General features: G+C 61.7%; 171 protein-coding genes, 2 tRNA genes, 5 pseudogenes and 1 riboswitch (1 of these 179 running past the window's edge). Of the genes and pseudogenes, 101 read left to right on the top strand and 77 right to left on the bottom strand.

Translation table 11 applies throughout. The features are described 5' to 3' along the window. Positions 1 to 221 precede the first annotated feature (221 nt). Positions 222 to 1,046 carry a DNA adenine methylase gene (locus FF124_RS14610; RefSeq protein ID WP_138749229.1) on the top strand — a complete coding sequence of 275 codons (825 nt, stop codon included), beginning with the start codon at positions 222 to 224 and terminating at the stop codon, positions 1,044 to 1,046. Positions 1,047 to 1,549: 503 nt separating this feature from the next. On the opposite strand, the gene FF124_RS14605 is transcribed toward FF124_RS14610, so the two are convergent. The 5 genes and pseudogenes from FF124_RS14605 to FF124_RS14585 all read right to left on the bottom strand — a co-directional run bounded on the left by FF124_RS14605 (position 1,550) and on the right by FF124_RS14585 (position 5,907). Beyond that, a complete protein-coding gene (locus tag FF124_RS14605) occupies positions 1,550 to 2,788 on the bottom strand; it encodes an HlyD family secretion protein (RefSeq protein ID WP_138749211.1) in 1,239 nt (412 codons plus the stop codon). Further along, a complete protein-coding gene (locus FF124_RS14600) occupies positions 2,781 to 3,254 on the bottom strand; it encodes a hypothetical protein (RefSeq protein WP_138749210.1) in 474 nt (157 codons plus the stop codon). Before FF124_RS14600 ends, FF124_RS14605 begins: the two co-directional genes overlap by 8 nt. A 781-nt stretch (positions 3,255 to 4,035) precedes the next feature. Beyond that, complete coding sequence (locus FF124_RS14595; protein ID WP_138749209.1) at positions 4,036 to 4,755, bottom strand: carbonic anhydrase; 720 nt, start codon at positions 4,753 to 4,755, stop codon at positions 4,036 to 4,038. Between the two features lie 449 nt (positions 4,756 to 5,204). Then, positions 5,205 to 5,378: pseudogene (locus tag FF124_RS21050) on the bottom strand (IS481 family transposase); the annotation flags it as partial. 181 nt (positions 5,379 to 5,559) lie between these two features. After that, positions 5,560 to 5,907: a phosphoheptose isomerase family protein gene (locus tag FF124_RS14585; protein WP_138749208.1), complete on the bottom strand. Its 348-nt coding sequence runs from the start codon at positions 5,905 to 5,907 to the stop codon at positions 5,560 to 5,562. Between the two features lie 253 nt (positions 5,908 to 6,160). Here FF124_RS14585 and FF124_RS14580 point away from each other — a divergent pair, with 253 nt between their 5' ends. Further along, positions 6,161 to 7,246: a CehA/McbA family metallohydrolase gene (locus FF124_RS14580; RefSeq protein ID WP_138749207.1), complete on the top strand. Its 1,086-nt coding sequence runs from the start codon at positions 6,161 to 6,163 to the stop codon at positions 7,244 to 7,246. 15 nt (positions 7,247 to 7,261) lie between these two features. Here FF124_RS14580 and pglB read toward each other — a convergent pair whose 3' ends face one another. Beyond that, a complete protein-coding gene (gene pglB / locus FF124_RS14575) occupies positions 7,262 to 8,581 on the bottom strand; it encodes a polygalacturonase PglB (protein ID WP_138749206.1) in 1,320 nt (439 codons plus the stop codon). Between the two features lie 156 nt (positions 8,582 to 8,737). On the opposite strand from pglB, the gene FF124_RS14570 reads away from it, so the two are divergent. From FF124_RS14570 to FF124_RS14520, 11 genes are all read left to right on the top strand, one after another. Continuing rightward, on the top strand, positions 8,738 to 11,836 hold the full coding sequence (locus tag FF124_RS14570) for an alpha-mannosidase (RefSeq protein ID WP_187326947.1): 3,099 nt from the start codon (positions 8,738 to 8,740) through the stop codon (positions 11,834 to 11,836). A gap of 24 nt (positions 11,837 to 11,860) precedes the next feature. Next, positions 11,861 to 12,925 (top strand): LacI family DNA-binding transcriptional regulator, encoded by a 1,065-nt coding sequence (locus FF124_RS14565; protein ID WP_138749205.1) that lies wholly within the window; start codon positions 11,861 to 11,863, stop codon positions 12,923 to 12,925. Between the two features lie 252 nt (positions 12,926 to 13,177). Next, positions 13,178 to 14,998, top strand: coding sequence for an ABC transporter substrate-binding protein (locus tag FF124_RS14560; RefSeq protein ID WP_246072449.1), 1,821 nt, complete (start codon positions 13,178 to 13,180; stop codon positions 14,996 to 14,998). Between the two features lie 108 nt (positions 14,999 to 15,106). After that, positions 15,107 to 16,093 (top strand): ABC transporter permease, encoded by a 987-nt coding sequence (locus tag FF124_RS14555; RefSeq protein ID WP_138749203.1) that lies wholly within the window; start codon positions 15,107 to 15,109, stop codon positions 16,091 to 16,093. A 7-nt stretch (positions 16,094 to 16,100) separates the two neighbouring features. Then, a complete protein-coding gene (locus tag FF124_RS14550) occupies positions 16,101 to 17,237 on the top strand; it encodes an ABC transporter permease (protein ID WP_138749202.1) in 1,137 nt (378 codons plus the stop codon). 9 nt (positions 17,238 to 17,246) lie between these two features. Next, positions 17,247 to 18,287, top strand: coding sequence for an ABC transporter ATP-binding protein (locus tag FF124_RS14545; RefSeq protein WP_210237474.1), 1,041 nt, complete (start codon positions 17,247 to 17,249; stop codon positions 18,285 to 18,287). After that, complete coding sequence (locus FF124_RS14540; RefSeq protein WP_138749201.1) at positions 18,284 to 19,339, top strand: ABC transporter ATP-binding protein; 1,056 nt, start codon at positions 18,284 to 18,286, stop codon at positions 19,337 to 19,339. The genes FF124_RS14545 and FF124_RS14540 overlap by 4 nt, the downstream gene beginning before the upstream one ends. Beyond that, positions 19,336 to 20,592: an HAD family hydrolase gene (locus FF124_RS14535; RefSeq protein WP_138749200.1), complete on the top strand. Its 1,257-nt coding sequence runs from the start codon at positions 19,336 to 19,338 to the stop codon at positions 20,590 to 20,592. The genes FF124_RS14540 and FF124_RS14535 overlap by 4 nt, the downstream gene beginning before the upstream one ends. Then, positions 20,585 to 23,080, top strand: a complete 2,496-nt coding sequence (locus FF124_RS14530) for a hypothetical protein (RefSeq protein WP_187326946.1) — start codon at positions 20,585 to 20,587, stop codon at positions 23,078 to 23,080. The genes FF124_RS14535 and FF124_RS14530 overlap by 8 nt, the downstream gene beginning before the upstream one ends. A 13-nt stretch (positions 23,081 to 23,093) precedes the next feature. Next, positions 23,094 to 24,194 (top strand): beta-galactosidase BglB, encoded by a 1,101-nt coding sequence (gene bglB / locus FF124_RS14525; RefSeq protein WP_138749199.1) that lies wholly within the window; start codon positions 23,094 to 23,096, stop codon positions 24,192 to 24,194. A gap of 290 nt (positions 24,195 to 24,484) precedes the next feature. Further along, positions 24,485 to 25,237, top strand: a complete 753-nt coding sequence (locus tag FF124_RS14520; protein ID WP_138749198.1) for a pyridoxine 5'-phosphate synthase — start codon at positions 24,485 to 24,487, stop codon at positions 25,235 to 25,237. Positions 25,238 to 25,299: 62 nt separating this feature from the next. On the opposite strand, the gene FF124_RS14515 is transcribed toward FF124_RS14520, so the two are convergent. Continuing rightward, on the bottom strand, positions 25,300 to 26,181 hold the full coding sequence (locus tag FF124_RS14515) for an NmrA family NAD(P)-binding protein (protein ID WP_138749197.1): 882 nt from the start codon (positions 26,179 to 26,181) through the stop codon (positions 25,300 to 25,302). Positions 26,182 to 26,325: 144 nt separating this feature from the next. Here FF124_RS14515 and FF124_RS14510 point away from each other — a divergent pair, with 144 nt between their 5' ends. From FF124_RS14510 to FF124_RS14480, 7 genes are all read left to right on the top strand, one after another. Continuing rightward, a complete protein-coding gene (locus tag FF124_RS14510; protein ID WP_138749196.1) occupies positions 26,326 to 26,724 on the top strand; it encodes a winged helix-turn-helix transcriptional regulator in 399 nt (132 codons plus the stop codon). A gap of 857 nt (positions 26,725 to 27,581) precedes the next feature. Further along, positions 27,582 to 28,205 (top strand): TetR/AcrR family transcriptional regulator, encoded by a 624-nt coding sequence (locus tag FF124_RS14505; protein WP_138749195.1) that lies wholly within the window; start codon positions 27,582 to 27,584, stop codon positions 28,203 to 28,205. A 55-nt stretch (positions 28,206 to 28,260) separates the two neighbouring features. Beyond that, entirely contained in the window at positions 28,261 to 29,280 is a 1,020-nt protein-coding gene (gene ilvC, locus FF124_RS14500) for a ketol-acid reductoisomerase (RefSeq protein WP_138749194.1), read from the top strand. Between the two features lie 272 nt (positions 29,281 to 29,552). Beyond that, positions 29,553 to 30,779, top strand: coding sequence for an aminotransferase-like domain-containing protein (locus FF124_RS14495; RefSeq protein ID WP_138749193.1), 1,227 nt, complete (start codon positions 29,553 to 29,555; stop codon positions 30,777 to 30,779). A 127-nt stretch (positions 30,780 to 30,906) separates the two neighbouring features. After that, positions 30,907 to 31,647, top strand: a complete 741-nt coding sequence (locus FF124_RS14490; RefSeq protein ID WP_138749192.1) for an NUDIX hydrolase — start codon at positions 30,907 to 30,909, stop codon at positions 31,645 to 31,647. Positions 31,648 to 31,689: 42 nt separating this feature from the next. Beyond that, positions 31,690 to 32,598, top strand: a complete 909-nt coding sequence (locus FF124_RS14485; protein WP_138749191.1) for a PhzF family phenazine biosynthesis protein — start codon at positions 31,690 to 31,692, stop codon at positions 32,596 to 32,598. Between the two features lie 134 nt (positions 32,599 to 32,732). Next, a tRNA-Lys gene (locus FF124_RS14480) sits at positions 32,733 to 32,808 on the top strand. A gap of 426 nt (positions 32,809 to 33,234) precedes the next feature. Here FF124_RS14480 and FF124_RS21045 read toward each other — a convergent pair. The 7 genes and pseudogenes from FF124_RS21045 to FF124_RS14445 all read right to left on the bottom strand — a co-directional run. Next, positions 33,235 to 33,351 (bottom strand): annotated as a pseudogene (locus FF124_RS21045) (IS3 family transposase); the annotation flags it as partial. Positions 33,352 to 33,379: 28 nt separating this feature from the next. Beyond that, positions 33,380 to 34,411, bottom strand: a complete 1,032-nt coding sequence (locus tag FF124_RS14470; RefSeq protein WP_138749190.1) for a LacI family DNA-binding transcriptional regulator — start codon at positions 34,409 to 34,411, stop codon at positions 33,380 to 33,382. Between the two features lie 7 nt (positions 34,412 to 34,418). After that, entirely contained in the window at positions 34,419 to 35,018 is a 600-nt protein-coding gene (locus tag FF124_RS14465) for a dual specificity protein phosphatase family protein (RefSeq protein ID WP_138749189.1), read from the bottom strand. 3 nt (positions 35,019 to 35,021) lie between these two features. Then, entirely contained in the window at positions 35,022 to 36,047 is a 1,026-nt protein-coding gene (locus FF124_RS14460) for an MBL fold metallo-hydrolase (protein ID WP_138749188.1), read from the bottom strand. Next, positions 36,035 to 37,777, bottom strand: a complete 1,743-nt coding sequence (locus tag FF124_RS14455; protein WP_246072447.1) for an ABC transporter permease — start codon at positions 37,775 to 37,777, stop codon at positions 36,035 to 36,037. The genes FF124_RS14460 and FF124_RS14455 overlap by 13 nt, the downstream gene beginning before the upstream one ends. A 5-nt stretch (positions 37,778 to 37,782) precedes the next feature. After that, positions 37,783 to 38,757 (bottom strand): ABC transporter substrate-binding protein, encoded by a 975-nt coding sequence (locus tag FF124_RS14450; protein WP_138749187.1) that lies wholly within the window; start codon positions 38,755 to 38,757, stop codon positions 37,783 to 37,785. 25 nt (positions 38,758 to 38,782) lie between these two features. Continuing rightward, positions 38,783 to 39,865: an ABC transporter ATP-binding protein gene (locus FF124_RS14445; protein ID WP_138749186.1), complete on the bottom strand. Its 1,083-nt coding sequence runs from the start codon at positions 39,863 to 39,865 to the stop codon at positions 38,783 to 38,785. Between the two features lie 533 nt (positions 39,866 to 40,398). On the opposite strand from FF124_RS14445, the gene metG reads away from it, so the two are divergent. Continuing rightward, complete coding sequence (gene metG, locus FF124_RS14440; protein WP_138749185.1) at positions 40,399 to 41,952, top strand: methionine--tRNA ligase; 1,554 nt, start codon at positions 40,399 to 40,401, stop codon at positions 41,950 to 41,952. Between the two features lie 507 nt (positions 41,953 to 42,459). Here the strand turns inward: metG and FF124_RS14435 are convergent. Together FF124_RS14435 and FF124_RS14430 are read right to left on the bottom strand one after the other, a co-directional pair. Continuing rightward, complete coding sequence (locus FF124_RS14435) at positions 42,460 to 43,353, bottom strand: DMT family transporter (RefSeq protein ID WP_138749184.1); 894 nt, start codon at positions 43,351 to 43,353, stop codon at positions 42,460 to 42,462. A 137-nt stretch (positions 43,354 to 43,490) separates the two neighbouring features. Next, complete coding sequence (locus FF124_RS14430) at positions 43,491 to 44,402, bottom strand: LysR family transcriptional regulator (protein ID WP_187326945.1); 912 nt, start codon at positions 44,400 to 44,402, stop codon at positions 43,491 to 43,493. Between the two features lie 161 nt (positions 44,403 to 44,563). Between FF124_RS14430 and FF124_RS14425 the strand changes: the two genes are divergently transcribed. From FF124_RS14425 to FF124_RS14400, 6 genes are all read left to right on the top strand, one after another. Beyond that, complete coding sequence (locus FF124_RS14425; RefSeq protein WP_138749182.1) at positions 44,564 to 45,451, top strand: carbon-nitrogen hydrolase family protein; 888 nt, start codon at positions 44,564 to 44,566, stop codon at positions 45,449 to 45,451. Between the two features lie 80 nt (positions 45,452 to 45,531). Further along, on the top strand, positions 45,532 to 47,124 hold the full coding sequence (locus tag FF124_RS14420; protein ID WP_246072444.1) for an ABC transporter substrate-binding protein: 1,593 nt from the start codon (positions 45,532 to 45,534) through the stop codon (positions 47,122 to 47,124). A 9-nt stretch (positions 47,125 to 47,133) separates the two neighbouring features. Further along, positions 47,134 to 48,789, top strand: a complete 1,656-nt coding sequence (locus FF124_RS14415; protein WP_138749181.1) for a dipeptide ABC transporter ATP-binding protein — start codon at positions 47,134 to 47,136, stop codon at positions 48,787 to 48,789. Continuing rightward, positions 48,786 to 49,718: an ABC transporter permease gene (locus FF124_RS14410; protein WP_138749180.1), complete on the top strand. Its 933-nt coding sequence runs from the start codon at positions 48,786 to 48,788 to the stop codon at positions 49,716 to 49,718. Before FF124_RS14415 ends, FF124_RS14410 begins: the two co-directional genes overlap by 4 nt. Continuing rightward, complete coding sequence (locus tag FF124_RS14405) at positions 49,715 to 50,569, top strand: ABC transporter permease (protein WP_138749179.1); 855 nt, start codon at positions 49,715 to 49,717, stop codon at positions 50,567 to 50,569. Before FF124_RS14410 ends, FF124_RS14405 begins: the two co-directional genes overlap by 4 nt. A gap of 26 nt (positions 50,570 to 50,595) precedes the next feature. Continuing rightward, a complete protein-coding gene (locus FF124_RS14400; protein ID WP_138749178.1) occupies positions 50,596 to 51,087 on the top strand; it encodes a hypothetical protein in 492 nt (163 codons plus the stop codon). A 203-nt stretch (positions 51,088 to 51,290) separates the two neighbouring features. Here FF124_RS14400 and FF124_RS14395 read toward each other — a convergent pair whose 3' ends face one another. The 5 genes and pseudogenes from FF124_RS14395 to FF124_RS14375 all read right to left on the bottom strand — a co-directional run bounded on the left by FF124_RS14395 (position 51,291) and on the right by FF124_RS14375 (position 55,063). Next, on the bottom strand, positions 51,291 to 51,887 hold the full coding sequence (locus tag FF124_RS14395; protein WP_425462536.1) for an OB-fold nucleic acid binding domain-containing protein: 597 nt from the start codon (positions 51,885 to 51,887) through the stop codon (positions 51,291 to 51,293). Next, a complete protein-coding gene (locus tag FF124_RS21040) occupies positions 51,800 to 52,129 on the bottom strand; it encodes a PHP domain-containing protein (protein ID WP_138749177.1) in 330 nt (109 codons plus the stop codon). The genes FF124_RS14395 and FF124_RS21040 overlap by 88 nt, the downstream gene beginning before the upstream one ends. Continuing rightward, positions 52,126 to 53,472, bottom strand: a complete 1,347-nt coding sequence (locus FF124_RS14385) for a Y-family DNA polymerase (RefSeq protein WP_138749176.1) — start codon at positions 53,470 to 53,472, stop codon at positions 52,126 to 52,128. The genes FF124_RS21040 and FF124_RS14385 overlap by 4 nt, the downstream gene beginning before the upstream one ends. Positions 53,473 to 53,488: 16 nt before the next feature. Then, positions 53,489 to 53,707 (bottom strand): annotated as a pseudogene (locus FF124_RS14380) (damage-inducible protein); the annotation flags it as partial. 18 nt (positions 53,708 to 53,725) lie between these two features. Next, positions 53,726 to 55,063 carry an SGNH/GDSL hydrolase family protein gene (locus FF124_RS14375; protein ID WP_138749175.1) on the bottom strand — a complete coding sequence of 446 codons (1,338 nt, stop codon included), beginning with the start codon at positions 55,061 to 55,063 and terminating at the stop codon, positions 53,726 to 53,728. Between the two features lie 193 nt (positions 55,064 to 55,256). Here FF124_RS14375 and FF124_RS14370 point away from each other — a divergent pair. The 5 genes and pseudogenes from FF124_RS14370 to FF124_RS14350 all read left to right on the top strand — a co-directional run. Next, a pseudogene (locus FF124_RS14370) lies at positions 55,257 to 56,448 on the top strand (ATP-dependent helicase); the annotation flags it as partial. 13 nt (positions 56,449 to 56,461) lie between these two features. Next, on the top strand, positions 56,462 to 57,124 hold the full coding sequence (locus FF124_RS14365; RefSeq protein WP_138749174.1) for an SOS response-associated peptidase: 663 nt from the start codon (positions 56,462 to 56,464) through the stop codon (positions 57,122 to 57,124). Positions 57,125 to 57,173: 49 nt separating this feature from the next. Continuing rightward, positions 57,174 to 58,292 carry a DNA polymerase IV gene (dinB, locus tag FF124_RS14360; RefSeq protein ID WP_246072457.1) on the top strand — a complete coding sequence of 373 codons (1,119 nt, stop codon included), beginning with the start codon at positions 57,174 to 57,176 and terminating at the stop codon, positions 58,290 to 58,292. Positions 58,293 to 58,748: 456 nt separating this feature from the next. Next, positions 58,749 to 59,009, top strand: a complete 261-nt coding sequence (locus FF124_RS14355; protein ID WP_138749172.1) for a metal-sensing transcriptional repressor — start codon at positions 58,749 to 58,751, stop codon at positions 59,007 to 59,009. Positions 59,010 to 59,016: 7 nt separating this feature from the next. Beyond that, positions 59,017 to 60,336 carry an MFS transporter gene (locus FF124_RS14350; RefSeq protein ID WP_138749171.1) on the top strand — a complete coding sequence of 440 codons (1,320 nt, stop codon included), beginning with the start codon at positions 59,017 to 59,019 and terminating at the stop codon, positions 60,334 to 60,336. Positions 60,337 to 60,392: 56 nt separating this feature from the next. On the opposite strand, the gene FF124_RS14345 is transcribed toward FF124_RS14350, so the two are convergent. The 3 genes from FF124_RS14345 to FF124_RS14335 form a co-directional block, all read right to left on the bottom strand. Next, the gene (locus tag FF124_RS14345) at positions 60,393 to 60,815 is read right to left on the bottom strand and encodes a hypothetical protein (RefSeq protein WP_138749170.1); all 423 of its coding nucleotides are present in this window, start codon (positions 60,813 to 60,815) and stop codon (positions 60,393 to 60,395) included. 11 nt (positions 60,816 to 60,826) lie between these two features. Beyond that, positions 60,827 to 61,171, bottom strand: coding sequence for a penta-EF hand family protein (locus FF124_RS14340; protein WP_246072442.1), 345 nt, complete (start codon positions 61,169 to 61,171; stop codon positions 60,827 to 60,829). Positions 61,172 to 61,319: 148 nt separating this feature from the next. After that, positions 61,320 to 61,646, bottom strand: coding sequence for a hypothetical protein (locus tag FF124_RS14335; protein WP_138749169.1), 327 nt, complete (start codon positions 61,644 to 61,646; stop codon positions 61,320 to 61,322). A gap of 230 nt (positions 61,647 to 61,876) precedes the next feature. Here FF124_RS14335 and FF124_RS14330 point away from each other — a divergent pair, with 230 nt between their 5' ends. Next, a complete protein-coding gene (locus FF124_RS14330) occupies positions 61,877 to 64,372 on the top strand; it encodes a heavy metal translocating P-type ATPase (RefSeq protein ID WP_138749168.1) in 2,496 nt (831 codons plus the stop codon). 99 nt (positions 64,373 to 64,471) lie between these two features. On the opposite strand, the gene FF124_RS14325 is transcribed toward FF124_RS14330, so the two are convergent. Further along, the gene (locus FF124_RS14325) at positions 64,472 to 65,890 is read right to left on the bottom strand and encodes a helix-turn-helix domain-containing protein (protein ID WP_138749167.1); all 1,419 of its coding nucleotides are present in this window, start codon (positions 65,888 to 65,890) and stop codon (positions 64,472 to 64,474) included. Between the two features lie 217 nt (positions 65,891 to 66,107). Here FF124_RS14325 and aceA point away from each other — a divergent pair, with 217 nt between their 5' ends. Together aceA and FF124_RS14315 are read left to right on the top strand one after the other, a co-directional pair. Then, on the top strand, positions 66,108 to 67,394 hold the full coding sequence (gene aceA / locus FF124_RS14320) for an isocitrate lyase (RefSeq protein ID WP_138749166.1): 1,287 nt from the start codon (positions 66,108 to 66,110) through the stop codon (positions 67,392 to 67,394). A 40-nt stretch (positions 67,395 to 67,434) separates the two neighbouring features. Beyond that, positions 67,435 to 67,707 (top strand): SMc00767 family acetate metabolism repressor, encoded by a 273-nt coding sequence (locus FF124_RS14315; protein ID WP_138749165.1) that lies wholly within the window; start codon positions 67,435 to 67,437, stop codon positions 67,705 to 67,707. A gap of 120 nt (positions 67,708 to 67,827) precedes the next feature. On the opposite strand, the gene FF124_RS20585 is transcribed toward FF124_RS14315, so the two are convergent. The 3 genes from FF124_RS20585 to iolG all read right to left on the bottom strand — a co-directional run bounded on the left by FF124_RS20585 (position 67,828) and on the right by iolG (position 71,233). Continuing rightward, a complete protein-coding gene (locus FF124_RS20585; protein WP_187326944.1) occupies positions 67,828 to 67,992 on the bottom strand; it encodes a hypothetical protein in 165 nt (54 codons plus the stop codon). 108 nt (positions 67,993 to 68,100) lie between these two features. Then, a complete protein-coding gene (recQ, locus tag FF124_RS14310) occupies positions 68,101 to 69,921 on the bottom strand; it encodes a DNA helicase RecQ (protein WP_246072440.1) in 1,821 nt (606 codons plus the stop codon). Positions 69,922 to 70,228: 307 nt separating this feature from the next. Next, positions 70,229 to 71,233, bottom strand: coding sequence for an inositol 2-dehydrogenase (gene iolG / locus FF124_RS14305; protein WP_138749163.1), 1,005 nt, complete (start codon positions 71,231 to 71,233; stop codon positions 70,229 to 70,231). 114 nt (positions 71,234 to 71,347) lie between these two features. Here iolG and FF124_RS14300 point away from each other — a divergent pair, with 114 nt between their 5' ends. The 9 genes from FF124_RS14300 (at position 71,348) to FF124_RS14260 (ending at position 82,059) form a co-directional block, all read left to right on the top strand. Continuing rightward, positions 71,348 to 72,184, top strand: a complete 837-nt coding sequence (locus FF124_RS14300; RefSeq protein WP_138749162.1) for a MurR/RpiR family transcriptional regulator — start codon at positions 71,348 to 71,350, stop codon at positions 72,182 to 72,184. Between the two features lie 125 nt (positions 72,185 to 72,309). Further along, positions 72,310 to 73,257 (top strand): sugar ABC transporter substrate-binding protein, encoded by a 948-nt coding sequence (locus FF124_RS14295; protein ID WP_138749161.1) that lies wholly within the window; start codon positions 72,310 to 72,312, stop codon positions 73,255 to 73,257. A 207-nt stretch (positions 73,258 to 73,464) separates the two neighbouring features. Next, a complete protein-coding gene (locus tag FF124_RS14290; protein WP_138749222.1) occupies positions 73,465 to 74,547 on the top strand; it encodes an ABC transporter permease in 1,083 nt (360 codons plus the stop codon). Between the two features lie 2 nt (positions 74,548 to 74,549). Next, positions 74,550 to 75,329 (top strand): ATP-binding cassette domain-containing protein, encoded by a 780-nt coding sequence (locus tag FF124_RS14285; RefSeq protein WP_138749160.1) that lies wholly within the window; start codon positions 74,550 to 74,552, stop codon positions 75,327 to 75,329. A gap of 3 nt (positions 75,330 to 75,332) precedes the next feature. After that, positions 75,333 to 77,264: a bifunctional 5-dehydro-2-deoxygluconokinase/5-dehydro-2-deoxyphosphogluconate aldolase gene (locus FF124_RS14280; RefSeq protein WP_138749159.1), complete on the top strand. Its 1,932-nt coding sequence runs from the start codon at positions 75,333 to 75,335 to the stop codon at positions 77,262 to 77,264. Next, a complete protein-coding gene (iolD, locus tag FF124_RS14275; RefSeq protein WP_138749158.1) occupies positions 77,264 to 79,093 on the top strand; it encodes a 3D-(3,5/4)-trihydroxycyclohexane-1,2-dione acylhydrolase (decyclizing) in 1,830 nt (609 codons plus the stop codon). The genes FF124_RS14280 and iolD overlap by 1 nt, the downstream gene beginning before the upstream one ends. A 29-nt stretch (positions 79,094 to 79,122) precedes the next feature. Beyond that, positions 79,123 to 80,016, top strand: coding sequence for a myo-inosose-2 dehydratase (gene iolE, locus FF124_RS14270; RefSeq protein ID WP_138749157.1), 894 nt, complete (start codon positions 79,123 to 79,125; stop codon positions 80,014 to 80,016). 22 nt (positions 80,017 to 80,038) lie between these two features. After that, complete coding sequence (gene iolB / locus FF124_RS14265) at positions 80,039 to 80,839, top strand: 5-deoxy-glucuronate isomerase (protein ID WP_138749156.1); 801 nt, start codon at positions 80,039 to 80,041, stop codon at positions 80,837 to 80,839. 71 nt (positions 80,840 to 80,910) lie between these two features. Beyond that, positions 80,911 to 82,059, top strand: coding sequence for an MFS transporter (locus FF124_RS14260; RefSeq protein WP_187326943.1), 1,149 nt, complete (start codon positions 80,911 to 80,913; stop codon positions 82,057 to 82,059). A gap of 5 nt (positions 82,060 to 82,064) precedes the next feature. Here the strand turns inward: FF124_RS14260 and FF124_RS14255 are convergent, their stop codons facing one another. From FF124_RS14255 to FF124_RS14185, 15 genes are all read right to left on the bottom strand, one after another. Beyond that, a complete protein-coding gene (locus FF124_RS14255; RefSeq protein ID WP_138749154.1) occupies positions 82,065 to 82,625 on the bottom strand; it encodes a DUF1349 domain-containing protein in 561 nt (186 codons plus the stop codon). 20 nt (positions 82,626 to 82,645) lie between these two features. Beyond that, the gene (locus tag FF124_RS14250; protein ID WP_138749153.1) at positions 82,646 to 83,389 is read right to left on the bottom strand and encodes an SDR family NAD(P)-dependent oxidoreductase; all 744 of its coding nucleotides are present in this window, start codon (positions 83,387 to 83,389) and stop codon (positions 82,646 to 82,648) included. Positions 83,390 to 83,416: 27 nt separating this feature from the next. Continuing rightward, a complete protein-coding gene (gene purF / locus FF124_RS14245; protein ID WP_138749152.1) occupies positions 83,417 to 84,904 on the bottom strand; it encodes an amidophosphoribosyltransferase in 1,488 nt (495 codons plus the stop codon). 69 nt (positions 84,905 to 84,973) lie between these two features. Beyond that, positions 84,974 to 85,552 (bottom strand): CvpA family protein, encoded by a 579-nt coding sequence (locus tag FF124_RS14240; protein WP_138749151.1) that lies wholly within the window; start codon positions 85,550 to 85,552, stop codon positions 84,974 to 84,976. 57 nt (positions 85,553 to 85,609) lie between these two features. Next, complete coding sequence (gene radA, locus FF124_RS14235; protein WP_138749150.1) at positions 85,610 to 87,010, bottom strand: DNA repair protein RadA; 1,401 nt, start codon at positions 87,008 to 87,010, stop codon at positions 85,610 to 85,612. Positions 87,011 to 87,035: 25 nt separating this feature from the next. Then, positions 87,036 to 88,217, bottom strand: a complete 1,182-nt coding sequence (gene alr / locus FF124_RS14230; RefSeq protein ID WP_138749149.1) for an alanine racemase — start codon at positions 88,215 to 88,217, stop codon at positions 87,036 to 87,038. 62 nt (positions 88,218 to 88,279) lie between these two features. Then, positions 88,280 to 89,773, bottom strand: a complete 1,494-nt coding sequence (locus FF124_RS14225; RefSeq protein ID WP_138749148.1) for a replicative DNA helicase — start codon at positions 89,771 to 89,773, stop codon at positions 88,280 to 88,282. 264 nt (positions 89,774 to 90,037) lie between these two features. Then, positions 90,038 to 90,676 carry a 50S ribosomal protein L9 gene (gene rplI, locus FF124_RS14220; protein WP_138749147.1) on the bottom strand — a complete coding sequence of 213 codons (639 nt, stop codon included), beginning with the start codon at positions 90,674 to 90,676 and terminating at the stop codon, positions 90,038 to 90,040. Then, the gene (locus tag FF124_RS14215; RefSeq protein WP_187326942.1) at positions 90,667 to 91,665 is read right to left on the bottom strand and encodes a DUF2232 domain-containing protein; all 999 of its coding nucleotides are present in this window, start codon (positions 91,663 to 91,665) and stop codon (positions 90,667 to 90,669) included. Before FF124_RS14215 ends, rplI begins: the two co-directional genes overlap by 10 nt. A gap of 154 nt (positions 91,666 to 91,819) precedes the next feature. Next, positions 91,820 to 92,068 carry a 30S ribosomal protein S18 gene (gene rpsR / locus FF124_RS14210; RefSeq protein ID WP_018062978.1) on the bottom strand — a complete coding sequence of 83 codons (249 nt, stop codon included), beginning with the start codon at positions 92,066 to 92,068 and terminating at the stop codon, positions 91,820 to 91,822. Between the two features lie 25 nt (positions 92,069 to 92,093). Beyond that, complete coding sequence (gene rpsF, locus FF124_RS14205; RefSeq protein WP_138749146.1) at positions 92,094 to 92,501, bottom strand: 30S ribosomal protein S6; 408 nt, start codon at positions 92,499 to 92,501, stop codon at positions 92,094 to 92,096. A 180-nt stretch (positions 92,502 to 92,681) separates the two neighbouring features. Continuing rightward, on the bottom strand, positions 92,682 to 93,401 hold the full coding sequence (locus tag FF124_RS14200) for a hypothetical protein (RefSeq protein WP_138749145.1): 720 nt from the start codon (positions 93,399 to 93,401) through the stop codon (positions 92,682 to 92,684). A 3-nt stretch (positions 93,402 to 93,404) separates the two neighbouring features. Next, on the bottom strand, positions 93,405 to 94,247 hold the full coding sequence (locus FF124_RS14195; RefSeq protein ID WP_138749144.1) for an HAD family hydrolase: 843 nt from the start codon (positions 94,245 to 94,247) through the stop codon (positions 93,405 to 93,407). 49 nt (positions 94,248 to 94,296) lie between these two features. Continuing rightward, positions 94,297 to 95,226, bottom strand: coding sequence for a calcium/sodium antiporter (locus FF124_RS14190; RefSeq protein WP_138749143.1), 930 nt, complete (start codon positions 95,224 to 95,226; stop codon positions 94,297 to 94,299). A gap of 111 nt (positions 95,227 to 95,337) precedes the next feature. Then, on the bottom strand, positions 95,338 to 96,381 hold the full coding sequence (locus tag FF124_RS14185) for an aldo/keto reductase (RefSeq protein ID WP_138749142.1): 1,044 nt from the start codon (positions 96,379 to 96,381) through the stop codon (positions 95,338 to 95,340). 223 nt (positions 96,382 to 96,604) lie between these two features. Here FF124_RS14185 and fabD point away from each other — a divergent pair, with 223 nt between their 5' ends. From fabD to gmk, 7 genes are all read left to right on the top strand, one after another. Then, positions 96,605 to 97,549 (top strand): ACP S-malonyltransferase, encoded by a 945-nt coding sequence (fabD, locus tag FF124_RS14180; RefSeq protein ID WP_138749141.1) that lies wholly within the window; start codon positions 96,605 to 96,607, stop codon positions 97,547 to 97,549. Positions 97,550 to 97,616: 67 nt separating this feature from the next. Next, positions 97,617 to 98,354, top strand: a complete 738-nt coding sequence (fabG, locus tag FF124_RS14175) for a 3-oxoacyl-[acyl-carrier-protein] reductase (RefSeq protein WP_138749140.1) — start codon at positions 97,617 to 97,619, stop codon at positions 98,352 to 98,354. Between the two features lie 287 nt (positions 98,355 to 98,641). Continuing rightward, complete coding sequence (locus FF124_RS14170) at positions 98,642 to 98,878, top strand: acyl carrier protein (RefSeq protein WP_018062986.1); 237 nt, start codon at positions 98,642 to 98,644, stop codon at positions 98,876 to 98,878. 270 nt (positions 98,879 to 99,148) lie between these two features. Beyond that, a complete protein-coding gene (gene fabF / locus FF124_RS14165) occupies positions 99,149 to 100,411 on the top strand; it encodes a beta-ketoacyl-ACP synthase II (protein ID WP_138749139.1) in 1,263 nt (420 codons plus the stop codon). A 258-nt stretch (positions 100,412 to 100,669) separates the two neighbouring features. Continuing rightward, a complete protein-coding gene (gene mltG / locus FF124_RS14160) occupies positions 100,670 to 101,746 on the top strand; it encodes an endolytic transglycosylase MltG (RefSeq protein ID WP_425462539.1) in 1,077 nt (358 codons plus the stop codon). 100 nt (positions 101,747 to 101,846) lie between these two features. After that, on the top strand, positions 101,847 to 102,734 hold the full coding sequence (locus FF124_RS14155) for a YicC/YloC family endoribonuclease (RefSeq protein WP_187326941.1): 888 nt from the start codon (positions 101,847 to 101,849) through the stop codon (positions 102,732 to 102,734). Positions 102,735 to 102,738: 4 nt separating this feature from the next. Continuing rightward, a complete protein-coding gene (gmk, locus tag FF124_RS14150) occupies positions 102,739 to 103,377 on the top strand; it encodes a guanylate kinase (RefSeq protein ID WP_138749137.1) in 639 nt (212 codons plus the stop codon). Positions 103,378 to 103,388: 11 nt separating this feature from the next. On the opposite strand, the gene rsmA is transcribed toward gmk, so the two are convergent. From rsmA to FF124_RS14115, 7 genes are all read right to left on the bottom strand, one after another. After that, the gene (rsmA, locus tag FF124_RS14145) at positions 103,389 to 104,216 is read right to left on the bottom strand and encodes a 16S rRNA (adenine(1518)-N(6)/adenine(1519)-N(6))-dimethyltransferase RsmA (protein WP_138749136.1); all 828 of its coding nucleotides are present in this window, start codon (positions 104,214 to 104,216) and stop codon (positions 103,389 to 103,391) included. Next, on the bottom strand, positions 104,213 to 105,232 hold the full coding sequence (pdxA, locus tag FF124_RS14140; RefSeq protein WP_425462535.1) for a 4-hydroxythreonine-4-phosphate dehydrogenase PdxA: 1,020 nt from the start codon (positions 105,230 to 105,232) through the stop codon (positions 104,213 to 104,215). The genes rsmA and pdxA overlap by 4 nt, the downstream gene beginning before the upstream one ends. 10 nt (positions 105,233 to 105,242) lie before the next feature. Next, positions 105,243 to 106,196 (bottom strand): peptidylprolyl isomerase, encoded by a 954-nt coding sequence (locus FF124_RS14135; RefSeq protein ID WP_138749135.1) that lies wholly within the window; start codon positions 106,194 to 106,196, stop codon positions 105,243 to 105,245. 244 nt (positions 106,197 to 106,440) lie between these two features. After that, positions 106,441 to 108,633, bottom strand: a complete 2,193-nt coding sequence (locus tag FF124_RS14130) for an LPS-assembly protein LptD (protein ID WP_246072455.1) — start codon at positions 108,631 to 108,633, stop codon at positions 106,441 to 106,443. A 152-nt stretch (positions 108,634 to 108,785) separates the two neighbouring features. Then, a complete protein-coding gene (lptG, locus tag FF124_RS14125; protein ID WP_138749133.1) occupies positions 108,786 to 109,856 on the bottom strand; it encodes an LPS export ABC transporter permease LptG in 1,071 nt (356 codons plus the stop codon). Then, on the bottom strand, positions 109,853 to 111,019 hold the full coding sequence (locus FF124_RS14120; RefSeq protein WP_138749132.1) for an LptF/LptG family permease: 1,167 nt from the start codon (positions 111,017 to 111,019) through the stop codon (positions 109,853 to 109,855). The genes lptG and FF124_RS14120 overlap by 4 nt, the downstream gene beginning before the upstream one ends. Positions 111,020 to 111,036: 17 nt before the next feature. Continuing rightward, positions 111,037 to 111,837 (bottom strand): phosphatase PAP2 family protein, encoded by an 801-nt coding sequence (locus tag FF124_RS14115; protein WP_246072438.1) that lies wholly within the window; start codon positions 111,835 to 111,837, stop codon positions 111,037 to 111,039. Between the two features lie 186 nt (positions 111,838 to 112,023). Here FF124_RS14115 and FF124_RS14110 point away from each other — a divergent pair, with 186 nt between their 5' ends. Continuing rightward, a complete protein-coding gene (locus tag FF124_RS14110) occupies positions 112,024 to 113,514 on the top strand; it encodes a leucyl aminopeptidase (RefSeq protein WP_138749130.1) in 1,491 nt (496 codons plus the stop codon). A 17-nt stretch (positions 113,515 to 113,531) separates the two neighbouring features. Beyond that, entirely contained in the window at positions 113,532 to 113,981 is a 450-nt protein-coding gene (locus FF124_RS14105; protein ID WP_138749129.1) for a DNA polymerase III subunit chi, read from the top strand. Between the two features lie 36 nt (positions 113,982 to 114,017). Here FF124_RS14105 and FF124_RS14100 read toward each other — a convergent pair whose 3' ends face one another. Next, a complete protein-coding gene (locus tag FF124_RS14100) occupies positions 114,018 to 114,308 on the bottom strand; it encodes a helix-turn-helix domain-containing protein (protein ID WP_138749128.1) in 291 nt (96 codons plus the stop codon). Between the two features lie 111 nt (positions 114,309 to 114,419). Continuing rightward, the gene (locus FF124_RS14095; protein ID WP_138749127.1) at positions 114,420 to 114,635 is read right to left on the bottom strand and encodes a DUF2842 domain-containing protein; all 216 of its coding nucleotides are present in this window, start codon (positions 114,633 to 114,635) and stop codon (positions 114,420 to 114,422) included. 135 nt (positions 114,636 to 114,770) lie between these two features. Here FF124_RS14095 and FF124_RS14090 point away from each other — a divergent pair, with 135 nt between their 5' ends. Next, a complete protein-coding gene (locus FF124_RS14090; RefSeq protein ID WP_138749126.1) occupies positions 114,771 to 115,862 on the top strand; it encodes a COX15/CtaA family protein in 1,092 nt (363 codons plus the stop codon). Between the two features lie 6 nt (positions 115,863 to 115,868). Here the strand turns inward: FF124_RS14090 and FF124_RS14085 are convergent, their stop codons facing one another. The 3 genes from FF124_RS14085 to FF124_RS14075 all read right to left on the bottom strand — a co-directional run bounded on the left by FF124_RS14085 (position 115,869) and on the right by FF124_RS14075 (position 119,074). Further along, positions 115,869 to 116,702 carry a DODA-type extradiol aromatic ring-opening family dioxygenase gene (locus FF124_RS14085; RefSeq protein ID WP_138749125.1) on the bottom strand — a complete coding sequence of 278 codons (834 nt, stop codon included), beginning with the start codon at positions 116,700 to 116,702 and terminating at the stop codon, positions 115,869 to 115,871. A 90-nt stretch (positions 116,703 to 116,792) separates the two neighbouring features. Next, the gene (argC, locus tag FF124_RS14080; RefSeq protein ID WP_138749124.1) at positions 116,793 to 117,719 is read right to left on the bottom strand and encodes an N-acetyl-gamma-glutamyl-phosphate reductase; all 927 of its coding nucleotides are present in this window, start codon (positions 117,717 to 117,719) and stop codon (positions 116,793 to 116,795) included. 101 nt (positions 117,720 to 117,820) lie between these two features. Then, complete coding sequence (locus tag FF124_RS14075; protein ID WP_138749123.1) at positions 117,821 to 119,074, bottom strand: AGE family epimerase/isomerase; 1,254 nt, start codon at positions 119,072 to 119,074, stop codon at positions 117,821 to 117,823. A 315-nt stretch (positions 119,075 to 119,389) separates the two neighbouring features. Between FF124_RS14075 and metH the strand changes: the two genes are divergently transcribed. Then, on the top strand, positions 119,390 to 123,160 hold the full coding sequence (gene metH / locus FF124_RS14070; RefSeq protein WP_138749122.1) for a methionine synthase: 3,771 nt from the start codon (positions 119,390 to 119,392) through the stop codon (positions 123,158 to 123,160). Positions 123,161 to 123,207: 47 nt separating this feature from the next. Here the strand turns inward: metH and FF124_RS14065 are convergent, their stop codons facing one another. The 5 genes from FF124_RS14065 to FF124_RS14045 form a co-directional block, all read right to left on the bottom strand. Continuing rightward, the gene (locus FF124_RS14065) at positions 123,208 to 123,822 is read right to left on the bottom strand and encodes a glutathione S-transferase family protein (protein ID WP_138749121.1); all 615 of its coding nucleotides are present in this window, start codon (positions 123,820 to 123,822) and stop codon (positions 123,208 to 123,210) included. Between the two features lie 180 nt (positions 123,823 to 124,002). Beyond that, positions 124,003 to 124,440 (bottom strand): DUF779 domain-containing protein, encoded by a 438-nt coding sequence (locus FF124_RS14060; protein ID WP_246072435.1) that lies wholly within the window; start codon positions 124,438 to 124,440, stop codon positions 124,003 to 124,005. 89 nt (positions 124,441 to 124,529) lie between these two features. Next, positions 124,530 to 126,041 carry an aldehyde dehydrogenase gene (adh, locus tag FF124_RS14055; protein ID WP_210237476.1) on the bottom strand — a complete coding sequence of 504 codons (1,512 nt, stop codon included), beginning with the start codon at positions 126,039 to 126,041 and terminating at the stop codon, positions 124,530 to 124,532. A 208-nt stretch (positions 126,042 to 126,249) separates the two neighbouring features. After that, a complete protein-coding gene (locus FF124_RS14050; protein WP_138749119.1) occupies positions 126,250 to 127,269 on the bottom strand; it encodes a GAF domain-containing protein in 1,020 nt (339 codons plus the stop codon). 205 nt (positions 127,270 to 127,474) lie between these two features. Continuing rightward, positions 127,475 to 128,689: an NADP-dependent isocitrate dehydrogenase gene (locus FF124_RS14045; protein ID WP_138749118.1), complete on the bottom strand. Its 1,215-nt coding sequence runs from the start codon at positions 128,687 to 128,689 to the stop codon at positions 127,475 to 127,477. A 281-nt stretch (positions 128,690 to 128,970) separates the two neighbouring features. Here FF124_RS14045 and FF124_RS14040 point away from each other — a divergent pair, with 281 nt between their 5' ends. From FF124_RS14040 to FF124_RS14030, 3 genes are all read left to right on the top strand, one after another. Next, positions 128,971 to 130,101, top strand: coding sequence for a carbohydrate kinase (locus tag FF124_RS14040; RefSeq protein WP_138749117.1), 1,131 nt, complete (start codon positions 128,971 to 128,973; stop codon positions 130,099 to 130,101). Next, the gene (locus tag FF124_RS14035; protein WP_425462534.1) at positions 130,094 to 131,017 is read left to right on the top strand and encodes a pseudouridine-5'-phosphate glycosidase; all 924 of its coding nucleotides are present in this window, start codon (positions 130,094 to 130,096) and stop codon (positions 131,015 to 131,017) included. Before FF124_RS14040 ends, FF124_RS14035 begins: the two co-directional genes overlap by 8 nt. Positions 131,018 to 131,079: 62 nt before the next feature. Next, entirely contained in the window at positions 131,080 to 132,072 is a 993-nt protein-coding gene (locus FF124_RS14030) for an MDR family oxidoreductase (protein ID WP_138749115.1), read from the top strand. A gap of 6 nt (positions 132,073 to 132,078) precedes the next feature. Here the strand turns inward: FF124_RS14030 and FF124_RS14025 are convergent, their stop codons facing one another. The 5 genes from FF124_RS14025 to pstS form a co-directional block, all read right to left on the bottom strand. After that, a complete protein-coding gene (locus FF124_RS14025; RefSeq protein ID WP_138749114.1) occupies positions 132,079 to 132,756 on the bottom strand; it encodes a hypothetical protein in 678 nt (225 codons plus the stop codon). A gap of 208 nt (positions 132,757 to 132,964) precedes the next feature. Continuing rightward, on the bottom strand, positions 132,965 to 133,795 hold the full coding sequence (pstB, locus tag FF124_RS14020; RefSeq protein WP_138749113.1) for a phosphate ABC transporter ATP-binding protein PstB: 831 nt from the start codon (positions 133,793 to 133,795) through the stop codon (positions 132,965 to 132,967). A 20-nt stretch (positions 133,796 to 133,815) separates the two neighbouring features. Beyond that, the gene (gene pstA, locus FF124_RS14015) at positions 133,816 to 134,712 is read right to left on the bottom strand and encodes a phosphate ABC transporter permease PstA (protein WP_138749112.1); all 897 of its coding nucleotides are present in this window, start codon (positions 134,710 to 134,712) and stop codon (positions 133,816 to 133,818) included. A gap of 21 nt (positions 134,713 to 134,733) precedes the next feature. Beyond that, positions 134,734 to 135,705 (bottom strand): phosphate ABC transporter permease subunit PstC, encoded by a 972-nt coding sequence (gene pstC / locus FF124_RS14010; protein WP_138749111.1) that lies wholly within the window; start codon positions 135,703 to 135,705, stop codon positions 134,734 to 134,736. Positions 135,706 to 135,843: 138 nt separating this feature from the next. After that, positions 135,844 to 136,881: a phosphate ABC transporter substrate-binding protein PstS gene (gene pstS, locus FF124_RS14005; RefSeq protein WP_138749110.1), complete on the bottom strand. Its 1,038-nt coding sequence runs from the start codon at positions 136,879 to 136,881 to the stop codon at positions 135,844 to 135,846. 387 nt (positions 136,882 to 137,268) lie between these two features. On the opposite strand from pstS, the gene FF124_RS20810 reads away from it, so the two are divergent. Together FF124_RS20810 and FF124_RS13995 are read left to right on the top strand one after the other, a co-directional pair. Continuing rightward, a complete protein-coding gene (locus FF124_RS20810; protein WP_246072433.1) occupies positions 137,269 to 138,609 on the top strand; it encodes a threonine/serine exporter family protein in 1,341 nt (446 codons plus the stop codon). 90 nt (positions 138,610 to 138,699) lie between these two features. Beyond that, the gene (locus FF124_RS13995) at positions 138,700 to 139,200 is read left to right on the top strand and encodes a hypothetical protein (RefSeq protein ID WP_138749109.1); all 501 of its coding nucleotides are present in this window, start codon (positions 138,700 to 138,702) and stop codon (positions 139,198 to 139,200) included. Between the two features lie 292 nt (positions 139,201 to 139,492). Here the strand turns inward: FF124_RS13995 and poxB are convergent, their stop codons facing one another. Both poxB and FF124_RS13985 read right to left on the bottom strand, forming a co-directional pair. Beyond that, a complete protein-coding gene (gene poxB / locus FF124_RS13990) occupies positions 139,493 to 141,214 on the bottom strand; it encodes a ubiquinone-dependent pyruvate dehydrogenase (protein WP_138749108.1) in 1,722 nt (573 codons plus the stop codon). Between the two features lie 210 nt (positions 141,215 to 141,424). Beyond that, positions 141,425 to 141,778 carry a hypothetical protein gene (locus FF124_RS13985; protein ID WP_138749107.1) on the bottom strand — a complete coding sequence of 118 codons (354 nt, stop codon included), beginning with the start codon at positions 141,776 to 141,778 and terminating at the stop codon, positions 141,425 to 141,427. 78 nt (positions 141,779 to 141,856) lie between these two features. Here FF124_RS13985 and FF124_RS13980 point away from each other — a divergent pair, with 78 nt between their 5' ends. Then, positions 141,857 to 142,285, top strand: coding sequence for a CoA-binding protein (locus FF124_RS13980; protein ID WP_138749106.1), 429 nt, complete (start codon positions 141,857 to 141,859; stop codon positions 142,283 to 142,285). Positions 142,286 to 142,292: 7 nt separating this feature from the next. Here the strand turns inward: FF124_RS13980 and FF124_RS13975 are convergent, their stop codons facing one another. Further along, on the bottom strand, positions 142,293 to 142,679 hold the full coding sequence (locus tag FF124_RS13975) for a DUF6455 family protein (protein ID WP_138749105.1): 387 nt from the start codon (positions 142,677 to 142,679) through the stop codon (positions 142,293 to 142,295). Between the two features lie 123 nt (positions 142,680 to 142,802). Here FF124_RS13975 and FF124_RS13970 point away from each other — a divergent pair, with 123 nt between their 5' ends. Then, positions 142,803 to 144,086, top strand: a complete 1,284-nt coding sequence (locus FF124_RS13970; RefSeq protein ID WP_138749104.1) for an O-acetylhomoserine aminocarboxypropyltransferase — start codon at positions 142,803 to 142,805, stop codon at positions 144,084 to 144,086. A gap of 107 nt (positions 144,087 to 144,193) precedes the next feature. Here FF124_RS13970 and FF124_RS13965 read toward each other — a convergent pair whose 3' ends face one another. After that, positions 144,194 to 145,372, bottom strand: a complete 1,179-nt coding sequence (locus FF124_RS13965; protein ID WP_187326940.1) for a GGDEF domain-containing protein — start codon at positions 145,370 to 145,372, stop codon at positions 144,194 to 144,196. Between the two features lie 296 nt (positions 145,373 to 145,668). Here FF124_RS13965 and clpP point away from each other — a divergent pair, with 296 nt between their 5' ends. The 6 genes and pseudogenes from clpP (at position 145,669) to FF124_RS13935 (ending at position 154,657) form a co-directional block, all read left to right on the top strand. Then, positions 145,669 to 146,295 carry an ATP-dependent Clp endopeptidase proteolytic subunit ClpP gene (gene clpP, locus FF124_RS13960; protein WP_138749102.1) on the top strand — a complete coding sequence of 209 codons (627 nt, stop codon included), beginning with the start codon at positions 145,669 to 145,671 and terminating at the stop codon, positions 146,293 to 146,295. Positions 146,296 to 146,640: 345 nt separating this feature from the next. Next, on the top strand, positions 146,641 to 147,918 hold the full coding sequence (gene clpX / locus FF124_RS13955) for an ATP-dependent Clp protease ATP-binding subunit ClpX (RefSeq protein WP_138749101.1): 1,278 nt from the start codon (positions 146,641 to 146,643) through the stop codon (positions 147,916 to 147,918). Positions 147,919 to 148,160: 242 nt separating this feature from the next. Next, a pseudogene (lon, locus tag FF124_RS13950) lies at positions 148,161 to 150,510 on the top strand (endopeptidase La); the annotation flags it as partial. A 278-nt stretch (positions 150,511 to 150,788) separates the two neighbouring features. Next, positions 150,789 to 151,064, top strand: coding sequence for an HU family DNA-binding protein (locus FF124_RS13945; protein ID WP_018066007.1), 276 nt, complete (start codon positions 150,789 to 150,791; stop codon positions 151,062 to 151,064). Between the two features lie 173 nt (positions 151,065 to 151,237). Then, positions 151,238 to 151,388: riboswitch (FMN riboswitch) on the top strand. A 94-nt stretch (positions 151,389 to 151,482) separates the two neighbouring features. Next, entirely contained in the window at positions 151,483 to 152,364 is an 882-nt protein-coding gene (locus FF124_RS13940; RefSeq protein ID WP_138749099.1) for a DMT family transporter, read from the top strand. Positions 152,365 to 152,458: 94 nt separating this feature from the next. Continuing rightward, positions 152,459 to 154,657: an esterase-like activity of phytase family protein gene (locus FF124_RS13935; protein ID WP_138749098.1), complete on the top strand. Its 2,199-nt coding sequence runs from the start codon at positions 152,459 to 152,461 to the stop codon at positions 154,655 to 154,657. A gap of 85 nt (positions 154,658 to 154,742) precedes the next feature. On the opposite strand, the gene mazG is transcribed toward FF124_RS13935, so the two are convergent. Together mazG and FF124_RS13925 are read right to left on the bottom strand one after the other, a co-directional pair. After that, positions 154,743 to 155,576: a nucleoside triphosphate pyrophosphohydrolase gene (gene mazG / locus FF124_RS13930; RefSeq protein ID WP_138749097.1), complete on the bottom strand. Its 834-nt coding sequence runs from the start codon at positions 155,574 to 155,576 to the stop codon at positions 154,743 to 154,745. Positions 155,577 to 155,602: 26 nt separating this feature from the next. Continuing rightward, positions 155,603 to 156,190 carry a deaminase gene (locus tag FF124_RS13925; RefSeq protein WP_138749096.1) on the bottom strand — a complete coding sequence of 196 codons (588 nt, stop codon included), beginning with the start codon at positions 156,188 to 156,190 and terminating at the stop codon, positions 155,603 to 155,605. Between the two features lie 219 nt (positions 156,191 to 156,409). On the opposite strand from FF124_RS13925, the gene cysG reads away from it, so the two are divergent. The 16 genes from cysG to FF124_RS13845 all read left to right on the top strand — a co-directional run bounded on the left by cysG (position 156,410) and on the right by FF124_RS13845 (position 170,727). Further along, entirely contained in the window at positions 156,410 to 157,861 is a 1,452-nt protein-coding gene (cysG, locus tag FF124_RS13920; RefSeq protein ID WP_138749095.1) for a siroheme synthase CysG, read from the top strand. Continuing rightward, entirely contained in the window at positions 157,851 to 158,168 is a 318-nt protein-coding gene (locus FF124_RS13915) for a DUF2849 domain-containing protein (RefSeq protein WP_138749094.1), read from the top strand. Before cysG ends, FF124_RS13915 begins: the two co-directional genes overlap by 11 nt. Position 158,169: 1 nt before the next feature. After that, entirely contained in the window at positions 158,170 to 159,825 is a 1,656-nt protein-coding gene (locus FF124_RS13910) for a nitrite/sulfite reductase (protein ID WP_138749093.1), read from the top strand. Between the two features lie 10 nt (positions 159,826 to 159,835). Continuing rightward, positions 159,836 to 160,339: a DUF934 domain-containing protein gene (locus tag FF124_RS13905; RefSeq protein ID WP_138749092.1), complete on the top strand. Its 504-nt coding sequence runs from the start codon at positions 159,836 to 159,838 to the stop codon at positions 160,337 to 160,339. A 145-nt stretch (positions 160,340 to 160,484) separates the two neighbouring features. Further along, complete coding sequence (locus FF124_RS13900; RefSeq protein ID WP_138749091.1) at positions 160,485 to 161,297, top strand: ferredoxin--NADP reductase; 813 nt, start codon at positions 160,485 to 160,487, stop codon at positions 161,295 to 161,297. A 155-nt stretch (positions 161,298 to 161,452) separates the two neighbouring features. Then, complete coding sequence (locus tag FF124_RS13895) at positions 161,453 to 161,773, top strand: FtsB family cell division protein (protein ID WP_138749090.1); 321 nt, start codon at positions 161,453 to 161,455, stop codon at positions 161,771 to 161,773. Positions 161,774 to 161,919: 146 nt separating this feature from the next. After that, positions 161,920 to 162,942, top strand: a complete 1,023-nt coding sequence (gene pdhA, locus FF124_RS13890) for a pyruvate dehydrogenase (acetyl-transferring) E1 component subunit alpha (protein WP_138749089.1) — start codon at positions 161,920 to 161,922, stop codon at positions 162,940 to 162,942. A 17-nt stretch (positions 162,943 to 162,959) separates the two neighbouring features. Then, a complete protein-coding gene (locus tag FF124_RS13885) occupies positions 162,960 to 164,348 on the top strand; it encodes a pyruvate dehydrogenase complex E1 component subunit beta (RefSeq protein WP_138749088.1) in 1,389 nt (462 codons plus the stop codon). A 12-nt stretch (positions 164,349 to 164,360) separates the two neighbouring features. Then, complete coding sequence (locus FF124_RS13880; RefSeq protein WP_138749087.1) at positions 164,361 to 165,734, top strand: pyruvate dehydrogenase complex dihydrolipoamide acetyltransferase; 1,374 nt, start codon at positions 164,361 to 164,363, stop codon at positions 165,732 to 165,734. Between the two features lie 26 nt (positions 165,735 to 165,760). Beyond that, positions 165,761 to 166,399 carry an SGNH/GDSL hydrolase family protein gene (locus FF124_RS13875; protein WP_138749086.1) on the top strand — a complete coding sequence of 213 codons (639 nt, stop codon included), beginning with the start codon at positions 165,761 to 165,763 and terminating at the stop codon, positions 166,397 to 166,399. An 88-nt stretch (positions 166,400 to 166,487) separates the two neighbouring features. Further along, on the top strand, positions 166,488 to 166,724 hold the full coding sequence (locus tag FF124_RS13870) for an HP1242/YdcH family protein (protein WP_138749085.1): 237 nt from the start codon (positions 166,488 to 166,490) through the stop codon (positions 166,722 to 166,724). A 68-nt stretch (positions 166,725 to 166,792) separates the two neighbouring features. Further along, positions 166,793 to 168,238: a dihydrolipoyl dehydrogenase gene (gene lpdA / locus FF124_RS13865; protein ID WP_138749084.1), complete on the top strand. Its 1,446-nt coding sequence runs from the start codon at positions 166,793 to 166,795 to the stop codon at positions 168,236 to 168,238. A gap of 71 nt (positions 168,239 to 168,309) precedes the next feature. Beyond that, positions 168,310 to 168,561, top strand: a complete 252-nt coding sequence (locus FF124_RS13860; protein WP_138749083.1) for a GlsB/YeaQ/YmgE family stress response membrane protein — start codon at positions 168,310 to 168,312, stop codon at positions 168,559 to 168,561. 59 nt (positions 168,562 to 168,620) lie between these two features. After that, the gene (gene lipA / locus FF124_RS13855) at positions 168,621 to 169,595 is read left to right on the top strand and encodes a lipoyl synthase (protein ID WP_138749082.1); all 975 of its coding nucleotides are present in this window, start codon (positions 168,621 to 168,623) and stop codon (positions 169,593 to 169,595) included. 46 nt (positions 169,596 to 169,641) lie between these two features. Continuing rightward, complete coding sequence (locus FF124_RS13850) at positions 169,642 to 170,271, top strand: P-loop NTPase family protein (protein WP_246072431.1); 630 nt, start codon at positions 169,642 to 169,644, stop codon at positions 170,269 to 170,271. Positions 170,272 to 170,280: 9 nt separating this feature from the next. Continuing rightward, positions 170,281 to 170,727, top strand: coding sequence for a type II toxin-antitoxin system RatA family toxin (locus FF124_RS13845; RefSeq protein WP_138749081.1), 447 nt, complete (start codon positions 170,281 to 170,283; stop codon positions 170,725 to 170,727). On the opposite strand, the gene FF124_RS13840 is transcribed toward FF124_RS13845, so the two are convergent. Both FF124_RS13840 and FF124_RS13835 read right to left on the bottom strand, forming a co-directional pair. Beyond that, complete coding sequence (locus FF124_RS13840) at positions 170,718 to 171,212, bottom strand: CinA family protein (protein ID WP_138749080.1); 495 nt, start codon at positions 171,210 to 171,212, stop codon at positions 170,718 to 170,720. The genes FF124_RS13845 and FF124_RS13840 overlap by 10 nt on opposite strands. Continuing rightward, entirely contained in the window at positions 171,209 to 172,420 is a 1,212-nt protein-coding gene (locus FF124_RS13835) for a bifunctional 2-C-methyl-D-erythritol 4-phosphate cytidylyltransferase/2-C-methyl-D-erythritol 2,4-cyclodiphosphate synthase (protein WP_138749079.1), read from the bottom strand. The genes FF124_RS13840 and FF124_RS13835 overlap by 4 nt, the downstream gene beginning before the upstream one ends. A gap of 146 nt (positions 172,421 to 172,566) precedes the next feature. On the opposite strand from FF124_RS13835, the gene dusB reads away from it, so the two are divergent. The 8 genes from dusB (at position 172,567) to hflX (ending at position 183,215) form a co-directional block, all read left to right on the top strand. Continuing rightward, positions 172,567 to 173,583 (top strand): tRNA dihydrouridine synthase DusB, encoded by a 1,017-nt coding sequence (dusB, locus tag FF124_RS13830; RefSeq protein WP_138749078.1) that lies wholly within the window; start codon positions 172,567 to 172,569, stop codon positions 173,581 to 173,583. Then, positions 173,580 to 174,722 carry a two-component system sensor histidine kinase NtrB gene (locus FF124_RS13825; protein WP_138749077.1) on the top strand — a complete coding sequence of 381 codons (1,143 nt, stop codon included), beginning with the start codon at positions 173,580 to 173,582 and terminating at the stop codon, positions 174,720 to 174,722. The genes dusB and FF124_RS13825 overlap by 4 nt, the downstream gene beginning before the upstream one ends. Continuing rightward, complete coding sequence (gene ntrC / locus FF124_RS13820; RefSeq protein ID WP_138749076.1) at positions 174,719 to 176,173, top strand: nitrogen regulation protein NR(I); 1,455 nt, start codon at positions 174,719 to 174,721, stop codon at positions 176,171 to 176,173. The genes FF124_RS13825 and ntrC overlap by 4 nt, the downstream gene beginning before the upstream one ends. 170 nt (positions 176,174 to 176,343) lie before the next feature. Beyond that, positions 176,344 to 178,656 (top strand): sensor histidine kinase NtrY-like, encoded by a 2,313-nt coding sequence (locus tag FF124_RS13815; protein WP_138749075.1) that lies wholly within the window; start codon positions 176,344 to 176,346, stop codon positions 178,654 to 178,656. Further along, positions 178,646 to 180,010, top strand: coding sequence for a nitrogen assimilation response regulator NtrX (ntrX, locus tag FF124_RS13810; RefSeq protein WP_138749074.1), 1,365 nt, complete (start codon positions 178,646 to 178,648; stop codon positions 180,008 to 180,010). The genes FF124_RS13815 and ntrX overlap by 11 nt, the downstream gene beginning before the upstream one ends. Before the next feature lie 64 nt (positions 180,011 to 180,074). After that, positions 180,075 to 181,451, top strand: coding sequence for a Trk system potassium transporter TrkA (trkA, locus tag FF124_RS13805; RefSeq protein ID WP_138749073.1), 1,377 nt, complete (start codon positions 180,075 to 180,077; stop codon positions 181,449 to 181,451). 172 nt (positions 181,452 to 181,623) lie between these two features. Then, positions 181,624 to 181,866 (top strand): RNA chaperone Hfq, encoded by a 243-nt coding sequence (gene hfq, locus FF124_RS13800; protein ID WP_024706884.1) that lies wholly within the window; start codon positions 181,624 to 181,626, stop codon positions 181,864 to 181,866. A 14-nt stretch (positions 181,867 to 181,880) separates the two neighbouring features. Next, the gene (hflX, locus tag FF124_RS13795) at positions 181,881 to 183,215 is read left to right on the top strand and encodes a GTPase HflX (protein ID WP_138749072.1); all 1,335 of its coding nucleotides are present in this window, start codon (positions 181,881 to 181,883) and stop codon (positions 183,213 to 183,215) included. A 181-nt stretch (positions 183,216 to 183,396) separates the two neighbouring features. Here the strand turns inward: hflX and gltA are convergent, their stop codons facing one another. Further along, a complete protein-coding gene (gene gltA, locus FF124_RS13790) occupies positions 183,397 to 184,683 on the bottom strand; it encodes a citrate synthase (RefSeq protein ID WP_138749071.1) in 1,287 nt (428 codons plus the stop codon). A 338-nt stretch (positions 184,684 to 185,021) separates the two neighbouring features. Here gltA and FF124_RS13785 point away from each other — a divergent pair, with 338 nt between their 5' ends. Then, positions 185,022 to 187,814 (top strand): ComEC/Rec2 family competence protein, encoded by a 2,793-nt coding sequence (locus tag FF124_RS13785; protein WP_187326939.1) that lies wholly within the window; start codon positions 185,022 to 185,024, stop codon positions 187,812 to 187,814. On the opposite strand, the gene lexA is transcribed toward FF124_RS13785, so the two are convergent. Further along, positions 187,768 to 188,466 (bottom strand): transcriptional repressor LexA, encoded by a 699-nt coding sequence (lexA, locus tag FF124_RS13780; protein ID WP_138749069.1) that lies wholly within the window; start codon positions 188,464 to 188,466, stop codon positions 187,768 to 187,770. The two genes, FF124_RS13785 and lexA, sit on opposite strands and share 47 nt — an antisense overlap. A gap of 177 nt (positions 188,467 to 188,643) precedes the next feature. Next, positions 188,644 to 188,719, bottom strand: a tRNA-Lys gene (locus tag FF124_RS13775). A gap of 348 nt (positions 188,720 to 189,067) precedes the next feature. On the opposite strand from FF124_RS13775, the gene FF124_RS13770 reads away from it, so the two are divergent. Both FF124_RS13770 and FF124_RS13765 read left to right on the top strand, forming a co-directional pair. Then, the gene (locus FF124_RS13770) at positions 189,068 to 189,802 is read left to right on the top strand and encodes a cytochrome c biogenesis CcdA family protein (RefSeq protein ID WP_138749068.1); all 735 of its coding nucleotides are present in this window, start codon (positions 189,068 to 189,070) and stop codon (positions 189,800 to 189,802) included. A gap of 27 nt (positions 189,803 to 189,829) precedes the next feature. Continuing rightward, positions 189,830 to 190,780, top strand: coding sequence for an AEC family transporter (locus tag FF124_RS13765; protein ID WP_138749067.1), 951 nt, complete (start codon positions 189,830 to 189,832; stop codon positions 190,778 to 190,780). Here the strand turns inward: FF124_RS13765 and FF124_RS13760 are convergent. Next, complete coding sequence (locus tag FF124_RS13760) at positions 190,777 to 191,961, bottom strand: UbiH/UbiF family hydroxylase (RefSeq protein ID WP_138749066.1); 1,185 nt, start codon at positions 191,959 to 191,961, stop codon at positions 190,777 to 190,779. The genes FF124_RS13765 and FF124_RS13760 overlap by 4 nt on opposite strands. Positions 191,962 to 192,139: 178 nt before the next feature. Here FF124_RS13760 and pcsA point away from each other — a divergent pair, with 178 nt between their 5' ends. From pcsA to glmU, 6 genes are all read left to right on the top strand, one after another. Beyond that, complete coding sequence (gene pcsA, locus FF124_RS13755; protein ID WP_138749065.1) at positions 192,140 to 192,889, top strand: phosphatidylcholine synthase; 750 nt, start codon at positions 192,140 to 192,142, stop codon at positions 192,887 to 192,889. A gap of 183 nt (positions 192,890 to 193,072) precedes the next feature. After that, a complete protein-coding gene (locus FF124_RS13750; protein ID WP_138749064.1) occupies positions 193,073 to 194,653 on the top strand; it encodes an ABC transporter ATP-binding protein in 1,581 nt (526 codons plus the stop codon). Then, a complete protein-coding gene (locus FF124_RS13745; RefSeq protein WP_138749063.1) occupies positions 194,643 to 195,731 on the top strand; it encodes an ABC transporter permease in 1,089 nt (362 codons plus the stop codon). Before FF124_RS13750 ends, FF124_RS13745 begins: the two co-directional genes overlap by 11 nt. Continuing rightward, complete coding sequence (locus FF124_RS13740) at positions 195,728 to 196,645, top strand: ABC transporter permease (RefSeq protein WP_138749062.1); 918 nt, start codon at positions 195,728 to 195,730, stop codon at positions 196,643 to 196,645. Before FF124_RS13745 ends, FF124_RS13740 begins: the two co-directional genes overlap by 4 nt. A 45-nt stretch (positions 196,646 to 196,690) precedes the next feature. Next, entirely contained in the window at positions 196,691 to 197,767 is a 1,077-nt protein-coding gene (locus FF124_RS13735; RefSeq protein WP_138749061.1) for a BMP family ABC transporter substrate-binding protein, read from the top strand. Positions 197,768 to 198,025: 258 nt separating this feature from the next. Then, positions 198,026 to 198,489, top strand: the start of a protein-coding gene (gene glmU, locus FF124_RS13730; RefSeq protein WP_138749060.1) for a bifunctional UDP-N-acetylglucosamine diphosphorylase/glucosamine-1-phosphate N-acetyltransferase GlmU. 898 nt of this gene lie beyond the right edge of the window; 464 of the gene's 1,362 nt are visible here — the first part of the coding sequence; the start codon lies at positions 198,026 to 198,028; its stop codon lies beyond the right edge, outside the window.

Genomic DNA, 198,489 nt, shown 5'->3' with positions numbered 1-198,489 from the left:
TGTAGGAAAGCTCAAGCGCTTCAAACGGGTGGCTCTGCGCTGCGAGAAAACCAAACGCAACTTTTCAGCCATCGTGTCAATCGCTGCAGCATTCAACCTCATCAAATCCGTCCACACAGCCTAGTCCCGCCCGGTAAGCACTACGAATCCTCACCGCACCCGGTTGCCTGCGCAGGCGACGCGGTGTGTGGCAGATTCGGACATATCCCACAATGCAAGGAATGATCTCGGTGCGGCCCGTCTCGCCGCCGGCCGCCTATCTTGGCGGCAAGAAACGTCTCGCCAAGCGCGTTTCCTCCATCATCGAACAGACGCCGCACGATCTCTATGCCGAGCCCTTTGTCGGCATGGGCGGCGTGTTCTTCCGTCGTTCGCTCGCTGCCCGCTGCGAAGTCATCAACGACTATTCCGGTGACGTGATCACGCTGTTCCGGATCCTGCAGCGGCACTATCCGCAGTTCATGGAAGTGATGAAATTCCAGCTCACCTCGAGGCGGGAGTTTGAGCGGCTTGCAGCCACAGATCCGGCAACGCTCACCGACCTCGAGCGTTCCGCCCGCTTTCTCTATCTCCAGCGCTTGGCCTTCGGCGGCAAGATCATGGGCCGCAGCTTTGGTGTCGAACGTCACGGGCCGGCCCGCTTCGACCTGACCCGGCTGGGGCCGATCCTGGAAGAGGTGCACGAACGCCTCTCCGGCGTCGTCATCGAAAACCTCGACTGGCGCGCCTTCATCGATCGCTATGACAGGGAAGGGGCTTTGTTCTACCTCGACCCGCCCTATTTTGGCTGCGAGAGGGATTACAGCAGGGACAGCTTCAAGCGTGCCGACTTCTCCGAAATGGCGGAGCGGCTTGCGGGCATCAAGGGGCGGTTCATCCTGTCGCTGAATGACCGGCCGGAGGTGCGGGAGATTTTCTCGGCCTTTGAGTTCGCCGATGTGAAGCTCGACTACACGATCGGCAGCGGTGAGCAGAAGGCTGTGGGCGAGGTGATCATAGTTGATCGCTCTGATGATACGCAAGAACGGAACTACCCTCTGTTCTGACGCGCGAATAGGTTATAGGAATTCTGGCCAATCTGGTTTACACGACCTACAAAAAGTCCAATGTTTCTGCGAAGAGCGGTTTACAGCTAGATTGTCCAAAGCCCCTGTGCTCAAAGGGATTCGTCGTGGCCTTCTAAGCCGACGGTCGCAGGTTCGAATCCTGCAGGGGTCGCCAAATTTTTCAATTTGCCGATGAAGCATAAGAATGCACGAAATCGCCATTTCTCGTGCACCCCCGAGGGAAGAAGAATTCTTGGACTGGCCCTTTTTTTCAAAAAATATAATTGATTCAGTTATTTGATGTAAATTTGGTTCAGCGTTTTCTGGGAATCTGGGCTCTGCGCCACCGCCCGCAATACGGAGCCGCCGAATTCAAAACTGATCGCCAAATTTTGATGTTGTCGCGCGTCGAGTTCGAACGGCGCAAAACATGAACACCGGAGGCCTTCGGAAAACCCGGGGCGGTTCCGATTAAGCTGCCTTTTCCTGAGGTGATCCAGAGTTCAATGTCCTCCCGACAGCACGAGTTGATTGACCGGCAGGAGTATCACCTCGAGCCTCAGCAAAGCGGCATGCAGGATGCCGACCGTGTCGATCATGTGCAAAAGCAGGCTTTGTCCAAGGCCTATTCCGGGATCCTTATACTTTTCGTAATTGCTGGTGTAGACATTGGCGATACAGGCGCTGCCCGGCGGGATCGACGCGGCCTGCCCATCATAAAGAGGGCGAAGCCGCACGATGACCGTGCCGGGGTTGCCGTTGCGATCATTCACGTCCATCAGTGAATCGGACGGGCGGAATTGCCCTGCTGCAATCACATCTTGAACGCGGTCGACAACGACAGGAATGATCTTAAATGGCTGGGTTGCGCATGCCAGCTCGCCGATCATGCCGGGATGGATGACCTGTGCCGTCAACTGTCCGAACCCGGCCACAAAGACCCCCTCTTCCTGGTCCCGGGGCACGAGGATGCCCGCAGGCCGCACGAACGGGTTGACCACATCGCCGGGTCGCAGCTGGAACTGCTGGATATTGCCGGCAATACCCGCCCTGACGCTGCGTTGGTCGAGCGCGACTTCCGCCTCTTGCAATGCTGCCTCGGCGCCTGCCTTCTGGGTGGGCAGCAGGGTTTCGATGCGCGCCTCGACCGCGCGCCGATTTGCAAGGGCGACGTCCAGCGCGCTCTGTTTCTCCGAAACGCTGCTCTGAAGCGCATCAATGACCCTTTGGGCCACGGCATCCGCATTTCTCTGCTGGAGACCCAGATTGCGATCCAGTTCGATCCGGGCGTGATCAAGCGCGCTTTGCGCCTGCTCAACCGTGGCTCGCGCCGCCTCGAGTTCCTGCTCGGCGACGGCCTGCTGGGCTTCGACCTCGGCAACCTTCTCACGCGCCGCGTTTACCGCTGCCTGCTGTTGCCGGTCGTCCAAGGTGAAGATCACGTCTCCGGCCTCGACCGTATCCCCGGTTTTCACATAAACTTCGGTCACCCGGCCGGGGGTGTCCGGCAGAATCGAGACCGTGCGGAAGTAGGAGGACACGGTCGTCGACGTCGGATGGTAGAAGAAAACCGTTGTGATCAGCAGTATCGTCAGCACGGTGCAGCCGGTAATGCCCCAGCGCAGTTCATACCAGACGGTAAAAAGGTTGATCTCGCGACCGAGGCGCTTGCCTTGCTTGTAGCGACGATAGAGGAAATCGGGCAGAATTGTAAAAAGGGAGCAGAACAGCAGTTCAAGCATGACCGTCGCCCTCCTTCTTCGACGGCTCGGCAGGCGTTTCGGCTGATGGAGCGACATCCTCGGTCGGCGTGGCTTCGGGCTGATCCTTTTCCTCGCTTTGCGGAACGTCCGCCTCGCGCAGGTCCCGGCCATGGGCAATTCGGTGCAGCGAGTGTGCTATCGAATTGATGGGCGTAAGGAAGTCAGGAACGCGTACGGCAACGATCAGAAGCGCGGCAATCCAGAATATGTTGTTGTGGGTGAATAAGGACAAAAGCGCGAGAACGCCCACGAGCTGCAACTGAAAGGCGTTGCTGCTGTGCGCCATCCGCTCAGGCAAGGCGTGCAGATAAAGATAGAACACGCCGATCAGAACAACGCCGACAAGCGCCAGAATGATGATCCCGATCATGAGACCGTCTGTCTGTCCCGGACCTGTGATATAGAACGGCAGGTGCCCAACCTGCTCAGGTGCTTGCGTTTCCATCCCCAACCTCGCTGTGTCCCTTGATCCCCACGGACCATGCCTTGCGAAAGCGACCGCGCTATCCCCCCAGGATACGCGCCCTCGATTACCCTAGCCGAACTGCTTCGGCCAAGCCAGTCGCCAAATGCGCCTTGTCAAGATAGCATGTGATTTCCCGGGCATCGGGATCATATGCAGGAGATACTCAAAACCGCAGCGAAAGCCCGATGATCGGCCCTTCCTCCACGACGTTGAAGACGAAACCATCGCTGTTGTAATCGACCCCGAGGGCGCGGCATCAGGCAACCGCTGAAGTTGTAGCTGTGAATTCTCAGCGCAAGAAAGCATTTCGCATTCTGGCGAGTTGAACAGGCCGGTGAAGCGGACTCCTCGCCGGCCTGTTCTCCGCCCGGTCCCGGCGGCTGAAGCCGCCAAGGCTGCAAACGGCGGGTCACAGTCGCCAAACATGGTCCCGTCCGGTAAGCACGCTGGAACCTCACCGCGCCCGGTTGCCTGCGCAGGCGGTACGCTGTGTGGCAGGTCAGTCCCGAATACCAGAAAATCAGGCAGATCGGCCGGGGGGCTACATCCTCGCCGCCGCCATGGCCGGAACCGGGTTCGGCGTGTGGCTCTCCGATGGATTGATGCAGGTCCTGAAGGCGCTGAAGGGTGGGTGACGGGAATTGTCGAGACCTTCGATATGTCTTGGGGTTTCGCCTGGATCACAAAATGCCGGCAAATGAACCCGGTTTGGGGGGGCATGCCGAGCCCACCAAATGGATAGGCCCGGCATGTCAAGTGCTTACAAGAAGGTCACGACACCCGTGGCGATGTCGTAGACGCCGGCAGCGGACTTGATCTTTCCGTTGGCTGCAAAATCGGCCAGGATCGGGCCGGTTGCGACGGCTTTTTCCGCGTTGATGATTGCGTTTTGAGCCGTAGCGGCTTCAAGCATGTTCTCCGGATTGTCACCGATCACGTCATAGACAGCCGGGCGGATTGCGTTCACGAGGCTCGGCAAGTGGCCGGGCGGCAGTTCATTGTCTTCTATCGACGTGATCGTGGCGCTGATTGCGCCGCAACTGGTGTGGCCGAGCACCAGAACGGCCTGAATGCCGAGCACGGCGGTGGCGAATTCAAGGCTTGCTATGCCGTCTTCATTGAGAAAATTGCCGGCAACCCTGACGACAAACAGATCACCGGGAGCCTGATCGAAGATCAGTTCCGGAATCACACGTGAGTCAGAACAGGCGACGACAGCGGCAAAGGGCTGCTGACCCTGTGAGCGACTGTATCGCCCGGCCGAGTGGTCGATATTGTTCGGCGTTCCTTCCACATAGCGCTTGTTGCCATCCACGAGGCGCTGCAATGCCTCGTCCGGCGAGGCCGGCGGAGCCATCGGGGCGCCGCCGGTTTCCTGAGCGAATGCGCTTGATACGAAGGGAAGCGCGAGCGAAGCAGCAGCGCCGCCCCTGAGCAGATTGCGCCGCGTTACGGTTTTGTCCTTACAAGCCTGACACATGATATCCTCCTCCAAACCCCAAGAACCTTTGCACCCTGCGGATTCATTAGGGAGAGCGAATATACGTCGCGGCGACGGGCAAGGCTATTAAATTTAGCAGTCCTGTCAAAACGGCTGAACGCCAAACCCGTCACGGCCGGGACCGGGTTCAGCGTGTGGCTTTTCGTCGGGTTGATGCAGGTGTCGAAGGGTGGGTGAAGATTGGACATCATCTCTCGCTCAGATTTTCCTCTTCGGCCGAGCGACCGGATCAGTCCATTGAAAAAAAACTTACTCTCAAAGATCGGACCATAGCTGAGCCGTGCGGTTATCACGAAAACGCCCGGAAACCCCTATATTCTTTGGGGCTCCTCGTGGCCTTCTAAGCCGATGGTCGCAGGTTCGGATCCTGCAGGGGGCGCCAATCTTTTCATGTACAGCGCGAATACGAAAATAACAGTTTGTAGCCAAGACATGGGTGACAACCTCGCCCCGAATGGGTTGTCGATGGTTTGCAGGGTTCTCTGTTCCAAATCGATATATCCCAGATCATAGCGCATGAAGCCGATCAGCCAAATGCCATGGTCGATCTCCTTTATGCCGGGTTTGTGACCGGCGAGCACGGTCGAGATATTGGTCTTCTTCCAAAAGGCGAGCAACACATCGCAGACGCTCCTCCATGTCCGAACTTTTTCTCCAAGGCATCGATACCTCCCGCAAAGCGAAAAGTGTTACCCATGTCTCCGGTTCGTTTGGTCACCGATGTCGCGGACCGCTCAATCAGTGACCAAAGAAGATGTCGCGAAACATCTCGTATTCGGCCTGCTAAGGGCCGCGCCGGCCATCGGGCTTGTCGAACATGAGCGGTGGTGAATGCGGGTGGGCGTGACATGCCTGCCTGAAATTGGCGTATCGGGCCGACGCTGGAGGATAGCCCGGCCCGAAGTCCTGGCCCGTGGCGCGGGCCTCGATCTCGACGCGGTTCCAGACATTGAAGAAGAGGGCGATCACAGACAAGGAGACGGCGCGCGCGGCCTCGTATTCCGAGGCATAGACGACATTCGCAGCGTTGCCGGATTGCGAGATGGCGTCGAGCAGGTCTTCGAGGCGCCCTTTTCGCCACATGCTTTCCTGTTGGCGGTGCCAGGCCCCCATCATCATCATGTCGGCCATCGGCCCTTGACCGGTCACCGGCGGTTCCGTCGCCTTCATTCGGGAGGGAGCCCGCTGTCATCTTCCGATTTGTAGCACTTACGCGCCTCCAACGAACCGCATCGTCCACAGCTCGTTTCGCCTGAACCCGGTTCCGGGATGGAAAAACATCGGGAAGCCAGATTATCATCGCCGCCTGCAATGAGGTGTAGCCTGCGCCCAAGGTGACGCCTGTGCATCTTCGTGCGATATTGAAGAGGAGGGAACCGCCGCAGTGGCATTGAACAGTTCAGGGTTTGACGGGAAGGGCGTCTGGCTGAAGGGGGATTGGCACCTGCATTCCTGCCACAGCGCCGATTCGACCAACAATCCGGTCGGGAAGATCATTGGCTTTGCCGAGCGCCTCGGCTTCGACTATCTGACGATCACGGATCACGACGTCCATGTGGAGGGCGATGTCGCCGGCCATACCTGGTCGGATCCGGCCTATCGCTCCGACCGCCTGCTTCTGCTCTATGGCGCCGAGCTTACCGCGCCGCGCGGCCATGTGAACCTTTACGGCAGCGAGCCCTATGACCACCAGCGCTTCTTCGACCACCGCAATGCGCGGGACTGGGATCTCACGGCCTTGAAGAGGGCGAGCGATGTTCACTGGTCCGCGAACCATCCCGTCACCAGCAACCACTACGGTTTTTCCTTCGATCTTGCCGATTCCATCGAGGTCTGGAACGGGCCGATGTGGCCGAAGAACGCAGCCAATGTGCGCGTCTGGGACAATATGCTTCTGTCCGGGCGGATGATCGGCGCGCGCGGCGGCTCGGATGCCCATCATGGCGTTGCCGACCGACCGGAGCGCGCCACCAGATGGACGCCGGAAGCGACGATGAACTATGTGGGAACGCCGACGACCTGGGTTTTTGTCCGGGAGCGCAGCGGCGACGCGCTGCTCGAGGCGCTTGCGGCGGGCCGGACATGCGTCTGCGCCAATCCATTCAATCCGCGTGTCGAGCTTGTCGCCGATACGGGCGGCGGCGATGAAATGATGATGGGCGACAATGCAAGGGCCGAGGGCAGGACGGTCTCATTCGAGGTCCGTCTGTCCGAAGGCGGGCCGGAAGAGGCGGAATACTCGGTCAGGATCATCAAGAACCGCGAGACCTTCGCGACCCTTCCCATCGACCCGGCGACCCGCACCGCGCGCTTTACCGATACGCCCGCGGCGGGCGAACGGAGCTACTACCGCGCGGAGGTGGACGGACCGCAGGCCGCCTATGCCGATGTGCCCGGTTCCATGGCGCTGTCCGCCGACAAGGTCGCGCTCTCCAATCCGCTCTATTTCAACTATGACCCGGGTTTCTGAGCGCCCACTCCGCCCTCAATCAACGGTCACGGCGTTCGGGCTGAAGCCCGCCGGCAGCGGCTTGGGTCGATCGATTTCAATATGCTGAAGGCTGAGGCCCTTAACGTTGTGGGAAAAGACGGCGGGCATGCCGCCGGGGTAATCGACAAGGCCGATTACCCGGCCGTCAGCACCCTTGCGCCAGGCATTGGCGCGGCCTTCCGACGCCGGCGCTTCCGCAAGGTCGGCAGGCGTCGGCCGAAGGTCGTAGCAGAGTGCCGTGCCGTAGGCGCCCGGCCTCTGGTGGAGCGCCACAGTGCGCATCTCGATGTTCTCGATGCCGCCTCTACGTTCGCAATAGAGATTGATCGCGCCCTCCATAGACCCCGAAATGTTTTCGATGATGACGCCGCTGATCCTGCCTGCGGGCCTTGTTTCCGGACGGCGGTCGACCAGGTTTATCGTCAGCGCTTCGCCCGAGCCCCAGAAGCCGGGCGGCGTTTCGCGGCAATCCAGGCTGATATCCGAGAAGCGGACGTTTTCGACCGCTCCGCCGTCGCGCGAGAAGATGCCGAGGCCGCGATTGGAGGCGATCACTTCGCAATTCCGGAAGGTGATATCGCGAAAGTCACCGAAAGATTCGGTGCCGATTTTCAGGGCGCATGAGTGTGAGCGCACGCGGCAGTCGGCGACTTCGATCCGCTCGCACGCGCCGACGACGGTTCCGTCAGGCCGGCAGGAGGTCTTCAGCACAACGCCGTCATCAGCGGTTGAAATATCGCATCGCCTGACCGTGACGTCGCGGCAGCCGTCGATCACGATCCCGTCCGTATTCGGCATGTCGAGCGCATTTTCCACGCTGACGTTGTCAATCGAAAGGCCCTCGCAGTTGACGAAGTGAAGCGTCCACATCGGCGAGTCGGTCACGCTGAATTCGGACAGGGTCACCTGCGTGCAACTGTCGAGAACCAGCAGGCGGGGGCGGTGAGCCGCGGGAATGAGCGTTCCCATTTCAGCATCCTTGCCCGTTGCAAAATGCTTCCCGCCGCAGACCATGCGTCCCTTGCCGGTGATCGCGATGTCGCTGGCATCCGTGGCCGAGATCATCGCCCGGTCGCTGCCCTCGGCCACGACGCGCACCGGATGGGCGGCATAGGCGTCATAGTCCGGAAGAAACTGCAGCACGGCGCCATCCTCGAGGCGCAGCTCAACGTTCGAAATCAGCCTCAATCCACCGCAAATGTGGGTTCCGGCCTCCAGGACAACGGCCACCGGCGTTTTCGCGGCTTCATCGATGGCGCTCTGGATGCGGGACGTGGCATCGCCGGCGGACGCCGGAATACGAATTTCCTGCACTGTCTACTCCCAAAAAAAATTTCATGACTCTCAACGCATTCAGGGAGTCGGAACTGGACAAGAGCGAAATTATTTGCAATTTTCAACCAAAATTTCTACCGAAAATGCAAAAAAGAAAAGCAATGGCAGTGTAAAAAATTTCATTGCTTTGCAGGGATGGAGGACATTCTGGCCAACTATTCGAAGATCTTTCATCTCGTGGAACTGCTTTCGGAGCGGATTTTCACGCCGACGGAAACCACCGTCGATCTCCGTTACCGCCAGGCGCCGCCTTCGACGCGGGCGCGTATGCTGCAAGGGCCGCATGAAGACTGGACGCCGGTGACGCCCGACACCGTCTGGGGCGAGCCGCAGAGCTATTTCTGGTTTGCCGGCAGCGTGCTGATACCCGATGCCCTCGCGGGCAAAAGGATCTGCCTTGGCATCGAGGCGATGTTCGGGCGGGTGATGGGGCGCTCCGATCCGCAATGCCTCGTGCGCGTCAATGGCGAGATCGTCCAGGGCGCGGATTACAATCACCGCGAAATCCTTCTGACTGACCGGGCGCACGGCGGCGAGCGTTTCGACATCATGATCGAGGCCGGCACGATCGAGAATCGCCGGCAGCTCGGTTTTGCCGGCAGGCTTCTTGTCCACGACCTTGAGGCCGAGGCGCTCTATTACGATCTGCGCGCGCCGCTCGATGTGGCCAAGCATCTCGACATCAACGATCATCGCCGGGATTTTATCCTGAAGACCGTCTACCGGGCAATCAATGCCGTGGATTTCAGACCCGGAAACCCCGGTCGCCTTGCCGAAAGCCTGAAAGCGGCAAGCGCGATCGCGGAGCGGATCTATACGGCCGGCGATACCGAGATCGCCCCGCTCATCACCGTCACCGGTCACACCCATATCGATGTCGCATGGCTCTGGCGCATCCGCGAGACGCGGCAGAAGATGGCGCGGTCCATGGCGACGGCGCTCTCTTTGATGCGGGAATATCCGGAATATCGGTTCATGTATAATCAGGGCCTGCTACTCGATTATCTGGAACAGGACTATCCGGCGCTTTTCGCCGGCATCCGGGATCAGCAACGGGAGGGGCGGTTCGAGATCGAGGGCGCGCTCTGGCTGGAGCCCGACGCCAACATCACCTCCGGCGAATCGCTGGTCCGGCATGTGTTGCGCGGGGTCCGCTATCACGTCGAGAAATTCGGCGTGCGGCCGCGCATCCTGTGGCTGCCGGACACCTTCGGCTATTCCGCCGCCATTCCGCAGATCATGAAGCTCGCCGGGCTGACGGTCTTCGTCACCCATAAGCTTTCCTGGAACGACACCAACCGCATGCCGGGCGAGGTGTTTTTCTGGCAGGGGATCGACGGCACGCGCGCGCCGACCTATTTCCTCACCACGCAGCCGGCCGACAGCACCTCCATCGGGACGACCTATTGTCCGGATCTGAAGGCGAGCCATGTGATGGGCGCCTGGCGGCGCTATGCCCAGAAGGAGACCAATGACGAATTGTTCCTCGTCTATGGCTTTGGGGATGGCGGCGGCGGGCCGACGCGGGAGATGCTGGAGCATATCCGCCGGATGGAGCGCGGCATTCCGGGGTGCCCGCGCGTGTCGCAGGGCTTCATGGGGCCGGTGCTCGAACGGATCGTCGGACGAATGCATGAAAGCCCGAAGGAGTATCCGGTCTGGGTCGGGGAGCTTTATCTGGAATTCCATCGCGGCACCTTCACCTCCGTCGCCAAGGTGAAGCGCAACAACCGTCGGGCGGAAGCCATGCTTCGGGAGCTGGAAGCGCTTGCGAGCCTGGCGTGGTTTTTCGCCGGCATCGATTACCCCGAGGCCGAGCTTGCCGCGCTCTGGGATATCGCGCTTCTCAACCAGTTTCACGATATCCTTCCGGGATCCTCGATCGGCCTCGTGTTTGATGATAGCGATGAGGACTATTCAAGCTTCTTCAGCCGTGCGGAGGCGTTGCGGCAACGCTTGGCGTCGCGCGTCGCGGGCGAGGGTGAGACGCTTCTGGTCAACCCTTTCGCGAGCCCGAGGGGCGGGCTGGTCAGGATCGCGTCGGAGGAGCCCGTCAGGCTTGGCGATCGCCGTTCGCAGATCCTGGTATCGGCAGACGGGACGCGGTCGCAGGCGGTTCCTGTCGATGCGCTTCCCGGGCTTGGCGCCGTGCGTCTGACGCTCGGTGAAGTTTCGGAGGAAGCCGGAGGAGACGGCGGGCTCGCGGTGGCTTCGAACCGGCTCGAAAACGCGCATCTTCGTGCCGAATTTGACCCCGACGGGCGGCTTGTGTCGCTCTTCGACAAGCAGAGCGGGCGCGAGTGCCTGACAGGCATTGCCAACCGGTTGCAGGCCTATCGGGACTTTCCCGAACAGTTTGACGCCTGGGATATCGATCGCACCTTCGAGGATCAGGTCTTCGAGATCGATGACCTCGTGAGCGTCGAGATCGTCGAGACCGGCCCCTATCGGGCGGCGCTGCGCTTCGAATGGCGCTACGAGGCCTCGCGCATCGTCGAGGTCGTTTCACTCGAAGCGGGAGGCCGGGTGCTGGAGTTCGACAGTTTCATCGACTGGCGCGAGCACAATACGATGGTGAAGGCCGCCTTTCCGCTGGCCGTCCGCACCGCGGATTGCGATGCCGAGATCCAGTTCGGTCACGTCACCCGGCCGACCCATGCGAACACGAGTTGGGACCAGGCCCGGTTCGAAAGCCCGATGCATCGCTGGGTCTCGCTTTGCGAAGACGGCTTCGGCGTGGCGCTGCTCAATGACTGCAAGTACGGCTATGACGCCCGCGACACGACGATCCGGCTGACGCTGCTGCGGTCTCCGACCTATCCCTGGCCCGAGGCGGATCAGGGCGAGCACCGTTTCCGTTACGGCATCATGCCGCATGACGGGCTCGGCTCCGTTTCCCTTGCCGCCGAGGCCTTCAATCACCCTTTGACGCCGGTCGCCGGCAGCGGCGATGGTTCCAATGCGAAGCTTACGCCGCCGTTTTCTGTCGACAACGACGCGATCGCCGTCGAATCGGTCAAGCGCGCCGAGGATGGCGGCGGGCTGGTGGTGCGGCTCTGGGAACGGCGCGGCGCGCGCCAGGCGGCGCGGCTCTCGTTGGATCCCGGCATCGCAAAGGTGAGGGAGGTCGATCTGCTCGAGGAGGCGATTGTCGACCTTTCTCCCGAAGCGGGTATTCTGGCGCTCGGTTTTGCCCCGTTCGAGATCAAGACACTGAAGCTGGAACGGGAATGAGAAAGTACGCCGGGGGGAGCTGATATGGCCAAGGGCGAAAAGGTCGGCATGCGGGAGGTCTCCGAACGGGCCGGCGTGGCGATTTCGACCGTGTCGCATGTGATGAACGGCACGGCGCCGATTTCGGAGGAGGTGCGCGAACGCGTGCTGGAGGCCGCCCGGGAACTCGGCTATCTGGCGCGGCGCTCCGCCAGGGCTTCAATCAATGCGGTCAACAGGGCGCTTCTCGCAGTGCCGGAGGACGCCCTGCCGGACAGCGACGTCAACCTCGTCTCATGGACGATCCTCAACGCACTGACGCGCGACTGCGAGGCGCGCGGCGTGCGCCTGGTGCCGCATACGCTGCGTCGGGATGATCCGGTCGAGCAGGTGGGGGCGGAGGCCCGCGCCGCCAGGGCGGACGGGATCATCGTCATCAATGATGATCGAAGCGCGCTTCTCGATGCGATCGGACGTTCGGGGATCCCGGCCGTGCTGATCAACGGCGAAGACCCGAACATGCATATCGACAGCGTTACGCCGGGTAACCGCTTCGCCGCCCTGAAGGCGACGCGGCTGATCCTGGACAAGGGGCATCGCAGGGTCGTTCATCTGACATGGGCCGGGCGCAAGACGGTGGAGCGCCGCCTTGACGGATTTCTCGACGCATTTCGCGATCGCGACCTGCCGCTTTCCGATGCGCTCGTCATCAGGGCCGAAGGCTTTGAGCCGCGGCACGGCGAGGCGGCGGTGAAAGCCTGGCTTGAGGCCCACCCCGACCGGGACGGCGCAACCGCGCTGTTCTGCGCCGCCGACAATCTCGCCTTCGGCGCCATGCGCGCGCTGAAGCAGGCCGGGCTCCGCGTTCCGGAGGATATCTCCGTCATGGGGTTCGACGGCGTGGCGCTCGGCGAACTCCACAGTCCGCCGCTCACCACCGTCAGCGTGCCGCTCGAGCAGTTCGGGCGCGCGGCGCTTGACCTCCTGGAAGCGCGCGCCAAGAGCGGGCAGGCGCCGCGCGCCGCCCACCGCCTGGAACTCGGATGCGATCTCGTCCTTCGCGAGAGCATCGCGCCGGCGATATCCCAACCGCCTCAGAACATTGAATAAAAATATTTTCATGAACTGAAATGGAATGCATTTCGCTTTCATGGAATTTTTTTATTGATAACTGCGACATTCCCTTGCTAAAAAGGGTGCAGAAATTGGGGAGAGGCAGGCAAATGATGTGTTTGCTGTGCCATTTCATTTTTCGATGGGAGGAATTCAATGCAAAAAATTTTACGATCTGGGGCGCTTACGCTCGCACTCATGTCAAGCGTGGCCATTCCGCAGGCCGCAAATGCTTTCCAGGAATCGCCGATGCTGAAGGCCATGGTCGATGCAGGCGAGCTTCCGCCGGTCGATGAGCGTCTGCCGGCAAAACCCTCCGTCGTCGATGCCGTCGAGGTGGGTGAGTATGGCGGCGTGTGGCACCGGGCCTATCGCGGCCCCGGCGACCGCTGGGGTCCGACCAAGCTGCTGGAGGAGCGCGTTCTGAAATACGTGCCCGACTCCGAGGGCAACATCACGCTGGTGCCCGCCTATATCGAGAGCTACGCGGTCAACGAGGATTCCACCGAGTTCACCTTTACCCTGCTCGAGGGGCTGAAATGGTCCGATGGCGAGCCGGTGACCACCGAAGATGTCGAGTTCTGGTACAAGGATGTCTTCCTCAACAAGGCGCTCACGCCGACGATCGACCCGACCTTCTCGCCGGGCGGCGAGCCGATGAAGCTTGAGGTCAAGGATGACCGCACCTTCACCGTCAGTTTCGCCCAGCCCTATGTCTATTTCCTGAATATCCTGGCGAAGGATTCGACCGGCGAGCCAAGCCTGGATCGCCCCTCCTTCCTGTTTCCGAAACACTATCTGAGCCAGTACAACGATCATTACGCCAGCGCCGACGATCTCGCCAAGGCGGCAGAGGAATTCGGCGTGCAGCGCTGGAGCGATCTCTGGGGCTCCAAGGGGCCGGTTACCTCATGGTGGCAGAACCCGGACCTGCCGGTGATCACCGCGTGGAAGATTGAGACGCCCGCGCCGGGCAATGTCGTCTCCATGGTGCGCAACCCGTATTACTGGGCCGTCGATCAGGAGGGCAACCAGCTTCCCTATATCGACCGCATCGAGCATCGTCTTTTCGAGGCGGCGGATTCGTTCAACCTGATGATCGTTCAGGGCCAGATCGACATGCAGATGCGCTACGTCAACTCGAGCGATTTCACCTTCTACAAGGAGAACGAGGAGAAGGGCGGTTACCATGTCGGCACCTGGAAATCGGCCAATGTCTGGTCGTTCGTTCCCAACCTCAACGTTCAGGACGAACAGCTGAACAAGCTTTTCTCCAACAAGGATTTCCGCCACGCGCTTTCCGTCGGTATTGATCGCGAAACGATCAACGAACTCGGTTTTTCCGGTCTCGGCGAGGCCCGTTCGGTGTCGCCGATTTCCGGCTCGCCCTATTTCAATCCCGAGTGGGAAACGCACTGGACGGAATATGATCCCGATCTTGCCAACGAGCTTCTGGATCAGATCGGCCTGAGCGAGCGTGATGATGACGACTTCCGCCTGCTTCCGAACGGCCAGCGGCTGCAGATCGTGGTCGAGGCCTATCAGGATTTCGCATCGCCCATCCTGGAAATTGCCGCCGACTATTATAGCGATATCGGCATCGAGCTCCTGCCGCGTATCATCGATCGCACCCAGTGGGACGACAACCGCGACAACAACAATTTCCAGATACAGTATACGCCCGTTGACCGCCTCTCGGTCGTCTCCGCCGACCCGCGCAATATTATGGGCAATGACAGCTATGCCCAGCAATACTACGCCTGGTACGAGACCGACGGTGAAGCCGGTATCGAGCCGCCGCAGGACGCGGTGATCCGCCAGATATGGGCGGACTGGGAGAAGGCGTCCGTCGCCGGATCCATGGAAGAAGCCGATGCTGCGCTCAACAAGATGATCGGCGCCTTCGTCGACGAAGGCTATGTCATCGGTCTGGTCGGCGAGGTGTCCATCCCGGTCATCGTGAAGAACGACTTCATGAATGTTCGCAACGGGCTTGTCGAAGACGACATCACCCGCGGCGTCGGCCTCGGACAGACCCAGCAGTTCTGGATCGACCAGAGCACGCAGTAAACGACAGGCAAAGCTCCCTCCCGAGCAAGGGTTCCGCGAGAATGCGGAGCCGGCCGGCCGCCCGTTTCGCCACGGGCGGCCGGTGGGTGGCAATGCGGAGAGCAGACGATGGCAAACTTCCTCTGGCGACGGCTTCTATGGGCCATTCCGACCCTGATCGTCGTTTCCTTCATATCCTTCATCATCATTCAGCTTCCGCCGGGGGACTATGTCACCGCCTATGCCGCGGAATTGCGCAACAGCGGCGAATACATCACCGCCGCGCAGGAAGACGCGATCCGCACGCAACTCGGACTGAACGATCCGATTCTCGTGCAATATGTGCGCTGGATCGGCAATATCGTGCTGCATGGCGATTTCGGCCAGTCGTTCCACTGGAACGCGCCGGTCTCCGAGCTGATCTGGGGCCGTCTGGCGCTGACGCTGTTGCTCTCCTCGCTGTCCCTGGTGTTCACCTGGATCATCGCCATTCCGATCGGCGTCTATTCGGCCCAGCGGCAATATTCGATCCTGGACTATGTCTTCACCGTGTTCGGCTTTCTCGGCAAGGGCATTCCCGATTTCCTGCTGGCGCTGATCCTGATGTGGATCGGATTTGCCTGGCTCAACATCGATGTCGGCGGCCTGATATCCCCGCGTTTCGAAGGCGCGCCGCTGTCGCTGGCGAAGATCGGCAACATCCTTGAACATGTCTGGATCCCGATCGTCGTGCTGGCGACGGGCGGCGCGGCCGGCCTCATCCGCGTGATGCGCGCCAACATGCTCGACGAGCTCGGCAAGCCATATGTGGAAACGGCCTATGCGCAGGGACTTTCCGAACGTCAGGTGGTCTGGGGCTATCCGGTGCGCGTCGCGCTCAACCCCTTCATCTCAACGGTCGGCTGGGCCCTGCCGGCGCTCTTTTCCGGCGACGTCATCACCGCCGTCGTGCTCAACCTGCCGACCACGGGACCGCTGATGCTGCAGGCTTTGAAGATGCAGGACATGTATCTCGCCGGTGCCTTCATCCTCATCCTCAGCGTCTTCACCGTCATCGGCACGCTGCTCTCCGACATTCTTCTTGCGTGGTCCGACCCGCGCATTCGTTACGCGTGAGGCCGTCATGACCTACGAGACTTCCGTCTACGCAGAAGAAAACGAACTGGCGACGGCCGAACAGGGCATCTACACCGCCAATTCCTGGAAGCTGATGTGGTGGCGCTTCCGCCAGCACCGGCTCGCGCTGGTTTCGCTGATCTTCCTGGTTCTGGCCTATCTCGTTGCGATCTTCGCAGAAATCGTCGCGCCCTATGCCCCTGATTCCATCGAACGGCTGGAAACCTTCGTGCCGCCGCAGATGGTGCGCTTCGTCCATGAGGGCGAGCTGACGCGGCCCTTTGTCTATGAACTGAAGCGCACGCGCGATCCGGAGACGGCACGCGTCACCTATGTCGTCGACAAGTCCAAGCCACTGCCGATCAAGTTCTTCGTTCATGGGGAGAAATACAAGTTTTGGGGCATTTGGAAGGCTGATCTCCATCTCTTCGGCATTGATGCCCGCCGCCAGAAGGTCAATCTTCTGGGCACGGACTCCCTTGGAAGGGATCTGTTCTCGCGCCTCGTCTATGGCGCGCGCGTGACCCTGTCGGCCGGTCTGGTCGGCGTGTTCTTCGCCTTCGTGCTCGGCCTCTTCTTCGGCTCGATCTCGGGCTATTACGGCGGCTTTGTTGACACGGCGATCCAGCGCATGATGGAGTTCATCCGCTCCGTGCCGACAATACCGCTCTGGATGGGGCTTGCGGCGGCCCTGCCGATCGCCTGGAACCCGCTCTTCGTCTATGTTCTGATCACCCTTATCCTGGCGCTGATCGGCTGGACGCATCTCGCGCGCGTCGTGCGCGGCCGCTTTCTTTCCCTGAAATCCGAGGACTATGTGATGGCCGCGCGTCTTGCCGGCGCTTCGGAATACCGGGTGATCACCAAGCACATGCTGCCGGCCATGACCTCCTACATCATCGCGGCGATGACGCTCGCCGTGCCGGAGATGATCCTCGGCGAGACGGCGCTGTCCTTCCTTGGTCTCGGCCTCAGGCCCCCCGTCGTCTCATGGGGCGTTCTGCTGCAGGATGCGCAGAACCTGCGATCGATCTCGCTCGCCCCATGGCTGCTTGCGCCTGGTCTCGCCGTGGTCGCGGTCGTGCTGGCCTTCAATTTCCTCGGCGATGGTCTGCGTGACGCGGCCGACCCCTACGGACAATAGGTTTTTGCCATGCTGGACAAGACGAACAACAAAATGCCCCCGGAGCGACTTCTGCAGCTCGATGATGTCGAGGTTGCCTTCAAGACCCGAGACGGGCTGGTGAAGGCCGTTGACGGCGTCAACTATCACGTCGATCGCGGCGAGGTGCTGGGCATCGTCGGCGAGAGCGGTTCCGGGAAATCGGTCACGGTCAGGGCGATCATGCGGTTGCTGGCCAGGAATGCCGAGGAAGGGAAGGGGGAGATCCGCTTCAATCCGGACGGCGACAAGGAATACCGGCTTGACGGGCTGAAACGCGACAGCCGGCTGATGCGGCAGTTGCGGGGCGGACGGATCGGCATGGTCTTTCAGGAGCCGATGACGGCGCTTTCGCCCGTGCATTCGATCGGCACCCAGATCATGCGCACCGTCATGCTGCATCGTCGCGTCGGCAAGGAGGAGGCGCGCGCCCGCGCGATCGATCTCCTGGCGCGCGTGCAGCTTCCCCAGCCGGAACGCCTTGTCGACAGCTATCCGCACCAGCTTTCCGGCGGCATGCGTCAGCGCGCCATGATCGCGCTCGCGCTTGCCTGCGATCCCGCACTTCTGATCGCCGACGAGCCGACCACGGCGCTTGACGTCACCACCGAGGCACAGATCCTCGAACTGCTGAAATCGCTGCAGCAGGAACTCGGCATGGCGATCGTCTTCATCACCCACAATTTCGGGGTGGTCGCCGACATCGCCGACCGGGTGGCGGTGATGTATCTCGGCCGCGTGGTGGAGACGGGCCTCGTCGACGACATCTTCTACAATCCGCAGCACCCCTATACGCGGGCGCTGCTCGGTTCCATTCCGCGTCTCGGCCAGAAGAAGCAGAGACGGCTGAGCGTTATCAAGGGCTCGGTGCCCGACCCCTACAACATTCCCTCCGGTTGCGTGTTTCACACGCGCTGCGATTACGCCGATCCATCGGTCTGTGCCGTCAGAACGCCGCCGCGCGTGCCTTTCGAGCGTGGACAGGAGGCGCTGTGCCACTTTGCCGGAAAACTGCCGGAGGCCGGACAATGAGCGACGCCACCAACAAGACTGTTTCCATGCCGGATGACGTCCTGATCTCGGTGCGCGGCCTGAAAAAGCACTTCACCGTCAAGGGAGGGAAGAAAGGACGCGACCTGAAGGTGCTGCGCGCCGTGGACGACGTCAGTTTCGACATTCGCAAGGGCGAGACCTTTGGTCTTGTGGGTGAAAGCGGCTCGGGCAAATCCACCGTCGCACGACTGATCCTCAGGGCCTACACGCTGACCGACGGTCAGATCCTGTTCCGCGAGCAAGACGGGAAGGTGATCGATATCTCGTCGATGAGCGACAAGGCGTTGCGGCCGGTGCGGCGCGAGATGCAGATGATCTTCCAGGATCCCTATTCCTCGCTCAATCCGCGCATGACATTGCTTGATCTCATCGGCGAGCCGATGGTGGTGCATGGCTATTCGAAGGACGAAATCGCCAAGCGGGTGGGCGAGCTTCTCTCCTTCGTCGGCCTGAGACCCGAATACGCGACGCGCTACCCGCATGCCTTTTCCGGCGGCCAGCGCCAGAGGATCGGCATTGCCCGCGCGCTGGCGCTTTCGCCCGCCTTCATTGCCGCCGACGAAGCCGTATCGGCACTCGATGTCTCGGTTGCGGCCCAGAACATCAATCTCCTGCAGGATCTGCAGGAGCAGTTCAATCTCACCTATCTGTTCATCACCCACGACCTCGGCATGGTCGAACACATCTCCGACCGGATCGCGGTGATGTATCTCGGGCAGATCGTCGAGCTCGGGGAGACCGACCGGCTGTTCTCCCGCCCGCGCCATCCCTATACGGAAGCGCTTCTGGGGGCCGTGCCGCAGCCCGATCCGCGCAAGCGGTCGTCGGAGAGGCGGGGCGTGCTCAAGGGCGAGGTTCCAGACGCTTCCGACCCGCCCTCGGGTTGCGCCTTTCACCCGCGCTGCGCCTATGCGACGGAGCGCTGCGCTGCCGAGAAACCTGCGCTGCGAGAGGTCGACGGCCGCGCGGTGCGCTGTCACTACGCCGAAACGCTGACCCTGCAGGGCGTCGGAGAGGGGGCGGAGGCATGACGCTGTTTTCCGTTGCCGATCCCGCGCCGCCCGAGGGCGTTGGCGACGCGGAGTTCTCGCTGGCCGAGAGGCATCGCCCGGTGCTGATGCTCGATCACGCCGAGCCCGCGCCGCCGCTGGCGATGGGTTACAGCGTGGTCCGGGAGGCTCAAAAGTCTCCTTCGTCGAAATTCCGGCTGACGCCGCCTGACCGCGGCGCGGTGATCGAATACGCGATCTGGCATGACTGGGATATCCAGCACCTCTACGACCTCGAGCACGTCTGGGTCCATCTCGACCGGCGAGGCGATGTCATTCGGGTCGAGGGATCGATGCATGGCATGCGCGTCTCGATCGATGATGGCAGCGGGTTGCCGGAAATGCGCAACGGACGGCCGGTGCTCTATGTCGAACCGGGAAAACACGCGCTCTGGGGCGTTTCCCGGATCATGCAGTCCATGAGCGGTTCGAAGATTGCCGAGATGTGCGGCCGTGAGGCCGGCGCTGGCGGCATCCACGCCGGCAACGCATTTGCCGAGGAAGGCGCCTGGTCGGCTGGGCCCCAGGACCATCGCCTGGCACGGCTCGCCATGAAACGCGCGGCCTTTGTTCCGCGCTTCGCATTCGTGGCGGCCGAAGAACCGGTCCTCATGCCGTGGAAAACGCTTGAGGCCTGGATACCCGAGCGGATGAAAGCGTTGATCGCGGCGCTTCCCGAGAGCGTGCCGCATCTCGCCGCTGTGTTCCTCGACTGCGGCGACACGCTGATCGACGAGGCGACCGAGGTGAAGAAGCCGGGCAGCGAAGTGGTGGTTCAGGCAGAGGAGATTCCCTTCGCTATGGATGCCGTCCGGCAGCTCCATGACCATGGCTACAGGCTGGCGCTGGTCGCCGACGGACCGCGCGAGACCTTCGAGAACATGCTGAAGCCGTGCGGTATCTGGGACCTGATGGAATGCCATGCGATTTCCGGCGATGTCGGCGAGCACAAGCCGTCGCCGAAGATGTTTTCCGCAGCCCTTGCCGGCCTTGGCCTCGGCGACGGCGACCGGTCCCGCATCGTCATGGTCGGCAACAATCTCGCCCGCGATATTCGCGGCGCGAATGATTTCGGCCTGATCAGCCTCTTCGTCGGCTGGTCGAAACGGCGGACGCATGTGCCGGCGGATCCGTTGGAGGAACCGCATTTCCGCATCGACCGGCTCGACCAACTGGTTTCGGAGATTAAGGCCATCGAACTTTGCCTGCCTGTCCGGGAGAATGAACATGCCTGAACGCGCGCGCTTTGTTACGCACACGGGCGAGACCGTGACCGCGTTCGCTTTGGGGCGGCTGGAAGCCAGCTATTATCCCGGCGCGGTGACGCGCGGGGCCGACAATGTCGACTACAAGTTCATCAACGGCTTTGTCGATGTCGGCGAATTGCCGTGCCGGACTGCGGTTCGCGCCGAAATCGCCGGCCGCACGGTTGCGCTCGATGATGATTTCGAGATCGTCTCGACCAATCTTCCGGGCTTCAATCGCAGGCTGGAATTCTCCGGTTTCTGGCACCGCCCGACGCGGCTTTCCCGCTGGGTCCGCACCCGGCTCATCCCGCCGGCAGGCGGCAGTTACCCCTTCCGCCTTACCACCTGCGGCGGCGTCCACATCTTCGTTGATGGCAAGAAGATCGCAGCCTTCGAGCCCTATACCCGCAACGCGGCGCAGGAGACGGAAATCGTCCTGCCGCTGGCACAAGGCGGTTCCGATCTGGTCATGCTGGTCGAGGAAATCGCCGAGCGCGACACCAATTATTTCGTCGAGCTGACCTGGCTCGGCCAGGGGCCGCTTGCGGCGGAAGTGCCTGGTAACGCCGATGGCAAGACGCTTGAAATGCTGATGGCGCTTGCCCGCGCCATCCGGCCGGCCCGCGTTGTCTTCGGCGAAGGCGAGGATCTGCGTCTTGTCGTCGACCAGCCCGCGGCATCGGCCGTCACAATCGAGGCGAAAGTGCACCAGAGCGTCCACATGCGCCACCTGCCGCCTCTGTTCGAGGCCGTATCGACGCTTGCGGTTGGCGATAAGGAGGCGGCATTCGTCCTGCCTGGGGAACTGCCCGACGGCTATCACGAACTGGATATCGCGTTCTCGCTCGGCGAAAGCCGCGTCAACCGCACCATTGCCTTCGCCCTTCTGCGGGACGACAGCCCGCATCGACTGGCCGACGATCTCGCTGCCCGCAAGAGGGAAGGGCTTTCCTGGCTTGCTGAACACGGCGAACTCAGGGCCGGGCGGGTGCTGGCGCGCCTTGCGCTCGGCCTCGATCTCGATGCGGGCGATCGCGCGGCGCTTGAGGACACGCTCGATGCGATCGACACGCGAAGGGACTGCTCGGACTTCGTCATCGTTCCGCTGTTGTGGATCTATGCCGATCATCGCGAGGCGCTGCCGCCTTCACTGCGATCGCGCATCGAGGCGGCCATCCTTGGCTATCGTTACTGGATGGACGAGCCGGGCAATGACACGATGTGGTTCTGGAGCGAGAATCACGTCCTCTGCTTTCATGTGGCGGAACTGGTCGCCGGCGGTTTGTTCGCGGAGGACGTTTTCGCCAATTCCGGCATGAGCGGGCGCGCGCATGCGGCCCTCGCGGAAAAGCGTCTCGCGCGCTGGTTCGATGCGGTCGAGGATCATGGCCTCGCCGAATGGAACTCGGCGGCCTATTACCCGATCGATTTCATCGGCCTTCTGGCGCTGCAGCGCTTTGCCGGCGAGGGGCTCAGGGCGCGGGCCGAGACGGTGCTCGACCGGCTGTTCTCCATGATCGCGCTGCATACGATCAACGGTGTCTCCGCCGGGTCGATGGGCAGGGCCTATGACAAGGAATTGCGCGCCGGTCCGCTTTCGGAACTCGCACCCTTTGCCACGATTGCCTTCGGGACCGGCTGGCTCAATCGCGGCGTGGCCGCGCTGCCGATGTTCTGCGCCGGCGATTACGTTCCGCCTGAAGGTGTTGACCAGTTCGTCGACCCGCCCGAGGGCCGGGCCATTTCCGCCCATTACGTGCAGGGCTATGGGCGCGCGGCACAGCTTGCGCTTTACAAGACCGCGGGCGTGCAGCTTTCCGCGAGCATCGATGCAACGCCGGGTGCGAAGGGCCATCAGCAGCACCTCATCGACGTGCAGGCCGCTGGCCATCCGATGGCTCGCGTCTGGGTCAATCACCCGGGCGCCGACGATCCATGGGGGTCCGACAGGCCGTCCTACTGGGCAGGCAATGGCGTCATGCCGCGCGTCGGCCAACATCAAAACTGCTGCCTGTTCCTGAGTGACCTCGGCGAAAACCCGCGCCTTGCCTTCACCCATGCCTATGCGCCGCTCTCCGTCTTCGACGACCAGATCGCGGGAGAAGATTTCCTGGTGCTGCGCTCGGCGGAAAGCTTCGTAGCGCTGAAGGCGACGGGGCCGATCGAACCGGTCGATGAAGGTCCGGGCGCGGGCATCGAACATCGCGTCCGGGGAAAGCGCAGCGGCTGGGCGATCATGGTCGGCGCCCTTGGCGGACGAAGCTTGAGCGGGCTTGCCGCATTGGTCGAAGGAACGAGCCTCCGCCTTTCGGACGATCCGCCGAGCCTCTTCTGCGAGGGGCCGCTCACGCCCGCGCTTCGCCTTGACTACCGCGACGGCCTTTTCGTCGAAGGTCGACACGCGCCATTCCCGACGACGTCGCAAATGCCTGAAATCGCCTGGCGCGCAGCTTTCGCCGTGCCGGCCTCGAACTGAAAAGACAAGAACAATGCACCACGACAGACAGGAACTTCTGGGCTATCTCGAAAGCGTCGCCACCGGCCTTTCCCGTATCAGGGGCATCAACGAGACCGCGCCGATTGCCGAAGGCACGTTCTCGATCCAGTTCGACGAGTGGGACTGGGAGATCGGCGTCGGTCTTTACGGGCTTTATCGCCACGCCTGCCAGACCGGCGACCTCGACCTCATCGGCGCGCTTGCCGACTGGTATGAATGGCAGATTTCACGCGGACTGCCGCCGCGCCAGGTCAATTCCACCGCGCCGATGCTGGCGCTCTCCTTCCTGATCGATGATGTCGATCGGCCCGAATGGGAGGCGCTGGTCAAGGACTGGGCCGCATGGCTGATGACAGGGCTTGCCCGCACCGAGGACGGCGGCTTCCAGCACGTCGTCAAGGAACGGATGAATGACGGCGAAATGTGGGACGACACGCTGTTCATGACCTGCCTCTTCCTGGCGCGCGCCGGCAAGCGCTTCGACCGGCCCGACTGGGTGGAGGAGGCGGTCTACCAGTTCCTGATCCACACCCGCTACCTCGGCGACGCGAAGACCGGCCTCTGGTATCACGGCTGGACCTTCAACGGGCGCCACAATTTCGCGAACGCTCTGTGGGCGCGCGGCAATTCCTGGATCACCATTGCCATTCCCGAATTGTTTTCGATCGTGGAGAGCCTGCCGCCGGCAACGAGCCGCTACCTGACGAATGTTCTGTTGTCCCAGGTCTCGGCGCTCGCCAGTCTGCAGAATGCGGAGGGCTTCTTTCATACGCTCCTCGACGACCCGTCGGCGCCCATCGAGGCCTCGGCGACCGCCGGCATCGCCTATGGCATATCCCGGGGCATTTCGCTCGGCATCCTGCCGGAGACCTTCCGTCCCGTCGCAGACAAGGCGTTTGCCGCGGTTCTCGGCTGCATCGGCGATGACGGCATCGTGGCCCATGTCTCCGACGGCACCCCGATGGGCCATACGCTCGACTTCTATCGCCGGATTCCCGACATTCCAGCGCCCTATGGCCAGGCGCTGACCATGCTGATGCTGGTCGACGCGACGGCGCATTCGGCTGAAGCCGAAAGGGCGCGAGTCTCCTGAGCGCTTCCCGGTCGTCCGCTACCGCATGTTTTCTTTGCCAGGCCAGGCGGCCCTTCGGGGCCGTCGCGAGGAGGAGATACGGCGTTTTTGATCGCCGAAAAATTAATAGAGTAGTTTAAAAAATATGAATAAATAATTGTAATTAAATCATAATAATGATGTCCTATTTCCAGGTCATCGTTTCAATGAGGTGCGCAGATCTGTCCGGCTGGCGAAAATCGTGAAAAAATCTGTTTCGGTAAAGCCGCCTGTGCATATATGAATGGCGCCTCTGAGAAACGGAGGAGAACATGGCCGCGAGACTGTCCGTCAACCTCAATGCGATCGCCCAATTGCGCAACCGCCGGGATCTTCCCTGGCCGAGCGTGCGCCATCTTGGCAGGATCGCGCTTGAAGCAGGCGCCTATGGGCTGACGGTTCATCCCCGTCCGGACCAGCGTCACATCCGTTTTTCCGATCTTCCGGTTATCCGTGCCCTGATTGACGACGAGTTTCCGCAGGCCGAGTTCAATATCGAAGGTTTTCCGAGCGATCATTTCATCGGGCTTTGCCTTGAGAGCGAGCCGGAGCAGGTGACCCTGGTGCCGGACGATCCGGCTCAGTCGACCTCGGATCACGGTTGGGACTTCATTGCCAATCGCGACCTTCTGAAGCGCACCATTGCGCGGCTGAAGAAGAAGAATGTTCGCATCTCGCTGTTTGCCGACGGTGATGCGGGCAGGGCGCAGCTGGAGGCGGCGCGCGACAGCGGCGCTGACCGGATCGAGCTTTATACCGGGCCCTATGGCGGCGCCTATGATCAGCCGGAACAGCAGAAGGCGATTGCCGCGCAGCTCGGCGAAACCGCCGCGACCGCGCTTGAACTCGGCCTCGGCGTCAATGCCGGGCACGACCTGACGGTCGGCAACCTGCCGCTGCTTGCAAGCCATATTCCGCATCTCTGTGAAGTGTCGATCGGCCACGGTCTGACCGCCGACGCGCTGGAATACGGCATGGCCGAAACAGTGCGCCGGTTCCGCCGCGCCTGCGGCGAACACGTCTGAACCGCAGGGCAGCGCGCATGCCCGATCGAGACCGGACACGCGCATTGGCCAAAGAGACCGGTCTAGAAGGCGGCCTTGTTCTCCTCGAAGAAGGCGCGCAGCGAGCGCGGCTTCATGCCGGTGAGCCTTTCGAAGTCGTCATTGACGATATCGAAGCCGCCGACGCGGATGTTCTCGTCGGCGCTGACGGAAAGGTCAACGACGAAGGGCGGCAGGCCGGCGCCGGCCAAACCTTCGCGCAAGGCATCGGCGCTGATATGCTCGACCTTCAGCGGCTTGCCGGTGACGCTGCTCGCGAGCGCCGCGATCTCGTCCACCGTATGGCTTTCCCCGTCATTCAGCGTCAGGATGCGACTTTCGCCGCTTTCCGACAGAAGCGCCGCGGCGACGGCGCGGGCGCAGTCCGCGTGGCCGATGAAGGATTGCTTTCCGTTGCCGGCAGCGCTTGCCCATACCCCTTGCGAGAAGGCATGCGGCAGGCTCATCAGCAGATTTTCCTGATACCAGCTGTTGCGCAGGATGGTGTAGGCGAGGCCGCTTGCGATGATCGCCTTTTCTGAGCCCAGATGGTCCGGCGCGAAGCTTATCTTGGAATGTTCGGGGTCGGGCAGCGAGGTGTAGATGAGGTGGTCGGCGCCGGCCTTCTTCGCGGCCTCGACGGCGGCGGCGTGCTGGACGACGCGGTCGGAGCCGGGATCGATCGCATCGGTTGAGATGATCGCGATCCGTGCCGCGCCGGCAAAGGCCGCTGCCAGCGAGGCGGGGTCATTGAAATCCGCCCTGCGCACGTCCACGCCCTTTTTCGCATAGTCTGCGAGTTTCTCGACCGTGCGCGTGGTCGCGATGATCTGGTCCGGCGCCTTGCCCGAGGCCAGAAGACTATCCAGGGTTTCACGGCCAAGCTTGCCCGAAGCGCCCGTTACCAGAACCTTTGTGTCCGTCATGATCTGTCCTTTCATCATGTCCGATAGAGATATGGTCTCGAAACGAGACTGGACTTGATGTATGGATTGCCCGGCAATTGTAAAGAAGGCACCATTTTGTGGCGCGGTTACACGCCTGTGCCCATGGGCGGAAAGTTTTGACGAATGGACAAATGTGTGGACGAGCGCATGGACGCTCTGCTGGGCGCGAAAGACCTCGAATCCTGTCCCGTTCGGGACGTTCTCAGCCGGGTTTCCGGCAAATGGAGCACGCTTCTGCTTCTGGCGCTGAGCGACGGACCGCGACGCTTCTCCGAACTGAAACGCTTTGCGCCGGATATTTCACAGCGCATGCTGACCAAGTCCCTGACCGATCTCAGGCGGGACGGCTATATCACCCGCAAGGTCTATCCGACCCAGCCCCCGCAAGTGGAATATGCGCTGACGGAGGAGGGGACGTCGTTTCTCGATGCCTGGCAGGGGGTCGTTGTCTGGGCCAAGGAAAATCGCGACCGCGTTCATGCGGCCCGGAAGCGTTTTGATGCCGAAATAGACGGGGGCTGACCAAAAGCAAACACCCCGGCGCAGGGGAATGCCGGGGTGCTTGTCGGAGGTCGTTTGGAAGATATACCGCCTTAACGACGGCACTGTCTTTCTTGTTCCCTGATATGGTTAATTTTCGCGCGTTTTCAATCCTCGCAAGGCGCTGAAAGCGGCGACAGTGCGGATCCGTAAACAAGACAATGACCGGGACGTCGTCACGCCCTGGCCTGATTTCATTGACAGGTTGAGAAACGAGAAACACCCCGGCGCAGGGTTCTGCCGGGGTGTTTCCGGAGGTCATCGCAAACGTGCAAGGCTGAGGGCAGAGACGTGCCGATCAGGAGCCGCATCACGATGAAGGCGGAACGGGCGGAAGGGATCGCCCGTGCTGTTGAGAAGAAGATAGTCAGTCCGGTCTATATAGTCAATCGTTTGATTAAATAATTTGCGGATAAAGCCAAGGCTTCGCCAAGGCCGCAGACTGCTGACAAACCTGTCCCCGTTTACGGACGTCATCCTCGGCCTTGTGCCGAGGCTCCCATCACGCCGCCGAACGGGCGGCGTTGGTGTTTTTAATGTATTGTTTTCCAATACATTTCCAATCGAGACGTTTGTCTCGTCGACAGGTGCGCAGCATCGCGCGAGGATTTTGACGCCCTCGGGGGCCATTCCAGCCGCACCCCTTCGGGGCCGGGCAGGCGCAACCCGGTTTGCATGGATCCGCAAACAACCGTCGCATTGCGTTTGTTCAGTTTCACACGCTGAAAGGCCATGCTCGCTCCCTCTCTTGCGATTTCGCTGCTTTGACCGCTTGACGGGGCGGAGAAACTACGGCAATAGGTACCGTACCGTACCGTACCAGACACGAGAGCAGTCCATTGATCGACGACGTCGACACCGAACTTCATTTCACGCCCCGCCAGCAGGCGGTTCTCGAACAGGCGCTTCTTCTGCTTGTCGAAGGCGGCGAGAAGTCCGTCACGACGGCGGGGATCGCGCGCGCGGCGAGTTGTTCGAAGGAAAGCCTCTACAAATGGTTCGGCGACCGTGATGGTCTGCTTTCCGCCATGATCGCCTATCAGGCAAGCAAGGTCCGTACATTCGAGAGCGCCGGCCACAGGCTTGATGCCGACGAACTTCGCCACCACCTCGGCGCCTTCGCACGGGATCTGCTCGAGGTTCTGGCCGGCGATGTTTCACTTGCCCTCAACCGGCTTGCGATCGGCCGCGTCAGCAAGGACGGACAGAAACTCGGTCGCATGCTTCTGGAGCGTGGCCGGGCGCAGATCGACCAGCGGGCGCGGGCGCTTCTCGAAGACGGACGCCGCTCCGGGCTTCTGGTGTTTGATAATGGCGACGAGGCCTATCGCGTGTTTTACGGGCTCATCGTCGGCGACAGCCATGTTCGTCTTCTGCTTGGAGAGGCCGCCGACCGCGGTCTCTTCCAGCGCCGGGCGGAACGGGCTGTGGAAAGGTTCTGGACGCTTTTTGCGGCCGCATGAATTGCCTGCCGCAAGACGCGGCGAGGCGAAGCTTTTGTCAAGGGAAGGAAAGACAATGCGTGTTTACTACGATCAGGATGCGGATATCAATCTCATCAACGGCCGCAAGGTCGCCATCATCGGCTATGGCTCGCAGGGCCGCGCCCATGCGCTGAATCTGAAGGAAAGCGGCGCGAAGAACATCGTCATCGCGCTGCGCGCCGGTTCGGCTACCGCCAAGAAGGCGGAAGCCGACGGCTTTGAGGTCAAGACGGTTGCCGATGCGGCAGCCTGGGCCGACCTGATGATGATGGCGACGCCGGACGAACTGCAGGCCGGCATCTACAAGAGCGAGATCGCGCCGAACATCCGTGATGGCGCCGCGATCGCTTTTGCGCATGGCCTGAACGTTCACTTCGGCCTGATCGAGCCGAAGAAGACCGTCGATGTCATCATGATCGCGCCGAAGGGGCCCGGCCACACGGTGCGCGGCGAATATCAGCGCGGCGGCGGCGTTCCCTGCCTCGTTGCCGTTGAACAGGATGCGTCCGGGAACGCGCTTGACGTCGCGCTCTCCTACGCTTCGGGCGTTGGCGGCGGCCGCGCCGGCATCATCGAGACAACCTTCCAGGAAGAGTGCGAGACCGACCTTTTCGGCGAACAGGCCGTTCTCTGCGGCGGTCTGGTCGAATTGATCCGTGCCGGTTTCGAAACTCTGGTCGAAGGCGGCTATGCGCCGGAAATGGCCTATTTCGAGTGCCTGCACGAAGTGAAGCTGATCGTCGACCTGATCTATGAAGGCGGCATCGCCAACATGAACTACTCGATCTCGAACACGGCCGAATGGGGCGAATATGTCACCGGTCCGCGCATCGTCACCGAGGAAACCAAGGCCGAGATGAAGCGCGTGCTGAAGGACATCCAGACCGGCAAGTTCACCGCCGAATGGATGCAGGAATGGCATTCGGGTGCTGCCCGCTTCAAGGCCACCCGTCGCCTCAACGACCGTCACCAGATCGAGGAAGTCGGCGAGAAGCTGCGCGGCATGATGCCCTGGATCAAGAAGGGCGCGCTGGTCGACAAAGATCGCAACTAAGCGCTCCCAGTCCCTTTGCTGAAAGTCTTGCGTACCGGGCGGCCTGGCTGCCCGGTACGTTGCGTTTCGGGGCGGGTTCTTACCCTCTGCCGGTTGTTCCCTGGCAGGCTGGAGCGCCACAAAATTACCGCGCTTGCCGAAACAGCGACCGAATATTACTCTGTGGGTTGAAAAAATACGGTTTTATTGCCGAAAAATAGGTCAGTATTGTTGACTTAAATAGCTGGCTATGGTCATGTACGGCTACCAAAAAAGACTTCGAGGAAACCCCCATGCTTGACTGGGAAAAAATCTACGCGACGCGCGCCAAACGCATGGGTGCGTCCGAAATCCGCGAACTTCTGAAGCTTCTCGAGCAGCCCGACATCATTTCCTTCGCCGGCGGCATTCCGGATCCGGCGCTGTTTCCGAACGAGGCGTTTCAGTCGGCCTACAATGATATCCTCTCCGGACCCGAGGCCGGGCAGGCGCTGCAATATTCGGTGAGCGAAGGCTATCCGCGCCTGCGCGAATGGATCGTCCAGCGCATGCGCGCGCGCGGCATCGATGCCGATCTCGGCAATATCTTCATCACCTCAGGCTCCCAGCAGGCGCTGGACTATCTGGGCAAGCTGATGCTCTCGCCCGGCGATACCGCGCTGGTGACCTGGCCGACCTATCTCGGTGCACTGCAGGCCTTCAATGCCTATGAGCCGCGCTACGACCGGCTGGACCTGTCGCGCAATGCCGAACCGCAAGCCTATGCGCAGGCGGCGGAGAAGGCCGGAAGCCGGGTCAAGTTCGCCTATCTCTCGGCCGATTTTGCCAATCCGACCGGAGAATCGCTATCGCCGATGGAGCGCGAGAAGCTGCTGGATATCTCCGAAGCGCTCGATATCGCGGTGATCGAGGATGCCGCCTACCGGGCGCTGCGCTATGAGGGCGAACGGCAGAAGACGCTTCTGGCGATGGATTGCGAACGCTCCGGCGGCATCGAGAACACCCGCACCCTCTATTGCGGCAGCTTCTCCAAGACGCTCTCGCCGGGCCTTCGCGTCGGCTGGGTCTGCGCCGCAACCCCGATCGTCAAGCGCCTGGTTCTTGCCAAGCAGGCCGCCGACCTTCATTCGCCGACCATCAACCAGATGGCGATCGCGCGCGTGGCAGAGGCGAATTTCGAGGCGCAGGCGGAAAAGATCAACACCGTCTATCGCGAGCGCCGCGATGCGATGCTGAAGGCGCTTGCCGATTACATGCCGGCCGGCGTCGAATGGACGCGGCCGCAGGGCGGCATGTTCATCTGGCTGACCCTGCCGGAGAGCATGGATGCGGCGGCCCTTCTGCCGGTTTCGCTGAAAAGCGCCAAGGTCGCCTTCGTGCCCGGCAACGCCTTTTACGCGGACGGCAGCGGGCCCAACCACATACGCCTCTCCTTTTCCTGTTCCGCACCGGCGGTTATCGACGAGGGGATCAGGCGTCTCGGCGCTGTCTTGACCGAGGAACTGGCCGCAGCGGCCTGATTTCCGGCGTTTTTCATTGCCATTCCTGCAAGGCCCGTCATTGCGCATGGCGGGCCTTTTGTTTGGCGGGGCTCTCCTGTAGCGTACGAGCCCCGGCTTTCAGACCCAAATTTCAGCAGGATTTCATATGCCCGTTTCGCTTCTGACCGCCCCGCAGGACTGGCCCCCGGAAAACGAGGCCTTTCCGATCCGCGAGATCGACATTCGCGTCACCGAGGAGGATCCGGTCGGCCTTCAGCGCTTCGATGCCGAGGTCGCGGCGAACTGGGAACGCGAGAAGGCCGCCAATCCCCATCTCTTCAACGGTCGGCTGGTCGCGCTCAACCAGGTGAAACTGTGCGACGGAGCGGTCCGGGCGAAGGGCCAACTCGTGCCCTATGCCTATCACCTTTGGTGGCGTCGCCAGGCCGAAAAGCCGCCGACCTTCCACAGTTTCGGCATGCCCGTCATCCAATCGGCCGATGGCGCCATCATTGCCATTCGCATGAGTTCCATCACCGCCAATGCCGGCAAGGTCTATTGCGCTTCCGGTTCGCTTGAGCAAGATGACATCGTTGACGGCCGCATCGACCTTGACGCCAACATGGCGCGCGAAGTTGCTGAGGAGACTGGCCTTGATCTCACCGAAATGGACGCCGAGCCGGACTATTTCTGCGCATGGTGCGGCCAGATTGTCATGTTCTACCGGTTTTTCCGCTCGCCGCTTGAGACCGCCGGCCTGCTGGAGCGGGTGCGCGAGCATATGCGCGTCGACAGCGAAGGGGAAATTGACGCGGTTCTGGCAATAACCAGCGACAACAGGGACGATTTCGATTACGCCCATTCAATGCCGCCTGTGCTGGACCGTGTTTTCGGCAGGCGCGGGTGAGGGTAGACTGTGCGGCGAAATGGCAGAGGAGCTTTTGCTGAGATGCGGGAATATGCGATCTATGATGTATTTACGGCGGAGCGCTATCATGGCAATCCGCTGGCCGTCGTCTTCGATGCCCAGGGGCTGAGCGACGACGAGATGCAGACCATTTGCTGCGAATTCAACCTCTCCGAGACGATCTTCCTGTCGCCGCCGCAGCACGTGTCGCAATCGGCCGCCGCGCGCATCTTCACGCCGGGCGGAGAACTGCCCTTTGCCGGTCACCCGACCGTTGGCGCGGCGATCGCGCTTGCCGAACGCCAGCATGGAAGCGACAGCGAGATCGACATGGTCTCCGTCATCGGCGAGAAGATCGGCCCGGTGCGCTGCGCCGTGAAGCTCCGGCAGGATGCCGCCAGCTTTGCCGAATTCGATCTGCCAAAACTCTCGCGTCGCTGCATTGAGACCATCGCGCGTGAGAACCTTGCCGAAGCGCTTGGCATTGGAGCCGACGAGATCGGTTTTGAAAATCATGTTCCGACGATCTGGTCGGCGGGCGTGCCCTTCGCGCTCATCCCTGTCAGAAACCTCGGGGTTGCGGAGAAAATCGACTTCGATCCGCGTCGCTGGAATTCCTTTTCTCCGCTGATCGAAGGGCTGCCGGTGTGGGCCTATGTCTATACCCGCGGCGGTGTGCGACACGATATCCATTTCCATACTCGGATGTTTGCGACCGACGGTATTACCGAGGATCCGGCAACCGGATCCGCGGCCGCGGCGTTCTCGGGCGCCATCCAGCATTTCGATGCGCCGGGCGAGGGGTCCCATTCCTTCGTCATCGAACAGGGCGTCGAGATGGGACGGCCCTCCTATATCCGGCTCAACCTGGAGACCGGCCCCGGCGGAGAAATCAGCGCGGCCCGCATCGGCGGCCAGGCCGTTTGCGTGGCGCGCGGCACGCTGCTGTGATGCGTTTTCTTCGCCGTGCGCGGGGCTTTGTAAAGAAAAGGAAATTAGCGTCAAAAAAATGAAACGGGACGCTGGACAATCCGCCGAATCCCCATTATACGGCCCTCACACGACGCGAAAGCGACGTGTCTCGTGGGTGATTAGCTCAGTTGGTAGAGCAGCTGACTCTTAATCAGCGGGTCGTAGGTTCGAGACCTACATCACCCACCATTTTCCTCTCTGATTTCCTTGATGAATTTTAGTGTCATGCACCGACTGACGCATGTTCCGGTTTTCACGAAATTGGAAACTGTTTCCAATTCATGTCCTGTTCTTGTTCCTGAAAGCAGCCGGTTCAATATCGCCCCAACGACTTTCCATGAGTTCCATCGCATCGCGAGCCAAGGACCTCAGTGAGACCTCCCGTCCATAGTGCTGTGCCATTTGCGGGGACATATTGCAGATAGAACCAGCCTGGTTTTCTGTGCAGCCGACTTCTGGCAGATTGATAACGGCGTAGGGTGGAATCGAGCAGATGATTTCTGGCTCGTCCGGTCCGGATATCTCCAGATGCATGGCGTTATTGTCGACCACTACGTCAGCGAGCGGCGCGGCGCTGGTAATCAACGCACGATAGCTTTCCAAGCGCTCCCGTGCGGACGCTTGCTTGCTCAGGCCAAGGTTTTCCTGGCTGCGATCATCAATCACCGCCAGCACCCGAAATTTGCGGGAAGCGCCGAAGCTGCCCGAAAGGGAATCGATTGACCCGCGTGCAGCGGCGAAGAAAAGCCCGTCGCCGGCGTTACGCTCCGCCGGCGTCTGAATGGGGCGGTTCGACGCTGCGAACCGACCGACGTTCAACGAGGCTGACGGGGATGAAATGGTGGGAGCAGGGGGCGTTGGCCGGTCCGGTGATGGCTTTCAGCGTCGCGCTCGTAAGCGAGGACAGCGACTGGCGGATGGTGGTCAGTTGATGCGAGGACCAGTCGGAGATCGGGGCGTCATCGAACCCGATCACCGAGACATCGTTCGGAACGGACAGGCCCAGTTCATGTCGGGCCGTATTCATCACCCCGAGTGCGATTTCGTCGGTCACTCCGAAGATCCCGTCGATGCCCGGCTTGGCGAGCAGGCCGCGGGCGGCCTCGATGCCGGTTTCGTAGGTGTTTCGTCCCTGGCTCCACTGTGTGATCGGCACGTGATGTTGCTCCATCACGGCGATGAACGCCTCCGCGCGCGCCAGTTTTGCCGAGGTGCGGGATTCCGACAGGACGACGGCCACGTTGCTGCAGCCGGCCGCAAGCAATCGTCGCGCGGCAAGCGCGCCGCCGGCCGCCGAATCTGCCTCGATCTGGTCCACAAGGCCGATATTCTCGGGTAGCGGGCGGTTGATGAGAACGAGCCGCGTGCCATTGGCCGCCGCCAGTCGCATCAGCGTGTCCGGAACGGCGCCCGACAGGAGGACTACCGTTCGCACCCGGTATTCGAGAAGCTTTGCCAACGCGTTTTCGATGTCGTCCTGCGCGCGCGCCAGATTGAGCAGCATGCATTGCAGTCCGTTGTCGTAAAGCGCAGCCGTCAGCGCATCGACCTGCGCGGAGATATACGGGTTGGAAAGGTTGGCGCCGACAAGGCCGACGAGATCGGAGCGTTCCTTGTGCAGCGTGCGGGCGAGAAGGTTGACCCGGTAGCCTAGCTCTTCCGCTGCCTTCATCACACGGGCACGGGTTTTCGGGGCAACGCTGGCGCCCTCCGTGAAGGTGCGCGAGACGGCGGAGCGGGAAACGCCGGCCACACGGGCGACGTCGGAGGCGGAGACGAACTTTTCGGCCATGTCCTGCCTAGGGTTTCGTTGTCATGCCGAGAAGGTTGCGCATCCGAACCTCTTCGGCAAGGGCAAGCATCGGCGGCAATGGGTAATTCTCGTCGAGACCGCGCAGGGCGCGCAGATGGGCCAGTGCCGCATCGAAGCTCTCGAAAGCGTCTCGTGCGAAAGTCGACAGCCAGAGCGCGATCAGGGCGACGGACCGCGAACGCCCGCCGCGGCAATGGACCAGAACATGGCCCTTGCGATGCTTCGGATAGTGCGGCTTTGCGGGAACGTAGCCGCGCATCAATCCTTCAACGGTGTGGACGGCAGCGGCGAGAAGATGCGGGTCGTTGCCCGCGCCGTCGATCATGCCGAGCTGGTAGCGGCGGATATGCGTGCCGTCGGAAAGCGTCAAAGGACCGGGAAACATGTTGATCGAAACATTGAGCGTCTCCGTGATCCCGGCCTCAAGCAGGCATTCGGGGTCTTCTGCGGCCGCCAGATTGCCGAGATAAAGCGATTTCGCATGCGGGCCGAAACCTTCGAGCACCGGAAAGAGGAGGGGAACCGTATCCTCCCGCGCTTCCTCTTCGGGCACAAGATCGGGAACGCCGAGTCGTTTCTCTGTCATGGTCTATATCTCCGTCTCGCGTTCCAGTCTTAGGCGCGGGCCAAGGGCACGGGCAAGTTCGGGCGCCGTGGTCATGTCGACAAAGGCGGGGAGAACCTGCCGGGCCCCGCAGTGATCGGCAAGCGCCAGAACATCGCCTTTTCGCGGATGGACATTCCACGGCAACCAGATTGCCTCTTCGCGCTCGATCAGGTCCGCAGCCGGGGTGCCATTGGGAACATGGCTGGAAAAGATGAAGCGAAATCCGCCCCGTCGCAGAAGTTCGGCGGAAAGCCCGGCCTCGGCGTTTGATTCCGTTGCGACAATCACCTGATGCGGTTCGGCGCTTTGGCTATTCACGACAGGAAATTTCCTCCCCGTCGCCGCCTCGACTTCTCTGCCGATCAATTCGCTCACATGCACCGCGTGTCCGTGCGAGGCCATTGCGAGTGCCATATCGGTACCCCGCCCGGCAGCGGGACAGCAAAGCACGGCACCCCCCCTTGCACAGTCGGCCATCACCGATATCTGATCGTCGAGATCCTGCTTGCGGTCACCATAGGAAGCGTCGATCAGAAGGGTCGATGCCGGCGGCGGAGGGTCGAAAGGCATTCCTCGCGATTCGAGGCTGATATCGCCTGTATAGACGAAGCCGCCTTTCTTCGTCTCCATATGAAACCAGACGCCCCCCGGCGCATGGCCGCAGCGGCCGGTTGAGAAGCGCAAGCCGGCGACATCAAAGCTGCCCGTTTCGGGAATAGCATGGGCCGATCTGCCGAGAATGCCGCCGGGAACGAAATCCAGTGTTTTCTCGGTGGCAAAGACGGGCGGGCTGCCGATCTCGCTCAGACGCAGAAGTGAACCGGCGTGATCGGTATGCGCATGACTGAGGAGAACGGCATCCACGGTGCCGACCCGGCTAATGTCGGGGTGCTCGCCTGCTTCCAGACCATCGCCGAAGTCGAGCAGGACACGCTGTTCGTTCGCTTCCACAAGGAATATTGCGGCACTCTTGCGGTTCAGACCGCTGATGACTGTCAGTCGTGCCAAGGCAAAACACCCTGCGGAAGTCTTCTGGCGAAGGTCAGGCTGAAAAGCATCAGCACAAGGATGACGGCGACCATCAGGCAGCCGACGGCGGCGGCCAGCGTCGACGACCCGGCTTCCTCCAGGAAGATGATCATCGGCCCGATCGTCTGCGCCCGTGATGAGACGAGCAGGACCGAGGTCTGGATCTCGTTGATGGCGGTCATGAAGACAAGGATGGCGGAGGCCGCCGCCGCCGGCGCAAGAACCGGCAGAATGATGTCCCTTAGTCTGCGAAAGACGCCGGCCCCCACCACCTGGGCGGCCTCATCCAGCGACCGTTCGATCTGCGCGAAGCCGCCCAGGATCGGCTGCAGCGCCAATGCCAGGAAATTCGAGAGGTAGGCGGCGAGGATGACCCAGACCGTGCCGTAGAGACTTGTGCCCAGGACGGGCAAGGGTTTTAGGAAAAACAGGATCATCGCCACGCCGATGATGATCCCGGGAAGCGCATAGGCAAGCTGTGAGGAGAGATAGAGCAGGCGCGGGGTTACGCCCTGACGCCAGCTGAGAAAATAGCCAAGCGCAACCGAAACCGGAATGAGGACGGCAACGGCAAGTCCCGTCAGCCACAGGCTGGTAAAAAAAGCCTCCCGGATGCCCTCGTGATGGAAAAGCGCGTTTGCAAAATTCTCGAAGGTCAGTGTTTCCGCATTGAGCGGTTGCCCGTAGCCGCGCACGAGAGCCGAACCGGCGAGGGCCGACAGCGGCAGAGCCAGGGCAAGCACAAGGTAGCCCCAGGCCAGAGCGGTGACCGGAAGGCGAAAGCGGGAAAGCGGGAACTTGAATGGCCTGGACGCGCCATCCACGCGCTGGTCGCCCATACGGCTGAGAAAGCCGGCAATGCCCATGCCGAGAATGGTCAGGGCGGCCAGCAGCAGCGCCAGAAGCGCCATGTCGTTGAGCGCCGACGGACCGTAGGAATTCAGTTGTCGGTAGATAAGCGTGATCAGCGTCGGGACCCGGGCCGGTATGCCGAGCATGGCCTGGATGCCGAAATTGCCGATCGACGAGACGAAGGCGAGAGCCGCGCCTGCGAAAATGCCGCCACGGATCAGGGGCAGAATGACACCGAGCGTTGCCCGGAGAGGCGAAGCGCCGACCGCCCGAGCCGCTTCAACCAGATCGGCCGGGACACGGCGCAGGTTGGCGCGCACGGCGAGGAACACCAGCGGCGCGTTGTAGAGGCCGAGCAGAATGACGATGCCGCCGGCAGAGTAGAGCGGATGCCGCATGCCGGGTTGAAGACTGATCCCCAGAAGGTTCATCACCGGGCTTGCCGGCGAGAAGGCCTGGATCCAGGCGAGCGCGATGACCTGCGGCGGGATCATCAGCGGCAGCACGAAGCCGAACACCCACGCCGTCCGCCCGTGCATGTCGCTCACGCCGACGAGAAGCGCGGCGATCGTTCCGGCGAACGTTGCAAGCGCAGTGGCCGCGAGCGAAATCCAGATCGTGTTGACGGTCGCCTGGAAAACGCGACGGCCGCCCAGGACATCGGCGATGCGGTCAAGCTCGAACCCCGTGCTCGTTACGAATGCGGCGTAAACGAGCCGTCCGAGCGGCAAAATCGACAGGATGCCGACAAACAGCGCCAGCGCCAGCATCAGCGCGCGCTCGTTGCGCAACAGGTTGCCGAGGGAGGAGAGCGTCCAGATCGGACGCTCTCCCGTGGCTGTGGTCGAAAAGGACATTGCGATTACAGACCGAAGATATCGGCGAACTGTTCGCGCGCCTGATTATTGTTCTTGACTGCCTCATCGACATCATAGCCGATCAGCTTCATCGAGGAGAGATCGGGATAGCCTTCGGGTGCCGCGACGCCCGGCAGAAGCGGGATATTGCCCTGGGCGGCAACCAGTTCCTGCCCTTCCTTCGAGAGCAGGAAATCGACGAATTTCTTCGCGGCTTCCGCGTGTTCTGTCGTGCTCATGATGGCGACCGGCTCGCCGATGAAGGACACGCCTTCCTTGGGGGCAATATAGTCGACGGGCGAACCGTCTGCCTTGGCGCGCAGCGTGTTGGCGTCGACGATGATGGCGTATTTTGCCATGCCGGAGGCAACCGCCTTGGTTGCCGGGCCGTTGCCGCCCTCGGGCACGATGTCGAGATCGTTCAGGCCTTCATAGAAGTCCCAGCCGATCTCCGGCGTGTTGATCAGGGCGTGAAGGTGGTTCAGCGCCGCGCCCGAATAAAGCGGGCTCGGAACCGCGATCATGCCGCGATTGTCTTCGACCAGAAGGTCGTTCCAGCTTTCGACCGGTTCGGCAATCTGGGTGTTGTAGGCAATGCCCGTGGTGATCGCCTTGGTGCCGAAGAAGGTCATTTCCTTGTCGTAGGCGGCCTTGTCGTAACCGTCGACGGGCGCTTCCGGATAGGCCATCAGATGGCCATCGGCCTTCAGCGTGCCAAGGTTGATCGGATCGGCGACCAGCAGGACGTCGGGCTGGATATTGCCGGCTTCGATTTCGGCGCGCATCACGTTCATCAGCGCCGAGGTGCCGTTGCGGGTCCAGTTGACCTTGATGTCCGGATTGGCGGCCTCGAACGCGTCGACGGTTTCCTGGGCCTGTTCCGGCGGCTGGCTGGTGTAAAGCGTGATGGTTTCCTCGGCATGGGCTGCCGTGAAGGCAAGCGTGCTGATGGTCGCAAGGGCAAGCATGGAGAGTTTCATCGGGGATTTCCTCGATTGTTGGTGCTCAGTGGGAGGCTTCTTCTGCTTTCGGGTCCGGCAGGACCCAGCCGTCTGCAAGCGTGACGGCCACGCGCTGCCCGGCTTCGATGCGTGCCGGGGCAGGGACGTTCATGAAAAAGGTGTGCTCATCCGGACCGAGCGAAAGCTCGACCCGCAAGATGTCGCCGCGATAGGTGATGCGGCGGATGGTGGCGCCAAGGCCGCCGGTTTCGGTCAGCTTCAGGTCGCTCGGATGAAAGGCGACGCGCGCTTCAGTGCGGGGCTCGGCCGAGGGCCGGCTGCGCACCCGCACCTGTTCACCAAAAAAACGGGCGAAGCCATAGCCGCTGCGATCGGGCTGGAAATCTGTAATCGGCGCGATCTGGCCTTCGCCGATAAAGGTCGCGACCATGTCATTTGCCGGTTGGCTGTAAAGTTCGGAAGGGCTGGCGAACTGGCTGATCCTGCCCTTGTCCATCACGGCGACCCGGTCAGCCAGCGCAAGAGCCTCCGACTGGTCATGCGTGATGTAGAACATCGTTGCGCCCGACGTCTTGTGGAAGCGGGCGAACTCTTCCTCCATCTCGCCGCGCAAATGCACATCCAGATTGGCGAGCGGCTCGTCAAGAAGAACGAGGCCGGCATCCATGGCAAGGCAGCGGGCAAGCGCCACGCGCTGGCGCTGTCCGCCCGAAAGCGCGGCCGGCCGGCGGTCCGCGAATTCCGTCAACCCGACCGTTTCAAGAACACGGGCCGTGCGCTTCTCTCGTTCGCCGCGCCCGAGGCCCTTGATCTTCAGACCATAGGCGACATTGCCGGAAACCGTCATGTGCGGCCACAGCGCATAGCTTTGAAACACCACGCCGATGCCGCGCTCTTCAGGCGCGACATGCCGTCCCTTTCCGGACAGGAGCGTATCGCCGACCAGGATCGACCCGCGGTCGATCGGCTCGAAGCCGGCAAGCGCGCGCAGCAGAGTGGTTTTGCCACATCCCGAAGGCCCGAGCACAGCAACGAACTGCCCAGAGCGGATGGAAAGAGAAATGCCGCGCAACACGCTGGTTTTGCCGAAAGACTTGTCGACGGTCTCGATTTCGATCGCGCTCATACGTTTTTTCCGAAATGCCGGTCGCAGACTGGAAATCCGTCCGAAGACCGTGGGAGAGGCGTTTTGCACTGCTGTGCAATCTTCGCCGCCATCAATGCACCGGGCGTATGACAGTTCTGTTTCAGTGCGTTTTCGGTTTTGTGAAAATTCGTCTTTCGAGGGCGTAGTGTTCGCTGTCGATCATACCTCGGCTTGAGATCATTCAGGTTTTGACGGCGAGTGGGGCGGGGCTAGGCATCGGCCAGTGCACACTACGAACCAAGACCTTGCCATGAGCGGCTGAATGGGGGCCGAAGGCTGACCGTCGGGTTTTCGATTGAAAATAGGCGATAGCCGACGTTTGCTTGCTTAACTTGGCTCGGTCTGGTAATTCCATTCCATGGACAAGAACCGCATCAATATTGCAGTGATGATGATGCCGCGCTTATAGCGTGGCGGGTTCTGTGCGTCCTGATGCATCAGCAACCGCCCTTGGGGCGGTTTTTTGTTGGTCCATCCGCCTCATGGGCATTTCCTATGGAAGGAAAGAGCCAATGAGAGACAAGAAGAGCTACATCACAACATCCATTCCCTATGTCAACGCAGCACCCCATGTCGGTTTTGCGCTCGAGCTCGTGCAGGCTGACGCCTACGCACGCCATCACCGTCTGTTAGGTCACGACGTGCGGTTCCAATGCGGCACTGATGATAATAGCCTCAAAAATGTTCGCGCCGCCGAACTGGCAGGTCAGCCTGTGCAGGACTTCGTCGATACCAACGCCGAAAGGTTTGAACGCCTCGGTCGACAGCTCGATATTTCCAATGACACGTTTATTCGCACTTCCTGCAATACGGAGCACACCCTTGGGGTTCAAACACTGTGGAACGCGTGTCGAGCAAGCGGCGACCTTTACCGCAAAGCCTATGAGGGCCTCTATTGTGTGGGGTGCGAGCAATTCTACGACGCCGAAGAACTCACCGACGGACATTGCCCGGAACATGCCGCCCCCCTTGAAAGTATCAGGGAAGAGAACTGGTTTTTTCGCCTCTCCCGCTACGGCGATCAGCTTCTGGAGAGCATCGATTCTGGCAGGCTTGAGATTTCCCCTGCCCATCGGCGAAACGAAATCCTGGCGTTTATCCGCCGCGGCCTGAATGATTTCAGCGTATCACGCAGCCTCGAACGCGCCCATGGCTGGGGTGTGCCCGTTCCAGGAGGAGATGATGTTGTCTATGTTTGGTTTGACGCACTGGCCAATTACTTGACAGGCCTTGGTTACGGCTCGGGTCAGACGCTTTTTGAACACTATTGGAACAGCGACGGTCAACGCGCGCACTTTGTTGGCAAGGGCATTACCAAGTTTCATGCCATTTACTGGCCAGCCATCTTGCTGTCCGCCGGTCTTCCCCTGCCCTCTAAAATCTATGTTCATGGCTATCTGACTGTGGATGGCAAGAAGATCGGTAAGTCGTCGGGAAACGGCATTGACCCGATTTTAGTGATTGAGGATTTCGCCACACCGGATGCGCTTCGCTATTATCTCTTGCGTCAAGTCCGCGCCACAGAGGACGGCGATTTCTCCCAAAAGCGGCTTGAAACCGCCTGGTCGGGCGAGCTTGGTGGACAATTGGGCAACCTCCTGAACCGCGTTCTCACCCTTCTTTCCAGCGTATTTGACGGGGCTGTGCCAGTCGTCCCGGAAAATGACTTCACACGAAAAGCAGAACAATTGCATCAGAGCGTTGCAGAGACATTCGAAAAATACGAGTTACATGCAGGGCTCGCAGAGATTTTCGCATTTGTCGGTGAAGCCAATGCCCAGTTTGTCAGGCGTGCACCTTGGGTGGATGCCAAGGTCTTAGCTGGAGACCTCGGAGTCGATGAACGTGAAGCGGTTTTATCTCGCCTCGGAGCATCATTGGCCGAACAGATATTCGCTCTTGCCCATGTCGCGCGCTGCCTGCTGCCTTTCCTACCACAATCAGCCCATGCGCTGCACGAAAAGCTCGGCCTTCAGGTGCCGGACCGCTATGAAGACCAGCTCATCGTGGCTGGCACCAAAACATCCCATTCAGCGGTTCTTTTTCCAAGAAGGGTAAGACCATAAGAACGCGTAAAGAAGCGCTCCAATGCATTAACAGCTTGGACCATTCGGTCTTCTGTGCCAAATCCGGCGAATGGCTGTTTTTCGGCTTTGAGCCGAACACTCTTAATGTCCGAAATGGGGGCGCAAGGCGGACAGTTCAGAACTGTGCAGCGCACTTGTGACCTTTCTGTTCCGAGGCGTAGCCCCCACGCGACAGGTTGTCTGGATCTAAAGGTTTGCCCGTCTTGGGGATGGGACAATGGGACGGTCGCAGTATTCTCAATATTGGTGTTTGTCAGGCCGTGTAGGTTGGCGGCGAAAGTTGGGTCCGCATCATCTATAGCTTGGTCTCCGCAATCATAATTGCCGATTATCCGCGCCATAATCGATCGCAGAAAAAAACGAGGGTCGGGCACCGAGAGTTTGGTGTGAACAATTAGAAGCAGAGGGCGCGCTGCGGGCTACTGTCCACATCATAGGGCGCTTTGCCTTTGCAGTATGTACGCCAAGTTGGGCAGCGTGCGGGGCCTAGTTCCGCTCGCGCAGCACGATCACTCCGCTTGCAACGATAATGGCGCTACCGATCATCGACATGACATCTGGGCGCTCGTCTAGGAGGAGAACGCCAAGGAAAAGGGCGAAGAGCAGGCGGGAATAGCGAAAGGGCGATACCGACGCAATGCGCCCCGTTCTCATGGCGAGCGTCAGGCCGCAATAGCCGAGCATGCCGAACAGCATCGCCGCCGCCAGCACGCTCAAGGTCGCGACGTCAGGCATTGCGCCGCCGCCTGAGAAGGCAAGCAGGACGGCGCCGGCGAGCGTCAGCATTGAGAAGCCGAGCACGCCGATCTGTGCCGTGGTCATGGAGACCGGCGCTGCTCGGGTCGCCAGATCCCGTCCGGCAAAGCCGATCGTGCCGAGAACCGCAAAGATCGCGCTTGAGCGAAAACCGTCCAGACCGGGACGCAGGATGAGCAGCACGCCGATGAACCCGGCAAGGATCGACAGCCACTTTCTGAGCGTGACCTGCTCGCCAAAGAACAGGATGGCGCCAAGAGCCACGATCACCGGCGCAGCCTGCAGAATGGCGGAGGCATTGGAAAGCGGCGTCAAGGCCAGAGCCAGCGCGTAGAACAGGCGGCCGCAGATCTCGCAGAGCGAACGCAGCAGCATGACTCTTGAGAAAACAGCCGGGTGCACGGCGCGCTGGCCCTGGAGGCGCGCGAACAAGGCAAAGCAGAGCGTGCCGACAAGGCCGTAGATCACCACGGCCTGTCCCACGGGGATCGCCGTCGATGCCTGCTTGACCGCCAGATCCTCAAGGGCGAAGGCGCCCATGCCGAGGATCATGTAAAGCGCGCCCCGCGCCTCGGCAGAAAATTGATCCGGCCCGTTCAGGCGCCGAGACAGCGACAACGCCATCAAAGACCTCAAAGCTGGTTCAGAGTGAGTGCCAGTGCAGTATTCAGGCCTCTATCGGCGAGCAGCCCGGAAATGTAAAGCGGATCCCCGGAACGAGGGAAGCGGCCGCCATTTCGTCTTTGACCGGTTGACGGGCTTCAGGCCGTGGGAAGCCCATCCTGCCACTTTAGGCCGCCTTGCTTGATCAGCCATTCGGTGAGGGCGATTGCGGCGCGGCGGTTCATCCCATGCTGCGATAGCTGCAAGTAGTAGACGGAGGCCTTGTCGATCCGGATATCGGACAGGCGCACCAGCTCGCCGCTTTCGAGATAGGGCTCGATCAATGCCTCGCGGCAAAGCGCGACGCCGAGTCCGCGCCGCGCCGCGTCGCAAATCAACGCCGAGCCCGAGAAGAAGAGCCGCCTTTCGTCTCCATTGTCGTGCTCTTTGATACCCGCGGCGCAGAACCATGTACGCCACATGCGCATGTCCTCGTCGTGCAGCAGCGTCGCGTCGGCGATATCGGCATCGCTCCGGATCGCGTGACGGGCCTGGTAAGACGGCGCGCAAACCGGGATCGCGGCTCCGGGAATGATTGGCTCGGCGCCTTCGGGAAGCTGGCCGGCGAGGGAAAAGCCGATCAGGAGATCGGGTTCCGGGCTCACCGGATGGTCCGAAACATGTTCCTGGATGTACACCGAAACGTCAGGGTTCGCGGCCATGAAGGCTTCAATCTCGGGCAGCAGCCAGTTGGGAATGACAAACCGGAGCGACGCGATCGAGACCGGCAGCCTTTCTCGCATGGTCAGCCGGTCAATCTCATGGCGGATTGCGCCGAAACTCTCGTTGATGACCTGCGCCAGGCTTTCCCCGGCCTCCGTCAGCGCGGTCTGCCGCCCGTCGCGACGCATCAGGCGAATGCCAGCCCAGTCCTCGATCTGCTTCAGCTGGTGGCTGACGGCGGAATGGGAGACGTTCAGCGCCCTTGCCGTCGCGGTCACTGACCCGTTCTGGTGGAAGGCCTCAAGCGTCTTCAGCGCCCTCAGCGGGGGCAGGCGATCCTGCGCCATTCTGGTCGCTCCGTTCGCAAACTCATGAAATGTTAGTTTTATAGACGAGAAGAGGAAATTTTGTACTTTTTTTGTCAAATATCTCATTCTAGCCTGTTGGTGAGATATTTTTCGGCGCTGCCTGTTTCTGAGGCAGTGCAACGCGGCCGGAGGGACCGAGGATGACCAAAACATCAGCCCCAAGCGACGATCGCGCGACCATACGGCTTGCGATGGCGCAGATGTGTTCCTCGAACACGCATGCGCGCAACATCGAAACCGTCGCGGGTCTTGCCGCCGAGGCCCATGCGGCGGGCGCCGAGCTTCTGGCGCTTCCGGAAGCCTCCGGCATGGTCAACAAGGATCTGGCCTCCGCGCGCCTTTCCGTCACCGACGAGGCGCGCGATCCGTTCATTGCCGCCTGCAGGGAACTCGCGGCCAAATACGGGCTTTGGATCCACACCGGCTCGACGCCGCTTGCCGGCGCGGATGGCGGCCGTTTTTCCAACACCAGCCATCTTATCGACGCCAGCGGCGCGATCGTCGCGCGCTACGACAAGATCCACCTGTTCGACGTCGACCTGCCGGGCGAGGTTTCGCGCCGCGAATCCGACCGCTATGCGCCGGGCGCAGGGGCCGTGCTGGCCGAAACGCCGTGGGGCCCGTTCGGCCTGTCGGTCTGCTATGACGTGCGCTTCCCGCATCTTTACCGCGACTACGCCCATGCCGGCGCGAAAATCCTGTTCATCCCCTCCGCCTTCGCCATGTCGACGGGTAAGGCGCACTGGCCGACGCTGTTGCGCGCCCGCGCCATCGAGAACGGCTGCTTCGTGGTGGCGGCCGCCCAGTGCGGCCATCATGATGACGGGCGCGAGACCTGGGGACAATCGATGATCGTTGATCCGTGGGGCACGGTTGTGGAGGACATGGACAAGCGCATCGGGCTTGCGGTCGTCGATCTCGACCTTTCCAAGGTGGCGGCGACCCGCCAGTCTATTCCGTCGCTCGCCAATGAGCGCCACTACAGCTTTGAACCGGTAGCGGCACGCCGGAGGCAAAAGACCGCCTGAAGCGCCGCGGCAGCATCGTCATGCAAAACCGGCGGCCATTGGATGCCGCTATAAAACGACTTTCAGAGGGACCGCATATCATGTTGAAACGAAGAACGCTCCTGACCTCCGCCATGCTCGTGCTGGGCGCTGGCGTATCGCCGCTGGCCACTGCGCCGGCCTTCGCCGAGGAGGATACGCGCCCGGATTTCGCCTTTGCGGTCGACAATCTCTGGTCGACGCTCGATCCGGTGATCGGCCTTTCGACGACCGGCGGCCGGGTCTACGGCAATGTCTTCGATACGCTGGTGAAGCGGAACTATTTCGAGGATCCGGAAGGCAATACCATCATTCCCGGGCTCGCCACGAGCTGGGAACAGGTGACGCCGACCACCTGGCGGCTGCACTTGCGCGAAGGGGTCACCTTCCAGAATGGCGATCCGATGACGGCCGAGGACGTCGCCTTCTCGCTGTCCGAGGAGCGCCTTTGGGGCGAAAAGCCGCTGGCGCCGCGGGGCAAGAACTATGCGCGCGGCCTCGTCGGCGTCACCGTCGTCGATGACTACACCGTGGACCTCGAGACCGCCTATCCCGACGCGACCTTCATCAACCGCCTGACGACGCCGATCGGCTATGTACTGCCAAAAGACTATTATGAAAGCGTCGGGACCGAGGCCTTCGGCCAGAAGCCGATCGGAACCGGGCCTTACATGGTCACCGATTTCGACCCCTCCGACCATGCCGTCGCCGTCGCCTATGACGACTACTGGGACGGCGCGCCGCCGCTGAAGAGCGTGACCTGGAAGATCGTCCCCGAATTCTCAACCCGCTATGCCGGCCTTGTGTCCGGCGACTACGACCTGATCATGAGCGTTCCGATCGACCAGATGGAATCGGTGGAGGCAACCGACGGCATTCATCTCGTCGTCGACCAGATCGGCAATTACCCGATGTTCGCCTTCAACACGCTCACCATCGAGGGCATGGACGACAACCCGCTGTTGGACGCCAATCTGCGCAAGGCGATGGTGATGGCGATCGACCGCGACGCCATCACCGAGGCGTTGTGGAACGGCATGACGTTCACGCCGGCGCCGTTCAACTTCCCGGAATACGGCCCCTATTTCGATCCCGACCGCAAGGCGACCTATGGTTATGATCCAGAACGCGCCGCCGAGTTCCTTGAGGAAAGTGATTATGACGGCCAGACGCTGACCTGGAACATCGTGCGCGGGTTCTATCCGAACTACGAGGCGGCCGCCGAATACATGGTCGAGATGTGGCGCGACATGGGCATCAATGTCGAGCTCAACATCGTCGACAATTTCTCGCTCGCATATCAGCGCCCGTTCCACATGCTGAATATGTCGATGTCGTCCGAGTTCACCGGCGACCCCTACCGCCCGCTGTGGCTGGACTGGGGTCCGTCTTCGAGCCGCGTCACCGCCGCCCACCGCACCTGGACGCCGACCGAGGCTTTCCTGGAGGACGGCGAGCGGTTCGAGCGGGCGCAGACCTTCGAGGAGAAGAATGCCGCCTATCTTGACCTCGTGAAGGACTGGGAAGACGTGACGCCCGGCATGTATCTGTGGCGAAACGTCCAGACCTTCGCCATGAGCGACAAATATGAGTGGGATCCGGGCAGCTCGCAGCTGACGATCTTCACCAGCGACTTCCTGACGATCGAACCCTAGGAAACGCCGGTGCCCGAGAATGCGTCGGAACTGCTCGACATCCGCGGCCTGACGATCGCGCTGCCGGAAGGCGCTGACCGCGACCATGCGGTCAGCGCCCTCGACCTCTCGATCCGGTCGGGCGAATGCGTCTGTCTCGTCGGCGAGAGCGGCTCGGGCAAGTCGATCACCGCCCAGGCCCTGCTCGACATGCTGCCGCGCGGCCTGAGGAAGACCGAGGGCGCGATCATGTTTGAGGGCGCGCCGCTGCCGGCGGGCGATCCCGCTGCCATGCGCCGTATCTGTGGCGACCGGATCGGCCTGATCTTCCAGGAACCGGCGGCCACCCTTGATCCGGTGATGACGGTCGGAAAGCAGATCGAGGAACTCCTGAAGGTTCATGGCATGGGTTCGGCCCGCGCGCGTCGGGACCGCGCTCTGGAAATGATCATGGCTGTGCGGCTTTCCGATCCGGAACGCATCCACAAATCCTATCCGCACCAGCTTTCCGGCGGACAGGCGCAGCGCATCGCGATCGCCATGGCGCTGGCGCTGAAGCCGGCGTTGCTGATTGCCGACGAGCCGACGACCGCGCTCGATGTGACGACGCAGGCGGAGATCCTGGCGCTGATGCGCGAACTGCAGCATGAATTTCGTGCCGGGCTGTTGTTCATCACCCACGACCTTTCGGTTGTCGCCGATATCGCCGACCGGGTGATGGTCATGCGCGAGGGCGAGATCGTCGAAAGCGGCACCCGCGATGCGATCTTCGAAAAGCCAAGCCATCCTTACACGATCCGCCTGCTGGAAAGCCTGCCGCGGCCGGGCGCCAAGTCCCCGGGCCAGGGCAAGCCGGTGGTGCTGGAGGCGCGCGATATCGCCATCACCTATCAGCAGCGCGAGGGCCTTTTCGGCAACCGCGCCATCGAGGCGGTGCGCGGGGTATCGCTCACCCTGAAGCGCGGCGAGACCCATGGCCTTGTCGGCCAGAGCGGATCGGGCAAATCCTCGCTCGTGCGTGGCATCCTCCAGCTCGAACCGCTCTCCGGCGGAACGGTGCTTCTCGATGGCATCGATATCGCCGCCACTGGCATGAGCCGCGCCATGCGCAAACGCATCCAGTTGGTGCAGCAAGACCCGTTCAGCGCGCTCAACCCGCGCCAGAAGGCCGGGTGGAGCGTTGCCGAGGGCGCGCTGATCCATGGCGCGACGCGGCGACAGGCGGCCGAGCGCGCCCGCGAGATGCTTTCGCTTGTCGGCCTGCCGGAGCAGGCCTTCGACCGCTTCCCCCACGAATTTTCGGGCGGCCAGCGCCAGCGGCTCTGTATTGCACGTGCGCTGGTGGTCGAGCCGGAAATCCTGGTCGCCGACGAGGCGATCTCGGCGCTCGATGTCTCGATCCAGGCCCAGATCCTCGCATTGTTCGCCTCACTGCAGAAAAAGCTCGGATTCGCCATGCTGTTCGTGACCCATGACCTGCGCGTCGCCGCTTCGATCTGCGACGCGGTGACGGTGATGTATCGCGGCGTGGCGGTGGAGCAGGGGCCGGCGTCGACGGTGCTGGTGACGCCGTCCCATGACTACACCAGAACGTTGCTCGAGGCGGTTCCCGACCGCGCCGGCCGCGCGACCTCGTCTCTCGCGCGCGTCGGAAACGCTGCAACCACGGAAGGTGATCCTATATGACCCGGGTGATCCTGTTCCGCATTCTGCGCTCGCTGGCGACACTGCTGATCGCGGTGACGATCGTATTTTTCTTCATCCGGCTTTCGGGAGATCCGGCGCAGGCGCTGGCCCCGCCCGACGCGCCGCCCGAGGTCGTGGAGGCCTATCGCGTCAAGCTGGGACTCGACAAGCCGCTGCCGGTTCAATACGTGAACTACGTTCTCGGCCTGTTTCAGGGGGATTTCGGCTATTCGATCCACACCGGAAAATCCTCGCTGACGCTGTTTCTTGATCGGCTGCCCGCGACCTTGATGCTGGGCGGAACGGCGCTGGCGATCGCGGTCATCTTCGGCATTTCCATCGGCGCGGTCGCGGCGCTCAACCGTAACAGCTTCATCGACCGGCTGGTGATGGGCTTTTCGGTCTTCGCCTTCGCCATGCCGAACTTTTTCTTTGGCCTTGTGGTGATCCTCACCGGCGCGCTGGTGTTCGGCGTGTTCTTCGGCGCGGCGGCCAATGGCCATATCTCGCTGCTTCTGCTCTTGCCGCCGGCGGCCACGCTGGGGCTCGCCTCGATGGGCGCCTTCGCCCGGTTCACGCGGTCTTCGTTGCTGGAGACGATCAACCAGCCCTTCATGATGGCGCTCGAGGCGCGCGGCGTGCCGGCTGCACGGCGGCTGTGGCGGCATGCGGCGCCCAATGCGGCTATTCCGATCGTCACCATGCTTGGCCTCAGCCTCGGCAGTCTGGTCGCCGGCGCGGTGGTGACGGAACAGGTTTTCGCCTGGCCGGGCGTCGGGCAATTGCTGGTGCGTTCGGTCGCGACCCGCGATATCGCCGTGGTGCAGTTCCTGGTGCTGGCCGTCACCTTCTCGATGACCTTCGCCAACCTCGCGGTCGATATCCTCTATTCGTTTCTCGACCCCCGAATCCGGAGGGCCGCGTCATGAGGACCTTCCGCGATATGCCGCTTGCGGTGCGCATCGCCATCGGCTTCGTCATCCTGTTCGTGCTGTTTGCCCTGTTCGGCGGTTTCCTGACCCCCTACGATTTCCGCCAGACCTCGCTGCTCGACCGGTTCGAGCCCCCGGTCTTTCTCGGCGGGACGTGGGACCACGTACTGGGCACGGACGGACGCGGGCGCGATCTTCTGGCGCGGCTAGCCATGGGCGCGAAGGTGACGCTGCTGGTTGCCATTTTCGGCACGCTGATCGGCGCGGTGTTCGGGTCGCTTCTGGGGCTGATCGCCGGCGGGCGGCGCGGCAAGGCCGACACGCTGATCATGATGGCGGTCGACGTGCAGGCCTCGGTCCCGATCATCATCATCGCGCTTTTCGTGCTGGCGCTGTTCAAGAGCAGCCTGCTGCTGATCGTGATCATGGTCGGCTTCAGCGGCTGGGAAAATTACGCGCGTCTGGTTCGCGCCTCCACGCTTTCGGTGCGCGAACGCGGCTATGTGACGGCCGAGAGGGTTCTGGGAGCGTCGTCCGCGCGGATCTATCTGCGCTATATCCTGCCCAACATCTTCAACGTCATCCTGGTGCAGTTCACCATCAACCTGCCGCTGACGGTGCTTCTGGAAACGGCGCTCAGCTTTCTCGGCCTCGGCGTCCAGCCGCCGATGACAAGCCTTGGCCAGATCATGAGCGACGGGCGCGACCGGCTACTGACCTCGTGGTGGCTCACCATGTTCCCCGGCGCCATCATCTTCTTCCTAGCGCTGTCGGTTTCGATCGTCGGCGACTGGCTGCGCGACCAGCTTGATCCAACGCTGCGCAATGCCGGCCGCCGGGGAACCTGACCCGCTCCTTCCCTTCCGACAATAGAATGAAAGTGACCACCATGCTGATCGAAGCTCTCGCCACGGGCAGGGGCCTTCCCGCCATCCAACCTAAGCTCTTTGACAACGCCCGTCTGAGCGGCGTCTACCGTTCCAAGCATCCGCAGAGCTACTGGAGTAACGGCCTGTTTCCAGCCGGCTTCCGTCTGACGCTGACCATGCGCTTTGCAGAGAATTTTCTCGCCTATGAGGGCGTCAACGATACCAATCCCGACAAGCTCTACATCAACAAGTTCGATGCGACGCTCGATGACAAGCCCGCGCCGATCGAAGGCAATGCACGCTATAACGAAGTGCGCATCCGCCAGCTCGGCGACCGCGAATTCCAGGTGCTGGAGCAGCTCGACGGCGATGTGATCATCGGCCAGTACTGGTGCTTTTCCGAGGATGCCTCGACGTTGATGCGCTGGGGCGTCGGCAAGGCGCCCGATGGCGGCTCGAAGGCGTTCTTCGAGGCATTTGGTCGTGTGAAGGAGTAAAACAGGCGGGTTGTAGGCGTTCGACACTTGTTTGGCAGACGTGGTCCGTATCGGATAGGTCCTCTCTGTGACGGTGATGAGGATATGTTGCAATAACGGCGAAGGGTCTTTTGCTTTTACGAGGTCTATTCGCTATGGAGCTTTATGTTGGAACCTCAGAGACACCCCAAGCTCATTACCAGGTCTCTGATGATGAGTTTCCACTATCGAAAATCCCGCGTCTTCACCTTGATCTCGTCGATATGCCCGTAGGGATCGAACATATCGCGCGGCTTCGCAATCCCGCGTGGATCAGGCGCCGGCGATCCATGATGAAACTCATCACCCCGCCCGTGCGGAAGCGGAAAGGCTTTATCCCGGCTGCCGACGCTCGCAAGCTCGCCGGATAGATCTATTAGCTCGCGGGCAACGATATGGACAACCTCGCCCTCTCGCTGCACCCGTCCTTTGACGCCAAGCATGCCGGAACCGAGAACGGTTCGGCGGTATTTCTCGAACACCTTGGCCCAGACGACGAGGTTGGCCACGCCGGTTTCGTCCTCAAGTGTGATGAACATCACGCCTTTGGCCGAGCCGGGTCGCTGGCGCAGCAGAACGAGGCCCACGAGGTTGACCCAGCGACCATCACGCAGGGAGATAGCTTCGGCGCAGGACCTTAACCGCTGGCGGGTGAGTTCCGACCGCAGGAACGAAACCGGATGCTTCCTGAGGGTTAGACCCAGATGGCCGTAATCCTCGACCACTTCCCGGCCGGCCTCCATGGGTTTCGGAAGGGGTTCCGGCTCGGCCTGTTCTGGCACAATGCCGGCCTCGCGCCTTGCGGCTGCGGCAAAGAGCGGTAGCCGACAACCAGTCGGACGCCGGTCTGCCGTGAGGCTTCGAATGCCCTGACGACGCCAGCTAGCGAATTGCGGTCAACAACACCGATGGCCTCGATGCCAAGGTCGGCGGCGCGGGCGAACAGCTCGTCGCAACTGCTCGCCCCACGCAGAAACGAGAAATGGGTGGTGACCTGCAGTTCGGCGTAGCGCGGCCCGGTCATCCGAAGATCCCATGGATGAACCAGCGTTGCGAGCCGCTATCGGCATGCTCGCCGTCGCCGGAGCGGAAAAGCCAGTAGCGCTCGCCGGCGTCGTCCTCGACCCGGAAATAATCCCGGACGGCGGTCAGTTCGGCATCCCGCTTCCACCATTCGCCGCGGACCCGCTCCGGTCCATCGGCGCGACGGATGCGACGCCGCACGCCGCGCCAGGTGAACCAGACGGGCGGATGATCGGGGAGGAGCGCCATGGTCTCGACCGGCTCCGGTCGTGGCAGCAGCCGCGGCGGTCGCGGCCAGTCGCCGTCCCATGTGAGGCCGGTTTCCGGTGCCAGCGGGGCAATACGGGCGACGGAGCGTTCGGGTACATCGCTTTGAACCGGCACGAAACGGCAGAGCCGGTGTTCGCCGACGCGATTGGCAAGGACATCAACCAGATCGGAGACATCGGCTTCCGGCTTCTCGACTAGGGACGAGATCGTCTGCTTCTCCCGCAAGGGTTCGGCATGGATGGCGACCAGCACCATGATCTCGATCCCGAAGCCTGGATCGACGGTCTCCAGCCTGTCGCGAAACAGGCGAACAAGGCGTCGAGGGTCACGAACTGGCTGGGCCGTACCGACGCGGATGAACTGCATGGTGTTGTCGACGCGGTGGAACAGAAGATCCAGCCGCCGGGCGCCAAGGCCGCGCTTTTCGAGTTCAAGACAGAGGGCGTCTGCGAGTTTCCCGATATAACGGGCGATGGTTTCAGGCGCGCCGATCGGTTCGGCGAAGGCCTTGCGCACCTCGACCAGCTCCGGCGAGCGGATCGGATCGACCGGTTCGGCGATCCGGCCAAGCGCCTGGTCCAGCCGCCGGACGACTTCCGGGCCGAAGCGCAGGGTCAGCGGCGCGCGCGGCTGATCCAGCAGCTCGCCGATAGTCTCGAAACCGAGGGTGTGCAACTCAGACACTGTCGTAGTATCGAGCCTGAGCGCTGATAGCGGCAAGGTTCGCAGCATCGCCTCGCTTTCGCCCGGTGAAATGACGATCGCGGGTCGTGCCAGAAACCGGGCAGCAGCATGCGCGGCGCCCCAAGTGTCCGCGATCGCCGCCCGGGCTTCGACAGCGGTGGCTGCAAAGCGCCTGATCATGTCGACAAGCATGGCTTCCTCTCCGCCATGCAGATGATCGGCGCCGGTCGTATCGATAACCAGGCCGTCCGGAGGGGCGGCCATGACGACGGGCGAAACCCGCCGAAGTGCCCAGAGCGCCAGCTTGTTCAGCCCCTCGGTCTCAGCGGCAGGATCTGCATCTGCGATCACCAGGCCCGGCACAAGGGCTTGCGCCTTGGTGACGGCCATGTCGAGCGGCGCATCAGCGGGAGGCCGTCATCGAGAGACGCGCGGTCTCCGCAACAACCGCACCGAGCCCGCCATGGCGAAGCCCTTCCTCGAAACAGGCAAGCAGCGCCTTCTCGTCGCCGGCCTCGACATGGATCACCCGGTCGGGCTGAAGCCCGGCCGGGGCGATCGCCGGCGCAGAGAGATCGGGACGCGTGACCACCCAGAGCACCTTGCCTCTCGCGCGTGCGGCAATAACGAAGGTCGCGAGCGGTTATTCGAACAGGCTCAGCGGGATGGCATCGGCCATTGCCCGATATCCTTCGGGGCCGGGGTGCAGGCCATCGCCCGAATCGAAGAGCGGCGCAAGGCGCATCGGGTCCTCGGGATCCTGGGCGATTCTTGCAAAGTCGATCACCGCATCGAAGTGACCCGGCGCGCGGATCCATTCGTTGATCTGCTCGCGAGCCGCATTGTCGAGCTCGCCCGGATGATAATAATCCGATGCGCCATCGGGCATGATCGTCCCGCCGATCGCAACGATACCATGGGCGCGGGCGCGCTCGACCATTTGGCCCAGTGCGCCGATGATCCGGTCGGTCAGGTCCTGATGCGCTTCGGCGCTCGCCGGCGCATCGAGGGTCAGCGTGCCGAGATCGTTGATGCCTTCCAGGATAATCATATACCGCACGCCCGGTTGCGCCAGCACATCCCGGTCGAACCGCGCAACCGCATTGGGGCCAAGTCCGTCTTCCAGAATACGGTTGCCGCCGATGGCGAGGTTCAGCACCGAAACGTCGCGGGTTGCCGGGTTTTGCTGCAGCCGTTCAGCCAGAATATCGGTCCAGCGATCATTGCCGTTGGTGGTCGTTCCGCGCCCGTCGGTGATCGAGTCGCCCAGTGCCACGATCGCGCGCGCGTCCTCGGCGGCAGACACCGCGATGCCGGCCAACTGATACCAGTGGTCGACGGTCTTCGCATCGCTCAGCACGGCATCGTCCATATGGCGACCCGGCAGGTAATAGCTGGTCGTGCGCGAGCCGGGATGTCCCGTCTGCTGCGCCGGGGCTTGCGGCAGATGCATCGTCACGGCGAGGCTCGTCAGCGGCTTGGCGACGAGCGCGACCGGGTCCGACCAATAGGATGCGCCCGCCGGGACGGTGACGCTTGCCTTGCCGTCAAACAGCACCGCATGGTCGCTGTCTGCGATGATTTGCGAGGTGGCCGGATCGGCCGAATAGGCAATATGCACCGCATCGACGACCAGAGGCTCGGTGCCAAAGGCGTTGGAAATCTGCACCTGCAGCATTTGTCCGCCAAGCGTCGTGCGGAGGACCTGGCGAAGCGTCGCGTCGGTGAGTTCGGCATCGGCAAGCGCATTTCTCGGCTCGGGGATTTGCTGCGCGGAAGCCCAGCTTCCCACCCAATGCGGCTCTGCCTGCTGCGCCGCCGCTGGCGATGCGAGCAAAGCCAGCGCCGCGCACAGCGCAACCACGAATCCGGCCCTGTGGCCTCGGTGCGCGTTCCTGTCCTGCCGCAACGCGATTTTCCGGCGCTGAAGCTTGTCTGTCTGTGCCAGATCGACGGGCAGGATTGTCCTTCTAGGTGTCATAAACTCAGTCCTTGGCAAGTTGCCGGTTTGCTTGCCGGCAACTGTTTACTTCCGGGAAAACGGGCACTTCGGAAACAAGGTTGGTCCCCCGAGCCCCGCAGTGTTGTATGGTACAAATTCCGAACCAACGCCATGATGTCCGTCATGTAAACCAATGGTTTAACGCACCAACGGCTTCGGCTTCACTCAACCTGACAAGGAACTGAAGGAACTGTTCGCGGCCTATGTCGAGGCCAAGCAGGTCCAGAACGTCCTCGATTACGATGACCTGCTGCACTGCTGGGCGCAGACCATGGGCGATCCGGCGCTTGCCGCCGAGATCGGCGGACGCTGGGATCATGTGCTGGTCGACGAGTATCAGGATACCAACCGCCTGCAGTCGTCGATCCTGATGGCGCTCAAGCTCGGCGGGCGGGGCCTGACGGTCGTCGGTGACGATGCGCAGTCGATCTATTCGTTCCGGGCCGCCACGGTTCGCAACATCCTCGACTTTCCGAATGAATTCTCGCCGAAGGCCGACGTGATCACGCTCGACCGCAATGACCGCTCGACGCAGCCGATCCTAGCCGCCGCCAATGGCGTTATCGGTCTCGCCCAGGAGCGCTACACCAAGGATCTCTGGACCGACCGCGTCTCAACCGAAAAGCCGCGGCTGGTGACGGTTCGCGACGAGGGCGATCAGGCGCGGTTTATTGCCGATGAGGTGCTCGACAATCGCGAGGGCGGTGGCCGACTGGCCGGGGCTTGTGTCTCTGGTAACGGATCTCCGGCAATCAAACATGGGCTGGCCCGCTGAAATCGGCCGGGTCCGGGCGTGGTATGAGCCGTATCTGGAGCGCATCCATGAAGACTTCGAGATGCGCCGTACCGATCTTCTGCAGCTTGAAGATATTGCCGCTGGCTATCCGTCGCGGGAACGGTTTCTGACCGAACTGACGCTCGACCCGCCGGATGCCACATCCGGCCAGGCCGGGGTGCCGTTGCTCGACGAAGACTATCTGATCCTTTCGACCATCCATTCGGCCAAGGGGCAGGAATGGCGCTCGGTCTTCGTTCTCAATGCCGTCGATAGCTGCATTCCCTCCGATCTTGGCGTCGGCACGACCGACGACATCGAGGAAGAGCGGCGCCTGCTCTATGTTGCAATGACGCGGGCGCGGGATAGTCTGAACCTTGTCGTTCCCCAGCGCTTCTTTACCCATGGGCAGTCCTCGACCGGCGACAGGCATGTCTATGCCTCGCGAACCCGGTTCATTCCCGCTATGTTGTTGCAGCATTTTGAGAACAGGACATGGCCGGTGGTTAAGCCGGGGCAACAGAGCAGCTCGGGACCGCGGCAGGTGCGTCTCGACGTCGGCGCGCGGATGCGCGGGATGTGGCGCTGAGGGGGGCGAGGACTTGTGCAATCTCTACAATCTGACGACAACACGGGATGCCGTCGTCGAGTTTACGAAGGCAATGAGCGACAAGGCCGGATGGAACGAGCCGTCGCTGAACGTCTCTCCCAACACGCTGGCGCCGATCGTTCGCGTCGACGGCGATGGCAATCGGGAAATCGTCAGTGCCACCTGGGACATGCCGACGCCGCCGACCTTCGTCAAAGGCAAGGCCGATCGCGGGGTCACCAACATCCGCAATGTCGGATCGCCGCATTGGCGGCGCTGGCTTGGGCCGACAAGCCGCTGCGTCGTGCCGTTCACCTCGTTTGCAGAGCCCGATCCAGCGAGCAAGGTGGAGGGCGGGCGCGTGCCGAATGCCTGGTTTGCGCAGACCCCGGACCGACCCCTGATGTTCTTTGCCGGTTTCTGGACGCCGTGGAAGGGCGTGCGGAAGGTCCGGGATGGCGAACAGGAATATGAACTGTTCGGATTCCTGACCACAACGCCCAACGAGATCGTCAAGCCCATTCGTGAGAAAGCAATGTCGGCGATCCCGACGACGCCGGATGAGGTCGATCTCTGGCTCACCGGGGAATGGGCCGATTTGAAACATCTTCAGCGGCCGCTGCCCGGCAACATGCTGGTCGTGGTCGATCCTCCTGAAAACCCCGAAGACGATTAGCATCGTCCCGGATCACGCTCTTGAGATGGTCATGGCCGCCCTGGATGAAATGACAGCTTTGGAAAGAGACCATGAGGTCGAAACGGATGATGCCGCCCCGGTCATCCGCAAGATCATCCATGTGGACATGGATGCCTTTTATGCCTCCGTCGAGCAGCGCGACAATCCCGACTTGCGGGGCAAGCCGGTTGCAGTCGGAGGCTCTGCGGCCAGAGGCGTTGTTGCCGCGGCCAGCTATGAGGCGCGGGCGTTCGGCGTGCGATCTGCCTTGCCGTCAGTAACCGCGAAGCGACGCTGTCCCGACCTGGTGTTCGTAAAGCCGCGTTTCGATGTCTACCGGTCGGTCTCGGCGCAGATCCATCAGATATTCGCCGAGCATACCGATCTGATTGAGCCGCTTTCGCTCGATGAGGCCTATCTTGATGTGACCGAAAACAAGCAAGGGATCGCGTTCGCAACCGAGATCGCGACAATCATCCGCGCTCGCATCAAGGACGCGACCGGCCTGAATGCGTCTGCCGGGATCTCCTACTGCAAGTTCCTCGCAAAGATGGCGAGCGACCTCAACAAACCAAACGGCCAAGCCGTGATCACGCCGAAGATGGGGCCGGCCTTTGTCGCCGACCTCGCCGTCAAGAAATTCCACGGCGTCGGGCCAGCGACGGCCGAAAAGATGCAGCGGCTCGGGATCGTGACCGGAGCCGATCTTCGAGAGAAGTCGCTTGCCTTGCTGCGCGACAATTTCGGCAAGTCGGGCGGGTGGTATTATCGGATCTCGCGGGGGATCGACGAGCGGCCTGTTCAGCCCGATCGGCCGCGCAAATCGATTGGCGCGGAAGACACGTTTGCGGCGGATATTTTCGAACTGAAGGCGGCGAGGGCGGAATTGATCCCGCTTGCCGAGAAGGTCTGGAACCACGCTGAGAACAAGCGGATCAGCGGGCGGACCGTGACGCTGAAGGTGAAATACGCTGATTTCCAGCAGATCACGCGGAGCCGGACGGTCCGTCAGAACGTGCGAAACGCAGATGAGATCGCCGAGATCGCCGGCACGTTGCTAGCTGAGTTGTTTCCCGTGCAGAAAGGAATTCGGCTGCTTGGGGTGACGCTTTCGTCGTTGGGCGATAGTTCAGGCAGGGTAAGAGATGAGCAGATGAGTTTGCTGTAAAATTGTCGAAAGTTCATTTGTAGAAATGTAGGAACCTGCGAGACACGCTTGTTATTCTTTTTTTGCGACAACGATGAACGCCATCATGAAGCACAGACTGAATCCTCAACGAAATGCCTCGATCGGTGGTTCCAATTCATACTTTGTTCCGCAGAAACGGCGTCCCAGTTGTTCAGGCATTGGAAACCAGAACACTTTGGTTTCATTGACTTGCTGATGAAATCATTTTCTCTTGATCAGCGGGTCGTAGGTTCGAGACCTAGATCACCCAACCATCTTCCTTTCCTATCCGCTTCATCGTTCTTGTTGCGAAGCCGCTTTCGATCGATCTCGTCGTGATTTCGGGCGTTTTTCTGCTTTCCGTCTCCATCAAATTGCCGTCTGAACGCTCGCGGGTTTTCGCGCGCGTTCGATTCCGCTCTTTCCTTATCCCCCCTGGGGGGATAATGTCGGGACATGAGCCATGAACACCGTCATCAAAGTCATCCCCGGATCGTCGCGCGGCTGAAGCGGGCCGAGGGGCATCTCAATGCCGTTGTCGCGATGATCGAGGCGGGCAGGCCCTGTCTCGACGTTGCCCAGCAGTTGCAGGCTGTCGAAAGCGCGATCCGCAGTGCCAAGCAGACGCTTATCCACGACCATGTCGATCATTGTCTCGACGCGCGGAATTCCGAAGCCGAACGCGAAGAGCTGAAAGCCATCACCCGTTATCTCTGAGGCCCCGATGCTGGATCTTCTCGCCGACCGCACCTATCGACATCTCTTTCTGGCGCAGATCGTGGCGTTGCTGGGCACGGGCCTTGCGACAGTCGCGCTCGGGCTTCTGGCCTATGATCTTGCGGGCGAGGGGGCTGCGATGGTGCTTGGCACGGTCTTTACCATCAAGATGGTGGCCTATGTCGGCATCGCGCCGATCGCCGCCGCCTTTGCCGACCGCGTGAACCGTCGCCGGCTTCTGGTCGCGCTCGATCTCGTGCGCGCCGCGTCCGCGCTGGCGCTGCCCTTCGTTTCCGCCGTCTGGCAGGTCTATCTCCTGATCTTTCTTTTGCAATCGGCTTCGGCCGCCTTCACGCCGACCTTCCAGGCGACCATCCCGGATGTTTTGCAGGATGAGGCGCGCTTCACGCGGGCGCTGTCGCTCTCCCGGCTCGCCTATGATCTTGAAAACATCGCAAGCCCGACGCTTGCCGCCCTGCTTCTGGCGGTGATGAGCTACAACGCCCTGTTTCTCGGCACGGTCGCCGGTTTTCTGGCCTCCGCGCTGCTGGTCGTCTCGGTGCTCCTTCCGAGCCCGAAGGCCGCCGAACCGCGCGGGGTCTATGACCGCACCACGCGCGGCATCCGCATCTATCTCGCGACGCCGCGCCTGCGCGGATTGCTGGCGCTCAGCCTTGCTGTTGCCGCCGCGGGCGCGATGGTGCTGGTCAACTCCGTGGTGCTGGTGCGCGGTGTGCTCGGCCTTTCGGCAAGTGATCTTGCCTGGACGATGTTTGCTTTCGGCGCCGGGTCGATGACGGCGGCCATCCTGCTGCCGAAGATCCTCGATCGCGTCTCCGACAGGCCGGTGATGCTCGCCGGAGCCGGACTGATGGCGGCAACGCTTGTGACGCTTGCAGCGGGCGTCGCCTTTGGCGGGCTTGTCTGGCTGGCATTGCTTGTCGCCTGGCTTTTCGTTGGTTTCGGCTATTCGGCCGTGCTGACGCCCTCGGGGCGGCTCCTGCGCCGTTCGGCCCATCCGGAGGACCGGCCGGCGCTTTTTGCGGCGCAATTCGCGCTCTCCCATGCCTGCTGGCTTGTCACCTATCCGCTGTCGGGCTGGCTGATGACCGAATTCGGCGCGGTGACGGCCCTTCTGGTCCTGGCCGGCCTCTCCGCACTCGGCATGGCCGTCTGCCTCCTCCAGTGGCCCGCTGCCGAGGACGAGGCGATCGAGCACAGCCACGATAATCTGCCGCTTGATCACCCGCATCTGAAGGGACACCGGACCCACAGCCACGCGCTTGTGATCGACGACTTGCACCCGCGCTGGACCAACCAGTTCTAGGGAAAACCAAAACAAGAGGCCGCGCCGGAGCGCGGCCTCTCCTGTCGGGGCCGCTGTCAGCGGTTCTCGGTCGCGTCCTCGATGAGAACGACCGCCCAGCCATCCGCAAGTGGCGAGACGGTGACGGCTTCGCCCGGTTTCAGGCAGCGGTTGACGCTCATGCGGTGATTGTTCACGCCCTTGAGCACGCTGCCGTCCTCAAGCCGGATCTCGTTCTTGCAATGATTGATGCCGTCGGCATCCGGCGCGCAATCCGTGTCGGAAAGGATCGTGCCGTTGATCGCGGTCTCGCCGGCAGGCACGCCGCCCTCCAGAAGCTGGAGGAGATAGCGGCCGTTCTGGCCGTTTTCCACCCAGGTGGAGATCGTTTCGCCTGCCGGGATTACCGGTTGTTCGGCACTAAATGCGGCCGGTACGGCGAGGAGGGCTGCGGCGAGGCCGAGAGCCGCGATTGCTGAGGCGCTGAATGTCTTTTTCATCTGTTTTCTCCTTACTCGGCCGTGCCGCCATGCGGCATGGCATCGGCGTGATGGGCTTCCATTTCGCCGGCATCGAGCGTGCCGTCGCCATTGGCGTCGAGATAGCCGAACATGCGTTCATGCATGCCCTGGAACTCGGCCAGCGAAAGGCTGCCGTCGCCATCGGCATCGAGCATGATCACCATCATGTCGGAATTCATCATGCCGCCCATCATCGACCCGTCCATCATCCCGGATTGCATCATGCTGCCGGTATCAGCGACCTGATCGTTTCCGGTATGGTGGGCCGGGTTGGCGTAGGCGAGGCTCGCGCCGAGGGTAAGCGTGAGCACGGCGGCGTAAATTATCTTGCTCATGGGAAATCTCCGTTTAGAGCACTATCTTAGATATGGCTCCCAACATTCTGAAAGTTATATGATTTACAGAATGGGGATCCGTTTCCCGGCGCCTGCAGGCTGCCGGAATCATCACGGCGCCGGCAAGCATGGGCCGGGCGTGAAGGCTCTAGAGTGCGGAGATGGGCGGCGGCGTTTCGGGGGCCGAAGGCTGACCGGAAAGAGGAGCAGTCAGCGGGATATTCCGTGCCGAAGGCGCCGTCCGGGAATGGATGCGCGCGGGATCGGGCGACAGGAACAGGCCGCAGGTCCCGTGATAGAGGCATGACGTGTGGATCATCGCCTTGCCGCAGGCATCTGCTGCGGAGATCGATACCGACTGTTCGTTGCAGGACGGCATGTCGGCGGGCTCGAAACTGACGGCCGTGCCCGCACCGGCAAGGAGCCCGAGCAGGAAGACGAAAGCAATGGCAAGTGTGCGAAACCGGCTGAACATGGTCTCTTCGAATCGCGTGGGACCTTCGATGGAAGGTTAATCTGGCATATTTCACAGCGGTCGGGAATTGATCAGGATCATCCTCCTTTTCGGTGGGCCGAAAAGACCGGGCTACCCGGTTTCCTGTTCGCCCGCCTGCGCTATCTTTATCCGGGTAATCCGGTCGCTCTTGACCTTCCAGTAACTGGAAGGGCCATCTTGACAGAAACGGAACCGACAGGAGAGCTCAGATGCAACATTCCCATGACGAGCATGCGCCCGACGCCGGCAGTGGCGCCGGCCATGACGCGGCGGTGTCGGACAAGAGGTCGTTGCGCGATCCCGTTTGCGGCATGACCGTCGATCCGGAGGCCGGAAAACCGACGGCCGAACACGATCACCGGCTTTTCCACTTCTGCTCCGAAGGCTGCCGCGACCGGTTCCTGCAGGAGCCGGAAGCCTATCTGACCGCGGAGGATCCGGTCTGCGGCATGTCCGTCGATCGCGCCAGCGCCCAGCATATGCTCAAGCACGAAGGCGAGCGCTTCTATTTCTGCTCCGCAGGCTGCCAGTCGAAATTCGAGGCGGATCCCGATCAGTACGTCCATGGCCGACCGGAACCGGAGCCCCAGCCCGAGGGAACGCTTTATACCTGCCCGATGCATCCGGAAATCGTGCAGGATCACCCCGGCGATTGCCCGAAATGCGGCATGGCGCTTGAGCCGATGACGCCCTCGGCCGATACGGGCCCGAATCCGGAATATGTCGATTTCAAACGCCGCCTGATGATCACCGGACCTCTGGCGCTCGCCGTCTTCGTTCTGGAAATGGGGAGCCATCTCGGCCTGCCGTTCGAGGACTGGTTCGGGCATGCATTGTTCGGCTGGCTGCAGTTCGCACTGGCCACGCCCGTCGTGTTTGTCTGCCGGCCTTTCTTCAAGCGCGGCTGGTCCTCGATCGTCAACAAAAGTCCGAACATGTGGACCCTGATCGCGCTTGGCACGGGGGCGGCCTACGTCTTCTCGGTCGTTTCGCTGGTCGCGCCCGGCCTGTTTCCTGCCTCCATGCGCGACAGTGCGGGCATGGCGCCCGTCTATTTCGAGGCGGCTGCCGTGATTCTCGTGCTCGTGCTGATCGGCCAGGTCATGGAGTTGGCGGCGCGCGAGCGAACGGGCGATGCGATCCGGGCGCTTCTGGATCTTGCGCCGAAGACCGCGCGCAAGGTCACCGATGAGGGCGAGGACGATGTGCCTGTCGACACGCTGAAGGCCGGCGACGTGCTGCGCGTGCGCCCCGGCGAAAGCGTGCCGGTCGACGGCGTGGTCACCGAAGGTCGCTCCTCGGTCGATGAAAGCATGATCACCGGCGAGCCGGTCCCGGTCGAAAAGACCGAGGGCGAGCCGGTCACCGGCGGCACGCTCAACAAGACCGGCAGCTTCCTGATGCGGGCGGAAAGCGTCGGGGCGGAAACCACGCTGTCGCGCATCGTCGACATGGTGTCGAAGGCCCAGCGTTCGCGCGCGCCGATCCAGGCGATGGCGGACAGGGTGGCGGCCTGGTTCGTGCCTGCCGTGGTCTCGGTCGCCGTGATCGCGTTTCTGGCCTGGGTCATTTTCGGCCCGTCGCCGGCGCTCTCCTATGCCTTTGTCGCGGCCGTCTCGGTGCTGATCATCGCCTGCCCCTGCGCGCTTGGGCTGGCGACGCCGATGTCGATCATGGTTTCCACCGGGCGCGGCGCGCATGCCGGTGTGCTGATCCGCGACGCCGAGGCGCTGGAGCGCTTCTCCAAGGTAGACGTTCTCGTTGTCGACAAGACCGGCACGTTGACGGAGGGCAAGCCGGCGCTCACCGATGCAGAACCGGCCGAGGGGTTCGAGCGCGCCGACCTGCTTTCGATTGCCGCGGCCCTGGAGCGCGGTTCGGAACACCCGCTGGCCGAGGCGATCGTGACAGGCGCGCGCGAGGCGGAAGCGCCCCAGACGGAAAGCAGCGATTTTAATGCGGTAACCGGCAAGGGCGTGACGGGAACGGTGGACGGCAAACGCGTCGCGCTCGGCAATGCCGCGCTGATGGAGGCGGAAAAGGTCGATGTCAGCGCTCTGAAGCAACGGGTGAGCGCGCTGCAGGGCGATGGCAAGACCGCCATGTATCTTGCCGTGGAAGGGCAGGCGGCGGGCGTTGTCGCGGTTGCCGACCGGGTCAAGGACACCACGCCGGAGGCGATCCGCGCGCTGCACGATGCCGGTATGCGCATCGTCATGGCGACGGGTGACGCGAAGGCGACGGCCGATGCCGTGGCCGCGTCGCTCGGGATCGACGAGGTTCATGCCGGCGTCAGCCCCGAGGACAAGCATGACCTGATCGAACGGCTGCGCGGCGAGGGCCTGTCGGTCGCCATGGCCGGCGACGGCGTCAATGATGCGCCGGCCCTTGCCGCCGCCGATGTCGGCATTGCCATGGGAACCGGCGCCGATGTCGCGGTGGAAAGCGCAGGCATCACCCTGGTGAAGGGAGATTTGACCGGCATTGTCCGTGCCCGTCACCTGGCCGAGGCGACCATGGCCAATATCCGCCAGAACCTGTTCTTTGCCTTCGTCTACAATTCGGCCGGCGTGCCGCTGGCCGCCGGTATCCTTTACCCGTTCTTCGGCATCCTGCTTTCGCCGATCATTGCCGCTGCCGCGATGAGCCTCTCGTCGGTCTCGGTCATCGGCAATGCGCTCAGACTGAGGGCGCTCCGGCTTTAGAGCGCCGTGCGTCCTTTAGGACGCACAAAGGACGCTCTAACTTATTGAATCTACGCATCGTTCTTTTCGAAAATCGATTCCGATTTTCGAGCCGATGCGCTAGCGGAAGTCGAAGGCCGAGAGGCCGGCGACCATCTCGTCAAGGCCGAGCGGCCGGGTGACCGGCGGCTCGGCGCGCGACAGACAGCCAGGACGTTCGCAAAGACGGCAGACGGGGCCGACGGGGACGGGCCCCGCCGCCGCGCCGCCATTGGCCGCATAGGCCGTGGCGGATGCCTTGTCCCAGCGCAAGCCCAATAGAACAGCCGTCAGGTGTGGTCGTTCGCCAAGCGCGGGTTCCGGTCCTTCCAGCGTGCGCGAAAGCGTCAGATAGCCGACGCCATCGGGCATTTCCACGTGCTGGGAGACGATCCGGCCCGGCTGGCTGAAGGCATCGTAAAGGTCAAGGCGCGGACATTCGCCGCGAAAGCCGGCATGCGGAAACCCCTCCGCGCCAATCCGGCGCAGGATATTGCCCGCCTGGTCAATCTCCATGGCAAAGAAGGCCGGTCCGGCGTTCTCCAGCCGCTGCAGGCTGACGAGGCGGGTTGCCGCCTGCTCGAAGGAGACGCCGAAACGACCGCAGAGAAGGCCGATGTCGAACCGATCCCGGCGGGCGGCCTCGACAAAGGGACCGTAGGGCATCATCAGCGCCAGCGCCGCATACCGCGCCAGTTCGAACCGGGCGATCCGACGGGCCTCGTCGCTCGAGAGTCCGAGGGCATCGACCCCTTGCGCGATTTGATCGGCCAGCGCCAGAAGCACGGTTTCGATGGCGATCTCGCGCTGGCGGTCATGCGGTGAAAAGCGGGCGGAGATGAACAGGCGCATCGTATGGCGGTCGAAGCGGCGGCCGAGATTGACCATGGCATGCGGCGGCAGGATCCTGACGGTGATGCCGTGATTTTGCATCAGCCAGGTTTTCAGTGCGGCGGAAAGGTCGTCGCCGGGCTCGAGTTCCGCGTGAAGGGCCTCGGCGGCGCGGTCCAGCGCATCGAAGAAATAGGGCCGGCGCGAGATCGCATCACGCACCTCCTCATGCGGCAGGCGCTTTCCCGGCAGGTGGGTTTCGCGGCCCTCATGGGCGAGAAGTGCGGTGAGGTCGGAGAGACGGGCGGCCTGCTCGCAATAGGCGCGGTAAAGCTTGATCATGCCGAGCGCCGCATTCGGCGCGGCCTCCGCCACCTCCACCAACTCCTGGTCGCCCGGCAGTTCGCCGGAAAGCAGCGAGTCGGAAAACACCGATTTCAGCTGGCTGGTCGTGCCAGAGCTTTCGCCCTGCAACTCGCCGACATCGATGTCGTAGACGGAGGCAAGCTTGAGAAGCAGTTGAACGGTCAAGGGGCGCTGGTTGCGTTCGATCAGGTTGAGATAGGAGGGCGAAATCGAGAGCGCTTCCGCCATCGCCGTCTGCGTCAGGTCAAGGCCCTTGCGGATGCGCCGCAGCCGCGGTCCCGCGAAAATCTTCCTCTCCGTCATCCGGTCTCCTCCAGGCCGATTTGATAATTTACAATTTTTACAGCTTTACTCTCTGTCGTGGTCAAAGAGAATACAAGATAACCCGAATTCGCGCTTGATTTAAGCCAATTCTGTAGATTTGCAATCATCAATTCAGTAAAAAATGTCACATGAACTGTCGCGAAATGGTGTTTTGCACCAGTCGGCATTCAAATTGCCTGGAAGAGGAGGAATGGGCATGTCTGAATTTTACAATCTTGTTGACGGCGCTGCCGAGGGCCGGTTTGACGGCATCGAGCGCAGCTACAGCGCGGACGACGTCAAGCGGCTGCGCGGCTCGGTCCGCATCCGCTCGACGCTGGCGGAGGAGGGCGCGAAGCGCCTCTGGAAGCTGATCCGTGAGGATGATTTCGTCAACGCGCTCGGCGCGCTCTCGGGCAACCAGGCCATGCAGATGGTGCGCGCCGGGCTGAAGGCGATCTACCTCTCCGGCTGGCAGGTCGCAGCCGACGCCAACACCGCGTCCGCCATGTATCCGGACCAGTCGCTTTATCCGGCCAATGCCGGCCCCGAGCTTGTAAAGCGGATCAACAAAACACTGCAACGCGCTGATCAGATTGAGACATCAGAAGGCAATGGCCTTTCCGTCGAAACCTGGTTTGCCCCGATCGTTGCCGATGCCGAGGCCGGATTTGGCGGGCCGCTCAACGCCTTCGAGATCATGAAGGCCTATATCGAGGCGGGCGCTGCCGGCGTTCATTTCGAGGATCAGCTGGCGTCGGAGAAGAAATGCGGCCATCTCGGCGGCAAGGTTCTGATCCCGACGGCTGCCCATATCCGCAACCTGACCGCGGCCCGGCTCGCCGCCGACGTCATGGGCGTTCCGACGCTGGTCATCGCGCGCACGGATGCCGAGGCGGCCAAGCTTCTGACCTCGGACATTGACGAGCGCGATCAGCCCTTCGTCGATTACGAGGCCGGCCGTACGGCGGAGGGCTTTTACCGCGTCCGCAACGGGCTCGAGGCCTGCATCGCCCGCGCCGTCGCCTATGCGCCTTACTGCGATCTCATCTGGTGCGAGACGTCGAAGCCGGATCTGGAGCAGGCGCGCAAATTCGCCGAGGGCGTGCACAAGCATCATCCGGGCAAGCTTCTCGCCTATAATTGCTCGCCCTCGTTCAACTGGAAGAAGAACCTGAGCGACGAGGATATCGCGCGCTTCCAGCGGGAACTCGGCGCCATGGGCTACAAGTTCCAGTTCATCACCCTTGCCGGCTTCCACCAGTTGAATTTCGGCATGTTCGAACTGGCGCGCGGCTATCGCGACCGCCAGATGGCGGCCTACAGCGAGTTGCAGCAGGCCGAATTCGCAGCGGAGGCCAATGGCTATACCGCGACCCGTCACCAGCGCGAGGTCGGGACAGGCTATTTCGACGCCGTTTCGATGGCGATCACCGGCGGTACGGGCTCGACCACCGCCATGGGCGAATCCACCGAAACCGCGCAGTTCCAGGCGGCCGAATAGGCCGGCGGAAGCGATTATTTCTCGAAGAGGAGGAGAAGAAATGACGCGCAGGATCAATGTCAAGGAACGCGCCGAGGCGCAATCGACGCGGATGAGCAGCGAGCAGCAGGCGGCGATCCGCATGGTCGCCAACGACCTGCACCGGCTGAACCAGTCTGTCATGCGGGCGGTCGATGCCGGGGTTTCTGTCGAAATCATCCGTTCGGCCCGCCATCACGGCGGCACCAAGAGCTGGGGCGATCTTCTGGTTCCGATCATCATCGCCGGAAATGCGGAGGAGCCTGTCGCCGAGGAAAGCTTGGCTGAGGGCTGAGAAAGCGACGCGGGCAGGGCTTCACGGCCTTTGGCAGACAGCCCGTTCCGGAAAAAAAGATCCCGCCGGCAATCGCACGGCGGGATTTTTGTCTTACGCTTTGGGCAGCGGAGCCCGAGCCTATTTCTGGCTGTTGCCATTCGGGCGCGAGCGGCCATGATTGGCAGAGGTGCTGGCGTCGGGCTCCTGGCCGAAATAGGTGCCGCCGAGATGGCCGCCGGCGCCCATGTGCTCGACCTGGCGCAGCGTGCGTTCCGTTTCCTTGTCCTTGTCGATCTTGCTCATCGCAATGTCTCCTCTGGTTCGAACACTCGTCCGGAAAACAGGCGGGCAGGGGAAATTGTTCCATCGAAGGTCAGAGAGAAAACGCGGCTGACTAGGCGCGCGTTTGCCTCAGCCGTGCGCGCGGATCGTGTCGAGAAACTCCGCGCCATAGCGCTGCAGCTTGGTCTTGCCGACGCCCTGGATTTCGAGCATCGCCTCGGCAGAACCCGGCCGATGGCTGGCAAGCGCAATCAGCGTCGTATCGGGAAAGATCACATAGGGCGGCACGGCGAGTTCCTTGGCAAGCGCCGTGCGGGTGGCCCGCAGCGCCTCGAACAGGGACTGATCCTGTTCGGAAAGCGCGGCCTTTGCGTCATTGCGTTTGCGCGTGCCGGAAGAGGCCTTGCCCTTGGGCGCCCGGTCGACCCTGAAGCGCAGAGACTGCTCGTGGCGAAAGACGGCGCGCGCGCCTTCCTCGAGCTTCAGCGCGCCGTAGGCCTCGTGATCGACGCGGATCAGACCCTTGGCGAGCAATTGCCGGTAGACCGATTGCCAGGTCTTGGGCGCGATGTCCTTGCCGGCGCCGAAGACGGGCATGGCTGTATGGCCGAAGCGTTCCGTGCGTTCGGTTTCGTTGCCGGTGAGCACGTCGATCAGATGGCCTGCGCCGAAGCGTTCACCGGTGCGATAGATCGCGGCCATGGCCTTGATTGCGGCTTCCGTTCCATCCCAGGTTTCGACTGGCGACAGGCAGGTATCGCAATTGCCGCAGCGGCCACCATGCTTCTCGCCGAAATGGGCAAGGATCGCCTGGCGACGGCAATCGGCCGTCTCGCAGATGCCGAGCAGCGCGTTGAGCTTTGCGCGTTCGACCCGCTTGATCTCATCGGCGGCGGCGGAGCGGTCGATCATACGGCCGCGCTGGGTGACGTCGGCCATGCCGTAGACCATCCAGGCATCGGCCGGCAGGCCGTCGCGTCCCGCGCGCCCGGTCTCCTGGTAATAGGCTTCGACGGAACCCGGCAGATCCAGATGGGCGACATACCGCACGTCCGGCTTGTCGATCCCCATGCCGAAGGCGACGGTTGCCACAAGGCAGAGCTCGTCCTCCTTGAGGAATGCGTCCTGATTGGCGTCCCGCACCTCCCGCGCCATGCCCGCGTGGTAGGCGAGCGCTCTGATGCCCTGCGTGTTGAGCCACTCCGCCGTCTCTTCCACCTTGGCGCGCGAGAGGCAGTAGACGATGCCGCTCTCGCCCTTGTGGCGGGAGAGAAAATCGAGAAGCTGCCGGCGCGGTTGGGCCCGCTCGACGATCTCATAGGTGATGTTCGGCCGGTCGAAGGAGGTGGTGAAGACCGCTGCATTCGTGAGCGCGAGCCGTTCGATGATGTCTTCGCGGGTATGGGGATCGGCCGTTGCCGTCAGCGCCATGCGCGGTACGCCGGGAAAGGCCTCCGCCAGCCGGTCGAGCGCGCGGTATTCCGGGCGGAAGTCATGGCCCCACTGGGAGACGCAATGGGCCTCGTCGATGGCGAAGAGCGCGATCTGAAGGTCGCGCATCATCTCCATGAAGCCGGCCGTGGCGACGCGTTCGGGCGTGACGTAGAGAAGGTCGAGTTCGCCGCGCGTCAGCGCCCGTCGCGTCGCGATGAAATCCTCCTGCGAGAGCGAGGAATTCATCGCCGCTGCCCGGACGCCGAGCTGCTTCAGCGCCTCGACCTGGTCGCGCATCAGCGCGATCAGCGGCGAGATCACCACGCCAACGCCCTTGCGGCAGAGGGCGGGAACCTGATAGCAGAGAGACTTTCCGGCCCCCGTCGGAAACAGAACCACGGCATCGCCGCCGGAGACGACCTGATCGATCACAGCGGCCTGTTTTCCGCGAAATTCCGAGTAGCCGTAGATTTCCTTGAGGACGGCGAGCGGTTCGGCGAGGGTCAGTTCGGGCAAGAGAATATCCTTCGTGGCAGGCTTCCCTTATCGCAAATCCACTCGTTCGGTGCGAGCCTCTCCTGAAAAATTCACAAGGATTGCTGCACTCTCACGCGTCATGCTCTGGCTAGATCCGAGCATCCAAACCCCTTTCGCCACGATCGCTGTTTCGTTTGAAGGAATGAATGGATCAACCCTTTGCGGAAACAGAAACCCCGCGCATCAGGCGGCGTGATGAGACCCTCGGGTCAAGCCCGAGGGTGACGCCCGGAGGATTGAACGCCAGTCTGACCCGGAGACGCCAATCAATCTGTTTGTTTCAGGCTCAGCCCCGGATCTCCGAAACATAGACCAGGCGCTTTTCGCGCGCCGAAAGGTCGGCCGCTTCGGCGATCTCCAGCGCCTTTAGACCGTCATCGCCGCTTGGCGACATCGCCGCGCCCGATTTCAGGTTCTCAGCGAAACTGCGGATTTCGGCGGCAAAGGCGTCGACATAGCGGGTCATGAAGAAGTCATAGATCGGCGGCCGCAGAAAACCCTCGGCGGTGGCAAGCTCGATCGACGCGGGCCGCAGGTTTTCCGCCGAAACAGCGCCTTTCGAGCCCAGAACTTCAATCCGCTGGTCGTAGCCGAATGTGGCCCGGCGCGAGTTGGAAATCGTGCACTGGCGGCCGGAAATGGTGGTGAGGATGGTCGAAGCGCTGTCGTAATCGCCGATCTTGCCGATCTCCGGGTCGATCAGCGCCGAGCCGCTGGCCTGCACGGTCTCGATCTCCTCGCCGAGCAGGAAGCGGCTCATGTCGAAATCGTGGATCGTCATGTCCTTGAAGAAGCCGCCGGAGGAGGCGAGGTAGGAGATCGGCGGCGGGGCGGGGTCGCGGGAAACGATGTGCAGCATTTCTGGATTGCCGATCTTGCCGTCGGCAATCGTCTGCTTCAGCGCCTGGAAGTTGGGGTCGAAGCGCCGGTTGAAGCCAAGCATCAGCCGCGCCCCGGTGTCCTCGACCACGGCAAGGCACTGGCGCGCGCGGGCCGAATCAAGATCGACGGGCTTTTCGCAGAAGATCGCCTTGCCGGCGCGGGCAAATGTCTCGATCAGGTCGGCATGGGTGCCGGTCGGCGTGGCGATGATGACCGCGTCGATATTGTCATCGGCGGCGATATCGTCGATCGTCGAGACGACGGTCTCGTAAAGCGCCGCAATCTCGCCGGCGGCTTTGGCGTTTGCGTCGGCGATGGCGGCGAGCCGGACGCCTGCCACCGAGGTGACGGCGCGCGCGTGCACGCGGCCTATCCGTCCTGCGCCCAAAAGTGCAATCGATACAGTCATATGTCCTCCCGCAATTGCGTATCGGCGATCGATCTTGTGCCGCTTGTGAAAATGGAATAAAAATTCTAAAAACACCAAATGTGGAATATGTCAAGCGCAATAGCGGAGCCGCCCATGCCCAACCAAGAAAGTGATGCGCCCGATACGATCGACGCCTTCTTTGCCCGTCTCGCGGAGCGCTCACCGGGCTTTCCGAAGCGGCTGAAGCAATGCGCCGATTTCGTTGCCGCCAATCCCGACCGGGTGGCGGTCTCGACGGTGGCCGAGCTTTCGGCGGAGGCGGGCGTCCAGCCCTCGGCCTTCATGCGCTTCTGCCAGGAGCTGGGCTTTTCGGGTTTTTCCCAGATGCAGCGTCTGTTCCGCAGCGACTATTCGCGCAAGTGGCCGGATTATGCGACGCGCATCGGGTCGCTGCGCGATCACGGATCCGACAGCCCGGCGGCACTGCTCGCCGAATTCGTCGAGGTCGGCCGGCTGTCGCTTGAAAATCTGCTGACCTCGGTCGAGACGGAAGCGCTGAACGAGGCCGTGGCGATGCTGGCCAAGGCCGAGACCATCCACCTCGTCGGTTTTCGCCGCGCCTTTCCGGTGACCTCCTATCTCGCCTATGCCTTCGAGAAAATGGACATTCCGGCAATGCTGCATACTGGGATCGCTGGGCTCGGGCTGGAATATGCCATCCGGCCGGGTGACGCCGTTCTGGCCGTCACCTTCGCCCCCTACACTGAACGCACGCTGGAGATCGCCGAGGCAGGCAGGGCGCGCGGCGCGGGCCTCGTCGCCATCACCGATTACGTCACCAGTCCGCTGGTTCAGCTCGGCGCCACCACGCTGAATGTGGCCGAACCCGATGTCGGGGCGTTTCGCGCCCTTTCCGGATCGCTGTCGCTGGCGATCTCGCTTGCAGTGTCCGTGGGCGCCGCACGCGAGAATGGAAAAAATAGAAAATAAATATTGCAATAATCTCAGAATGGAATTTAAATTCCTTTCCGAAGCGCGAACCGGTTTCGCGTTTCGATATTGCCCTTGCCGGGAGGAGGTCGGGGCGAATTCACCCCTTGGAGGAGGATTTGAAGATGAAAAGCAGATTTCTTGCGCTGGCGGCCGCGGCCGTTGCACTGACGAGCCTGGCGCCCGCTGCGGCCTGGGCCGATGGCGAGCGCTTCGTGCTGATCTCGCATGCGCCCGACAGCGACAGCTGGTGGAACACGATCAAGAACGCCATCAATGTCGCGGGCGACCAGATGGACGTCGAAGTGGAATATCGCAACCCGCCGACCGGCGACCTTGCCGATATGGGCCGCATCGTCCAGCAGGCGGCCGCGTCCAATCCGGACGGCATCATCGTCACGATCGCCGACTATGACGTTCTTTCGGGGCCGATCTCGGATGCCGTGGCCAAGGGCATTCCGGTGATCACCATCAATTCGGGCACGGAGGAACAGTCCAAGCAGCTCGGTGCGATGATGCATGTGGGCCAGCCGGAATATATGGCCGGCAAGCTTGCCGGCGAGCGCGCCAAGAAGGAATCGGATGCCGACAGCTTCCTGTGCGTCAATCATTACATCACCAATCCGGCTTCGGTTGAGCGTTGCCAGGGCTTTGCCGATGGCCTGGGCGTCGAGCTCGGCCAGCAGATGATCGACAGCGGCATGGACCCGTCCGAAGTCAAGTCGAAGGTGATGGCCTATCTCAATGCCAATCCGGATACCGGCGCGATCCTGACGCTCGGCCCCAACTCGGCCGAGCCGACCATTGCCGCGCTTGATGAAACCGGCAAGGCGGGTCAGGTCTATTTCGGCACGTTCGACCTTTCGAGCGGCATTGCCGATGCGATCAAGGCCGGCACGATCAACTTCGCGATCGACCAGCAGCCCTACCTGCAGGGCTACCTGCCGGTGGTCATCCTGACCAATTACGCCCGCTATGGCGTGATGCCGGGCAACTCGATCAACTCGGGCCCCGGTTTCATCACCGACAGCAATATTGAACTGGTCGAGAAATACGCCGGCCAGTATCGCTGACGTTTGACAATGGCGATGCCGCGCGGACTTGCCGCGCGGCGTCCTGGCCGGCAACCACCGGTCCCTTGAGACGCCCGGTACGGCAGGCAGCGAAAACGCGCCGCCGGCGCGGGAAACCATTGCCTACGTGGCGGAGACAATCTGATGTCCAAATCCCATGAACAAAAGCCGCACCGGCCAATCGAGGAGCTGATCCTCGAGGAGCGCATGCGCCCCGTGCCGCGATGGCGCAAGGCGCTGATCAGGCCGGAGCTCGGCTCCATCTGCGGCACCATTCTCGTCTTCGTGCTGTTTGCCATGATTGCCGGCGACAGCGGCATGTTTTCGGCCGAAGGCTTCATCAACTGGGGCACGGTCTCGGCGCAGTTCGCCATCATAGCCGTTGGCGCCTGCCTTTTGATGATCGCGGGCGAGTTCGACCTGTCGATCGGCTCGATGATCGGCTTTTCCGGCATCATCATCGCGCTGTTGACGGTGCAATGGGGCTGGCCAGCCTGGCTTGCGATCATCACCGCCTTTGCCGTCGCCATCGCCATCGGCGCGCTGAACGGCTTTCTGGTGATCCGCACCGGCCTGCCGTCTTTCATCGTCACGCTGGCTTTTCTCTTCATCCTGCGCGGGTTGACGATCTTCATCGCGATCTCGACCACCGGCAAGACCATTATCGGCGGCGTGCGCGAGGCTTCGGAAGGCGATTTCATCGCCTCGCTCTTTGGCGGAAAGGTCTTTGGCTGGTTTTTCCGCTGGCTTGCAGACAACGACATGATCGCGACCTTCGTCGCCGGCCCCCGTGCCGGTCAGCCGGTTGTCGACGGTATCCCCATGCTGATGGTGTGGGCGCTGATCCTCGTCATTCTCGGTCATTTCCTGCTGGTGCGCACAAAGTTCGGCAACTGGATCTTTGCCGCTGGCGGCGATGCGCAGGCCGCGCGTTATGTCGGCGTGCCGGTTAACCGGGTGAAGATCCTGATGTTCATGCTGACGGCCTTCTGCGCCACCATCTTCGCCACCTGCCAGGTGATGGAATTCGGCTCGGCAGCCGCTGACCGCGGTCTTTTGAAGGAATTCGAGGCGATCATTTCGGTGGTCATCGGCGGCGCGCTGCTCACCGGCGGATACGGGTCCGTCATCGGCGCGGCGCTTGGCGCGCTGATCTTCGGCGTGGTTCAGCAGGGCCTGTTCTTCGCGGGCGTCGAGAGCTCGCTGTTCCGCGTCTTCCTCGGCGTCATTCTGCTGCTCGCCGTCATCCTCAATACCTATATCCGCCGTCGCATCACGGGAGAACGCTAGAGATGAGCGCACCTCTGATCGAACTTCAGGAAATCGAAAAGCATTTCGGCCCGGTGATCGCGCTGGCCGGCGTCTCGCTCTCGGTGATGGCTGGGGAATGCCATTGCCTCCTTGGCGATAATGGCGCGGGCAAGTCCACCTTCATCAAGACCATGTCGGGCGTGCACAAGCCGAGCTATGGCCGCATCCTTGTCGATGGCAAGGAAGTCAGTTTCAACGATCCGCGCGACGCGATGGCCGCAGGCGTCGCCACGGTCTATCAGGATCTGGCGATGATCCCGCTGATGTCGGTGACCCGCAATTTCTGGATGGGCCGGGAGCCCGAGCGGCGCATCGGCCCGATCAAGGTGTTCGACCACAAAAAGGCGGGCGCCATCACCGTCGAGGAAATGGCGAAGATGGGCATTCATCTGCGCTCGGCCGATCAGGCTGTCGGCACGCTGTCAGGCGGCGAGCGGCAGACGGTGGCCATTTCCCGCGCAGTCTATTTCGGCGCGCGGGTGCTGATCCTTGACGAGCCGACCTCGGCGCTCGGCGTGCGCCAGACGGCTAATGTGCTTTCCACCATCGATGCCGTGCGCAAGAAGGGCATCGGCGTCGTCTTCATCACCCATAATGTCCGTCATGCGCTTGCCGTCGGCGATCGCTTCACCGTCATCAATCACGGCAAGACGCTGGGCACAGCCAAGCGCGGCGAGATCAATGCCGAGCAGTTGCAGGACCTGATGGCGGGCGGGCGCGAACTTGTCGAACTCGAATCCTCGCTGGGAGGCACTGTCTAGAGCATGCATGAACTCGATTGTCTCACGATCGGCCGTTCCTCGGTCGACCTTTACGGCGCGCAGGTCGGCGGTCGGCTGGAAGATATGCTGTCCTTCGAGAAATATCTCGGCGGCTCGCCGACCAATATGGCGACGGGCGCGGCGCGTCTCGGGCTGAAGTCCGGCCTGATCACCCGCGTCGGCGACGAGCATATGGGCCGCTTCATCCGCGAAGAGCTGGAGCGGGAAGGGGTAGACGTCACCGGCGTCGTCACCGATCCGCAACGGCTCTCCGCGCTGGTGATCCTGGGCATCCGGGACGAGGATCAGTTTCCGCTGATCTTCTATCGTGAGAACTGCGCCGACATGGCGCTTTGCGAAGACGATATCGACGAGGCGCTGATTGCGCGCTCGCGTTCGCTGGTTGCCACCGGCACGCATCTTTCCAACCCGCAGACCGAGGCGGCGGTGCTGAAGGCGCTGAACCTTGCCCGCAAGCATGGCGCGCGCACGGCGCTGGACATTGATTATCGGCCAAACCTCTGGGGTCTTTCCGGTCACGGCGACGGTGAGAACCGCTTCATCGCATCGGAAAAGGTCACCGCCAAGCTTCAGTCGACGCTGCACCTGTTCGATCTCATCGTCGGCACGGAAGAGGAATTCCACATTGCCGGCGGCACGACGGATACGCTGCAGGCGCTGAAGAATGTGCGCAAGGTGAGCGACGCAACGCTGGTGCTGAAGCGTGGCGCCGCCGGAGCCTCCGCCTTCGAGGGCGCTCTTCCGGATGATATCGATGGCGGCGTTGCGGGCCGGAGCTTCCGCATCGAGGTCTTCAATGTGCTGGGCGCCGGCGACGGCTTCATGGCCGGGCTTCTGAAGGGCTGGTTGACGGATCGGGACTGGGCGGAAAGCCTGACGATCGCCAATGCCTGCGGCGCCTTTGCCGTCTCGCGCCACGGCTGCACGCCGGCCTATCCGAGCCTGACGGAGCTTGAGTATTTCCTCGCGCATGGCGCAACCACGCTGGCGCTGCGCAAGGACAAGGCGCTGGAACAACTCCACTGGTCGACCAATCGTCACGGCGACTGGCCGGAAATGCGGGTCTTTGCCTTCGACCACCGGATCCAGCTGGAAGACATGGCCGCGGAATGCGGTGTTCCGGCCCAAAGGCTGGGCGCGTTCAAAGAGCTCTGCCTGAAGGCCGCTCTGGATGTGGCCGACGGCAGGCCGGGCTACGGCATTCTCTGCGACAGCCGGATTGGCCGTTCATCGCTTTACAAGGCCGCCGGATCCGGTCTCTGGATCGGGCGGCCGACGGAATGGCCCGGTTCGCGCCCGCTCACGCTCGAGCCGGAGCTTGGAGAGGACATGGGCGGGCTTGCCGAATGGCCGGCCGAACATGTGGTCAAGGTGCTGTGCTTCTATCACCCCGATGACGAAGCGGCGCTGAAGGCCGAGCAGGAGGCGACGCTCACGCGGCTCTTTGCCGCCGCACGCCGAAACCGGCTGGAATTCCTGATGGAAATCGTGTCATCAAAGCATGGCGAGACGGATGATATGAGCGCCGCGCGGGTGATCGAGCGTCTTTACGAGATCGGCATCTATCCCGACTGGTGGAAGCTGGAGCCGCTGACCTCGAAATCCGCATGGGCCAATGTGTGCGCGGCAATCGAGCGCCATGACCGCCACACGCGCGGCATCGTCGTGCTGGGGCTCGACGCGCCGGAAGAGGAATTGGCGGCAAGCTTTGCCGAGGCCGCGCGCTTCCCGCTGGTCAAGGGTTTCGCCGTCGGTCGCTCGATCTTCGCCGATGCGGCTCGTGCCTGGCTTTCGGGTACAATAAGCGATGACGAGGCCGTCGCCGAGATGACAGAAAAATACCGCAGCTTTTGCCGCTATTGGGACGAGGCCCGGCAGGCTGCTGGACAGCATGAAAGAGACGAGGCGTTTTGATGAAAACGATCCGCTTGACCGCCGCACAGGCGCTGGTGCGCTATCTGATCGCGCAGAAGAACGAGGACGGCGATCCCGTCATTCCCGGGTGCTGGGCGATATTCGGCCATGGTAATGTCGCGGCCCTCGGCGAGGCGCTTTATGGCGTTCGCGACAGTTTTCCAACCTGGCGCGGCCATAACGAACAGACCATGGCCCATGCCGCAATCGCCTATGCCAAGGCGAAGAACCGCCGGCAGGCCATGGCGGTGACAACCTCGATCGGTCCCGGTGCGACCAATATGGTGACAGCCTGCGCGCTCGCCCATGTGAACCGCCTGCCGGTTTTGCTGATCCCCGGCGATGTCTTCGCCAGCCGCGCGCCTGATCCGGTGCTGCAGCAGGTCGAGGATTTTGACGACGCGACGGTTTCCGCCAATGACTGCTTCCGGCCCGTCAGCCGCTATTTCGACCGGATCACGCGGCCCGAACAGTTGCTGACCGCGCTGCCGCGCGCGCTGTCGACACTGACGGATCCCGAACGCTGCGGCCCAGTCACGCTCTCCTTCTGCCAGGATGTTCAGGCGGAAGCCTTCGACTGGCCGGAGAGCTTCTTTGCCGAAAAGATCTGGCATCAACGTCGCCCGGCGCCGGATGCAGGTGCATTGATGCGGGCGGTTGACGCCATCAGGTCTGCTAAACGGCCTCTGATCGTGGCGGGCGGCGGTGTGCTCTATTCCGGCGCGACGGAGGCGCTGAAAAGCTTTGCCGAAAAGCACAATATCCCGGTTGCCGAAACGCAGGCCGGCAAGTCCTCGCTTCCCGCCAGCCATCCGCTCAACCTCGGCTCGATCGGAGTCACCGGCGCGTCGGCTGCCAACGCAATTGCCGCAGAGGCCGATCTGGTGATCGGGCTTGGCACGCGGTTTCAGGATTTCACCACCGGTTCGTGGTCGGTGTTCCAGAACCCGGCACGGCGCATTCTGGCGATCAACGTCACGGCCTTCGACAGTTACAAGCATGATGCCCTGCCGCTGGTTTCCGATGCCCGGGTGGCTCTGGAGATGCTGGGCGAGAAGCTTGGCGGGCATCAGGCGCCGGCCGTCGATCCCGCGCTGAAGAGAACCTGGATGGCCTCGGTCGCGGCCGCCACCGATGCGCCGTCCGGCAATGCGTTGCCGAGCGACGGGCATGTGATCGGCGCAGTCCAGCGCCAGAGCGGTGAGGATGCGATTGTGGTCTGCGCTTCCGGCGGACTTCCGGGCGAGCTGCACAAGCTGTGGCAGGCCGAACGACCCAATGGCTACCACCTCGACTATGGCTATTCCTGCATGGGTTACGAGATCGCTGGCGGGCTTGGCGTCAAGATGGCGCTGCCGGAACGGGACGTGATCGTCATGCTCGGCGACGGCTCCTATCTGATGGCAAATTCCGAACTCGCGACCTCCGTCATGCTCGGTCACAAGATCACCGTCGTGGTGCTCGACAATCGTGGTTTCGGCTGCATCAACCGGCTTCAGCGCGCGACCGGCGGCGAGAGCTTCAACAATCTGATCGATACCGCCCGCCACGTCGTGCCGTCCGACATCGACTTTGCCGCCCATGCGAGAGCCCTTGGCGCGATCGCTGAGAAGGTCGATGGCATCGAGCCGCTGGAGGAAGCGCTGAAGCGCGCGAGGACCAGCGACCGCAGCCACGTCATCGTCATCGACACCGATCCGATGATCACCACGGAAGCCGGCGGCAACTGGTGGGATGTCGCGGTCCCCGAGGTCTCCGAGCGCACGCAAGTGAATGCGGCGCGCGAAAATTATCTGAAGGACCGCGCCCGCCAGCGGGCCTTTGACTGAGTTCCTTTTGCCTTTGAAAGGGTGAAATCATGATCCTCTTCGGAACCAATCCGATCGCCTGGTCGAATGATGACGACCAGAGCCTCGGCGCTGACATCCCGCTTGAAACCTGCCTGTCCGAGACCGCCGAGATCGGCTTTGACGGCATTGAGAAGGGCCACAAGTTTCCGACCGAACCGGAAGCGCTCTCGGCTGTACTCGCAGCCCACGGCCTCAAATTCGTCTCGGGCTGGCATTCGCTGAACCTGCTTGCGCATTCGGTCGAAGACGAGAAGTCCGCGATCCGCCCGCACCTCGATTTGCTGAAATCGCAGGGCTCAACAGTCTGCATCGTCTGCGAGACATCGAACGCCATTCACGGCAACGACGGCGCAGCCCTGAACAGCCGACCCGTGCTGGACGATGCGGCCTGGGAGGGTTTTGCCGAAAAGCTCGATGCGATCGGGGCCTATTGCGCCGAGCATGGCATCGCGCTCGTCTATCACCATCATATGGGCACGATCGTTCAGAGTGAATCTGAAATCGACCGGCTGATGGCGCTGACGGGTCCCGATGTGCATCTTCTGCTCGACACCGGCCACGCGACCTTCGGCGGCGGCGACCCGGTGGCGCTCGCCCGCCGCCATATGGGCCGAGTCCGTCATATTCACGCCAAGAATGTTCGCGGTGAAATCATGCGGCAGGTGTGGGATGAAGGCCTGAGCTTTCTGGAAGGCGTGCGGCGTGGTGTCTTTACCGTGCCTGGCGACGAGGAGGGGATTATCAATTTCACGCCGGTGCTGAAGATTGCCGCGGAGCACGGCTATTCCGGCTGGATCGTGATCGAGGCCGAGCAGGACCCCGCCGTGCGCAACCCGTTCAAATATCAGAGCATGGGTCTGAAGGCGCTGAAGGCGGCGGCTGAGGAAGCCGGACTGAAGTAGAGAAAAGACGAGGAGAACCGAGATGAGCCGATTGCTGGTCAAGCCGAACGGAACCCATGGCAAGGTTCACGACATCACGCCCGAAAGCGCCGGCTGGGGCTATGTCGGATTCGGGCTCTATCGCCTTTCCGCCGGAGAGACCGTCTCGGAAAAGACGGAAGACCGCGAGGTCATTCTCGTGCTCGTCGAGGGCAGGGCCGCGATCTCCGGGGCCGGCGAGGACTTCGGCACGCTCGGCAAACGCATGAACGTGTTCGAGCGTGAGAAACCGGCCGCGGTCTATGTGCCGGACCATGCAGAATGGTCGGCGAGGGCCGAAACGCACTGCACGCTCGCCGTCTGCTCGGCTCCGGGCAAGGGCGGCCACAAGGCGCAGGTGATCGACAATATCGGGCTGGAAGAGCGCGGCAAGGGCGCAAACACCCGTTATATCCATCCCATCGCGATGGAAGACCGTGATATTGCCGACAGTCTTCTGGTAACCGAAGTGTTCACGCCCGCCGGCAACTGGTCTTCCTATCCGCCGCATCGGCACGACGAGGACAATTATCCCAACATGACCTATCTGGAGGAGACCTATTATCACCGCCTCAATCCCGCCCAGGGATTCGGTTTCCAGCGGGTCTTCACCGAGGATGGCGAACTGGACGAGACCATGGCGGTGCATGACGGCGAGGTCGTGCTGGTGCCGAAGGGCCATCATCCCTGCGGCGCGCCGCATGGCTATGAGATGTATTATCTGAACGTCATGGCCGGGCCGATGCGCAAATGGCGCTTCAAGAACCATCCGGATCACGACTGGATCGCCAAACAGCAGGCGTGAGAGCCGCGGTTGATTGTTGCCGGTGAACGCTGATAATGGCTTGAAGTGAATCACTGCCCATAGGTTTTCCCGTGCAATCTTCCCTCCTTGAACGCTTGCGGCTGCCGGCGCTGGTCGTCGGCGTGTTCCTGATCGGTGCGAACTCCTTTGTTCTCGGGCCGATCCTTGGCGACGTGGCGCGGACGTTGGAGGCGGAGCCGGTCGCGGTGACGCGGGCGATTTCGGCATTCGGGGCGGCGGCGGCCTTCTCGGCCTTCTTTCTCTCCGGCCTGATTGACCGCTACCCCATGCGGGCCGTGCTCGCGGCCGCCGCAGCTTTGATCGCCGCCGGCTTTGCCGGCTCCGCCGCGAGCCCGGTGTGGCAGGCGCTTGCCTTCTTCCAGGGGCTTGCAGGTCTGGCCACCGGCGTGCTTCTGCCTGCCGTCTATTCGCAGGCCGTGCGCTCGGCTCCGAGAGGCGAGGGCGCGCGCAGTTTCGGCATCGTCCTGTCCGGATGGTCCCTGTCGCTGATTGTCGGGGTGCCGCTTTCCGCCATGCTGAGCGATGTCTTGGACTGGCGGATCGCATACGGCGCGCTCGCTGCTCTCGCCCTTCTGACAAGCCTCGTTTTTGCGCTGACCGGCGACAGCGAGCGGCCTCAGGCGGGCGGCAAGGTCTTCAGCCGTCGCGAGGCGATCAGCGTGCCGGGGGTTGCCAGCCTGCTCGTGGCCGGACTGCTGTTCATGACGGTGTTTTACGGCACCTATGCGCTTCTCGGTCTGAGAATACGCGAGACGCTCGGCATCGGCGCCGCCGCCGCAAGTCTCGCCGTCATGGCCTACGGGTTCGGCTTCGGCGTTGGCGGCGCGATGGCGCGCCATGTCGATCGGGTTGGCCCGGCAAGGCTGTTTCCCTTCCTGCTTGCCGGGTCGGGATTGCTCTATTTGCTGCTCTATCCCGCGACCGAGGCCTATTGGACATCGCTGGCGGTAACTTTCCTCCTCGGCATCTTCAACCATTTCGGCCTGAACCTCACCGTCCTGCTTCTGGCCGAGCGCAAGCCTGCGGCGCGCGGAACCCTGATCGGGCTCAATACGACTGCGACTTATATCGCCGTGTTTTTCGGGCCGCTTTTGATGAGCACGGTCTACGCCGGCATCGGCTTTGGCGCTGTCAGCCTTTGCGGCGGCGCCTTGCTGGCTGTCTGCGTCGGTCTGATGTGGCGCCTGAGAAGGGCCTGATCCGCTCAGTGCAGTTCGCGCGAGATCGGAGCGCCGACAGAAAATCCCGAAAATCTGACCCTCAGTCCGGCCCGTTCCGGCGTGCAGGCCGTCATGCCAATCTGGGCGTCCGAAGCGGGGAAGGGGCAAAGCCGCGCCATCTGCCAGTGGCCGTCGCCGAGATGGAACTGCACCCGCACAGCATCATCATGACGGGTGATCCGGATCGAGACCGGCGTCTGCGGGTCTGCGTCGTTGAGCGGGATGACCGACCAGTCCGAGACGTCGCGGGTGACGACAGTGGAAAAATGCATCAGTCCGTCCGTGAACTCGATGCCCGCCTTGATCCAGTGGGTCTCGTCGATCCTGAGGATCAGGCCCGCCTGATCGTAGAGCGTCTCGTAGTCGGCCGTCACGGTTGCGCTGGCGGAAAAATCGCCGGATACCGGCTCAAGCAGGGCATGGCCACTGTCGCGAGTAAAGCCGTAGAAGGTGTTGCGCCAGAAATCGGTGGCCTTGTCGGTCACCAGTTCCAGCGTTCCGTTCTCCTCGGACCATTCAGCCGGTTCGTTCAGCCATTGCGCCATGTTGTTCCTCCCTGCCGTGCCTATTCCGGCAGGCGATAATCCTTCAGCCGGTCTTCCCGCGAAACGAAAAGCCTGCCGCTCTCCTGAAAATCGGGGCTGACCAGCGGCACGATCTTTTCAGCCACTTCGCTTGGATGCGGCAGCGTCATCGGGTCCTCGCCGGGAGCCGCCTGCGCGCGCATGGCGGTGCGGGTGCGGCCGGGATCGAAATTCGTCACCTTGATTGCGGTGTGCGCTGTTTCCGCAGCCCAGGTGCGCCCCAGAGCCTCGACGGCGGCCTTGGAGGCGGCATAGGCGCCCCAGAAGGGGCGGCAGGTGTGGGCAACGCCCGAGGAGATCAGCACCGCGCGCCCGGCATCAGATTGCAGCAGGAGCGGCTCGAGCGAACGAATCAGCCGCCAGGTCGCCGTCACGTTCACATTCATCACCTGTTCGAACACCTTGGCTTCCAGATGGGCGAGCGGCGAGACGACGCCGAGGACGGCGGCATTGGCGACCATGATGTCGAGCTTGCCCCAGCGGGTGAAGATCGAGCCGCCGAGCCTGTCGATCGCGCCCATATCGGCAAGGTCCATCGGCACCAGCGTCGCCGAGCCGTTGCCGTCGGCCTTGATCGCGTCGTCGAGTTCCTCGAGCCCGCCGACGGTGCGCGCGCAGGCGATCACATGCGCGCCTTCTTTCGCCAGGGCCAGCGCGGTGAAATAGCCGATGCCGCGCGACGCGCCGGTGACGACCGCCAGCCGGCCTTCGAGTGACTTGCTCATGATGTTGTCTCCGGACGTGTTCAGGCTTCAGCCGTTGCCGGCCAGAAGCTCGATCTTGGAAAACTCGCCCTCATGCTCCTTGTCGAGCAGGCGGGTCGGATAGTCCCCGGTGAACTGGTGGTCGGTGAACTGCGGCAGGGCATTGTTGCGCTTCTCGCCGCCGACGGCCATGTAGAGCCCGTCAATCGAGAGAAACTGCAGCGAATCCGCGCCGATGAACTTGCACATGTCGGCAAGCGTCTCGTGATTGTTTGCCAGAAGCTTGTCGCGGTCGGGCGTGTCGATGCCGTAGAAGTCGGAATGATAGATCATCGGGCTGGCGACGCGGATATGCACCTCTTTTGCCCCGGCCTCGCGCAGCATCTGCACGATCTTCACCGAGGTCGTGCCCCGCACGATGGAATCGTCGATCAGCACCACCCGCGCGCCGGCAATCACCGCCTTGTTCGCCGAATGCTTCAGCTTGACGCCAAAGGCGCGGATATGTTGCGTCGGCTCGATGAAGGTGCGGCCCACATAGTGGTTGCGGATGATGCCGAGCTCGAAGGGAATGCCGCTTTCCTGCGCATAGCCGATCGCCGCCGGCGTGCCGCCATCGGGAACCGGCACGACCACGTCGGCTTCAACCGGAGCCTCCTGCGCAAGATTGACGCCCATATTCTTGCGCGTCTGGTAGACATTGCGGCCGCCGACGATGGAATCGGGGCGGGCGAAATAAACATATTCAAACAGGCAGAGCCGTTCCGGCTGTTTCAGCGCAGGCTTGCGGCTGTCGATCGAGACCGTCCCGTCGGGCTGCAGCTCGCAGATGACGACTTCGCCGTTTTCGACGTCGCGGATGAACTTGGCGCCGATAATGTCGAGCGCGCAGGTTTCCGAACAGAAGATCGGCTTGCCGTTCAATTCGCCCATCACCAGCGGGCGAATGCCGGTCGGGTCGCGCGCCGCGATCAGCTTGGTGCGGGTCATCGCGATCATCGAATAGCCGCCTTCCATCTGGCCGATGGCGTCGATGAAGCGGTCGGACGAGGTCTTGGCGCGCGAGCGGGCGATCAGGTGCAGCACGACCTCGGTATCGGAGGTCGACTGACAGATCGCGCCGTCGGAGATCAGCTTGCGGCGCATGAACAGGCCGTTGGTGAAATTGCCGTTATGGGCAATGGCGATACCGCCGACGCCGAGTTCGGCGAACAACGGCTGGACATTGCGCAGCACCGTTCCGCCGGTCGTGGAATAGCGCACATGGCCCATGGCCATCGAGCCCTTCAGGCTCTCCAGCATGGCCGGGTCGGTGTAGTGGTCGCCGACGAGCCCGAGATGGCGCTCCGAGCGGAACTGCTGGCCGTCATAGGAGACGATGCCGGCCGCTTCCTGGCCGCGATGCTGCAGCGCGTGCAGGCCGAGAGCAGTCAGCGCCGCCGCATCGGGATGGCCAAGAATGCCGAAGACGCCGCATTCCTCATGCAGCGTATCGTCGTCAAGGCTGAAATCGTCATGGTCGTCAAAACTGGTCATCGCGTGATCCGGAAATGGCTGGGGCAGGGCTCGTCCGAAAGCAGGTTCATCCAGACAGTACTAGAGATATCAGATAGGCCGGACATCCGGCCGGAACTTCAAAATGGCGTTACCGTCGATCATTGCCAGAAGCCGCGTTTCATCGCGCTCAAGCGAACTCTCAATCTCCCCGCCGCCGGGCAGATAGGATTCCAGCTTCGCGGCAAGCATGTCGAGCGCGGGCTTCGACTTGGCGTTGCGGATCCAGTCGGGGCTCTGGGCATCGCCGACCAGCCAGTTCCAGAACGCCACGGCCACCGCAAGAATAAGCACGCCGCGCACTAGGCCAAAGACGAAACCGAGCGACCGGTCAAGCACGCCGGCGCGGCTGTCGATAATATAATCCGCAAATCGCGTGGTCACCAGCGAAAGAAGCACAAGCGCGATCAGAAAGATGACCGCGAAGGCGCCGGCCATCGACATGCGCGAATCGTCCAGAAATCCTTCGAATGTCGGCGCGAGGAAGGGATAGCCGACATAGGCGATCGCCGCAGAAAGCCCCCAGGCGAGAAGCGAGAGAACTTCGCGGGAAAAGCCGCGCACCATGGCAAGAAGGGCCGAAAACAGAACAACGCCGAGGACAATCAGATCGAACAGGGTTACTGGCATTCATTGCTCCGCTTGTCGTGGCCGCACACACACATGGCCGTCGCGCCCGTCGGCGCCTCAATCGCTGTCATCCGCTGCGGTCTCCGGCTTCATGCCCGCGATATCGGCCACGAGTTCAGGCAGCGCTTCAAGTCCTTTTAGCCCGTTTGCGTTGCCCGGCGCAATTTCCGCCGAACCCGAAGGCAGCACGGCGCGCGAAAAACCGAGCTTGGAGGCTTCCTTCAGCCGTTGCGCGGCATGGGTCACCGGCCGGATCGCTCCGGAAAGACTGACCTCGCCGAAATAGACACAATCGGGCGGGAGAGCAAGTCCGGCGAGCGAGGAAATCAGCGCGGCTGCAACCGCAAGGTCTGCTGCAGGCTCGGTGACGCGGTAGCCGCCGGCAATGTTGAGGTAGACATCGTGATTGCCGAGCCGGACGCCGCAATGGGCCTCGAGCACCGCCAGGATCATCGAAAGCCTGGCCGAATCCCAGCCGACGACGGCGCGGCGCGGCGTGCCGAGGGACGTCGGCGCCACAAGCGCCTGCACCTCGACCAGGACCGGCCGCGTGCCCTCCATGCCCGCGAAGACCGCGGCTCCCGGCGCCTTGTCGTTGCGCTCGCCCAAAAACAGTTCGGACGGATTGGCAACCTCGCGAAGGCCGGTGTCGCCCATTTCGAACACGCCGATCTCGTCGGTCGGGCCGAAGCGGTTCTTCACCGTTCTCAGGATGCGGTAGTGATGACCGCGCTCGCCTTCGAAATAGAGCACCGCGTCGACCATGTGCTCGACCACGCGGGGCCCTGCGATCTGGCCTTCCTTGGTGACGTGGCCGACCAGCACCATGGCCGTGCCCGTCTGCTTGGCGAAACGGATCATCGCCTGCACGCCGGTGCGCACCTGGGTTACCGTGCCGGGCGCGGCTTCCGCCTGATCCGACCACAGCGTCTGGATCGAATCGACGATGACGAGATCGGGGCGGGGCCCTTCGGCAAGCGTCGCCAGAATGTCCTCGACATTGGTCTCCGCCGCAAGCAGAACCTCGGTATCCGCCGCGCCGAGGCGCCGGGCGCGAAGCCGGACCTGGGCGATCGCCTCCTCGCCCGAGACGTAGATCACCCGCTGGTTCTGCCGGGCAAGGGCTGCAGCCGCCTGCATCAGGATCGTCGATTTGCCGATACCGGGGTCGCCACCGACCAGAACCGCCGAGCCGCGGACGAAGCCGCCGCCGGTGACCCGGTCGAGTTCGGCCATGCGGCTGGCGATGCGCGGGGCCTCCTCGCTTTCCCCGTCAAGCTTGACGAGGGCAACCGGGCGGCCTTTCTTCGGCGCGCGGGCCGGGCCGCCGCCGATGCCGGCGGAGGGGTTTTCCTCGACGATCGTGTTCCAGGCGCCGCAGGCATCGCATCGCCCCGCCCAGCGGGCATGGATGCTGCCGCAATTCTGGCAGATGAACTGGGTCTTCTGTTTGGCCAAGGTCTCTTCTTTGTCGGAAAAAGCGTCAGTCCGGCTGGATATAGCGGCGACGGTAACGCAAGCCAAGGGAGGTGAGCAATTCATAGCCGATCGTTCCGGCCGCCGTCGCCGCCTCGTCGAGCGCAAGATTGGGCCCGATCAGCTCGATATAGTCGCCGATCCTGATGTCGCTCTCCGGCACATCGGTCACGTCGTAGATGGTCATGTCCATGGTGATCCGCCCGGCAATCGGCACCTTGCGCCCGGCAATGAAGCCGAATCCGCCGGGGTTGACGGCATCGCGCAGCGGCGCGCCCGCCCCCGAAAGCGATCGGTGATAGCCATCGGCATAGCCAGCGGCGGCAATGGCGAGCCGGCTGTCGCGGGCAAGCCTGCAGGTCGCGCCATAGCTTACGGTTTCGCCCGCCCGGGCATTGCGTATCTGGACGATGCGCGCCTCCGCCGTTGCTGCCGGCTTCAGACGCCGCGCCGTCCCCGGCTGCGAATCGCCGCCATAAAGCGCGATCCCGGGACGGGTGAGATCGAAATGATAATCCGGGCCGAGGAAGATGCCGGCAGAGGCCGAAAGGCTCGCCTCGACGCCCTCGAAGGCGGAGGCGGCGATGCGGAACCATTCGCGCTGCGTCTTGTTCATCGGCGAGGCCGGATCGTCGCCGCAGGCAAGGTGCGACAGGATGAGAACCGGTTCGAAACTGGCCGGGCGCGAGACGTCTCCGGCAAGCGCCAGCGCTTCCTCCACGGTGAGGCCGAGGCGGTTGAAACCGGTGTCGACCTGAAGCGCGCAGGGATAGTCGCCATATTCGGCCACCGCGGCGAAGAAGAAGGAGAGCTGCTCCGTGCTCGCAAGAACCGGCACGAGATCGTTTTCGAAGAAGACCTCTTCCGTGCCGGGCCATATGCCGGAAAGCACGAAGATCCGTGCGTTCGGCGCGAACCGCCTGAGCGTCTCGCCTTCCTCCGGCACGGCGACGAAAAAGTCGGCAGCGCCCGCGCCGTAAAGCGCCTCGCCGACATCCTCGATCCCGAGACCGTAGCCGTCGGCCTTGACAACGGCCGCTGTCCGGGCGCTGCCGGAAAGCGTTCGCATGGTCTTCCAGTTTTCGACGATGGCGCCGAGATCGACGGTCAGCCGGGCAGGGGCCGCCGAGAAGGGGATTTCCCCCTCCTGAAGCGGTTCTTCGTTGGGATCGTTCGAAATATCAGACATGAAATCGCCGTTTGTTGCAAAATTTCGGCAATCATAGCGCGTTCACGCCATCTCGCCCATGCCTAATCGTCGAAACTTGAATAGGAGGGATCGGCAAGATCCGCAAAGCGCGTATAGGCGGCCTGGAAGGCAAGATTGGCGGTGCCCGTCGGGCCGTGACGCTGCTTGGCGATGATGACGTCGGCGGTACCGCGCACCTTCTCGTATTTCATCTTCCACTCGTCGTAAGCCGGGTCATCGGGATCGCGCGGCTCGAGGTTCTGGACATAATACTCTTCGCGGTAAACGAACAACACCACGTCCGCGTCCTGCTCGATCGAACCCGATTCGCGAAGGTCGGAGAGCTGCGGCCGCTTGTCGTCGCGGTTTTCCACCTGGCGGGAGAGCTGGGAAAGCGCGATGATCGGAACGTTCAGCTCCTTGGCCAGCGCCTTCAGCCCGGTGGTGATTTCGGTCACCTCCTGCACGCGGTTCTCGCCGGATTTCTTGGAACCCGTCATCAGCTGCACATAGTCGACCACGAGAAGGTCAAGGCCGCGCTGCCGCTTGAGGCGGCGGGCGCGGGCGGACAGCTGGGCGATGGAGATGCCGCCGGTCTGGTCGATATAAAGCGGCACTTTTTGCATGGTCTGCGAACAGGCCACCAGCTTGTCGAAATCGGCCTCGGTGATGTCGCCGCGCCGGATTTTCGACGACGAGACTTCCGTTTGCTCGGAAATGATACGGGTGGCGAGCTGTTCGCCGGACATTTCAAGCGAATAGAAGGCAACGACGCCGCCCTGTTTGGCCTCGATCGTGCCGTCGGGCAGGACTTCCGGCTCGTAGGCGGAGGCGACGTTCCAGGCAATATTGGTGGCGAGCGAGGTCTTGCCCATGCCCGGACGCCCGGCAAGGATGATCAGGTCGGAGCGCTGCAGGCCGCCCATCTTGGCGTCGAGCGTGTTGAGGCCGGTGGAGATGCCGGAAAGATGGCCGTCGCTCTCGAACGCCTTGCTGGCCATGTCGATGGCGATCGTCACCGCGTTTTCAAACGACTGGAAGCCGCCTTCATAGCGGCCGGTCTCGGCCAGCGCGAACAGCTTGCGCTCGGTATCCTCGATCTGCTCGGACGGCGGCAGGTCGATGGGCGCATGATAGGCTGTGTTGACCACCTCTTCGCCGATTTCGATCAACTGACGTCTGATCGCCAGATCGTAGATCGTGCGGCCATAGTCCTCGGCATTGATGATGGTCACGGCTTCTGCCGCAAGACGGGCGAGATATTGCGCAATCGTCAGGTCGCCGACCTTCACGTCACCGGGCAAATGCGTCTTCAGCGTGATCGTGTTGGCGATCTTGTCCATGCGGATCGTATCGCCCGCAAGCTCGTAGATCTTGCGATGCAGCGGCTCGTAGAAATGCTCCGGCTTCAGAAAGTCCGAAACGCGGTAGAAGGCGCTGTTGTTGACGAGAATCGCGCCGAGCAAAGCCTGCTCGACTTCCAGATTGTTCGGGGCCTCGCGCGCCTGCTGGGCGCCAGGCGTCTGGAAGGAAAGGGAAGGCGCGATGTCATTCATGATCGGTCTTTTCTAGGTGTCCTGGGACTGGCTTGGCAAACTATCACTAGCGGATCAACCGCACCCGCTCACCGTCATCGCGATCACATTCTCCGGTCTTGCCCGCAATCCACAGGGCGCAGGGCCAGACAAAAGCGGACGAGGCGAAAACAGGCCGTCGACCTTGACATGATTCGGATGTGTGAAAGGACATGATACCACAGAAAAGCCCGGCCTCCTTTGCGGAAGGCCGGGCCATTGACATCCGAAGCGTCAAGACGCCGATCAGGCGTTCTTGTCTTCCTCTTCGCCTTCTTCCTCGCCAGAGGCTTCGGCTTCTTCGGCTTCGTCCTCGTCATCGAGGTCGTAGTCGGCATCCGGGTTGAAGAAGTCTTCCGGCCGCAGCGCGTCCTCGTCAACGCCGTAGATGGCGTCGGCGGAGGTGAGGTCTTCGCCATGGAGCTGACGTTCGGCCTCTTCGGCGGTGCGGGCGACGTTCAGCTCGACCGTGACATAGACTTCGGCGTGGAGCTGGATTTCGACCTTGTGCAGACCAACCGTCTTGATCGGGTGGTTGAGAACCACCTGGTTGCGGGAGATCTTGAAGCCTTCATCGCCGAGGATCTCGACGATGTCGCGGGTTGCGACCGAACCGTAGAGCTGGCCGGTTTCGCCGGCGGAACGGACAACGATGAAGGACTTGCCGTCAAGCGTGTCGGCAATCTTCTGGGCTTCGTTGCGGCGCTCGAGGTTGCGGGCTTCGAGCACGGCGCGCTCGGCTTCGAAACGGGCCTTGTTGGCGGCGTTGGCGCGCAGCGCGCGACCGGTCGGCAGCAGGTAGTTACGGGCATAGCCATCGCGAACCTTGACGGTTTCGCCCATCTGGCCAAGCTTGGCGATGCGTTCAAGCAGGATTACGTCCATGGGTTTTTCCTTTCAGTGTCGTCGTCATTGTCATCGTCCGGCGGGGTTGCGCCCGGTGAGAGCGCAATGGCCCGCCGCGTGTCAAGAAGGCCCATCACCACGAAGATCAGGGCCGGGAAGGTGAAAATCAGCGAAAGATAGGAGAGGATGATGACCGGCACGCCCCAGCTCTGGCCCCGCGCGGCAAGATGCATGCGGGCAAGGCCGGCGAGCAGAAAACCGCCGCCGAACGCGCCGAGGCAGGCCGCGCCGATGAGGCCGATCGTTCCGCCGAAAAAGGTCGCGACCAGCGCCGCGAGAAACACGAAGATCGCATTGCGATGCATGCGCAGCGATTTGGCCACGTCTTCGCGCGGGCGGTTCGTCAGCCCCGAGGAAATCGCGATCCGTGCGGAGAAATGATAGGCGACGAACAGCAGGATGACCGAGGTTGCGCCCTGGACGATCGGCAGCATGACCACGAACATCGACTTGAACTGCGCGACCAGCGCCGCGTCGGCGGCAAGGTCCGGGTTCTGCATCGTCAGGGCCTGCATGAAGGCGTCGATCAGTTCGCCCGTCGCATCCGGTCCGTAGCCGGCGGCAAAGCCGAGAACGATCAGCGCCAGCGTGATGACGGCGCACAGATGCATCAGGATATCGGAGAGCGGATACCAGGCCGTCAGGCCTTCCGGGCCGCCGATCTCGCTTGCCGGGCGGGCCAGATTGCCGAGATGGCTGAGCCAGCCGGCGGGCACCAGCGTGATGGCAAGCGTATAGAGCGCGAAGAAGGGCGAGACGATGGTCGCGCCGAGACCGCCGGCGACGATGATCGCGACGATAGCGGCAAAATTGCCCCAGCCGAGGCCGGCAATCAGGATGGGAAGCGCGGAGGCGGCGGACAGCAGCGTTGAAAACAGCGCATTGAAACTCGCCGCGTAGGCCAGCATGAAGCCCGCAACGCCGGCAAGCGCGCCAATCAGCAATGTCTTTGCATTGAGTGTTTTCATCTCGCTGTCCTGCTTGTCCAAGCAGTTAGGGAAATCGCGTTTCCCAACCTGGGTTCAATTCTTCGGCTGCTGCGCGCCCACCGCGCCGGAGCCTTTTGCCGGAGAAGCCGCCAAATGCGCCTTCTCCGAAATCGCGCCTTGCGGCCGAAACGCCTTACGAAACGACGTAGGGCAGGAGGCCGAGGAAGCGGGCGCGCTTGATGGCGCGGGCGAGTTCACGCTGCTTCTTCTGGCTGACGGCCGTGATGCGGGACGGAACGATCTTGCCGCGCTCGGAAATGTAGCGCTGGAGGAGACGAACGTCCTTGTAGTCGATCTTCGGAGCGTTGGCGCCGGAGAAGGGGCAGGTCTTGCGACGACGGTTGAACGGACGACGCGTCGGGATGGAGGCGATAGCTACCATGATAAAAACTCCTTAAATCTCGCAATCAGCTGCGCGGACGGCGATCGCCGCGGTCGCCACGATCACCGCGGTTGTCGCGGCCGCCGTCGCGGCGCGGACGGTCGTCGCGGTCGCGCTTCTGCATCATCGCCGACGGGCCTTCCTCATGCGCCTCGACCTTGACGGTCATGTAGCGCAGGATGTCCTCGTTGATGCGCATCTGGCGTTCCATCTCGTGGATCGCGGCAGCCGGCGCGTCGATGTCCATCAGCGCGTAATGCGCCTTGCGGTTCTTGCGGATGCGGTAGGTGAGGGACTTCAGGCCCCAGTTCTCGATACGGCCAACCTTGCCGCCATGCTCTTCGATCAGTCCCTTGTACTGCTCGACGATGCCGTCAACCTGCTGCGCCGTGATGTCCTGGCGGGCCAGGAACACGTGTTCGTAAAGTGCCATTGATATTTGCCTTTCTTGCGTTTCCAGGACCCGGAATTCGGCGGCTAAGCCTCAACGACTGCTCTTGAGGGGAAACCCCGGCAAGAAAAGCGTTAGACGAGACGGTCGAGAGCGGCGACACGGGAGGCAGGCGTCTTTTACGCGCCAAGCGTTTCCGCCACAGCGAAAACAGCCCTCCGTTCAGCCACCAGCCTGAAGACCGGACCTTTGGATGAGCGGCTTATACGGATTTTTCGGGGGAATGCAAGGGGGAGGAACGGGCGTAGCAGCGCAATAGCTATTCAGCGAGTCTGATTGGAGTTCAGTGCGTACTAACTGTTCTTCTTTCTCAACTTCTGGTTTCTCAAATCGCTCGGGTGGCGAAAATAGCAGAGTAACCCCGATAACCAAAACAGCAGCTATCATGCTGAGATAGAATAAGTCCATTTTATCTTTAGTGTGCATCTCGCGAAGTGGGAACTTATACCATGGGGTCGTGCCGGTATTTTTCCCCCAAAAACGCCATCTAAAAGGGCTCGCGCTTGAAATCTCTGTTCCTAAGCTTACAGAATACCCTATTCTTTTAAGTTTTCTCTCAATAATGACTCCCGCATTGACTGATCCGACAAGCAGTCTGTGGTACCAAAATCTATCCATAAAATAGAAGGCAAATATCGGTAATATTGATGCTAATACAATTATTCCCGATACAGATACCTCGGCACCAAATAGCAATATTCCGATATTTAGTCGGAGCGCGTAGCCTCCCAATCCCAGCAAGGCACCAACAACGATCACTGCGTAATTACGAATACGAAGCTCTATGTCATTAAAATGTTGCTGGACGTCGACCGTCTTTTTCCAGATTTCAATCCAATGTTTTGCGCTTGCATCTTTACCTATTTTACGTACCGAATACATTCTCTAAAACATCTCTATAATCTGCTCGAATCCTAACTCAAGGGTATGAGACGGAGTAATGATAGTGCCAAAATTTATTTTCTTTTCACGCTCCACCATCTCTGGTGTCCAGTGTGTTACCTTTTTTAGGAGTTCATACTGTTGGGCGTTCTTGTTCTGGCCATATTTGGCCCAGACGTCGGTTATTCCAGCCTCCTGTGCCATGGCTATGTCCTTCATTTTGCTATCGCCTATGTAGACACATTGCTCCTTATTCTTTCCTAAATCTCTCACTATGGAAATCAGAATGTCTGGGTTTGGTTTGATTTCACCAAACGGCGTATGGCGCTGAATTGTATGAACCATATTGTAAGTATTTGATTCGTAAATACGAATTCTTGACGTGTCCTTTGAAGTTGGCTTAGTATCTTTGGGTGAATAAAGATAATCGACTAATTGATCCAGGCCCAGTTTTCTAAACCTATACTGAGTGTAAAAATCTTGGGATTCGGTATAGGCGACAATTGTAATGCCTTTCGATTTCAGGGTCTTCATTGTTTCGATAACATTTGGATAAAGCCTGAGTGTGGCGCGTCGTGCTTTGCGGTAGGCATCAATGGCAGGTTCCATGTGCTCTAATGCATTGTGCTTGAAACGCTCTTGAACTTCTGGGAGTTCTTCAAGCAAAAAAGCATATTCGCTGGTGCCATATCTCTGATGGACCTTCTGAATAGAGGGAAGCAGAGAATCTGCGGGAACATCCAAAATTCTGGCAGTTTCCTTCAACATCGCACTGAAAGACTGGTACCAAACCTCGACCCAATCTAGGAGAGTATTATCAACATCGGTTATGAGTACGTTTTTCATTATTCCCTGCTATTTCGCAAACTCACCTTCGCAGACAAATGGGTTTTGGTCACACAAGGTAGACGATATACCCCGCATAGACCACCACCATCACCACGCCCGTCGCCCGGTGGAACTTCGGCGCGAAGAACAGCATCCCCGCGAAAAACACGCTCGCCGCCAGCATCACCGGCACATCGAGCGTGGCGAAGCCGTCTGAGACGGGCAGGGGCGCGATGGCCGCGGTGGCGCCGAGGATGCAGAGCGTGTTGAAGATGCAGGAGCCGGTGACATTGCCGATGGTGACGTCGGAGTGGCGTTGCGTGGCGGCGACGACGGCGGTCGCCAGTTCCGGCAGGCTGGTGCCGATGGCAACCACGGTGAGGCCGATCACCGCGTCGGACACGCCGAAATGGGCGGCAAGCTCGGTCGCGCCGCGAATGAGGAACTCCGCGCCGAACAGAAGGACGACGAGTCCCGCCACGATCAACAAGGCCATTTTCCACACCGGCATGGCGTCGACATCCACTTCGACATCGTCATTAAGCCGGGCGCCGGTCCTGCGCGCCCACATATATGTGCGCAGAAGATAAAGGGCGAGGATCGCCAGCAGCACGACGCCGGCAATGCGGTCGATCACCTGATACTGAACGAGGAAAAGCAGGATGACGGCCGAGGCCACCATGGTCGCGGCATCGCGCCGGACGGAGCGGTCCCAGCCGGCAATCGGGAAGATGATCGCGGAGATGCCGACGATCAGCAGGATATTGGCGATGTTGGAGCCGACGACATTGCCGAGCGCGATGCCGGGCGCGCCGGTGAGCGCGGCCCTGACCGAGACCAGCAGTTCCGGCAACGACGTGCCGAAACCGACGATGACGAGCGAGGCGATGAGCGGCGAGATGCCGATCCGCCGGGCCGTGGCCACCGCGCCGGAGACCAGCCATTCCGCGCCGAAATAAAGTCCGAGGAGACCGAGTGCGATATAAAGATAGTCCAAGTTCCGGTCCCTGTCCCTGCCAAGCCGGTTGATAAACCGGCGAAAATTGCGTCCCAGCGACCGCATATGGGGCGCGGCCGCGCGGAAACAATATGCCGCCGGCTTTTGTCGTCAGATCGGCATCGGGAATTGCCGGTGAACCCTGGCGATGTCGTCCAGAACCGTTTCCGACAACGTCAGTTCGTGGGCGGCGATATTGGTCTTAAGCTGTTCCATCGAGGTCGCGCCGATGATCGCGGCGGTGACGAAGGGCCGCGACAGCACGAAGGCGAGCGCCATCTGCGCCGGGTCGAGGCCGTGCTTTTCGGCAACGGCGATATAGGCTTTAACGGCCGGTTCCTGCTGCGGCTTGCGGCGGCCGCCAAGCTCCGGCTGGATCGAGGCGCGCGAGCCGGCGGGCACCGTTCCGCCGAGATATTTGCCGGTCAGGAGACCGGTGGCGAGCGGCGAGAAGGCAAGCAGGCCGACATCCTCGTAATAGGCAAGCTCGGCCATATCGAGATCGTGGTGGCGATAAAGCAGGCTGTATTCGTTCTGCACGGTGGAAATCCGAGTCCGGTCGTTCTGTTCGGCGCGGTTGAGATAGCGCATCGTGCCCCAGGCCGTTTCGTTGGAAAGGCCGATGGCGCGGATCTTGCCGGCCTTCACCAGCCTGTCCAGCGTGTCGAGCGTCTCGGCGATGTCGACATGGCTCTGGTAGCGGTCCTGGCCGTAGGGCGTATAGGTCCAGGAATTGCGGAAATGGAAATGGCCACGATTGGGCCAGTGGATCTGGTAGAGGTCGATATAGTCGGTCTTCAGCCGCTTCAGGCTGGCGTCGAGCGCAGTGCGGATCGCCTGCGGCGTGATCGGCTTGCCGTCGCGCACCCAGGGCCGGCCGGGACCGGCGATCTTGGTCGCCAGAACGATATCGTCGCGCTTCCTGCGGCGCTCGAACCAGGTGCCGACATATTCCTCGGTGCGGCCATAGGTTTCCGCGCTCAAGGGCGTGACCGGATACATTTCGGCGGTATCGAAGAAGTTCACGCCGTTTTCCACGGCATAGTCCATCTGGGCGTGGGCTTCCGCTTCCGTGTTCTGCGTGCCCCAGGTCATGGTGCCGAGGCAGATTTGCGAAACTTCTATGCCGGTGCGGCCTAAACTATTGGTTTTCATGAAATTACCTGAAAATTGAAGGTGGCGGGTTTTGACGAAACTTAGCCGGATGGCGCCGCGGCGCAAGCAATTAGCGCCATTTTCGCGGGCAAATTCAACTGAGAATGCCGGACGGCAGCTATTGACACCGGCAGCCGAAACGTCAAATGGAAGGCCTTTCCCGCGCGGTTTTTCCATGAACCGCGCTTCAAAGCGTTCAAAGATTGGCTTGAGGGGACCGCAGATGACAGTCGCATTCACCTTTCCCGGACAGGGAAGCCAGAGCGTCGGCATGGGCAAGACGCTGGCCGATGAATTTACAGCCGCACGGCATGTCTTCGAGGAAGTCGACGACGCGCTCGGCGAAAAGCTGTCGCGCATCATCTGGGAAGGCCCCGAAGACCAGCTGCAGCTGACCGCAAACACCCAGCCGGCGTTGATGGCCGTGTCGCTCGCGGTGATCCGCGTTCTGGAGGCCGAAGGTCTCGATCTGAAAAGCGACATTTCCTATGTGGCCGGTCATTCGCTCGGCGAATATTCCGCACTTTGCGCCGCCGGCACGTTCTCGCTCTCAGACACGGCGCGACTGTTGCGCATTCGCGGCAACGCCATGCAAAAGGCCGTGCCTGTGGGCAAGGGCGCCATGGCTGCGATCATCGGGCTTGCCTTCGAAGATGTCGAGGCGGTCTGCAAGGAAGCGTCCTCGGCCGGCGTCTGCGAGATCGCCAATGACAATGGCGGCGGCCAGGTGGTGATTTCCGGCGAGAAGGCCGGCGTGGAAAAGGGCGTTGCGCTGGCAACCGACAAGGGCGCCAAGCGCGCCCTGTTGCTGCCGGTCTCGGCGCCCTTCCATTCCTCGCTGATGGCGCCTGCCGCCGATGCCATGGAAGAAGCGCTCTCCGAGGTGCGCAAGGGTGTGCCGGTCGTGCCGGTTGTTGCCAATGTGCGTGCCGAGCCGGTGACCGACCCGGAAGAGATCGCGAGCCTGCTGGTTGCCCAGGTGACCGGCCGGGTGCGCTGGCGCGAAACGGTCAGCTGGTTTGCGGCCAACGCGGTCGAGACGCTTTACGAGATCGGCGCGGGCAAGGTGCTCACCGGGCTTGCGCGCCGCATCGACCGCTCGGTCAACGGCATTGCCGTCTGCGGGCCGGAGGATATCGACGGCGTGCTGAAGGCGATCAAAGGCTGAACGGACTGACACCGGGTCGCCGCGTGCGGACCCTGACACTCAAGGTATTACGGGACGAGGTTTTGACATGTTGGATCTGACAGGGCGCAAGGCGCTTGTAACCGGGGCAAGCGGCGGCATCGGCGAGGCGATCGCCCGCCAGCTCCACGGACAGGGGGCTACCGTGGCCCTCCATGGCACGCGCGCCGAAAAGCTCGAGGCGCTGGCCGCCGATCTTGGCGAGCGGGCGCATGTGTTTCCCGCCGATCTTTCGGACCGCGACGCGGTCAAGGCGCTTGGTGAAAAGGCCGAGGCCGATCTCGGCGGCATCGACATTCTGGTCAACAATGCCGGCATCACAAAGGACGGGCTGTTTGTCCGCATGAGCGACGCCGACTGGGAAAGCGTGCTGGAGGTCAACCTGACCGCCGCCTTCGTTCTGACGCGGGCGATCATGCATCCGATGATGCGCCGCCGCTTCGGCCGGGTGATCAACATCACCTCGATCGTCGGCGTCACCGGCAATCCGGGGCAGGCCAATTATTGCGCCGCCAAGGCCGGCATGATCGGCTTCTCGAAGTCGCTGGCCCAGGAAGTCGCGCCGCGCAACGTCACGGTCAACTGTGTTGCGCCGGGCTTCATCGAGACGGCCATGACCGACAAGCTGAACGACAAGCAGAAGGAAGGCATTCTTTCCGCCGTGCCGATGAAGCGCATGGGCAGCGGTGATGACATCGCTTCCGCCGTCACCTATCTTGCCTCCAACGAGGCGAGCTATGTCACCGGCCAGACCCTGCACGTCAATGGCGGCATGGTGATGGTCTGAACTGAGGCGTCATTTTGGCGGGCACAGGCGATTGAAATGCCCGTGCTGGCCGCCAGACGGCGCTTTTTGGGCTTTGCGCCGTGAACAAAGCATGGTAAGCGGGCCGGGACTGCCAAGAACAGTCCTGCGGATATGATCCGGTCCAGCGGGCCGGTTTTTTTCCAATGTGGGCGTTGGTTCACGTGTTTGCCGCCACATCCGTGCTTGAAGGCAGGGTGATGAAGGCTTTAACTTAGAGGAATGCTTCGCGCATTCCATCGAACTTGAGACAGGTCGAGGATACCGACATGAGCGATATCGCAGAACGCGTTAAGAAAATTGTAGTTGACCACCTGGGCGTTGACGCCGACAAGGTTGTTGAAAGCGCCAGCTTCATCGACGATCTGGGCGCAGATTCGCTCGACACCGTCGAGCTGGTCATGGCCTTCGAAGAAGAGTTCGGTGTCGAAATCCCCGACGATGCGGCCGACTCCATCCTGACCGTTGGCGACGCGATCAAGTTTATCGAGAAGGCCCAGGCCTGATCGAAAGACAAATAGCAGGCGGTTTTCTGGGCATTGCCCGAATACCGCCTTGATCGGCCCGGTCAAACGGGCCATTTTTTTATCCTGAACCGGATCCGGCAGCCATCGGCGTCGACACTGCGCGCCTTGCTTTGGCCGAGCAATATGGTTCGGTCTCCTTGGCCGCCCGGTTCGACCGAGGGATAAGAATGCCGCTTTGCTGGGAAAGCGGCCACCCGGCTCCCGCAAAGTGCCGGATGCGAAAAGAAACTGAAAAGGGGCGATCCACCAATGAGGCGTGTAGTAATCACCGGTCTGGGCATGGTAACGCCGCTGGGATGCGGAACCGAGGTCACCTGGTCGCGCTTGCTGGAAGGCAGGAACGGCGCATCCAGGGTCACCGCTTTCGAGACGGAAGACCTGGCGGCCAAGATCGCCTGCTCCATCCCGTTGGGCGACGGCAGCGACGGGACCTTCAACGCGGATGAGTGGCTCGAGCCGAAGGAACAGCGCAAGGTCGACCCCTTCATCATCTATGCCATGGCCGCCGCCGACATGGCGCTGAACGATGCCGACTGGCACCCGAAAAGCGATGACGATCAGATTTCGACGGGCGTCCTGATCGGGTCCGGCATTGGCGGTCTCGATGGTATCGTGGAAGCCGGCTACACCCTGCGCGACCGCGGTCCGCGCCGTGTCTCGCCTTTCTTCATTCCCGGCCGCCTGATCAATCTGGCCTCCGGCCAGGTCTCCATTCGCCACAAGCTGCGCGGCCCCAACCATTCGGTCGTCACCGCCTGCTCGACCGGCGCGCACGCCATTGGCGACGCCAGCCGGCTGATCGGCTTTGGCGATGCGGATGTGATGGTTGCCGGCGGCGCGGAATCGCCGATCTGCCGCCTGTCGCTCGCAGGCTTTGCCGCATGCAAGGCGTTGTCGACCGACTTCAATGACGACCCCCAGCGCGCCTCGCGTCCCTATGATGTCGATCGCGACGGTTTCGTCATGGGCGAGGGCGCGGGCGTCGTGGTTCTGGAAGAGCTCGAGCACGCCAAGGCGCGCGGCGCAACGATCTACGCGGAAGTGGTTGGCTATGGTCTCAGCGGCGATGCCTACCACATCACCGCGCCGAGCGAGGACGGCGAGGGCGCCTTCCGCTGCATGACCTCGGCCCTGAAGCGCGCCGGCATCGCGCCGGGCGAGATCGATTATATCAATGCTCACGGCACCTCGACCATGGCCGATACGATCGAGCTTGGCGCTGTCGAGCGGCTTCTGGGGGACGATGCCGGCAAGGTGGCGATGTCGTCGACGAAATCGGCGACCGGCCATCTTCTCGGCGCCGCCGGCGCGATCGAGGCGATCTTCTCCACGTTGGCGATTCGCGACAATGTCGCGCCGCCGACGCTCAACCTCGATAATCCCGAGCGCGAAACGGCGATCGATCTCGTGCCAAAGGTCGCCCGTAAGCGCAATATCGACGTGGCCCTCTCGAACTCCTTCGGCTTCGGCGGGACGAATGCATCGCTCGTCCTGCGTCGTTACAACGGTTGATCGTCCGTCAGGCCTTGTGGATGGCAAAAAGAAACGGCTGACATCTTGCGGCCGTTTTCTTATCTAGGTTCAACGGCTTCGGCTTTGGATTCGATATCGTTGCTGCTGTGATTCTTTTCCGTCGCAGGCAAGGATGTGTGAGGCCGCATCATCGGAAGATGCGGCCGTTTTTGTTTGAAGAGGTTACCGGTGCGCGGTTCTGACCATGAAAACGGGCGTGAGAACGGCGAGGGCACGGGTGACGACCGCCGGCCGGTCGTGCCGAAATCAGCCAAGGAAGCATTGCGGCCTGAGCGTGTTCCCGAGCCCGTACAGCGTTCCAGGAAGGCCAAGAGCCAGTTCGTGACCTTCATGAATTTCGTGATGACGCTGCTTGTTCTTGCGGCCGTGGCCGTGGGCGGCATCTACTACTATGCGAAATCGAGCTACAATGAACCGGGGCCGCTGACGGTGAATGCGGAGTTTACCGTGCGCGCCGGCGCGGGCCTTGCCACCATTGCCCGGGATCTGGAGCGCAACGGCATCGTCAGCGATTCGCGTATCTTTCGCTATGTGACGGCAGCCCATCTCCGCAACGGCGAGACCCTCAAGGCCGGCGATTACGAGATCAAGGCCGGCGCCTCCATGGCCGACGTTGCGGCTCTGCTCGAATCAGGAAAATCCATTCTCTACAGCATCTCCTTCCCCGAGGGCTTTACCGTCCAGCAGGTCTTTGACCGGCTCGCCGCCGATCCCAATCTGAGCGGCGATCTGCCCGAGGAACTGCCGCCCGAAGGCAGCCTGATGCCGGAAACCTACCGCTTTTCGCGCGGGACGGACCGCACGGAGATCATCGAGCAGATGCGCGAGGGACAGCAGCGCATGGTCGACGAGATCTGGCTGAAGCGGGATCAGGGCCTGCCGATCGACAACAAGGAAGACTTTGTCACGCTTGCCTCGATCGTTGAGAAGGAAACCGGCATTGCCTCCGAGCGGCCGCAGGTGGCGGCCGTCTTCCTCAACAGGCTTGAGCGCGGCATGCGGCTGCAATCGGATCCGACGGTGATCTACGGCCTTTTCGGCGGCGCCGGAAAACCTGCTGACCGGCCGATCTACCGTTCCGACCTCGACAGGGAAACGCCGTATAATACCTATCGGATCAACGGCCTGCCGCCGGGGCCGATCGCCAATCCCGGCCGGGCGGCGCTGGAAGCGGTCGCCAATCCGGCCCGTACGGATGATCTCTATTTTGTCGCCGATGGCAGCGGCGGGCACGCTTTTGCCAAGACGCTGGACGAACACAATGCCAATGTACGCCGCTGGCGCAAGATCGAGGCGGAGCAGGGCGCCAACTGACCCTCGCCGGAGATCCGGCTTAGCGTCCGGAGGAAAATACTGTAGTTTGCGCCGCAATGGCCCGGTCCCGATTGCCGGGCAGGGGCCAAGAGGGGAAGAGATGAAGCCGCAATCCATGACGGGCTTTGCCCGCAGCGAGGGACACTGGCAGCGCTATCGCTGGACCTGGGAACTGCGGTCCGTCAACGGCAAGGGGCTCGATTTCCGGCTTCGGCTGCCGCAGGGCAGCGATCATCTGGAGAGCGAGGTCCGCAAGCGCCTGTCAGGCCGGCTGTCGCGCGGCAATGTGCAGGTGGCGCTGTCGATCGCGCTCGCCGAGAGCAGGCTGGAACTCGTCGTCAACGAGGCGGCGCTTCAGGCCGTGCTCGACCTCAAGGCCCGGCTCGGCGATGCCCTCGACGACAGGCCGCTCACCATGGAGGGCCTTCTCGGCATGCGCGGCATTGCCGAGTTCCGTGAGGCCGAAGACAGCGACGAGGCGATCGAGACGCGCGACCGCATGATCCTCGATGATCTCGACCTCGCGCTCGACAGGCTTTCGGCCATGCGCGGCGATGAGGGCGAGAAGATCGTTGCGATTCTATCCCGGCAGATCGACCGGATCGAAACGCTGACGGAAATGATTGCCGCCGATCCATCGCGCGCACCGGCCACCATCGCCGCAAGGCTTTCCGAAGAGGTGGCGAGACTGGTGGAGGCCGCGCCCGCGCTCGACAGCGAACGGCTTTATGCCGAGGCGGTGCTGCTGGCCACAAAGGCGGACATTCAGGAAGAAATCGACCGCTTGAACGCCCATGTTGCGGCCGCCCGCGCGCTTCTGCAGCAGGGCGGTCCCTGCGGACGGCGGCTTGATTTTCTGGCGCAGGAATTCAACCGCGAGACCAATACGATCTGTTCCAAATCGAATGCCGTGGCGGTGACGGCAGCCGGGCTGGAGCTGAAGACGGTCATCGATCAGTTTCGCGAGCAGATACAGAATCTGGAGTAGAGCCATGGCAGAGAGTGACGCTGTAAACAGACGCGGGATCATGTTGGTCCTGGCCGCCCCGTCCGGCGCGGGCAAGTCGACAATCGCGCGGCGGCTTCTCGCTGAAGATCCGATGATCGACCTGTCCATCAGCGCGACCACGCGGGCGCGCCGCAAAAGCGAGCAAGAGGGCGTGCATTATTTCTTCCTGCAGCCCGACGAATTCCTCGCCCGGCGTGATCAAGGCGCCTTTCTCGAATGGGCCGAGGTCCACGGCAATTTCTACGCGACGCCCAGAGCGGCGGTCGAGAAATCGCTTGCCGCCGGCCGCGACGTGCTGTTCGACATCGACGTTCAGGGCGCTGAACAACTGAAGCAGGCGCTCCCGCGCGATGTCGTCGGCATTTTCGTCCTGCCGCCGTCGATGAAGGCTTTGAAGGCGCGGCTGATGGCCCGTGCCGAAGACAGCAAGGCCGCTATGGAGGTCCGCCTGAAGAACGCCACCGGCGAGATCTCGCGCTGGCGCGACTATGAATATGTCGTCGTCAACGACGATCTTGAGGACGCCTATGACCTGGTGCGTTCGATCCTGAGGGCAGAGCGGGCGAAGCGCGAATATGAGAGCGTCATCCCGCACCATGTGGATGCGCTTCTGTCCGAGTAGCCTGAAGGGCTCTAGAGCACGCGCGCGAGCGTGCAAAATTCCTCGACGCTGAGCGTTTCGGCGCGCCGCGTCGGATCGATATCCGCCTTTTGCAGCAACGCCTCGCCGCCGAGCGACTTGAGGCTCTGGCGCAGCATCTTGCGGCGCTGGCCGAAGGCGGCCTGGGTTATCTTCTCGAGCGCTGCGGCCTCGACCGCGATCGGTTTGGCGCGCGGCGTGAGATGGACGACGCTCGACGTCACCTTCGGCGGCGGCGTGAAGGCCTGCGGGGGGACATCGAAGGCGATGCGCGCCTCGGTGCGCCAGCCGGCAAGCACGCCGAGCCGGCCGTAATGGCTGTCGCCGGGCTCGGCGACGATGCGCTGGGCGACTTCCTTCTGGAACATCAGCGTCAGCGATTGCCAATAGGGCGACCATGCCTTCGGCAGAAGCCAGTTCACCAGCAATTGCGTGCCAACATTGTACGGCAGATTGGCGATAATGCGTATTGGTCTGCCGCCGGCGATCTCGGCAAAATCCACCTTCAGCGCGTCGCCCTCGATGATCTCGAGCCTTCCCGGGTAGTGGCCGGCGATCTCCTCCAGCGCCGGAAGGCAGCGCGAATCGCGCTCGATCACGGTCAGCCTTTCCGCGCCAAGCGAGAGAATGGCGCGCGTCAGGCCGCCGGGACCGGGGCCGACCTCGATGACATGCGTGCCCTCAAGGTCGCCGGCCGTACGGGCGATCTTCTGCGTCAGGTTGAGGTCGAGCAGAAAGTTCTGGCCGAGCGCTTTCTTTGCATTCAACTCGTGATTGGCCAGAACTTCGCGCAGCGGCGGCAGATCGTCGATCTGGCTCATGGCCGCTGCCCCGATCCGGCGGTCAGCCTGGCGGCGAGCTTGAGCGCCTCTTCCAGGCTTCGCGGATCGGCGATGCCGCGTTCGGCAATGTCAAAGGCCGTCCCGTGGTCGGGAGAGGTTCGCACGAAGGGCAGGCCGAGCGTCACGTTGACGCCTTCCTCGAAGCCGAGCGTCTTGACCGGGATCAGCGCCTGATCGTGATACATGCAGATCGCCGCGTCATAGCGCGCCCTGGCGCTTGCGTGAAACATGGTGTCGGCGGGAAGCGGGCCAGTTACGTCGATGCCTTCGGCGCGCAGGATTTCAAGCGCCGGACGCACGGTCTCCTCATCCTCGCGGCCGATCGTGCCCTGCTCGCCGGCATGCGGGTTGAGCCCGGCGACGGCAAGCCGCGGCGAACCTATGCCGAAACGACGGGCGAGGTCGCGCGCGGTAATCCGGATCGTCTCGATGATCAACTGCCGGTCAAGGGCGCCCGGAACATCGGCGAGCGGGATATGAATGGTGACGGGCACGACGCGCAGGGCCGGGCAGGCGAGCATCATCACGGGGTGATACTCCGTCCCGGTCTCTCGTCGTGCGAGCTCCGCCAGAAATTCCGTATGGCCGGGAAAGCGGAAGCCGGAACTGTAGAGCACCGATTTGGCGATCGGATTGGTCACGAGACCGGCTGTCTTGCCGCGCATGGTGAGCTTCACCCCGGTCTCGATCGCCGCAATCGTGCCGGCCGCCGTGCCCGGATCGGGTTTTCCGGGCGAAACGGGCGTCGCCGCATCAATGGCGAAGACCGGCAAAAACGCGTTGAAATTCGAGACCGCGGCCTCAGGAGCCGAAACCGCGACCGGCACGTCCAGGCCGAGCATCTCAGCACGGGCCTTCAGAATGCGCGGATCTCCGAGATAGACAAAGGGGGGCATTCCCGTCTGTTCGCGGCGGGACCAGGCCTTGAGCGCAATCTCCGGCCCAATGCCGGCGGGGTCTCCCTGGGAGAGAGCAAGCGGACGATCAGTCATCATTCGGGATCAATCAGGACTTGCCCGGGGTGACGATCTGGGCCTTGCTCTTCAGTTCTTCCATATATTTCTCGCTTTCGCTGTCTCGGTCTTCCTCGGCCGAGTTCTCCTCGGCGCTGAGTACGAGACGCGCGGCGTAGTCATCGGATGTCGTCTTGCGGTCGCAGATCGCAAGGAATTCCGCGCCGAACGGCGTCGTCTGAACCGATGTGGTATCGCCCTTGGCCTTGGTGACGGCGTCCTTCCATTCGGCCGGAAGCTGAGGCTCCAGAAAGCGACCATAGTCGAGGACCGTCACGTCGTTCATCGTTGCGGCGAAGGAGATCGCCTGGTCGCATCCGGGGAATTTCGAACGCGCGGATTCGGCCTCGCGCTTGCGCTTGGCAAGCAGCGAGCCGCGCTCATTCTGCGGCACGACAAAGACGATGCGCTTCAGCAGATATTCGGTGGTCTCAGGCTTCTTGCCGTCTTTTTCCGCTGCCTCGAGCTGGGCGATGAACTGGTCCTCGGGCAGGAGCGTGTTACCGCCGTATCGGGCTCGCAGCAACTGGCTCCAACTCATCGACACGGCGATGTAGAACTTGAAGTGGTCGACGCCGACGCCGGCCTGATTGAGGATATTGCTCATCTGCGAGACGGACATGCCGTTGCTATTGGCGAAATTGGCGAAAGCGTCGTCCACTTCCGGCTGGGTGACCGACATGTTGCGAAGCGCGATCTCCGACTGCTTCAGCGCCTGGTCGATCATCGCCTCGCGCGCCTTATCGTTCAGATTGCCCTTCGTCCCCATCAGGCGCAGCAGATTTCGGCGTTTGGCGATATCGTCATTGGTGATCGGGACATTGTTGACGATGACTTCAATGTCGACGGTTTTGGCGAAGGCGGGTTGCGGCGCGGCGCCTGTGATGCCGGCCGTGGCGATCATGGCGGCGGCAAAGGCGGTCACTGAAAATCTTGCGGCAGTCATGTTCTTTCCTTTCAACAGCCTTCTGCGCCGCATGTTGCGGCGAGGCACCTTCCCGGCATGGCGGCGTGTTCTCAAGCACTGGCTCGACACCGCCTGGCCGCCCCTCCCTGGGCGCGGTGCAGTTACTGTCAGTTTCGTTCGCGGACATGTAATAGTACGATCCATGCCCATCTCTCGATGGCAATGTTTTGTCCATTTTAGGGGCAAAAGCAAGGCATTGATCGGATCGGAGCGACCGATCGGGTCAATTGAGAGAATCGCTGCCGACCACGATGTCGCCCAGCGTGCGGAAGGTCAGACGCGCGCCGATCGTCCAGTCGACGGCCTCGCGGTTGTTGTTGTCCCAGTCTTCCTGATAGGTGATCGAGAAGATCGTGCAGATGTCCTCGTATGTCAGGCCGACCCAGCGATTGGTCAGGACATTGTTGGCCAGATCATAGGTCAGCGAGCCGGAAACGCCCCAATTGTCGTTGAGACGGAAGGTGCTCGTCGATTTGATCTCGCTGTTGCGCTCATTATAGGCATAGCCCGGCTGGGCGAGAATGTTCGTGTAGTCGAGCGCCGTGTCGAACCAGCGCGAATTGTAGCCGACGCCGAAATCCGTGCGCTGCAGGGTGAAGTCTTCCTCATCGAAACGTGCGCCGCCGGTGAACGAAAGACCGAAGGGGAAGGAAACGGAAGCGGCGCCGACATAGTCGGACCGTTTCGATTCGAGACCGGAGTCGATGCCGACGCCCACAAGATCGGGGGAGGCGAAGGAATTCTTGCCCGCAAGCTGGAACGACTGGCCGAACAGGCCGTTGACCAGCATGCCGGAATCGTACACGCCGCGGTAGCGGAAGCCGATATTGGCGCGCGTGCCGCCTTCGACGCGGTCATATCCCGAAAACTTGTCACGCTCAAACAGTGTCAGCGCATCGAAGACGAAGCTCTGCGCGTCTTCGTTCGGCAGACCGCCGGCATACTGCTCGTCCGGACGGACAAAAACCTGACCGATCGGCTCGATGATGTGCGAGCTGAAGCTGTTGGTCATCAGGATCGGATATTTCATCTCCAGACCGGCGGTGACCATGGCGCGTGCGGCGGCGTCCTGATCGACGAAATTGCCGGCATAGGAATAAGCGCCGCCATTGATCTGGTTCGGGTCATCGACATTGAGCAGGTAACCGTCGGCACGGGCGGCCAGCAGCGGGCTGAGCTGCAGACCGCCGTCGGTGGTAAAGGTCCGCTCCCATTCGACTTCGCTGGTCAGGCGCGTGCTGTTGCCCTTCAGCCCGAGAAAGCGGTCGTTGACGGCTGTCGGCACCACATCATTCTTGCGGCGGACGATGTTGGTGAGGTTGTTGGTGACGGACAGCTGCCCGCCGAAAACAGGCTCCGGCGCGATATAGTCATAATCGATGACCGGCACCACGATCGCCTGCTTGCTCTCGGCCGCGTCCTCGCTGTCGGCGTCCTGAACGTCGAAATAATTGCCCTTGACCGACACCGAACTGCGCTTGCCGAGACCTTCGAGATAGACCTGGTTGTTGAAGATCTTGTCGTCATGGCCGTCGATCGAATAGGTGCGGGCGAAATTGTTGTCGCTCTGCACCATCGCATCCCAGCCGAAGACCCAGCGCGGATTGATCTGGAACTCGCCGGTGGAGGCGATCATGGCGCGGCCGTTTACCTCGGCATCGGTGGTGCCGCCGGTAAACTGGTCGCTGCCCATCTGGTCGATGCCGGCGAAACGCAGCGTGTGCTGGCCGTTGCGATAGCGCTTGCGATATTCAGCTTCCAGAAGGAAACCCTGCTCGGTATAGCCCGTTCCGGTAAAGGTGACGTCGGAACTCGGCGAGATCGGAATGTAATAGGGCAGGGAGAACCCGACGCCGAGATTTTCGCCAATGCTCATCGACGGAAACAGGAAACCGCGTTTACGCTTGACGCTCGGATCGGGAACCGTGATCGACGGCAGGACCGCGATCGTGTGACCGAGAAGCTGGAAGCGCGGGCTTTCGAGCCGGACCGTCCGGGTTTCGCCGTCCTGGATCACGCGCTGGGCGCGGATCTGCCAGAAGGGCGGCTTTTCCGGGTTTTCGGCGCATGGTACGCAGGCAGTATAGACGCCGTTCTCGAGCACCATCCTGGTGCCGTCGATCCGCTCGGCCCGTTCGCCGGCGATCGCAATATTGTCGGGCGTGCGGACACTGATGGCGTCGAGGAAACCGTTCGCGAAGTCGTCGGTGACGTCAAGCTTCTCGGCGCGCAGGCGGTTGCCGTCCGGATCGATCACCTCGATCCCGTCATAGGCCATCATCCGGCCCGCCTTCTGGTCATACTCGACCTTGTTGGCGACCATGCGATAACCGGCGTAGTAAATCTGCACGCCGCCGATGGCGGAAACCATCTGCGTATCGTGATTGTAGATCAGTTCGTTCGCCGTCAAAAGCATCGGGCCCGAATCATCGTCGGGAACGGAAATGCCGTAGTCTTCCTCAATGCTTGAAGCAGGGGCGGTTTGTGCCAGGAGGCTGACCGGCGTCAATGCGCTGGCAACCGCCAGAAGCCCGGCAAGGCCCAATTTACTCGTAACTTGCCGGGACACTAACCATCCTCCTGATGCAGTAATATCGTCAGACCCAACGCCATCGCCACGACCACCGGAATCCAGGCCGCAAGAAGCGGCGACAAAACTCCGCTGCTGCCAAACGCCTTTACAAGAACACTCGTCACATAAAGCAGAAAGCCGGACAGGATTCCACCCAAAATAACAGCCGGCGACTGCGCGAAGCGCGAAAACTTCAGGCAGACGGTGGCTGCGATGAGGGTCATGGCGACCAAAAGGAAAGGCAAGGATAACAAATAGTTATATTGCGTCTCCAAGGCATTGGTTGAAATGCCGAACTGACGCGCGAGGTCAATTTGTCTCGGCAGCGCAAAAATGCTCACAAGGTCCGGCTGGACGAGGTTCTGCTGGACGAACTGCTCGTCGAGATTGGTTTTGACCCGGACCTCGTCACGATGTGTGGATAATTCGCCGACCTCGGTTTCGGTGACGTCAAAGAGCGTCCACCAGCCATTGCTGAGCACGGCTCTTGCGGCATCCTGACGTTTCACGAGACCGCCCTGGTCGTCGAAATAGATCACCACCGCCTGGAGCAACTCGGTTCCGTTCTCGGCAATGCCGCGGCCGCCAATAATCGTGTCCTGACCGTCGGTCAGCTGTCTGAGCCATGGCACCGTCCGGTCCTGGCCATGACCGATCGCCTCGAGCCCGATCGCCTTTTTCTGGGTCCAGGAGGCAAGGGGATTGAGCGCGACGACGCTTGCCGCGCCGAGCAGCGCGGCGCCGATGACGAAGGGCAGGATGAACTGCCATACGGAAATGCCGGCAGAGCGGGTGACGACAAGTTCGTTGCGCCGGTTGAGCGCGATCAACGCAACCATGGCAGAAAAGAGCGCGATGAAGGGGATTGTCTGCTGGAGGATATAGGGCAGGCGCAGGGCCGTGATCAGCATCGCATCCGTCGTGCCCTGTCCGGCATCGACCGAGATATTGCCGATGACTTCGGAAAAATCGATCAGGTAAATAATCGAGATCACGCCGAAGAAGAACCAGCCGACCGTTATCAGGTAGCGGGTGAAGAAATAGCGGCCGAGAACGGAGAAGATCATGACGCGCCTCCGTCATTGCGAGCCCCTCGGCCGATCATGCGGGAAAAGGCGGCATTGGTCCGGTCGAGCATGCTGGCATTTCTGCGCGCCCGTCTCGGCTTCAGCAGCAGGTAGAGGCCTAGAGCGAACAGCACGATGACGATGCCGTAGGAAATCGGGACGAACAGGGCGTCGCTCTCCGCACGGTTGGTCGAAAACTGCGACATCAGCCGGAGAACGAGCGTCAGAACGAAGGCGGTCGCCATCGGCGGAATGCGCCGCTCCCTGTGCGAGCGCGCATCGCCGACGATGACGATGGTGAAGATGGCGTAGATCAGCGGCAGCGACCAGTCGGTCAGGCGCCGGGTCAGTTCCGCCCGGTAGGCGCCGGGATTGGCCTTGTAGTCCGGGTCTTCGGGATCAGGATTGAGCAGGAAGGGCAGGCCGCGATCCGTCGCCTTGCGGGAGGCCTGGCTGCGGTCGCTGGTCAGTTCCGACAGGTCGAAACTGTAGGAATCAAACTGGACGATGGAGACATTACCGGTCTCGTCTTCGCGCTGCACCTGGCCGTTTCGCATGATTAGCTGGCTGCCGCTTTCGTCAACCGCGCCTTCGCGGGCATAGTAGATGTAGGAGTTCTCAGGCTCGCGGTAATCGGCCACGAAAAGGCCCTTCAGCACCCGGCCGGAGAGCCGTTCCGAGATCTGGATGTAGAGCCCGTCCTCGATTTCGCGGAAGGTCTTCTCCTCGATTACGGTGGAGAGCAGGTCGGCATAGACCGAGGCGATCAGCGTGCGCGCCTCGGCGCGCGATTTCGGCTCGATATAGTTGTCGAGAACGAAGGAGAAGGCGCAGAGAACCACGGCGAACATCAGGATCGGCCGGTAGATGATCGAACGGTGGGCGCCGGCAGCGTCGATGACCGCCAGTTCCGAATCATTGTTCATCGTCGTCAGCGTTTGCGCCGCGCCGAGGACAAGGCCGAAGGGCAGAACGGTCGGGATGACCGTAGGCAATATCAGCGTTGCCAGCGTGAGGAAGGAAAGAATCGACTGGCCGCTGTCGGTAACGAGGTTGATTCGGCCGAGCACCTGCGTCAGCCACAGGATCGCCAGCACCGGCAACAGGGTTGCCAGGAACATGCGGACCACGCGGGCCAGTATGTAGCGTTCCAGTATCTTCATGCAGCTCTTGCCGGTTTTCAGGCCTGTGAAGCGCGGGAGCCGCGCTCGCTTGCCGTATCCTTCCTTGTGAAAAAGTAAAGTGTTCCTATGAAGATGACGATCGATCCCAGCCAGGCGAGAACGATGTCGGAGAGGTAGTGGCCGCCATAGGCCAGCCGCATGGCGGGCGACGCCAGCGCTAGCGCGATCAGCGGCGGCGAAAACAGGAGCTTGAACCGGTCGGGCACAAGAAACACGGCATAGCAGAACAGCCAGCCGGCCCCTGCCGCCTCGCCGGAAATGAACGAGCAGTTTGAACCGCAGGCGCCCGAGAAATCGCCTGCCGGCACGAAGCTCAGATCGCCGCCGAACAGATCGGTATTGCGCGGCCGCGGCCGGTGTGAATGTTCCTTGAGGATCATGTTCACCAGGATGCCGGGCCCGAGGATGAGCGCGGTCAAACCTGCCAGCAGACGTTTGACCAGGCGGACGTCATAGGTCGCGCCGTGATGCGACCAGGCCATGACAAGCCGGACGATGATGCCGACGCCGAGTATGATCGGCAGGTAGAAAATCAGGTCGCGCAAAAGTCCGAGCGCCTTGTCGCGGGCGATCGGAAAATTGCCGCAGACAGTGTCGGCCGGCGTGCTGGTGGCGCAATGGGTCTGGCTGAAAAAGGCCCGTGACGCGCTGATATCGATCGCGGGAAACAGATAGAAAAACAGGAGCAGCACCCACCAGAGAGCAAACAGAATGACGAAAGCCGCCTTGAGCGGCGGCATGTCGCCAAGGCGACCGAATGCGTCTGTCAGCCATCGTTTCGGCCTGGAACTTGGCAATGCGGATTTTCCGGTTTCGTTCGTCATGCGTGAAGCACAGCGTTTCCTATTTGGTGGTTTTAAGTGTTATGAGGACGGGGTCAACCGTTCTCGGCCCGTTGCGTTAACAAGGGGTAGATTTCTTCTCTTGCTACAACCTGACGGCATAACCACGGCGCGCATTCCCGAAACTCCGGAGCACTCACAATGAAATTCTCGATCTCCTTTGCAAAAACGGCAGATATCGCTGGCAAGACAGTCATCACGCTCGCCACGGAAGGCGGCGCTCCGGCCGGATCCGAGGCCCTTGGCGGGATCGACCCGCTTTATCAGAAGGCCGCGGCGACCGCCGGTTTCAAGGGCAAGCCCGCATCCTCGCTCGACCTCCTGTCGCCGGCCGACAGCGAAGCGGCGCGGATCATTGTGCTCGGGCTCGGCAAGGCCGATCAACTTGTTGCGAACAGCTACCTGCAGGCCGGCGGAAAGGCCGCAAGCCTCGCGCCGAAGGCCGAGACGCTCGTGGTCTTTGCGGAATCGGCAGGCGTTGCAACGGTTGCCGGCAATGTCGCCGAATTCGCCGTTGGCATGATTCTCGGCGGCTACAATTTCGACCGGTTCAAGACCACCGGGCGGGATGAGGACGACGAAGCGAAGGAGGTTGCCGTCGAGATCGTGACCGCAGATCCGGCCGCCGCCGCGACAGCCTTTGCCGAACGCAAGGCGATCGGCGACGGAGTGATGCTGGCGCGCGAACTGGTCAACCTGCCGGCCAATATCCTCGGCCCGCGCGAATTCGCCGACAAGGCGAGGGAACTCGAATCACTCGGCGCCAGGGTCGAACTTCTGGACGAGGCAAAGATGCGTGAGCTCGGCATGGGCGCGCTTCTGGGCGTTGCCCAGGGCTCCGTCCGTCCGCCTTACCTGGCGGTGATCGAGTGGAATGGCGGCGAAACCGACGAACGGCCGATCGCCTTCGTCGGCAAGGGCGTCGTCTTCGACACCGGCGGCATCTCGATCAAGCCGGCGGCCTCGATGGAGGACATGAAGGGCGACATGGGCGGTGCGGCCGCCGTCATCGGCCTGATGCACACGCTGGCCGCGCGCAAGGCGAAGGTGAATGCCGTTGGCATTCTGGGCCTCGTCGAGAACATGCCGGACGGCAATGCCCAGCGTCCGGGCGATATCGTTACCTCCATGTCCGGCCAGACGATCGAGGTGATCAACACCGACGCGGAGGGTCGCCTGGTGCTGGCCGATGCGCTCTACTACTGCAATGAGCGCTTCAAACCGCGCTTCATGATCGATCTGGCAACGCTGACCGGCGCCGTGATGGTGGCGCTCGGTTCGCATCGCGCCGGGCTGTTTTCCAATGATGACGGGCTTTGCGCCGAACTGGCGAAGGCGGCGGACACGACCGACGAAAAAATCTGGCGCCTGCCGCTCGGCGAGGAATATGACCGTATGGTCGATAGCCGTTTCGCGGATATGCGCAACACCGGTGGATCGCGCCATGCCGGTTCGATCACGGCGGCGCAGTTCCTCAAGCGCTTTGTCGGCGAGACGCCCTGGGCGCATCTCGACATCGCCGGCACGGCCATGGGCGCGCCGAAGAACGCGATCAACCGCGGCTGGGCCTCCGGCTTCGGCGTGCGGCTGCTCGATGAGCTGGTTCGCAGTCATTACGAAAAGCGCGGTTAAGTGGAGAGAGCGGTGCTGTGACGGAGATCCTGTTCTACCATTTGACGGAATCCCTGCGCGAGGCCGCCTTGCCGCCGCTTGTCGAAAAAAGCCTGGAGCGCGGCTGGCGGGTCGCGATCCAGACCACAAGCGAGGCGGAGCGTGACCGACTCGACGGCATTTTGTGGACCTTTCGCGCCGACAGCTTCATTCCGCACGGGACTGATGCCGAAGACTTCAGCGAAGCCCAGCCGGTGCTGCTGACGACGGCGGGCGACAACACAAACCAGGCCGATATCCGCTTCTTCGTCGAGGGCGCGGAGGTGCGCGATGTCGATGATTACAGCCGCGTGGTGGTGATGTTCGACGGCCATGACGGCGACGAACTGACCCGGGCCCGCGCGCAATGGAAGGCTCTCAGGCAGGGTGAACACAGCCTGACATACTGGCAGCAGGGCGAGGGCGGACGCTGGCAGAAAAAGGCCTGACAACCGATTGTCGTTCCAGACTAGGTCGCGCCTGTCTCAGCCGTCATTCGTCGCGTTAAGGTCCTCCGGCCTGATCCCGTCGCAGGGATCGACCGAATGGGCGAGACGAACCCCGGGTCCGCCGCCGTTTTCGCCGTCCTCTATGAAGGCGATTCCCTTCTTTGCGAACGCTTTTTCCAGCGCGTCCGCTACGGCGAAATCGCGTTCGCCGCCGTCCGTCTCCGCCTTGGCCAGTGCTTCCCGGTCCACGCCGGTCAAGGCCGCGGCTTCATCTTGCGAAAGTCCGAGCAGGGCGCGGGCGGCGCGGATCTGTTGCGATGTGATCATGGTCGTGATGCCTTCGGCGAGCGTTGTCTGTGTTGACGATCTATAACATTTCCAATGTGGGAAATCTTCGGCGGTTCCATGCCCGGTCGAAAAATCATCGTCGAGACAGGATCAGCGCCGGTTCGCCGGCGGACCGGCCATCCACTTGATGATGAACATCGCGGGAATGATCCAGAGCAGGCCAGTCAGGAAGAAATAGAGCAGCGCAGCCCAGGCGGGTCGACCGTCCAGCACGACGGTTGCCAGCGTCGTGGCCGTCAGGGCATAGACGATCACCAGCGTGACGATCAGTATCGTCCCGATAAATTTACGCAATCTGACTGGCACGGTCGCAATTCCCCCCTTATGAAGTGATGTGAGACTATGCCGTCGATCGGCATGTGTGAAGCCCGGCGGACGCGATCCGTCAAGTCATGCACATGAGCGGCAATGGCAATGCTGGTTTGACTGGAGAAAAGGCCGATGGCAAATGCAACTTCCCCCGCCATTAGCGAGAGCGAACAGCGGTTCAACGCAGCGCTCGTGCGGGGCTGGCTCTATTTCGTCGTTCTGACGCTGTTCTGTCTGGTGCTGGTCGGCGGCGCGACCCGGCTGACGCAGTCGGGCCTGTCGATCACCGAGTGGAAGCCGATCCACGGCATCATTCCGCCCCTGAGCCTTGCCGAATGGCAGGAGGAATTCGCGCTTTACAAGCGGATCCCCGAATACCAGCTTTTGAACAAGGGCATGTCGCTTGCCGAATTCCAGAACATCTTCTGGTGGGAATGGAGCCACCGCCTGCTGGCGCGCGCGGTCGGGCTGATCTTCGCCCTACCGCTTCTCTTCTTCTGGATATCGAAGCGCCTGCCGAAGGGGCTTGGCTGGCCGCTGACCGGGGTGCTCGCGCTCGGCGGGCTGCAGGGCTTCATCGGCTGGTGGATGGTGTCATCGGGCCTATCGGAACGCACCGACGTCAGCCAGTACCGCCTCGCCGTCCATCTGATCATGGCCTGTCTGATCATTGCGGCCTGCGTCTACATCGCAAGGGGGCTGAAGCCGCGACGCCATGAGGATCCGCCGACCGGCGCTTCGCACGGGTTCGCGATCGTGCTTCTCGTCGCGGCCTTCATCCAGATCTATCTCGGCGCGCTCGTGGCCGGGCTGGATGCCGGGCTTTCCTACAATACCTGGCCGCTGATGGATGGCGCGATCGTGCCGCAGGACCTGCTGCTGCATCAGCCGGCATGGCTGAACTTCTTCGAAAACCCGAAGACCGTGCAGTTCACCCACCGCATGGGCGGCTATGTCCTGCTGTTGCTGGCGCTTCTGCATTATCTGACGGAGTGGCGCGGCGCGGTGGCGCGCGGGCTTGATCTGGAACTCTCACAGCATGCGCGCGGGGCGCTGGCGATCCTGGTCGTCATCCTGCTGCAGGCGGTGCTCGGTATCTTCACGCTGGTGCTGCAGATGCCGCTGTGGCTGGCTCTTTCGCATCAGGCCGGCGCGATCATCGTGCTGATCCTCGTCACCGGCCATCTGCGCGGCTATCGTAGGCCTCTCATCGAAGAGGTCTGAGAGGGACTAGCCGAAGCGATAGGCCGAGTAGGGCTTGCCGCGGAAATTGCCCTGAAACTCCCGCTTTCCGGTGTCTTTGCCGGCAGCGCCGGCGGCGACGAAGACGGGGACGAGATGGTCGTGATCGGGCACGTGGCATTCCAGCGCATCGGGATTTTCGGTCCATGTGGCGAGCCGGGCCGCGCGTTCGGCCGGGTCCGCGATCGAAAGCGCATCCTTCAGCCAGTCGTCGAACCGGGTTGCCGCCGCCGCATGGGCCTCGTCCTGGCGGTAGAACATGCGCATATTATGATAGGAAAGGCCCGAGGCGACGATCAGGATATCCTCGTCGCGCAACGCTTGCAGCGCCTCGCCGATCCTGAAATGGGTCTCGGCCGAAAGGTCCGGATCAAGCGACATCATCACGATCGGCACGTCGGCCTTTGGGTACATCATCATGAACGGGATGAAGACGCCATGGTCGAAGTCGCGCTCGGAATCCGTTGCCGTTTCAATACCGGCGGACGCCAGCACGTCACGCACATGCTCGGCAACGTCCGGCGCGCCGGGGGCAGGGTAGTCGAGCTCGAAGGTATGCGGCGGAAAGCCGTAATAGTCGAAATACATGCCGGGGTGCGCTGCCGTGGAGACGGTCAGCCTGTCGACCTTTTCCCAATGGGCCGAAATCACCAGAACCGCCTTCGGGCGGCGGCCGAGCGCACTGTCGAACCCCTTGAGGTAGATCTCCAGTTCCTTCCACGGGTCACCCGGCGGGAGAACGCCCTCGGGCCCGTGCATGAATGGCCAGGGACCGCCGCCATGGGGAATGAAGAAGACGGGAAGACGCGATTGCGTAGACATCGGGCAAATCCTCGCTGATTGCTTTCACCCAATATAGCGAGGCGGGCGACCGGCCGCGACGGGCGAACCGGTCGACGGATTGTTCACCGTTCAGGCCGACAGCATCAGGTCCATGTTCTGGACGGCGGCGCCCGATGCACCCTTGCCGAGATTGTCGAGCTGGGCGACCAGATTGACATGAGCGCCGCCGCCGAAGACGTAGATCTTCATGATGTCCTGGCCCGCAAGCTCTTCGGCATTGAGGCGCGCGAGCGATCCGCTTTCGGCAAGCGGCACGACGCGAACGATGTCCTGGCCGGCATAGTATTCCGAAAGCAGCGCGTGGATGCTTTCCTGATTGTGCTCGCCTTCAAGCTCCTCGAGGTAAAGCGGCACCTGAACCAGCATGCCCTGCGGGAAGCGGCCTACGGACGGCGAGAAGATCGGCGCGCGCGGCAGAAGGCCGTGCGTGGTCATTTCCGGCACATGCTTGTGCGCCAGGTTGAGGCCATAAAGGAAATGCTGCGCGTCGATGTGGTCGTCGCGGCTTTTATCCTCCATCTGGGCAATCAGGTTCTTGCCGCCGCCGGTGTAGCCGGAGACCGCGTTGATCGTGACCGGATAGCTGTCGGGAATGATGCCGGCGGCCCGCAGCGGACGGATGAGGCCGATCGCGCCGGTCGGGTAGCAGCCGGGATTGGCGACATAACGGGCGCCACGGATGCGCTCGGCCTGGTCCTTGTCCATCTCGGCAAAGCCATAGGCCCAGTCGGGATTGACGCGATAGGCCGTCGACGTGTCGATGACGCGCACGCTGTTATTGCCCGCGAGCATGCCGACGGCTTCGCGAGAGGCGTCGTCGGGCAGGCAGAGGATGGCGATATCGGCGCTGTTGATCAGGTCTTCGCGCATTTTCGGATTGCGGCGTTCCTCATGCGGGATCGACAGAAGCTCGACATCGCGGCGTTCAGCCATGCGGGTGCGGATCTGCAGCCCCGTCGTGCCGTGTTCGCCGTCGATGAAAATCTTTGCTGCCATTTTCCTGTCCTGTCGCTCAGAGGTGCGGTTGTCTCGCGCACCTATATAAAGCGGGCCCTGAAGGCCCGCAATGTTTTCACCCGATTGAATGGCGTGAAAGTTCAGTGCTTGACTTCGCGGAAGATCACTTCCGGAAGGCTGCCGAGTGCCGGGAAGAGCGGAATGAGGCAGGCCTGAAGCGCGTGGTAGATGTCGCTCTTGCCTGGGAAAAGCGTCGCCTGCGGCACCAGGTCTTCCGAAAGCTCCTCGTGCCAGCCGCCTTTTTCGTGGTCGATCAGATGATTGGCGACAAAGCTCCACTGTTTGCGATAGGCATACATGTGCATGTCCTGGCCGAAATGCGAGGTGAGGAAATGCGTCGCGCCGATGCCCTCGCAATGGGGCCACCAGAGCTTGGCTCGGTTCTTCGGCTTGTTGTCCCAGTCGAGCGTGTAGAACATGCCGCGCTTTTCATAATCCCAGCCAAGCTTGAAGGCGGAGACGAAGAGCTCATGCGCGGCCTTTGGCATCCAGCTGTGCGAGCGGCCGGTGAGCGTGTGAAGCTGGAGAAGAAGACGCGTCCACTCCAGCCAGTGCCCGGGGGTGGTGCCGGAGGGCCTGAACATTTCGTTGCCCGAATAATTGTAGTCGACCTTCCAGTCCTCGGTGAAATGCTCGGCGACGCGGAAGCCGCATTCGCGGGCGTGCTTGTGGATGATCAGCTCGGCAATGCGCTTGGCCTTGGTCAGATATTCGATATCGCCGGTGACCTCATAGGCCTCCATCAGCGCCTCGGTCATGTGCATGTTGCAGTTCTGGCCGCGATAGCCGCGCACGGGCGTCCAGTCGGTCTCGAATTCCTCGGCGACGGCGCCGTGCTTGTCTTCCCAGAAATGCTTGTTGATGACCTCGGTGACGTCGGCGATCATCGCATCGGCCAGTGGATGACCGGCGAATTTCGCGGAAGAAGCCGCAAGCAGCACGAAGGCGTGGCCATAGGCCTGTTTCGAAGGGTCGGCCACGGGCCCGTCATCATTGACCTGCCAGAAATAGCCGCCGCGTTCCTTGTCGCGATGGTTCTCCCACAGATAATGCATGCCGTGGTCCATCAGGTCGTCGCAGCCGGGCCGTCCGAGAAGGTGACCGATCGCCATGCAGTGAACCATGCGCGCCGTGGTATGGATGCCGCGCACCGGATTGTCCCCGCCGGTCGGCCTGCCATCCTTGTCGAATTCGAAGAAGCCGCCCTTCGGGTTCACCGAGCGGTACTGGAAATAGTCGAACAGGTCATTGGCCTGTTTCCACAGCCATTCGCGGTGATAGGGCCTGTTGATCCAGCGCGGCGGGGCGACGAGCGTATTGATCTTCGGTTTCATGGGTTACCCTCCCTTTGATGCAACCGGGCGCTGCGCTGGCGCACGGGAAATGTTGATCGCTACTGTCGGATGAGGCATCCGGATTGGTCGCGCACGCTCCGTTCAGTCACTTGATTAGTTTATATAGCGCGCAGGATAGCATCTCAATTCCGATTTGCATCCCGCTTGATCATGCGCAAAGAATGCCGGAAAACCGAAGCATGCGGCGAAAATCATCCGTTGACCGGACGCCAAGGGCAAATGGCCTCCCTATAGACATGTTGACATAAAGATATCTTTATGTGATTTCATGGCCTCGGAAACTGGAGATGGCAGATGCTTGACGAACTGTTCGGAGAAGAGGCGCCGAAGCGCACCGGCAAGGAAATCCGTGCCGCACTGGAAAAGGCCGCCCGCGAGCGCATCCTCATCCTCGATGGCGCCATGGGCACGCAGATCCAGGGTCTGGGCTTCGACGAGGATCATTTCCGCGGTGACCGCTTCATTGGCTGCGCCTGCCATCAGCAGGGCAATAACGATCTTCTGATCCTGAGCCAGCCGAAGGCGCTCGAGGATATCCATTACGAATACGCCATTGCCGGCGCGGATATTCTGGAGACCAACACGTTTTCCAGCACCCGCATCGCCCAGGCCGACTACCAGATGGAGGACATGGTCTATGAGTTGAACCGGGACGGCGCGCGGCTTGCCCGCCGCGCCGCGATCCGTGCCCAGCAGGAAGACGGCCGCCGCCGTTTCGTCGCCGGGGCGGTCGGGCCGACCAACCGCACGGCCTCGATCTCACCGGACGTGAACAATCCTGGCTATCGCGCTGTAACCTTTGATCAATTGCGTGATGCTTATCGCGAGCAGATCGAGGGTCTGATCGATGGTGGATCGGATCTGATCCTGATCGAGACCATCTTCGATACGCTGAATGCCAAGGCCGCCGTCTTCGCAGCCCGCCAGGCGTTTCGCGCCAAGGGAATCGAACTGCCGCTGATGATCTCCGGCACGATTACCGACCTTTCCGGCCGCACGCTCTCCGGCCAGACGCCGACCGCCTTCTGGAATTCGCTGTCGCATGCCGATCCGTTCACGATCGGCCTTAACTGCGCGCTCGGCGCTGACGCGATGCTGCCGCACCTGCAGGAGCTTTCCGGCGTTGCCGACACCTATATCTGCGCCTATCCCAATGCCGGCCTGCCGAACGAGTTCGGCCAGTATGACCAGGATCCGGAGGAAATGGCCGGGCTGATCCGCCCGTTCGCCCAGCAGGGCCTCGTCAACATCGTCGGCGGCTGTTGCGGATCGACCCCGGAACATATCGGCGCGATCGCCGCGATCGCCTCCAATTTCGCGCCGCGCGAGGTGCCGGAACACAAGCCGGTGCTCTCGCTTTCGGGTCTCGAGCCGTTTCACCTGACCAAGGACATTCCCTTCGTCAATGTCGGCGAGCGCACCAATGTCACCGGCTCGGCGAAGTTCCGCAAGCTGATCACCAATGCCGACTACGCGACCGCGCTCGATGTTGCCCGCGACCAGGTGGAAGCGGGCGCGCAGATCATCGACATCAACATGGACGAGGGCCTGATCGATTCGGAACAGGCGATGGTCGAATATCTGAACCTGATCGCCGCCGAACCGGATATCGCTCGCGTGCCGCTGATGATCGACTCCTCGAAATGGGAGATCATCGAGGCCGGGCTGAAATGCGCCCAGGGCAAGTCGCTGGTCAACTCGATCTCGCTGAAAGAAGGCGAGGCGCAGTTCATCGAACGGGCGCAGCTGATCCGGGACTATGGCGCGGCAACCGTGGTCATGGCCTTCGACGAGAAGGGCCAGGCCGACACCTTCGAGCGCAAGGTCGAAATCTGTTCGCGCGCCTACAAGATCCTGACCGAGACGGTCGGCTTCCCGCCGGAAGACATCATCTTCGATCCGAACATCTTCGCCGTCGCGACCGGGATCGAGGAACACGACAATTACGGCGTCGATTTCATCGAGGCGACGCGGGCGATTCGCAAGAACCTGCCTTACGCGCATGTCTCGGGCGGCGTCTCGAACCTCTCCTTCTCCTTCCGCGGCAACGAGCCGGTGCGCCAGGCCATGCACGCGGTCTTTCTCTACCACGCCATCCAGGCGGGCATGGACATGGGCATCGTCAATGCCGGCCAGCTGATCGTCTACGAGACGATCGATCCGGAACTGCGCGAGGCCTGCGAGGATGTCGTGCTCAATCGTCGCTCGGATGCGACCGAGCGGCTGCTCGACATAGCCGAGCGCTATCGCGGAACCGGCAAGGCGGAAGAGCGCAAGCAGGATCTCGCCTGGCGCGAATGGCCGGTGGAAAAGCGGCTGGAGCATGCGCTGGTGAACGGCATCACCGAATATGTCGAGGCCGACGTGGAAGAAGCGCGCCAGGCCGCGGAGCGTCCGCTGCACGTCATCGAGGGCCCGCTGATGGCCGGCATGAATGTTGTCGGCGACCTGTTCGGCGCGGGCAAGATGTTCCTGCCGCAGGTGGTGAAGTCCGCGCGCGTGATGAAGCAGGGCGTCGCCGTGCTTTTGCCCTACATGGAAGAGGAAAAACGCCTCAGCGGCGCGGAGGAGGGCGGCTCCAACGGCAAGGTGATCATGGCGACGGTGAAGGGCGACGTGCATGACATCGGCAAGAACATCGTCGGCGTCGTGCTTGCCTGCAACAATTACGAGATCATCGATCTCGGCGTGATGGTGCCGGCGGAAAAGATCCTGGCGGCGGCGAAGGAACACAAGGCCGATATCATCGGGCTGTCCGGCCTGATCACGCCATCGCTTGATGAAATGGTGCATGTGGCCTCCGAAATGGAGCGGCAGGGCTTCGATCTCCCGCTGCTGATCGGCGGAGCGACCACCAGCCGGACCCATACGGCGGTGAAGATCGACCCGGCCTATAACAAGGGCCAGGTTGTGTATGTGGTGGACGCGAGCCGCGCCGTGGGCGTGGTCAACAATCTCCTGTCTGCGGAACTGAAGGAGGGCTATATCGCCGGCATTCAGGCGGAATACGCCAAGGTGGCCGAAAGCCATCGCCGGGCCGAGGCGCAGAAGAACCGCCTGCCGCTCGCCGCCGCGCGCGCCAACCATGTCAAGGTCGACTGGAACGGGTATGCGCCGCACGCGCCGTCATTTTTGGGTACCAAGGTGTTCGACGACTATGACCTTGAGGAGCTGTCCCGCTATATCGACTGGACGCCGTTCTTCCAGACATGGGAACTGAAAGGCCGCTTCCCCAACATTCTGGACGACGAGAAACAGGGCGAAACCGCGCGTCAGCTCTATGCCGATGCGCAGGCGATGCTGAAGAAGATCATCGAGGAGAAATGGTTCCGGCCGCGCGCGGTCATCGGCTTCTGGCCGGCCAATGCCGTCGGCGACGATATCCGCCTCTACAAGGACGAGAACCACGAAGAAGAACTGGCGACCTTCTTCACGCTGCGACAGCAGCTTTCCAAGCGCGGCGACCGGCCGAATGTGGCGCTTTCCGATTTCGTCGCGCCGGTCGAAAGCGGCAAAAAGGACTATGTCGGCGGCTTCGTCGTCACGGCCGGCTTTGAGGAAATCGCAATCGCGGAGCGCTTCGAGCGCGCCAATGACGACTATTCCTCGATCATGGTCAAGGCGCTTGCCGACCGTTTTGCCGAGGCCTTTGCGGAGCGGATGCACGAGCGCGTGCGCCGCGAATTCTGGGGCTATGCGCCGGACGAGAACTTCACCAATGCCGAACTGATCGGCGAGCCCTATGGCGGCATCCGACCGGCCCCCGGCTACCCGGCCCAGCCGGACCACACCGAGAAGCGCACGCTTTTCGATCTGCTCGATGCCGAGAAGGCGACCGGCGTGGAACTGACCGAAAGCTATGCCATGTGGCCGGGCTCGTCGGTGTCGGGCATCTATATCGGCCACCCGGACAGCTATTATTTCGGCGTTGCCAAGGTCGAGCGCGACCAGGTGGAAGACTATGCCGCGCGCAAGGGCATGGAGATCGAGGAGGTCGAGCGCTGGCTCGGGCCTGTGCTCAACTACATTCCGGCGGATGCCAAGCCGGTGGACGACGCCGCCTGACCTGCGGCGTCACATCCTGTCATCATTCCCGGGCTTGCCCCGATGCTCTATGCGGCGGCTGCCGCCTCGTCATCAAGCCTGGTGGCGCGGATGAAAGCCGGACGGGCGGCGAGGCGTTCGGCATAGGCGGCGAAGGATTCGCGCTTGTCGAAGGTGCCGAACTGCATGCCCCAGTTGATCTGCGCGCCGACATAGACATCGGCGGCGGTGAACCTGTGGCCGGCGATGTAGGGATGCTCCGACAGCCAGGCGTCGAGCGTGTCCATCACATGATCGAAATTGCCGTAGCCGGCGACGCGCTCTTTCTCGGGCGGCACAATAAAGCCCAGTGATCTGTTGGTGACCGAAGCTTCAAGGGGGCCGGCGCCGAAAAACATCCACCGATAATAATCGCCCCGCTCGGACGGCTCGGGTGCGAGCCCGGCGTCGGGAAAGGCATCGGCGAGATAGGCGCAGATCGCGGCGCATTCTGTCACCGCTTTGCCGTCATGGATGATCGCCGGCACCTTTCCCATCGGGTTGATCGCCAGATAGGCCGGTTCTTTCATCGTGCCGTTATAGGTCAAGATGCGGGTTTCGTAGTCTGCCCCGACTTCCTCCAGCATCCAGCGTGCGATCCGACCGCGCGAAAGCGGGTTGGTATACAAGGTGATTCTGCTCATGCGCGCCTCCTTTTGTTCTTTTTATGTTCTCGCTCATCCCCGGCAGAAAGGCAAGGCATAAATGTCGTTCCGGAGAACGCCCAGATGCGGGACATGGCGCGCGCTGCGCGTTCTGCTGACCGGAGTTGAGGGTAAGAACAGAGCAAGGAAGCGGCCGCCGGGAGGGCCTGCCGGTTATTCTCAGGCGTCGCTCCGGCTGCCGTCTTTTTCTCCCAGCGCCGCCTGTTCCTCATCGCTCAGAACGCGCGACCGGGTCAGGAACCGTTTTTCGCGGCCATTGTCGAGGCTGAACATGCCGCCGCGACCGGGAACGACGTCGAGGATGAGCTGGGTATGTTTCCAGGCGGAAAATTGCGGCCCGGAAATCCAGACTTCCGCGCCTTCCACCTCGCCGAGCAAGACGTCGCCGCTGCCGAGATGGAATTCGGCTTTCGGATAACACATTGGCGATGAACCGTCGCAGCAGCCGCCGGACTGGTGGAACATGATTTCGCCGTACTCGGACTGGATTTCGCGGATCAGCGCGCGCGCCGCAAGCGTGGCGGTGACGCGGCAATTCGGTTCCGCGCCCGCAGGCAGGGTCTGGTCCGTGACACAGTTGATGGCTGGCGTTTCCATGATGTTTCCCATCGCAGTCTTCGGCGGACGGAGCTTGCGCTCCGCCCGCCTTCAGGGAGGAGGGGGCTTGTCACCCTCTTCTTGTGTCCTCAGAAGAAGCCGACCTTCTCGGTCGAGTAGCTGACCAGCAGGTTCTTGGTCTGCTGGTAGTGGTCGAGCATCATCTTGTGGGTTTCACGCCCGATGCCCGACTGCTTGTAGCCGCCGAAGGCCGCATGCGCGGGATAGGCGTGGTAGTTGTTGACCCAGACGCGGCCTGCCTGAATGTGGCGACCGAAGCGGTAGCACGTATTGGCATCGCGCGACCACACGCCGGCGCCAAGGCCATAGAGCGTGTCATTGGCGATTTCGAGCGCTTCCGCCTCGTCCTTGAAGGTGGTCACGGAGACGACCGGGCCGAAGATTTCCTCCTGGAACACGCGCATCTTGTTGTGCCCCTTGAGGATCGTCGGTTCGATATAATAGCCGTTCGAAAGCTCGCCGCCGAGATCGGCCGCTTTGCCGCCGAGAAGGACTTCCGCGCCTTCCTGACGTCCGATATCGAAATAGCTCAGGATCTTTTCCTTCTGCTCGCTCGATGCCTGGGCGCCGATCATGGTGTTTTCGGCGCGCGGGTCGCCCTGGATGATTGCCTTGGTGCGGGCGATGGCGCGTTCCATAAAGGCGTCGTAGATATCCTCCTGGATCAGGGCGCGGGACGGGCAGGTGCAGACCTCGCCCTGATTGAGCGCGAAGAACACGAAGCCTTCGACCGCCTTGTCGAGAAAACCGTCATCCTCGCGCATCACATCCTTGAAGAAGATGTTGGGCGACTTGCCGCCGAGCTCCAGCGTCACCGGAATGAGGTTTTCGGTGGCATACTGCATGATCAGACGGCCGGTGGTCGTCTCGCCGGTGAAGGCGATTTTGGCGATGCGCGAGCTCTGCGCCAGCGGCTTGCCGGCCTCCAGTCCGAAACCGTTGACGATATTGAGTACGCCGGGCGGCAGGATGTCGCCGATCAGCTCCGCCAGCACCAGGATCGAGGCGGGCGTCTGTTCGGCCGGCTTCAGCACCACGCAATTGCCGGCGGCAATTGCCGGCGCCAGCTTCCACGCAGCCATCAGGATCGGGAAATTCCACGGGATAATCTGGCCGACCACGCCGAGCGGTTCGTGGAAGTGATAAGCGATCGTGTCGTCGTCGATCTCGCTCATCGAGCCTTCCTGAGCGCGGAGCGCCGAGGCGAAGTAGCGGAAGTGGTCGGCGGCGAGCGGAATGTCGGCATTCATCGTCTCGCGGATCGGCTTGCCGTTGTCCCAGGTCTCGCAGGTGGCGATGAGGGCAAGGTTGGCCTCGATCGTATCGGCGATCTTCAAGAGCGCGCGGGCGCGGTCCGTCGGCGATGTCGCGGCCCATTTCGCCTTGGCGGCATGGGCGGCGTCGAGCGCCAGTTCGATATCGGCGGCGTCGGAACGGGCGATCTCGTTGATCGCAGCGCCGGTGATCGGCGTGGTGTTGGTGAAATAGCGGCCGTTCTTCGGCGCGACGAACTTGCCGCCGATGAAGTTGTCATAGCGGTCCTTGAAGGGGGATTTGAGCAGCCCTTCGGGTTTGGTCATCTCGTTCATTGCGTTTCCTCCCAGAAATCATCCTGAACACTGTCGAGGCGCCGAGTGTCAGCGCGCGATTGACTTTTGTCATCATCGTCAGGCCAGCCGCGGGCGGAGACTGTCTCGCAAATGAGACAGTTTCAAAGCCGAAAACATTGAGGGCGGAAAACGCTTGCGCTGGATCAGCGCATCGTCGATTGCGACTGCATTGCGCAGTCTAGTTCTGCTCGAACCGGGAGGGGAGGCCGAGTCGCTTCATGCGGCGGTAGAGCGTGGCGCGTCCGATGCCGAGTTCCTTTGCGGCACGGCTTGCATTGCCGTTCTGACGAGCGAGCGCCTTGAGGATGACGGCGCGTTCGGCAGAAGCGAGCCCGGTGTCCGCCGCGCCGCCCGCGAGCAAGTCGTCAGCAGGAACGGGCGAGAACGGGCCGGAAGCGGCGAGACCGAGCGCCAGACGTGCGCCGCGGGTCGCGCCGATCACCAGATCATTCTCGTCGACGGCGAGCAGCGCCACGGCGGCTCCTCCGGCGACGACCGCATCGCCCTCGTCGCTGTCGTCGATAAGGATCACGCGCTGGCCGCTATGCCCGTGGCGGAAACAGTCGGCTTCTATCTTCCGCGCGGTCTCGCGCACCAGGGCCGCGATCATCTGGTTGGCGGTTGCGGTTTGGTCGCTGCGGGCCGAGGAAATGTCGAGCGCGCCGATCAGCTGGCCATCGGCGCCGTAGATGGGGGCGTCGATGCAGCTCATGGAAATGTTGCGATCGAGAAAGTGCTCGTCGCGATGGATGATCAGCGCGCGCTCCTCGGCGAGGCAGGTCCCGATGCCATTGGTGCCGACGGCCGCCTCCGACCAGCTTCGGCCGGGCTTGAGGCCCCAGCTTTCGAAGCTCGTCTGGTCGCCGCTGCGCCAGCGCGCGTCGAGAACCACGCCATCGGCGTCGCTGAGGAACACGCCGCAGGCGGAAAGCGAGACGCATTTGTAGAGATGATCGAGCTTGGCGCGCGCCACATGCATCAGCAGATCGGAATTTTCCATCCGCTGCCTCAGCTCCGGGCCGCTGAGCGTTTCGGCCCGGCGCGGCCTTGCGCCTGCCGGGTCGAGGCCATGCTGGACCAGCGAGCGCCACCAGGAGGCGGCGACGGTCGAGCGCGCCGGACCGTTTGCGGAAAGCGCCGTCGCGGTCACGTAATCGGCATGGGCCCGGCTTGCAGCCGGCCTCGAACCATAAGCCATCGCTATCTCCTCCCGCTTCCGTCCGGCACTTTTCGCTGCCTGAACGGATCTCCTCAGCGGCTCACATCCGGTATTGTTATCCAAAACAGAAAGCGTGTGAAGGGTTTTCCGCGCGATGATGCGCACGACTTTGGTCCATCGGTCGACCACAAACAAGAAAACCCGGCACGATGGCCGGGTCTTCTGATCCTTATCCGAGGCGGTCTCAGGCAGTCATGGCCTTCTGCAGGTTCTCGTCGATCTTGTCGAGGAAGGCAGTGGTTGACAGCCAGGGCTGGTCGGGGCCGATCAAGAGCGCCAGGTCCTTGGTCATGTGACCGCTTTCGACCGTGTCGATGCAGACCTTTTCCAGCGTGTGGGCGAAGTTCGTCAGCTCTTCATTGCCGTCGAGCTTGCCGCGATGGGCAAGGCCGCGCGTCCAGGCGAAGATCGAGGCGATCGAGTTGGTCGAGGTTTCCTGGCCCTTCTGGTGCTGGCGGTAGTGACGGGTCACCGTGCCGTGGGCGGCTTCGGCCTCAACCGTCTTGCCGTCCGGCGTCATCAGAACCGAGGTCATCAGGCCGAGCGAGCCGAAGCCCTGGGCGACGATGTCGGACTGAACGTCCCCGTCATAGTTCTTGCAGGCCCAGACATAGCCGCCGGACCACTTCAGCGCGGCCGCGACCATGTCGTCGATCAGGCGGTGCTCGTACCAGATCTTCTTGGCTTCGTACTGTTCCTTGAACTCGTTCTCGTAGACTTCCTGGAACAGGTCCTTGAAGCGGCCGTCATAGGCCTTGAGAATGGTGTTCTTGGTCGACAGGTAGCAGGGAACGCCGCGCATCAGGGCGTAGTTCAGCGAGGCGCGCGCGAAGTCGCGGATCGAATCGTCAAGATTATACATCGCCATGGCAACGCCGGAGGAGGGGGCGTCGAAGACCTCGTGCTCGATCTCCTGGCCGTCCTCGCCGACGAACTTGATCGAAAGCTTGCCCTTGCCGGGGAACTTGAAGTCGGTCGCGCGATACTGGTCGCCGAAGGCGTGACGGCCGACGATGATCGGCTGGGTCCAGCCGGGAACCAGGCGCGGCACGTTCTGCATGATGATCGGCTCGCGGAAGATCACGCCGCCCAAGATGTTGCGGATCGTGCCGTTCGGTGAACGCCACATCTTCTTCAGGCCGAATTCTTCGACGCGGGCCTCATCGGGCGTGATGGTCGCGCATTTGATGCCGACGCCGTGCTTCTTGATGGCGTTGGCGGCATCAACGGTAACCTGGTCGTCGGTGGCGTCGCGATTTTCGACCGAAAGGTCGTAATATTCGATCGGCAGGTCGAGATACGGGAAAATCAGCTTTTCCTTGATGAACTGCCAGATGATGCGGGTCATTTCATCGCCGTCGAGATCGACGACCGGATTTGCCACCTTGATCTTCGTCATTATCCATCCTCGTCTAGCGGGCGCCGTCGGAAACGCCCTTTTGTTGCAAGAAGTCCCGAGGGCTATAGCACCGCGATGCCGGGGAAAAAAGGCATTCGGGCGCTAAACTTTGGTAAAAAAGACCCGATTTGCCCGGTGCGTCAAAATGACGGATGGCAGGAGCCAGGGGTGAATTGCGCCGAGGCTGAATAGCCCGTTTCGACAGAAATGGCATTGTAACAGTTGTTTTCTGAATAACTTGTGTTACAAGAAGCTATCAACAGCCTTACGGTTCATGTGTCATGCCGGAACTCAGTCCAATCGAAAGCGCGCTTCTTCGCCTCATTCGCGAAGATCCCTTTGCCGGGCAGCAGGCCATGGCCGAACGTCTCGGCATTTCGCGTCCGGCCGTGGCTGCCCATATCATGCGGCTGACCGAGCGCGGGCATATTCTGGGGCGGGGCTATGTCCTGCCGCCGGAGGGGCGTGTGGTCTGCATCGGCGGCGCGGTGATCGACCGCAAATATCTTGCCCGCACGCCGCTGATTGCCGGGACCTCGAACCCGGTCGAAGGCATGCGCAGTTTCGGCGGCGTCGCCCGCAATGTTGCGGAAAACCTGGCGCTGCTCGGCGCCACGACCGGTTTTGTGACCGCCATCGGAAATGACGAGAACGGACGCTCGCTTCTTGCGCATTTGCGAGAGCGGGGCGTCGACGTCGCCCATGTCATGACGCTTTCCGATCAGCGCACGGCCGAATATGCGGCGATCCTCGAGCCCGCCGGGGAGCTTGCCTACGGCATTGCCGACATGGCGATTTTCGATCGGCTGACGCCGGCGATGATCGAGACCGTATGGCCGGCGATTGCGTCTGCCAGTCTCGTCTTTGCCGACTGCAACCTGCCCGCCGAAACGCTCTCGATGCTGATCGCAAAGCGTCCGCAAAGCCGCTTCAGTCTGGCCATCGACGCCGTCTCGACGCCGAAGGTCATGCGTCTTCCGCAAAACCTGGAAGGGGTCGATCTTCTGTTTTTGAATCTGGACGAGGCTTCAGCATTTCTCGGAAGAACATTCGCCCATGATATCAATGGTATGCTTGACGCTGCCAATCTTCTGCACAAAGCTGGAGCCGCCGCCGTCATCCTTTCCTGCGGGGCGATCGGCGTCGTTGTCCGCTCGCCAGAGAGCACGACCCATATTCCCGTCGTCAGGGCGGATCCCGTCGACATGACCGGCGCGGGCGATGCGATGATCGCCGGCACACTCAACTTCTATACCCGGAATGACACGCTGACCGAGGCGGCGCGCAAGGGCGCGCTGATCGGCTCGCTGACCACGGAAACGGCGGCGAGCGTCCATCCGGACCTGTCCAACCATTTCGTCGAGGCCAATCTTCACCGGCTCGGCGCGACTGAAGGAGATCACCTTGTCTGAGATCGAAATCATCAAGAGCGGCGAAGTCGAAACCGCGTTGGCGGGCGGCAAGCCGGTCGTGGCGCTGGAATCCACCATCATCACCCACGGCATGCCCTATCCGGCCAATCTCGAGACCGCGCTTGCCGTCGAGGCGGTTGTGCGGGCAAACGGCGCGGTCCCGGCAACGATCGCGGTGATCGACGGCAAGCTGCATGCCGGCCTGGAAGAAGACGTCATCGAACGCCTCGCAAAGGTCGAGGATGGCATCGTCAAGGCATCGGGACGGGATCTTGCCGTGGCAATGGTCAAGGGCCAGACGGCGGGAACGACGGTCTCGGCGACGATGAAGATCGCGGCCCTTGCCGGCATTCCGATCTTCGCAACAGGCGGCGTTGGCGGCGTTCACCGCGGCGCGGAGCAGACGTTCGATATTTCCGCCGACCTCACCGAACTTGGCCGGACTGCCGTCACCGTCGTCTGCGCCGGCGTGAAGTCGATCCTCGATATTCCGAAGACGCTGGAAGTGCTGGAGACGCAGCGCGTGCCGGTCATGGCCTATCGGAGTGACGATTTCCCGGCCTTCTTCACCCGATCGAGCGGTTATGCGGCCGATCATCGCATGGACAGCGCCGAGGATATCGCCAAGGCCATGGCGCTGCATGACGCGCTTGGCACCGGAACCGGCATCCTTGTGGCCAATCCCGTTCCCGAAGCGGATGCGCTCAGCCACGATTTCATCGACGGAACCATCGAGGATGCGCTCAGGGAAGCCAGCGAAAAGGGGATTGCCCGCAAGGAACTGACTCCGTTCCTGCTTGCCCGGATCAACGAGCTTTCGGAAGGCCGCAGCCTTGCCGCCAATATCGCGCTGGTGAAGAACAATGCCGCGCTGGCAGCGCAAATCGCCGTGGCGCGGGTCGCCATCTCGGATTGACGGGACGCATTGCCATCGGCGCGGTGACGACGTTATCCTCGCTGTCAAACAGGGAGTGCATGATGACCGAAACCTTTGAAGCTCTGCTGATCCGCGACAAGGACAATCCGAAGGCAAGCCTGACGGAATTGAGCCTTTCCGACCTTCCGGATCTGCCTGTCCTTGTCAGGGTCGACTATTCGAGCCTCAATTACAAGGACGGGCTTTCGGTCACCGGCAAGGGGCGCATTGCGCGCCGCTTTCCGATGGTGCCGGGCATCGACATTGCCGGTACGGTCGTCGAATCAGCCTCCGACGCCTTCAGGCCCGGCGACAGGGTGATTGCCAATGGCAACGGCATGTCGGAAACCGAATGGGGCGCCTACAGCGCCTATCAGCGGGTCCGTCCCGAATGGCTGATGCCGCAGCCCGAGGGCCTGAGCCAGAAACAGGCGATGGCGATCGGTACGGCCGGCTATACGGCGGCGCTGTGCGTCAATCAGCTGCTCACCTGGGGTTCGCTCTCCACGGAAGAAGGGAAAGTGCTGGTCACCGGGGCGGCCGGCGGCGTCGGCTCCTATGCGGTGGCGCTTCTCGCCTCGCTCGGCTTCAGCGTCACGGCCTCCACCGGCCGACCGGAAACGCATGACTACCTGCGCCAGCTCGGCGCTTCCGATTTCATCGATCGGCGTGAACTTTCCGAAGCCGGAAAGCCGCTGCAGGCAGAACGCTGGACCGGCGCGGTGGACAGCGTCGGTTCGACGACGCTTGCCAATGTGCTGGCGCAGACGGTCTATGGCGGTGCGGTGACGGCCTGCGGGCTTGCCGGCGGTCCGGATCTTCCGGCAACGGTGATGCCGCATATCCTGCGATCCGTTGCGCTGATCGGGGTTGATTCCGTGATGGCGCCGAAGAAGCGCCGGGAGGCGGCCTGGCGATTGCTGCAGACGCAGTTGTCATCCGAGCAGATCGCGCTTGCGACGGAAGGCGAGGTCGCTCTCGAGGATCTGCCGCAGGCCGCCGAAGACATTCTTGCGGGCAAGGTGCGCGGTCGCATTGTCGTGAAGGTGAGCTGAGGTCGCTCAGGTGGTTTCCAGCGACTTTGTCTTCACCACGAGGCTGTCGTCCTCGGTGTCCTCGAGGAACCTGGCGAAATAGCGCTTGAGCTTCGGGATCTTGACCAGTTCGTCCATCGAATATTTGTGCGCGTCGCGCACCAGCGTTGACGGGTTGAAATAGGCCTCGGCATTCTCGGGCGTCAGCACGAAGGGCGGCAGGCCCTCGCGTCCGAGGATATAGCTCATGATCAGCGCGCCCGTGCGGTGGTTGCCCTCGATGAAGAGCTGCGGCCGGCTCAAGACCCGCACATAGACGCCGGCGGCGCGCTTGCGCACGGGCTTGCCCTTGGCGCGCTGGTACCAGTCGACCAGCCCGCCGATGTCGCCGGCCTCGCGATCATAGAAATGCTCTTCCGTGCGCACGATGTGATTGCTGAATTCCGACCGGGCTTCGCGCGAGGAGCCGCAGAGCACCAGGTGGTTCAATTCGAGCAGATGATGGAACTGGCCGAGCTGAAGGATGTCGGTTCCCGCCTGCAGAAGGCCGTTCACATAGGCATAGCCCTCCAGCATGTGCTCGACCACGCTGTCCGGCATGCCGTCGCGATGCATGGTCAGGACCGCATTGATGCGGTCGAACTGACGCTGGGTGTCGCGCAGCTTCTGTTCAATCCTGGCAAGGTCAAGACTGTGCTTGAACATGTCGCGTTTCAGTGCCTCAAGACCGGTGTTTCTCGCCTGCGCAGGGCCGCGAAACGATTGAATGGTATGGCCCATGGTAGGGCGGGCAGGGCATCAGATCAATGGCGGTCCCTGACGAGCCTCCGGCATTCCGTGCAATCCGAACAATCAAAAGGGCGGCTTTACAACGAAAGCCGCCCGCAAAAACAGTCCGGATAGCAGGCCGGCCTCAGCTGAACTCGCCGGAAAGATATTCCTTGGTCAGCTGCTGCTTCGGGTTCTCGAAGATCTGCTTGGTGTCGCCGACTTCGACGAGGAAGCCGGTGCGTCCGCCCTGCGACATGTCGACCGAGAAGAAAGCCGTCTTGTCGGCAACGCGGATCGCCTGCTGCATGTTGTGGGTCACGATCGCGACCGTGTAGTCCTTCTTCAGCTCGAGCATCAGTTCCTCGATCTGGCGCGTGGCGATCGGGTCGAGCGCGGAGCAGGGCTCGTCCATCAGAAGCACCGTCGGTTCGGTGGCGATGGCGCGCGCGATGCAAAGGCGCTGCTGCTGGCCGCCGGAAAGCGACAGGCCGTTCTGCTTCAGCTTGTCCTTGACCTCGTTCCAGAGCGCCGCGCGACGCAGCGCCTTTTCAACGCGGGTATTGATGTCGCCCTTGAAGCCGTTCAGACGCAAGCCGAAGGCGACGTTTTCGAAAATGCTCATCGAGAACGGGTTGGGCTGCTGGAACACCATGCCGATGTGACGGCGCACGACCACCGGATCGACATTCTTGCCGTAGACGTCCTGGCCAAGGAAATGCACATGGCCCTCGAGACGGAAGATCGGGATCAGGTCGTTCATGCGGTTCAGCGAGCGCAGCACGGTGGACTTGCCGCAGCCCGACGGGCCGATGAAGCCGGTGATCTTGCCCTTTTCGATGTTGACGGCGGCATCGCGCACGGCAAGAAAATCGCCGTAATAGATCTTGTCGATGTTCGCGCCGATCGCGACATCGCCGCCATCCCGCTTTGCGGCCGTGGCCTCAACCTTGTTCATTTCCATTTCGATAGACATGATAAACGACCTTGTTTCTCTTACACGCGGCGGGTGCCGAACGAGCGACTGAGAATGTTGAAAACGAGCACGATCAGCACCAGTACGAGGGAAGCTGTCCACGCCAGTTCAATCTGGTTTTCATAGGGCATTGCCGAGAAATTGTAGATCAATATCGACAATGATGCTGTCGGCTCCGTAAAGCTTCCGATCCAGTAATTCGAAAAGAGTGCCGTAAACAGCAGCGGGGCCGATTCACCGGACGCACCCGCGACCGCGAGCATTACGCCGGTCATAACACCTGGCAGCGCCGTCGGCAAAACAATTTTGGTCGCGACCTGCGTGGAATTGCAACCCATGCCATAGGCCGCATCCTTCATCCGCTGCGGAACCATGCGGAAAGCCTGTTCCGCTGTCAGAAGGACGGTCGGCAGCATCAAGATTGCCAGCGACAGGCCGCCGGCGACCGCCGAGTAGGTCTTCATCATGATCACCAGCCAGGCGTAGACAAAGACGCCGGCGAGGATCGAGGGGAAACCGGTCAGCACCTTGCCGACGAAACGGACAAGCGAGGCAAAGCGTCCGTCGGGGTTGATCAGCCCGGTATAGATGCCGCCGAGGACACCGATCGGGATCGAGATCAGCGAGGCAATGGCGACCATCACCAGAGTCCCGAGGATGGCGTTGCCGATGCCGCCGCCCTGCTCAAAGGGCGCCGGCGGCAGTTCGGTGAAGATTGCCAGGCTGAGGCGCACGCCGCCGCGGCTGATCAGCATCCAGAGGACCGAGATCAGCGGGATGGCGGCGATGCCGGCCAGGATCCAGAGAATAATCGTCTGGATGAAGTTCATCAGCGTCCGCCGTTCGGCGAATGAGAAGCTGAGGTTCGGATTGCCGAGGGCAACAACCTCGGGGTTCATGTCGTCTGTGGTGCTCATGATATCGATCCCCTCAAGGCCTTACGTAACCGTCTGGCGAGACGTGTAGTTCATGATGACCGTGCCGATGATGTTGACCGCCATCGTGATCATCAGCAGCACCACGGCCGCATACATCAGCGGGCCGATCTGGTTGGCGCCGGCCTCCGGGAAGGTAGAGGCGAGAAGCGATGCGAGCGTGGTTGCCGGCGAAAACAGCGACAGCGAAACCTGCTGCGAATTGCCGATCAACATGGCAAGCGCCATGGTTTCGCCGAGCGCGCGGCCGAAACCAAGCACCAGCGAGGCGAAGATGCCGCCCGATGCGGTGGGAAGGATGACCTTGCGGATCGCTTCCCACTTGGTCGTGCCCATGCCGTAGGCGGCTTCCTGGACCTTCAGCGGGATCGCCTTGAAGGCATCCTGCGAGATCGCGGCAACCGTCGGCAGGATCATGATCGACAGCACGATCATGGCCGGGAACATGCCGGGGCCGGCGAGCGATGTGGAGAAGAACGGGACGAAGCCGAGCGTGTCATGCAGCCAGCGGGCGAGCGGCCGGATGGCGGGGATCAGCACGTAGATGCCCCAGAGACCGTAGACGACCGAGGGGATGGCCGCGAGCATCTCGACGATCAGGCGGAAGATCCAGGCAAGGCGGGCGTTGAGGAAGCCCTGCGTCAGGAAAATAGCGACGGCAATGCCGAGGCCGCCGCCGAAGAGCAGTGCCAGAAGCGACGAGTAGAGCGTGCCCCAGATCTCGGCAAGGATGCCGTATTCATTGGTATTGGGGTTCCATTCGACCGTCGTCAGAAAGGAAAGGCCGTATGTCCGCATCGCCGGAGCGGCCTGCGAGCCGATCTTCCAGAAGATGTAGACCAGCAGGACGATGGTGATCAGGCCTGCGAAAAATGTCAGAAAGCGAAAGGATTTGTCGTAACCGTATTCGAAAGCGGTCGGTGGTCGCGAAACACTGCCATCGCGTGGCGTAACGGATTTCGGCTTGTCGGCCATCAAGGGGCTCCTGGTAACGGCGATCGGGACGGTTATCGCGATCTGACTGGAGAGAGCGTAAAACTTCTGCGTGTATTCATTCCAACAAAGCCGGGGCGCAACGCGTTACGCCCCGGCCGAAGTTCATTGTGACCGAAATCAGCCGCCGATTTCTTCCATCGACTTCTTGTTGATTTCGATGACGTTTTCCGGCAGCGGGATGTAACCCAGCTTGTCGGCCATCGTCTGGCCGGTGGTCAGGCCGTAGTTGATCATTTCCTTCAGCGCTGCAACCGTATCGGCGTCCTGGCCGGACTTGTAGAACAGCATCCAGGTGAAGGTGGCGATCGGGTAGGAGTCGGCGCCCTTCGGGTCAACGATGAAAGCAACGTTGTTTTCGTCGAGTTCGGCCGAAGCGAGAGCGGCGCTACCAGCTTCCGGACCGGCCTTCACGAAGTTGCCGGCCTGGTTTTCAAGCATGGCGTAAGGCGTGTTGGTCTGCTGGGCGTAGCCATACTCGATGTAGCCGATGGCGCCAGGGGTCTGCTTGACCGTGGCGGTGATGCCCTGGTTGCCCGGAGCGGCTACGAAGTTCGAAGCCTTCGGCCACGGAACGGTCTTGCCGCCGCCGACCGTGCTTTCGAATTCCGTCGAGATCGCGGAAAGGTGGTTGGTGAAGTTGAAGTTGGTGCCCGAAGAATCGGCGCGAACGACAACCGTGATGTTTTCGTCGGGGAGGTCGACGCCTTCGTTGGCGGCGGCGATGGCTTCGTCGTTCCACTTGGTGATTTCGCCGAGGAAGATCTTCGGGTAGACGTCGCGCGGCAGCTTCAGCTCGGAAACGCCGTCGAGATTGTAGGCGAGAACGATTTCGCCGGCCGTCATCGGCAGGAGAACGACGCCGCCGTCAACCTTGGCCATTTCCTCGTCGTTCATGGCAGCGTCGGAGGCTGCGAAATCGACAACGCGGTTGGTGAAGTCTTCGATACCGCCGCCGGAGCCCTTGGCCTGGTAGTTGACTTCAATACCGGTCTTCTGGCCAAAATCCTTAAACCAGGCCGAGTAGAGCGGGAAGGGGAAAGAGGCGCCGGAGCCCGTCAGCGAGGTGTCTGCGGCCTGAGCGACAGTGCCGCTTACGACCATAGCGGCGGCAACGGCAGCAACCTTAGCGCCCTTGGTAAAAATTCCGATTTTCATCAGATAGCCCTTTTGAGGTTTGGTTGAAAACGGAAGTCGTATAACAACGAAATATAGGCAAGCATAGCATGTTGTAAAAAATTCATAAACGGGGAAAAACCCGTGTTTCCTTTTAGAAAACCGTCACATAACTGTCGTAAAACTGTCATAAATGGGATCGACTTGCGCTAGTACTTGCGATTTCTGCGCAGCTCCGTCACCCTCGGCTGACCCTGTTTTCTCTTCTTTGCATTTTGGCTAGGATCAGGAGGCAGCCTGCGCGGCCGGCTTGACATAGAGCAAGGCGAATGCGTGCGCTGCGTCTAGTTTCGCCGCCGGCCAGCCGCTGAGGCGATGCCCGCCAATTGATCCCCGTTCCAAAACGCCGCGTTCGCGACAGGAGAGGCAATGACTGAAACAGGTTCACCGGCTGACGAAACCCGCGCAGGCGCACATGATGACGGGGTTTCCGAGCTTCTGTTCCGGCAAAGGACGCTGGAGAAGGTGGCGCTCGTCGCGCTGGAGGCCGGCCGCATGCTGATGGAGACGGGAGCGAAATCCGCTGTCGTGCGCGAGGGCGTCAGGAAAGTGGCGCTCGGCCTCGGCGTCAAGAACGCAGACATCCGCGTCGGCTTCGCCTCGATATCGACGACGGTCGGCGACGGCGTCTGCTCTTCGACGCACATGATCGGGGTCGGTCATCACGGCGTCAACATGCGCATCAACCACCGTGTACGCGAAATCTGCGCCGAAACGGGCAGGGGCGGGCTGACGCCGGACGCGGTGGAAGAAAGGCTGGCCGCGGCGACAAAGACCACGCCGAAGCATCACAAGCTGCTGAACGTCTTTGCCGCCGGGCTTGCCTGCGCCGCCTTCGGAAGGCTTCTCGGCGCCGATGCGCCCGCCTTTGTGACGACGCTGATCGCCAGCATGATCGGACAATATATACGGTTGGTGTTGCTCGAACGGCACTACAATGCTTTCGTCGTCACCGCCACGGTCGCCTTTGCCGCAGCCGTCCTTTCCGGCATCGGGGCCATGGCGATGGGCAGCACGATGATCGACACGTCGATGAGCGCTGCCGTGCTGATGCTGGTGCCGGGCGTGCCGTCGATGAACGCGCAGACGGATATCATGGAGGGGTTCCCGACGCTCGGCAGCGCCCGCTTCGTCACCGTCGCGATGATCCTCGTCTTTATTACTCTGGGCGTCGGAGCGGCCCATATCGTGCTCGGCGGTGGTCTGCAGGATGCCGTGAAGTCTGTCCCCAATATCGCCCACCACGCCTTTTTTGGCGCGGTCGCGGCAGCGGGCTTCGGCGTGCTGTTCAATTTCGGCTACCGCAATCTCGGCTGGGCGGCGCTGGCCGGCGCGCTGGCGCTGGCCGTCAGAACCTATTGCATGCTGCATGGCTGGCCGCTGGAAGCCGCATCTTTCGCCGCAGCCATGGCCGTCGCGCTGGTCGTGGAACTCTCCTACAACACGCCGTTTCCGGTCCGCCGCGTCGGCAATGCCATCGCCGTCGCCGGCTGCATTCCCATGGTGCCGGGAAGCGCCGCCGCCCAGTGGATCATCGGTCTCCTGGAAATCACCGTCCAGCCGCTCGAAAAGTCCGACATGATGCTGGCGGCGACCACCAGCGCCGGCTTGCAGGTGATCTTCACCGTCGGCGCGATCGGCGCGGGGCTCACCATGGTTTCCTCCACCTTCCGCAGGCCGGAGTTTCCGACGAAGGATCACGAGGATTGATCAAATGGGCAAGGCGGAAACCGCGGTGCACAGATTTGATGGATCCTGCAGGTTCCAGAAATTCAGCCGGCGGCCTGCGGAGGTCAGACCGTGACCGGCATCATTGCCATCGGAGGGACCTTCCTCCTGTTCTCCCTGATCTTGTCAGTGGTGCTGGCCTTCTTTCGCCTGTGGGCATGGTCGGCTGTATTCCTTGTGATGCCTGCCGTACCGCTGCAGCTTTTGGGCTTCACCGGCACATGCACCCAGGGTGCAGACGGACCGTTCGTGACCGGCGCTGTATTGTCCTCGCCGCTCTTGGCAAGTGCCATCGGTCTTGTTCTTTGGGGCGGCATGGCCAAGGGCGCCCTGAGCCAGAGCGGAGCAATTGTTGTCGCAGTAATGGCGATGATCTTGCTCTTCTCGACCCGGGACGCATGGTTTGGCGCGCTGTACGCCGGCACGCCATGCGGAGCGGATTATGACGCGAGCCATTGGCAGGAGCAGGTTCTCGTTATCGGCGGCTATCTCGTCTTGCCGGTTTTTCTGCTTGTCTCTGCCTGCCGGGCCGTCTTGCCGGCTCGAGGGAAAGGGGCATCAGGTTCTCACTGAGAAGAATGGAACGAACTGGCCTGACTGGAAAAAAGCCCGCGTCGCGCGCGGGCCCCAGTTTGTTGACAAAGTTCGCCTCCCTCGCCTCCGTCATGCCGGCCTTGAGCCGGCACCCAGAGCCGAATAGCGATACTCTCGCGATTAAGGCACTGTTACAAACTGCGTTTTTGTGACCCTGGACCCCGGCCCATGGCCGGGGTGACGGAGAATGGGAGCACGCTCTCTGCTTCTGAAACAGACTGTGTCAGCCATCTGGGCCCGCATCGATTGCGGGCCTTCTCTCTTTCGTTTCTCAGCGCAGGTTCGTCTTCGTCAGCTGCACCAGTTCGTCGCCGCGGCCGTTGAGGATCGCGCGCATCATGTAGAGACTGAAACCCTTGGCCTGTTCCATGGTGATCTGCGGCGGCATGGCGAGTTCCTGCTTCGCCGTCATCACATCGACCAGCACCGGGCCGGGCGTCTCGAGCGCTTCATCGAGGGCGGCGGGAAGCGCCTTGGCGTCTTCAACCTTGATGCCCTTCATGCCGGCGGCTTCCGCGATCCGGGCAAAGTCGGGACTGCTGAGATCGGTCGAATCGGAGATATAGCCGCCCGCCTTCATTTCCATCGCCACGAAGCCGAGCGAGCGGTTGTGGAAGACGACGATCTTGATCGGCAGGTTCAGTTGCGTGACCGACAGGACATCGCCCATCAGCATGGAAAATCCGCCATCGCCGCACATGGCGATGACCTGTCTGTCCGGATCGATCGCCTGGGCGCCGATCGCCTGCGACAGGGCATTGGCCATGGAACCGTGCGAGAACGAGCCGATCAGCCGCCGCTTGCCGTTCATGCCGACATAGCGCGCCGCCCAGACGGTCGGCGTACCGACATCGCAGGTGAAGATCGCGTCGTCGGTTGCCTTTTCGCTGAGGAGCTTCGCGAGATATTGCGGATGGATGTTGCCCTTGGCGCTTTTCTCCGAGGCGAGCGAATCAAGTGCTTCGCGCGCCTTCTTGTAGTGCTTGACGGCGTTGTCGAGGAATTTGCTGCTCCGATCCTTCTTCAGCTTCGGCAACAGCGCGCGGATCGTCGAACCCACATCGCCGAGAATGCCGAGGTCGACCTGGGTATGGGCGCCGAGCGCCTGCGCGCGCGTGTCGACCTGCGCGATCTTCGCCTCTTCGGGATAGAAGGCGCGGTAGGGGAAGGATGAGCCGAGGATGAGCAGCGTATCGGCCGACCCCATGGCGTGATAGCCGGAGGAAAAGCCGATCAGGCCGGTCATGCCGACATCATAGGGATTATCATATTCGATGAATTCCTTGCCGCGCATGGCGTGCACCATGGGCGATTGCAACGCCTCGGCAAGCGCCAGCACATCGTCGCGCGCGCCGGCGCAGCCTGCGCCGCACAGAAGCGTAATATCGCTGCCGGCATTCAACAGGTCTGCAAGCCTGTCGATCTCGGCTTCGGGCGGCACCATGGCCGGCTGGGCCGGCGCGTTCCAGCGGATCGCGGTGTCGCCCGGCATGTCCTTCAGCGCGATATCGCCCGGCAGGACGATGACGGCGACGCCCTTCTTCGCGATGGCCGTGCGCATGGCGACTTCCAGCACATAGGGCATCTGGTCGGGCGAGGAGATCAGTTCGCAATAGACGCTGCATTCGCGGAACAATTCCTGCGGATGCGTCTCCTGAAAGTAGCCGCTGCCGATTTCGGAAGACGGAATGTGAGCGGCGATCGCCAGAACCGGAACGTGGTTGCGATTGCAGTCGTAAAGGCCGTTGATCAGGTGCAGGTTGCCCGGACCGCAGGACCCCGCGCAGACCGCAAGCTCTCCGGTGACATGCGCCTCGGCGCCGGCGGCAAAGGCGGCCGCTTCCTCATGACGTGTGCCCATCCATTCAAGCGTCTTCAGCCGTCCGATGCTGTCGCTGAGGCCATTCAGCGAATCGCCGGTCACGCCCCAGATGCGTTTCACCCCTGCCTCGCCGAGATAGCGGGCAATGTAATGTGCGATACTCTCTGCCATGGATAGCTCTTTTCTTTGCCTGGCGCCCTGAATGGACCGGCAGCGCGCGCCTCTATCTGCCGGAGTGATCATCCGCCTTCGCGCGTGACGAAGCTTTAGAAAAGAACTTCGGAGATCGGAAAAAGCTTAACAACCGATCGAGGGGAGGTGAAGCCCTGACGGTGTTTTTCCGGCGGCGTCAGGGCTCGAAGCGTTGATTGCGAATACCGCTCAGTTGTCGTCGTCGCAATAGAACATGTCTAGGCCGAACGTGTCGCATTCCGGCGGTCCGGGCTTGCAGGAAATGGTCGGGCAGCCCCTGGTGTCCTTGGTCGGCACCACGCGCTGGACGGCGTGTCCGCCCTGGGCGAAGCAGATGGTCGGGCTGTTGACGTAGCGGTCGTAGAGCGTGCGGCCGCTGCCGCTCGGCGAGGGATAGCGCAGGATAGCAGCGCCCTCGCGGCCGAGGATGCTGTGAACCTGATTGCAGGTCATGTCCTGAATGTCGTACCGATTGATCGGTTCCTGCGCCGTGGCGGTACCGGCGGCGGCCAAGAGCATGGCTGTTGCGAGAATAAGCTTCATGGTCTACCCAAGGCCCTTGTCGGGGCTCCTCCATGGACGTGTAATAGGCCTCTATACCATAGGGAGATTTTCAACGCCATGACACAACCTGCGGAAATCGATGCACAAATTCGTGACATCCTGCGCTCGGTCAGACGCATCGCGCTCGTCGGCGCTTCGCCGAAACCGGAACGGCCAAGCCATCGGGTGATGGGTTTCCTGCTGTCGAAAGGCTACGAGGTGGTGCCGGTCAATCCCGGCCTTGCGGGAAAGGAGATTCATGGCAAGACTGTCTATGAAAGTCTCGCCGCAATCCCCGGCGCGGTCGATATGATCGATATCTTTCGCGCATCCGAATATGTCGGCGGCATTGTGGACGAGGCGCTGGCGCTCGATCCGCCGCCCGGGGTGATCTGGATGCAACTCGATATCGTCGACGAAGAGGCTGCGGAAAAAGCGCGGGCGAGGGGGCTGGACGTGGTGATGGACCGGTGCCCGGCGATCGAATATCCGCGTTTGATGGGCTGAGGCCTCATCAGCCCTCGAAACGCAGCATGTCCGGATCGGCGCGCATCTCGCTCAGGATTTCGGAGTTTTCGCAATATTCACGGAAATGCCGGTCGGCCGCGTTGCAGGCGAGATCCTTGCGGCAGCGTTCCTTTGCCCGGCATGCCGCGCAATTGGCCTGCATGCCGTAATACAGGCGACGATACTGGAATTCGGCCTCGACCGGATCAATGTTGAGCGCTTTCATCATCTCGCTCATTTCGCTGGCGTCGCGCGGCTCTGCCGTGGCAATGTCCTCTTCGGCGATCCGCTGGAGAAAGGCCAGAAGGGCGGCCTCCTCGCCTTCGAAATGGGCGGCCTTGCGCCAATCGGCATAACGATCATCGGCGCGATTGTCGTCAGTCAAAACGTCCATTGCGATGCTCCTATTGGTCGACAGCGATATTGACGTTTGTATAAAAGGCGACATTGATCTTGATCAAAACGGGACCGGCCGAAGATACAGCGGACGGTCTGCAAAACAGGGAAGGAATACTTGATGGATAACAGAGAACCGGGCTTTTCGACGCTCTCGATTCATGCCGGAGCGGCGCCGGATCCCGCGACCAATGCGCGGGCGACGCCGATCTACCAGACGACGTCCTACGTCTTCAACGATTCCGATCACGCCGCGGCGCTGTTCGGCCTGAAGGCATTCGGCAATATCTATACCCGCATCATGAACCCGACAACGGCCGTTCTGGAAGAACGCGTGGCCGCGCTCGAAGGCGGCGCGGCGGCGCTCGCGGTCGCCTCGGGCCATTCCGCCCAGCTTCTGACCTTCCACATGCTGATGCAGCCGGGTGACAACTTCGTCGCCGCGCGCAGGCTCTACGGCGGGTCGATCAACCAGTTCGGCCATGCCTTCGAGAATTTCGGCTGGTCGGTGCGCTGGGCCGATAGCGGTGACATCGACAGCTTCGCTGCCCAGATCGATGAGAAAACCAAGGCCGTCTACATTGAAAGCCTTGCGAACCCCGGCGGCACCTTCGTCGATATCGCCGCGATCGCCAAGGTCGCGCATGATCACGGCCTGCCGCTGATCGTCGACAACACTATGGCCTCTCCCTATCTCGTTCGGCCCATCGAACACGGCGCCGATATCGTCGTGCACTCGCTGACCAAGTTCCTCGGCGGCCATGGCAATTCCATGGGCGGCATCCTGGTCGACGGCGGTACGTTCGACTGGTCGAAATCCGGCCGTTACCCGATGCTGAGCGAACCGCGGGTCGAGTATGACAACATCGTGCTGCACGAGGCTTTCGGCAGCATGGCCTTCGCGCTCGGCGCGCGCGTTCTGAGCCTGCGCGACCTGGGTCCGGCGATCTCGCCGTTCAACGCCTTCATGATCGCGACCGGGATCGAGACCCTGCCGCTGCGCATGCAGCGCCATTGCGACAATGCGCTTGCCGTTGCGGAGTGGCTGAAACAGTCAGACAAGGTGGCCTGGGTCAGCTATCCGGGTCTTGAGGGCGACGAGAACCATGCCCTGCAGCAGCGCTACTCGCCGAAGGGCGCGGGTGCCGTCTTCACATTCGGCCTGAAGGGCGGTTACGAGGCCGGCAAGACCTTTGTCGAAGGGCTCGAACTGTTCTCGCATCTGGCCAATATCGGCGACACCAAGTCACTGGTTATCCACCCTGCATCCACAACCCATGCACAGCTTACGCCGGAACAGCAGGTTGCCGCCGGCGCCGGGCCGGATGTGGTGCGTCTTTCGGTGGGCATCGAGGATGTCGCTGATATCATTGCGGATCTCGAACAGGCTTTTGCCAAGATCTGAGATCGGCGCCAAGCTTTCACGAAACCGCTGAGCGGGGGATCCACAAGGTCTCCCGCTTTTTCGTCCGGTTTATCCACAGGGCTGCGGAAAGGCCGGAGCAGCGGTCTTCAGGCCTGAAGCCGTTCGGCGGTTCCGGGGGGCTCTCCTGCGCCGTAAGCGACAACGCAGTCGCGGCCGTTGTTCTTGGCTGCGTAAAGCGCGCGGTCGGATTGCGAAAGCATCGTTTCCAGATCAAATCCGGCTCCGCGTTGGATGGCGATGCCGATGCTGACCGTTAGCGGCGTGGAACCGGCCGTATGGCGGTGACCGGTATCCGCAAGCAGCAGCCGGATCCGCTCGGCGAGACCGATCGCCGCCCGCTCATCCTCGACCTTGAGAAAAATCGCGAATTCCTCGCCTCCGGTCCGGCCAAACAGATATGAAAGGTCGATCCCGTCCTCGACCGTGCTGGTGAAGCGGACAATCGCCGCATCGCCGGCGCTGTGCCCGAGTTGATCATTGACCGATTTGAAATGATCGATGTCGATCGTCAGATAGGCAAAAATATCTGTAGCGCTGGCGGTTTTCAGCCTTTGGCCGATCTTCTCGAAAAAGCCCCGGCGATTGAGAATGCCGGTGAGGGGATCGTGGAAAGCGAGCCTCTTCAGATAGAATTCGTATTTCTCGATCGACAGCCAGACGGCCAGGAAAATTTTCGCCGAAAACAGCACGAAGCCCGCGATCAGGGTGATCGATGCAAGTGCGCCCTCATGCGGCGCGGCCGGGCCTTCCAGCACATAGGTAACGGCAATGGCGAGAGCCGATACGGCTTCGAACAGGAAGATCAGCGGGATGGACCGGTGGAAGCGGACTTCCTTGAACGTTGCGTGGTACTTGAGAAAATGCAGGGCGTATATGGCGATGACGATGACGGCGAGGAAATAGCTGGCGACGGCGGCGACGGGCCCGAAGGAGGAGATGCTGAACAGAATGAAGGCTGCGAGCCAGACGGAGAGAGACAGCACGGTGAAACGGAGCGGCCTGTCCTCGCCATAGAGCGAGATCAGGCCTGCTGCCGACAAGGCTTCGGCGACCACCAGTGCCGCGATCGGCAGCGCAAACAGGAGATTTGCCTTGGGATCTACATAGGTAAGCCCCAGAAGCCCGACGCCCATCATGGCGAGCGCAGCTGACCAGAGCAGGATGAACATTCGCGCCCTGTTGCGCAGCCAGAGGGGCAGAAGCAGGATGGACAACAGAATGCAGTCTGCCGCCCAGGCAAAAACGGCCGTCAGATTATATTGCAAGGCCGAAGATCGCTCCCCAAATTCGACTACAAGGACCGGTTTCATAGCCCTACTGCCGCAAGCGCACCACATTCAAGGTCAGATCATTTTTGAAGTTAAACGATTTAAATTCCCAAGTCATCGCGAAGTTACCCTTCTTCGCCGCCCGAATGCCGCATTGCGGCAACCGGGCTGCCGTCTGGCGCTGACCGGCGACGCAATCCATCTCTTGAAGTGACGGGGTGTGGCACTCTATGTAGGAGGGTAATGAAAGATTCGATAGATAACGGTTCCGATCAGCCGGCCGAAGGACAGACATGACAAATCCCGTAGATACCGCGATGGCGCTTGTGCCCATGGTTGTCGAGCAGACCAATCGCGGCGAACGTTCCTATGATATTTATTCCCGCCTGCTGAAAGAGCGGATCATCTTCCTGACCGGTCCGGTCGAGGATCATCTGGCGTCCCTGATCTGCGCCCAGCTGCTGTTTCTCGAGGCGGAAAACCCGAAAAAGGAAATCGCGCTCTATATCAATTCGCCCGGCGGCGTCGTGACGGCCGGCATGGCGATCTATGACACGATGCAGTTCATCCGCCCGGCGGTCTCGACGCTTTGCATCGGACAGGCAGCCTCGATGGGCTCGCTCCTGCTGGCCGCCGGCGAGAAGGGCATGCGCTTCGCCACGCCGAATGCGCGTGTCATGGTGCACCAGCCTTCCGGCGGTTTCCAGGGCCAGGCCTCCGATATCGAGCGCCATGCCCGCGACATCCTCAAGATGAAGCGTCGCCTCAATGAAGTTTATGTCCGTCATTGCGGCCAGACTTACGAAGAGGTTGAAAAGACGCTGGATCGCGACCACTTCATGGATGCGGGCGAGGCGAAGGACTGGGGCCTGATCGACAAGGTTATGACGTCGCGCAGCGAAATCGAGGGCGGCAACTGATCTCAGGCCGGACTTGATTCGCAGGTGAAACCGAGAATGGCCCGGCTTTGCCGACTCTGAACGGTCGGGGCGTGGTCTGGTCGCGGACCGCGCCATGGTGGCGTTTCGGGATCACGATTGCGTTTTTTGGCTTTAAACCGGTGCTGAAGCCGTTAATAGTATGGAAAACCGGGGATGCTAAGCCGGTTTTTAAAGATTTGGCGTTGTTTCGCGTTTGCGCCTGTTCGCTGTAAGTCTGTCGCGTCGTTTTGTTGCCCCGATGTTTTGAAAGCATCCGGACGCGCGACAGAAGCAAGAATGTGAAGCCGTTCAAGAGAAGGGACGGCTGACTGGAAGGAAGTGATAATGAGCAAAGTCGGCGGTAACAATGGCGGTGACTCGAAGAACACGCTCTATTGTTCCTTTTGCGGCAAGAGTCAGCACGAAGTCCGCAAGCTGATCGCTGGCCCGACCGTATTCATCTGCGATGAATGCGTTGAGTTGTGCATGGACATCATCCGCGAGGAAAACAAGACCTCGATGGTGAAGTCGAGCGACGGCGTGCCGACGCCGCAGGAAATCATGGGCGTTCTGGACGAGTATGTGATCGGCCAGAGCCATGCGAAACGTATTCTCTCGGTGGCGGTGCATAACCACTACAAGCGCTTGTCGCACGCCTCCAAGAGCTCCGATATTGAATTGTCGAAGTCGAACATCCTGCTGGTCGGCCCGACGGGCTGCGGCAAGACCTATCTTGCCCAGACGCTGGCCCGCATCATCGATGTTCCCTTCACCATGGCGGACGCGACGACGCTGACGGAGGCCGGCTATGTCGGCGAGGATGTCGAGAACATCATCCTCAAGCTGCTGCAGTCGGCCGACTACAATGTCGAGCGCGCCCAGCGCGGCATCGTCTATATCGACGAGGTCGACAAGATCTCACGCAAGTCGGACAATCCGTCGATCACGCGTGACGTCTCGGGCGAGGGCGTTCAACAGGCATTGTTGAAGATCATGGAAGGTACGGTAGCATCCGTGCCGCCGCAGGGTGGCCGAAAACATCCGCAGCAGGAGTTTTTGCAGGTCGACACGACCAACATCCTGTTCCTGTGCGGCGGCGCCTTCGCCGGTCTCGACAAGGTGATCTCCGCACGTGGGGAACGCACTTCGATCGGCTTCGGCGCTTCGGTGAAGGCTGCAGACGACCGCAGGGTTGGCGACGTGCTGCGGGATCTGGAGCCGGAAGATCTGGTCAAGTTCGGGCTGATTCCCGAATTCATCGGCCGTCTGCCGGTCATCGCCACACTCGAGGATCTTGACGAGGAAGCCCTGGTGCAGATTCTGACGGCGCCGAAGAATGCGCTTGTGAAGCAGTATCAGCGCCTGTTCGAGATGGAAGACGTCGAACTGACGTTCCACGAGGACGCCCTGATCGCGATCGCGCGCAGGGCGATCGAGCGAAAGACCGGCGCGCGCGGTCTGCGTTCGATCATGGAGAAGATTTTGCTCGACACCATGTTCGAACTGCCGGCGATGAAGGGCGTGCGCGAGGTGGTGATTTCGGACGAAGTGGTCTCCGGAACCTCCCAGCCGCTCTATATCTACGCCAACCGCTCGGACGACAAGGCGAACGCATCGGCGTAATCCACGCGTCAGGCCAGAACGATTCGGAAGGCAGGGCAGGGTCCCTGCCTTCGTCGTTTCTGCGCGCCAACCTGATCCAACGCCCGCAATCGCCCGTTGTTCCGGTGAAAACAGGGGCAAAGGTTGAAATCGGCCTTTTAAAGCGCCACTTGTTCCGCAACAATCGAGAAGAACGCTCGGGTTGTCTCCCAACAGCCCGTCAATGCCCGGAGCCCCCCCGGGCTGCCTGAAAGGAAAAAGACATGACGCAGAACACGCCTGCAGCGGAAAATGCTGCGTTTCCGGTGTTGCCATTGCGTGACATTGTGGTTTTCCCCCACATGATCGTTCCGCTCTTCGTCGGCCGCGAGAAGTCCATTCGCGCCCTGGAAGAAGTGATGAACGCCGACCGCCAGATCATGCTGGTTACCCAGGTCAACGCAAGTGATGACGACCCCGAACCCGATGCGCTCTATCGCATCGGCACGATCGCCAATGTGCTGCAGCTTCTGAAACTGCCCGACGGCACGGTCAAGGTGCTGGTCGAGGGCAAGGCCCGCGCGGCCATCGGCGATGTGCGCCTTGAGAACGATTTCTACGAGGCCAATGCCGAAGTGCTCGGCGAGCCGGAAGAAGATGCCGTCGAGATCGAGGCGCTGGCCCGTTCGGTGGTTTCCGAGTTCGAGAATTATGTGAAGCTCAACAAGAAGGTCTCGCCCGAGGTCGTCGGCGCTGCCGGCCAGATCGAGGATTACTCCAAGCTTGCCGACACGGTTGCCTCGCATCTTGCGATCAAGATCACCGAGAAGCAGGAAATGCTGGAAACCACCAGCGTCAAGGGACGTCTCGAAAAGGCCCTCGGCTTCATGGAAGGCGAGATTTCCGTCCTGCAGGTCGAAAAGCGCATCCGCACCCGCGTCAAGCGGCAGATGGAGAAGACCCAGCGCGAATACTATCTGAATGAGCAGATGAAGGCCATTCAGAAGGAACTCGGCGAGGGCGAGGACGGCCGCGACGAGATGGCCGAGCTCGAGGAGCGCATCAAGAAGACCAAATTCTCCAAGGAAGCCCGTGAAAAGGCTGAAGGCGAGATGAAGAAGCTCCGCAACATGAGCCCGATGTCGGCGGAAGCGACCGTGGTGCGCAACTATCTCGACTGGCTCACCGGCCTGCCGTGGAACGCCAAGTCGAAGATCAAGCGCGACCTGAAGCACGCCGAGAAGGTGCTGGAAGAGGATCATTTTGGCCTCGAGAAGGTCAAGGAACGCGTCGTCGAATATCTCGCGGTGCAGGCGCGCGCCAAGAAGCTGAAGGGGCCGATCCTCTGCCTCGTCGGCCCGCCCGGCGTCGGCAAGACCTCGCTCGCCCAGTCGATCGCCAAGGCGACGGGCCGTGAGTATGTGCGTATGGCGCTCGGCGGCGTTCGCGACGAAAGCGAGATCCGCGGCCACCGGCGCACCTATATCGGTTCCATGCCCGGCAAGATCGTCCAGTCGATGAAGAAGGTCGGCAAGAACAATCCGCTCTTCCTGCTCGACGAGATCGACAAGATGGGCGCCGATTTCCGCGGCGATCCGTCCTCGGCCCTGCTTGAGGTGCTGGACCCGGAACAGAACTCGACCTTCATGGATCACTACCTGGAAGTCGAATATGACCTGTCCAACGTGATGTTCATCACCACGGCGAATACGCTCGACATTCCGGGCCCGCTGATGGACCGTATGGAGATCATTCGCATTGCCGGCTACACCGAGCAGGAGAAGCTGGAAATCGCACGGCGCCACCTGCTGCCGAAGGCAATCCGCGAGCATGCGCTGAAGCCGGAGGAGTTCTCCGTCGATGACGCGGCGCTGACGCGGACGATCCAGCAGTACACCCGCGAGGCGGGCGTGCGCAGCCTTGAGCGCGAGCTGATGAAGCTTGCCCGCAAGGCGGTGACCGAAATCGTCAAGGGCGACAAGACCGCCGTCCATATCACCGCCGATAATCTCGAGGACTATCTCGGCGTCCAGCGCTTCCGCCACGGTGAAGCGGAAGGCGACGATCAGGTCGGCGTGGTCACGGGTCTTGCCTGGACCGAGGTTGGCGGCGAATTGCTGACGATCGAGGGCGTGATGATGCCCGGCAAGGGCCGCATGACGGTGACCGGCAATCTGCGCGACGTCATGAAGGAGTCGATTTCGGCGGCGGCATCCTATGTCCGCTCGCGCGCCGTCGACTTCGGCATCAAGCCGCCTATGTTCGACAAGAATGACATTCACGTCCATGTTCCGGAAGGCGCCACGCCCAAGGACGGACCGTCGGCAGGCGTCGCCATGGCAACCGCGATCGTCTCGGTCATGACCGGCATTCCGGTCAACAAGAACGTGGCGATGACGGGCGAGATCACCCTTCGCGGCCGCGTCCTGCCGATTGGCGGATTGAAGGAGAAGCTGCTTGCCGCGCTCAGGGGCGGCATCACCAAGGTGCTGATCCCCGAAGAGAACGCCAAGGACCTTCCCGATATCCCGGACAACGTCAAGAACGGTCTGGAGATCGTGCCCGTCTCGCGCATGGGCGAGGTCCTGCGGCACGCTCTTCTGGAGATGCCGCAGCCGATCGAGTGGGATCCGGAAGCCGATCCGGTCTCTATGGCGTCCGATGAATCGGACGCCGAATCGAACAAGACCGTGGCGCATTAACGCCGAAATATCGCCACTTTTCAGGGGCTCCTGTGGAAAAGGGGTCCCTGAGGTCGTGCTTTGGTCGGCCTTTTCCTTACAAATTGCCCCAAGCCTATTGCAATTCCTTGAAACGCAGGGCTTTTGAATGTCAGCGGGTGGCGGTCAAAGCGTCGCCGACGCCCGAGAAACAAGAGATCCGTTTCGAACCATTTCAGAAAGGGTGGAAACATGAACAAGAGTGAACTCGTAGCCTCCGTTGCCGAAAAGGCCGGTCTGTCCAAAACCGATGCCGCTTCTGCTGTCGACGCCGTATTCGACGCCGTGCAGGGCGAACTGAAGAACGGCGGCGAAGTTCGCCTGGCCGGCTTCGGCGCCTTCACCGTATCCCACAGCGCCGCGCGCAAGGGCCGTAACCCGTCGACGGGCGCCGAGGTCGATATCCCGGCCCGCAACGTTCCGAAGTTCACGGCCGGCAAGGGTCTCAAGGAAGCTTGCAACTCGTGATTTCTGCCGTCTTCTGACGGAGTGTCGACCCGGAGCGTCTCGCTCCGGGTTTTTTGTTGCCCGTTTTGTTGACGCTCAGTTACCCAAGCGCGCGCCAGATAGCACTTGCCGGAAGCACGCGCGTTGACTAAATCTGGCTCACAACAACGCTGCAGAGAGGACATCTTTCTGCGGCACATTCTCGGGGCGGGGCGAAACTCCCCACCGGCGGTATGCGTTTCGGCGCGAGCCCGCGAGCGCCTTTCCGGACATTGCCGGAAAGGGTCAGCAGATCCGGTGAGAAACCGGGGCCGACGGTCACAGTCCGGAAGAAAGAGAATGCAAGCTGCCGGATGCATCGCCTTGCCGATTGCCGCCGGCGCCATGCGTCGTCCCGCATTTCGCGCGTTTATGAGCGCCATGAAGGATCGAGACAGGCATGGACAAGGCAATCTATCGTTCCCCCGCATTGACCGGCGCATTCTGGATGGTGCTCGCCGGCGTGGTCTATGCTGCCGCCAATGTGCTGATCCAGCAGTTGACCATGAAAATGGGCTTTGCCTCCTCATCCGTCGCCTTCTGGCAGTATGGCATCGCCTTTCTTTTCGCCATTCCCTATCTGTGGCGCACCGGGCTGAAGGTGATGCGCACTGCCTATCCCGGCCAGCATATCGTCCGCGTGGCGCTTTCCGCGCTCGGCGTTCAGGCCTGGGTTTTTGGTCTTCAGTCCGTCCCGATCAGCCAGGCGATCGCCCTGGTGATGACCTCGCCCTTCTTCATCATCGTCGGCGCCAAGCTGTTTCTGGGCGAACGCGTCGGCCCGTCGCGCTGGCTTGCGACCGGGGTCGGCTTCTCCGGCGCGCTGCTCATCCTCCAGCCCTGGTCGGCAAGCTTCACCTGGGCGGCGCTGCTGCCGGTTCTCTCCGCGCTTTTGTGGGGTGGAACATCGCTGATCACCAAGAAGCTGACGGCGCATGAGAGGCCGGAATCGATCACCGTCTGGCTGCTGATGCTGCTGACGCCGATCAATGCCCTTGTCGCGGTCGGCGGCGGGTTCGCCGTCCCCATGGGCGATGCGATCTGGATCATGCTGGCGCTCGGCCTGATGACGGTCCTGGCGCAGTATTTCCTGACGCTCGCCTATTCCAGCGCGGACGCTGCCTATGTCCAGCCTTTCGATGACCTCAAGCTGCCGCTGAACGTTCTCGGCGGCTGGCTGGTCTTCGGGTTTGCGCCCGACACGCTGTTCTGGGTCGGCGGACTGATGATCCTCGGCGCGTCGCTCTCGATCATGATGATCGAGCGCAGGCGGGAGCGCTGAGATAAATCTGTCATGCCGGCGTCATCAAGACGTAATCATCCTGTCACGGGCATGACGCACAACCCTCCGGTATTTCAAGCCCAGGAGGGAAAAAATGAAATTGCGCCTTTCCAGTGCGGCGCTCTCGGCCGCACTCCTCGCATCGGCCGCCATTCCGGCATCCGCCGATCCGGTCTTCAACCGTATCGCCGTGTTCCCGGTCAACGAGAACCTGCCCGCCGACATGGACGCCATGAGCGCCACGTCCGCGGAGATCATTACCGCGACCGAAGACGGCAACATGCTCGTCTATTCCGACAGTCCGCTGGAAGCCGTTGGTTTCATCGACATCAAGGACCCGCGCGCGCCGAAGCCTGCCGGCATCGTCAAGCTTGACGGGGAGCCGACCTCGGTTGCCGTTTCCGGCGCCAAGGCCTTTGTCGGCGTGAACACCTCGGAAAGCTTCACCGCGCCCTCCGGCTTCCTCGGCGTCATCGACATCGCATCGAAGACCCTTGAGGCGCAGTGCGACCTCGGCGGCCAGCCCGATTCGGTCGCCGTGTCTCCCGATGGCTCGATCGTGGCCATCGCCATCGAGAACGAGCGCGACGAGGATCTGAACGACGGCGAGATCCCGCAGATGCCGGCCGGCGACCTGGTGATCATTTCGCTGAAGGACGGCGTCGCCGATTGCGCCACGACCAAACACGTCGCCATGACCGGCTTCGATGAAATGACGGCGCCGAGCGATCCGGAACCGGAATTCATCGACATCAACGATGACAACGAGATCGTCGTCACCATGCAGGAAAACAACGGTATCGCGGTCGTCGACGGCAATACCGGCGCGGTGAAGACCCACTTCTCCGCCGGCACGGTCGATCTGACGGGCATCGACACGGAAAAGGACGGCAAGCTCGACTTTACCGGCTCGCTGAACGACGTTCCGCGTGAGCCCGACACCGTCAAGTGGCTCGACAATGACCGCTTCGTCATCGCCAATGAGGGCGACTACAAGGGCGGTTCGCGCGGCTTCTCGATCTTCTCCGATGCCGGCGAATTGCTGCACGAGGCCGGAACGTCCTTCGAACGCGCCGTTGCCGCCATCGGCCACTTCCCGGACAAGCGCGCCGGCAAGAAGGGCGTTGAACCGGAAGGCCTGATCGTTGGCCAGTATGGCGACACAAATTACCTCTTCGTCATGTCGGAGCGCGGTTCGGTCGTCGGCGTCTACAATGACAATGTCCAGGAAGCGCCGGAACTCGTCCAGCTTCTGCCGTCGGGCATCGGCCCGGAAAGCGGCGTCGCCATTCCGGCCCGCAACCTGCTGGTGACGGCCAATGAGGAAGACCTCGGCCCCGACGGCGGCGTACGCGCCCACGTGATGCTCTACGCCTATGAAGAGGGCGAGGCCGATTATCCGCAGATCGCTTCCGACGTCTCCCGCGATCCTCTGATCGGTTTCGGCGCGCTCTCCGGTCTTGCAGCCGATCCGGCGGACGCCTCGAAGCTCTATGCGGTCAATGACAGCTTCTATTCGGGCCAGCCCTCGGTCTTCATCATCGACGCTTCGAAAAAGCCGGCGCTGATCACCGACGCGATCCGCGTGACCCGCAATGGCGAGCCTGCCGAAAAGCTCGACCTCGAGGGCGTTGCCGTCGACGGCAATGGCGGCTTCTGGCTGGCGTCTGAAGGCAACCCCGACAAGGACGTGCCGCACGCCGTTCTCCACATCGACGGCACAGGCGAGATCACCGAAACCATCGATCTGCCGGAGGAACTGCTGGCCAACCAGACACGCTTCGGTATGGAAGGCATCACCACGGTGGGCGAGGGCGATGACCTGACGCTGTGGATGGCCGTGCAGCGCGAATGGGCCGATGACGCCAAGGGCTTCGTCAAGCTCCTGGCCTATACGCCGGCAACGGGCGCATGGGGCGCGGTCTCCTACCCGCTGGAAACGCCGGAAAAGGGCTGGATGGGTCTGTCGGAAATCACCGCCAATGGCGACAATGTCTATATCGTCGAGCGTGACAACCAGATCGGCGCGGCCGCAAAGGTCAAGAAGCTGTTCAAGGTATCGCTCGCCGACATGAAACCGGCAGCGATCGGCTCGGAGCTCCCCGTTGTCGAAAAGCAGGAAGTCGTTGACCTTCTGCCGCTGATGAAATCGGCCACCAACGGCTATGTCGTCGACAAGATCGAGGGCTTCACCATCGCTGCCGACGGCACGGCCTATGCCGTGACCGACAATGACGGCGTGGACGACAGCTCCGGCGAGACGCTCTTCTTCAAGGTTCCGATGAATATGTAATGTGACAAAGGCCGGCGAGATGCCGGCCGGGCTCTTGCAGAAAGGCCGCGGTGCAAAAGCGCTGCGGCCTTTTTTGGGTTTGAACCTATTTCAGTTTGCGTTCGATCGCCTTGGCATCCTGCCAGAGCGCTTCCATGCGTTCCAGCGTCGCGGCGTCGAGGCTTTCGCCGTTCTTCTCAAGTGAGCGCTCTATGTGATTGAAGCGACGGCGGAATTTCGTGTTTGCGCCGCGCAGCGCCTGCTCGGGATCCGTCTTCGTGTGGCGACCGAGATTGACGGCGGCGAAGATGAGGTCACCGAGTTCGTCGGAAATTCGTGCCTTGTCGCCGCTGAGCAGAGCCTGGCGCAGTTCGCCGACCTCCTCCTCGAACTTGTCGAGGATCGGCTCGGGTTGTGACCAGTCGAAACCGACGCGGGCGGCCTGTTCCTGCAGCTTCAGTGCTTCCGTCAACGCCGGGAAGCTGCGCTGGACATTGCCGAGATGGCCCGCCTTGAAATCTTCGGTGATGCCCGCCTTCGCGCGGCGGGCTGCACGATCGGCCTTCTCCTGCCGTTTTATCTCGTCCCACTGGACCTTCACCGCCTCGGGCGTATCGGCCTCGTTTCGGGCAAAGACATGCGGGTGGCGGCGGATCATCTTGGCGGTCACCGCATACACCACATCGCCGAAGGAAAACAGGCCGTCCTCCTCAGCCATGCGGGCGTGGTAGACGACCTGCAGCAGGAGATCGCCGAGCTCGTCGCAGAGATCGTCGAAATCCTTGCGCTCGATCGCGTCGGCCACCTCATAGGCCTCCTCGATCGTGTAGGGTTTGATCGTTTCGAAGTTCTGTTTGATGTCCCAGGGGCAGCCGGTATCCGGATCACGAAGGGCTGCCATGATGTCGATAAGGCGGGCGATGTCGCGGGAAGGCTCCAAGGGAATGCTCCGTTGCGTCGGAAATGTCATCCAAGCGGGATTTTGCTTTCGCCCTTATGCGACTGGTAGGTGTCCGACGCAAGCGCGTAGGACGCCTTGATCCTTTCGATCTGTCGGAAGAAGCGCGTGCGGTCCGGTTCATCGGCGGCCTCTGCCATATCCACGATCGAGCGCGCGTCAAAGAAGGCATTGTTCCGCCGGTAGCCGCCGGGCTCGAGCCCGTAGAGTTCCTTCATGATCTTCAGGTCATGGGGGATGCCGAAGCTGTCGCGCGAATCCTCGTGGCTGAAAAAGTAGAAATAGTTATCGAACCCGGCCCAGGTGATTGCCGACATGCACATGGTGCAGGGTTCGTGGGTGGAAAGGAACAGAAGCTCCTTTGTGTCGGGTCTCTCCGACAATTCGTAGAACTGCTTTAGCGTATGCACCTCGCCGTGCCAGAGCGGGTTTGAGGTTTCGTCATTGGTTCCGGCAATGACAAGGGAAAGATCGGATTTGCGCAATATAGCGGCGCCGAAGACCTTGTTGCCGGCTTCCACCTCCTTTGCGGTGAGCGGCAGGATGTCGTCTTCGATGACATTCAGCAGGCGTTCGGTCAATTGGACGTCGCGCATTCATGGTCCCCCTTTTACGACAAGCTTTGTTGCGGGCAGTAAAGATGGCAATCCGAGCGTGCGCAAGTGAGGGAATGCCCGCCGCAGTTAAATTTGCTGTGCCGATGCCGGAATTGAGGAATGAAATGTTTCCTCGGGCATCGCCGCGCATTTTCGTTTCTTCAAGCCTCGACCAACGCAGTCCATCATTCCGGGATGTTATGGAAGGACTGGTCAGAGATGGTCGCTAAAGAAGAGTTGCTGTCGGCGTTTCCGGCATTTTTCAGGGTTGAGGGCCGCAAGGTCGCAATCTTCGGCTCCGGCGCGGAGGCCTATGCCAAGGCGCGACTGATGGCGAAGACGAGTGCCGAGATTATCGCTTATGGCGAAAACCCGGACGAGGACTACCGCACTTTTCTTGCCGAGCATGGCGCGCGCCTGATCGAAGCGCCGTTTGCCGCCGAACAGCTCGATGGCGCCGTTCTCGCCTTCGCGGCCACCGGCGAGCCGGAGCAGGACCACATGATCGCCGATTGCGCCCGCGCGCTTTCCGTGCCGGTCAACGCCGTCGACCAGAAGGAAGACTGCGATTTCTATACGCCCGCGCTTGTTGCCCGTCCGCCGGTGGCCGTTGCCATCGGCACGGAAGGGGCAGGGCCGGTGCTGGCGCAGATGATTCGCGCCCAGATCGACACCATGCTGCCGCGTTCGCTCGGGCCGCTTTCGCGGCTCGCCGCCAATCTGCGCGACAAGGTGGACGCCAATATTCCGCGCGGCGCGGCGCGGCGTGCCTTCTGGTCACGTTTCTTCAACGGTTCGGTGGCGAACGCCGTCGAAAAGGGACGCCTTCTTGAAGCCGAATGCCTGGCCGACGAGATCATCTCCGACGGATCCGCCGTGTCGGGCCATGTCGCGCTGGTTGGCGCGGGGCCGGGCGCCGAGGACCTGCTGACGATCCGCGCCCACAGGCTGCTGATGGAAGCCGATGTGATCGCCTATGATGCGCTGGTGCCGCAGGCCGTCGTCGATATGGGGCGACGCGATGCAGAGCACATCTCCGTCGGCAAGCGCAAGAACTGCCATTCCAAGTCACAGAATGAAATCAATGATCTCCTGGTGAAACTTGCCAGGGAAGGCAAGCGTGTCGTACGGCTGAAATCCGGCGATCCGCTGATCTTCGGCCGGGCCGGCGAGGAGATGGCCGCGCTCAGGGCTGCCGGCGTTTCCTATGAAGTGGTGCCGGGCATCACCTCCGCCTCGGCCGCCGCCGCGGATTTCGGCCTGCCTATGACGCTGCGCGGCGTTGCCTCCACACTGGTTTTTACGACCGGCCACGACCTTAATGGCGACACCTTGCCGGACTGGGCCGCGCTTGCGGTCCGGGGTGCCACCATTGCCGTCTATATGGGCCGTTCCGTTGCCGCCAAACTCGGCGCCCGGCTGCAGGATGCGGGCGTTTCCGCCGACACCACGATCGCCGTCGTCGAGAATGCGAGCCGCAAGAACCGCCGGCTGTTCCATGGCGTGCTTTCCGAACTGCCGCAGCTTGAAGCGCGCGAGGATCTGACGGGTCCGGTCATGGTGATCATCGGCGATGCCGTTGCCGGCGCCAGTCTTGAGAATTCGAGCGCTTTCGCGCTCAACAACAATCTTGTCGAAGAGAAATTCACGGGAGCCCTCCATGTCCGCTAAGGTTCTGACCGCCAACCGCCTGACCGATGGCCTTGCTGTCTGGCTCGACGCCAACGGTCGCTGGACGCGCGATCTGCAGCATGCGCTCGTCGCCCGCCACGAAGCCGCGATTGAAAGCCTCGACGAGATCGGCAAGCGCGATTTCTCCGGCAATCTGATCGTTGATGTTGCCGTGATCGACGTCGACGAGCGGCCCGATGGCCGGATCTGGCCGGTCAGGCTGCGCGAGCGCATTCGCGCCGAAGGCCCGACCATCCCCTATGCAGCGGGTTATGCCCCTGCCAAACCCGAACATGTGGAGGCGTGACATGTATCGCTACGACGAATTCGACCATGATTTTGTTCGCGAACGCGTCGCTCAGTTCACCGATCAGGTGGAACGCAGGCTTTCGGGCGAAATCACCGAGGACCAGTTCAAGCCGCTAAGGCTGATGAACGGCGTCTACCTCCAGCTTCACGCCTATATGCTACGGATCGCCGTGCCCTATGGCACGATGAACGCGCGGCAAATGCGCATGCTCGCCCACATAGCGCGCAAATATGATCGCGGCTACGGTCATTTCACCACGCGCCAGAACATTCAGTTCAACTGGCCGAAGCTGGAGGATATTCCGGCGATCCTGAGCGATCTCGCCGAAGTCGAGATGCATGCGATCCAGACGTCCGGCAATTGCATTCGCAATGTTACGGCCGACCATTTTTCGGGTGCTGCTGCCGATGAAGTCGCAGACCCGCGCCCCTACGCCGAAATCCTGCGGCAGTGGTCGTCGATCCACCCTGAATTTTCCTTTCTGCCGCGCAAGTTCAAGATTGCGGTGACCGGCGCCGAGCGCGACCGCGCGGCAATCCAGGTTCATGACATTGGCCTGCACCTGAAGAAGAACGATGCCGGCGCGCTCGGCTTCGCCGTCTATGTCGGCGGCGGGCAGGGGCGCACGCCGATGATTGCCAGGAAGGTGCGCGATTTCCTGCCGGAGGCCGACCTTCTGGCCTATGCGACGGCGATCCTGCGCGTCTACAATCTCAACGGCCGCCGCGACAACAAGTACAAGGCGCGAATCAAGATTCTGGTCCACGAGACGGGCCTTGAGGCGCTGAAGACGGATATCGAGCGCGAATTCGAGGCGTTGAAGGGCGGCGAACTGACGCTGCCTGACGGCGATATCGAAGCCATTCGCAGGTATTTTGCTCTTCCCGAACTTCCGGCCCGCGAGCGTGATCGCTTCGATACGGCCGACAGCGGCTATCTCGACTGGCTGACCCGCAACACCGCCGCCCACAAGCGCGATGATTATGCGATGGTCACCATCTCGCTGAAACCCATCGGCGGCATTCCGGGGGATGCGACCGACGCGCAGATGGAAGCCGTTGCCGATATCGCCGAGCGCTATGGTTTCGATGAAATCCGCGTCAGCCACGAGCAGAACCTCGTCCTGCCGCATGTTGCCCGCGCCGATCTGCGGGCCGTCTATGCGGCGCTGAAGGAGGCGGGCCTTGAAACTGGCAATGCCGGACTGATCACCGATATCATCGCCTGTCCCGGGCTCGATTATTGCGCGCTGGCCAATGCGCGCTCCATTCCGCTGGCCCAGCAGCTTTCCGAGCGTTTCGGCAATCCGGCGCGTCAGGCGGAGATCGGCGAGCTGAAGATCAAGATCTCCGGCTGCATCAATGCCTGCGGCCATCACCATGTCGGCCATATCGGCCTTCTGGGTGTGGAGAAGAAGGGCGCGGAGCTCTACCAGATCACCCTTGGCGGCTCGGCGGATGAAAACACCTCGATCGGCGAGATCGTCGGGCGCGGCTTCGAGCCGGAAAAGGTGACCGATGCGGTGGAAACCATCGTCGACACCTATCTGCACCTGCGCACGGATCGCTCCGAAACCTTTATTGAGGCCTATCGCAGGCTCGGCGCGCAGCCCTTCAAGGACGCGCTTTATCCCGAAAAAGCCAGGGCCGCCTGAGGAGAGAAGAATGACAATGATCTGGAGAGAGCAAGGCTTCGTCGAGAATGATCCCTGGGTGGTCGAAACCGAGGAGCGAAAGGCCGGGGAAGGCGAGCGGACGCTGGTTCCCCTTGCCGAACTGCTTGAGAACGGATTTGATGGCAATGAAGGCCTTGGCGTTGTTCTCGGTCCTTTCGACGACCCGGCGAAACTGGCCCCCTTCCTCGATCGTATCGAGATCATCGCACTGACCTTCAATGCATTCAGCGACGGGCGGGCCTTTTCTCAGGCGACGTTGCTGCGCGAGCGGTTGGGCTATGGCGGAGAGCTTCGCGCCGTGGGTGATGTTCTGATCGATCCGCTGGTGCTGATGCTGCGCTGCGGCTTCGACAGTTTCGCGGTCGAGAACAAGACGGCGATCAGTAGGCTCAGCGCAGGACGCCTTCCGACCGTCAGCCGTCACTACCAGCCGGCGGCCCGCCAGAGCGCCGCTCCGGGCGGCTACAGCTGGCGTCGGACGGCCAAAATATGACCGGCTGAGGCAGGCTTTTTAGCGTATCCGCCTTTGCAATCTCTCGCCGAGGGTATTATCTGAGCCCGTAGACAGTCGCCAATGCGCGGAATTTTGATTGCGTCGGTCCCAACCCGGCGTTCAGCAGACAGGACGAGACGTCGACATGAACATGCAAGCCACGACCGAGGAATTTGCCGCCACGCTGCCCGCAGGGGTTTATGGCGAGAAGGTGCTGAGCGTCCAGCATTACACAGACCGTCTGTTCCGCTTCACCATGACGCGGCCCGACGGCTTCCGCTTCCGTTCGGGCGAGTTCGCGATGATCGGCCTGATGGTCGACGGCAAGCCGATCTACCGCGCCTATTCGATCGCAAGCCCGTCCTGGGCGGAGGAACTTGAATTTTTCTCGATCAAGGTCCCCGGCGGCCCGCTGACCCAGCACCTGCAGAACATCCAGGAAGGCGATATCGTGCTGATGCGCAAAAAGCCGACAGGCACGCTGGTGCTCGATGCGCTGACGCCGGCAAAGCGCCTCTACATGTTCTCCACGGGCACCGGGATCGCGCCCTTTGCCAGCCTGATCCGCGAACCGGAGACCTACGAGAAATTCGACGAGGTGATCCTGACCCATACCTGCCGGGAAGTGGCGGAATTGCAATACGGTTTCGACCTCGTCAGCGAAATCCGCAATGACGAACTCCTGAGCGAGATCGTCGGCGACAAGCTGACGCATTATGCGACCGTCACCCGCGAGCCTTTCGAGCGCACCGGGCGGATCACCGACCTGATCTCGAGCGGCAAGCTTTTCGACGATCTCGGCCTGCCGCCGCTGAACCCGGAAACCGACCGGGGCATGATCTGCGGCTCGGCGGCGATGCTGAAGGACACCAAGGCGCTTCTGGAAGCAGCCGGCATGGATGAGGGCGCCAACAACAAGCCCTCCGAATTCGTGATCGAACGCGCCTTCGTCGGCTGACGCCGCTTGCCCGATTGGCCGTGAAATCCGGCCCCGTGTCTGCATCGTCGCAAATTGTCACGCCCGCCGCGAAAACCGGCGGGCGCTTTAGTCTTGGTTAAGGTTAGGCGGCTAAAGTCCGGGCTCAGTGTACTGCGTAAATTCCGGACAGCCTCATGTGGACCCGCCATCACAAACCACGGTTTTACGGCCGCCTCGTCGTCCCCGCGATCACGGCCTGCTTCATGAGCTATTTCGTTTATCATTCCATCCATGGTGACTACGGCCTGATCGCCGGCGAACGCTTTGAGGCTCACAAGGAGCTGAACGAGCGCAAGCTGGAGAAGCTTGTGAGCGAGCGCCAGGCGATGGAAGAACGCGTCCGCATGCTCTCCGACGGATCGCTGATGAAGGATGCGCTCGACGAGCAGGCGCGCTACGCGCTCAATCTGCTGCGGCCGGACGAAATCGTGATTTTCGACCGAAATCTCCAATAAACTGAATTCTTATTAATTCGCATTTTATTCACGTATTTCAATTATTTAAATGCTGATTTTTGCGCGCAAATCTAGCATTGCCGTACCGCACAAAACGCCCTATTGTATCGCCAAAATCCACGTCTTTCCTTCAGAAGGAGGTTTTGATGGCGTCCCAAGCGTCCGGCTCACGGAAATCATCCAAAAAAGAAGAAAGCGGCAAGATCGTCGATTTCGATCGCGACCAGGAACTGCATGCCTATCGTGAAATGCTCATGATCCGCCGCTTCGAAGAAAAGGCCGGCCAGCTTTACGGCATGGGCTATATCGGTGGTTTCTGCCACCTCTATATCGGCCAGGAAGCCGTTGTCGTCGGCGTGCAGATGGCGTTGAACGATGGTGACCAGATCATCACCAGCTATCGCGACCACGGTCATATGCTGGCCACCGGCATGGAATCGCGCGGCGTGATGGCCGAATTGACCGGCCGCCGCTCCGGCTATTCCAAGGGCAAGGGCGGCTCGATGCACATGTTCTCCAAGGAGAAGGCCTTCTACGGCGGCCACGGCATCGTCGGCGCGCAGGTTCCCCTCGGCACGGGTCTGGCCTTTGCCAACCAGTACCGCGAGGACGGCAAGGTGACCGTCGTCTATTACGGCGACGGCGCGGCCAATCAGGGCCAGGTCTATGAAAGCTTCAACATGGCGCAGCTGTGGAAGCTTCCGGTGGTCTACATTGTCGAGAACAACCGCTATGCGATGGGCACGTCCGTTGCCCGTTCCTCGGCCGAGACCGACTTCTCCAAGCGCGGCGCGTCCTTCCATATTCCCGGCAAGCAGGTCGACGGTATGGATGTCCGCGCGGTCATGGCGGCGGCGGAAGAAGCCGAAGCGCATGCGCGTTCCGGCAAGGGTCCAATGATCCTCGAGATGATGACCTATCGTTATCGCGGCCACTCGATGTCCGACCCGGCGAAATACCGCACCAAGGATGAAGTGCAGAAGATGCGCTCCGAGCACGATCCGATCGAGCAGGTCAAGAAGCGTCTGATCGAAAAGAAGTGGGCAACCGAAGACGAGCTGAAGGCCATCGACAAGGATGTGCGCGCGATCATCTCCGATGCCGCCGATTTCGCCCAGACCGATCCGGAGCCGGATGTTTCCGAGCTCTACACCGACATCCTGCGCTAAGACGGGGAGGGATATAAATGCCTACCAATATTCTCATGCCGGCGCTCTCCCCGACGATGGAAGAGGGCAACCTCACCAAATGGCTCAAGAAGGAAGGCGACAGCGTCGCCGCCGGGGACATCCTTGCCGAAATCGAAACCGACAAGGCGACGATGGAAGTCGAGGCCGTCGATGAAGGCACGCTCGGCAAGATCCTGATTTCCGAAGGCACCGAGGGCGTCAAGGTCAACACGCCGATCGCGGTTCTCCTTGAGGAAGGCGAAAGCGCCGACGATATCGACGAGGCCGCGACCAAGGCGCCCGAGGAAACGAAGGCTCCGGAAGTCGCCGAGGAAGAAAAGCCGCAGGCTTCTCCCGACGCCGTTCCCGCCGAGCCGAAAGCCGCCGAGGCCGCCTCCGATCCGGATATTCCGGAAGGCACGGAAATGGTGATGACGACGGTGCGCGAAGCGCTGCGTGACGCCATGGCGGAAGAAATGCGCGCCGACGGCGATGTGTTCGTCATGGGCGAGGAAGTCGCCGAATATCAGGGCGCCTACAAGATCACGCAGGGCTTGCTGCAGGAATTCGGCGCCAAGCGCGTCGTCGACACGCCGATCACCGAGCACGGCTTTGCCGGCGTCGGCATTGGCGCGGCGCTTGCCGGGCTGAAGCCGATCGTCGAGTTCATGACCTTCAACTTCGCCATGCAGGCGATGGACCAGATCATCAACTCCGCCGCCAAGACCCACTACATGTCCGGCGGCCAGATGGAGAGTTCGATCGTGTTCCGCGGTCCGAACGGGGCAGCGGCGCGTGTTGCAGCGCAGCATTCGCAGTGCTACGCGGCCTGGTACAGCCATATTCCGGGCCTCAAGGTTGTCATGCCGTATACGGCCGCTGACGCGAAGGGTCTGCTGAAGGCTGCGATCCGCGATCCGAACCCGGTCATCTTCCTCGAAAACGAGATCCTCTACGGTCACAAGTTCGAAGTGCCGAAGATGGACGATTTCGTCCTGCCGATCGGCAAGGCACGCATCCATCGCAAGGGCAAGGACGCGACGCTCGTCTCCTTCGGTATCGGCATGACCTATGCGGTCGAAGCGGCTGAAAAGCTTGCGGAAGATGGCGTCGACGTCGAGGTGATCGACCTCAGGACCATCCGTCCGATGGACCTGCAGACGGTTGTCGAATCGGTGAAGAAGACCGGCCGCCTGGTCACGGTGGAGGAAGGCTTCCCGCAGTCCTCCGTCGGAACCGAGATCGCGACCCGCGTCATGCAGCAGGCCTTCGACTATCTCGATGCGCCGATCATGACGATTGCCGGCAAGGACGTTCCGATGCCATATGCCGCGAACCTCGAAAAGCTCGCCCTGCCGAACGTCGGTGAAGTCATCGATGCGGTCAAGGCCGTCTGCTACAAGTAAGGGAGACGTTCGATGCCGATCAAGATTACGATGCCGGCGCTTTCCCCGACCATGGAGGAGGGCAACCTTTCCAAATGGCTGGTGAAGGAAGGCGACAGCGTTTCGGCCGGTGATGTGATCGCCGAGATCGAAACCGACAAGGCAACGATGGAAGTCGAAGCCGTCGATGAGGGCACGGTCGCCAAAATCGTGGTGCCTGAGGGTACCCAGGGCGTGCAGGTCAATGCGCTGATCGCGATCCTTGCCGAAGAAGGCGAAGACGCAGCAGAAGCGGCCGAGGGTGGCGATGCCGCTCCGGCCGCAAAGGAAGAGCCCAAGCAGGAAGCCAAGGCCGAGGCGCCCAAGGAAGAGAAGACCGGGGATGCTGTCGCCAAGGGCGGCATCCCGTCTTCCGATACGCCGGTTCCCGAACCCGAGGCCCCGGCAGCACCCAAGGCCGACGGCGAGCGCATTTTCGCCTCGCCGCTCGCCCGTCGTCTGGCCAAGGAAGAGGGGCTCGACCTTGCAGCCCTTTCCGGCTCCGGCCCGCACGGCCGCATCGTCAAGCGCGACATCGAAAAGGCCGTCAGCGAGGGCGTCGGCAAGACCGCGCCGAAGGCGGAAGCGCCCGCTGGCGAGAAGGCTGCCGCCGCACCGATCCCGCAGGCCCAGTCGGAAGACGCCGTTCTCAAACTGTTCGAGGAAGGCTCCTACGAGCTCGTGCCGCATGACGGCATGCGCAAGACCATTGCCAAGCGCCTACAGGAGAGCAAGCAGACCATTCCGCATTTCTATGTGACGGTGGACTGCGAACTCGACGCCCTTCTTGCGCTCAGGAGCCAGCTCAACAAGGCGGCCCCGGTCAAGGACGACAAGCCGGTCTACAAGCTCTCGGTCAACGACATGGTGATCAAGGCCATGGCGCTGGCGCTGCGCGATGTTCCGGAAGCCAATGTGTCCTGGACGGAGAGCAACATGGTCGTGCACAAGCATGTGGACGTCGGCGTTGCCGTTTCCATTCCGGGCGGGCTGATCACGCCGATTATCCGCAAGGCCGAGGAAAAGCCGTTGTCCGTCATCTCCAACGAGATGAAGGACATGGGCAAGCGCGCCAGGGATAAGAAGCTGAAACCGGCCGAATATCAGGGCGGCACCACGGCGGTCTCCAACATGGGCATGATGGGCGTCAAGGACTTCGCCGCGGTCGTCAATCCGCCTCACGCCTCGATCCTCGCGGTCGGCGCCGGCGAGAAGCGGGCTGTGGTCAAGAACGACGAGATCACCATCGCGACCATGATGTCGGTGACCCTTTCGACCGACCACCGCTGCGTTGACGGCGCGCTGGCGGCCCGGATTCTGGCCTCGTTCAAGGGCTATATCGAAAACCCGATGTCGATGCTAGTCTGACAGGTCTTGTGCAGGGATGATGCGCTATGAAAACAGTCCTGTGCTACGGTGATTCCCTGACCTTCGGGCATGATCCGGTCGGAAACGGCCGGCATGCTCATGAGGACCGGTGGCCGATGGTGCTGCAGAAGGCTCTGGGCGAGGGCGTTCACGTCCTCTCCGAAGCGCTCGGCGGCCGCACCACGGCCTATGACGATCACGGTGCGGCGGCCGACCGCAACGGCGTGCGTGTTCTGCCGACGCTTCTCGCCAGCCATACGCCGCTCGATCTCGTCATCATCATGCTCGGCACCAATGACCTGAAGCCCTGGACGGGCGGCGGCGCGTTCGGCGCGCGCAGCGGGCTCAAGCGGCTGATCGAGATCGTCCGTTCGCATCCCTATTCCTTCGGCGATGATGCCCCGGACATTCTCGTGGTCTCGCCGCCGCATGCGGTGCCCACGGCCAACGATACCGGCATGGGTTTTCTCAACGGCGTGGTCGAACAATCGCAGATGTTGTCGACCTACTACAGCGAGATCGCCGACGAACTGGGTTGCGGGTTTTACGATGCGGCCTCGGTTGCCAAGGCAAGCCCGATCGACGGTGTTCATCTGGACGCGGCAAATACGCGGGCGATCGGCCGCGGCCTCGAGCCGATTGTGCGGATGATGCTAGGCATGTGAATGGCGTCGGATTTGACAGGAATCAAGGAGTAGGGCCCGGTAAAGGTTAGCGTTGGTTATCGTCTTCAATCACAGGAGGAAATATCCAATGTCGAATACCCCACACGAACTGGCCGATGAATTCCCGGATCTGGTCGACAAGATGCACGCTTTGAAGGTCGAGGATTCGCGTTTTGCCAAACTGCTCGACGAATATCACGAGGTAAACCGCGCGGTTCATCGCGCGGAAACGAAGATCGAACCGACCGACGACACGCATATGGAAGACATGCGCAAGCGCCGGATGGTTCTGAAAGATGAAATCTACGGGATGCTGAGCGCCTAAGAACACGCGGCATCCCCTTAATTGGGCCGGGCTTGCCGCCCGGCTCCTTCGCAAAGGAGATGAGCCCCGTGTCCCAGAACTATGATGTCATCGTCATCGGCGCCGGTCCTGGCGGCTATATCGCTGCAATTCGCGCGGCACAGCTCGGCCTCAAGACGGCCGTCGTCGAACGCGAACACATGGCCGGTATCTGCTCCAACTGGGGCTGCATTCCCACCAAGGCGCTGCTGCGCTCCGCCGAGATCCTCGATTTCACCGCCCATGCGAAGGAGTACGGCCTCTCCGTCGACGGTTCGGTCAAGGCTGATCTTGAAGCCATCGTCAAGCGCTCGCGCGGCATTGCCGAGCGGATGAATGCCGGCGTCGGCTTTCTGATGAAGAAGAACAAGGTCGACATCATCTGGGGCGAGGCGACGCTGTCGAAGCCCGGCGAAGTCACCGTTTCCGAAGTGAAGAAGAAGATCGTCGAGCCGCAGGCTCCGAAGCCGAAAAATGCGCTCGGCGCCGGGACCTATTCGGCCAAGCACATCATCGTTGCCACCGGCGCGCGTCCGCGCGCGCTTCCGGGCATCGAACCCGACGGCAAGCTGATCTGGACCTATTTCGACGCGCTGAAGCCGGCCAAGCTGCCGAAATCGCTGCTGGTCATGGGCTCGGGCGCGATCGGCATCGAATTCGCCTCCTTCTATCGTTCGCTCGGCGTCGAGGTGACGGTGGTCGAAGTGATGAAGCAGGTCATGCCGGTGGAAGACGCCGAAATTGCCAAATTCGCCCAGAAGCGTCTGGAAAAGCGCGGCATCAAGATCATGCTGGAAGCCAAGGTTTCCAAGGTCGAGAAAGGCAGCGACAATATCACGGCCCATGTGGAAACCAAGGACGGCAAGGTGGAGAAGATTACCGCCGACCGGATGATCTCGGCCGTGGGCGTCCAGGGCAATATCGAGAATATCGGGCTGGAAAAGCTCGGCATCAAGACCGATCGTGGCTGCATCGTCATCGACGACTACTGCAAGACCAATATCGAGGGCATCTATGCCATCGGCGACGTCGCAGGCCCGCCGATGCTCGCCCACAAGGCCGAGCATGAAGCGGTGATCTGCGTCGAGAAGCTGGCGGGCGAAAAGAACGTCCATCCGCTCGACAAGCTGAAGGTTCCCGGCTGCACCTATTGTAACCCGCAGGTCGCCTCCGTCGGACTGACGGAAGCCAAGGCCAAGGAAGCCGGCTATGACGTCCGCGTCGGCCGCTACAGCTTCGTCGCCAACGGCAAGGCGGTTGCGCTCGGCGAGGACCAGGGCATGGTCAAGACGGTGTTCGACAAGAAGACCGGCGAACTTCTCGGCGCTCATATGGTGGGCGCGGAAGTGACCGAACTGATCGAGGGCTTTGTCGTCGCCATGAACCTCGAGACCACCGAGGAAGAGCTGATGCACACCATCTTCCCGCACCCGACGCTGTCGGAAATGATGAAGGAAAGCGTGCTGGACGCTTATGGACGTGCACTGAACGCCTGATTCCTTTATGGTGGCGGGGCAGGCCAGAAGGAGGCCTGCCTCAACACTGAAGAGAGAAGGGAGCGCATTTCATGGAAGAACAGGGTGTAGGCTGGATCGCCGCCATCGTCATCGGCGGTATCGCAGGCTGGCTTGCCGAGAAATTCATGAAGTCCGAGATGGGCGTCATCATGAACATCATTCTCGGCATCGTCGGTGCCATTGTCGCGAACGCCATTCTTGGCCTGTTCGGCATTGCCCTCGGGGGCTGGCTCGGCTACCTCATCGCCGGCTTCATCGGCGCGGTGATCTTGATCTGGGTCGGGCGTCTGATAAAGCGCTGACAAGGGATTGCAGAAAAGCCGTCCGGGCCTTCAGGCTCGGCGGCACGCAAGGATGAAAGATGGTTACGCTTCTTGATACGACTGGCAACGCCCCCAAAAGGGTCCGTCATCCGGAAAAGGCACATAAGCCCGATACGGAGGTGATGCGCAAGCCGGACTGGATCCGGGTGAAGGCGCCGACCTCGAAGGGCTATCAGGAAACCCGCGGCATCGTGAAGGAGAACAAGCTCGTCACGGTCTGCGAGGAAGCCGGCTGTCCGAATGTCGGGGAATGCTGGGACAAGAAGCATGCCTCCTTCATGATCATGGGCGAGATCTGCACGCGCGCCTGCGCCTTCTGCAACGTCTCCACCGGCCGCCCCGGCGCGCTCGATCCGCACGAGCCGGAAAATATCGGCAAGGCCGTCAGCCAGATGGGTCTGAGCCATGTCGTCATCACCTCCGTCGACCGCGATGATCTCGCCGACGGCGGCGCGGAGCACTTCGAGAAGGTAATCCTTGCCATCCGCGCGGCCTCGCCCTCGACCACGATCGAGGTTCTGACGCCGGACTTCCTGCGCAAGCCCGGTGCCCTGGAACGCGTTGTTGCGGCCCGTCCGGACGTCTTCAACCACAATCTGGAAACCGTGCCGTCGAACTACCTCACGGTTCGCCCCGGCGCGCGTTATTTCCATTCCATCCGCCTTCTTCAGCGGGTGAAGGAGCTCGATCCGAACATGTTCACCAAGTCCGGCATCATGGTCGGCCTCGGCGAGGAGCGGAACGAAATCCTGCAACTGATGGATGATCTGAGGACGGCGGATGTCGACTTCCTCACCATCGGGCAATACCTCCAGCCGACCCGCAAGCACCACCGCGTGGTCAGTTTCGTGACGCCGGAAGAGTTCAAGTCCTACGAGACGGTCGCCTATACAAAGGGCTTCCTCATGGTCTCCGCAAGCCCGCTGACGCGCTCGTCGCATCATGCCGGCGACGACTTTGCGCGGCTGCGCGAGAACCGGGCGAAGAAGCAGGCGCAGTTGGCCGCGGAATAGGGTAGGGCTTCTCCCTCTGCCGGCTCCGGTCGGCCTTAACCCTAACATGATCAAGCACTTGCCTGAGTTGCAGGCGAGTTGTATATCCCCTAGCCTGAGGTTGGGGGAGTTCATGAGACAGGTGCCGGTCAGGGAAGCAGCGGTGCTCTTGCACACCGCGCGGCGCATCATGGTCATCGGGTGTTCGGGCAGCGGCAAATCAACGCTCTCACGCCGGATCTGCGCCCGCTTCGATCTGCCTTATGTCTCTATGGACCGCGATATATTTTGGCTGCCCGGCTGGGTGATGCGGGAACGCTCCGACATTATCGCCAAGGTTGAACGCTATGCCAGCGGCGGCGCTTGGGTCTTCGACGGCAATAATTGCGAAACGATGCCCTCGCGGCTCAGGCGCGCAGACCTCGTGCTTTGGCTGGCGCCGCCGCGGCGCGTCAGTCTTTTCGGTGCGATGAAGCGCATGGCCGGCTCTTATGGCGAGGTCAGGGCGGACATGGCGCCAGGATGTCCCGAGCGGTTTGACTTCGCTTTTCTGCGCTATATCTGGAACTTCAATGAGCAGACGGCGCCGAAAATGGAGCGCATGATCAATCTGGACGGTGCGCGCGTTCCTGTCTGCGTGTTGAAATCGCGCCGTGAGATGAACGAACTGCTTGCGCTTTCGGGCGTAGGCCATTAGCTGAAAACCATGCCCGAGTTCAAGACCACAAGACATGTCCACCATTCCGCCGACCGGATGTTCGCCCTCGTTGCCGATGTCGAGCGCTATCCCGAATTTCTGCCGCTGTGCGAGGCGCTGTCGGTGCGCTCCTCGCGGGAAAAGGACGGCAAGACCCTGCTGATTGCCGATATGACGGTCGGCTACAAGGGGATCCGCGAGAGCTTCACCACCCAGGTGCTTCTGAACCACGAGGAACGCCGGATCGACGTCAGCTATGTCGATGGCCCGTTTCGCTTTCTCGACAATTGCTGGCATTTCCAGCCCGAGGGTGAGGATGCCTGTGCGGTCCAGTTCTACATCAATTATGAGTTCAAGAACCGCATCCTCGGCGCGATGATGGGCTCGATGTTCGACCGCGCCTTCCGCAAGTTCTCCGAGGCCTTCGAGGCCCGTGCCGACAAGATCTACGACTGAATAAGCCCCTCCAGCATGCCGAGCGCTGTCTGCACCGTGGCGATCCTTATGCCCTCGCGGCCGATGTCGCCGTAGCGGCTTTCGATGTGATGCAGGCGGCCGTGACGATCACGGGCGGCAAGATGAACGAGGCCGACGGGCTTTTCCGCAGAGCCTCCGCTCGGTCCGGCAATCCCGGTCACGGCAATAGCGAGATCGGCGCCGGAACGCCACAATGCGCCTGCCGACATCTGCAGCGCGGTTTCGCGCGAGACCGCGCCGGCCGTTGCCAGCGTTTCGGCGCTGACGCCGAGCATGTCGATCTTCGCCTGGTTGGAATAGGTCACATAGCCGCGATCGACAACGGCCGAGGAGCCGGCGATTTCGGTCAGCGCGCCGATGATCAGGCCGCCCGTGCAGCTTTCCGCCGTGGCGATGGTCTTGCCGGCCGCTGTGCAGTGCTCGATCAGAAGCCTGGCCCGTTCTTCGATATCCGCATTGTTCATCGCATGTTTCCGTAACTGACGCTTGCCGTCGCTATGGCGGCGATGCCTTCCTTTCGGCCTACAAAGCCGATCGTTTCGTTGGTGGTCGCCTTGACTGAGCAGCGGGTGAGGTCAATGCCCAGGCAGTCGGCGATCGCGCGGCGCATCGCCTGGCGATGAGGGCCGATCTTGGGCGCCTCCGCGATCAGACTGACATCGGCATTGAGGATGACGCCGCCATGGGCGCGCACGATCTTCGCCGCATGCGCCAGAAAGATATCCGAGGCCGCGCCCTTCCATTGCGGATCGGACGGCGGAAAATGATCGCCGATATCGCCTTCGCCGCAGGTGGCAAGCAGCGCATCGGTCAGCGCGTGGAAGGCGACATCGGCATCCGAATGGCCCGAAAGCGTCATGTCATGGGGGATGCGCACGCCGCAGAGCGTCACGCCGTCGCCGGGCACGAGCTTGTGCACATCATAGCCGTTGCCAGTGCGGATATCGGCAACCAGGTTGCGCGAAAGCTTTTCATCGGCCATGGCGATATCCCTCCGGAAGGTCAGCTTCACATTGTCGGCGAGCCCGTCGACCAGGCGCACGCCAAGGCCCGCCCATTCGGCGATGCCGGCGTCATCAGTGAAATCGAGTCGTCCTTCTTCGGCGGCGTTTTTGTGGGCGGCGTAGATCGTGCCGAAATCGAAGGCCTGCGGGGTCTGGGCGGCGAAAAGGCCGGTGCGCGGCACGGTTCCGGCCACCATGTGGCGGGCGTCTGCCTGCTTCAGCGTATCAGAGACAGCAATGGCGGGAAGAACAGCGTTGTCGCCGGCTTTCAGCGCGGTGCAGATGCGCTCGATCAGCGCCGCATCGAAGAACGGACGCACGGCATCATGGATCAGCACATGGCTCGGGGCCTGTGGTTCAAGGGCCCTGAGCCCGTTCAGAACCGATTGCTGGCGGGTCGTGCCGCCATGGACGAACCGGATGTCGCCGGGCTTGCGCACATGCGACACAGCGTCGCGGAACAGCGCCTCGTCATCGGGGTGGATGACCACGACAATGCCGGCCGTTGCTCCGCCCCATTCGACAAATCCGGAAAGCGTGTGCGAAATCACCGGGATACCGCCGATGGGGCGATATTGTTTGGGCCCTTCCTCGGGCGTGCCTGCCCGTTCTCCACGGCCTGCGGCGACCACGACAATGCCGGGATTGAAGCTTTTGCCTGCTGTCATGATCAGATATGTACCTGCCAGTTGATTCCAGTTGGCGCGAACTTACCCTGATTGCTCCAATTTTCCAGCATATGCCTAAATTTTGTGAACTGCCGGCGAAATCGCTTGGCAAAGAGTACCGACTTGTCTAAAAATAGGGCAATATGATGTGCTGCATGAAAGATAGCCATTTGCCTCATCCCAATCCATCGGATTCTTTTGCCATTGGCAATGTCAGGATCCGCAATCGCGTCATTCTGGCGCCGATGTCGGGCGTCACCGATCTGCCGTTTCGAAAGCTGGCCTCTCGCTTCGGCGCCGGTCTTGTCGTCACCGAAATGATCGCAAGCCGGGAGCTGACATTCAATACCGCCGAAAGCTGGGCGCGCCTTAGAGGCGCAGGGCTCAAGCCGCATGTCGTGCAGCTTGCCGGCCGCGATCCGGCGTACATGGCCGAGGCCGCGCGCATTGCCGAGGCGAACGGCGCCGACATTATCGACATCAACATGGGCTGCCCGGCGAAGAAGGTTGTCGGCGGCTATACCGGCTCGGCGCTGATGCGCGAGCCGGAGCGGGCGCTGGAGATCATTGAGGCGACGGTCAAGGCCGTCAGCGTGCCGGTGACGGTGAAGATGCGGCTTGGCTGGGACCATGACAGTATGAATGCCCGCTATCTCGCCGCGCGCGCCGAAGAGACAGGCGTCAAGGCCATCACGGTGCATGGCCGCACCCGCATGCAGTTTTACAAGGGCAGCGCCGACTGGGATGCCGTCGCCTCGGTCGCCGAGGTCGTCAGCGTGCCCTTCATCGCCAATGGCGATATCGAAAATCGCGGCGATGTCGACAACCTTCTGTCGCGCCCCGGCATCACAGCGGTGATGGCCGGGCGGGCCTGTCAGGGTCGGCCCTGGCATGCCGGCTTCCTCGCCGGCGCGGACGAACTGCCACACGCATTCAAGATTGAAATAGCGCTCGAACATTATCAGGACATACTGTCGTTTTACGGGAAGGATGTGGGCGTGCGCCATGCGCGCAAGCATCTCGGCTGGTATCTCGACCGGCTTGCACCCGATAGTCAGGGTGTCGAAAGAGCTCAAATCATGACCGAGACAAATCCCGATCGGGTCGTCACCCGGCTTGCCGACCTTCTCACCCGCGCTGGCGGGGAAAGGAAGGCCGCATGACCACCGATAATGGCGGCATGCGAAAGGCCGCCGAAATGGTCGCCCTCGAAGTTCTGAACGCGATCCAGAATCCTGTCGTGCTGATCGAGGAGAACGGCCGCATTTCCTACACCAACTGGGAAGCGGAAGTGTTTTTCGGGGCGAGCGCCGCGCATCTTGCGAAAAAGGCGCTCTCCGATTTCATTCCCTTCGACAGCCCGCTTCTCGCCCTCATCTCGCAGGTGCGTGAGCGCCGCGCGCCGGTCAACGAATATCGCGTCGACCTGTCCTCGCCGCGTCTCGGCCAGGACAAGCTGGTGGATATCTATGTCGCGCCGGTCGGCGAGGAGGGCTCCGTCGTCCTTGTCTTCCAGGTTCGCTCCATGGCCGACAAGATCGACCGGCAGCTCGTCCACCGCGCCGCCGCCCGCTCGGTGACGGGGCTTGCCTCCATGTTGGCGCACGAGATCAAGAACCCGCTTTCCGGCATTCGCGGCGCGGCGCAGCTTCTGGAAACCAATGCCAGCGACGAGGACCGGGCGCTGACGCGGCTGATCTGCGACGAGTCCGACCGGATCGTCTCGCTGGTCGACCGCATGGAAGTGTTTTCCGACGAGCGGCCGATCGACCGCGTGCCGCTCAATATCCATTCCGTGCTCGACCATGTGAAGGCGCTGGCCAAGGCGGGATTTGCCCGCAACATCAAGATCACCGAGGAATACGACCCGTCACTGCCGCTGATCTTCGCCAATCGCGACCAGATGGTTCAGGTCTTCCTCAATCTGGTGAAGAACGCCTCGGAGGCCGTCGCCGACAAGCCGGATGGCGAGATCATCCTGACCTCTGCCTACCGACCCGGCATCCGCATGTCTGTTGCGGGAACGCGGGAAAAGATCTCCCTGCCGCTCGAATTCTGCGTGCAGGACAATGGTCCGGGCGTTCCGCCCGATCTCATGCCGCATCTCTTCGATCCCTTCATCACCACCAAGCCGAACGGCACGGGGCTCGGCCTTGCCCTGGTTGCCAAGATCATCGGCGCCCATGGCGGGATCATCGAATGCGAGAATATGAACGGTCGCACGACATTCAGGATCCTGATGCCGGTTTCCAAGGATGTCCTGCCTGCCGAGGCCGCACCGAAAACGGAAAAAGAACAATGACAGCAACGATCCTTGTCGCAGATGATGACGCAGCCATCCGCACCGTGCTGAACCAGGCGCTGAGCCGTGCCGGCTACGATGTCCGCATCACCTCCAACGCCGCCACGCTGTGGCGCTGGGTGTCTTCGGGCGAGGGCGATCTGGTGCTGACCGACGTGGTCATGCCCGACGAGAACGCTTTCGACCTTCTGCCGCGCATCAAGAAATCGCGCCCCGAACTGCCGGTGATCGTGATGAGCGCGCAGAACACCTTCATGACGGCGGTGCGCGCCTCGGAAAAAGGCGCCTATGACTATCTGCCGAAACCCTTCGACCTGACGGAACTGATCGCCATTGTCGGGCGCGCGCTGTCGGAGCCGAAGCGCAAGCCGGCGCCGCTCGGCGATGACATGCAGGACGGCATGCCGCTTGTCGGCCGTTCGGCCGCCATGCAGGAGATCTACCGCGTGCTGGCGCGGCTGATGCAGACCGACCTCACGCTGATGATCACCGGCGAATCGGGAACCGGCAAGGAGCTTGTGGCGCGCGCGCTGCATGATTACGGCAAGCGTCGCAACGGCCCCTTCGTCGCCATCAACATGGCCGCGATCCCGCGCGATCTGATCGAATCTGAACTCTTCGGCCACGAGAAGGGCGCCTTCACCGGCGCCCAGACCCGCTCCTCCGGCCGGTTCGAGCAGGCCGAGGGCGGCACGCTGTTCCTCGACGAGATCGGCGACATGCCGATGGATGCGCAGACGCGCCTGCTGCGCGTTCTGCAGCAGGGCGAATACACCACGGTTGGCGGTCGCACGCCGATCCGCACCGATGTGCGCATCGTTGCCGCCACCAACAAGGACCTCAAGCAGTCGATCCACCAGGGGCTGTTCCGCGAGGACCTCTATTACCGGCTTAACGTGGTGCCGCTGCGCCTGCCGCCGCTGCGCGAACGCGCCGAGGATATCGGCGATCTCGTCCGTCATTTCATCAATGAGGGCGAAGTCGAGGGGCTTGGCGGCAAACGCTTCGAGCAGGCGGCGATCGACGCGATGAAGGCCTATCCCTGGCCGGGCAATGTGCGCGAGCTTGAAAACCTCGTGCGGCGACTGATGGCGCTTTATCCGCAGGAGGTCATCACCCGCGAGATCGTCGAGCAGGAGCTCCAGGCCGACCAGCCGGACGCGCCTGCCGAGGGCGCCCAGGTCCGCACAGGCATGCCGACAATCGCCCAGGCCGTCGAGGAAAACATGCGCAGCTATTTCGCGAGCTTCGGCGAAAGCCTGCCGCCGCCCGGGCTCTACGAGCGTGTGCTGAATGAGGTCGAATATCCGTTGATCCTCGCGGCGCTGACGGCCACGCGCGGCAACCAGATCCGCGCTGCCGATCTTCTCGGCCTCAACCGCAACACATTGCGCAAGAAAATCCGCGAACTTGGCGTTTCGGTCTATCGCAGCTCCCGTGGCTCGTCCTGACAATGCTGTGAAGGCGGCTTCCCGGCCAGCTTTCCGTTGCATTTGTGCCACATTCTGTTGCATATCCTTCTCCAAGGGATGGAATCGCGCGGGTGGCATTCACCTTTGCCGCGAGTGCCCTTGAGCGCTTTTGCCGTTTTTCGGCGAGAGGGCGTCTGAGATCGGCAGGCATGACAGCAGAAGACGGCAAGGCAGAGGTTTTTTTTCGAGCGCAACCCGATGATGACGGTGCGCCGGGCAGCGACGCGGCCTATGGCGGCGGCGGCGCGCGCGCCATTCTGAAATCGCCCGGCATGTTCCTTGTCGTCGGCGCTCTGGTCACCGCCTTCGTTTCCCTTTTCGTCCTGCTGGGCCTGACGCCGATCAAACCGACCGGCCGGGTCGTCGCCGGGCTGGTTGCAGCAAATTCGGTCTTTGTGCTGGCGATGATCTTCCTGATCAGCCGCGAGGTCCTCCGCCTCCTGAAGGCGCGAAAACGCGGACGGGCCGCCGCACAGCTTCACATTCGCATCGTTGCGCTGTTTTCAATCGTGGCGGTAACGCCGGCGATCGTCGTGGCGATTTTCGCGACGTTGACGCTCAATGCCGGGCTCGACCGCTGGTTCGCGCTTCGCACCCAGTCGATCGTCCAGTCATCGCTCAACGTCGCCCAGGCCTATATGATGGAGAATGCGAGCTATCTGCAGGGGCAGACGCTCTCCATGGGCAATGATCTGGAGCGCAACCGCTCGCTCTATTTTCTCGATCGCACCGGTTTTTCCGACCTGATGACCCGTCAGGCGCGCGGGCGCGGCCTGCTTGGCGCCTTCCTGATGCGCGACGATGGCAGCGTCATCGTTCAGGCCGATCTCGGCGACGAGACCGTGCTGCCCGATATCCCGGATGACGCGCTGGAAAAGGCGGCCTCCGGAACGCCGACGCTGATCCCGCCCGGCGACACCAACCTCGTCGGCGCGATCATCGCGCTTGAAGCCATACCCGACAGCCTTCTCTACACCGTCCGCGCAGTCGATCCGAACGTGATGGGCGCCATGCGAATGATCGAGGACAATGTCTCCGAATACTCGACCATGGAGGAAGGGCGTTTCTCGATCCAGGTGGCCTTCGGCGTGCTCTATCTCGGTTTTGCGCTGATCGTGTTGCTTGCCGCGATATGGACCGGGATCGCCGTTGCCGACCGCATCGTGCTGCCGATCCGCCTGCTGATCGGCGCGGCCGACCAGGTCGCGTCCGGCGACATGAAAGTTGCCGTGCCGGTGCGCACCATCGATGGCGATGTCGGCCGGTTGTCGAGCACCTTCAACAAGATGATCGCCGAAATCCGGGCGCAGCAACGGGAGATCCTGCTGGCCAAGGATGAGGTGGACGACCGCAGGCGCTTCATCGAGGCGGTGCTTTCCGGCGTGACCGCCGCCGTGATTGGCGTCGATGAAAGCCGCACCATTACCATCGCCAATATATCGGCGGAGGAGCTTCTGGCGGTGAAGGGCGAGGAGCTGATCGGCCGCAAGCTTGTCGATATCGCGCCCGAGATCGACATGGTGATGACGGCTGCGATGCGCCGCCGCCGGCAGAATTTCCGCCGGCAGATCAATCTCCTTCGCCTTGGCAAGGAACGCACGCTCTCGGTCCAGGTCACGCGCGAGGACAGCCGCGACGCCTCGAATTCCTACGTCATCACGCTTGACGACATCACCGACCTGATTATCGCCCAGCGCTCCACCGCCTGGGCCGACGTCGCCCGCCGCATCGCACATGAGATCAAGAATCCGCTGACCCCGATCCAACTGTCCGCCGAACGGATCAAGCGCCGTTTCGGCCGCAAGATCGAGGACGAGGAGGACCGCAAGGTCTTTGACCAGTGTACTGATACAATCGTCCGCCAGGTCGGTGATATCGGGCGCATGGTCGATGAATTCTCGTCCTTCGCGCGCATGCCCAAGCCCTCGAAATCGGCCGGAGACCTGCGCCAGATTCTTTCCGACGCCGTGTTCCTGCTCGAGATCGGGCGCACAGACATCACCTTCCTGCGCGAGCTCGGCGACGCACCGCTCGAAGGTCTCTTCGATGACAGGATGCTCGGGCAGGCCTTCGGAAATATTCTCAAGAATGCTGTAGAAGCCATTGAAAGCATTCCGGCAACCGAGTTTGACGGAGAGCGCAAAATTCTTGTGCGTGCAGAATTTGACAAGACGCGGGATCGCTATGTCATCGACTTCATCGACAACGGCAAGGGCCTGCCGATCGAAAACCGTCACATGATCCTTGAACCCTATATTACGATGCGCGAAAAAGGCACCGGGCTCGGTCTCGCGATCGTGCGCAAGATCATAGAAGAACACGGCGGCAAGCTGGAATTGCATGATGCCCCGGAGGATTTTGCCGGGGGAAGGGGCGCGATGATCCGCGTGGAGCTGCCGCACGTTCATGACGGCGAGCGCATGCGCGAGGAAACAGACAAGGAAGAACAAGATGGCCTCTGATATTCTCGTCGTCGATGACGAGGCGGATATCCGTGATATCGTCTCGGGCATCCTGTCCGACGAAGGGCATGAGACTCGCGTTGCCCATGACAGCGACAGCGCGCTTGCCGCGATCGCCGACCGCGTTCCGCGCCTGATCTTTCTCGATATCTGGATGCAGGGCAGCCGGCTGGACGGGCTGGCGCTCCTGGAAGAGATCAAGCAGCGCTATCCAGACCTGCCGGTGGTGATGATCTCCGGTCACGGCAATATCGAAACCGCCGTTTCCTCGATCAAGCGCGGCGCCTTCGATTTCATCGAAAAACCGTTCAAGGCCGACCGGCTGGTGCTGATCGCCGAGCGGGCGCTGGAGAATTCACGACTGAAATCGGAAGTGGAGGAGCTGAAGCGCAAGAGTGGCGACCCGGACGAACTTGTCGGCTCGTCGCTGCTGATCTCGCAACTGCGCCAGACCGTCGATAAGGTCGGGCCAACCAACAGCCGCGTGATGATCTTCGGCGGCTCCGGGTCGGGCAAGGAAATCGTCGCCCGGCTGATGCACCGGAAGAGCCTGCGCGCCGAAGCGCCCTTCGTGGCGTTGAACGCGGCCGCCATCACGCCCGAGAACATGGAGACCGAGCTTTTCGGCGTCGAACCCGGCGGCGGTCGCACGCGCAAGACCGGCGCGCTGGAGCGCGCCCACCGCGGCACGCTCTACCTCGACGAGATCGGCGAAATGCCGCTTGAAACGCAGAAGAAGATCCTGCGCGTTTTGATCGACCAGCAGTTCGAGCGCGTCGGCGGAAGCCGGAGGGTTTCGGTCGACGTCCGGATCCTGTCATCGACCGCGCTCGATCTGAGGGCGCGCATCGACGACGGCCTGTTCCGTCAGGACCTCTTCCATCGCCTCGCCGTGGTGCCGGTGCGTATTCCTGCGCTTTCGGAGCGGCGGGAAGACATTCCCTTCCTCGTCGACTTCATCATGCGCCAGCTCTGCGAGCAGGCCGGCATTCGCCAGCGGCGCATCGGCGACGACGCCATGGCCATCCTCCAGGCGCATGACTGGCCGGGCAATATCCGGCAGTTGCGCAACAATCTCGAACGCCTGCTGATCCTATCGCGCGAGGAGGATGCCGGTCAGCCGATCGGCGCCGAGCTGCTGCCGGCCGACCTTTCCGACGTGCTGCCGCAGATCCAGACGTCGGGTGACGCCCATATCATGACCTTGCCGCTCAGAGAGGCGCGCGAGCGTTTCGAGCGCGACTATCTGATGGCCCAGATCAACCGCTTCGGCGGGAACATTTCCAGGACCGCCGAGTTCGTCGGCATGGAGCGCTCGGCATTGCACCGCAAGCTGAAGTCCCTTGGCATTTGACGGAAAACCGGGCAGATTGCGGTCCGCTGAGCCACCGGAATTGTAGAAACCCCAGAGGGGTCTTATGAAAATCATCATCTGCGGCGCGGGCCAGGTCGGCTTCGGCATCGCCGAACGCCTTTCCCAGGAATATAACGATGTTTCCGTCATCGATACGTCGGCCTCGCTGATTGCCGCCATCACCGAACTGCTCGACGTGCGCGGCTATGTCGGCCACGGGGCCCATCCGGACGTGCTTGCCAAGGCTGGCGCCGACCAGGCGGACATGATCATCGCCGTAACCTTGCACGACGAGATCAACATGGTCGCCTGTCAGGTGGCCCATTCGCTGTTCAACGTGCCGACCAAGATTGCCCGGATCCGGTCGCAGAGCTATCTGCATTCGCACTATTCGGACCTGTTCTCGCGCGACCACATGCCGATCGACGTGACGATCTCGCCTGAAGTCGAAGTCGGCAAGATGGTGCTGCGGCGCATCTCGTTTCCGGGCGCGACCGATATCGTTCGTTTCGCCGACGAGAAGATCGCGATGCTGGCGGTCGAGTGCAATGACGATTGCCCGGTGCTGAACACGCCGCTGATGCAGTTGAGCCAGCTCTTTCCCGATCTGAACGCCACCGTGACGGGGATCTACCGCGACGAGGAAGTGATCATTCCACACTCGACGGACCAGATTCTCGCCGGCGACCTCGTCTATGTCGTGTGCGAGCAGGAGCATATCCGCCGCACGCTGGCGCTTTTCGGCCATGAGGAGCAGGAAGCGCGGCGGATCGTGATTGCCGGCGGTGGCAATATCGGTTTCTTCGTGGCCAAATCCATCGAGGACTTGCAGCCGAAGACCCGGCTGAAAATGATTGAACTCGACCGGGAGAAGGCCATTGCCGTCTCCGATGCGCTTCACCACGGCATCGTCTTGCAGGGCTCGGCGCTCGACCAGAACATCATGATCCAGGCCGATGTGCCGGACGCCCATCTGATGGTCTCGCTCACCAATAACGACCAGACCAATATCCTGGCCTCGGTGATCGCCAAACAGCTCGGCTGCAAGTCGAACCTGGCGCTCCTCAACAATCCGTCTTTCCATGAAGTGACGAAATCGCTCGGCATCGACGCCTATATCAACCCGCGCGCCGTCACCATCTCGCGCGTGCTGCAGCATGTCCGCAAGGGTCGTATCCGCTCGGTCTATGCGGTGCAGAAAGGAGCGGCCGAGGTGATCGAGGCCGAGGCGTTGACGACCTCGCCGCTGGTTGGCACGCCGTTCCGTGATCTCGACCTGCCGGAGGGCATTCGCATCGGCGCGGTCTATCGCGGCAACGAGATCCTGCGTCCAAACGGCGATCTCAAGATCAAGCCGCATGATCGCGTCATTCTGTTCGCCGTGGCATCCGCCGTACGCCATGTGGAACAATTGTTCAGGGTTTCCATCCAGTATTTCTGATAATCGCGAGGTGCGCGGCGCTGCGCTGCGGCAGGCGGGCGGTTTTCGCCGTTGCGGAAGCGCTGTCAATTTGCTACCACCAGAACTTGACTGGTTGTTTCCGTGTCTTGGAAACAACGCAATGAGGTGGGAACCGGCTATCGGCCGGCAAGAGTAAGAAAGAAGCGGCGCCATGGCGGAACGTTCTCAGAATTTGCAGGATCTTTTTCTCAATACTGTCCGCAAGCAGAAGATCTCGCTCACGATTTTTCTCATCAACGGGGTAAAGCTTACGGGCGTTGTCACCTCCTTTGACAATTTCTGCGTGTTGTTGCGTCGCGATGGGCATTCCCAGCTGGTCTACAAGCATGCGATCTCGACGATCATGCCTGGCCAGCCGGTGCAGATGTTCGAAAACGATGACAACGCCTCCTGATCTGGTGATCTTCCATTACCGATACATTCTTTCCTGAAAGCGAGTATGAGAACCGGGATTCGTCGCGGGCTCTGGTTCTCGTTCCCGTTATCAAGACCCAACGCGGCAACGAGGGCGAAACCACGTCCCGCGCGCCCGAAAGCCGTCTGCAGGAGGCCGTCGGGCTTGCCCGCGCAATCGGCCTCGACGTTGTTGCCTCCGAGATCGTCGCCGTCAACGAACCGCGCCCGGCCACGCTGATCGGCACGGGCAAGATCAAGGAAATCGATGAAATCCTTGACGACCGCAACATCGGCCTGGTGATCGTCGATCATCCGCTGTCGCCCGTCCAACAGCGCAATCTCGAGAAGGAATGGGTCGCCAAGGTGATCGACCGAACCGGCCTCATTCTCGAAATCTTCGGCGAGCGCGCCTCCACCAAGGAGGGGCGACTGCAGGTCGAGCTTGCGCATCTGAACTATCAGCGCGGCCGCCTTGTCAGAAGCTGGACCCACCTGGAACGCCAGCGCGGCGGCGGCGGCTTCATGGGCGGCCCGGGCGAAACCCAGATCGAGGCCGACCGAAGGCTTCTGCGCGAGCGGATCACCAAGCTCGAGCGTGAGCTGGAACAGGTTGTGCGCACGCGCCAGCTGCATCGCTCCAAGCGCAAGAAGGTGCCGCATCCGATCGTGGCGCTTGTCGGCTATACCAATGCCGGCAAATCGACCCTGTTCAACCGCATCACCGGGGCAGGGGTGCTGGCCGAAGACATGCTTTTCGCCACCCTCGATCCGACATTGCGAAGGATGAAGCTGCCACACGGGCGCACGGTCATCCTCTCCGACACGGTTGGCTTCATTTCGGATCTTCCGACCCATCTCGTCGCCGCCTTCCGCGCAACGCTGGAAGAAGTGCTGGAAGCCGATCTGATTCTCCATGTGCGCGACATGGCCGATCCCGCGCGCGACGCGCAGTCCGACGATGTGCTGCGTATTCTCGGCGAGCTCGGCATTGACGAAAAGGCCCAGAACGAGCGGATCATCGAGGTCTGGAACAAGCTCGATCTTCTCGAACGCGAAGAGCATGACGCGCTGATGGCGCGGGCTGCGGCCAACGAGGCTGTGATGGGCGTTTCCGCCGTCACCGGCGAGGGCGTCGATGCCCTCGTGGATAAGATTGCCTCGCGTCTGGCGGGCGTCCTGACCGAGACGACGATCACGCTCGCGCCCGACAAGCTTCACCTTCTGCCGTGGATCTACGAACACGCGCTCGTCGACGAGCGCCGCGACCTCGAGGATGGCTCCGTCAGCCTCGATATCCGCGTCCCCGGCGCCGAGGCCCAGCGGCTGGAGAGCATGCTGGCCGGATAGCGGCCTGGCATCTGACGTTTTCTGGCGGCAACCGGTCGTCGGGGAGGCCGCGCCTGATCATTTCAATCATCTTGTCCATCTTCCGCGCCATGGGATCGCTTTCCATCGCGGAACATCGCACAGAAAAAGGCCGGTCCCTGGGGACCGGCCTTTGACGTTTGACCGTCTTTCAGGCGTCCGATCAGCGATCGGCAATCGCCACGAAGTCGCGTTCGGCAGCGCCGGTGTAGAGCTGGCGCGGGCGGCCGATGCGCTGTTCCGGGTCCTCGATCATCTCGTTCCACTGGGCAATCCAGCCGACCGTGCGGGCGAGGGCGAACAGCACGGTGAACATGGTGGTGGGGAAGCCGAGCGCCTTCAGCGTGATGCCGGAGTAGAAGTCGATGTTCGGATAGAGCTTCTTCTCGATGAAGTACTCGTCCGTCAGCGCGATCTTTTCCAGTTCCATGGCAACATCCAGGAGCGGATCGTCCTTGATGCCAAGTTCGCCGAGAACCTCGTGGCAGGTCTTCTGCATGATCTTGGCGCGCGGATCGTAGTTCTTGTAGACGCGGTGACCGAAGCCCATCAGACGGAAGGGATCGTCGCGATCCTTGGCGCGGTCGATATATTCGGGAATGCGGTCAACCGAGCCGATTTCCTCGAGCATGTTGAGCGCGGCCTCGTTGGCGCCGCCATGGGCAGGGCCCCAAAGGCAGGCGATGCCGGCCGCGATGCAGGCGAACGGGTTCGCGCCCGAGGAGCCGGCGAGGCGCACGGTCGAGGTCGAGGCGTTCTGCTCGTGATCGGCATGCAGGATGAAGATGCGGTCGAGCGCGCGCGACAGGATCGGGTTGACCTTGTATTCCTCGCACGGCGTGGCGAAGCACATGTGCAGGAAGTTAGCCGCATAGTCGAGGTCGTTGCGCGGATAAACGAAAGGCTCGCCGACATGGTATTTATAGGCCATCGCGGCAATCGTCGGGATCTTGGCGATCATCCGGATGCTGGCGATCTCGCGCTTGTACGGGTCGGAGATGTCGATCGAGTCGTGGTAGAAGGCCGACATGGCGCCGACGCAGCCGCAGATGATGGCCATCGGATGGGCATCGCGGCGGAAGCCGGTGAAGAGCCGGGTCAGCTGCTCGTGGATCATGGTGTGGTGGGTAACGCGGAAGTCGAAATCCTTCTTCTGCGTTGCCGTCGGCAGTTCGCCGAACAGAAGCAGATAGCAGACTTCGAGGAAGTCCGCGTTTTCGGCCAGCTGATCGATCGGATAGCCGCGATGCAGCAGCACGCCCTGGTCGCCGTCGATGTAGGTGATCGTGGACTTGCACGATGCGGTTGAGGTGAAGCCGGGGTCGTATGTGAACATGCCCGACTGTTTGTAGAGCGAATTGATGTCGAGCACTTTTGGACCGAAGGTGCCTGCTTCGACGTTCAGTTCCAGTTCCTGTCCGTCCAAGATAAGTTTGCCAGTTTCCGTCATGCTATCCTCCAAATCTTCCAGCGCGGTACGCGTGAGATACACGATCAAAGGTATCAACTAGGTATAGGATCGATGCGCCGCTGCCAAGCCGCTGAGTGGTTCATGTTGCGGTGCAATTGATGATGTTTAATTGCGTTTAGCAAGTTTTTTCATGATCTGAAAAGGAAAATTTCCCCGCCGACTTCGTCGGCAACGTTGCATTTTGGTACGGGGCGCTACACCATACCTTACGTTGCGTTTGGGCGGCCGGCATGGGAGAGGAACAGGAACAGTCTGAAGACCTGGAGCGACGTGCCGGAAGACGGCGCGTCGGTTGGAAAACGCGCACGCGGCGCAGCTTGCAAACTTCGCTTCACGCCTTTGCCCGCAAGCATGACGACCATTCCGGCGACCGGAGAAAAATGGGTCGTTTTGTCGCGCATGCCGCAGAAGAATTGGCATTTGGCCGGGCCTTTCTGTTTGTCCCGCTGTTAATGGCGTTCGGCGCGGCATGGTGGTTTTCAAGGCCGTCCTCGCCGCCGTTCTGGGGTCTTTTTCTGTATTGGTCGATCGCCGTCCTTTCATGGCTTGCGCTGCGTTACGCACGACCGGGAAGAAGGCTTGCTGCGGGGGCTGCCGCCGCCTTCCTCACCGGCGCGGTGTTCGCCCAGCTCGAGGTTCAGCGACTGTCCACGGTCATGCTCGATGCTCCGGTGACGACCCAAGTGACCGGTCTCGTCGAGGCGCGCGAGCCCACCGACAGCGGATGGCGCTATGTGGTGCGCGTTGTCGCAACCGAGGACCCGGTGATCCGGCGACCGCCGGACCGGGTCACGCTTGTTGCCCGCGGCAAATTGCCGCCGATCGAAACTGGCGGCGCGATAACCGGCCTTGCCCGTCTTTCTCCGCCGTCCGGGCCGGCGCTGCCGGGACTGGTCGATTTCGGCTTTCTTTCCTATTTCGACGGCATCGGCGCTGTCGGCTTTTTCTACGGCGCACCGCAAGCGCCTTCGACGCCCATATCTTTCCCGCCGGAGGGGATTTTTCAATCAGCCGGGAATGCTGCAGGCCTTTGGATCGAGCGTCTGCGCGATTCGATTGCCGGGAAAATCCGCGCCGTGCTCCCCGGCGAATCGGGCGCCTTTGCCAATGCGATCATCACCGGAGAGCGGCGCGCGCTCAGTGACTCCACACTTGATGCGCTGCGGAATGCGGGCCTTGCCCATGTGATCGCCATTTCCGGCCTGCACATGGCGCTTGCCGCCGGCATCTTCTTTTCCACGCTGCGTTTGTTCCTGTCCTTCTCGCCAAAAGCGGCCGAGGCGGTTGCCACGAAAAAGCTTGCGGCCCTGACGGCGATGTTCGCCGCCGCCTTTTATCTCGCCATTTCCGGCATGCAGGTTTCGGCGCGCCGTGCCTTCATCATGCTCGCCGTCATGTTGGCCGCGGCCATCGTCGACCGGCCGGCAATCAGCCTGCGCAATGTCGCGCTTGCCGGCCTCGTGATCCTCGCCATGTCCCCGTCGGAAGCCGTCGGTCCGGGCATGCAGATGTCGTTTGCCGCGACGTTGGCGCTGATCGCAGGCTATAGCATCTGGCGCAGGCGACAGGCCGGCGAGGGAGGGGGCAAGACGCATGCGATGGCCCGGATCATCATCGTAGCGGCATCCGGCATCCTCTTGACCGCATTGATCGGCGGGCTTTCGACCGCGCCGATCGCGATGGCCCATTTCCAGCGCGTGGCCGGTTATGGCCTTCTCGGCAATCTGCTGGCGATGCCTGTCGTCACCTTCCTCGTCATGCCAGCGGGGCTTCTTGCAATGCTGGCCATGCCGCTCGGCCTGCATGCGCCTTTTCTCCTGATCATGGGCCTCGGCCTCGATTGGGTGATCGCTATCGCGAAATGGGTCGATGGTCTTGGCGGCGCCTTCGAGACCGGCGCGATGCCGCCCGGCTTTCTGATACTTTTCCTTGTCGGCTTCATGTTGCTGGTGCTGCTCAGCACCCGCCTGAGACTGGCGGGCCTTGCTCCGATGGCGCTTGCCTTCGGTCTGCTCTTCCTGCCGCAAAACCGAGGCGCGCCGGCTCTGCTCGTGTCGGAAGATGGCGTGTTGCTGGCGTTTGTCACAGGCGACGCGGCGGCCCTCAGCAAGAGCCGGCCGCCGGCCTTCATTTATGAGCAATGGCAAAGCGCCTATGCGATCAAATCGGCGGAACCACCCGAAGAAAGCCAAAGGACCGCGGCGCTGTTCGATGGCGTCGATCGTTTCGACCGTCTGGATTGGGACAGGTTGGAAGGGGCCGGCGTCGCCCTTGCATCAGATATCGCGGCTGCGCGCAAGCGCCCGGGTCACTTCATCTGCGAAAAAGATGCCTGGTGCGTGGCAGTGCTCTCAGGGGGGGCGCCCCAATCCGGGACACTCAGTGTTGCCCAGATCTTCCGACCGGCGCTCGCCGGCGCGGCGTGCGACCATGCCGATGTCGTCGTCAGCGTCTACCGACCGGGGTTCGAGGCCTGCAGATCCGGCAGTTTTCTCGTAACGCCGGCCATGCGCCGCCAGACCGGCGCGTTGCGGCTGACGATCAAGCCGCCGGAGACGATCACCGGCGCGGCCTCCGACGACGCAGAGCCGCCCGGCCTTGGCAAAATACCGGAGAACGGCGCTCCTGTGCGGATCGGGTTATTCGGCGATTTCGAATACGAGTTGGGGGCCGAGCGGTCGGACCACGTGGTCGAGGAGGCCTCCATGCGCGCGGCCAGGTTTGCCGGCGCCGGGCCACCGGAACGCATGGCTGCCGGCTTGCAGCCAAGCCTTGAACGACAGACAGCGAGCAGACCCGCCGAAGCCTTGCAGCCGAGCGAAATGGGCGCGGGAAGGGCAGAAAATTCTGATCCGGGCAGCACCGCTTTCGAAGCCTTCGCAAGAAGAACAACGCAGGGAGGCGCGCTGGGAACTCTCGCATCTGCCGCCTGCGGCAAACCGCAGATCACCATCACGCCAGCCATCACCTCGCTCACCCGGCCCTGGAACCGGCATCGCCTGTATGACTGGCGCTCCGGGACATATCAAACGCCGATCGACCTGCCGAAACAGGTCGAATTCGTCAGTGGTAGCGGCGGATCAGGCCGACAAGCTTGCCCTGAACCTTGACCTGGTCCGCGGCGAAAATCCGAGTCTCATAGGCCGGGTTGGCCGCTTCAAGAGCAATGGAGGCGCCCTTGCGCCGGAACCGCTTCAGCGTCGCCTCTTCGTCATTGACGAGGGCAACGACGATATCGCCGGGAGCGGCGGTGTTGATATTGCGGATGATCACCGTGTCGCCGTCGAAAATGCCGGCCTCGATCATCGAATCGCCCTGAACCTCCAGCGCGTAATGCTCACCGGTCCCGAGCATTTCGGCCGGGACGGCAATGGCATGCGTGTTTTCCTGAATGGCCGAAATCGGCACACCGGCTGCAATCCGTCCCATGACCGGAATATCAGCCGAACCACTGTCCGACGCGACCTTCGTCGCCGGCGGCGTCTTGCCGAGGCTGCCCTCGATCACGCTTGGCGAGAAACCGCGGCGCGGCGGCTGCGCGGCCATGCTGTCTGGCATGCGCAGGATTTCAAGCGCGCGGGCGCGGTTGGGAAGGCGGCGGATGAAGCCGCGTTCCTCAAGCGCCGTGATCAGCCGGTGAATGCCAGATTTGGAAGCGAGATCCAGCGCCTCCTTCATCTCATCGAAAGACGGGGGAATACCTGTCTCCTTCATCCGCTCATGGATGAAATAAAGCAGTTCCTGTTGCTTGCGCGTCAGCATCTTCAACCCCTAGCCTTCGAAACAAATCCAGAACGTTTATATCTGTTCTCACTGTGTTCCGCAAGACGAAAGAGTCCGCCGTAGAAACGCCGCCCGCCGAACAAGCGAATGATCGCATATCACGGTCGTGCTTTGCCGACAGTCGCGGGAATTGGGCGTATCGCCGATATCTGAAATTGGTGAGCGCGCAGGGGTTCGAACCCTGGACCTACTGATTAAAAGTCAGTTGCTCTACCGGCTGAGCTACGCGCTCCCTCGTCCGGCGCTTGCGCAAAGGGCCGGCGGAAAGTGGGCGGAACATAGAAAGGGTCTTTGCGAAGGTCAACCCGGAAATTCGGCTTCGCCGGACAATTCGCCGTCACGGCATCTTTGCGGAAAGGTGATTGGAATTGATCGGCGCTGTGGTTTAAGGAACCGGCGGGGCCGGCTTCGCATCTGGTGCTGATCGAACGATGCGGGCCGGAACCAGGCGGCCGCTTCCGTCCAGGTCGGTGACCGGAGATGAAGCGAAGGCCCCGAAAGAAGGAAAAACAAGGTCTTTGAGTATTCTTCTGAAGTGCATTCATAGAATTCCTCTGGCCGGCAAACGGGAGATAACCTGGTGTCGATTGGCGATATCTCACTGCTGACCGCGCTTCTTGCCGGCGCGCTGTCCTTCCTGTCTCCCTGCGTGCTGCCGCTGGTGCCGCCCTATCTGTGCTACATGGCCGGCATTTCGATCGACCAGTTCAAGGGCGATACGAAGGTCCGGCCGGCAAGCGTGCTGTTGCCGGCGCTGTTCTTCACGCTCGGTTTTGCGACGGTCTTCGTGGCGCTCGGGGCAGGGGCATCGTCGATCGGTCAGCTTCTGCGGCAGTATATGGATATCCTCGCCAAGGTCGGCGGGGTGATCATCATCATCATGGGGCTGAATTTCCTCGGCGTGCTGAGAATTCCTTTCCTTTCGCGCGAGGCCCGGTTTCACGGCGGCGGCAAGCCGGCCAGCATCTCCGGCGCTTATGTGATGGGTCTTGCCTTCGCCTTTGGCTGGACGCCGTGCATCGGTCCGGTTCTGGGCGCAATCTTGGCGGTGGCGGCGACAAAGGCGACGGTCGCCAACGGCGCTGTGCTGCTGGCGATCTATTCGCTTGGCCTTGCCGTACCCTTCTGGATCGCCGCGCTGTTCTCGGGCGCCTTCATGCGCTTCCTCTCTCGCTTCCGCAAACATCTGGGCGCGGTCGAAAAAACCATGGGCGCGCTGCTGATTCTGACCGGGATAGCCTTTCTTTTCGGCTTTATTGCCGATATGGCGATCTGGTTCCAGCAGACCTTCCCCGTTCTCTCGCAAATCGGCTAGGGCCTGCGAAACCCGGGGTTTCGCGCAATGTCAGGCATTTTCCAGCTTCTCTTTCCCTTTTTCGGGCTGATCGCGGTCGGCTTCATCGCCGCCAAGATCATCAGGCAAAAGGAGGAGGGGCTCGTCTGGCTCAATGTCTTCATCGTCTATGCGGCACTGCCGGCGCTGTTCTTCAAACTTGTCTCGAATACGCCCTTCGACCAGCTGACAAGGCTTGACTTCATATCGGTCGACCTGATGGCGACCTACAGCGTCTTTCTGGCCCTGTTTGCCGCAGGCTATTTCTGGAAACGCAACGGCGTGCGCGAGAGCACGATCCAGGCCTTTGCCGGTTCCTACGGCAATATCGGCTATATGGGGCCGGGACTTGCGCTTCTGGCGCTCGGGGAGGCCGCGGCCGTGCCGGTGGCGCTGATCGTCTGTTTCGAAAATGCCCTGCACTTCATTGTCGCGCCAACGGTCATGGCGGTGGCTGAAGGCGGGACGGTGCGCAAGAAAGCGCTTGCTTGCCAGGTGGTGACAAAGGCGCTGCTGCACCCCTTCATCATCGCCACCGCGCTGGGCTTTACGGTTGCCGCAACGGGCGCGCCCGTACCTGAAGCTTTCAACAGACTGGTCGACTATCTGGCGCAGGCGGCCGCGCCCTGCGCGCTCTTTGCCATGGGCGTGACGCTTGCGCTCAGACCGGTCAAGCGCGTACCGGCGGAGATCGGCTATATCGTGCCGGCCAAGCTCGTTCTGCACCCCGTCCTGGTCTACGCCTTCATGATGATCCATGGCGGCTTCGATCCGGTCTGGGTTGAGGCGGCGGTGCTTCTGGCAGCCTTGCCCACGGCGACCAATGTCTTTGTCATCGCCCGGCAATACGGCATCTGGTACGAGCGCGCCTCGGCGACGATCCTGATCACCACCGTCTGCTCGACCGCGACGCTCGCCGTGCTCCTGGCGCTGATCGACCGAGGGTTTGTTCCGCTTTAGCCGGCAAAAAGCGCCTTGACGCCCCGGAGCGGCTCGACGCCTTCGCGCATGGCAAACTGGCGCAGCGGCGGAACGGCCGACAGCATGTAAAGTCCGGCCGAACGGGCAAGCTGTGTCGGGATGAAATCGGCGAGCAGCGAGCGGTTCAAAAGATCGACGCTCGCCGTCCTGCTCCAGACGTCGGAGCGGCGCAGGAAATCATAGCGCTCGCCGGAGCGTGACGCGACTTTCGATCCGTCGATGCCGTCCAGCATGCGGGCAAGGCGCATGATGTCGCGCAGCGAAAGATTAAGGCCCTGCGCGCCGATCGGCGGAAACGCATGGGCGGCCTCGCCGACGAGAACCATGCGGCCCTTGCCGAAGCGGTTCGCCACCATGGAGGAGAGCGGCCATTTCTGCACCGGCCCCTCGACCGAAACGCTTCCGAGCAGCGATTGCATGCGTTCTTCGATGGCTTGAGCTATCTCTTCTTCGGGGCGGGCGGCCATGGCATCGGCGGCCGGCGTATCCATCACCCACACAAGGCTGGAGCGGTGCCTGTCCGGCAACGGCACCTGGGTGAAGGGGCCGCCGCGGGTATGAAACTCGGTCGAAATATCGTCATGGGCAAGCGCATGAGCGAAATTGAGCACGACGGCGGACTGCTTGTAGGACCATTGCCTGACGGCAATGCCGGCGCTGTCGCGCACCTTGGAACGCCGCCCGTCGGCACCGACCACAAGCTCGGCTGAAATTTCCTCGCCGTCCGCGAGCGTCAGCGAGACAGCGTCCTTGCCGGTGGCGATCGTTTCGGCCGTGGTCGGCAAATGCGCGATATTGGGTTCCGCCTTCACCGCGTCGGCAAGCCTGGCGACGAGAACCCTGTTTGGAATGTTGTAGCCGAAGGCTTCCAGATCGATTTCGGCGGAGCGGAAGGCGACCGTCGGCGCGCGCACCAGCCGGCCTGTGCCGTCAATGATGCGCATGGTTTTCAGCGCCGCCGCCTCCGGCTTGATCGCCTGCCAGAGGCCGAGACGGGCAAGAAGCGCGATCGAGTGATCCATCAGCGCCGTGGTGCGGTGGTCGCTGACATTCGGCGCGGGGGCGACAAGCGCGACCTTGCGTCCGGCTCGGGCAAGCGCCAGCGCCGAGATCATTCCGGCGGGTCCGCCGCCGACAACGGCAATCTCATAATCCGACATTCGATAAACCTCGTCTCAACCGGGAAACGTTTGCATCCGATATAATGCGGCTTGCCGGGTTTTGCCGCGAAAAATTATGGAAAAACATGTTTTTTTTGTACCTCGGGCCGGTTCTGGTGCATTGTGGGGACTATCGAAGCCACAGGGCCTTTTGCGGCCGGAACGTGACGGAAGTCGAATGGGTCTATTCAGTCAGCGCAGAGTTCCTTATGCGGAAATCCGGGCGTTTTCCGTCCATATCCTGACGGCATCGGGCTCGTTCCTGGCTTTCCTAGGGGTGGTCGCCGCCGCTGAGGGGCGATTCGTCGCCATGTTCTGGTGGCTCGGCGCAGCCCTTCTGGTCGATGGCATCGACGGACCGATCGCACGTCGCCTCAAGGTCAGCGAAGTGTTGCCCAGCTGGTCGGGCGTCATGCTCGACAACATCATCGATTATGTCACCTATGTGCTGCTGCCGGCCTTCGCGCTCTACCAGTCGCATATGATCGGCGAGCCGCTCTCTTTTGTCGCCGCTGCGCTGATCGTGGTCTCGAGCGCGATCTATTACGCCGACAGCGGCATGAAGACCGACGAGAACTTCTTTTCCGGCTTTCCCGTCGTCTGGAACATGGTGGTGTTTTCCTTCTTCGTGATCGAGCCGTCCTCGCTTCTGGCCATGGTGATCGTGCTTGTTTCGGTCGCGCTCACCTTCGCGCCGGTCAACTTCCTGCATCCGGTCCGGGTCAAGCGGCTGCGGCCGCTCAACCTCGGCGTTTTTGCGGTCTGGTGCATCACCGGCTTCATCGCGCTCCTTCTGCGTTTCGATGCGCCGGTGTTCATCGAGGCACTGTTCGTCGCAAGCGGCGTCTATCTGTATGTGATCGGGATGGTGCTCCAGTTTCTGCCGAAGCTCGGCTCGCGGGCGGCCGAGACCCGGGCGGAGTTTTGACGGGGGCTGCCGCTCGGTTGAATAAAGTCGTTGGAAAACCGGCAAAAGTCATTGCGTTTCAATGAAGGTTCGTGCTTCATTTATACGCAATACGGGGGAAGTTCTATTTTTTAGTCAATTTCCGGGACATGATGCGTGCGGCAGGACCCGGTGTGCGTTTTCGGGTGAAGACCGGAGGGCAGTTTGAACCAAAACAATAATCAGGCGGGCGGATCACTCTTGTCCGTCCGGGGTCTGACGAAATATTTCGGTACCTTTGCCGCCTGCGACGGCATCGATCTCAACATCGACAATGGCGAAATTCACGCTTTGCTCGGCGAAAACGGCGCCGGCAAATCCACATTGGTGAAGATGCTGTTCGGGGTGCTGGAGCCCTCCGAAGGCGAAATCTTGTGGGAGGACAAGCCGCAGCGCATCGAGGCGCCGGCGGTCGCGCGCAAGATCGGCATTGGCATGGTGTTCCAGCACTTTTCGCTGTTCGAGGCGCTGACGGTCGCCGAAAATATCGCGCTGTCGCTCGATCCCGGCATCTCGCTTGCAAAGATCGCGGAAGAATCACGCAGGCTCTCGGTCGAGTACGGCCTGCCGCTCGATCCGCGCGCCCATGTGGCCGATCTCTCGGTCGGCGAGCGCCAGAGAATCGAGATTGTGCGCGCGCTGTTGCAAAACCCGAGCCTGATCATCCTCGACGAGCCGACATCGGTGCTGACCCCGCAGGAGGCGGACCGGCTGTTCGAGACGCTCGCCAAGCTGAAGGCGGAGGGACGATCGGTTCTCTACATCTCCCATCGCCTGGAGGAAGTGCAGCGCATCTGCGACAAGGCGACCGTTCTGCGCCACGGCAAGGTGACGGGCGACTGCAATCCGCGCAACGAGACGGCGTCCTCGCTGGCGCGAATGATGGTCGGCGGCGAGGTGTCCGAGATTACCCGGCCGGAAGCGATGAAGGCCGGAAAGGTCCTCCTTGAGGCAAAGGGGCTGAACGCGCCGGCGCGCACGCCATTCTCAACGGCGCTCAAGAATATCTATCTCGAAGTCAAGGCCGGGGAAGTGCTGGCGATCGCCGGAGTCGCGGGCAATGGCCAGTCGGAGTTGTTCGACGCGCTTTCGGGCGAATATCCGGTGGACGACAACATTTCCATCCAGATCGACGGCCAGCCTGTCGGCGCCAAGGGCATCAATGCCCGGCGTAAACTTGGCGCAGGCTTCGTTCCCGAGGAGCGCCACGGCCATGCTGCCGTGACCGGCATGACGCTTTCAGAAAACCTTATCCTGGCCCGCAACCAGGCCGAATCGGAGACCTTTCTCGCCGGCGGTCCGCTGAGGGTCATCCGCCGCGCGGTCGCGCGCGCAAGGACCGGCGAAATCGCCGGCTTCATGGATGTGCGCAAGAGCGGCGAGAACCCGGCGGCGGGCTCGCTTTCCGGCGGCAATCTGCAGAAATTCATCGTCGGACGCGAGCTCGACCGCAAGCCCAAGGTCATCATCGTCAACCAGCCGACCTGGGGCGTGGATGCCGGCGCCGCCGCCCATATCCGCCAGTCGCTCGTCGATCTCGCCAAATCCGGTTCGGCCGTTTTGGTGATCTCGCAGGATCTTGACGAGATCTTCGAGATCGCGACAAGGATCGCCGTCATTTCAGAGGGCCGGCTTTCAGACAGCCATCCGGCCGAGACGATGACGCGCGAGCGGATCGGCTTGTTGATGGGCGGCATCCATGGCGAGGATGCGGGCAAGGATTTGGAGAGCGCCGATGCGCATTGAACTTGAACGGCGCGCCGACAGTTCGCCGCTGTTTTCGCTGCTCTCGCCGCTGATCGCCTTCGGCCTCACCGTGTTTTTCGGCGCGATCATGTTCGCGCTTCTCGGCAAGGACCCGATGGAAGCGCTTTACAGCTTCTTCATCGAGCCGCTTTTCGACATCTGGTCGCTGCACGAACTGATGATCAAGGCCGCGCCGCTGATCATGATCGCGGTCGGGCTGACGGTCTGTTACCGCTCCAACATCTGGAATATCGGCGCGGAGGGTCAGTTCACCGTCGGCGCCATCGTCGGCTCCATTGTGCCTGTCTATTTCTATGAATGGTCGTCGCCGCTGCTTCTGCCGATCATGCTTGTCATGGGCGCCGTCGGCGGCGCGCTTTATGCCGGCATTCCCGCGCTGTTGAAGAACTACTTCAACACCAACGAGATCTTGACCTCGCTGATGCTGGTCTATGTCGCGCAACTTTTCCTCGATTGGCTGGTGCGCGGCGCCTGGCGCAATCCGCAGGGCTTCAACTTTCCGCAGACGCGCGAATTCGTCGATGCCGCAATGTTGCCCGAAATGGTCTCGTCCGGCCGCGCGCATTACGGTTTCGCGATCGCAATCCTCGCCGCCTTCGTCGTCTGGTTCATGATGCGCTTCACGCTGAAGGGTTTCGAGGTCAACGTCATCGGCCAGTCGCAGCGGGCAGGGCGGTTCGCCGGCTTCTCCTCGCGCAAGATGGTCTGGTTCTGCTTTCTTCTGTCCGGTGGACTGGCAGGGCTTGCGGGCATTAGCGAGATTTCCGGCGCGCTCGGCTATCTCCAGCCGCAGATTTCGCCCGGCTATGGTTTCACCGCCATCATCGTCGCCTTTCTCGGCCGCCTCAATCCACTCGGCGCGATCGTTTCGGGTCTGGTGCTAGCGCTCACCTATATCGGCGGGGAAGGCGTGCAGTTCACGCTCGGCGTCTCCGACAAGGTCACCCGCGTATTCCAGGGCATGTTGCTGTTTTTCGTTCTCTCCTGCGACACGCTGATCCTCTACAAGGTGCGGGTCATTTTCGCGGGCAAGTCGTCTGAGGGGAAAGCGTCATGATCGTCGAAGCCATTCTCCTGACCGTCATTACTGCCTCCACGCCACTGGTTCTGGCCGCAATCGGCGAACTGGTCTGCGAACGCGCTGGCGTCCTGAACCTCGGCGTCGAGGGCATGATGGTGATGGGGGCGGTCGGCGCCTTCGCCACGGCGCATGCCACCGGCTCGCCCTATCTCGGCATGCTGGCCGGTCTTGCCACAGGGGCCCTCTTTTCGCTGCTGTTCGGCTTCCTGACGCTGACGCTGGTTGCCAACCAGGTGGCGACCGGTCTGGCGCTCACCATTCTGGGGCAGGGGCTTTCGGCGATGATCGGCGAAAGCCTGGTTGGCCGTGCCGGCGTGAAAATGCCCTCGCTGGACTTCCCGGTCTTGTCGGACATCCCTTTCATCGGGCCACTGCTGTTCGATCAGGACCTGTTCTTCTATCTCTCGATCGCCATTGTCGCCGGAACCTCCTGGTTCCTGTTCAAGACCCGCAAGGGGCTTGTGCTCCGCGCCGTCGGCGACAGCCACGCCTCCGCTCACGCGCTCGGCATCAACGTCATCGGCATTCGTTATCTCGCGGTCATGTTCGGCGGCGCGTGCGCGGGCCTTGCCGGCGCACAGCTCTCGCTGGTCTACACGCCGCAATGGACGGAGAACATGGCGGCGGGCAGAGGCTGGATCGCGCTGGCGCTGGTGGTCTTCGCTTCATGGCGTCCCTGGGGCGTTCTGCTCGGCGGCTATCTCTTCGGCGCGGTCACCATTGGCCAGCTTCACGCCCAGGCCTTCGGCATCGCCATCCCCTCGCAATTCCTCTCGGCGCTGCCCTATGTCGTAACCATTCTCGTCCTCGTCATCATCTCGCAGAACCGCAGGATGACGCTGATCAATACGCCTGCGGCGCTCGGCAAACCCTTTGTGCCGGATCGCTAGGCAGGCTAGACTTATCATTTTCGATCAAACCGAAAGAGGTGAACAATGAAATCGCTGAAATTCGCTCTCGCCGCCTCCGCGGCAGTCATTGCCGGCTTTGCCGCCTCGGGCGCTGCCGCCCAGGAAGACGTCAAGGCCTGCTTCGTCTATGTCGGCTCGGCAACGGACGGCGGCTGGACCCAGGCGCATGACATTGCCCGTCAGGAACTGGAAGACACGCTTGGCGTTGAAACCGCCTATATCGAAAACGTCCCGGAAGGCCCGGACGCCGAACGCGCGATCGAACGCATGGCCCGCTCCGGCTGCACCATCGTGTTCACCACCTCCTTCGGCTTCATGGAGCCGACGCTGAAGGTCGCCGCCAAATATCCGGATGTGAAGTTCGAACACGCCACCGGCTACAAGACCGCCGACAATGTTGCGACCTATAATTCGCGCTTCTATGAAGGCCGTTACATCTCCGGCGTCATTGCCGGCTCGATCTCCGAAAGCGGCATCGGCGGCTATATCGGCTCCTTCCCGATCCCGGAAGTCGTCATGGGCATTGACGCCTTCCAGCTCGGCGCGCAGTCGGTAAACCCCGACTTCACCACCAAGGTCGTCTGGGCCAACACCTGGTTCGACCCGGGTCGCGAGGCCGACGCCGCCAAGGCGCTGATCGACCAGGGCGTCGACGTTCTGGCGCAGCACACCGACACGACCGCGCCGATGCAGATTGCCGCAGAGCGCGGCATCAAGGCCTTCGGCCAGGCTTCCGACATGATCGAGGCCGGTCCGGAAACGCAGCTGACGGCAATCCTCGACACCTGGGCGCCCTATTACATCAAGCGCGTCGAGGCGGTTCAGGACGGCACCTGGACCCCGGAGCAGAGCTGGGACGGCCTGAAAGACGGCATCCTCTCCATGGCGCCCTACACCAACATGCCCGATGACGTGAAGGCGCTGGCCGAGGAAACCGAAGCCAAGATCATCTCCGGCGAACTGAAGCCGTTTACCGGCCCGGTCACCCTGCAGGACGGCACGCCGTGGCTTGCCGAAGGCGAGGAAGCCGATGATGGCACGCTGCTCGGCCTCAACGTTCTGGTCGAAGGCGTGGACGGCACCATTCCGAGCTCGGAGTAATCCTGGCACAACCGATACAGGAAAGGCGTCCGCAAGGGCGCCTTTTTTGTTGCATCCCGGCTAGCGCATCGGCCCGAAAATCGGAATCGATTTCCGGAAAGCACGATGCGTAGATTCAATAGTTAGAGCGTCCTTTGTGCGTCCGAATGGACGCACGCGCTCTAATGTCCGAAACGGATAAACTTCATTCATAATTTTTGAATAGGTCTCGGGCACGAATACGCTAAAAGCGGTAACCGGTTCGCATATGGAGGTTTCATGTCACGCAGCGCTCTGGCCATTGTTCTTGCCGCCGGCGACGGCACCAGGATGAAATCGGACAAGACCAAGATGCTGCATGAAGTGGCCGGCCGCGCCATGGCGGCCCATGTGGTCGACACCGTTGCCCGGTCCGGCGTGAACGAGACGGTTCTCGTCGTCGGGCGAGACGGCGACAAGGTCGCCGCCGCCTGCGCTTCCGCGGACAAGACCGTGAGGACCTTCGAACAGACCGAACGCCTAGGCACCGCCCATGCCGTGCTTGCCGCGCGCGAGGCGATCGCAGCAGGTTTTGACGACCTCATTGTCACCTACGGCGATACGCCCTTGATCACCGCCGAAACGCTCGGCAGGGCCCGCACCGCGCTGGCCGAAGGCAGTGATGTCGTGGTCATCGGTTTCGAAGCCGCCGATCCGACGGGCTACGGCCGACTTCTGGTGAGAGACGGGGCGCTGACGGCAAT

Source organism: Martelella lutilitoris, assembly GCF_005924265.1.
In the GTDB taxonomy this organism is placed as follows: Bacteria; Pseudomonadota; Alphaproteobacteria; order Rhizobiales; family Rhizobiaceae; genus Martelella; species Martelella lutilitoris.
This window is presented reverse-complemented; position numbering and strand designations above follow the sequence as displayed.

What these genes read in the sequence shown, in the direction of transcription:
- FF124_RS13985 (WP_138749107.1), bottom strand. Translation starts at nt 141,778, where the DNA reads ATGAAGCTTATTCTCGCAACAGCCATGCTCTTGGCCGCCGCCGGTACC.
- FF124_RS14050 (WP_138749119.1), bottom strand. Translation starts at nt 127,269, where the DNA reads ATGGCTTATGGTTCGAGGCCGGCTGCAAGCCGGGCCCATGCCGATTAC.
- FF124_RS14430 (WP_187326945.1), bottom strand. Translation starts at nt 44,402, where the DNA reads ATGGCGCAGGATCGCCTGCCCCCGCTGAGGGCGCTGAAGACGCTTGAG.
- FF124_RS13945 (WP_018066007.1), top strand. Translation starts at nt 150,789, where the DNA reads ATGAACAAGAGTGAACTCGTAGCCTCCGTTGCCGAAAAGGCCGGTCTG.
- FF124_RS14605 (WP_138749211.1), bottom strand. Translation starts at nt 2,788, where the DNA reads ATGCTTGAACTGCTGTTCTGCTCCCTTTTTACAATTCTGCCCGATTTC.
- FF124_RS14375 (WP_138749175.1), bottom strand. Translation starts at nt 55,063, where the DNA reads ATGACACCTAGAAGGACAATCCTGCCCGTCGATCTGGCACAGACAGAC.
- FF124_RS13850 (WP_246072431.1), top strand. Translation starts at nt 169,642, where the DNA reads ATGATCAAGCACTTGCCTGAGTTGCAGGCGAGTTGTATATCCCCTAGC.
- rpsR (WP_018062978.1), bottom strand. Translation starts at nt 92,068, where the DNA reads ATGGTAGCTATCGCCTCCATCCCGACGCGTCGTCCGTTCAACCGTCGT.
- hfq (WP_024706884.1), top strand. Translation starts at nt 181,624, where the DNA reads ATGGCGGAACGTTCTCAGAATTTGCAGGATCTTTTTCTCAATACTGTC.
- iolD (WP_138749158.1), top strand. Translation starts at nt 77,264, where the DNA reads ATGAAAACGATCCGCTTGACCGCCGCACAGGCGCTGGTGCGCTATCTG.
- FF124_RS14185 (WP_138749142.1), bottom strand. Translation starts at nt 96,381, where the DNA reads ATGAAAACCAATAGTTTAGGCCGCACCGGCATAGAAGTTTCGCAAATC.
- FF124_RS14240 (WP_138749151.1), bottom strand. Translation starts at nt 85,552, where the DNA reads ATGCCAGTAACCCTGTTCGATCTGATTGTCCTCGGCGTTGTTCTGTTT.
- metG (WP_138749185.1), top strand. Translation starts at nt 40,399, where the DNA reads ATGAGAGACAAGAAGAGCTACATCACAACATCCATTCCCTATGTCAAC.
- pdhA (WP_138749089.1), top strand. Translation starts at nt 161,920, where the DNA reads ATGGCGTCCCAAGCGTCCGGCTCACGGAAATCATCCAAAAAAGAAGAA.
- FF124_RS14445 (WP_138749186.1), bottom strand. Translation starts at nt 39,865, where the DNA reads ATGAGCGCGATCGAAATCGAGACCGTCGACAAGTCTTTCGGCAAAACC.
- FF124_RS13870 (WP_138749085.1), top strand. Translation starts at nt 166,488, where the DNA reads ATGTCGAATACCCCACACGAACTGGCCGATGAATTCCCGGATCTGGTC.
- FF124_RS13815 (WP_138749075.1), top strand. Translation starts at nt 176,344, where the DNA reads ATGACAGCAGAAGACGGCAAGGCAGAGGTTTTTTTTCGAGCGCAACCC.
- ntrX (WP_138749074.1), top strand. Translation starts at nt 178,646, where the DNA reads ATGGCCTCTGATATTCTCGTCGTCGATGACGAGGCGGATATCCGTGAT.
- FF124_RS13900 (WP_138749091.1), top strand. Translation starts at nt 160,485, where the DNA reads ATGAACATGCAAGCCACGACCGAGGAATTTGCCGCCACGCTGCCCGCA.
- purF (WP_138749152.1), bottom strand. Translation starts at nt 84,904, where the DNA reads ATGACCAGTTTTGACGACCATGACGATTTCAGCCTTGACGACGATACG.
- ilvC (WP_138749194.1), top strand. Translation starts at nt 28,261, where the DNA reads ATGCGTGTTTACTACGATCAGGATGCGGATATCAATCTCATCAACGGC.
- FF124_RS14340 (WP_246072442.1), bottom strand. Translation starts at nt 61,171, where the DNA reads ATGAGCAAGATAATTTACGCCGCCGTGCTCACGCTTACCCTCGGCGCG.
- FF124_RS14290 (WP_138749222.1), top strand. Translation starts at nt 73,465, where the DNA reads ATGCGCCCCGTGCCGCGATGGCGCAAGGCGCTGATCAGGCCGGAGCTC.
- FF124_RS14470 (WP_138749190.1), bottom strand. Translation starts at nt 34,411, where the DNA reads ATGGCCGAAAAGTTCGTCTCCGCCTCCGACGTCGCCCGTGTGGCCGGC.
- pstC (WP_138749111.1), bottom strand. Translation starts at nt 135,705, where the DNA reads ATGGCCGACAAGCCGAAATCCGTTACGCCACGCGATGGCAGTGTTTCG.
- FF124_RS14170 (WP_018062986.1), top strand. Translation starts at nt 98,642, where the DNA reads ATGAGCGATATCGCAGAACGCGTTAAGAAAATTGTAGTTGACCACCTG.
- FF124_RS14450 (WP_138749187.1), bottom strand. Translation starts at nt 38,757, where the DNA reads ATGAAACTCTCCATGCTTGCCCTTGCGACCATCAGCACGCTTGCCTTC.
- FF124_RS14465 (WP_138749189.1), bottom strand. Translation starts at nt 35,018, where the DNA reads ATGACAGAGAAACGACTCGGCGTTCCCGATCTTGTGCCCGAAGAGGAA.
- FF124_RS13915 (WP_138749094.1), top strand. Translation starts at nt 157,851, where the DNA reads ATGTCCGCTAAGGTTCTGACCGCCAACCGCCTGACCGATGGCCTTGCT.
- FF124_RS14610 (WP_138749229.1), top strand. Translation starts at nt 222, where the DNA reads ATGATCTCGGTGCGGCCCGTCTCGCCGCCGGCCGCCTATCTTGGCGGC.
- FF124_RS13835 (WP_138749079.1), bottom strand. Translation starts at nt 172,420, where the DNA reads ATGACAGCAGGCAAAAGCTTCAATCCCGGCATTGTCGTGGTCGCCGCA.
- FF124_RS13980 (WP_138749106.1), top strand. Translation starts at nt 141,857, where the DNA reads ATGACACAACCTGCGGAAATCGATGCACAAATTCGTGACATCCTGCGC.
- FF124_RS14215 (WP_187326942.1), bottom strand. Translation starts at nt 91,665, where the DNA reads ATGAAAACACTCAATGCAAAGACATTGCTGATTGGCGCGCTTGCCGGC.
- FF124_RS13905 (WP_138749092.1), top strand. Translation starts at nt 159,836, where the DNA reads ATGACAATGATCTGGAGAGAGCAAGGCTTCGTCGAGAATGATCCCTGG.
- FF124_RS14130 (WP_246072455.1), bottom strand. Translation starts at nt 108,633, where the DNA reads ATGCTTTTGACGGCGAACGAACTGATCTACAATCACGATACGCAGATG.
- FF124_RS14385 (WP_138749176.1), bottom strand. Translation starts at nt 53,472, where the DNA reads ATGGCCGTCACCAAGGCGCAAGCCCTTGTGCCGGGCCTGGTGATCGCA.
- FF124_RS14540 (WP_138749201.1), top strand. Translation starts at nt 18,284, where the DNA reads ATGAGCGACGCCACCAACAAGACTGTTTCCATGCCGGATGACGTCCTG.
- dinB (WP_246072457.1), top strand. Translation starts at nt 57,174, where the DNA reads ATGACAGCTTTGGAAAGAGACCATGAGGTCGAAACGGATGATGCCGCC.
- FF124_RS13940 (WP_138749099.1), top strand. Translation starts at nt 151,483, where the DNA reads ATGGACAAGGCAATCTATCGTTCCCCCGCATTGACCGGCGCATTCTGG.
- FF124_RS14135 (WP_138749135.1), bottom strand. Translation starts at nt 106,196, where the DNA reads ATGACTGCCGCAAGATTTTCAGTGACCGCCTTTGCCGCCGCCATGATC.
- gmk (WP_138749137.1), top strand. Translation starts at nt 102,739, where the DNA reads ATGGCAGAGAGTGACGCTGTAAACAGACGCGGGATCATGTTGGTCCTG.
- FF124_RS20810 (WP_246072433.1), top strand. Translation starts at nt 137,269, where the DNA reads ATGACTGAAACAGGTTCACCGGCTGACGAAACCCGCGCAGGCGCACAT.
- FF124_RS14435 (WP_138749184.1), bottom strand. Translation starts at nt 43,353, where the DNA reads ATGGCGTTGTCGCTGTCTCGGCGCCTGAACGGGCCGGATCAATTTTCT.
- argC (WP_138749124.1), bottom strand. Translation starts at nt 117,719, where the DNA reads ATGGCAGCAAAGATTTTCATCGACGGCGAACACGGCACGACGGGGCTG.
- adh (WP_210237476.1), bottom strand. Translation starts at nt 126,041, where the DNA reads ATGACCAAACCCGAAGGGCTGCTCAAATCCCCCTTCAAGGACCGCTAT.
- FF124_RS14100 (WP_138749128.1), bottom strand. Translation starts at nt 114,308, where the DNA reads ATGATCACATCGCAACAGATCCGCGCCGCCCGCGCCCTGCTCGGACTT.
- FF124_RS14335 (WP_138749169.1), bottom strand. Translation starts at nt 61,646, where the DNA reads ATGTTCAGCCGGTTTCGCACACTTGCCATTGCTTTCGTCTTCCTGCTC.
- FF124_RS14295 (WP_138749161.1), top strand. Translation starts at nt 72,310, where the DNA reads ATGAAAAGCAGATTTCTTGCGCTGGCGGCCGCGGCCGTTGCACTGACG.
- FF124_RS14300 (WP_138749162.1), top strand. Translation starts at nt 71,348, where the DNA reads ATGCCCAACCAAGAAAGTGATGCGCCCGATACGATCGACGCCTTCTTT.
- iolG (WP_138749163.1), bottom strand. Translation starts at nt 71,233, where the DNA reads ATGACTGTATCGATTGCACTTTTGGGCGCAGGACGGATAGGCCGCGTG.
- FF124_RS14040 (WP_138749117.1), top strand. Translation starts at nt 128,971, where the DNA reads ATGCCGGAACTCAGTCCAATCGAAAGCGCGCTTCTTCGCCTCATTCGC.
- FF124_RS14570 (WP_187326947.1), top strand. Translation starts at nt 8,738, where the DNA reads ATGGAGGACATTCTGGCCAACTATTCGAAGATCTTTCATCTCGTGGAA.
- rsmA (WP_138749136.1), bottom strand. Translation starts at nt 104,216, where the DNA reads ATGAGCCAGATCGACGATCTGCCGCCGCTGCGCGAAGTTCTGGCCAAT.
- FF124_RS13735 (WP_138749061.1), top strand. Translation starts at nt 196,691, where the DNA reads ATGAAATCGCTGAAATTCGCTCTCGCCGCCTCCGCGGCAGTCATTGCC.
- pdxA (WP_425462535.1), bottom strand. Translation starts at nt 105,232, where the DNA reads ATGATGACTGATCGTCCGCTTGCTCTCTCCCAGGGAGACCCCGCCGGC.
- fabD (WP_138749141.1), top strand. Translation starts at nt 96,605, where the DNA reads ATGACAGTCGCATTCACCTTTCCCGGACAGGGAAGCCAGAGCGTCGGC.
- FF124_RS13765 (WP_138749067.1), top strand. Translation starts at nt 189,830, where the DNA reads ATGTCAGGCATTTTCCAGCTTCTCTTTCCCTTTTTCGGGCTGATCGCG.
- rplI (WP_138749147.1), bottom strand. Translation starts at nt 90,676, where the DNA reads ATGGACGTAATCCTGCTTGAACGCATCGCCAAGCTTGGCCAGATGGGC.
- FF124_RS14030 (WP_138749115.1), top strand. Translation starts at nt 131,080, where the DNA reads ATGACCGAAACCTTTGAAGCTCTGCTGATCCGCGACAAGGACAATCCG.
- fabF (WP_138749139.1), top strand. Translation starts at nt 99,149, where the DNA reads ATGAGGCGTGTAGTAATCACCGGTCTGGGCATGGTAACGCCGCTGGGA.
- FF124_RS13975 (WP_138749105.1), bottom strand. Translation starts at nt 142,679, where the DNA reads ATGGACGTTTTGACTGACGACAATCGCGCCGATGATCGTTATGCCGAT.
- FF124_RS14555 (WP_138749203.1), top strand. Translation starts at nt 15,107, where the DNA reads ATGGCAAACTTCCTCTGGCGACGGCTTCTATGGGCCATTCCGACCCTG.
- FF124_RS21040 (WP_138749177.1), bottom strand. Translation starts at nt 52,129, where the DNA reads ATGACCGGGCCGCGCTACGCCGAACTGCAGGTCACCACCCATTTCTCG.
- FF124_RS13740 (WP_138749062.1), top strand. Translation starts at nt 195,728, where the DNA reads ATGATCGTCGAAGCCATTCTCCTGACCGTCATTACTGCCTCCACGCCA.
- FF124_RS13825 (WP_138749077.1), top strand. Translation starts at nt 173,580, where the DNA reads ATGACCACCGATAATGGCGGCATGCGAAAGGCCGCCGAAATGGTCGCC.
- ntrC (WP_138749076.1), top strand. Translation starts at nt 174,719, where the DNA reads ATGACAGCAACGATCCTTGTCGCAGATGATGACGCAGCCATCCGCACC.
- FF124_RS13880 (WP_138749087.1), top strand. Translation starts at nt 164,361, where the DNA reads ATGCCGATCAAGATTACGATGCCGGCGCTTTCCCCGACCATGGAGGAG.
- FF124_RS14560 (WP_246072449.1), top strand. Translation starts at nt 13,178, where the DNA reads ATGCTGAAGGCCATGGTCGATGCAGGCGAGCTTCCGCCGGTCGATGAG.
- FF124_RS13745 (WP_138749063.1), top strand. Translation starts at nt 194,643, where the DNA reads ATGCGCATTGAACTTGAACGGCGCGCCGACAGTTCGCCGCTGTTTTCG.
- FF124_RS14485 (WP_138749191.1), top strand. Translation starts at nt 31,690, where the DNA reads ATGCGGGAATATGCGATCTATGATGTATTTACGGCGGAGCGCTATCAT.
- FF124_RS14255 (WP_138749154.1), bottom strand. Translation starts at nt 82,625, where the DNA reads ATGGCGCAATGGCTGAACGAACCGGCTGAATGGTCCGAGGAGAACGGA.
- FF124_RS13925 (WP_138749096.1), bottom strand. Translation starts at nt 156,190, where the DNA reads ATGCGCGACGTCCAATTGACCGAACGCCTGCTGAATGTCATCGAAGAC.
- FF124_RS14535 (WP_138749200.1), top strand. Translation starts at nt 19,336, where the DNA reads ATGACGCTGTTTTCCGTTGCCGATCCCGCGCCGCCCGAGGGCGTTGGC.
- FF124_RS14330 (WP_138749168.1), top strand. Translation starts at nt 61,877, where the DNA reads ATGCAACATTCCCATGACGAGCATGCGCCCGACGCCGGCAGTGGCGCC.
- lptG (WP_138749133.1), bottom strand. Translation starts at nt 109,856, where the DNA reads ATGATCTTCTCCGTTCTCGGCCGCTATTTCTTCACCCGCTACCTGATA.
- FF124_RS13885 (WP_138749088.1), top strand. Translation starts at nt 162,960, where the DNA reads ATGCCTACCAATATTCTCATGCCGGCGCTCTCCCCGACGATGGAAGAG.
- FF124_RS14285 (WP_138749160.1), top strand. Translation starts at nt 74,550, where the DNA reads ATGAGCGCACCTCTGATCGAACTTCAGGAAATCGAAAAGCATTTCGGC.
- FF124_RS14075 (WP_138749123.1), bottom strand. Translation starts at nt 119,074, where the DNA reads ATGAAACCGAAGATCAATACGCTCGTCGCCCCGCCGCGCTGGATCAAC.
- FF124_RS14510 (WP_138749196.1), top strand. Translation starts at nt 26,326, where the DNA reads ATGGACAAATGTGTGGACGAGCGCATGGACGCTCTGCTGGGCGCGAAA.
- FF124_RS14280 (WP_138749159.1), top strand. Translation starts at nt 75,333, where the DNA reads ATGCATGAACTCGATTGTCTCACGATCGGCCGTTCCTCGGTCGACCTT.
- FF124_RS14595 (WP_138749209.1), bottom strand. Translation starts at nt 4,755, where the DNA reads ATGTGTCAGGCTTGTAAGGACAAAACCGTAACGCGGCGCAATCTGCTC.
- iolB (WP_138749156.1), top strand. Translation starts at nt 80,039, where the DNA reads ATGAGCCGATTGCTGGTCAAGCCGAACGGAACCCATGGCAAGGTTCAC.
- FF124_RS14420 (WP_246072444.1), top strand. Translation starts at nt 45,532, where the DNA reads ATGTTGAAACGAAGAACGCTCCTGACCTCCGCCATGCTCGTGCTGGGC.
- FF124_RS14600 (WP_138749210.1), bottom strand. Translation starts at nt 3,254, where the DNA reads ATGGAAACGCAAGCACCTGAGCAGGTTGGGCACCTGCCGTTCTATATC.
- FF124_RS14550 (WP_138749202.1), top strand. Translation starts at nt 16,101, where the DNA reads ATGACCTACGAGACTTCCGTCTACGCAGAAGAAAACGAACTGGCGACG.
- FF124_RS13910 (WP_138749093.1), top strand. Translation starts at nt 158,170, where the DNA reads ATGTATCGCTACGACGAATTCGACCATGATTTTGTTCGCGAACGCGTC.
- FF124_RS14585 (WP_138749208.1), bottom strand. Translation starts at nt 5,907, where the DNA reads ATGGCCGACATGATGATGATGGGGGCCTGGCACCGCCAACAGGAAAGC.
- trkA (WP_138749073.1), top strand. Translation starts at nt 180,075, where the DNA reads ATGAAAATCATCATCTGCGGCGCGGGCCAGGTCGGCTTCGGCATCGCC.
- FF124_RS14225 (WP_138749148.1), bottom strand. Translation starts at nt 89,773, where the DNA reads ATGAATGACATCGCGCCTTCCCTTTCCTTCCAGACGCCTGGCGCCCAG.
- FF124_RS14065 (WP_138749121.1), bottom strand. Translation starts at nt 123,822, where the DNA reads ATGAGCAGAATCACCTTGTATACCAACCCGCTTTCGCGCGGTCGGATC.
- iolE (WP_138749157.1), top strand. Translation starts at nt 79,123, where the DNA reads ATGATCCTCTTCGGAACCAATCCGATCGCCTGGTCGAATGATGACGAC.
- FF124_RS13760 (WP_138749066.1), bottom strand. Translation starts at nt 191,961, where the DNA reads ATGTCGGATTATGAGATTGCCGTTGTCGGCGGCGGACCCGCCGGAATG.
- FF124_RS13860 (WP_138749083.1), top strand. Translation starts at nt 168,310, where the DNA reads ATGGAAGAACAGGGTGTAGGCTGGATCGCCGCCATCGTCATCGGCGGT.
- pstB (WP_138749113.1), bottom strand. Translation starts at nt 133,795, where the DNA reads ATGTCTATCGAAATGGAAATGAACAAGGTTGAGGCCACGGCCGCAAAG.
- lexA (WP_138749069.1), bottom strand. Translation starts at nt 188,466, where the DNA reads ATGCTGACGCGCAAGCAACAGGAACTGCTTTATTTCATCCATGAGCGG.
- FF124_RS14530 (WP_187326946.1), top strand. Translation starts at nt 20,585, where the DNA reads ATGCCTGAACGCGCGCGCTTTGTTACGCACACGGGCGAGACCGTGACC.
- FF124_RS14155 (WP_187326941.1), top strand. Translation starts at nt 101,847, where the DNA reads ATGAAGCCGCAATCCATGACGGGCTTTGCCCGCAGCGAGGGACACTGG.
- poxB (WP_138749108.1), bottom strand. Translation starts at nt 141,214, where the DNA reads ATGGCAGAGAGTATCGCACATTACATTGCCCGCTATCTCGGCGAGGCA.
- FF124_RS14490 (WP_138749192.1), top strand. Translation starts at nt 30,907, where the DNA reads ATGCCCGTTTCGCTTCTGACCGCCCCGCAGGACTGGCCCCCGGAAAAC.
- FF124_RS13895 (WP_138749090.1), top strand. Translation starts at nt 161,453, where the DNA reads ATGTGGACCCGCCATCACAAACCACGGTTTTACGGCCGCCTCGTCGTC.
- FF124_RS14565 (WP_138749205.1), top strand. Translation starts at nt 11,861, where the DNA reads ATGGCCAAGGGCGAAAAGGTCGGCATGCGGGAGGTCTCCGAACGGGCC.
- FF124_RS14085 (WP_138749125.1), bottom strand. Translation starts at nt 116,702, where the DNA reads ATGTCTACGCAATCGCGTCTTCCCGTCTTCTTCATTCCCCATGGCGGC.
- FF124_RS14400 (WP_138749178.1), top strand. Translation starts at nt 50,596, where the DNA reads ATGAAAGTGACCACCATGCTGATCGAAGCTCTCGCCACGGGCAGGGGC.
- FF124_RS14350 (WP_138749171.1), top strand. Translation starts at nt 59,017, where the DNA reads ATGCTGGATCTTCTCGCCGACCGCACCTATCGACATCTCTTTCTGGCG.
- FF124_RS14120 (WP_138749132.1), bottom strand. Translation starts at nt 111,019, where the DNA reads ATGAAGATACTGGAACGCTACATACTGGCCCGCGTGGTCCGCATGTTC.
- metH (WP_138749122.1), top strand. Translation starts at nt 119,390, where the DNA reads ATGCTTGACGAACTGTTCGGAGAAGAGGCGCCGAAGCGCACCGGCAAG.
- FF124_RS14495 (WP_138749193.1), top strand. Translation starts at nt 29,553, where the DNA reads ATGCTTGACTGGGAAAAAATCTACGCGACGCGCGCCAAACGCATGGGT.
- aceA (WP_138749166.1), top strand. Translation starts at nt 66,108, where the DNA reads ATGTCTGAATTTTACAATCTTGTTGACGGCGCTGCCGAGGGCCGGTTT.
- FF124_RS14315 (WP_138749165.1), top strand. Translation starts at nt 67,435, where the DNA reads ATGACGCGCAGGATCAATGTCAAGGAACGCGCCGAGGCGCAATCGACG.
- FF124_RS14250 (WP_138749153.1), bottom strand. Translation starts at nt 83,389, where the DNA reads ATGAGCAAGTCACTCGAAGGCCGGCTGGCGGTCGTCACCGGCGCGTCG.
- FF124_RS14345 (WP_138749170.1), bottom strand. Translation starts at nt 60,815, where the DNA reads ATGAAAAAGACATTCAGCGCCTCAGCAATCGCGGCTCTCGGCCTCGCC.
- bglB (WP_138749199.1), top strand. Translation starts at nt 23,094, where the DNA reads ATGCACCACGACAGACAGGAACTTCTGGGCTATCTCGAAAGCGTCGCC.
- fabG (WP_138749140.1), top strand. Translation starts at nt 97,617, where the DNA reads ATGTTGGATCTGACAGGGCGCAAGGCGCTTGTAACCGGGGCAAGCGGC.
- FF124_RS13840 (WP_138749080.1), bottom strand. Translation starts at nt 171,212, where the DNA reads ATGAACAATGCGGATATCGAAGAACGGGCCAGGCTTCTGATCGAGCAC.
- FF124_RS14200 (WP_138749145.1), bottom strand. Translation starts at nt 93,401, where the DNA reads ATGTATTCGGTACGTAAAATAGGTAAAGATGCAAGCGCAAAACATTGG.
- pstS (WP_138749110.1), bottom strand. Translation starts at nt 136,881, where the DNA reads ATGAAAATCGGAATTTTTACCAAGGGCGCTAAGGTTGCTGCCGTTGCC.
- FF124_RS13970 (WP_138749104.1), top strand. Translation starts at nt 142,803, where the DNA reads ATGGATAACAGAGAACCGGGCTTTTCGACGCTCTCGATTCATGCCGGA.
- FF124_RS13845 (WP_138749081.1), top strand. Translation starts at nt 170,281, where the DNA reads ATGCCCGAGTTCAAGACCACAAGACATGTCCACCATTCCGCCGACCGG.
- FF124_RS14060 (WP_246072435.1), bottom strand. Translation starts at nt 124,440, where the DNA reads ATGGAAACGCCAGCCATCAACTGTGTCACGGACCAGACCCTGCCTGCG.
- FF124_RS14425 (WP_138749182.1), top strand. Translation starts at nt 44,564, where the DNA reads ATGACCAAAACATCAGCCCCAAGCGACGATCGCGCGACCATACGGCTT.
- FF124_RS14090 (WP_138749126.1), top strand. Translation starts at nt 114,771, where the DNA reads ATGGCAAATGCAACTTCCCCCGCCATTAGCGAGAGCGAACAGCGGTTC.
- clpP (WP_138749102.1), top strand. Translation starts at nt 145,669, where the DNA reads ATGACAAATCCCGTAGATACCGCGATGGCGCTTGTGCCCATGGTTGTC.
- FF124_RS13935 (WP_138749098.1), top strand. Translation starts at nt 152,459, where the DNA reads ATGAAATTGCGCCTTTCCAGTGCGGCGCTCTCGGCCGCACTCCTCGCA.
- pstA (WP_138749112.1), bottom strand. Translation starts at nt 134,712, where the DNA reads ATGAGCACCACAGACGACATGAACCCCGAGGTTGTTGCCCTCGGCAAT.
- FF124_RS14195 (WP_138749144.1), bottom strand. Translation starts at nt 94,247, where the DNA reads ATGAAAAACGTACTCATAACCGATGTTGATAATACTCTCCTAGATTGG.
- FF124_RS13875 (WP_138749086.1), top strand. Translation starts at nt 165,761, where the DNA reads ATGAAAACAGTCCTGTGCTACGGTGATTCCCTGACCTTCGGGCATGAT.
- FF124_RS14410 (WP_138749180.1), top strand. Translation starts at nt 48,786, where the DNA reads ATGACCCGGGTGATCCTGTTCCGCATTCTGCGCTCGCTGGCGACACTG.
- alr (WP_138749149.1), bottom strand. Translation starts at nt 88,217, where the DNA reads ATGTCTGATATTTCGAACGATCCCAACGAAGAACCGCTTCAGGAGGGG.
- FF124_RS14110 (WP_138749130.1), top strand. Translation starts at nt 112,024, where the DNA reads ATGAAATTCTCGATCTCCTTTGCAAAAACGGCAGATATCGCTGGCAAG.
- FF124_RS14025 (WP_138749114.1), bottom strand. Translation starts at nt 132,756, where the DNA reads ATGTTCAAGCACAGTCTTGACCTTGCCAGGATTGAACAGAAGCTGCGC.
- dusB (WP_138749078.1), top strand. Translation starts at nt 172,567, where the DNA reads ATGTGCTGCATGAAAGATAGCCATTTGCCTCATCCCAATCCATCGGAT.
- clpX (WP_138749101.1), top strand. Translation starts at nt 146,641, where the DNA reads ATGAGCAAAGTCGGCGGTAACAATGGCGGTGACTCGAAGAACACGCTC.
- FF124_RS14045 (WP_138749118.1), bottom strand. Translation starts at nt 128,689, where the DNA reads ATGACGAAGATCAAGGTGGCAAATCCGGTCGTCGATCTCGACGGCGAT.
- gltA (WP_138749071.1), bottom strand. Translation starts at nt 184,683, where the DNA reads ATGACGGAAACTGGCAAACTTATCTTGGACGGACAGGAACTGGAACTG.
- FF124_RS20585 (WP_187326944.1), bottom strand. Translation starts at nt 67,992, where the DNA reads ATGAGCAAGATCGACAAGGACAAGGAAACGGAACGCACGCTGCGCCAG.
- FF124_RS14455 (WP_246072447.1), bottom strand. Translation starts at nt 37,777, where the DNA reads ATGTCCTTTTCGACCACAGCCACGGGAGAGCGTCCGATCTGGACGCTC.
- rpsF (WP_138749146.1), bottom strand. Translation starts at nt 92,501, where the DNA reads ATGGCACTTTACGAACACGTGTTCCTGGCCCGCCAGGACATCACGGCG.
- pcsA (WP_138749065.1), top strand. Translation starts at nt 192,140, where the DNA reads ATGGGTCTATTCAGTCAGCGCAGAGTTCCTTATGCGGAAATCCGGGCG.
- cysG (WP_138749095.1), top strand. Translation starts at nt 156,410, where the DNA reads ATGGTCGCTAAAGAAGAGTTGCTGTCGGCGTTTCCGGCATTTTTCAGG.
- FF124_RS14520 (WP_138749198.1), top strand. Translation starts at nt 24,485, where the DNA reads ATGGCCGCGAGACTGTCCGTCAACCTCAATGCGATCGCCCAATTGCGC.
- lipA (WP_138749082.1), top strand. Translation starts at nt 168,621, where the DNA reads ATGGTTACGCTTCTTGATACGACTGGCAACGCCCCCAAAAGGGTCCGT.
- FF124_RS14325 (WP_138749167.1), bottom strand. Translation starts at nt 65,890, where the DNA reads ATGACGGAGAGGAAGATTTTCGCGGGACCGCGGCTGCGGCGCATCCGC.
- FF124_RS14355 (WP_138749172.1), top strand. Translation starts at nt 58,749, where the DNA reads ATGAGCCATGAACACCGTCATCAAAGTCATCCCCGGATCGTCGCGCGG.
- FF124_RS14405 (WP_138749179.1), top strand. Translation starts at nt 49,715, where the DNA reads ATGAGGACCTTCCGCGATATGCCGCTTGCGGTGCGCATCGCCATCGGC.
- FF124_RS14515 (WP_138749197.1), bottom strand. Translation starts at nt 26,181, where the DNA reads ATGACGGACACAAAGGTTCTGGTAACGGGCGCTTCGGGCAAGCTTGGC.
- FF124_RS14545 (WP_210237474.1), top strand. Translation starts at nt 17,247, where the DNA reads ATGCTGGACAAGACGAACAACAAAATGCCCCCGGAGCGACTTCTGCAG.